Source organism: Candidatus Babeliales bacterium (genome assembly GCA_036260945.1).
GTDB lineage: Bacteria > Babelota > Babeliae > Babelales > JACPOV01 > JACPOV01.
Genome location: DATALT010000002.1, coordinates 173015 through 403700, shown reverse-complemented (window position 1 = coordinate 403700; position 230686 = coordinate 173015). Strand labels below are relative to the sequence as shown.

Annotated in this window: 237 protein-coding genes and 12 tRNA genes (2 of these 249 cut by a window edge); 106 read left to right on the top strand and 143 right to left on the bottom strand. The window is 39.8% G+C overall.

Annotation, left to right across the window (positions count from 1 at the left end; all coding sequences use genetic code 11):
* On the top strand, window positions 1–706 hold the 3' portion of the coding sequence (gene ftsW, locus VHO47_02615; protein HEX2977985.1) for a putative lipid II flippase FtsW. The gene continues 404 nt to the left of window position 1, outside the view; the window shows 706 of its 1110 coding nt (coding positions 405–1110); the start codon falls outside the window, past its left edge; the stop codon is at window positions 704–706.
* Window positions 707–833: 127 nt separating this feature from the next.
* On the opposite strand, the gene VHO47_02610 is transcribed toward ftsW, so the two are convergent.
* Window positions 834–2309, bottom strand: coding sequence for a hypothetical protein (locus tag VHO47_02610; GenBank protein ID HEX2977984.1), 1476 nt, complete (start codon window positions 2307–2309; stop codon window positions 834–836).
* 592 nt (window positions 2310–2901) lie between these two features.
* Between VHO47_02610 and VHO47_02605 the strand changes: the two genes are divergently transcribed.
* Window positions 2902–4032 carry a hypothetical protein gene (locus VHO47_02605; GenBank protein ID HEX2977983.1) on the top strand — a complete coding sequence of 377 codons (1131 nt, stop codon included), beginning with the start codon at window positions 2902–2904 and terminating at the stop codon, window positions 4030–4032.
* Window positions 4033–4060: 28 nt separating this feature from the next.
* Here the strand turns inward: VHO47_02605 and ligD (VHO47_02600) are convergent, their stop codons facing one another.
* The 10 genes from ligD (VHO47_02600) to trxB all read right to left on the bottom strand — a co-directional run bounded on the left by ligD (VHO47_02600) (window position 4061) and on the right by trxB (window position 18937).
* Window positions 4061–4933: a non-homologous end-joining DNA ligase gene (ligD, locus tag VHO47_02600; GenBank protein HEX2977982.1), complete on the bottom strand. Its 873-nt coding sequence runs from the start codon at window positions 4931–4933 to the stop codon at window positions 4061–4063.
* Window positions 4934–5019: 86 nt separating this feature from the next.
* On the bottom strand, window positions 5020–5742 hold the full coding sequence (locus VHO47_02595; protein HEX2977981.1) for an MBL fold metallo-hydrolase: 723 nt from the start codon (window positions 5740–5742) through the stop codon (window positions 5020–5022).
* On the bottom strand, window positions 5739–6452 hold the full coding sequence (locus tag VHO47_02590) for a DNA polymerase ligase N-terminal domain-containing protein (GenBank protein HEX2977980.1): 714 nt from the start codon (window positions 6450–6452) through the stop codon (window positions 5739–5741). Before VHO47_02590 ends, VHO47_02595 begins: the two co-directional genes overlap by 4 nt.
* Window positions 6453–6616: 164 nt before the next feature.
* A complete protein-coding gene (locus VHO47_02585) occupies window positions 6617–7303 on the bottom strand; it encodes a hypothetical protein (GenBank protein HEX2977979.1) in 687 nt (228 codons plus the stop codon).
* A gap of 26 nt (window positions 7304–7329) precedes the next feature.
* Window positions 7330–7803, bottom strand: coding sequence for a hypothetical protein (locus tag VHO47_02580; protein HEX2977978.1), 474 nt, complete (start codon window positions 7801–7803; stop codon window positions 7330–7332).
* 21 nt (window positions 7804–7824) lie between these two features.
* Complete coding sequence (locus tag VHO47_02575) at window positions 7825–9342, bottom strand: leucyl aminopeptidase (GenBank protein ID HEX2977977.1); 1518 nt, start codon at window positions 9340–9342, stop codon at window positions 7825–7827.
* 154 nt (window positions 9343–9496) lie between these two features.
* Window positions 9497–15475: a hypothetical protein gene (locus VHO47_02570; protein ID HEX2977976.1), complete on the bottom strand. Its 5979-nt coding sequence runs from the start codon at window positions 15473–15475 to the stop codon at window positions 9497–9499.
* 126 nt (window positions 15476–15601) lie between these two features.
* Window positions 15602–16273 (bottom strand): hypothetical protein, encoded by a 672-nt coding sequence (locus VHO47_02565; GenBank protein ID HEX2977975.1) that lies wholly within the window; start codon window positions 16271–16273, stop codon window positions 15602–15604.
* A gap of 10 nt (window positions 16274–16283) precedes the next feature.
* Window positions 16284–17333, bottom strand: coding sequence for an alpha/beta fold hydrolase (locus VHO47_02560; GenBank protein HEX2977974.1), 1050 nt, complete (start codon window positions 17331–17333; stop codon window positions 16284–16286).
* Window positions 17334–17473: 140 nt separating this feature from the next.
* Window positions 17474–18937, bottom strand: coding sequence for a thioredoxin-disulfide reductase (gene trxB / locus VHO47_02555; GenBank protein ID HEX2977973.1), 1464 nt, complete (start codon window positions 18935–18937; stop codon window positions 17474–17476).
* 137 nt (window positions 18938–19074) lie between these two features.
* On the opposite strand from trxB, the gene VHO47_02550 reads away from it, so the two are divergent.
* A complete protein-coding gene (locus VHO47_02550; GenBank protein ID HEX2977972.1) occupies window positions 19075–19428 on the top strand; it encodes a hypothetical protein in 354 nt (117 codons plus the stop codon).
* Window positions 19429–19594: 166 nt separating this feature from the next.
* On the top strand, window positions 19595–22060 hold the full coding sequence (locus VHO47_02545) for an AAA family ATPase (GenBank protein ID HEX2977971.1): 2466 nt from the start codon (window positions 19595–19597) through the stop codon (window positions 22058–22060).
* Window positions 22061–22110: 50 nt separating this feature from the next.
* Here VHO47_02545 and VHO47_02540 read toward each other — a convergent pair whose 3' ends face one another.
* Both VHO47_02540 and VHO47_02535 read right to left on the bottom strand, forming a co-directional pair.
* On the bottom strand, window positions 22111–22551 hold the full coding sequence (locus tag VHO47_02540) for an RpiB/LacA/LacB family sugar-phosphate isomerase (protein ID HEX2977970.1): 441 nt from the start codon (window positions 22549–22551) through the stop codon (window positions 22111–22113).
* Between the two features lie 17 nt (window positions 22552–22568).
* Window positions 22569–23267: a hypothetical protein gene (locus VHO47_02535; GenBank protein ID HEX2977969.1), complete on the bottom strand. Its 699-nt coding sequence runs from the start codon at window positions 23265–23267 to the stop codon at window positions 22569–22571.
* 92 nt (window positions 23268–23359) lie between these two features.
* On the opposite strand from VHO47_02535, the gene VHO47_02530 reads away from it, so the two are divergent.
* On the top strand, window positions 23360–24577 hold the full coding sequence (locus tag VHO47_02530; GenBank protein ID HEX2977968.1) for an FtsX-like permease family protein: 1218 nt from the start codon (window positions 23360–23362) through the stop codon (window positions 24575–24577).
* A 57-nt stretch (window positions 24578–24634) separates the two neighbouring features.
* Entirely contained in the window at window positions 24635–25822 is a 1188-nt protein-coding gene (locus VHO47_02525; GenBank protein HEX2977967.1) for a phosphoglycerate kinase, read from the top strand.
* Here VHO47_02525 and VHO47_02520 read toward each other — a convergent pair.
* Window positions 25800–26345, bottom strand: coding sequence for a hypothetical protein (locus VHO47_02520; protein ID HEX2977966.1), 546 nt, complete (start codon window positions 26343–26345; stop codon window positions 25800–25802). The genes VHO47_02525 and VHO47_02520 overlap by 23 nt on opposite strands.
* Window positions 26346–26642: 297 nt before the next feature.
* On the opposite strand from VHO47_02520, the gene VHO47_02515 reads away from it, so the two are divergent.
* The 4 genes from VHO47_02515 (at window position 26643) to VHO47_02500 (ending at window position 31840) form a co-directional block, all read left to right on the top strand.
* On the top strand, window positions 26643–27728 hold the full coding sequence (locus VHO47_02515) for a hypothetical protein (GenBank protein ID HEX2977965.1): 1086 nt from the start codon (window positions 26643–26645) through the stop codon (window positions 27726–27728).
* 142 nt (window positions 27729–27870) lie between these two features.
* A complete protein-coding gene (locus VHO47_02510; GenBank protein ID HEX2977964.1) occupies window positions 27871–29034 on the top strand; it encodes a hypothetical protein in 1164 nt (387 codons plus the stop codon).
* A gap of 19 nt (window positions 29035–29053) precedes the next feature.
* Window positions 29054–30220: a hypothetical protein gene (locus tag VHO47_02505; GenBank protein HEX2977963.1), complete on the top strand. Its 1167-nt coding sequence runs from the start codon at window positions 29054–29056 to the stop codon at window positions 30218–30220.
* A gap of 93 nt (window positions 30221–30313) precedes the next feature.
* Window positions 30314–31840 (top strand): DUF6165 family protein, encoded by a 1527-nt coding sequence (locus VHO47_02500; GenBank protein HEX2977962.1) that lies wholly within the window; start codon window positions 30314–30316, stop codon window positions 31838–31840.
* On the opposite strand, the gene VHO47_02495 is transcribed toward VHO47_02500, so the two are convergent.
* The 4 genes from VHO47_02495 to VHO47_02480 all read right to left on the bottom strand — a co-directional run bounded on the left by VHO47_02495 (window position 31837) and on the right by VHO47_02480 (window position 36112).
* Window positions 31837–32298 (bottom strand): hypothetical protein, encoded by a 462-nt coding sequence (locus VHO47_02495; GenBank protein ID HEX2977961.1) that lies wholly within the window; start codon window positions 32296–32298, stop codon window positions 31837–31839. The genes VHO47_02500 and VHO47_02495 overlap by 4 nt on opposite strands.
* 19 nt (window positions 32299–32317) lie before the next feature.
* Entirely contained in the window at window positions 32318–33724 is a 1407-nt protein-coding gene (gene dnaA, locus VHO47_02490) for a chromosomal replication initiator protein DnaA (GenBank protein ID HEX2977960.1), read from the bottom strand.
* A 92-nt stretch (window positions 33725–33816) separates the two neighbouring features.
* Window positions 33817–34956: an N-acetylmuramoyl-L-alanine amidase gene (locus tag VHO47_02485; GenBank protein ID HEX2977959.1), complete on the bottom strand. Its 1140-nt coding sequence runs from the start codon at window positions 34954–34956 to the stop codon at window positions 33817–33819.
* Between the two features lie 100 nt (window positions 34957–35056).
* On the bottom strand, window positions 35057–36112 hold the full coding sequence (locus VHO47_02480) for a C39 family peptidase (protein ID HEX2977958.1): 1056 nt from the start codon (window positions 36110–36112) through the stop codon (window positions 35057–35059).
* Window positions 36113–36319: 207 nt separating this feature from the next.
* On the opposite strand from VHO47_02480, the gene VHO47_02475 reads away from it, so the two are divergent.
* Window positions 36320–37513 carry a hypothetical protein gene (locus VHO47_02475; GenBank protein ID HEX2977957.1) on the top strand — a complete coding sequence of 398 codons (1194 nt, stop codon included), beginning with the start codon at window positions 36320–36322 and terminating at the stop codon, window positions 37511–37513.
* On the opposite strand, the gene VHO47_02470 is transcribed toward VHO47_02475, so the two are convergent.
* From VHO47_02470 to VHO47_02455, 4 genes are all read right to left on the bottom strand, one after another.
* The gene (locus tag VHO47_02470) at window positions 37503–38708 is read right to left on the bottom strand and encodes an FAD-dependent oxidoreductase (protein ID HEX2977956.1); all 1206 of its coding nucleotides are present in this window, start codon (window positions 38706–38708) and stop codon (window positions 37503–37505) included. The two genes, VHO47_02475 and VHO47_02470, sit on opposite strands and share 11 nt — an antisense overlap.
* Window positions 38709–38805: 97 nt before the next feature.
* Window positions 38806–38882 (bottom strand) — tRNA-Arg (locus VHO47_02465).
* Window positions 38883–38996: 114 nt separating this feature from the next.
* Complete coding sequence (locus VHO47_02460) at window positions 38997–40616, bottom strand: FAD-dependent oxidoreductase (GenBank protein ID HEX2977955.1); 1620 nt, start codon at window positions 40614–40616, stop codon at window positions 38997–38999.
* Window positions 40617–40890: 274 nt separating this feature from the next.
* Window positions 40891–42060: an alpha/beta fold hydrolase gene (locus VHO47_02455; protein ID HEX2977954.1), complete on the bottom strand. Its 1170-nt coding sequence runs from the start codon at window positions 42058–42060 to the stop codon at window positions 40891–40893.
* 250 nt (window positions 42061–42310) lie between these two features.
* On the opposite strand from VHO47_02455, the gene VHO47_02450 reads away from it, so the two are divergent.
* Complete coding sequence (locus VHO47_02450) at window positions 42311–43171, top strand: phosphotransferase (GenBank protein HEX2977953.1); 861 nt, start codon at window positions 42311–42313, stop codon at window positions 43169–43171.
* 205 nt (window positions 43172–43376) lie between these two features.
* Here the strand turns inward: VHO47_02450 and VHO47_02445 are convergent.
* A tRNA-Arg gene (locus VHO47_02445) sits at window positions 43377–43453 on the bottom strand.
* Window positions 43454–43581: 128 nt separating this feature from the next.
* Between VHO47_02445 and VHO47_02440 the strand changes: the two genes are divergently transcribed.
* Entirely contained in the window at window positions 43582–44223 is a 642-nt protein-coding gene (locus tag VHO47_02440; protein HEX2977952.1) for a hypothetical protein, read from the top strand.
* Window positions 44224–44230: 7 nt separating this feature from the next.
* Here the strand turns inward: VHO47_02440 and VHO47_02435 are convergent, their stop codons facing one another.
* Window positions 44231–44959: a TlyA family RNA methyltransferase gene (locus VHO47_02435; protein ID HEX2977951.1), complete on the bottom strand. Its 729-nt coding sequence runs from the start codon at window positions 44957–44959 to the stop codon at window positions 44231–44233.
* Between the two features lie 87 nt (window positions 44960–45046).
* Here VHO47_02435 and VHO47_02430 point away from each other — a divergent pair, with 87 nt between their 5' ends.
* The gene (locus VHO47_02430; protein HEX2977950.1) at window positions 45047–45748 is read left to right on the top strand and encodes a hypothetical protein; all 702 of its coding nucleotides are present in this window, start codon (window positions 45047–45049) and stop codon (window positions 45746–45748) included.
* Here the strand turns inward: VHO47_02430 and VHO47_02425 are convergent.
* Entirely contained in the window at window positions 45745–47439 is a 1695-nt protein-coding gene (locus VHO47_02425) for a trypsin-like peptidase domain-containing protein (GenBank protein ID HEX2977949.1), read from the bottom strand. The genes VHO47_02430 and VHO47_02425 overlap by 4 nt on opposite strands.
* A gap of 169 nt (window positions 47440–47608) precedes the next feature.
* Here VHO47_02425 and VHO47_02420 point away from each other — a divergent pair, with 169 nt between their 5' ends.
* From VHO47_02420 to dcd, 6 genes are read left to right on the top strand one after another with little or no spacing between them, the layout of a single operon-like run.
* Window positions 47609–48922: a glycine--tRNA ligase gene (locus tag VHO47_02420; protein HEX2977948.1), complete on the top strand. Its 1314-nt coding sequence runs from the start codon at window positions 47609–47611 to the stop codon at window positions 48920–48922.
* Between the two features lie 14 nt (window positions 48923–48936).
* Window positions 48937–49518, top strand: a complete 582-nt coding sequence (locus VHO47_02415) for a VTT domain-containing protein (protein HEX2977947.1) — start codon at window positions 48937–48939, stop codon at window positions 49516–49518.
* A gap of 11 nt (window positions 49519–49529) precedes the next feature.
* Window positions 49530–50864 (top strand): potassium transporter TrkG, encoded by a 1335-nt coding sequence (locus tag VHO47_02410; protein HEX2977946.1) that lies wholly within the window; start codon window positions 49530–49532, stop codon window positions 50862–50864.
* Between the two features lie 15 nt (window positions 50865–50879).
* Window positions 50880–51521 (top strand): TrkA family potassium uptake protein, encoded by a 642-nt coding sequence (locus VHO47_02405; protein ID HEX2977945.1) that lies wholly within the window; start codon window positions 50880–50882, stop codon window positions 51519–51521.
* Complete coding sequence (locus tag VHO47_02400; protein ID HEX2977944.1) at window positions 51518–52201, top strand: ABC transporter ATP-binding protein; 684 nt, start codon at window positions 51518–51520, stop codon at window positions 52199–52201. The genes VHO47_02405 and VHO47_02400 overlap by 4 nt, the downstream gene beginning before the upstream one ends.
* Window positions 52176–52694: a dCTP deaminase gene (gene dcd / locus VHO47_02395; protein HEX2977943.1), complete on the top strand. Its 519-nt coding sequence runs from the start codon at window positions 52176–52178 to the stop codon at window positions 52692–52694. The genes VHO47_02400 and dcd overlap by 26 nt, the downstream gene beginning before the upstream one ends.
* Window positions 52695–52700: 6 nt before the next feature.
* On the opposite strand, the gene VHO47_02390 is transcribed toward dcd, so the two are convergent.
* The 5 genes from VHO47_02390 to rplU are packed head-to-tail and all read right to left on the bottom strand — an operon-like array spanning window position 52701 to window position 55051.
* Window positions 52701–53015: a hypothetical protein gene (locus VHO47_02390; protein ID HEX2977942.1), complete on the bottom strand. Its 315-nt coding sequence runs from the start codon at window positions 53013–53015 to the stop codon at window positions 52701–52703.
* A gap of 25 nt (window positions 53016–53040) precedes the next feature.
* Window positions 53041–53304, bottom strand: coding sequence for a hypothetical protein (locus tag VHO47_02385; GenBank protein ID HEX2977941.1), 264 nt, complete (start codon window positions 53302–53304; stop codon window positions 53041–53043).
* A 35-nt stretch (window positions 53305–53339) separates the two neighbouring features.
* The gene (locus VHO47_02380) at window positions 53340–54182 is read right to left on the bottom strand and encodes a prolyl oligopeptidase family serine peptidase (protein ID HEX2977940.1); all 843 of its coding nucleotides are present in this window, start codon (window positions 54180–54182) and stop codon (window positions 53340–53342) included.
* Between the two features lie 28 nt (window positions 54183–54210).
* Window positions 54211–54660 (bottom strand): hypothetical protein, encoded by a 450-nt coding sequence (locus tag VHO47_02375; GenBank protein ID HEX2977939.1) that lies wholly within the window; start codon window positions 54658–54660, stop codon window positions 54211–54213.
* A 31-nt stretch (window positions 54661–54691) separates the two neighbouring features.
* A complete protein-coding gene (gene rplU, locus VHO47_02370; GenBank protein HEX2977938.1) occupies window positions 54692–55051 on the bottom strand; it encodes a 50S ribosomal protein L21 in 360 nt (119 codons plus the stop codon).
* A 317-nt stretch (window positions 55052–55368) separates the two neighbouring features.
* On the opposite strand from rplU, the gene VHO47_02365 reads away from it, so the two are divergent.
* The gene (locus tag VHO47_02365; protein HEX2977937.1) at window positions 55369–57108 is read left to right on the top strand and encodes a hypothetical protein; all 1740 of its coding nucleotides are present in this window, start codon (window positions 55369–55371) and stop codon (window positions 57106–57108) included.
* Here the strand turns inward: VHO47_02365 and mutS are convergent.
* Window positions 57068–59707 carry a DNA mismatch repair protein MutS gene (gene mutS, locus VHO47_02360; protein HEX2977936.1) on the bottom strand — a complete coding sequence of 880 codons (2640 nt, stop codon included), beginning with the start codon at window positions 59705–59707 and terminating at the stop codon, window positions 57068–57070. The two genes, VHO47_02365 and mutS, sit on opposite strands and share 41 nt — an antisense overlap.
* A gap of 117 nt (window positions 59708–59824) precedes the next feature.
* Here mutS and VHO47_02355 point away from each other — a divergent pair, with 117 nt between their 5' ends.
* Window positions 59825–61489: a hypothetical protein gene (locus tag VHO47_02355; GenBank protein ID HEX2977935.1), complete on the top strand. Its 1665-nt coding sequence runs from the start codon at window positions 59825–59827 to the stop codon at window positions 61487–61489.
* A gap of 1 nt (window position 61490) precedes the next feature.
* Here VHO47_02355 and VHO47_02350 read toward each other — a convergent pair whose 3' ends face one another.
* A complete protein-coding gene (locus VHO47_02350) occupies window positions 61491–62405 on the bottom strand; it encodes a hypothetical protein (protein HEX2977934.1) in 915 nt (304 codons plus the stop codon).
* Between the two features lie 177 nt (window positions 62406–62582).
* Here VHO47_02350 and VHO47_02345 point away from each other — a divergent pair, with 177 nt between their 5' ends.
* Window positions 62583–63785 carry a WD40 repeat domain-containing protein gene (locus VHO47_02345; GenBank protein ID HEX2977933.1) on the top strand — a complete coding sequence of 401 codons (1203 nt, stop codon included), beginning with the start codon at window positions 62583–62585 and terminating at the stop codon, window positions 63783–63785.
* Window positions 63782–65017, top strand: coding sequence for a WD40 repeat domain-containing protein (locus VHO47_02340; protein ID HEX2977932.1), 1236 nt, complete (start codon window positions 63782–63784; stop codon window positions 65015–65017). The genes VHO47_02345 and VHO47_02340 overlap by 4 nt, the downstream gene beginning before the upstream one ends.
* Before the next feature lies 1 nt (window position 65018).
* Here the strand turns inward: VHO47_02340 and uvrA are convergent, their stop codons facing one another.
* A complete protein-coding gene (gene uvrA / locus VHO47_02335; GenBank protein HEX2977931.1) occupies window positions 65019–67625 on the bottom strand; it encodes an excinuclease ABC subunit UvrA in 2607 nt (868 codons plus the stop codon).
* A 184-nt stretch (window positions 67626–67809) separates the two neighbouring features.
* On the opposite strand from uvrA, the gene VHO47_02330 reads away from it, so the two are divergent.
* From VHO47_02330 to VHO47_02260, 15 genes are all read left to right on the top strand, one after another.
* Window positions 67810–67885, top strand: a tRNA-His gene (locus VHO47_02330).
* A gap of 16 nt (window positions 67886–67901) precedes the next feature.
* Window positions 67902–68042, top strand: coding sequence for a hypothetical protein (locus VHO47_02325; GenBank protein ID HEX2977930.1), 141 nt, complete (start codon window positions 67902–67904; stop codon window positions 68040–68042).
* A 16-nt stretch (window positions 68043–68058) separates the two neighbouring features.
* Window positions 68059–68577 carry a hypothetical protein gene (locus tag VHO47_02320; protein ID HEX2977929.1) on the top strand — a complete coding sequence of 173 codons (519 nt, stop codon included), beginning with the start codon at window positions 68059–68061 and terminating at the stop codon, window positions 68575–68577.
* Between the two features lie 93 nt (window positions 68578–68670).
* Window positions 68671–68747, top strand: a tRNA-Pro gene (locus tag VHO47_02315).
* Between the two features lie 20 nt (window positions 68748–68767).
* Window positions 68768–69637: a hypothetical protein gene (locus VHO47_02310; protein HEX2977928.1), complete on the top strand. Its 870-nt coding sequence runs from the start codon at window positions 68768–68770 to the stop codon at window positions 69635–69637.
* A 58-nt stretch (window positions 69638–69695) separates the two neighbouring features.
* Complete coding sequence (rodA, locus tag VHO47_02305) at window positions 69696–70811, top strand: rod shape-determining protein RodA (protein ID HEX2977927.1); 1116 nt, start codon at window positions 69696–69698, stop codon at window positions 70809–70811.
* Between the two features lie 73 nt (window positions 70812–70884).
* Window positions 70885–71904, top strand: coding sequence for a Holliday junction branch migration DNA helicase RuvB (ruvB, locus tag VHO47_02300; protein HEX2977926.1), 1020 nt, complete (start codon window positions 70885–70887; stop codon window positions 71902–71904).
* A gap of 8 nt (window positions 71905–71912) precedes the next feature.
* Window positions 71913–72626, top strand: coding sequence for a YebC/PmpR family DNA-binding transcriptional regulator (locus VHO47_02295; protein ID HEX2977925.1), 714 nt, complete (start codon window positions 71913–71915; stop codon window positions 72624–72626).
* A gap of 53 nt (window positions 72627–72679) precedes the next feature.
* The gene (locus VHO47_02290; GenBank protein HEX2977924.1) at window positions 72680–73573 is read left to right on the top strand and encodes a YicC/YloC family endoribonuclease; all 894 of its coding nucleotides are present in this window, start codon (window positions 72680–72682) and stop codon (window positions 73571–73573) included.
* Window positions 73574–73582: 9 nt separating this feature from the next.
* Window positions 73583–74035 (top strand): hypothetical protein, encoded by a 453-nt coding sequence (locus VHO47_02285; protein HEX2977923.1) that lies wholly within the window; start codon window positions 73583–73585, stop codon window positions 74033–74035.
* 44 nt (window positions 74036–74079) lie between these two features.
* Window positions 74080–75576, top strand: a complete 1497-nt coding sequence (locus tag VHO47_02280; protein ID HEX2977922.1) for a right-handed parallel beta-helix repeat-containing protein — start codon at window positions 74080–74082, stop codon at window positions 75574–75576.
* A gap of 183 nt (window positions 75577–75759) precedes the next feature.
* The gene (gene dnaE / locus VHO47_02275) at window positions 75760–79212 is read left to right on the top strand and encodes a DNA polymerase III subunit alpha (protein ID HEX2977921.1); all 3453 of its coding nucleotides are present in this window, start codon (window positions 75760–75762) and stop codon (window positions 79210–79212) included.
* Window positions 79213–79294: 82 nt separating this feature from the next.
* A complete protein-coding gene (locus VHO47_02270) occupies window positions 79295–80734 on the top strand; it encodes a hypothetical protein (GenBank protein ID HEX2977920.1) in 1440 nt (479 codons plus the stop codon).
* A gap of 26 nt (window positions 80735–80760) precedes the next feature.
* Window positions 80761–82026 (top strand): hypothetical protein, encoded by a 1266-nt coding sequence (locus tag VHO47_02265; GenBank protein HEX2977919.1) that lies wholly within the window; start codon window positions 80761–80763, stop codon window positions 82024–82026.
* Window positions 82027–82122: 96 nt separating this feature from the next.
* Window positions 82123–82809: an NUDIX domain-containing protein gene (locus VHO47_02260; protein HEX2977918.1), complete on the top strand. Its 687-nt coding sequence runs from the start codon at window positions 82123–82125 to the stop codon at window positions 82807–82809.
* A gap of 9 nt (window positions 82810–82818) precedes the next feature.
* Here VHO47_02260 and VHO47_02255 read toward each other — a convergent pair whose 3' ends face one another.
* Together VHO47_02255 and VHO47_02250 are read right to left on the bottom strand one after the other, a co-directional pair.
* Window positions 82819–83547: a hypothetical protein gene (locus tag VHO47_02255; GenBank protein ID HEX2977917.1), complete on the bottom strand. Its 729-nt coding sequence runs from the start codon at window positions 83545–83547 to the stop codon at window positions 82819–82821.
* A gap of 336 nt (window positions 83548–83883) precedes the next feature.
* Window positions 83884–83958: transfer RNA gene (locus VHO47_02250), tRNA-Phe, on the bottom strand.
* 218 nt (window positions 83959–84176) lie between these two features.
* Here VHO47_02250 and pheS point away from each other — a divergent pair.
* Together pheS and VHO47_02240 are read left to right on the top strand one after the other, a co-directional pair.
* The gene (gene pheS / locus VHO47_02245; GenBank protein ID HEX2977916.1) at window positions 84177–85214 is read left to right on the top strand and encodes a phenylalanine--tRNA ligase subunit alpha; all 1038 of its coding nucleotides are present in this window, start codon (window positions 84177–84179) and stop codon (window positions 85212–85214) included.
* 43 nt (window positions 85215–85257) lie between these two features.
* On the top strand, window positions 85258–86178 hold the full coding sequence (locus tag VHO47_02240) for a UTP--glucose-1-phosphate uridylyltransferase (GenBank protein HEX2977915.1): 921 nt from the start codon (window positions 85258–85260) through the stop codon (window positions 86176–86178).
* Here VHO47_02240 and VHO47_02235 read toward each other — a convergent pair whose 3' ends face one another.
* Window positions 86179–87393 (bottom strand): hypothetical protein, encoded by a 1215-nt coding sequence (locus VHO47_02235; GenBank protein ID HEX2977914.1) that lies wholly within the window; start codon window positions 87391–87393, stop codon window positions 86179–86181.
* Between the two features lie 140 nt (window positions 87394–87533).
* On the opposite strand from VHO47_02235, the gene VHO47_02230 reads away from it, so the two are divergent.
* The gene (locus VHO47_02230) at window positions 87534–87791 is read left to right on the top strand and encodes a hypothetical protein (protein ID HEX2977913.1); all 258 of its coding nucleotides are present in this window, start codon (window positions 87534–87536) and stop codon (window positions 87789–87791) included.
* Between the two features lie 28 nt (window positions 87792–87819).
* On the opposite strand, the gene ppsA is transcribed toward VHO47_02230, so the two are convergent.
* The gene (gene ppsA / locus VHO47_02225; protein HEX2977912.1) at window positions 87820–90225 is read right to left on the bottom strand and encodes a phosphoenolpyruvate synthase; all 2406 of its coding nucleotides are present in this window, start codon (window positions 90223–90225) and stop codon (window positions 87820–87822) included.
* A 150-nt stretch (window positions 90226–90375) separates the two neighbouring features.
* On the opposite strand from ppsA, the gene VHO47_02220 reads away from it, so the two are divergent.
* Complete coding sequence (locus VHO47_02220) at window positions 90376–90555, top strand: hypothetical protein (protein HEX2977911.1); 180 nt, start codon at window positions 90376–90378, stop codon at window positions 90553–90555.
* 67 nt (window positions 90556–90622) lie between these two features.
* Here the strand turns inward: VHO47_02220 and VHO47_02215 are convergent, their stop codons facing one another.
* Window positions 90623–91078 carry a YbhB/YbcL family Raf kinase inhibitor-like protein gene (locus tag VHO47_02215; GenBank protein HEX2977910.1) on the bottom strand — a complete coding sequence of 152 codons (456 nt, stop codon included), beginning with the start codon at window positions 91076–91078 and terminating at the stop codon, window positions 90623–90625.
* Window positions 91079–91295: 217 nt separating this feature from the next.
* Between VHO47_02215 and VHO47_02210 the strand changes: the two genes are divergently transcribed.
* From VHO47_02210 to VHO47_02200, 3 genes are read left to right on the top strand one after another with little or no spacing between them, the layout of a single operon-like run.
* Window positions 91296–92066: a Fe-Mn family superoxide dismutase gene (locus tag VHO47_02210; protein ID HEX2977909.1), complete on the top strand. Its 771-nt coding sequence runs from the start codon at window positions 91296–91298 to the stop codon at window positions 92064–92066.
* Between the two features lie 9 nt (window positions 92067–92075).
* Window positions 92076–92717 (top strand): hypothetical protein, encoded by a 642-nt coding sequence (locus VHO47_02205; protein HEX2977908.1) that lies wholly within the window; start codon window positions 92076–92078, stop codon window positions 92715–92717.
* Entirely contained in the window at window positions 92710–93744 is a 1035-nt protein-coding gene (locus VHO47_02200) for a hypothetical protein (protein HEX2977907.1), read from the top strand. Before VHO47_02205 ends, VHO47_02200 begins: the two co-directional genes overlap by 8 nt.
* Here the strand turns inward: VHO47_02200 and VHO47_02195 are convergent, their stop codons facing one another.
* From VHO47_02195 to VHO47_02145, 11 genes are all read right to left on the bottom strand, one after another.
* The gene (locus tag VHO47_02195; GenBank protein HEX2977906.1) at window positions 93745–95004 is read right to left on the bottom strand and encodes a nucleoside transporter C-terminal domain-containing protein; all 1260 of its coding nucleotides are present in this window, start codon (window positions 95002–95004) and stop codon (window positions 93745–93747) included. It lies immediately after the preceding gene.
* Window positions 95005–95080: 76 nt separating this feature from the next.
* Window positions 95081–95443 (bottom strand): hypothetical protein, encoded by a 363-nt coding sequence (locus tag VHO47_02190; protein HEX2977905.1) that lies wholly within the window; start codon window positions 95441–95443, stop codon window positions 95081–95083.
* A 63-nt stretch (window positions 95444–95506) separates the two neighbouring features.
* Window positions 95507–96577 carry a peptide chain release factor 1 gene (prfA, locus tag VHO47_02185; protein ID HEX2977904.1) on the bottom strand — a complete coding sequence of 357 codons (1071 nt, stop codon included), beginning with the start codon at window positions 96575–96577 and terminating at the stop codon, window positions 95507–95509.
* A 6-nt stretch (window positions 96578–96583) separates the two neighbouring features.
* Window positions 96584–96787: a 50S ribosomal protein L31 gene (gene rpmE / locus VHO47_02180; GenBank protein HEX2977903.1), complete on the bottom strand. Its 204-nt coding sequence runs from the start codon at window positions 96785–96787 to the stop codon at window positions 96584–96586.
* A gap of 187 nt (window positions 96788–96974) precedes the next feature.
* Entirely contained in the window at window positions 96975–97493 is a 519-nt protein-coding gene (locus VHO47_02175; protein ID HEX2977902.1) for a hypothetical protein, read from the bottom strand.
* Window positions 97494–97507: 14 nt separating this feature from the next.
* Window positions 97508–97843 carry a hypothetical protein gene (locus VHO47_02170; protein HEX2977901.1) on the bottom strand — a complete coding sequence of 112 codons (336 nt, stop codon included), beginning with the start codon at window positions 97841–97843 and terminating at the stop codon, window positions 97508–97510.
* Window positions 97844–97898: 55 nt separating this feature from the next.
* Window positions 97899–98408, bottom strand: coding sequence for a hypothetical protein (locus tag VHO47_02165; GenBank protein ID HEX2977900.1), 510 nt, complete (start codon window positions 98406–98408; stop codon window positions 97899–97901).
* A 286-nt stretch (window positions 98409–98694) separates the two neighbouring features.
* The gene (locus VHO47_02160) at window positions 98695–98871 is read right to left on the bottom strand and encodes a hypothetical protein (GenBank protein HEX2977899.1); all 177 of its coding nucleotides are present in this window, start codon (window positions 98869–98871) and stop codon (window positions 98695–98697) included.
* A 97-nt stretch (window positions 98872–98968) separates the two neighbouring features.
* On the bottom strand, window positions 98969–99415 hold the full coding sequence (locus tag VHO47_02155) for a hypothetical protein (protein ID HEX2977898.1): 447 nt from the start codon (window positions 99413–99415) through the stop codon (window positions 98969–98971).
* Between the two features lie 230 nt (window positions 99416–99645).
* On the bottom strand, window positions 99646–100683 hold the full coding sequence (locus tag VHO47_02150) for an alpha/beta hydrolase (GenBank protein ID HEX2977897.1): 1038 nt from the start codon (window positions 100681–100683) through the stop codon (window positions 99646–99648).
* 104 nt (window positions 100684–100787) lie between these two features.
* Window positions 100788–101996 (bottom strand): DEAD/DEAH box helicase, encoded by a 1209-nt coding sequence (locus tag VHO47_02145; GenBank protein ID HEX2977896.1) that lies wholly within the window; start codon window positions 101994–101996, stop codon window positions 100788–100790.
* A 470-nt stretch (window positions 101997–102466) separates the two neighbouring features.
* On the opposite strand from VHO47_02145, the gene VHO47_02140 reads away from it, so the two are divergent.
* The gene (locus tag VHO47_02140; GenBank protein HEX2977895.1) at window positions 102467–103477 is read left to right on the top strand and encodes a DUF2156 domain-containing protein; all 1011 of its coding nucleotides are present in this window, start codon (window positions 102467–102469) and stop codon (window positions 103475–103477) included.
* On the opposite strand, the gene VHO47_02135 is transcribed toward VHO47_02140, so the two are convergent.
* From VHO47_02135 to VHO47_02120, 4 genes are all read right to left on the bottom strand, one after another.
* Window positions 103448–107221, bottom strand: a complete 3774-nt coding sequence (locus VHO47_02135) for an AAA domain-containing protein (protein HEX2977894.1) — start codon at window positions 107219–107221, stop codon at window positions 103448–103450. The genes VHO47_02140 and VHO47_02135 overlap by 30 nt on opposite strands.
* Window positions 107222–107551: 330 nt before the next feature.
* A complete protein-coding gene (locus VHO47_02130; protein HEX2977893.1) occupies window positions 107552–108334 on the bottom strand; it encodes a M15 family metallopeptidase in 783 nt (260 codons plus the stop codon).
* A 24-nt stretch (window positions 108335–108358) separates the two neighbouring features.
* Window positions 108359–108952, bottom strand: coding sequence for a hypothetical protein (locus VHO47_02125; GenBank protein ID HEX2977892.1), 594 nt, complete (start codon window positions 108950–108952; stop codon window positions 108359–108361).
* 31 nt (window positions 108953–108983) lie between these two features.
* Window positions 108984–110111: a YncE family protein gene (locus VHO47_02120; GenBank protein HEX2977891.1), complete on the bottom strand. Its 1128-nt coding sequence runs from the start codon at window positions 110109–110111 to the stop codon at window positions 108984–108986.
* Window positions 110112–110292: 181 nt separating this feature from the next.
* Here VHO47_02120 and VHO47_02115 point away from each other — a divergent pair, with 181 nt between their 5' ends.
* Entirely contained in the window at window positions 110293–111069 is a 777-nt protein-coding gene (locus tag VHO47_02115) for a methyltransferase domain-containing protein (protein ID HEX2977890.1), read from the top strand.
* 112 nt (window positions 111070–111181) lie between these two features.
* Complete coding sequence (locus tag VHO47_02110) at window positions 111182–111526, top strand: DUF1622 domain-containing protein (protein ID HEX2977889.1); 345 nt, start codon at window positions 111182–111184, stop codon at window positions 111524–111526.
* Window positions 111527–111808: 282 nt separating this feature from the next.
* Here the strand turns inward: VHO47_02110 and VHO47_02105 are convergent, their stop codons facing one another.
* Window positions 111809–112150, bottom strand: a complete 342-nt coding sequence (locus tag VHO47_02105) for a hypothetical protein (GenBank protein ID HEX2977888.1) — start codon at window positions 112148–112150, stop codon at window positions 111809–111811.
* Window positions 112151–112280: 130 nt separating this feature from the next.
* Here VHO47_02105 and VHO47_02100 point away from each other — a divergent pair, with 130 nt between their 5' ends.
* Complete coding sequence (locus VHO47_02100; GenBank protein ID HEX2977887.1) at window positions 112281–112730, top strand: hypothetical protein; 450 nt, start codon at window positions 112281–112283, stop codon at window positions 112728–112730.
* Between the two features lie 50 nt (window positions 112731–112780).
* Here the strand turns inward: VHO47_02100 and VHO47_02095 are convergent.
* Window positions 112781–112857: transfer RNA gene (locus VHO47_02095), tRNA-Asp, on the bottom strand.
* Between the two features lie 520 nt (window positions 112858–113377).
* Between VHO47_02095 and VHO47_02090 the strand changes: the two genes are divergently transcribed.
* The 6 genes from VHO47_02090 (at window position 113378) to VHO47_02065 (ending at window position 117984) form a co-directional block, all read left to right on the top strand.
* Window positions 113378–113920, top strand: a complete 543-nt coding sequence (locus tag VHO47_02090) for a hypothetical protein (protein HEX2977886.1) — start codon at window positions 113378–113380, stop codon at window positions 113918–113920.
* A 734-nt stretch (window positions 113921–114654) separates the two neighbouring features.
* A complete protein-coding gene (locus VHO47_02085) occupies window positions 114655–115161 on the top strand; it encodes a hypothetical protein (protein ID HEX2977885.1) in 507 nt (168 codons plus the stop codon).
* 1 nt (window position 115162) lies between these two features.
* Complete coding sequence (locus VHO47_02080) at window positions 115163–115774, top strand: hypothetical protein (GenBank protein ID HEX2977884.1); 612 nt, start codon at window positions 115163–115165, stop codon at window positions 115772–115774.
* A gap of 2 nt (window positions 115775–115776) precedes the next feature.
* Entirely contained in the window at window positions 115777–116340 is a 564-nt protein-coding gene (locus VHO47_02075; protein ID HEX2977883.1) for a hypothetical protein, read from the top strand.
* Window positions 116341–116593: 253 nt separating this feature from the next.
* The gene (locus VHO47_02070; protein HEX2977882.1) at window positions 116594–116833 is read left to right on the top strand and encodes a hypothetical protein; all 240 of its coding nucleotides are present in this window, start codon (window positions 116594–116596) and stop codon (window positions 116831–116833) included.
* A gap of 143 nt (window positions 116834–116976) precedes the next feature.
* Window positions 116977–117984, top strand: coding sequence for an aminoglycoside phosphotransferase family protein (locus VHO47_02065; protein HEX2977881.1), 1008 nt, complete (start codon window positions 116977–116979; stop codon window positions 117982–117984).
* Between the two features lie 235 nt (window positions 117985–118219).
* Here the strand turns inward: VHO47_02065 and VHO47_02060 are convergent, their stop codons facing one another.
* From VHO47_02060 to VHO47_02045, 4 genes are all read right to left on the bottom strand, one after another.
* Window positions 118220–119245: an LAGLIDADG family homing endonuclease gene (locus tag VHO47_02060; protein HEX2977880.1), complete on the bottom strand. Its 1026-nt coding sequence runs from the start codon at window positions 119243–119245 to the stop codon at window positions 118220–118222.
* A gap of 57 nt (window positions 119246–119302) precedes the next feature.
* Window positions 119303–120568 (bottom strand): PD-(D/E)XK nuclease family protein, encoded by a 1266-nt coding sequence (locus VHO47_02055; GenBank protein HEX2977879.1) that lies wholly within the window; start codon window positions 120566–120568, stop codon window positions 119303–119305.
* Window positions 120569–121102: 534 nt separating this feature from the next.
* The gene (locus VHO47_02050; GenBank protein ID HEX2977878.1) at window positions 121103–121897 is read right to left on the bottom strand and encodes a hypothetical protein; all 795 of its coding nucleotides are present in this window, start codon (window positions 121895–121897) and stop codon (window positions 121103–121105) included.
* A 155-nt stretch (window positions 121898–122052) separates the two neighbouring features.
* The gene (locus VHO47_02045; GenBank protein ID HEX2977877.1) at window positions 122053–122286 is read right to left on the bottom strand and encodes a hypothetical protein; all 234 of its coding nucleotides are present in this window, start codon (window positions 122284–122286) and stop codon (window positions 122053–122055) included.
* Window positions 122287–122580: 294 nt separating this feature from the next.
* Here VHO47_02045 and VHO47_02040 point away from each other — a divergent pair.
* From VHO47_02040 to VHO47_02030, 3 genes are all read left to right on the top strand, one after another.
* A tRNA-Val gene (locus VHO47_02040) sits at window positions 122581–122656 on the top strand.
* A gap of 89 nt (window positions 122657–122745) precedes the next feature.
* Window positions 122746–122821 (top strand) — tRNA-Asn (locus VHO47_02035).
* A 17-nt stretch (window positions 122822–122838) separates the two neighbouring features.
* Window positions 122839–122915: transfer RNA gene (locus VHO47_02030), tRNA-Asp, on the top strand.
* 444 nt (window positions 122916–123359) lie between these two features.
* Here the strand turns inward: VHO47_02030 and VHO47_02025 are convergent.
* The 4 genes from VHO47_02025 to mreC form a co-directional block, all read right to left on the bottom strand.
* Window positions 123360–123656, bottom strand: a complete 297-nt coding sequence (locus tag VHO47_02025) for a hypothetical protein (protein ID HEX2977876.1) — start codon at window positions 123654–123656, stop codon at window positions 123360–123362.
* Between the two features lie 24 nt (window positions 123657–123680).
* Entirely contained in the window at window positions 123681–123977 is a 297-nt protein-coding gene (locus VHO47_02020) for a hypothetical protein (GenBank protein HEX2977875.1), read from the bottom strand.
* A 140-nt stretch (window positions 123978–124117) separates the two neighbouring features.
* Entirely contained in the window at window positions 124118–124843 is a 726-nt protein-coding gene (locus VHO47_02015; GenBank protein ID HEX2977874.1) for a hypothetical protein, read from the bottom strand.
* A 120-nt stretch (window positions 124844–124963) separates the two neighbouring features.
* Window positions 124964–125770 carry a rod shape-determining protein MreC gene (gene mreC / locus VHO47_02010; protein HEX2977873.1) on the bottom strand — a complete coding sequence of 269 codons (807 nt, stop codon included), beginning with the start codon at window positions 125768–125770 and terminating at the stop codon, window positions 124964–124966.
* 298 nt (window positions 125771–126068) lie between these two features.
* Between mreC and VHO47_02005 the strand changes: the two genes are divergently transcribed.
* Window positions 126069–127460 carry a family 1 glycosylhydrolase gene (locus VHO47_02005; GenBank protein ID HEX2977872.1) on the top strand — a complete coding sequence of 464 codons (1392 nt, stop codon included), beginning with the start codon at window positions 126069–126071 and terminating at the stop codon, window positions 127458–127460.
* A gap of 20 nt (window positions 127461–127480) precedes the next feature.
* On the opposite strand, the gene VHO47_02000 is transcribed toward VHO47_02005, so the two are convergent.
* Complete coding sequence (locus VHO47_02000; GenBank protein ID HEX2977871.1) at window positions 127481–128299, bottom strand: hypothetical protein; 819 nt, start codon at window positions 128297–128299, stop codon at window positions 127481–127483.
* Window positions 128300–128366: 67 nt separating this feature from the next.
* Window positions 128367–129209, bottom strand: a complete 843-nt coding sequence (gene prs / locus VHO47_01995) for a ribose-phosphate diphosphokinase (GenBank protein ID HEX2977870.1) — start codon at window positions 129207–129209, stop codon at window positions 128367–128369.
* Window positions 129210–129423: 214 nt separating this feature from the next.
* On the opposite strand from prs, the gene VHO47_01990 reads away from it, so the two are divergent.
* A complete protein-coding gene (locus VHO47_01990) occupies window positions 129424–129816 on the top strand; it encodes a hypothetical protein (protein ID HEX2977869.1) in 393 nt (130 codons plus the stop codon).
* A 14-nt stretch (window positions 129817–129830) separates the two neighbouring features.
* On the opposite strand, the gene VHO47_01985 is transcribed toward VHO47_01990, so the two are convergent.
* The 5 genes from VHO47_01985 to rsmG form a co-directional block, all read right to left on the bottom strand.
* Window positions 129831–130625, bottom strand: a complete 795-nt coding sequence (locus VHO47_01985; protein ID HEX2977868.1) for a phosphatase PAP2 family protein — start codon at window positions 130623–130625, stop codon at window positions 129831–129833.
* A 145-nt stretch (window positions 130626–130770) separates the two neighbouring features.
* Complete coding sequence (gatA, locus tag VHO47_01980; protein ID HEX2977867.1) at window positions 130771–132219, bottom strand: Asp-tRNA(Asn)/Glu-tRNA(Gln) amidotransferase subunit GatA; 1449 nt, start codon at window positions 132217–132219, stop codon at window positions 130771–130773.
* An 8-nt stretch (window positions 132220–132227) separates the two neighbouring features.
* Window positions 132228–132512 (bottom strand): Asp-tRNA(Asn)/Glu-tRNA(Gln) amidotransferase subunit GatC, encoded by a 285-nt coding sequence (locus VHO47_01975; protein HEX2977866.1) that lies wholly within the window; start codon window positions 132510–132512, stop codon window positions 132228–132230.
* A 141-nt stretch (window positions 132513–132653) separates the two neighbouring features.
* A complete protein-coding gene (locus tag VHO47_01970; GenBank protein HEX2977865.1) occupies window positions 132654–134084 on the bottom strand; it encodes an MATE family efflux transporter in 1431 nt (476 codons plus the stop codon).
* 65 nt (window positions 134085–134149) lie between these two features.
* Window positions 134150–134806 (bottom strand): 16S rRNA (guanine(527)-N(7))-methyltransferase RsmG, encoded by a 657-nt coding sequence (rsmG, locus tag VHO47_01965; GenBank protein HEX2977864.1) that lies wholly within the window; start codon window positions 134804–134806, stop codon window positions 134150–134152.
* Between the two features lie 72 nt (window positions 134807–134878).
* Here rsmG and VHO47_01960 point away from each other — a divergent pair, with 72 nt between their 5' ends.
* Window positions 134879–135592 carry a hypothetical protein gene (locus VHO47_01960; protein ID HEX2977863.1) on the top strand — a complete coding sequence of 238 codons (714 nt, stop codon included), beginning with the start codon at window positions 134879–134881 and terminating at the stop codon, window positions 135590–135592.
* A 100-nt stretch (window positions 135593–135692) separates the two neighbouring features.
* Entirely contained in the window at window positions 135693–136319 is a 627-nt protein-coding gene (locus tag VHO47_01955) for an orotidine 5'-phosphate decarboxylase / HUMPS family protein (protein HEX2977862.1), read from the top strand.
* A gap of 6 nt (window positions 136320–136325) precedes the next feature.
* Here the strand turns inward: VHO47_01955 and VHO47_01950 are convergent, their stop codons facing one another.
* Window positions 136326–141341 carry a hypothetical protein gene (locus VHO47_01950; GenBank protein HEX2977861.1) on the bottom strand — a complete coding sequence of 1672 codons (5016 nt, stop codon included), beginning with the start codon at window positions 141339–141341 and terminating at the stop codon, window positions 136326–136328.
* A 223-nt stretch (window positions 141342–141564) separates the two neighbouring features.
* Here VHO47_01950 and VHO47_01945 point away from each other — a divergent pair, with 223 nt between their 5' ends.
* The 4 genes from VHO47_01945 (at window position 141565) to VHO47_01930 (ending at window position 143271) form a co-directional block, all read left to right on the top strand.
* Window positions 141565–141939, top strand: coding sequence for an RNA-binding protein (locus VHO47_01945; GenBank protein HEX2977860.1), 375 nt, complete (start codon window positions 141565–141567; stop codon window positions 141937–141939).
* A gap of 92 nt (window positions 141940–142031) precedes the next feature.
* Complete coding sequence (locus tag VHO47_01940; protein ID HEX2977859.1) at window positions 142032–142394, top strand: hypothetical protein; 363 nt, start codon at window positions 142032–142034, stop codon at window positions 142392–142394.
* Window positions 142395–142478: 84 nt separating this feature from the next.
* The gene (locus VHO47_01935; GenBank protein HEX2977858.1) at window positions 142479–142835 is read left to right on the top strand and encodes a hypothetical protein; all 357 of its coding nucleotides are present in this window, start codon (window positions 142479–142481) and stop codon (window positions 142833–142835) included.
* Window positions 142836–142920: 85 nt separating this feature from the next.
* Complete coding sequence (locus tag VHO47_01930; GenBank protein HEX2977857.1) at window positions 142921–143271, top strand: hypothetical protein; 351 nt, start codon at window positions 142921–142923, stop codon at window positions 143269–143271.
* Window positions 143272–143278: 7 nt separating this feature from the next.
* Here VHO47_01930 and VHO47_01925 read toward each other — a convergent pair whose 3' ends face one another.
* The 6 genes from VHO47_01925 to VHO47_01900 form a co-directional block, all read right to left on the bottom strand.
* Window positions 143279–145021 (bottom strand): ATP-dependent DNA ligase, encoded by a 1743-nt coding sequence (locus VHO47_01925; GenBank protein HEX2977856.1) that lies wholly within the window; start codon window positions 145019–145021, stop codon window positions 143279–143281.
* Window positions 145022–145057: 36 nt separating this feature from the next.
* Window positions 145058–145630 carry a glycerol-3-phosphate acyltransferase gene (locus VHO47_01920; protein HEX2977855.1) on the bottom strand — a complete coding sequence of 191 codons (573 nt, stop codon included), beginning with the start codon at window positions 145628–145630 and terminating at the stop codon, window positions 145058–145060.
* On the bottom strand, window positions 145627–146211 hold the full coding sequence (gene pgsA, locus VHO47_01915) for a CDP-diacylglycerol--glycerol-3-phosphate 3-phosphatidyltransferase (GenBank protein HEX2977854.1): 585 nt from the start codon (window positions 146209–146211) through the stop codon (window positions 145627–145629). Before pgsA ends, VHO47_01920 begins: the two co-directional genes overlap by 4 nt.
* Window positions 146212–146418: 207 nt before the next feature.
* Window positions 146419–146495, bottom strand: a tRNA-Met gene (locus VHO47_01910).
* 23 nt (window positions 146496–146518) lie between these two features.
* On the bottom strand, window positions 146519–148099 hold the full coding sequence (gene secD / locus VHO47_01905; GenBank protein HEX2977853.1) for a protein translocase subunit SecD: 1581 nt from the start codon (window positions 148097–148099) through the stop codon (window positions 146519–146521).
* A 145-nt stretch (window positions 148100–148244) separates the two neighbouring features.
* Window positions 148245–148331 (bottom strand) — tRNA-Leu (locus tag VHO47_01900).
* A gap of 174 nt (window positions 148332–148505) precedes the next feature.
* On the opposite strand from VHO47_01900, the gene umuD reads away from it, so the two are divergent.
* From umuD to VHO47_01860, 8 genes are all read left to right on the top strand, one after another.
* Window positions 148506–148964: a translesion error-prone DNA polymerase V autoproteolytic subunit gene (gene umuD, locus VHO47_01895; GenBank protein ID HEX2977852.1), complete on the top strand. Its 459-nt coding sequence runs from the start codon at window positions 148506–148508 to the stop codon at window positions 148962–148964.
* Window positions 148965–149044: 80 nt separating this feature from the next.
* A complete protein-coding gene (locus VHO47_01890) occupies window positions 149045–150322 on the top strand; it encodes a Y-family DNA polymerase (GenBank protein ID HEX2977851.1) in 1278 nt (425 codons plus the stop codon).
* Between the two features lie 73 nt (window positions 150323–150395).
* Entirely contained in the window at window positions 150396–150659 is a 264-nt protein-coding gene (locus VHO47_01885; protein ID HEX2977850.1) for a hypothetical protein, read from the top strand.
* Window positions 150660–150855: 196 nt separating this feature from the next.
* Window positions 150856–151134, top strand: a complete 279-nt coding sequence (locus VHO47_01880; GenBank protein ID HEX2977849.1) for a hypothetical protein — start codon at window positions 150856–150858, stop codon at window positions 151132–151134.
* Window positions 151135–151473: 339 nt separating this feature from the next.
* The gene (locus VHO47_01875) at window positions 151474–151785 is read left to right on the top strand and encodes a hypothetical protein (protein HEX2977848.1); all 312 of its coding nucleotides are present in this window, start codon (window positions 151474–151476) and stop codon (window positions 151783–151785) included.
* A gap of 46 nt (window positions 151786–151831) precedes the next feature.
* Window positions 151832–152143, top strand: a complete 312-nt coding sequence (locus VHO47_01870) for a hypothetical protein (protein ID HEX2977847.1) — start codon at window positions 151832–151834, stop codon at window positions 152141–152143.
* Between the two features lie 14 nt (window positions 152144–152157).
* The gene (locus VHO47_01865) at window positions 152158–152409 is read left to right on the top strand and encodes a hypothetical protein (GenBank protein ID HEX2977846.1); all 252 of its coding nucleotides are present in this window, start codon (window positions 152158–152160) and stop codon (window positions 152407–152409) included.
* A gap of 46 nt (window positions 152410–152455) precedes the next feature.
* A complete protein-coding gene (locus VHO47_01860; protein HEX2977845.1) occupies window positions 152456–152674 on the top strand; it encodes a hypothetical protein in 219 nt (72 codons plus the stop codon).
* A gap of 43 nt (window positions 152675–152717) precedes the next feature.
* Here the strand turns inward: VHO47_01860 and VHO47_01855 are convergent, their stop codons facing one another.
* Window positions 152718–153608, bottom strand: coding sequence for a class I SAM-dependent methyltransferase (locus VHO47_01855; protein HEX2977844.1), 891 nt, complete (start codon window positions 153606–153608; stop codon window positions 152718–152720).
* A gap of 148 nt (window positions 153609–153756) precedes the next feature.
* Between VHO47_01855 and VHO47_01850 the strand changes: the two genes are divergently transcribed.
* Together VHO47_01850 and ligD (VHO47_01845) are read left to right on the top strand one after the other, a co-directional pair.
* Window positions 153757–154596: a Ku protein gene (locus VHO47_01850; protein ID HEX2977843.1), complete on the top strand. Its 840-nt coding sequence runs from the start codon at window positions 153757–153759 to the stop codon at window positions 154594–154596.
* Window positions 154597–154598: 2 nt separating this feature from the next.
* Window positions 154599–155516 carry a non-homologous end-joining DNA ligase gene (gene ligD / locus VHO47_01845; GenBank protein ID HEX2977842.1) on the top strand — a complete coding sequence of 306 codons (918 nt, stop codon included), beginning with the start codon at window positions 154599–154601 and terminating at the stop codon, window positions 155514–155516.
* Here the strand turns inward: ligD (VHO47_01845) and VHO47_01840 are convergent, their stop codons facing one another.
* From VHO47_01840 to VHO47_01810, 7 genes are all read right to left on the bottom strand, one after another.
* Window positions 155517–157283 carry a hypothetical protein gene (locus VHO47_01840; GenBank protein ID HEX2977841.1) on the bottom strand — a complete coding sequence of 589 codons (1767 nt, stop codon included), beginning with the start codon at window positions 157281–157283 and terminating at the stop codon, window positions 155517–155519.
* 10 nt (window positions 157284–157293) lie between these two features.
* Window positions 157294–157752 (bottom strand): pyridoxamine 5'-phosphate oxidase family protein, encoded by a 459-nt coding sequence (locus tag VHO47_01835; GenBank protein HEX2977840.1) that lies wholly within the window; start codon window positions 157750–157752, stop codon window positions 157294–157296.
* Window positions 157753–157837: 85 nt separating this feature from the next.
* On the bottom strand, window positions 157838–158995 hold the full coding sequence (hemW, locus tag VHO47_01830; protein ID HEX2977839.1) for a radical SAM family heme chaperone HemW: 1158 nt from the start codon (window positions 158993–158995) through the stop codon (window positions 157838–157840).
* A gap of 33 nt (window positions 158996–159028) precedes the next feature.
* The gene (locus tag VHO47_01825) at window positions 159029–159643 is read right to left on the bottom strand and encodes a hypothetical protein (protein HEX2977838.1); all 615 of its coding nucleotides are present in this window, start codon (window positions 159641–159643) and stop codon (window positions 159029–159031) included.
* Window positions 159644–159660: 17 nt separating this feature from the next.
* Window positions 159661–160563 (bottom strand): DUF58 domain-containing protein, encoded by a 903-nt coding sequence (locus VHO47_01820; protein HEX2977837.1) that lies wholly within the window; start codon window positions 160561–160563, stop codon window positions 159661–159663.
* Window positions 160564–160565: 2 nt separating this feature from the next.
* Window positions 160566–161801: a serine--tRNA ligase gene (gene serS, locus VHO47_01815; protein ID HEX2977836.1), complete on the bottom strand. Its 1236-nt coding sequence runs from the start codon at window positions 161799–161801 to the stop codon at window positions 160566–160568.
* 132 nt (window positions 161802–161933) lie between these two features.
* The gene (locus VHO47_01810) at window positions 161934–162212 is read right to left on the bottom strand and encodes an HU family DNA-binding protein (GenBank protein ID HEX2977835.1); all 279 of its coding nucleotides are present in this window, start codon (window positions 162210–162212) and stop codon (window positions 161934–161936) included.
* Window positions 162213–162485: 273 nt separating this feature from the next.
* Here VHO47_01810 and VHO47_01805 point away from each other — a divergent pair, with 273 nt between their 5' ends.
* A complete protein-coding gene (locus tag VHO47_01805) occupies window positions 162486–163316 on the top strand; it encodes a TatD family hydrolase (protein ID HEX2977834.1) in 831 nt (276 codons plus the stop codon).
* Between the two features lie 119 nt (window positions 163317–163435).
* The gene (locus VHO47_01800) at window positions 163436–163903 is read left to right on the top strand and encodes a hypothetical protein (GenBank protein HEX2977833.1); all 468 of its coding nucleotides are present in this window, start codon (window positions 163436–163438) and stop codon (window positions 163901–163903) included.
* A gap of 108 nt (window positions 163904–164011) precedes the next feature.
* On the opposite strand, the gene VHO47_01795 is transcribed toward VHO47_01800, so the two are convergent.
* The 5 genes from VHO47_01795 to VHO47_01775 form a co-directional block, all read right to left on the bottom strand.
* On the bottom strand, window positions 164012–164473 hold the full coding sequence (locus tag VHO47_01795; GenBank protein HEX2977832.1) for a metal-dependent hydrolase: 462 nt from the start codon (window positions 164471–164473) through the stop codon (window positions 164012–164014).
* Window positions 164474–164516: 43 nt separating this feature from the next.
* Window positions 164517–165797: a SpoIID/LytB domain-containing protein gene (locus VHO47_01790; protein HEX2977831.1), complete on the bottom strand. Its 1281-nt coding sequence runs from the start codon at window positions 165795–165797 to the stop codon at window positions 164517–164519.
* The gene (locus VHO47_01785; protein ID HEX2977830.1) at window positions 165781–166296 is read right to left on the bottom strand and encodes a ribonuclease HI family protein; all 516 of its coding nucleotides are present in this window, start codon (window positions 166294–166296) and stop codon (window positions 165781–165783) included. Before VHO47_01785 ends, VHO47_01790 begins: the two co-directional genes overlap by 17 nt.
* On the bottom strand, window positions 166293–167030 hold the full coding sequence (locus VHO47_01780) for a hypothetical protein (protein ID HEX2977829.1): 738 nt from the start codon (window positions 167028–167030) through the stop codon (window positions 166293–166295). The genes VHO47_01785 and VHO47_01780 overlap by 4 nt, the downstream gene beginning before the upstream one ends.
* 151 nt (window positions 167031–167181) lie before the next feature.
* Window positions 167182–167257, bottom strand: a tRNA-Ile gene (locus tag VHO47_01775).
* 143 nt (window positions 167258–167400) lie between these two features.
* Between VHO47_01775 and VHO47_01770 the strand changes: the two genes are divergently transcribed.
* The 3 genes from VHO47_01770 to VHO47_01760 all read left to right on the top strand — a co-directional run bounded on the left by VHO47_01770 (window position 167401) and on the right by VHO47_01760 (window position 169472).
* A complete protein-coding gene (locus VHO47_01770; GenBank protein ID HEX2977828.1) occupies window positions 167401–167985 on the top strand; it encodes a hypothetical protein in 585 nt (194 codons plus the stop codon).
* Window positions 167973–168854, top strand: a complete 882-nt coding sequence (locus VHO47_01765) for an aminoglycoside phosphotransferase family protein (GenBank protein ID HEX2977827.1) — start codon at window positions 167973–167975, stop codon at window positions 168852–168854. The genes VHO47_01770 and VHO47_01765 overlap by 13 nt, the downstream gene beginning before the upstream one ends.
* A 75-nt stretch (window positions 168855–168929) precedes the next feature.
* Window positions 168930–169472: a type 1 glutamine amidotransferase domain-containing protein gene (locus VHO47_01760; GenBank protein ID HEX2977826.1), complete on the top strand. Its 543-nt coding sequence runs from the start codon at window positions 168930–168932 to the stop codon at window positions 169470–169472.
* 6 nt (window positions 169473–169478) lie between these two features.
* On the opposite strand, the gene VHO47_01755 is transcribed toward VHO47_01760, so the two are convergent.
* The 3 genes from VHO47_01755 to VHO47_01745 are packed head-to-tail and all read right to left on the bottom strand — an operon-like array spanning window position 169479 to window position 172730.
* Window positions 169479–170483, bottom strand: coding sequence for a glyceraldehyde 3-phosphate dehydrogenase NAD-binding domain-containing protein (locus VHO47_01755; GenBank protein HEX2977825.1), 1005 nt, complete (start codon window positions 170481–170483; stop codon window positions 169479–169481).
* 19 nt (window positions 170484–170502) lie between these two features.
* Window positions 170503–171330, bottom strand: coding sequence for a deoxyribonuclease IV (locus VHO47_01750; protein HEX2977824.1), 828 nt, complete (start codon window positions 171328–171330; stop codon window positions 170503–170505).
* The gene (locus tag VHO47_01745) at window positions 171327–172730 is read right to left on the bottom strand and encodes a phosphomannomutase/phosphoglucomutase (GenBank protein HEX2977823.1); all 1404 of its coding nucleotides are present in this window, start codon (window positions 172728–172730) and stop codon (window positions 171327–171329) included. The genes VHO47_01750 and VHO47_01745 overlap by 4 nt, the downstream gene beginning before the upstream one ends.
* Window positions 172731–172879: 149 nt before the next feature.
* Here VHO47_01745 and VHO47_01740 point away from each other — a divergent pair, with 149 nt between their 5' ends.
* From VHO47_01740 to VHO47_01725, 4 genes are all read left to right on the top strand, one after another.
* The gene (locus tag VHO47_01740) at window positions 172880–175600 is read left to right on the top strand and encodes an SMC family ATPase (GenBank protein HEX2977822.1); all 2721 of its coding nucleotides are present in this window, start codon (window positions 172880–172882) and stop codon (window positions 175598–175600) included.
* Window positions 175601–175770: 170 nt separating this feature from the next.
* Window positions 175771–175965, top strand: coding sequence for a hypothetical protein (locus VHO47_01735; GenBank protein ID HEX2977821.1), 195 nt, complete (start codon window positions 175771–175773; stop codon window positions 175963–175965).
* Between the two features lie 3 nt (window positions 175966–175968).
* On the top strand, window positions 175969–176598 hold the full coding sequence (locus VHO47_01730; protein HEX2977820.1) for a hypothetical protein: 630 nt from the start codon (window positions 175969–175971) through the stop codon (window positions 176596–176598).
* 75 nt (window positions 176599–176673) lie between these two features.
* Window positions 176674–177924, top strand: a complete 1251-nt coding sequence (locus VHO47_01725; protein ID HEX2977819.1) for a clostripain-related cysteine peptidase — start codon at window positions 176674–176676, stop codon at window positions 177922–177924.
* Here VHO47_01725 and VHO47_01720 read toward each other — a convergent pair.
* The 38 genes from VHO47_01720 to rpsL all read right to left on the bottom strand — a co-directional run bounded on the left by VHO47_01720 (window position 177921) and on the right by rpsL (window position 200580).
* A complete protein-coding gene (locus tag VHO47_01720) occupies window positions 177921–179321 on the bottom strand; it encodes an Npt1/Npt2 family nucleotide transporter (GenBank protein ID HEX2977818.1) in 1401 nt (466 codons plus the stop codon). The genes VHO47_01725 and VHO47_01720 overlap by 4 nt on opposite strands.
* Window positions 179322–179461: 140 nt before the next feature.
* The gene (locus VHO47_01715) at window positions 179462–180199 is read right to left on the bottom strand and encodes a cupin domain-containing protein (protein HEX2977817.1); all 738 of its coding nucleotides are present in this window, start codon (window positions 180197–180199) and stop codon (window positions 179462–179464) included.
* A gap of 104 nt (window positions 180200–180303) precedes the next feature.
* Window positions 180304–181116: an AAA family ATPase gene (locus VHO47_01710; protein HEX2977816.1), complete on the bottom strand. Its 813-nt coding sequence runs from the start codon at window positions 181114–181116 to the stop codon at window positions 180304–180306.
* A gap of 96 nt (window positions 181117–181212) precedes the next feature.
* Window positions 181213–181458 (bottom strand): NifU family protein, encoded by a 246-nt coding sequence (locus tag VHO47_01705; GenBank protein HEX2977815.1) that lies wholly within the window; start codon window positions 181456–181458, stop codon window positions 181213–181215.
* 4 nt (window positions 181459–181462) lie between these two features.
* Window positions 181463–181819: a 50S ribosomal protein L17 gene (gene rplQ, locus VHO47_01700; GenBank protein HEX2977814.1), complete on the bottom strand. Its 357-nt coding sequence runs from the start codon at window positions 181817–181819 to the stop codon at window positions 181463–181465.
* Between the two features lie 23 nt (window positions 181820–181842).
* Entirely contained in the window at window positions 181843–182889 is a 1047-nt protein-coding gene (locus VHO47_01695) for a DNA-directed RNA polymerase subunit alpha (protein HEX2977813.1), read from the bottom strand.
* 60 nt (window positions 182890–182949) lie between these two features.
* The gene (gene rpsD / locus VHO47_01690) at window positions 182950–183501 is read right to left on the bottom strand and encodes a 30S ribosomal protein S4 (GenBank protein ID HEX2977812.1); all 552 of its coding nucleotides are present in this window, start codon (window positions 183499–183501) and stop codon (window positions 182950–182952) included.
* Between the two features lie 44 nt (window positions 183502–183545).
* Window positions 183546–183929 carry a 30S ribosomal protein S11 gene (gene rpsK, locus VHO47_01685; protein HEX2977811.1) on the bottom strand — a complete coding sequence of 128 codons (384 nt, stop codon included), beginning with the start codon at window positions 183927–183929 and terminating at the stop codon, window positions 183546–183548.
* Between the two features lie 27 nt (window positions 183930–183956).
* The gene (gene rpsM, locus VHO47_01680) at window positions 183957–184346 is read right to left on the bottom strand and encodes a 30S ribosomal protein S13 (protein ID HEX2977810.1); all 390 of its coding nucleotides are present in this window, start codon (window positions 184344–184346) and stop codon (window positions 183957–183959) included.
* Window positions 184347–184381: 35 nt separating this feature from the next.
* Window positions 184382–184498 carry a 50S ribosomal protein L36 gene (rpmJ, locus tag VHO47_01675; protein HEX2977809.1) on the bottom strand — a complete coding sequence of 39 codons (117 nt, stop codon included), beginning with the start codon at window positions 184496–184498 and terminating at the stop codon, window positions 184382–184384.
* Window positions 184499–184529: 31 nt separating this feature from the next.
* Window positions 184530–184757, bottom strand: coding sequence for a translation initiation factor IF-1 (gene infA / locus VHO47_01670; protein ID HEX2977808.1), 228 nt, complete (start codon window positions 184755–184757; stop codon window positions 184530–184532).
* Between the two features lie 7 nt (window positions 184758–184764).
* Entirely contained in the window at window positions 184765–185520 is a 756-nt protein-coding gene (gene map, locus VHO47_01665; protein ID HEX2977807.1) for a type I methionyl aminopeptidase, read from the bottom strand.
* Window positions 185517–186203, bottom strand: a complete 687-nt coding sequence (locus VHO47_01660) for a nucleoside monophosphate kinase (GenBank protein ID HEX2977806.1) — start codon at window positions 186201–186203, stop codon at window positions 185517–185519. The genes map and VHO47_01660 overlap by 4 nt, the downstream gene beginning before the upstream one ends.
* Window positions 186200–187513, bottom strand: coding sequence for a preprotein translocase subunit SecY (gene secY, locus VHO47_01655; protein HEX2977805.1), 1314 nt, complete (start codon window positions 187511–187513; stop codon window positions 186200–186202). The genes VHO47_01660 and secY overlap by 4 nt, the downstream gene beginning before the upstream one ends.
* A gap of 4 nt (window positions 187514–187517) precedes the next feature.
* Window positions 187518–187964 carry a 50S ribosomal protein L15 gene (rplO, locus tag VHO47_01650; GenBank protein HEX2977804.1) on the bottom strand — a complete coding sequence of 149 codons (447 nt, stop codon included), beginning with the start codon at window positions 187962–187964 and terminating at the stop codon, window positions 187518–187520.
* Window positions 187951–188466 (bottom strand): 30S ribosomal protein S5, encoded by a 516-nt coding sequence (rpsE, locus tag VHO47_01645; protein ID HEX2977803.1) that lies wholly within the window; start codon window positions 188464–188466, stop codon window positions 187951–187953. The genes rplO and rpsE overlap by 14 nt, the downstream gene beginning before the upstream one ends.
* A gap of 18 nt (window positions 188467–188484) precedes the next feature.
* Window positions 188485–188832: a 50S ribosomal protein L18 gene (gene rplR, locus VHO47_01640; protein HEX2977802.1), complete on the bottom strand. Its 348-nt coding sequence runs from the start codon at window positions 188830–188832 to the stop codon at window positions 188485–188487.
* A 25-nt stretch (window positions 188833–188857) separates the two neighbouring features.
* A complete protein-coding gene (rplF, locus tag VHO47_01635) occupies window positions 188858–189397 on the bottom strand; it encodes a 50S ribosomal protein L6 (GenBank protein HEX2977801.1) in 540 nt (179 codons plus the stop codon).
* A gap of 11 nt (window positions 189398–189408) precedes the next feature.
* On the bottom strand, window positions 189409–189804 hold the full coding sequence (rpsH, locus tag VHO47_01630; protein HEX2977800.1) for a 30S ribosomal protein S8: 396 nt from the start codon (window positions 189802–189804) through the stop codon (window positions 189409–189411).
* 23 nt (window positions 189805–189827) lie between these two features.
* Window positions 189828–190013, bottom strand: coding sequence for a type Z 30S ribosomal protein S14 (locus VHO47_01625; GenBank protein ID HEX2977799.1), 186 nt, complete (start codon window positions 190011–190013; stop codon window positions 189828–189830).
* Between the two features lie 8 nt (window positions 190014–190021).
* Complete coding sequence (gene rplE / locus VHO47_01620) at window positions 190022–190579, bottom strand: 50S ribosomal protein L5 (protein ID HEX2977798.1); 558 nt, start codon at window positions 190577–190579, stop codon at window positions 190022–190024.
* Window positions 190580–190594: 15 nt separating this feature from the next.
* The gene (gene rplX / locus VHO47_01615) at window positions 190595–190906 is read right to left on the bottom strand and encodes a 50S ribosomal protein L24 (GenBank protein HEX2977797.1); all 312 of its coding nucleotides are present in this window, start codon (window positions 190904–190906) and stop codon (window positions 190595–190597) included.
* A gap of 15 nt (window positions 190907–190921) precedes the next feature.
* Window positions 190922–191290 (bottom strand): 50S ribosomal protein L14, encoded by a 369-nt coding sequence (gene rplN, locus VHO47_01610; protein HEX2977796.1) that lies wholly within the window; start codon window positions 191288–191290, stop codon window positions 190922–190924.
* Between the two features lie 27 nt (window positions 191291–191317).
* Window positions 191318–191581: a 30S ribosomal protein S17 gene (gene rpsQ, locus VHO47_01605; protein HEX2977795.1), complete on the bottom strand. Its 264-nt coding sequence runs from the start codon at window positions 191579–191581 to the stop codon at window positions 191318–191320.
* Window positions 191582–191595: 14 nt separating this feature from the next.
* A complete protein-coding gene (gene rpmC / locus VHO47_01600; GenBank protein ID HEX2977794.1) occupies window positions 191596–191799 on the bottom strand; it encodes a 50S ribosomal protein L29 in 204 nt (67 codons plus the stop codon).
* Window positions 191792–192211 carry a 50S ribosomal protein L16 gene (gene rplP, locus VHO47_01595; protein ID HEX2977793.1) on the bottom strand — a complete coding sequence of 140 codons (420 nt, stop codon included), beginning with the start codon at window positions 192209–192211 and terminating at the stop codon, window positions 191792–191794. Before rplP ends, rpmC begins: the two co-directional genes overlap by 8 nt.
* A 19-nt stretch (window positions 192212–192230) precedes the next feature.
* Window positions 192231–192863: a 30S ribosomal protein S3 gene (rpsC, locus tag VHO47_01590; GenBank protein HEX2977792.1), complete on the bottom strand. Its 633-nt coding sequence runs from the start codon at window positions 192861–192863 to the stop codon at window positions 192231–192233.
* A gap of 10 nt (window positions 192864–192873) precedes the next feature.
* A complete protein-coding gene (rplV, locus tag VHO47_01585) occupies window positions 192874–193212 on the bottom strand; it encodes a 50S ribosomal protein L22 (GenBank protein ID HEX2977791.1) in 339 nt (112 codons plus the stop codon).
* Window positions 193213–193285: 73 nt separating this feature from the next.
* A complete protein-coding gene (gene rpsS, locus VHO47_01580; protein HEX2977790.1) occupies window positions 193286–193573 on the bottom strand; it encodes a 30S ribosomal protein S19 in 288 nt (95 codons plus the stop codon).
* 13 nt (window positions 193574–193586) lie between these two features.
* Window positions 193587–194402, bottom strand: coding sequence for a 50S ribosomal protein L2 (gene rplB / locus VHO47_01575; GenBank protein ID HEX2977789.1), 816 nt, complete (start codon window positions 194400–194402; stop codon window positions 193587–193589).
* 16 nt (window positions 194403–194418) lie between these two features.
* Window positions 194419–194751, bottom strand: coding sequence for a 50S ribosomal protein L23 (locus tag VHO47_01570; protein HEX2977788.1), 333 nt, complete (start codon window positions 194749–194751; stop codon window positions 194419–194421).
* Window positions 194742–195395 (bottom strand): 50S ribosomal protein L4, encoded by a 654-nt coding sequence (rplD, locus tag VHO47_01565; GenBank protein ID HEX2977787.1) that lies wholly within the window; start codon window positions 195393–195395, stop codon window positions 194742–194744. The genes VHO47_01570 and rplD overlap by 10 nt, the downstream gene beginning before the upstream one ends.
* A 10-nt stretch (window positions 195396–195405) precedes the next feature.
* Entirely contained in the window at window positions 195406–196023 is a 618-nt protein-coding gene (rplC, locus tag VHO47_01560; GenBank protein HEX2977786.1) for a 50S ribosomal protein L3, read from the bottom strand.
* A 17-nt stretch (window positions 196024–196040) separates the two neighbouring features.
* Entirely contained in the window at window positions 196041–196346 is a 306-nt protein-coding gene (gene rpsJ / locus VHO47_01555) for a 30S ribosomal protein S10 (GenBank protein ID HEX2977785.1), read from the bottom strand.
* A 22-nt stretch (window positions 196347–196368) separates the two neighbouring features.
* Window positions 196369–197556, bottom strand: coding sequence for an elongation factor Tu (gene tuf / locus VHO47_01550; GenBank protein ID HEX2977784.1), 1188 nt, complete (start codon window positions 197554–197556; stop codon window positions 196369–196371).
* Between the two features lie 43 nt (window positions 197557–197599).
* Window positions 197600–199672, bottom strand: coding sequence for an elongation factor G (gene fusA, locus VHO47_01545; protein HEX2977783.1), 2073 nt, complete (start codon window positions 199670–199672; stop codon window positions 197600–197602).
* Window positions 199673–199684: 12 nt separating this feature from the next.
* Window positions 199685–200170, bottom strand: a complete 486-nt coding sequence (gene rpsG, locus VHO47_01540) for a 30S ribosomal protein S7 (GenBank protein HEX2977782.1) — start codon at window positions 200168–200170, stop codon at window positions 199685–199687.
* Window positions 200171–200193: 23 nt separating this feature from the next.
* Window positions 200194–200580 carry a 30S ribosomal protein S12 gene (gene rpsL, locus VHO47_01535; protein ID HEX2977781.1) on the bottom strand — a complete coding sequence of 129 codons (387 nt, stop codon included), beginning with the start codon at window positions 200578–200580 and terminating at the stop codon, window positions 200194–200196.
* Window positions 200581–200873: 293 nt separating this feature from the next.
* Here rpsL and VHO47_01530 point away from each other — a divergent pair, with 293 nt between their 5' ends.
* Window positions 200874–201989 carry a M50 family metallopeptidase gene (locus tag VHO47_01530; GenBank protein HEX2977780.1) on the top strand — a complete coding sequence of 372 codons (1116 nt, stop codon included), beginning with the start codon at window positions 200874–200876 and terminating at the stop codon, window positions 201987–201989.
* A 107-nt stretch (window positions 201990–202096) separates the two neighbouring features.
* Here the strand turns inward: VHO47_01530 and rplM are convergent, their stop codons facing one another.
* Window positions 202097–202519 carry a 50S ribosomal protein L13 gene (gene rplM / locus VHO47_01525; GenBank protein HEX2977779.1) on the bottom strand — a complete coding sequence of 141 codons (423 nt, stop codon included), beginning with the start codon at window positions 202517–202519 and terminating at the stop codon, window positions 202097–202099.
* A gap of 163 nt (window positions 202520–202682) precedes the next feature.
* On the opposite strand from rplM, the gene VHO47_01520 reads away from it, so the two are divergent.
* Both VHO47_01520 and VHO47_01515 read left to right on the top strand, forming a co-directional pair.
* Window positions 202683–204272, top strand: coding sequence for a Na+/H+ antiporter NhaC family protein (locus tag VHO47_01520; protein ID HEX2977778.1), 1590 nt, complete (start codon window positions 202683–202685; stop codon window positions 204270–204272).
* Between the two features lie 102 nt (window positions 204273–204374).
* Window positions 204375–204800, top strand: a complete 426-nt coding sequence (locus VHO47_01515; protein ID HEX2977777.1) for a hypothetical protein — start codon at window positions 204375–204377, stop codon at window positions 204798–204800.
* A gap of 108 nt (window positions 204801–204908) precedes the next feature.
* On the opposite strand, the gene VHO47_01510 is transcribed toward VHO47_01515, so the two are convergent.
* Window positions 204909–206285, bottom strand: coding sequence for a Xaa-Pro aminopeptidase (locus VHO47_01510; GenBank protein HEX2977776.1), 1377 nt, complete (start codon window positions 206283–206285; stop codon window positions 204909–204911).
* A gap of 218 nt (window positions 206286–206503) precedes the next feature.
* On the opposite strand from VHO47_01510, the gene VHO47_01505 reads away from it, so the two are divergent.
* Both VHO47_01505 and VHO47_01500 read left to right on the top strand, forming a co-directional pair.
* Window positions 206504–206734, top strand: coding sequence for a hypothetical protein (locus VHO47_01505; protein HEX2977775.1), 231 nt, complete (start codon window positions 206504–206506; stop codon window positions 206732–206734).
* Window positions 206735–206750: 16 nt separating this feature from the next.
* Window positions 206751–207308: a hypothetical protein gene (locus tag VHO47_01500; GenBank protein HEX2977774.1), complete on the top strand. Its 558-nt coding sequence runs from the start codon at window positions 206751–206753 to the stop codon at window positions 207306–207308.
* A gap of 129 nt (window positions 207309–207437) precedes the next feature.
* Here the strand turns inward: VHO47_01500 and recR are convergent, their stop codons facing one another.
* A complete protein-coding gene (recR, locus tag VHO47_01495; protein HEX2977773.1) occupies window positions 207438–208037 on the bottom strand; it encodes a recombination mediator RecR in 600 nt (199 codons plus the stop codon).
* A complete protein-coding gene (locus tag VHO47_01490) occupies window positions 208030–209598 on the bottom strand; it encodes a YidC/Oxa1 family insertase periplasmic-domain containing protein (GenBank protein HEX2977772.1) in 1569 nt (522 codons plus the stop codon). The genes recR and VHO47_01490 overlap by 8 nt, the downstream gene beginning before the upstream one ends.
* 113 nt (window positions 209599–209711) lie before the next feature.
* On the opposite strand from VHO47_01490, the gene VHO47_01485 reads away from it, so the two are divergent.
* The 3 genes from VHO47_01485 to VHO47_01475 are packed head-to-tail and all read left to right on the top strand — an operon-like array spanning window position 209712 to window position 212926.
* Window positions 209712–210083, top strand: coding sequence for a MerR family transcriptional regulator (locus VHO47_01485; protein HEX2977771.1), 372 nt, complete (start codon window positions 209712–209714; stop codon window positions 210081–210083).
* Window positions 210084–210089: 6 nt separating this feature from the next.
* The gene (locus VHO47_01480) at window positions 210090–211469 is read left to right on the top strand and encodes a deoxyribodipyrimidine photo-lyase (GenBank protein ID HEX2977770.1); all 1380 of its coding nucleotides are present in this window, start codon (window positions 210090–210092) and stop codon (window positions 211467–211469) included.
* Window positions 211466–212926: a cryptochrome/photolyase family protein gene (locus VHO47_01475; GenBank protein ID HEX2977769.1), complete on the top strand. Its 1461-nt coding sequence runs from the start codon at window positions 211466–211468 to the stop codon at window positions 212924–212926. The genes VHO47_01480 and VHO47_01475 overlap by 4 nt, the downstream gene beginning before the upstream one ends.
* An 11-nt stretch (window positions 212927–212937) precedes the next feature.
* Here VHO47_01475 and VHO47_01470 read toward each other — a convergent pair whose 3' ends face one another.
* The gene (locus VHO47_01470) at window positions 212938–213477 is read right to left on the bottom strand and encodes a GNAT family N-acetyltransferase (GenBank protein ID HEX2977768.1); all 540 of its coding nucleotides are present in this window, start codon (window positions 213475–213477) and stop codon (window positions 212938–212940) included.
* Between the two features lie 307 nt (window positions 213478–213784).
* Here VHO47_01470 and VHO47_01465 point away from each other — a divergent pair, with 307 nt between their 5' ends.
* The 9 genes from VHO47_01465 to VHO47_01425 all read left to right on the top strand — a co-directional run bounded on the left by VHO47_01465 (window position 213785) and on the right by VHO47_01425 (window position 223179).
* Window positions 213785–215188: a sodium/proline symporter gene (locus tag VHO47_01465; protein ID HEX2977767.1), complete on the top strand. Its 1404-nt coding sequence runs from the start codon at window positions 213785–213787 to the stop codon at window positions 215186–215188.
* A 9-nt stretch (window positions 215189–215197) separates the two neighbouring features.
* Entirely contained in the window at window positions 215198–215530 is a 333-nt protein-coding gene (locus tag VHO47_01460; protein ID HEX2977766.1) for a tRNA-binding protein, read from the top strand.
* A 45-nt stretch (window positions 215531–215575) separates the two neighbouring features.
* The gene (locus tag VHO47_01455; GenBank protein ID HEX2977765.1) at window positions 215576–216118 is read left to right on the top strand and encodes a hypothetical protein; all 543 of its coding nucleotides are present in this window, start codon (window positions 215576–215578) and stop codon (window positions 216116–216118) included.
* 105 nt (window positions 216119–216223) lie between these two features.
* Window positions 216224–217261, top strand: coding sequence for a phosphatidylinositol-specific phospholipase C domain-containing protein (locus VHO47_01450; protein HEX2977764.1), 1038 nt, complete (start codon window positions 216224–216226; stop codon window positions 217259–217261).
* A gap of 109 nt (window positions 217262–217370) precedes the next feature.
* The gene (murC, locus tag VHO47_01445) at window positions 217371–218768 is read left to right on the top strand and encodes a UDP-N-acetylmuramate--L-alanine ligase (GenBank protein ID HEX2977763.1); all 1398 of its coding nucleotides are present in this window, start codon (window positions 217371–217373) and stop codon (window positions 218766–218768) included.
* A 103-nt stretch (window positions 218769–218871) separates the two neighbouring features.
* The gene (locus VHO47_01440; protein ID HEX2977762.1) at window positions 218872–220542 is read left to right on the top strand and encodes a WD40 repeat domain-containing protein; all 1671 of its coding nucleotides are present in this window, start codon (window positions 218872–218874) and stop codon (window positions 220540–220542) included.
* A gap of 373 nt (window positions 220543–220915) precedes the next feature.
* Entirely contained in the window at window positions 220916–221932 is a 1017-nt protein-coding gene (locus VHO47_01435; GenBank protein HEX2977761.1) for a hypothetical protein, read from the top strand.
* Window positions 221929–222660, top strand: a complete 732-nt coding sequence (locus tag VHO47_01430) for a hypothetical protein (GenBank protein ID HEX2977760.1) — start codon at window positions 221929–221931, stop codon at window positions 222658–222660. Before VHO47_01435 ends, VHO47_01430 begins: the two co-directional genes overlap by 4 nt.
* An 81-nt stretch (window positions 222661–222741) precedes the next feature.
* Entirely contained in the window at window positions 222742–223179 is a 438-nt protein-coding gene (locus tag VHO47_01425; protein ID HEX2977759.1) for a hypothetical protein, read from the top strand.
* Window positions 223180–223331: 152 nt separating this feature from the next.
* Here VHO47_01425 and VHO47_01420 read toward each other — a convergent pair whose 3' ends face one another.
* The 7 genes from VHO47_01420 to VHO47_01390 form a co-directional block, all read right to left on the bottom strand.
* Window positions 223332–223748: a hypothetical protein gene (locus tag VHO47_01420; GenBank protein ID HEX2977758.1), complete on the bottom strand. Its 417-nt coding sequence runs from the start codon at window positions 223746–223748 to the stop codon at window positions 223332–223334.
* Between the two features lie 22 nt (window positions 223749–223770).
* The gene (gene rplS / locus VHO47_01415; protein ID HEX2977757.1) at window positions 223771–224118 is read right to left on the bottom strand and encodes a 50S ribosomal protein L19; all 348 of its coding nucleotides are present in this window, start codon (window positions 224116–224118) and stop codon (window positions 223771–223773) included.
* 144 nt (window positions 224119–224262) lie between these two features.
* Complete coding sequence (gene trmD, locus VHO47_01410) at window positions 224263–225564, bottom strand: tRNA (guanosine(37)-N1)-methyltransferase TrmD (GenBank protein ID HEX2977756.1); 1302 nt, start codon at window positions 225562–225564, stop codon at window positions 224263–224265.
* Complete coding sequence (locus VHO47_01405; protein HEX2977755.1) at window positions 225564–225794, bottom strand: KH domain-containing protein; 231 nt, start codon at window positions 225792–225794, stop codon at window positions 225564–225566. Before VHO47_01405 ends, trmD begins: the two co-directional genes overlap by 1 nt.
* A gap of 11 nt (window positions 225795–225805) precedes the next feature.
* The gene (rpsP, locus tag VHO47_01400; protein ID HEX2977754.1) at window positions 225806–226063 is read right to left on the bottom strand and encodes a 30S ribosomal protein S16; all 258 of its coding nucleotides are present in this window, start codon (window positions 226061–226063) and stop codon (window positions 225806–225808) included.
* A gap of 26 nt (window positions 226064–226089) precedes the next feature.
* Window positions 226090–227430, bottom strand: a complete 1341-nt coding sequence (gene ffh, locus VHO47_01395; GenBank protein HEX2977753.1) for a signal recognition particle protein — start codon at window positions 227428–227430, stop codon at window positions 226090–226092.
* A 34-nt stretch (window positions 227431–227464) separates the two neighbouring features.
* Complete coding sequence (locus VHO47_01390; GenBank protein ID HEX2977752.1) at window positions 227465–227791, bottom strand: hypothetical protein; 327 nt, start codon at window positions 227789–227791, stop codon at window positions 227465–227467.
* Window positions 227792–227880: 89 nt separating this feature from the next.
* On the opposite strand from VHO47_01390, the gene hflX reads away from it, so the two are divergent.
* From hflX to VHO47_01375, 3 genes are all read left to right on the top strand, one after another.
* Window positions 227881–229014, top strand: a complete 1134-nt coding sequence (gene hflX / locus VHO47_01385) for a GTPase HflX (protein ID HEX2977751.1) — start codon at window positions 227881–227883, stop codon at window positions 229012–229014.
* A 211-nt stretch (window positions 229015–229225) separates the two neighbouring features.
* The gene (locus tag VHO47_01380; GenBank protein HEX2977750.1) at window positions 229226–230467 is read left to right on the top strand and encodes a hypothetical protein; all 1242 of its coding nucleotides are present in this window, start codon (window positions 229226–229228) and stop codon (window positions 230465–230467) included.
* A gap of 122 nt (window positions 230468–230589) precedes the next feature.
* Window positions 230590–230686, top strand: partial view of a hypothetical protein gene (locus VHO47_01375; GenBank protein HEX2977749.1) — the beginning only. 869 nt of this gene lie beyond the right edge of the window; the window shows 97 of its 966 coding nt (coding positions 1–97); its start codon is at window positions 230590–230592; its stop codon lies off the right edge, out of view.

The following is a 230686-nucleotide window of genomic DNA, read 5'->3' as shown; positions in this document are numbered from 1 at the left end:
AATGACCGGTAAACGCAATTCTATAAAAAGTTATCTTCCATTTTTGACTCTCTTTGGCGCTGGATGCCTTTTGCTGCTCAAACAGCCGGATTTTGGTATGACCGTAACGCTCACTTGCACCGTTTTTCTTATTTTTTTTATTATGCAAATAAACACTAAATTGCTTTTGAGCGGCGCAGCACTTAGCATCCCGGTTGGTACAGCCCTTATTTACATGAGAAGCTATCGATTAAAACGAATTACGACATTCTTTAATCCGTGGAGCGATCCGCAAGGTTCCGGTTTTCAACTTATTCAATCACTTATCGCTATCGGATCGGGCAGTTGGTTAGGCGTTGGGATTTCAAACTCTCGCCAAAAATTCTTTTATTTGCCAATGCAGCATACCGATTTTATTTTCGCCATCATTGCAGAAGAAACGGGATTTATCGGCGCTCTGCTCATTATTTTTCTGTATATGCTATTTCTTTATTTTGGTATGCGCATAGCGTCGAAATTGAGCAATCCCTTTGCCATGGTTGTAACGCTTGGTTTCGTGATCATGACGAGCCTACAAGCAACGATAAATATTGCGGTAACCACTGGCCTGCTGCCAACTAAAGGCATCGGCCTGCCCTTTATTAGTTACGGAAATTCCTCACTTATTTGCAGCCTTGCAATGATCGGCCTTATTATGAATTGCGTTGCCCACAATAGAAATGCGTAGCTTTTTTCTTTGAGCTTTTTATTAACATTAAATTCTTGCGAAGATTTAATAGAGTCTTATTCTTTCTATAAGAGTGGCGTTGTCAACGCCTCATTCAGCCCAAATTCTGGAGATAAAATAAATAGCTTTATGAAATGGTACACTCATCGCCATCATGATAATAGAGCTCAGCGACTTTCTTAAGATTTGGCAAGTTTGTAGCCCATAGTTTATATTTTGAATCAAGCAGCGCCGGACGAGTCGAATATAATTCATCTTCAGGGATGTTTCTGAATCGATTTACCGTATAATGAAATTCCAATTCCTCAATACTATCAGGCAAAGCCAGCTCAAAATTATCCACTGCCGAGGACCTAACCTTTAAACTCGTCAGATTGGTAAGTTCCTTAAAATTCTTAGGATGTGCTTGTTCCTTATTATTGCCATCATAAATGAAAGTCAATCGTTTGAGAGAAAGAGGTAACATGGGAAATTTAGATAAAGATTTATTAGAAACAGTAATTTCCTCTTGAGGAAGCGGGGCATAAACTATTTTCGTCTTAGCAAGATTGGGCAGATCTTTAGCTGACCATTTATAAAATATTTCATCAACAGTTGAAAGAATTTGATCATGATTAACACATTCTTTATTTGCAGGCCAACTTTTACCATAAGGGACCATGTAGGTCACTTCCAGTTGCGCTAAGCTTTTGGGTAAAATCTCTGACGAAACACGTTTATTATGCTTTCTATTTAGTTTCAAACGCGTCAGCCGGGTAAGGTGTTCCAGTGGTGGCCGTCTAATGACTCCTTTACCATCAGGAATCAATTCCAAAATAGTTAATTCCAATTCTTGGAGAGACTCCGGCAGATTTTGTCCAAAATCAAATGTATTATCAAGTTGAAGTCCTTTCAATGTCGAAAGCTTTTTTAAATGTGATAAATCACTCGGTAGGCAGATGCTAGTGTCGTTGCCGGTCACATTAAGTTCTTCGAGAGTCCCAGGAAGTTCGTATAATTTTGAACTACTTATATGATTCCCTTGAAGATTAAGTTTCTTAAGCACAGGAACAGGAACAAAAACCTTTTTTGATGGTCGAAAAACAGGTGGTTGCGCATTTCTAGTCTCATTAATTCGTGCAGCAAGAAAACCTTTTAAATCTTTTATTCCTTGATTTGACAAATCTAATGTGCCCGGTTCTGGTGAAAATATTTTAAGGCGAAGTGCAGTTTTGAATAATGTAGGTAGGTCTAGGGTGACATTCACAACTGAAGCTGCGTGTTTTGTTGAGTCGCTCACGGCGCCTTCTGGCGATTTCTGATAACTAAGCTCTATTTGCTTGAGTTGAGACTCGAATAGCTGCCCTTTACGCTTTAAGACAAACTCCTGTAATTCAAAAATCGACAATCGTTCTTCCAGAGGGGCCTCGTCTCTTTTGCGCAGTTCAAGATCTTTGTAGATTTGATCCAATTCTGCCTTATCGCTTTTTTCAATCAGCTCATTCAATGTAGTAAGTGATAAGCTTGAGAAATCTACGTTATCGCATTTTCTATTTTGATCTTCCATGGCTGTAAGTGTAGCTGCCATAAAAAATAACCAACCGAATAAAAAATTCATTTTCATAGAAGCATTCATTTAAAAAAAATAACATAATTAATCGCCCCCCCATTTTTATCACACAGTTAGAAACTTGTCACGATTTTTATTTTAAAGTTTGCTATTTTTTATTAAAAAAAAACATCCTATTATTCATGCTTTTCTCTTTTGCATTGAAGAACAACATATTTCTCGGATATTTCAATTGGTGCATTAAGAAAAAAAAAGCGAAAATAAACAATTAATTTTAAAGAATTTACAGTTCTCCCTTTCATTTATTTGCCGAGAAACAAATAGAAGAAAATATGAGAGTCCGGTTTACAAGAAATAATATGTAATTTTATTTTTTAATCGCTTGCTTCATTATGAACCCGAACGAATATAATTGAAATTAGTAGATAATATTAATAAATCGACTATTATTAAACAATAATTACTGAATGAATTTTTTATTGAATTTTAGCACATGATTTCTTCGCAAATTATTTTATTCACAGCCCTAACTTACGTCTTTGCTATTTCTGGGATGGAAAAACGCCCACAGATTTTTAGTTCATTTACAAATAAGGCGTTTACTAAGCGAATAATATATCAAAAATATGCAGGCACAGGATTTTCTTTGCTAGAAAAAAAAGATACTAAACCTGAGAGCATAAAACTTTCAACGCGAATTGCTGCATTACCTATTCCACTACAGCAAACGATTCTTTCCCGAGTTCCGGTCGATAATAGATTTGCTATTGATAGCAGCGTCTCGGTCCATGTAGAGAAAAGCACGATTAGTTTGTTTGTAGCAAAAGATACCGCGCTATCCCAAAATAATTTTTATGAAATTGATAAAACACTCTATGATTCATTTGCGGTTGGCACTCTCCCACCAAAAAAACAGGATAATGCAGTTTGGAAGTCCCTAGATGGAGATAAACTAACAATCATAGTAAGTGATCAAAACACAGGGCAACTTTCTCTGTTAAAGCGAGCATCTCTTGATGCCCAATGGCACGTAGATGAAGAATTTCAAAAATCTTCTACCTATACAGGAACTACTCATTCAAAATTACGAAACTATTTTCTAAAAAATGATCGCTTTCTCATTATGTGTTCTGGTCAATCAAAAGTGACCATGTATAATTTAAAAGATAACACAACAATGGAAATGTCTTATTTTTTGAGCAATGCAAATGATTATAAAAGCAACGCAAACTTGCCACATCTTTCTGGCATCAGTTTGCCATCTGAAAACGCGCCACATTTATTTCCCATGGTTACTAACGATGGCTTTCCTCATTACTTAATGAAGATTTACAATACTCAAAACGGGTGTTTTTGTTATGAAAAGCCCTTTCCACACAGCACCGAAATTTCCTCGCTTGGATTAGATTCTCAACCATTATTATTAAAAGATTTGCCTGATTCAACTAAAGATCAAATCAATAAATGCACCGAGTTGGCCAAGTATTTAGAAAAAGAGCCCAATGCAGCACGGTTGGTTGGCGAAGCTAGAGAGTTTTTAGCGTTTCGTTGGAAAGGGTCGAAAGATGGTGAAGCTATTGTAGCAAAGCTCTGCGATCCGAATTACATTCATAATAAATACAGATTGATTGCTTTTACGCAGCATGGACAATATGGAAATATTTTTAAGAGCGTTTATGAAAAAACTAAAGCGTGTAATGATCAAGAGCGCACATTCTTTTCAGGTTTCTATGAGTTTGCCGAGTTGTTTCTTCAAAATATGTACTTATATAAGTAAAAAAGTTACCATGAATTATTACTAGTTTTTACTTCTTAATCGACTGCCTCACTTTAAAAAAATCTTTCCATGGATCTTTGATTGAATCGAGCCTCTTAAAGATATTCTTTATCGTAAATTGTTGCGCAGATTTAATCTTATCGAGTTCTTGCCATGAAAGTGGCGTTGCGACCGGGGCTCCCGCGATTGGCCGGACAGCGTAGGGCGCAACGGCAGTTGCCCCGAATCCATTGCGCAGATAATCGATAAAGGTACGCCTACCCCTTTTTTTTATGTTCAATTCCGTCGTGATTGTTTTAGGATTATCTTCCGCTATTTTTTCTGCTATCGCGCGTGCAAATTCTTTTACTTCGTCAAAAGTTGCCCGCCTATTGAGCGGAACGGTAACATGCAATCCATGAGCGCCGGTTGTCATCACGAACGATTTTAATCCTAAACGATCTAATTCTTTTTTGACAATCCATGCAGCTTCTTTAACCACTTGAAAATCTTTGATGGATGGATCGATATCAAAAATCATACGATCTGGATTTTCTAATTTATCGTATTTACTGAGCCATAAATGAGGGGTTATGCAATTTTGATTTGCTAAATAAATAAGCGTTGCTTGATTATTGCACACTACATAATGCGTTACGCCCCCTTCTTGTTTTTTTACCGAAACTCGCTTAATCCACTGAGGAAAATATTCGGGGGAATCTTTTTGATAAAAACCATCATGTTTTATGCCGTTTGGATAACGCACCATCGTAAGTGGATGATCTTTCATATAAGGAATCATGTAATCGGCGATATCAAAATAATAGTTAATTAAATCGCCTTTAGTGATTTTTGTTGGAGCAAAAAGAATTTTTTCAGGATGTGAAATTTCAACTACATACCGCCCCGCCTTAATACTCATCCCTTCTTCCTTTATTTTTTGCGCGCACAGCGCGAATGACAAGCAATGTATGCTCGATACTAATACGAAAATAAATGAGCGAAAAATCATAACGGTATTTTTAATCCATCATACGCAATCATCGTAATAACCCGAACTCGATCTCCTAATTCATGGATGATTTCATCAGCCTCATGCGGATCCATGGCAGTAATTTCGGTGCCGCAGTGGGTAACGATCATGCGCGAAATTTTATTTTTCTTGCACCATTGCAATTGCATAATTATGGGCGCATGCCCCACCTCGGTATTATTTTTTTTCCGTACAAGCAGCGAACGTTTAATAATTGCGCCATCACCAATATAAAGATCCACCCCTTCAAGTGCTTTTTTTTCTTTCTTTATTTTGACGACATCAGGCACATAAAAAATAGTATGTTCATCATCAGAAATGCGAAAACCAACTGCCGGAGCTTTTAAAGAATGCATTACCTCAAACGCTTCGATCGTTAAATCTCCTGCTAAAACAGGATCGCCTGGCATTATCAGGCGGCATTCTTCAATTTCATATTTTTTTACTTCTTGCCAACTTTCAGGCGTGGTAAAAACAGGGCATGGCGTTTTGGGCGATAGGCCTCCCGCATGATCTGGGTGTGCATGAGTAATAAAAATTGCATCAGGATTAATAGTTTTTAGTTTTGTTTTCCAGTCAAGCCCGGCATCGATCATTATTTTTGATGTACCTGATTCTACGAGTAATGAAGAATGGCGTAAATGCCGCTTCGATTTTATTTTTATGTTGCCGCGCGTTCCAAGAAAAGTGAGTTTCATGACGCTTCCTCCTTGGTTATCTGTTTCATGGTTCGCCCAGTTAGTGCGGAGCGCTGATTAATTTTTGAGCGGGGTGTGCCGGGCTCATCATGCATTTTTATCATGAGCCATTGATTGTTTCTATCTGAATCCTTATAGCGGATAAGTGCATAATTGCCGTGAAGTTTTTTCCCGTCGAGGTTTACTTCTACTTGTCCATTTTTTAAGGCTGTGTTGATTGGGACCGGTTTTCCGTTTTTCATTTTTATATTTTTGTAGGTGCCAATATCCCACACCATGACCGTGCCGCCACCATATTCCCCTTGCGGGATTGTTCCTTCAAATGTTGCATAATCCAGGGGATGGTCTTCGGTCATAATTGCTAAATGTTTTTCTTTTTTTGTTGGAATGCCTTTTGGAACTGCCCATGAAACGAGCACTCCGTCGATTTCTAACCTAAAATCGTAATGCAGATGCGATGCAGCGTGCTTTTGTATCACAAATTTTAAATTTTTATCTTTCCTTTTATTTATTTTGAAATTGAGTGGTTCGCGCGTGTGCGAAAAATTTCGCTTGGATTGGTAAGTTATTAATTTGTTTTTCCTTTTATTAATCATCTTACCCTCGCATCCTTGCGCATTAATAAATATAATTCCGCTCAATACTATTACAATTTTTTTCATATTGTTCGTTTCTAAAATTAACGTTGTTATGAGTAGTAATGAAGCCATTCCGTTGTTCACTCTACTACCGTGCGCTTTCGCATCGCAAGAAAGCTTTACCTGCGGTGTTTATTTCTTAACATATTGATTAATTATCAGACAATAAAAACACAAAAAAATAAGAGGCGCCTTTTTAGGAGCGCCTCTTATTAAAATTTAAAAAACATTATATTTTAAATGTTTTTTACCATTTTTTTGACCGAATCTGAAAACGTTTGCGGTGCATTCATAAGATGCGTTTTAAGATTGCCAAAGAAATTCATTACCGTTTGTGCGTCGGCACCCTTATAATAAAGTACCCCCGCTGCTGCCGCAATTGCTGCTGTTCCGGTAACTGCCATCGTGCACCATGGGTGCTTTTTGGCAATCGTCGCAATTTTGGTAAATACGCCATTCTTATAAAGAACGTAAGAAATAGTACCAACCGTTAAAATTCCTACCGCACCAATTCCATAAAGTACCGCCTGATTTTCAAGAAGCGGCGCGAAAGATATGGTATCAAACTTAGGAAGTTTCCAGCGAGATTCGTCGCTTGCCAAGGTCGTCTTTCCTTGTAGCTGAATTTCAGGAGTTGAGTCAATTACTACTTTTGGTGTAGTTTCCGACTGCGCACTAACAGGCTTTATGAACTCCTGGGCACGTTTAACCATATCGCTCTCGGTAATACTTTTGGTGCTCTTTCTAATTGCGCCGAAAATAGTATCGATATCATAGCGCGCTGGGAGAGTCCCGCGCTCAGCAAGCTCAGCCACAGTAATTTCCGCGGCTTGATCCATAGCGCTTGCGCTCAATGTTGCTAAAGAAAGTAATACGATGCTCACTACACTCGCTTTTTTTGTCCATACTCCATGATGTTTCATGAGCATTTTTTCCTTTAGTTATAAAATTATACGTTTGAAGAATCACTGCCAGACGAATCTGCATTCCAAAACAACCAAAAAAAACCTAGCGCCGCCAGAACTGCCGCGGTAGTTCTTTTTGGGTTATTAACAATTGCAGCTTTAATTTTTTCAATTCTTGATTGTTCATGTTGTTCAATTTTTTTTACATCTTGTTGTGCACCAACAAGCCCATCGTTTTTTATTTCTGCTTTTTCTTGCGGTGCTATCACAGGCTTTTCTTCTTTTTGAAGAACGATTGGCATCGGCCGCGTTTTTGATTTTTCAATTTCTTGGAGTGGTTTTTGCACTAAAGGTTTTTCTGCAGGAACCTTTGGAAGCTGCTTACTGTTATTTTTTTCTTTTAACCAAGAATTAATTGCCTTGCGCCCATGCTTTTCACTATCTTGAATGTATTTATCATCAACCGCACGTACAAATGAAATGTTCAAAACAGCAACTATTAAAATAAATTTATTCATATTTTTCCAATCTAACTATTATTAGTTCCAGTTCATCGCGAGCTCAACAAGCAAACGCAATCCAGCTCCAGTCGCGCCTTTATCAAAATAAGCAATATCAGGAACTGCAAATGCGCTACCCGCAATATCAAGGTGTGCCCAAGGAATATCGTCAACGAACGATTGCAAGAAAAACGCAGCGGTAATTGCGCCTGCACGATATTTTGCACTTCCGCTATTGCATAAATCTGCAACGTCGCATGCGACTGCCGGTTTGAAATCGTCATCCATAGGCAAACGCCATACACGATCGCCCGTCGTTTGAGCAGCTTTTTCAATTTTTTCTGCGAGTTCATCATGTTGGCTCATGAGGCCAGTAAAGAACGGGCCAAGAGCGTAAGCGCACGCACCGGTTAATGTCGCAATATCGATCATCGCATCAGGTTTATAATGTTTGACTGCATAAGAAAGCGCATCTGCTAAAATCAAACGGCCTTCTGCATCAGTATTTTTTACTTCTGCCGTTTTTCCGTTATAAAAACGAATAATATCTCCAGGTTTTGTCGCGGTTCCGCTTGGCAAGTTTTCAGATGTGGGCACCAAACCGATAATATTTATTTCAGGCTTGAGTTGCGCGATAACGCTCATTGCGCCAATAACTGCCGCCGCACCAGCCATATCATCTTTCATTGTTTCCATGCTTTGCGCTGGCTTAATGCTTAAGCCGCCAGAATCGAACGTGATTCCTTTTCCGACGAATGCAATTGTTGGAGCATCTTTTTTAGTGGTTTTGTATTCAAGAATCGCTAATTTGCAATCTTGCTCAGAACCTATAGAAACAGCTTCTAATCCGCCCATTCCCATTTTTCTAATTTCAGGCTCACCAAAAACGGTCAACTTTAAATTATGATCTTTTGCAACATCTTGCGCATGGCTCACGAGCACTGTTGGCGTTAATTGCGAAGGCGGCATATCAACCCAATGACGCGTATTATTCACGGCCGCTCCAATAATTGCTCCCTCTTTATAACCACGCTCAAGTTCATCTTTTTTTGCATCTTTTGAAATCGACCAATCAATGGTCAGATTCTTGTTGACGCGTGATTTTTCATCAGAAAAAAACTCATCAAAACGATACGATGCCATCGTTGAACTTATGATAAGATTCTTCGCTAAATCAAAATCTGAAATCCCAAATAACTTTGATGATGGTAATTCAATTGCGCATGACACAGTTTTTCGCGCTTGCATCGCACGAATAAGAGACGCCGTTGCACGACGCAAAACTTCTATATCGACATGATTTTTTTTATTTATTTTTCCTAAACCAACACAAAAAATTGTTTTAGGATGACCATCTACCGAAATCGAAGCGGTAGCGATTTTGCTTTTTTGGCCCGCAAAATCGATTTGTTTCAAATACTCTTCCATTGCTGGAAAGTAGCGATTTGCCGTTTCTTGTAATTCACTAGAAAACGATTGGCCCGCTGGCATAAAGAATGCAATTCCTTGTGCCTTGGTATCTGCCACCAAATTTTCATTAAAACGAAATGTAATCATAAACGTTCCTCACGCATATTCCTTATTTTTTAAAACCTAAAAAATAGGAAAATAACAATTAAGAATCATGTTTTTTATTCTAGTTAGAGAGTATAACATGCAAAGAGCCGAGTTTCCACTCGGCTCTTTTGATAATCAGATCTCAATCCTACTGTTATCTTGTCCGACGCACATTATTCGGCACTCGTCGAGTGACGGATGTTTGTTTTGGTGCAGGCGAAATCAATTGTCGTGCCGAAGCCCTTTCGACTGGGGCAATTCTTTGAAATGCTGCGCTTCTCTTTGCCGGCGCCGGTCTCTTTATTGGCGTTGGACGCGGCGCAGGAAGATTACCTTTGTTTGCTGGCATGCGATAAACAAGACCCGGTTTTAGCTTAACCGGCTTATTATTTCTCGTTATAGGATTGCCGAATCTATCGTATCCCGGTTTTCCATTAGGATCTTCCACTAAGGTGACCGAAAGATTAATGCGAGCAAGCAGCGTATCAAGTTGGCTCGCAAGCAGTGCCCCTACCGGATAAACCCCACCGGCGGTCGCCATTGTTGGGTCAAACACGACGCCATTTGCCAGATCAACGTACCAGTTATTCAGCTTATCCTGATAATAGGCAAAACCCTTGTCGGTCGGGCTCAGCTGATAAACGAATCGATCGCTAGCAGCATCATAAGAAACCCTGCTGAGCGAATCGGAAAGAATTTTGCTCGCATCAGAATTGGCCGGAATTCCATGAACCATCGTTTGATCAACTGTTTGGAGCGAATCGGTCGATGGCAATTTGTGAACCAATCTTGTTTGCCCGCGACTATCGGTCACGACATTAAGCCCCCAAGCGCATTGCTTCCAATAGCTTAATTTCAATTTTTCCAGAGCGTTCACTTCGCATTTGGTTGGTTCGTTTGGATCAAGTACCATCGTATCGAAAACAAAGTCGTATGAAATCCCGCCATCAGTTATAGTAACCCAATGAGATTGCACGAGAGGAGAATAGCTTTTCTCCTGCTTTTTAAGCGTAATGCTACCAGGAGTTCCGTCCTCTTTTTTATATGAACCAGTGAATAAACCGTTGCCCGCAGGTTTCAATTCAATCAGGTTATGATTATAAAGAAGATACTGGAAATTGAGATCGGCCTGCCCATTCCAAAGAACCATAACAGGAGCGCGCGGAGCATCAGCTTTAACATACGCCCCATTCGTTCGCGCATAGCGCAAAATGGTAGAAAAAAGCGGGCCAGGATTGTAATCGGCCAAGAAGCTGGCCTGCTGATTATCTCCCACCGGCCAAACAGAATATTGCTTTACACTTCCATCATTATTTAGCGATTGAAGAATCAGTGCGGTGCGCCCATCATCGCTTCCCAACGTGTAGCTATACGATTTACCGTCCTTCGAACGTGCGGGGTTGGCCGCTGTCGACCACAAGTGATAGTTACCATCAGTGTCTAGATAAGATGCTACAAAAAGCCCGACGCCATCTTGCCCCGCAAGGAGAAGTTCATTTTTAGTTGAGCCTTTTTTAACGAAAACTTGATTTTCTCTCAATCGCGGTTTGCCATCGATATAGTACCCGTAACCACCAACAAGATCATAATAATATTCTTTACCTGCAGAACTTATTTTTACAAAATAGGTAGCTATTTCAGGATTATAATAAAAATCGTATTTCAGTGAGGCAGATGTCGGCAAATTAGCTGCTTTTACCGCTTGCGCACTTTCATTGGCAACCTGAATCTTATTATAATTATATAGCGCATCGTTCAGAGCTTGGACAGCTGCTTTGTCTTTAGGGTTTTTTGCAAATCTTTGCTGAGCATTGCCTAGATTTATTCGCTGCTGGCCAAGCAACTTTTCCATTCCGCCCGCTTCGAGCTTGATCATAGAATCGGTTGGAATCGAAGGATGATCGGTTGCAATATCAAGGCTCTGTTTACCAGTGGCATCAACAACAATTCCCGCATACGCGCGGAGATTTTCTAGAAGCCAACCGGTAAAGCGACCTATTACAGCACCATTACTATCGTAACTCATGCCGATACCGTTATCTTTGCCCGGCTCACCAACATTGTAATCAATAAACACTTTTGGCGTTGGTGCTTGCCCCGCTTGTGCATCAGGAGATTCAAAATAATATTTTCCATCGCCAAGCAATTTTAGATAACGGGGTATTGGCATTTCTAAAAGATCTTGAATATATTGCGCACTTTTTATATTCGCAATCGTATTTGCAGAAAGCGACGCATAAATTTTCTCTTCAGCTTCTCGCTCTTGCGCAATTTGTTTTCTTTCTTGTTCTAATTGGGTGAACCATGCCTGCGTAAGCGCATTAACGCGATCCTTTAATCGCGTAATGCTAGGATTATTACTGCCCCATGTTTTTTCGAGATAGGAAACTATTTTCTCTAAAAAACCTTGCGCCGTATCAAGCGACGGATCAAATCTTTGCAAGTTCCCTTGATATGATCCTCCGCGATCATAAAGCGCACCTGAAACAAGACTGATAACAAGCTTTGTATTTTCATTTAATTTATTTCCATAAACCCACTGGTTCTCGTCATCGATTGGCCCTTCTATCGTGACAAAATAGTTTTTGATGCGGCTTTGAAGTTCTTGTGGTTGCAATCTAAGCGGATCGCTAATATCAGTTGCATCGCCATAAATATAGGCTCCATTTTTCAAATCATCTTGTGAAATGAAAAATCTAAATCTGCCAAACATCGTATTTTCATTAAATTGCTGTTCAGCGACCGTTTGAAGATAAGCGCCTTGCGTTGCCTGAATATTTTTTAATAAATTCGGCAAATATTTTTTTGAACGCTGTGCACGATCTAAAAGCTGATCAAGGTCGGAAATGGTACCGATTACTTGGCCAGATTGTTGCGCATCATGCACTTGCCCATTTGATAAACTAACTGCATAGCGCTGCGGCGCTGCCAAATTATATTCTTGCCCAAGATTTGAGGTACCATCTTTATCATCAGATAAAACAAAAAATTCTGCCGGCCAACGATCGGTTGTATATACATAACTACCATTTTTCAAGTCATCAATACTCGTTGCATACAATTCAATATTCTGAACTTGATCGGTTGTAAAGCGATAAGGCCCGAGCTCAATTTTTAAAAGCGATGGATCTTTCAGCATGCTATTTTTCCATGCTGTGAAAATGCCATCCAATTGTGAGCGGAACTGCGGCGCTTTCTGATTAATGAACGCACCAAGATATACTTTAGGATCTGCTGGATCAACAACTAATCCCTGATCTGAAAGCGCCCATTGTGCGGGAAGCGGCAATAGTTGTGCCGCCACTGTCGATTTTCCGTCAGCAGTTTTTGCGCCCGCATTAGCCAAAGCTTTTTGTTGATCGGGTGTAGGTTTTGTAGGATTTATTTCAGGATTCATAAAGAGCGTATAAAGCGCAGTTTTATCGCCTTTAAAAACAACATCTCCATATTGTGAATTCTCTTTAGAGCTTGCTACCAAGCGAAAACTTCCCGTGGGTGATTTATATACGAAGAACGGGCTTCGCTCTGGCGCCGGGTTCAGCATTTTATCATAAAAGCGTGAAGTAATAACGCTGACAAAAAATTTCACATTATCATCTGGCAGCTGCCCAACAACTAAGTTTTTATTTTCATCAATAATAAGCGGAACAACATAATCTGTCGTACCATTTTCAATTAACGGAGAATCGACTTTATAGACAAATACTCCGGCATCTGCCAACTGCTTATCAATCGACAATTGCACCGTGCCAATTTTAAATGGGCCATATTTCAGTTGCTCAGAAACATCTTTCCATTGTGCATCATAAACAGATTTCATTGCAGCTGCTTGCACTCTAATATTTTCATCAATAGGAAATTCGGCCTGAGCTAAATTAGCATCCACTTTTGAAGAATTGCCATCGTACGTATAAACGTTTCCAGAAATCAAACTTACCATCCTTAAATCGCTCGCGTTCGGCGTAAGTTGTAAAGAAGGAGTTCCGTAAGGCGAGCCGATAGGGCTCGGAGCTAAGAGCGGTTGCAAAACCGTTGGCGCTTTAGGATCAATAAGCACAACATAATCACGCAATAAAGCGCCTTGCTTACTATCGGATCCTAATTGCTTAACAATCGCTTGAATATCTGGCGTGTCTTTCGTTTGGTAAACAAAGCCCGTTGGCGGAACTGAATAAGAAACATACGGATAATTAGGAATTGCTTTTGCTACCTGTCCGCTTGAAAGCTGTTTGATCTGATCATCGCTCAACGCAGAAAAACCGGTAAGATTGAACGGACCGAACGCATAACTATTTTGCAAAACGTTGATCGTAGATTCTAAAAGCTTTCCGTACCCTTCACCCTCTCTGAGGGTAAATGCACTATTTTTATTACTCGTTTGCTCAAAAAGATCTGCTACTACAACGTCACCTTTATAGCCTGTGGCCTGTTCACGACTTTCCTCATAAACAGCACCTGCAATTCCTTGGCGCGCACTGCCACCTAATTGATCTAGATATTCCTGCACAGGAAATTTTGCTTTACCTTTAGGATCTATTTTCAATAAAGGAACTGCAGGATTTTCAGGGTCGGCTGGCAATCCCGCATTGATAAAATGATAACCAGAGTTAAGATGCAACATACGAAATGGAAAACTTGGATCGGTTATCGCAATGGGCAAATTATTGGGCCCAAGTTCACCATAATCGGAAATTGATACATAATAATTTGCATTTTGCAGAAAACTATCGGTATCAGCATCATCATTTCGCTTTGAAACTTCTGAACCACTTTGCGCATTAATCCCTACATACAGCATAAATGATGAAAGCGGAGCTCCGTCATTAATGAACGCTATCGGTACTTGCATCCAAATAGTTCCGAATGACTGCGGCTGTCGAAGCTGATCTAACTGCGCTTTGCGATTCATTGCTTCAGTTATTGGCCCGATAACAAAATTGGGTATAGCAAACGCAAAGCCGGAAATAATACTTGTAATGACATGTTCTTTTATTATGGCTTTTGCTTTTTCAATTGCTTTTAAATCAAGTGCTTCAAAATTTCCAGATTTTTCTATCCACTCTTTTTTTGCTGCATCATAATCTTCGTAGGAAGTGCGCTCACTCTCTTGCGCATTTTTTAACGCAGCTTCTTTGCTATCAACTACTTCTTTTGACCAACCATTCTTTTTTGCTTCGGCTAATTCTTCTTTTGCAGCTTTTGTTTTCGCTTGAGCGTCTTTATAATTTTTATTCGCTCGATCATATTTTGATTTTGAACTTTGGCGCTCAGAAATTGTTTGTTCTTTTTGCGCTTCTTCAGTTTGTATTTCTTGTTCTTGGAGCTTATCTTTCGATTCCAAAGCTTTTTGCGAATCGCCACCATTTTCGTCTACTGAAACTTGTTGTTGCGCTTCAGAAAGTTTTGCTTGCTCTTCGTTCACAATTTTAGTTTTAGCGTCTATATTTTCCTGAAACTTTGCATCCAGATTTTTCTCAGTTTGTACAACTTTTTCTTGAGTAGGTTTTTCTAAATCGGTTTGGCCAGTTTGTTCAATATAATTAGCATCTTCTCTGGCGCTAGCAAGCGCATCTTGAGCCTCTTGTATTCCTTTTTCTTGAGGCGAAAGCGGCTCTGCTTCGATTTCTACATTCGGAATTTCGAGTTTAGGAGCTTTTATGGGAAATTTTTCAAAAATATCTGCCCCAACTCCAAATTTTTCGAGCGTTGCCTTACTTAACGAAGGCAAACCTTTATCTTGAGCAATTTTTTCAACTTGCGTAGCAAAGTCTCCTTTCGCTTTTGATAGGAACGTTTTGAACGATTGAGGACTCTCCGTTACGAACTTACCGTTTTCAATGCTTGTGACATCGCCATTTTTAAGCGCAGCTTTGAGCTCATCCTTAAATGCTTGCTTTGCATCTTCCGGAAGATTCTTTATATCCTCAACGCTAACTCCCATTGAGTCTGCAACCTCTCGCGTTAATGCCTCAGCTTCGGCTTTACCTATAGATTCTGCGCCAACAACGCCAGCTTCTTCAGCCGCTTCGCGCACAAGTGTTGATTCAACACCTTCCATTGAAAAAACATTTTCAACAAGAATCGAGCTGAGTAATAAACTCAGCAAAATTACAACAGTTCTTTGATTGGCCATTACGCTCTCCTACGCTCATTTTTTTAACCTGGCAGCAGCGTAACATAGTTAAATTCAGTGGTTCAAGAATTAAAAAAGGGCGCACTTTACATGCGCCCTTTTTTAGCGTGAGAGGTAGAACAATTTTTAAAAACCTAAACCAAATCCAAAACCACCAAGCGGTGTTCCTACATCAAATCCTATTCCTGGGCCATAATAACCACCGTAATAGTCATTGTAATAACGACGACCATATGCACGTGGATAGTAATAATCGGCATCATCATAATAGTATTCTGGCTCGGTATATTCTCGCACTATTTGGCGGGAACGTGGATAGTACTCACGAGCACTATAAGGCCGCATTCTTGCTGGAGCATTTTGCTCAATCGTCTCATCAATGATCTTGCCAAAATAACGCTCAATATAATCTTTCATTTCATCTTTAGTGAGAATGTTATCATTTTCTTGTATTGCTACACCGCCATGAAAAAGAACTAATTTGCTACCGTTTTCTTTTGCTGCTTTATATGCCATGCCAATTTCCGGAAAGCGCGAACTATTTACCCCGACAAAAGCAACCATTGCATCTTTATAACGAGGCTTTTGGCTTAATTGCAAAAATGCTCTTTTCATGTCTTCTGCTTTGGTTTGATCATTAGCTGCTTCGTGCGAATTGAAATGAACTACTGCTAAATTATGGCTATTAAGAATCGAGCGGAATTCATTAAGCGAGCGGGGAATAAATAATTCAGCAAAAATAGTTTGTGAACAGATCGCTGCAACAAGCAGAACTATTTTCATATTGAGTATTTTCATAAAGATCTCCTTATTTTTTTATATCTGATAGTACTTTTTTGCATGGTTTATTTTGTATTGCTCCCGAAAGCACGTTTTCGATAAACAGTTGAACTTTATAGATATATTTATCAGGAATAAAAAAGACAGAATCAAAATGCCGTCGTCCCTTTGTTATCCAAAGTCTTTTGTAACCTGCGGCATTATCATATAAATGATGTGCAGCTTCTACCGTCACTTTCTCATCGTTGTAACAGTGAATTAAAAAAACAGGTGCAGTAACACTCTTAATAGATTCTGCAGGATTTACCGGATAAATATACGTATTAGTTGCTGTCGCATTTAGTTGGGCAACCGTTTTTAAAACCGATTTAAGGAGTGCTTGCACATAGGAATTGAACGCGTACCGTTCCAGAAATTTTTTACCTGGTAAATCGAACGTGTAACCCATGAAAGAAAATTTAAGATGATCCATGCACCGTTTTAAAATATTTTCGCTTGTATCGTAGGGGCAATCAAGAATGAGAGCCTTAAAGAAGGGATTTCCCTGACGCTCAGATGCTGCTTGCGCCTGAATAGCAGCAACCGCCCCCATAGAAAAACCGTAAGCTATAAGCGGCACACCATTCAAATCTTCACGCGCGCGCAGATAATTTACCGCACCGGCAACATCAAGCGCTTCATCACGGCCAAAGGTGCAGCAATGCTCTGCTTCAACATGCTCACCATGAGCACGAAAATCAAAAATCATTACATTATAATCGGGAAAAATAAGGCGGCGCATGAACGAAATATCAAATTTATTGCACATAAATCCATGGCAAACAACAATAGTGGCCTTTGCACCAGGCTTTTTTACCAAAATCCCATGACGTTCCAGCGCTTTGCAATCGGTACCCGCTTGCGAAACAAAGGTAACATATTCCATTTGCGCGCCGTCTAAATATTTGGTTTGGTTATCAAGAACCACGCGATCGGGCATAATAGCGCTAAATGAGCCGACTACAACAATCGACCACCAAGCCACCAAAACCACTGTAAATAAGCCGAAAAGTAAGCGTTTGCCTACCTTTTTATACATACGTTCTCCCCTCGCTCGCTGACATATATATGAAAATTTTAGCATTAAATCATTTCTATTTGCAATATTAACAAGTAAAAAAGAGAGCGGGTTTGATATTCCGCTCTCTAAATTATTTATCTACGATTTATTAAGAAAAACTAGGCGTCCTCTTGGTCTAAAAGCTTATTCATTAACTCCTCTAATTGCTTACGGCTCATCGGCTGATTAATGCGCGCTATCATTTTTTGATCTTTAAAGACCATCAAACATGGAATCGTTGGAACATGGAATTCCTGCGCAATTTCGGGCGAAACGCTCGTATCAACCTTTAAGAAAGCCACTTGTTCTGCAAATTGTGCTGCCACTGCCGATAGACTTGGCAACATTCTCATGCAACTTGGGCAATATGGGGCATAGTAATCGATAACTACTAGCCCTTTTGCAGCGTTGATTATTTCTTTTAGCTCCTCTAATTGCTTAATTTGTGGAACTTCAACTCTTTTTTCAGCAATAGTTGGTTTACTTCTTTTTTCTAGTTCCCGAGCAACCGTTGTATTAAACCCATGCTCTTGAAGGAACGAGACGGCATCAAGAGCCGCTTTAATACCATCGCCTGAAGCAACGCCTGCTTGGCGATAGCGATGATCAGTCACATCACCTGCAGCAAAAACACCCGCCAACGAAGTAGCCTGGGTGCGATTTGCTAATGAAATGGTGCCTTCAGCATCCAATTTAAGATATTCTTTGAATAATGCAGCGTTAGGATCGTGGCCGATAGCCAAAAACACACCGCTCACCTGCAGAGTTGATTGCGTATCGGTTTTGGAATCAAAGATTTCAACGCCGGTAACCAAATCGCCGTCCCCAATTATTGAACGAACTTGTGTATTATATTTAACTTCAATGTTTGCATAATCGTGCAAGCGTTCTTGCATTGCCGCAGCAGCACGCATACGATCTTTCCGAACTAAAATAGTTATTTTTTTGGCATAAGCAGCTAGTTGAATCGCCTCTTCTATCGCAGAGTCGCCTCCACCGATAACAACCACCTCCTTATCTTGATGAAATGGTGCATCACAGATTGCGCACGTGGTCACGCCCTTGCCCCAATATTCTTGCTCACCTGGAATACCCAGCGTTTTTGGGGTAGATCCCGTTCCAATTATAACTGTGAGTGCATAGAGAGTTCTGCCATTCTCAGTAACTATCTGAAATGGCCATTGAGAAAAATCGACCCGCTCAACAGCATCACTGATAATTTCTGCACCAAACTGAACTGCCTGTTCCTGCAAATCTCTCATAACGTCTGTTCCCAGAATTTTCGGTCTACCAGGCCAATTTTCGATATAACTCGTTTCGGTCAACGCTCCGCCTGGTTTATTTCCCGCAATAACGATCGTTTTTATTTTCTGGCGAGAGCCATAGAGCGCCGCGCTCAGCGATGCTGGCCCAGATCCGAGTATGACCAAAGGCACTACCCCATCATGTTCACTAATTTTATTCATCGAAAAATCGAATGGCGATTTATTTCGCCATACGTAGTACAATGCGCTCGTTCCACTTGCGCCAAGCAGAAAGACTCCCAAGAACAAGGCAACTTTCAACATCCGATTTTTTAGCATACGCACATCCTTACCCACAATTATTAAAAAATTCTTCCAATTATGTTTCAAGATTGACAAATAAATAAGTAGTTGTGTACCTTAATACCCGTCGTTAATAACAGTATAATTAACTCCTTTAAAAAAAGGCACAAGCGATGAAATTATTTTTGAAAATGATTTGCGCTCTCGTTATCACCGTAGCAGTAGCACCTTCAGTTTCAGCAGCCGATAAAAAAGGCTCATGCTGCAGCACTGAAATGACTAAAATCGATGCTGACAGCTCGCTATCAGTTGGATGCACTTTCTTAAAAGCTTTCAAAATTGCGCTCCCTTACGCAGCACTATTTGCGTATTACAAGTATTTATTCAGCGATGCAAAAACGCCAGAAAACAAACTTGTTGATCTCTGCGTCGGCGTTTGGGTTTATGAGCATATCAAAGATCAAGCAAAATACGTACAAGGCGTAGTAGGCGATTTTGTTGGCAACACAGCGCAACCCGCTTGCTAATCAATTAGCCAATTACCAAGATTTAAGCCCCCACTAAAAATGGGGGTTTTTTTATTTAATTTCCCTTTGCTATTTGCCCACCCAGATTGACTTTTTTTTGTTCTCAGGTACGATATTTTCTACCGCCGAACAAAAAAATAAATGGGTTATTGCAAGAGGAAATCTAATGAAATTGACTAATAGAATTAACATATTGTTGTTGTGCGTGATCGCATCAGCCCCATCAATCGTCACTTCTAGCATCTATGCAAACCCAAAAGCGACTCCTACAGAAGAAAAAGCATCTTCAGAATCGACACACCAAGAAAATTCAGCTCCAGCCGATAGGCAACTACTGGAGGACACGATCGAACTTCATTTGCGTTCAACCCTGGAACTCTATAAAAAGTTTGATTTTGCGCTAGAAAATTTGGCGCAAGTTATCAATAACAATCAGATCCGTGGCTGCGATAAAACAAAGGCTCTTGAGCATATAAAAATGCTCAGATTCAACATTGCACAATTGCAAGGCACCAGCGCCTTAGTAAACGACCCGATGAGCATTAAACTCCTGAACGTGATTTTTAAAGGACTTGCTGACCATTTAAGATTTGTGATCAAACAAAACTTTACTCAGTTTCCAGAGCCACAATTAGAAGATCTCATAAAAAATACGGTTACTCGAAACGCGCCATCTATTGATTCTCTTAAGCTGGATATCGAAGTTAACGAAAAGTTGATGAATTCAATCGACGTAGAAGCAAATCGAGTGGGATTATCTCTTTTTAATCGCGCTTATCGCCGTGTTGAAAAATTTGCTAACGATCACACGCTACTTTCAAAAGGCGGTGCACTGCTTGCTGCAGGAGTCCTCGCCTATCTTCTTATTGCAAACCTTCCCGATAAGATAGCGCCAGAGTGGTTTACAGCGGCCAGAAAAAATACGATTGGTCAAGCTCCAAAAGTGGCAATCGATGGGACTCTCGCTAACGAAGACCATCTCAATAAAGCTGGCTGGATTCAATACTACGGACAAGAACTTGGCTTCCTTAAATTAACACTGCCGCCAATGATTACTTGGGAATTGATTAGGGATCCCCTTAAAGAACGATTTGACGAAACTAAAAAATGGATGAGCCGAAAATGGGAAAATGTACGCGCATACTTGCGCGGTGGACCCGTAGTACGCAAAACCGATCCATGGATGATTGATCCTCGCTATCGCTTCAAAGATATTATAGGAAAAGATCACATTAAAGATCAGCTCAGCCGCATAGTTGAATATTTCCGCAATCGTGAAAAATTCAATAGATCCGGCATGAAACCACCAAAGGGATTCTTGTTTGCTGGCGATACACGAACTGGTAAAACTTTTATGGCTGAAGCATTTGCGGGCGAACTAAAAGATGCATTTGGCGAGAACTTTAATTTCTTGAGTTTCGTCGCTGCAGACATTCTAAGAGATGAGCATGGCCTCAGTCGTGTAATGTTCTATGCTCGCTATTACGCACCATGTGTTCTCTTTATTGATGAGATCGATATGCTTGGAGCCCAACGTGATAAAAATGCTGCGCTCCTTTCTCAGTTATTAACTGCAATGAGTGGTGTAACAACTGATGAAGATGATGCTCGTCCTGTTATCATGCTCGCCGCAACAAATGCTCCCCAGAATTTGGATTATGCATTATTGCAACCAGGCCGATTTGAAAAAACACTTTGGTTTATGCACCCAACCTTAGAAGAACGCCAATATTTCTTGCACAAAGAGCTCGATAAAATCGGGATTATGACCGTTGATGCAGATTATCTGAAGAAACTTGCGCAAGAAACTGAAAGCATTTCTTTCGAAGCTCTACGCAGAATAATTGCTACTGCATTACATTATGCAAAAACCGAAGGCGAGTCACTTAACGAATTTCATTTGGAACGAGCATTTGACGAAGAAACGCGCCTGATTCTCTTTGAAGATCCTCGCCTACCTGCACACGAAAAACATTTAGTTGCGATTCACCAGGCTGGTCATGCACTAGCAACAATGCTTCTTGAAAGTTCGCAATCGGTAGCAAAAGTTACTATCTGTCCAGTAAATATCAAGCCAAAAGAAGAGCCAACATGGATGAAATACGTTCAGGAAAATGAAAAGCAGCGAGAGACTGTCGAGAACGGAAAAGTATTTACATGCCCCAAAGATGGTAAGGGTACGTACAATTCTCACGATGAGTTAATTGCTCAATGCAAAATCGATCTTGCTGGTCACGTTGCTGAAAAATTAATCCTTGGCAATAGTGGGTATACGTACCATAGACACGATAATCAAAAAGCACTTGCTATGGCAAAGTATATTGTCTTTAAAGGAATCAAAGAAAGCGAATTGCCCAAGGAGCAATGCAAGAAATTACAAGAAGAAGCATATCAACTTATGAATCGTTGTGAAAAAGAAGTTTCAGATCTTCTTATGCAGCATAAAGATAAAATTGAGATAACAGCGCAAGCGCTTGAAAAATACTTGAGCTTAAGCGGCTATCATCTTGAATTGATTATGCAAGGCAAACCGCTGACTAAGCCAGAGGCTTCAGAGCAACCAACAGAAGCTGATGCACCTTCACCGTCAGCAGAATCTGCGCCTTTAGCTACCGCAGATGTTAATTTTTGAAAACAAAAAAAAGCGGCTCGCATATTTGCCAGCCGCTTTTTTTACTATACCTATCTATCAATAAGTGAAAGTCGAAATGCGTAGCGCCCTTCTTTAAAGGTCGCGTTCAGCCACTCTTCGACACATTGTACCGTTGTTTTAAAATCTACATAATCCGCGGAGAGAGATAATACATTTGCATTATCATCCTCTTTTGCGATGCGTGCAACAATTGGTTCCCAAACAACAGCAGCGTATATTCCCGGAAATCGATTTGCTGCAATCGCCATCCCTACACCCGATCCGCAAAGCAATACTGCGCCTTGCACTTTTCCGTTTTTAATTTCCTCAACCGCTGCATGCGCAGGAACCGGATAATCTGCGCGCTCTGCGCTTTTCACGCCTACATCAATCCACGTAACGGAACAACCTCCAAATTGCGAAATTTTTTTTAATTGCTCTTTATAAAAATAACCACGATGATCTGCGCCAATAGCCAGCGTTTTATGCATTTTCGCCTTTCTACAAATTACGTTTTAAGATCGTAGGCCAGAATATTAGATTCTTTGTGAGGTTCGCTGATAGCTTCGCCTTCTTGTGTCAGATACCAGCGCACTGAACCAAATCGCGTCATTTTGGTAAAGCAAAGATCAAGAGTCTTTGTAAACGGCGAAATTAATCGATTACTATTGCAATCAGCCGCATCAAATTTTACCAAATATATTCGTTTGAATTTATTGAAGCGCAATCCAAAAAAGAGTGCATATTCACTTGGCAAGTCATCAAGATGTTTCATCTGAACAGGATGGTGCGTCTCATCATCAATTTTCATAGAAACTGAGAAACTTGAATTGCCGCTTGCAGAATCGATCTTGCATGAATCGGATTCACTTACTAAAAGATAAAAAGAAATAAAATAATTATTTTCTTCAAGTTGACGCCTCTCAAACTCAATAGCATTCTCAGCACATAATTCATTTTTTCGCGCGTGCACGCAAGCATATTGGCAACGCACATCATCAGAGAGCCATAAAACATCGAAATGGCCAATTGTATCAAACTGATCATATAGATGCAGCGAACGAATATATCGCGCTACAAGCTTAGCTTCGTAATTAATGGTGCCAGCTTGAGGAAGCTGCTCGATTGCCCACCGGGAATAGCGACAAGAGGAAAGAAAAAAAATAGATAAAACAATAATAGCTCTGGCCATTATCACTAGCTTCATTAAAATGCCTCTTTCTTTTACTCTATAGACGGGCAGCACGTGTAGGTATCCTAAAAAAATCGCTTCTTATTGACAAGAGAACCATGAATAGTATGAAACAATTTATCCAGCTTCTTTCATTGCGCTATCTAAGAGAGGCCACTGAACAGCACACGCTTGGCAGCATGGTAAAAATTTGTTTTTTTTCTATCGCGCTCGCGACCGGTTCACTTGCCCTGATCGGATCGATCATGCGCGGCTTTGAGCAAGCAGCGCATAATACGTTGCAGAGTATTCATTCAGATATTATTATCGAACCTCATGGCTTTCCTCTCGACGAAAGATTCATAGAAAAAACCTTAAACAACTATTCACAAATTATTGGCTATAGCCCTTCAAAAAGTGGGCATGCAATGATAAGTGCAATAAATGATAACAACGTACCTCAAGCAATTATCATTAAGGGAGTATCTCCAGCTCAAGAAGCAAATACTTCTTGCATTGAACAGATGATCATTGCACCCAAAACAAAAAAAACACTGAAAACTCTTTTAAATGAACCATCAATTATTATCGGCTCTAAACTCGCAGAGATGCTCAATGTAACGTGCGGCCATACGGTAAAATTATTTTACGCAACCGATTACCAATCGATTGGAAAAAAAATTCATCTAGATACACAAACGGTTAAAATTGCCGGCATTTTCAAAACAGGAATTGATGAGTTTGATTCGTCAATGGCATTAAGTTCTTTAGAATTCTTTGATCAACTTTTTGATCAAGAAATAGATTCAATAGCGATACGTCTGCAGAAAAAAACCGATACAACATCGGTTATACAATCGCTTAAAAGGGAATTACCCTATCTCGTCCTTTCTTGGAAAGATTTGTATCCAGCTCTTTTTTCAGCGCTTAAATTAGAACGTTTTGCCATGATGGCTATTTTACTTTTAATAATTATCATCTCGAGTATGACGATTGTTGCTCTTATGTTCATGCTTATCACTCATAAAAAATCTGATATAGTGATTTTACGCGCAATGGGAGGCTCGGTACACCAAATTCGAATTCTATTTCTTGCAATCGGAACCTGCATAACGCTACCTGCAACTATTGCCGGATTAATAGGCGCATTCTTAATTGGTTTTATTTGCAAACACTGCATTCATTTGGAACTGCCTGATACTTATTATGCAACCAATTTGCCAATAGATCTTAACCCCATCCTCTTTATAGCTATTGGTTTTTCTGTATTTACCATTTCCCTTATCGCTTCTTGGTTACCGCTCTCAAGTCTCAATCGATTACGTTTATCATCCCACTTGCGGTAAATTATTAGTGCAAAACCGAACATAATAAAAAATTATCGGACAAAAAAGGAGTGGCTTGTGAACTATTTTTACGCAAAGTTAACATCTCGATTACCACAATCTGATCTGAAAAATAAACGTGTTTTATTGCGTGCCGATTGTAACGTACCAATTTCTAAAGGCTTGATTAAAAACGATTTTCGCTTAAGAGCTTTGCTGCCAACGTTGCGTTTTATAATCGAAAAAAAAGGTCGGATCGTTATCGCCACCCATTTAGGCAGACCGAAAAAACAGGAACCGGAATTTTCCACGCGGCAGCTCATTCCATGGTTTGAAAAAAACAACCTGCATCTGGAATTTGCACAGACGATTGATGAAGCAAAAAAATCAACTGCTCAAATCGTTTTACTCGAAAATCTTCGTTTCTTTGCTGGAGAATTAAACAACGACGCTGATTTTGCAAAAGCACTTGCTTCATGCGGCGATTATTATGTGTGCGATGCTTTTGGAACGGTGCATCGCAACCATGCCTCATTAACACAAACCCCTCTGTATTTTTCTCCTCAGTATCGCACCATCGGATTTTTAATTGAGCGAGAGATTAAAGCGCTCAATAAACTTCTTGATAATCCTGCGCAACCATTTCTCGTACTGCTTGGCGGAAATAAAATTGAAACAAAATTACCGCTCATCAAATCCCTTCTCGAGCAAGATGCATCAATCTTTCTTCTGCCTGCTTTAGTTTTTACTTTTCTTGCTGCTCAAAATAAAGAAGCAGGAAAATCATTAATTGATGAAAATGAACTCGCTGCAGCAAAAAAATTATTGGATGATAAAAAGACAAAAGAAAAACTCTTATTTCCTATTGATTACTTAATCGCAGATAATGATGCAAATGGCCAGCTTTCGTTTTTCAAAGCTGATACGTTCCCTGCAGATGGCTACGGTATTTCGGTGGGCCCAGAAACAGTTTCTTTAGTAACCCAAAAAATCGCTTCTGCTCGTTCAATATTTTTTAATGCGGCTGTGGGATTTAAGGAGCGCCCCGAGACGCTCCTTCCGATTAATAAAATACTTTCAGCGCTGGCACAAAGCAATGCATACACAGTTATTGGCGGTGGCGATTCGGTCGAATACGCATTTGATGCTGGTGTTGCTGAGCAGATTAAATTTCTTTCCACCGGAGGCGGCGCAGCGCTTGCCTATTTAAGTAAAGCAGATCTTCCAGGGCTTGATCCGTTTATTACGCAATCGGGCAAAAGCTAAAAAGATGAATACTATTTAATATATGCTCATCAAGCTCTTTTGATTGCTCGTCAGCCCGCTCAAAAAGCAAAATACCTTTGTTATAGTGCTTGATAGGCCAAGAATAGTATTCTGGTTTCTCGATGTGTAGTTGCTCGGCCAATTCGTGAATCATTCGAGCCTCATCACCCTTACTTCTTTCAATACTTTTGTGCTCAATTGAACGAACGCGTTTATTGAAATCAGTATCTGAGCAGAATGCGCTATAATCATCTGGGGTATGCCAAATCGTGCTTCCATTACCATTGGCATATTTTGCATGCTCGAGTCGATGAATACCGGCAACACCCTTAAGGCAGTCAAAGTCTGCATTATCTACAATATAGGCGCCTTTATGCAAATTAAATCCCTGTTCATGGCAAAGATCGTGCAGAAGAAATGCAGCGATATTATCTCTGCCATGCAGCATCATCATTTTGCGCGGCATTTCATTTAAATATCGTAAAATGTCATTGTGTTTATTTAAATTTTGTATCGGCTCCATAGTACCTACCCTTTTTTAGAGGTTTTGCTTCAAACAGGGCCTTTTTTCCCCTGTCGTTTCCTCATCCTACTATGTAAGTCCCCCTTAGGCAAATGCCCCAATTTTTGCTTTATATATTAAGCATTTTTTAGAATGCATCGAGCAAAATTGGTGTAAGTGCCCTCCCTTTTTCCACCGCATCGTCTACTTTTGCAAAATAGTAGCAACTAGAGCACTAAAAAGGCAATAATAACCTTCATAGAGACTTACTTTCACCCTAAAATTCAGGTAAAATTGCTAGAGAAAGGAAATAGTTGTATGGTCCCATATAGTTTTTCTCGCTGTAAAATATTCGTGCTTGCAGGGTTTATCCTCTTTACTATCAGCTTACTACAAGCGCGCAGCCCCTTCCGCACCGAAGAACCGGGAACGCCAACTATAATCACTCATTGGTTAGGTGATTCAAAAAAGCATTCGCTCTCAAGTTTCTATTTACAAGAGGGAGCGCTCTTCCACCTTTATGATGCACACTATTTTGATACAAAAAAACTGACCCCTGGGCCCATCTCATATCGCTATCAACTTGAAAAACATGTTGATGGAACAGTTTTATCCCAATTAATTGAAAATTTACTTGTCGAACTTTCTTCAAAAAAACCGGATCTTACCGATTTTACTATTTTGAAAAAAAGAGATTTTAATTTTAAAAATCATACTGGTTTTTTAGTTGCAAAATTTAAAAATTATCCTTTTGTGTTGAAACTCTTTATAACCACACCAGAACAGTTTCTTAAGCCGTTCGATTATGGTTTTGAATCGTGTTGTTTTTTTATTATGGGCGGTGGCGTCAATCGCTATTTGAGTGGTTTTACACGTCTTAGAAATCTAGATCGTCTTGAAAAACTTGTCGCTCAAAATTCTGAATGGGCAGATAAAGTAGAATTTCCTCGTAAATGGTATTGGGAGCCGCAGCAACAGAGAAAATTTATTATTGAAGGCGAAAATATTGGTGCTGTCGGGAAAAAGCAAACTATAACTTTGCCATCTGTTTATGCGCTTATATGCGATGAGGTATATATTGAACGCACTTTTTCTCTCACAAGTTCAAGCGACCGAGAAACGGCACTTAAATTAACAAATTTTCTGCAACAACAAGTTGATCCACATATTAATAACTATGTTGTGGATGCTGTTACAAAAAAAATTGCGCTTGTTGATACCGAACACTTTCCCACCATGGTAGGCCTGGATCAACCGGAACCATGTACCGATTATGTCAGTTGGTATTTAAGCCTTTCTCTCAAAATGTGGAACAACAGTTTCATGCGTACTAAAAAACAGCGCCTTGCACATCAACGCAGATCTAAACAAGATATGAATTTTTTCTCCGCAACAAATTTATAATCTTGGATATTATTTTCTATAGCAATTCAAAAAAATCTGGCAAACGATAGATAAACACTTTTATCTTGAGCTTTTAGAGCCAAAAAAAATATAATATTCGAGGAAAACAAGATATCATCGCAATTTTGTTGCAAGGAGAAAAATGAGAGGTGTGTTTTTATTAACCCTATTAATTTTTTTTCAGTATCCATTTTCCAAGGCAGAACTTCTGGCAGATTTGATTGAATTGAACTCTGATGAGCAAATACTCTTTAACACCAAAAATTTCAATGATCTTTTTTCACAGGGAAGAAAATACAAAGTCACGGGGCAAATCGAAGAAGCACTGCATTATTTAAAACCCGCCTTACTAAAACGACCGGATGATTGGCCGGCAAACTGGGATTTGGGTGATCTTTATTTGGCACTCGGCGACTTCAAACGTGGAATGGCAGGATTTAAATTTAGATGGCAGCATGAAAAACAATTTCAAGAAAAACTTTGGCGCGGAGAGGATATTACAAACAAAAAAGTTCTCATTTATTGCCAATGGGGACTGGGCGACACGTTTATGTATATTCGTTATGCAATAGAGCTAAAAAAACGTGGCGCTTACGTTATTTGCCAGACGCAAAATCCCTTAGTTCAATTACTGAGCTATAGCCCATATATTGATCAAATAATAACGAAAAATGATGCATTACCAGCTTTTGATTACCAATTGCCAACCACTTATTTTCCAGAAATATTTGAAACAAGTATTGAAACGATTCCTGATGAAATACCTTACTTATTTGTAGATCAAAAGTTTGTCGATCAATGGGCCGCAAAATTAGGGAATAAAGAAAAATTCAGAATCGGTATATGTTGGCAAGGTGCCCTTAGAGAAGACCCCCAAACTGCCGGCCGTGCGATGAAACTCACTGATTTGGTGCAGCTATTCAAGATGGAAAATATCGAAATTTATTCCCTCCAGCAGGGGTATGGATCTGAACAAATAAACGATTTGAACCCTCAACACAAAAGCAAACTGCATATTTTTGATGATCATTTTGATAAAGACAATGGGGCATTTGTAGATACCGCAGCCGTAATGAAAAACTTAGATCTTGTTATAACCATAGATACTTCAATCGCACATTTATCAGGCGCAATGGGTATACCCACATGGGTAATGCTGCAATATGCAAGCGAATGGCGTTTCTTTTTAGATCGATCCGATTCTCCTTGGTATCCAACCATGCAGTTATTTAGACAAACCACCCAAGGTGATTGGCAAACCGTTATTAATAATGTTATGAATGAATTACAAAGAGTCGTAAAATAATTTTTAAAAGCGAGGATGTATGAAGCTTAATTTTTTAATCATTCTACTAGCAAGTAGCTTTGCGCTGCACGCAGATCGTGCATTATCGGACCACTCAGCAAATGAACTATGCAAACTTGGCAAAGAGTATCGCACGCAAGGGAATTATCAAAAAGCACTCGCATGTTTCCGTGTCGCTCATACTAAAGATCCACAAGATAAAGAAGCATCGCTCGAACTGGCACTAGCGCATCTTGCTTGCGAACATTTTAATAAAGGGTTTGAACTCCTTGATAACCATTTCAGAACCTTCTCTTTTTTGGAAAAACAGTGGCACGGCCAGGATCTTAATGGAAAACGGCTATTAATTCACACACCATCTTGGGGATATGGCGACCTATTTATGTTTCTTAGATTCGCAAAAGAACTTAAAAACCGCGGTGCTTCGATCGTGATTTTTGCTGATAATATAATAATGCCTTTCGCGCAAATGCAAAACTACATAGGCGAAACCATCATTATCAATAACGGAACGTTAAATGATTCCTATTTAGCAAATATCGTAGTTTTTGAAAGAAGCAAGCTTCCTGCTTTCGATTACGAAACTCATTTGTGCAGCCTACCTGCTTTAATGAAAACAACCGCAAAAACAATTCCTCAACCCCCCTACATTCAAGCTGCTCAAGAGCAAATCGATTATTGGGCAAAAAAAATGAGTTGTGACCCGCAATACAAAGTGGGCTTATGCTGGTGCGGCACTGCACGCGATGATGCACAGCTTATGCAACGATCTATGGCATTCGATTATTTAAAACCACTTTTTGAAAAAAAGGGATGCAGCTTTTATAATCTTCAAGTTGGTGATGCATTCTGCAAACTGAACAAAGATGATCGTAGCAATCTTATAATTTTAGACGAAGAGCTTGATAAAAAAACGGGCGCATTTGTTGATACCGCAGCAATTATTGCAAACCTTGATCTTGTAATTACCGTTGATACTTCAATTGCCCATTTAGCTGGTGCTATGGCAAAACCGGTTTTTGTGCTCCTTCCATTTGCAGCAGAATGGCGCTATGGCATGAAACGAAGTGATTCACTCTGGTATCCTACCATGCGCTTATTTCGCCAAACCTCCGCAGGCGATTGGGCATCAACGGTACGAGAAGCTTGCAACTCACTTGATACATTGCTGAATGCAGATTGCTAAGGCACTTTGCACAAACCTAATCATTGACAAGAAACTCATCCAAAATGCTATGGTGAATCTGTAAATAGTCACTTAGTTTCGCAGGGGGTAAAAGTGAGCAAGTGCAGTAGATTCACCATCGTATTATTGATCAGTTCACGCATACTTTGGGCAGAACAATATCAGGATATCATAGTAAATAATCAAATTATAAGCCCGGGAGTTAGAGAGTCGGCAACTCGTTACGCCGCAATCAAAGAGCATTTAAAAATGTATAAGCGCCCCTTCACTATATTGGATATTGGAGCCGCTCAAGGGTATTTTTCATTTAGAACAGCTCACGACTTTCCCAGTTCCTCTGCTGTTATGATTGAAGGTGAATACTTAAACGTATCATTCAACGCTTCAAACAAACTCGAAGAGCTCTGCGCCCTTAATACCGATCTTAAAAATATTATTTATCTAAAAAAACATATGAACCCTTCCGATTTTCGACGCCTTGCTGAATGTGAGCATTTTGATGTAGTGCTTTGCTTGAATGTTATTCACCATTTTGGAAAAGAGTGGCAAACCGTTGCGCAAGCGGTCTTTAAAATGGGCGACTACGTTATTATAGAAACGCCCCCCTCAACCGATAAAGTCTTCATGAATAATTCCGAGATCAAAGCGATTGAAGATTTCTTAAAAGCTAAAAAAGGGAAGGTGATTGCAGAGACGCCACGGCACACCGATCCAAACGCGATGGCGCTCATGCAGATTTTTGAAACACCAAAAAAAGAGTTACCGGTTAAACATTGGTTTTATGGCAATACGGCAAATGCAGAGAGCGTTTCTTATGAAATTGATAGCACATTCGAGAAAAAAAATCTTTTAAAAAAACATAACGGAAAAGTGCGTAAAACCGAATGGCTCCCCGGCATTAATTTAGTAACGTTCAAAGCTCTCAGTGGAGTTTGGCCAAACACGCCGCAGCTAATTTCGTCATTGGTTGAATTTGCAAACATAAAACATAGAGATTTATTGCCCTGGAATATTTTAGTGCAGGGCAACGACCTTGCAGCATTCGATGATGACGGAGAAGTTTTTGCTGATCCCGTTTGCAGTTTGCTGCAAACAATCAGATTTGCAGCACTTAATACCTATAGTTCAGTTGAAAATTTCATTTTGCATCATCTTTATCCGAGAGAATGGCTCAATAACTACAAAGCATGCGCTAAAGGCTCGCAGCCCCTTATGACTGAAATATCATTAGGGGAGTTAGTAGACAAAATAACAATTCTTGAAATAAAATCGGCAAAAACAGCTGATGCCAGTAAATTGAAAAATATTAACTACGAGTTAACAATATTAAGAAAAACATTAACTGATCAAATTAGTAATTCTGATCAATTGGATCATTTAAAAGCCGAGCTTTTTAAAGTTAATCAATTGCTATGGGATGTCGAAGATAAACTTCGCGAGAAAGAGCGATTACTGTCCTTCGACGAGGAATTTATCACTCTTGCGCGAAGCGTGTACATTATTAATGATCGCCGCGCGGAATTAAAGAGAGCAATTAACCTCGCATTCGGTTCACAAATTATAGAAGAAAAAATTTACCAATCCTATAATGCACCCGCATCCATTACATCAGCTATCTAAGCGACAGTTTTTGATTTGCGCCATGATCCAAACCAATTGGCGACCCTGGTTTTTGCGCCGGTCACATATCCCCGTGCCTTCACAAAAAATGAATTCTTCGTTTTGATTTCATTTTTTAGAAATTCCTGATATGCGCCGTAGCGAATATATAATTTTCTTTGTGCTCGCTCAGAGTGTTTATCTTTTTTTAATTGCGCAAAATATGTCGGAGCCTGGGTTTCCAGCGAAGCTTTTCCATTTTTTTCCAAATCAAGCAACACTTGTTTTCCTTTTGCACGATCGACACGGTCTCTCTCACGAACCATGAGATTGGCATAGTAATCTTTGAAAGCTGGCTGTTGCTCAAAGCTAACAAACTGTTTTAAAAATAAATCAAAATCTCGGGCCGCATATTCTGTATTGGCAACCGTAAAACCATTGCATATTAATAAAATTAATAGAGTGAGCAAACCTATCATAATGACCTCCCCTTTGTTTTTAGAGCATTTCGTGCTTCATTCTATTTATCTGATCCTGGAACTCTCGATCTGCCTCCACACGATCCTGCACCTGCTTGAACGCATGAATCACCGTTGAATGATCGCTGCGTCCTAAATAATGAGCAATCTCGTGAAGAGACTTATCGGTAAGATTCCTCATAAAATACATAGCAAGTTGGCGCACCCAAGACAACTCTTTGCTTCTTTTTTTTGATCGTAAATCCCCGAGCGTGTACCTATAATGAGTACCAATAGTTTTTACAATTCGATCAAAATCGACCTGAGATCTTTCACCAGATTCTTTGCTCATACGAACTACGAGAACTTTTTTTGCTAATTCGAGCGTGATTGACTGTTTCATTAAATGCGCAAACGCATTAATCCGAATAAACGCACCCTCAAGTTCACGAATGTTTGAATTTACAGAGGATGCAATAAAAGCCGCTACATCATCGGGTAACTCTTCACCCTGTAGTTCAGCTTTTCGTTTTAGAATTGCTATTTTAGTTTCAATCGTTGGCATCTGCACATCAACAACTAAGCCACTTGCCATTCGCGAACGCAACCTCTCTGCAATTCCTTGAATATTACTTGGATATGAATCACTAGAAAATACGATCTGTTTGTGAGCATCATAGAGCGTATTGAAAATATGAAAGAATGCTTCTTGGGTTTGTTCTTTATTTGAAATGCATTGAATATCATCAATTAAAAGTACATCAACATCTTTATACTTAGATTGAAATTGATGAACTTTATCGAATCGAATTGCATAAATAAATTCGCTGACAAATCTATCCGCCGGTTGGTAGAGAACCTCAACGTTTCTATGATGTAATTTTACTTCATGTGCAATCGCATGCATCAAATGCGTTTTTCCTAAACCAGAACCACCGTAAATAAAAAGCGGATTATATAATTTGCCAAGTTTCTGCGTTACCGCATACGCCGCAGCGTACGCCATATGATTATTAGGACCAACAATGAAGGTATCGAATATAAAATTTTTATTGAGCTGATGGCGTAGAGGTGTGCCAAACTTTACAACCTTTGTACCCTTTTTTTCCTGTAATGGCTCACGTGCAATTCGATGTGCAGGCAATACTTTAATTGATTCATCATGATCGTTTTTTTCATCATGCGAAACAATTAATTCGTTTTCCTCTACGAAAACAATTTTGAGCTGATCAACGTTAAATAGACGACTAAGATGCATATGAAAAATTGCAAGGTAGTTCGTCTTAATCCATTCTTTAATGAATGCATTGGGCGCCTTGACATAAACAATTTTATGCAATGAATCCCAGCGATGGAGACAAACAGCTTTTAACCACGTTTCAACAACGCGGCTTCCTGCCTCTTGGCTTGCGATAACTAAAAATTGTTCCCAAATCGTTGCTAGCACGCTTAATCTATTTTATGAAAAAGTGATACATTTTTTTTTGATTGTATTGCAGTGTAGCACGATCACAAAGAGTTAATCAAGGCGCGCTGTTATCAGGCTGCAAAAGCACTTTTATAATACGCCTCAATGCCGTTGCATATTCCGGCAGCTATTTTTATTTGATTAGTATCTTGTGACAACCAGTCCGCTTCTTGTGGATGGGAAAGAAATCCAATCTCAATAAGAGTGGCCGGCATATCGGTGCCAATGAGTACCTGTGAAATAGATTTTTTTACCGCACGATCCACAAGTTGATAGGTGGGCGAAACAGAAGTAAGAACACCATTATGCACACACCGGGCTAATAGTTCTGCTCTAGAATCAAATGGATAATAAAATTCTTGCACCGCGCGATTATCATTTAATCTTTGAGTAAAAGATTGTTTATGCACAGAGCATCGTGACGACCAATAAGTTTCAACCCCCTGAATATTTTTTTTCCGTGATGAATTGGCATGAATTGAAACAAAAAGTTCCGCGTTTTTTTGATTGGCAAATGTTGTCCGTCTATCAAGCGGAATGAAGACATCCCGATCGCGAGTAACACAAACTTCAAAACCCCTTTGCTTGAGTAGTGAAACAACCTTTCTTCCTACTTGCAGCGTCACGTCCTTTTCTCTTAACGAATGGCATCCGATAGTTCCCGTATCTCTCCCGCCGTGACCAAAATCAACAACAATTCTTTTTTTTTGCGGTTTTTCTGCCTCAGCGTAACGCAAAACTGAATTACTCGCATGCTTTATTTTTTCCAGTACTTTTTTGTTATGAAAACTCATTACAAACCCTTTGGTAGCACTAATGACATCGCATGATGAATAATCAAAAATTATTGATTCAGGATCATAAGCAACCGAGATCCTTAGGCCCCTTATCGGTTTTTCAACTTCTTCTAAAGAAATTTTATAGGATGAATTATTCTTGTCTTTTAAACTGTTTAAATTCTGTTTGGCCTCACGCGCTAATGATGTAAGGGGAAAGAAGAGCACGAGTTCCTTCATTCCCGTTTCATTTTTTTGCGCCGAACGCATTGGCAATTCATTACAAAGCGGTTCAACATCAAAGTAGAACATCACCTTGTCACTCAATTTACCTTGATGGAAAAATGCTTTAGTTACGACGGAAGATTTGTGTAGAGCCGCTTGGCCAATAAAACATGTACACAATCCCATGATCAAACCATAATACTTTTTCATTATCCCCCCCTTTATAATCCTTAGATGCAGAATCGTTTGCCTGATACCATCCTAATAATAGAGGGGGAGTAAAGTAAATAATTCAGATTGAAATTAAAAATTAATGCTCTTTTACGGGGATTGTTGCACGCTCTGCAATATAAGAAAGTCTTCGTGAGCGCTCCCAGGCCTTCAAAAAGGAATCGAGTGGATAAGAAACGGCGGTATCTTCAGTTTTTTCAAACGCGGGATCGTGGCAAACTACCATTTTATTCTGAGCATCGAATCCAACAATAACCAAAAGATGTCCATTTTTATATTCACGGGGCGCTGTTAAGAGAGGACCGCGAACACTCACAACCACCGGCCAGTTTTTTTTGAGCGACTGATGAATTTGTACAAAAGAATTAAAGCGTGTCACATAAAAGAAAAAATCCCCTTTGCACATTTCATATGCAGTTACGGTATTGAATGGCCAACTCCCATAGGCATCAAGTCCGGCATCATATGAGCGCGCGGCAAAGGCAATAGGATCTATGGGTGCTCCACTAAAAAAGCTAGAAACAATCGAGCATGATGTTGGCGAGCACAACGCTTCTTTACGCGGATGTTCAAGAACCATTTGTGATTGTTTTCCAACGCCTTCCACATATACCGATGAAAGTGATAAGGACAACCGCTGCGCATCTTCCGCTTGAAAATCAGGAAAATTTGCGGTTGTTACACTCAACGAAGCCAATTGAGACAAATCTGCACCATCATGAGAATCTATTTTAATACGAAATGCATCCGATGGCGTTGCGGGAGGAATCTCTAGTCGGACATGTTGATACTTTGTGCCGGTTTTTGATTCATTAAAAAAAGAACGCTGCGCGTGCTGCCCCCATTCTATCATGGTATGCCAATCGTGCCATTGCTGAGTTCCCGCATCGCGAACCTGCGCTGAAAATCGGTAATACCCCCGGGTAGGACGATGAGCGTTCCAAGAAAAAATAAGCTGAGTAAACAACGGAACCGATTTTTTTCCAAAAGTTAAAGAAGAGAGATCTTTATGATCAAGTTTTTTAGCATGCGAAAACCGTTTTTTATAGCATCGCGCCCATTCTTCCTGCATAGCTTGTGCAAAAGAAAAGTAACACCACGAAATCCCTAGAAAAAAAATTAAACGTTTCATCATTTCCTTTTGCATTATAAATTCTCTTATTAGCATTATATATATATTTGCATTTATTTTTCAACCGAACAAGAACGCGATTAATAAAAACCCTAAGTCTCCATTCTTTTTAAATTTCTCATCACTAGATGGCAACTTTCAAAATTTCATAAAGCTTTATATTATTGCATTCTTATAATCAAATTGAAATACTTAAGATGAGGGGAATGTATGCATAGAACTATTTCATTATTCATTTTTCTTGCTGCTTTGTTTCTTGAATGCCAAGGAAAACAAGCAGTAATCATCGTACCGGTAGCCGATTTGGTCGGGAACCAGTCAGGCGAAAAAGCCTATCAAGCATTGGGGCTTTGCGCAAAACCAGTCGAATGCTGCATTCGCCTTCATCAACTACTTTATAATGAAATTGTTACAATAGAAGAAGAAAAAGGTGCTGAAGTTCGCATAAAAATTAGCTCTGCGTTTTATGAACTTACGCGAGGTGGTATACCGCAAACAAGTTATTGGACCCTCAAAAAAAATCTAGTTGCATTAGAAGATTTGGTTGCCCGTGGGATACCTATTAAATCAATCCCAGAGCCACTCAGTTTTAATCCAAGAAAATCAAACGCCAGCAATCAAAAAATCGTTGCTCTTTTGCAACCGCACTACGATCCTCGTACACAAACAACTTACTCCGTGGGAACACGATTTGTTCGTACGGAAAAGAATACACAACCTAACGAAATCGAAGTTTTTGCGTTTAATAGGCACGTGTATGCACCAGTAACTATTTCTCTCCCTATTAATAAGTGTATCGAAACAAGTAATAATCGCTCTTGGGATGAACGAAGAGATATTTTTCTAAAACTACTCCATTCCTGGGCGCATCCGACCACTGGTTATATTCCTTATGTATGGGGCGGATGCAGTTTTACTGTGCACGAAAACGAACCACACTTTGTTTCTATGCCAGCGGCAAAAGGCGGAACTCTTTTCATGCCGCGCACACAAAAGAAGATGTGCGCCGGATTCGATTGCGCAGGATTAATAGCGCGCGCAGCGCAACTTGCTGGCATACCCTACTACTATAAAAACACCGCCACCATCGCAAATCATTTAAAAGAAATATCGCATGCTAGCGACATTCAAGATGGCGATCTTATTTGGTTTCCCGGGCACGTAATAGTTATTAGCGATGTTTCCCGTAACTCAATTATTGAAGCACGAGCGTATGGGCAAGGATATGGAAAAATTCATGAATTACCAATAAACCTTGTATTTAAAGATATCGAGACGGTTAGCCAACTTTTAGCACGTGCGCGAGAAAAAAAAATGATTTATCGCTTGCAAAAAAATGGGAGCGTAGCGCATTCAATATCAACGCTAAAAATATTGCAATTATCAAGCACACTCAAAAATTAAAAATATCTTCCAACATTGGTTCTGTTACTAAATCTTGGCGCGCATAATACGCCCTAATAATTGGAACTATTTTTTCATAACCAATAATAATAACGCTACACAGTTTTCGATTGCGCATCCTGCAGCAAACATATGAGCCTTCAGATTCTTTTCTAAATTCTTGATCAAAAGCTAACGACTGCGCACCCGCGATAAAAAATTTATTCTGAAAAAAATATGAACTATAAAATTGCAAAATTCCTGAATAAGGTTTTGCCTCACCCGCCATTGCATGAGCAGCGCATACGCCCTGGGCCACCGCATCAGACCATTTAAAACTTGGTAAACGATTATTGGTAATTCTATCAAACGTTTCAATGCAATCACCTGCAGCGTAAATAGTCGGTTTTGATGTTTGCATAAATTCATTTACCTGAATTCCATGACGAGATGTATCAATTGCCTCGTCTTGCGCTAGTTTAATATTTTGCACCGACCCGATGGCAAAAACAATGATTTGTGCACCGATAATGCGTTCGCTATTTGTTTTAACACCCGTAACGCGGCCATTATCTTGCACAATCTCTTTAAGTTGTTCTTCAAAAAAAAATCTTACTCCAGCTTTTTCAGCATTAAAGCGTACTGCCGCAGCACCCTGCTGATCGAGCAAGTTATTAATAACGCGCGATGCTGATTCCAGAACGGCAACAGAAATACCATTCTGCACTAACGCATCTGCGCATTCCATTCCTGTCAATCCGGCGCCGACAACCAACACTGAAGAAATTGCATATTTTGCGCAATACTCTTTGAGTCGTAAAACATCTTGCAAGGAGTAAAAATAAAAAATCCCATCGCACTTTTTTTCTGAAGCATATATTCGGGCTTGTGCGCCTGTCGCAATGAGTAATTTATCGTAAGGGATTTCGTCACCATCTGCCATAATAATCTTATTGGCTAAGGGCGAAATTCTTTCAACTTTTTTCCCTAATAAAAGATCTATTTTTTGTTGCTGAAAAAATTCTTGCGGCCGCGTGAAAATATCTTCTAGCGCTTTATCGCCGGCAAGGTAATCTGGCAATAAGCATTTATTATACGGCATCTGCATCTCATCAGATATGCAAACAATTTCTGCATGCGCATCTAATTGCCGCAGCGCAGCGACAGCTCCCATTCCAGCTGCAGATGTCCCTATAACAACAAATTTTTTATGCATCGTGAATTGAGCCTAAAAGCTTACGTACATTGTTTATTAATCTAATCAATTAAATAACTAGCCGTGCCAAAAGCGGAAACCTCAATAAGCAAAAGACTGGTGCGCCCGACAGGATTTGAACCTGCGGCCTACAGATTAGGAATCTATCGCTCTATCCACCTGAGCTACGGGCGCAATTCTAGCTCAAGTATAAAGTTTTTTAAAAAATTGAAAATCAAAAGCCTTTATTTGGTTAACCTATTACAAAGCGAGGGAAACGGCTAATTTGATCTCTAATCATTCGCCTATCTAGTGTAGACCAGTAGTACACGCTGAACGGCTTGAATCTCCAAATCGAGTAATACGCTTTATCAGGTCAGGAGGAAGTACTGAATCATCGAAAATACTTCGACTGGCAGCAGCCGCACCATGACAAAAAGAGACACCGCCAGATCCTAAATGAGTTGTGCACCTGGCATTGATAACTTTGCAATTTTCATGATACACATGACCCACAGAAGGAAAACCATCGTATGCAACCGCTCTCGTGCCCACCCAACGATGAGCTATGCCTCTAGACTCTAGAAAGAAAAGATCTTCCTCTGTTAATTTCTTGCCAAAAGTATCTCTATTCATTGCTATTGATATAAAATCAGGCAAAACATCATTAATCATATTTAGCTGCAAGAGGTTTCGATTGCGCGCAAATGCCTCTTCTTTTGTGGGCTTTTTGTCTCCATAAAACGCCTTCGTTCCCGCAACGCCTATGCAAATCCTATTTTCAATAAAACGCGCTTGCCAAGCAAGTACAACGCCCTCTTGATGAACTTCCATGCAATGATTAAAATCACGGTATTGATCAATTTTTTCTTTTGGTAGATCTACAAATAATGTCAGAGACGCTCCTGCAAAACGTGCATAGGCAGGTTCACTTAACCCTAGTTGCTTTAACGTGCCAACTGATTCACCCGGACAAAATACGAATTCACAAGCACGATCCGAATCTAACTCAAATCTCTCTCCATTTATACTTATTCCAGTTATGATCATCTCCCCACAACTGTTTTTATCAAATTGAAGACTAGTAACCTTAGCGCCAAATTTTAATTCGAATCGTTCTTTTTTTTCGCCTCGCTGGTTTACGAAAACTCCCATCTTTTTGCGCATATACTCATAAAATTTTGGCAGAAAAATACGAGTATCGATACACCCACCCGGCCTGAACAAGGCTGCTGTATCACTTGACCATTCCCGTTCGCCAGTCGAATTTAATTGAGAATGTTGTTTGCAAAAATTTGCAAGATAAGGGTCCAATCTGACTACTTCGTCTGGACTCAACAAAGCACATCTTTTATATCCCAACGCTTGATAATCTCTTTGCATGTTTAATGCGCGCTGTTTAGCATTTGGTATGCTGTAAATTAAGTCGATACGATACCCTTTGCGAAGAGCCAATTTCTCTTCAGAAATTTCTCTGCATGGATTAAAGTTTGACTCAATAAGAATTTTTTTTAATTCAGGATCTGCAGAGTCGTAAAACTTTTGCCACAAATCCATACTTTCTTTGCCAAGTTCAAGCAACGCTTTCGTGCGTTGTTCATGCCCTTCCTGATCGGCGCTATAACGTTCAACTTCTGAAATAAAAAACTTAGAAGTTTCGGAATCACTAATTCCCGGAACGTCATCGACCCTGATCCCACTCGGTTCACTAAACAACGTTCTTAATCTAGAAACTAATTCATTGCCTCGAGGAACGACCGACAGAATTTCATCAGGTGTAAGACTAGGAAATAACGAATAAGAAGTGGTATCCGCTACTTTAGAATTTTGCTCACAAATTATAATTCTCAGATCATCTTTTTTTAAGTCAGCATCGCGTAAAGCATTGTAAGCTTCAACAGCGCCGACGATTCCTCCGCCGAGAACCACGAAGACCTTCTGACTCGAAAATGAAAGATGGCTGAAAGAGGTTATTATCAGGATAAATAGTTGGAATTTAATTATACTGCAGAGGGCATACGTCATAAATTTCTCCTTTTACGATTTTTTGACATCCGCAAATTTAACCAAATTTCTTTGGGTAGGCAAGCACTTTTTGCCACAAAAATATTTATCTTCACAACCTATGCAAAAATCATATTAATAATTATTTTCGACACAGACCCAGTGCTACTAACAGTTAAAATTTTTGTAATCAATCAAACTATTTTGCGATCAAATACTTTTGAAGAAAGTCCACAATTCGACTATTTATTGATTCCAGAACTTTATATGAGTTTTGTGCGTACCACCGACGCATTGGCCATTTTGCCAAAACGGCGTCACTAAAATCTTCGTGACTTGTATGGTCGAGCAGTACTAAAAAGCATTCAGAAGCTGAGCATAAACTCTTTATGTGCTCTTCAGTTCTTTTTTTCTGCTCAAAATATTCGTCTCGAGTAATTTCCTTTCGCTGTAGATATTCAGGTGTCGGCTCACCAACATCAAGACTTTCTGATGCAAACAAGAGAAGCAATGGTTTTCTTAACGGCTCAGCTCGAATAACGTGATCATACCATCCATCAAGATCGATCGCTACTTTGCACATCTGACTGTTTCGGCAAAACTCGATCGCAGCTGTACCGCCCGCCGAGTGCCCAACAACTCCGATTCTCGTTAGATCCAGTCGTTGATAAACGGTGCTCTCCTTGTCTTGATTTAACTTTTCTAATTCACTTATCACCAATTTCATATCCCGAATGTATTCGTTTATGGCATTAGCTTGAAACGCCCTTTGCTCATGCGGCCTCATTTTTTGAAACTTGGCACTTAATTCATTTGAACTGACAACGCTACCATCCGGATATTGGGTAATAATATTAAAATACGGATGATCGATCCCGACAATAAAGTATCCATTACTCGCAATATTTTCGATAAGTGAAACATACATATCGCTCGGCAAACCAAATAAGCCATGAGAAAAAAGAATAATTGGGAAATGCTCTTTAGATCTTGAAAGAGGAGCATTAACATAGGAGTGTGTGATAATGTTACGCCACAGTAAGGCAGATATCCATAAAGGAATACTATAGAGTGCCGCGTACAACTGCTGTAAAATCGGCATTTTACCTGCCACATACTGCAATCTTTCATCCGTTTGAACCGCTGCTGGATACCAAAACCGAACCATTACTGATCGTTTTCCATCACATCCAGGAGCATACGGCTCATCTCTCTGTTGATCAACAATCTTGAATGCTTGCGTCCCTACCTGAAATGGTCCCGAAGGCTCAGGAAACGGCTTCAAAATTGGAAATAAATATAATACACTCAAAAGTATTAGAAAAACTGATAAGAATAGATATGTATTTAACAATCGCAATCGATTCATAATATTAGCTCCCAAAAAATCATGGTTGTTTTTGATAAGTAAATATTTTCTCCATCATTTTTTGTCTTGTTAATTTTGAGAATATCGAAAAATCAAAAATATCGTAAATATGCAGGTAAAAAAAATCAAAATAAGCCTTTCAAAATTTTGCAAAAAAGGTACAGCACCCGAATAAACGCCTAGTCTTCTTTTTTTTAAATATGTTAAATTTTTTTAGTTAAATTAACTATCAAATAAGAACTTGAAAATTATGTCCCTTACTCAACTAGCCCCTTACCTTGAACTATTCAAAAAAAAATTCCCGTTAGAGCAAATTGAAAAAACAGTGTACATGCAAGGCGCTGAGCATCACGTCATCGAAATTAATGATAAATGGATTTGCAAAATTCAAAAAACTTCAGACTCTACGACTTTAGAAATCGAAAAAAAAGTACTGAATTTGTTGAAAGGAAAAATAAAAACGAAGATACCAACTGTTGCATATGCGGCAAAAGGGTTTATCGTCTATAAAAAAATTGCAGGAATCGAACTCACAACAAATTTTTACAACTGCCTAGGAGAATCGGAACAGAATCTACTCGCCGCCGACATTGCTTTTTTCTTGTATGAGCTTCACAACGGAATCGAATTAAGCGAGGCGCAAGAAATCGGATTGGAACAAACCAATTGGCCATGGTCTCAACAAAAGATCAAAGAGCACGCACACCTAATTGGTGATCAGGATCTTAAAGAAATTTTCCTAATTTTTATACGAAACTATCAAGATATTATAGTACCCTTAGAACAAACTAAGCTTATTCACAACGATTTAATTCTTAGAAATATCATAGTTCATCCATCTACTGGTAGATTAAGCGGCATTATAGATTTCACCGATGCTGCAATCGACAGCTTTTATTTGGATTTAAGACTTAACTACATGAGCATTCCTAAATTAAGTGAATCGATTGCAGAATATTATGCAAGACTAAACAATGTTCCATTAATCATGGAGAACATTTATCTGTATTATATAGCTACTGAGTTTTCGCGTTATTTACAAGACCATGGAAAAAACAGCTTGGCAAAAGCACGTATAATTGAAGGTTTTAACCTGTTACAAAAGCAGTAGACCTGACACTCATCAGCTCATAACGCACAAATAAAAAAATGGGGCGAAATGCCTAATCGAATTCTTGATCATATTAGTTAAGTTATAACTCTTCAGAAAGATAACAAACCCCTCTCAAAATTTCATAATCGTCCCCAGTCTTCAATTCTGCTGTTAATAATCGTGAATTATTAATAGCAGAATTAGGATGGGATAGAGGTAAGTATGGTGCGCCCGGCAGGACTCGAACCTGCAACCTACGGAGTCGAAGTCCGGTACTCTATCCAATTGAGCTACGGGCGCATTCATTCGATAATTGTACCAAAAAAAGGCTAAAAAGCGAGCTGAATTTATTCTCAATCCAACTCAAAACCTTGTAGGAACGAACCTGTCTAGCGTAGTCTAAATATAAAATTATTCAGAGGATATTAATGATGCTTTCAACTAAACGATTTTTTGTAATGATATTGATTTTTGCTTCCGCTAAAGCAGAATTTGAAGCTTATATTGATATTTTACCCATCAATAAATCAATTGATAATAACCTCCAAATAGTTCTTGTTAAAGAAACAAAAATGGGCTGGTTTGGTAGAAGTTATGAAGAATATATAAATCCACGCGCAAAAGTAATAATTAACGCGGAGCCAGGTACGCTCGAGTCTCAAAATGAAGCGCTTTCAAAAGCGACAGAATTCTTCAATGAATTTTTAACAAAGCAAAAAATGGATCTGATAGCTTTCCCGTTAAAAAATGTTATTCACGGGCAAATGTTTGGCCCTTTTTCAGAGTTTGGAAAAAGAAAAAATCATTTTGTGTTTCTCGCACAAATACCTACCCCTAAAGTAGATGTGCTGAGCAGTGCAAAGTTCGTTAACGTCGAAAAAATCCTCAATCGTACACTAGCTGTAGCTGTCGATCCAACGCTCGTACAGCTACTTGAAACTAACAATTTTAGAACAGCGCTTGAAGAAAGCGGGTTCATCGCAAAAACGGGAAAATTATTATCAGACGCGTTAAATAATCTCGCTGTAATAATTCAAAATCTAAAAGATATACTTCTTTTATCCCGTTAAAGCGGAACTATTTTTTTATAAATAGAGCGAGAAATTCTTTGTTACCGTCGCCACCCAAAATTGGTGATTCTATAATTCCTTTATACTCAAATCCTTCGCGGGAAATACCACTTGTTACTTTTTGTACGACCGCTTCGTGAACCGTTGGATCGTTTACGATGCCGCCCTTGCCAATTTGAAATCGTTCGGCCTCAAATTGCGGTTTGACTAAAACAATCAACTTAGCTCCAGGTTTCATCACGTTTTTTACCGCATCAATAACTTTTAATACTGAAATAAACGATAAATCGAGCGTTACAAGATCAACAATCTCTGGTAGAGAAGTTAAATGGCGCAAGTTGGTTCGCTCCATAATAATAACTCTTGCATCATTGCGCACCTTTTCATGAACTTGCCCGTACCCAACGTCAATTCCATAAATTTTAGCAATTCCGCGCTGGAGCATACAATCGCTAAAACCTCCCGTAGAGATTCCCGCATCGAGAGCAATAAGATTATTCACGTCAACATTAAATGCATCTAGAGCCGCCTCAAGTTTAAATCCTGCACGCGAAACATATTTTGGCTGAGTAACATCCATATCGATTTGAGCATCCGGTGCAATAAGCGTCCCTGCTTTTGTAATAATCTGCCCTTCAACCTTAACTTTTCCCTGCATAATGATGCTTTGTATGAAAGCTCGGCTTAAATCTGGCCGTTGCTGAATAATAACGAGATCAAGCCGTTGTTTGGCCATGTTTTCCTCTTAGATACTATTGACTTTTAACAACCTCAATTTACATACTAAAAATACAACTATTATTAAAAAACAGAAAGCAAATCAATGAAAAAAATGCTCTTCTCGATTGTTATTTCAATATTATTGTCCCCAACGTGCTTTGCTCAGCGGGCCAATCGAGTTGGCGTTTTACCATATAGCTACAACTCTCAAGGGAAACTTCATTTTTTGATAGGTGCAGAATCGAAAAGGGGCAAACTTTTTATCTGGAGTGAGTTTAGCGGTGCACAAGATGAAAAAGATATTGATTTCCCACGCCAAACAGCTGCTCGTGTTCTCAACAACGGAACACGCTGTTATTTTGGCTTTGAAGCCACGCAATCAGAAAGTTTAGAAAAAAAACCCAAAAAACCTACTATTAACTTATGCAATAAAGGCATCGACTATATTATGCCGCGCTTAAAGGGAAATCAATTAATCCCCCTAACAAGCTACTATTCTGTGTATTTGGCACCCATAGATTGGATCGATCATGAAAAATTTGATCGTTCTCCAAAAATTTATGAAGATGGCAAACTTTTGCCTGGAGCAACCAAACAAAAGTTTCTGTGGATTCCTGCAGAAGATCTTATTGCTGAAATAAAAAGTACGCCAAACCGTAAAGACGCAAAGCTGCCTCTTAAATACAGAAATGCTTACGGCATTACTCTCTCACCAATGACCTACGATCTTTTGAAAAACCCGCAAGCACAAGAAATTATTTCAAATCTCATGAAAAAAGCTCCGCAGAAAACCTTAAAAAACTAAACAGCTAATGCTGCTTGGTTACCAACAGGAATCAAGCCAGGCACCTGAGCAAAAAGAAATTCATCTTTTTGAATCTTAAACCAAGATTGCTTTTCAGCTTGTACTAGGAGTGTTTTGGTCGTGTCTGAAAGGGGGAAGAAATAATCTTTTGCTAAGCGCACTTGCTCTTCTAAAACTTTTTTAAATGGACAGACGACGAAAACACCTTCATTCGTTTCAATCGTCAAGTTTCCCGTTGTCATGCCCTTTGAAAGAGCCGCGCGAAATTCCTGCATTGTTTTGCATGGTTCGCCGTTAACTTCTTTCAAAATACTTCCCGGCATAAGAGAACGACTTCTGTGAGCTTGAGAATCTGGAAAAATATGCGTTATGATCAACGCCGGCTCCATCTGGTATTTCATCTCAGCATATTTAGCCAAAGCAGGTGCTTGATTAACAAGAATAGGTAAATGATTAATCGTCAATGGCTGAACAACCATTCCAGCAGTCACTTCATAATCAAGCTTTTCAAATCCGGGATACACGTGCCGAATAGGGAGCAATTCGGTTTGTTCAAAAGTAAGCGAGATATCTTTTCTGGCTCCTTTTCTGTAGACAACTAAATCTACTTGTTGCCCTAATTTCATTTGCGAAACGTAATCTATGAGAGCAACCTTTTCGCCCTGCCAGAACATTTCGCCATACATATCGAGTTTATAGCCGTTAATTTCATAAATCATGTCGCCGCGCTTGACGCCAGCTTTTGCCAGTGGACTACCTTTGTAAACATCTACAACATAGAGGCCACCCGGTTGCGGATTAGACAAATAATTAGTCAAACTTTCACTGCCATTATTGAAGATAATTCCCAAAAATGGCTTTCTGAGTAGTTTAACGGTACGCAAATCATCCAAAACAATTTTTAATTGATTAATAGGAATGATAAATCCGACATTTTGCGCATCAGGAGCATAAAGCGTATTGACTCCAACAACTTGGCACGATCTATTAAGAGAGGGACCACCGGAATTTCCAGGATTAATTGGTGCGTCAATTTGAATCAAATGTTGCTCGCGTCCGCTGACAACGCCCACAGTACTTTTTAACCCTTGCTGACCCAACGGATAACCAAGAGTCATAACTTCATCTGCACGTTTGACATCATTAGAATCGCCAAAACCAAGATGGGGAATCTCACCAAGAACGGTCTTGATAATTTCCAAACCTTCTGCCGGAACGCGCAAAAGAGCCAAATCTCTTTCCGGGCTTAATCCAACAATTTCTACATCGATTTGTTGTTTTCCAAGGCCAGGAATTTGAATCCATACGGCTTTTGCTTGATCAATAACATGCGCATTTGTAATAATCTCGCCCTCTTTATTGATAAAGAATCCACTGCCAGTTCCTTGGTATTGGTTTGGCGTTTTATAGGGCTGCAATAAATCAATAGTGCCGACTTGCGAAAATACCTGCACTACCGCATTTTTCACTTTGTCTTGCAGCTCGCTCCATGCTTGCCCGGGAATATGTGGTTCACCTGCATCTCTTTTGGTACCCAGCTCTTGAGAGTTTGATGAACTGTGAAAAAGTTGACTTGAACGAACTTCTTCATAAAGCTGGCGCTGCATCTTTTGAATATTTCGCATCCAATAAATACCACCCCCGCAAAATAAAACCACCAGTGTGTATGCCATCCAGTTGCTTCTATTCATATATCCTCTTTCTCGTTCTTGATAATTTTTTTATGAACAGCTTTTATAAGATTTAAAGTGTAGCAGCCTTAAAAAATAACACCAGACCGCGCAACTCGATTTGCCAAAAAACGCTAAATTGATATCATGAATATTTGCAATTGTTCAGTGAGCTAAAGGAGTTCCATTCATGAGCACCCGGCATTCGGCAGTAACACTTGAAAAAATAGTTTCTTTATGCAAACGCAGAGGATTTGTCTACCCTACTGCAGAAATCTATGGTGGGTTGAACGGAGTATACGATTTCGGTAATTTGGGAACCTTACTGAAATACAATTTACGTTCAGCATGGCTAACTTCTATAAACGCCGCTTCTGACGATATTTTATTAATGGAAGGCGCACTTCTAGCACCACGCTCTGTTTGGGAAGCTTCGGGCCATATTTCAAATTTTAACGATCCGATGGTTGATTGCCTAAATTGCAAACATCGCTATCGTGCTGATGAGCTCGACCTTTCAAAACCGTGCCCACATTGTGGACAAAAAAAATGGACAGATGTACGCATGTTTAACATGATGTTCAAAACAAACGTTGGGGCATCATCAGATCAAACAAGCGAAGCATACCTGCGCCCAGAAACAGCTCAAGCAATTTTTGTAAACTTTAAAAATATTATTTCGACAAATCGTGTAAAAATTCCATTCGGCGTTGCACAAATTGGTAAAGCATTTCGTAATGAAATTAATCCTAAACAGTTCTTATTCAGAATGCGCGAATTTGAACAAATGGAAATCGAGTGGTTCTGCAAAGAAGAAACTGCAAAAAAAGATTTTGAATTTTGGTCCCAACAACGTCTGGCTTTTTATAATCATATCGGCATTGATCCATCACAAATTCGTTTGCGCGCTCATCAAACCGATGAATTATCGCACTATTCTACCGCAACTTCCGATATTGAATATAATTTCCCTTTCGGTTGGAAAGAGCTTGAGGGCGTTGCATACCGGACCAATTTTGATTTAACGCAGCACGGTTCACACTCAACAAAAGATCTCGCGGTTTTTGATGAAGCGACCAAAACATCTTATATTCCACATGTTGTAGAATGTTCGGTTGGCGTTGATAGATTATTCCTAACCACACTTTTTGATGCGTATGATGAAGATGTTGCAGATGGAGAACAACGCATTGTCCTTCGCCTTAATCCGCGGATAGCCCCGATAAAAGCAGCGCTGATGCCACTCACCAAAAAGCAAGTTGAGCCTGTTGAAAAGATGTATCGTGAATTACGCCGAAGTGGCATTATGGTACAACTTGATGAATCTGGCTCTATTGGTAAACGATATCGCCGACAAGATGAAATCGGTACACCTGTATGCTTTACGTACGATTTTGAGAGTGAAAATGATCATTGCGTAACCGCAAGAAACCGTGATACGATGCAGCAAGAAAGAATTTCTCTTGATCGAGTACACGAGTATCTTAAAAATCTGATAAAATAGGAAGAGTGCATACGATGAATGCTCTCAAGCGTTGCTATAATTGGATGGGCGCACAAGTACATGAAGCGTACGCCATTCCTCTTCTCGCGTTTGTTTTCTTTATTGAATCGATCGTATTGATTCCTGTCGATCCGCTCCTGATTCTTTATTGCATTGAATACCCTGGTAAATCTTGGTACTTTGCAAGCATTGCGACAGTGGCGTCCGTAATTGGCGGGCTCATGGGATATGGTTTGGGAGCATTTTGTTGGGATATGGTTGGGACCCGATTGGTCGGTTGCTTTTTTAGTGCTGATCAATTTGAAATGGCACTTTCTTTGTGTAAACAATATCAAGGTTGGGCACTTATCATTGCTGGATTTCTCCCTGTTCCGTATAAAATATTCACCGTTTGCGCAGGATTTTTTCATGTTCCTCTCTGGCAGTTTCTCGGCTGTTCGCTTATTGCTCGCTCAATGCGTTATTTTTTACTTGCAACCGTATTGCGCATTTACGGAGCAAAGATCAAGGAATATATTGACCGCTATTTTAGCCACTTAGTACTATTGCTGATTGTGATAGTGATTGGTGTTATTTGGTATTTCAAGCGATCATAAGGAATGGGTACATGCCTGTAAAACATATTTCACACTTCTCTCCAGGTCGTATTGTCCTTGCCTCAGTCGGTTGTGCCATAGCAATAGGAACATTTCTTTTGTCATTGCCAATAGCACGAAAAGTACCCATTTCTCTTATCGATCTTCTTTTTACATCAACTTCGGTAACCTGTGTCACTGGATTACTAACAGTACCCCTGACAGACTTTACTCCTTTTGGACAGTTGGTTATTTTTTTCCTCATGCAAATAGGCGGACTGGGTATAATAACGCTTACACTTTTTTTAATGCTATTTTTTATGGAATTTGGATTAGGGGCGCAAATCCTCGCGGGCAAATTGCTTGAATTGGAAACGTGGAAAAATATTAAACACATGATATTTTTCATTATAGGGCTCACCATAGCAATTGAACTTATAGGCGCAGTCTTTATTTTTCTTGCAATTCATAATGAATACTCACTGCAAAAAGCAATTTTTTTATCCCTATTTCACTCAGTTTCTTCATTTTGCGATGCAGGCCTTTCTCTTTTTCCAGATGGCATGGTAGCTTATAAAACTAACTGGCTGATGCTGATTTCAACAATTTTGATCATGCTTTTAGGCGGTATTGGCTTTATTACCATTCACGAAATCATTGAATATGCACGAGCTCGTAAAGTCGGAACACGCCCGCATCTTTCTCTACAAACAAAAATCACGCTTTCAATGACCGCGTTGCTTATGACCGGAGCGATCGTACTCTTTTGGCTTCTTGAGAGACAAAATACACTTTCGCACATGGATCCATTTACCGCAATTTTAAATTCAGTTTTTAACGCGGTCTCAAATAGGAGTACGGGCTTTTTAACCGTCAGCATATTTGATTTGAATATAGCGACGATTCTCATGATAATGATCGTTGCTTTCATAGGTTCATCTCCCGGTTCGACCGGCAGTGGCATTAGAACTACAACGTTTGCAATCTTTCTTGCGACGGTAAAAGCAGCAATTGAGGGAAAATCCTCGGTGCAAATTAAAGGAAGGCGCATTGCAAAAGATCAAGTTTATCGAACACTTGCTATTATTGCCCTAAGCCAAGCATGGATTCTTGCCACTATTTTTTGTTTACTCATTACAGAAAAAGGCTGGGATTTCCTTGATGTGATTTTTGCGGTAATCTCCGCATACGCAACCCTTGGCGTTGACACAGGAATTACGCCTTATCTTTCTTTTACAGGAAAATTATTTATTATGGCAACGATGATTGTAGGCCGTATTGGATCGCTCACGGTTGCTGTCGCATTGCGTAAAAAATTAGAAGCACCGGAATTTCAGTATCCTGAAGAGCGGGTTATGTTATCTTAAAAGCAAGGGACATGTATGAAATTTTGTGTGCTCGGATTAGGACGATTTGGTTATCACGTCGCGACGCGGCTTGCCGAAAATGGCATGGAAGTACTTGGTGTCGATAACAACGAAACAATTGTTGCATCGGTTCGTGATAGTGTTACGCAGGCAATTTGCATGCAAGTTCATGACGAAGCATCACTCAGATCTATCGGTGTTGACGAAATGGATGCGGTGATTGTTGCAATGGGAGAAAATTTTGCAGGCTCAATTTTAATAACTGCATTACTCAAAAAAAGACTCAACGTTCCATTGGTCATCACACGAGCGGTTAACGAGATCCACAAGGAAATCCTTCTATTGATTGGCGCCGATCAAATAATTTTGCCCGAGCGCGAAATAGGCAATACCCTTGCCGATAATTTAAGTTTGCCGTTCAGAGTAATTTCACGAATTGCCAAAAACTATTCGATCAGCCAAATAAGCGCACCAGAAAAATTTTCTGGCAAAACGATAAAAAAGATTGGGCTTCAAGAAAACTATCGCCTCAATTGCATCGGCATAAAAAAAGATGGGGAAATAATCACTGTAGACAAAGATTACGTTGTACAAGAAGGAAATCTCCTTGTGCTTGCAGGACTCAATAAAGATTTGGCAGTAGTTGCAAAATTATGATCTGCCAGGAAACGCTTATTGAATTGACGGATGTAAGCTTTTTCTATTCATCTTCTTTTTTAAGCAAGCGCATAGTTGTTCTGGATAAAATTTCCTGTTCTATCGATTATGGGAAATTATTTTTTTTGCACGGTACTAACGGTTCCGGAAAAACTACCTTTTTAAAAATACTTGCGGACCTCTTACGCCCATCTTCCGGCGCAATTCATCGCACAAATAAGCCAATTGTATATGTCGGCCATTATTTCTCCTTACCACAATTTTTTACTCCTCATCAAATCATTTCGTATGTATTAAATTTGCGCAATAAAAGTATAACGAACGATCACATTTTTTTTTATTTGGAACAAGTTAATCTAGAAAACGTCGCGCATCAAAACATAAAATCATTTTCATTTGGGATGCGCCAACGATTGATGATTGCACAAGCACTTGCGCAAGAGCCGCATCTGCTACTTTTAGATGAACCATTCTCTGGAATAGAAAAATCGCTCAGACCAAAAATTGAAGCACTATGTTTGGCAGAAAATAATTCGCGAAGCACGATCTATATTTGTCACGATGAATTTGCATATGCACACGATTTCGCTATTATTTTACACCAGGGAAAATTATTCATGCAACGCGGATCGGGTCAAAACGGAAAGGAACAGGTTGATAATTTCAGGACGAGAGATTAAACGCAGACTCAATAACGATATTCATATCACGCCCTTTAATGAAAAACAGCTCAATCCCAACAGCTATAATTTGCGCCTCCACAATGAATTGCTCGTATACCAAGATCAAGTGCTCGATATGAAAAAAGCAAACGATACCGCTTCGATTGTCATCCCAGAAAATGGACTTGAACTAACACCCGGGAAATTATATTTGGGGCGCACAGTAGAATATACTAAAACAGATAATTTAGTACCCCTTATTGAGGGAAGATCTTCGATTGCGCGGCTCGGACTTTTTATACATATCACCGCAGGATTTGGCGACGTTGGTTTTAGTGGTTATTGGACGCTTGAAATTTTCTGCGTGCAACCTATTAGAATTTATCCTAGAATTGAAATCTGCCAAATATTTTATCACACGATTGAAGGAGATTTCGATCGTTATACGAGTGGTAAATATCAGCACAATCAAGGAATTCAACCAAGCTTGCTTTATACCGAGCTTACTTAATTGAAATTAATCATTGCATCGGCCGCAGCAAAATAAATCTAAAAATCCTATGCATGCGTTTTCTGAATTGTTGCTGGGCGTTGGATTTTCACCAGCCAATTGTATAGAAAGCGCGAGAGGATTTGCTGTTTGATGCTTGGTAATATGAAAGCAAGCATCGGCACTTTTATGTGTTTCTTCATTTTTATTGAGCAGTGGACTCGTTTCTGAGACTACCGCCATCAACTGACAAAGTTTGACGCTAACAATAGCACTTTCCATAGTAAAAACAGAAGGCGCGTAACACAACGCAATAACAACAGAGGATACCAATTTTTTCATTTACTCTCCTTTTTCTTAAAGAAAACTATTCGTTTTCTTGTGGAATATTAAAACAGCAGGAAAAAATTCCCCAATAACCAAACACGTTTCTTGTATGGTCATTTTCGTCGTTCGAATGGTTCTCATTTAAATTAGTATTCTGTTTTGAGATTAATGACTTTTGCTCACTTTTTACCATAGCGCCGGCAGGAATAGTACCGATAAAAGTATACTTCCCGCTATTGTGATTCATAGTGTATGTAAAATGTGAAACAAAAAGAAGATTGAGGAGTAAGAATAATTTTAGCATCGTTGTCCCTTCCCTTAGAAATTTTCGCTGCCGCCTTAGATTGTAGCGCGGCATTGATTTAATCGATGTGTCCCAAGCTGAGCGATCTTATCATTGCAAACTATATTATAGCGAGCAAAAAAGGCATGCACAACCGCCTCATAATCGGCCGCATGTGCAGAACGCATTAACATTCCGTGGTCGCCATCGGGCAATTGGAGCAAATAAAGATCCTTATGCCCACGGTTTTTTAGGATTTCAAACAAAAATCGTGAAGAATCGATCGGTACCACAAGGTCGGTTTGGCTGTGAATAAAAATTGTAGGAATAGTAATGGGCAGCCAATGAATCGTCTTGCTTGGCGTAATGCCATCAATTTCAAGAGAAGGAAACCTCATTCGCATCATTGAACGGGCAACGGTTTGCGGTATCCATTGAAGGAAATAAATTTTTTTAACCTGATTAATAATCGATTCGAACGAATCGAATGGCGAATCTAGAACAATCGCTTTCAGCTGTGCAGGTTTATAGAGCCCCACGTAATTAATGATGGTGGCAGCACCGCGAGATAAACCAACAAGGACAATTTCTGCATCAGGAACCCTTTTAAGTGTTTCTTGGTAAGCAAAATGCAACCTCTCCAAATCTGCTTGCTGCCCCAAGTTAACTAACTCGCGGCGATACATGTTCGGTTGTGGCAAAACATCGGCAAAATCAAAAAGAGCAACGTTTCCATCAATTATCCAATGCTTATTTTCTGTTTGTTCATCACGAAATCGCATATAAAGTTTACGCGCCTGTTCTTGGGAGCCACCAAGGCCGTGCGCATAAATAAATACTGTTTCAGCATGCGCATTCAAAGCAAAAAGAAAAGTGAACAATAAGAGATGAAAACGCATTACCGTCACCGATTGATTTATAATGGGTCTATTTTTTTAAAAAATACCACGCAACAAGACAGGTTGTTGCAACAGCAACAGACCCAACAAAACCTTTTCCAAAACCAGTCAGCGCGAACGTTTCCTGATCCTCGCGCTTAATGCATTCAACTAGGTTAGGCCTGTTTGAGTTTTTGCCAAGGAACTCTGTTTCTTGCTTATAGTAAGTCTTATAAAGTGCCGGGCGGGCAATAAAAGGTATTAGATAGTCATTGTGGTTAACTAAGAAATATCTTTTAAAATCTCTAATTACTGATGTTGCCGGTTTGTTGTGGTTCTCTTGCCATTCATCTATTTTTTCAACAATGAATGTTTTTTTCTTATAAGAAACCTCATCCTTCAGAGCATGTTCCGGAATACTTTCAATTTTTCCCGCATATGAAGAAGAATATAAGAAAAATGGAACTAAAAAAAGAATAGAAACTCTTCTGAATATCATGATAAAAACCTCCATTTTCTCATGAAAATAATTAGATCGATTCGATACGAACCACGGTCATTAGTTGACGATGTCCCTTTTTGACGCGTGATTTTTTTCGGCGCTTGAACTTGAACACAATCACCTTAGGTGCCTTCATCTGTTTCACGATCGATGCTTTCACCTTGGTTGGCAAGGTTGGTTGGCCAATTTGGATTTCTCCTGGGCCCATCTTGCGTAGAAGTGCATCGAACTCAAGTTGAGCTCCTGCTTCACCTTCAATTTTTTCAATAGCGATGGTTTTTCCTTCTATCGCTTGATATTGTTTACCACCGGTTTGAATGATCGCATAGCGTTCAAATGTCGGAACAGATGGATTTTCTGTGGCTTTGGTGCGTGTTTTTTGTTCCATAAAGCAACCTTTATTTGCATACGAGATATCAACATATTCTACTAGCTGTATTTTAACAGATGAGATAAATCTGTCTACACAGCTCAATCTCATAAATACCTATCAACTTTAACATAAAAAATGCGTATTGTCTTGCCCTTTCAGGCTTTTTCTTGGGCATTTGAGATAATAACCCAGTATGCTAAGCTCAAAAAGTCATTATTTTACGTAAAAATTCAATTTTTTGAGCAAAACAAAGCGTCAGTTGAGCACTTTTTCAGGTTCATTCGTTGACAATTGCTCATACCCAGCTAGGGCCATCTTTAATAGGATTTTTAATGAAAACCGTTCGTTTGGCACTTATAAACGCCGTATTTTTATGCCTTTTTTTCAATACACAAGCACTTTTCTCGATTAAAGAAGAAGAAAGCTTTATTGAATGTATTAATAAAAATTTACTAATTGCAAATTCAAGCAATCCGCCGTCTTCCGAAGCCCTCCTCATTGGGCACATAGAAATACCTCGTGAGAACGATACAATTTTAGAATTAAGCAAACTTTATAAAAAAAACGCTGCTGAAAAGTTGAAGGCGCACCAAGATCCAATTAAGAAAGCAGCCGCACATTATTACGATCAAGCAGAGGTTCTGGCACTTTCAGCGTTATGCAAAAAAGAATCTATTCTCGTTATGAATCAACTCATTCAAATAGTTACAAAGCTTTTTGATCTTCTTGAATATTGGCAAAAAATAAATAATCGCCCAGTTCTTTATTTTGCAACCCACTGGCCAACTAAATTCTTTGAAAAAAAACCGCTCGTATTGATTGCTAACGAATCTATAAAAAATATAAAAGAAGCTCTTTATTATTATACCTATTTTTTAGGCAATATTTATCGTACAACACATAAACTAAATCGTATTAAAGCAGAAGATGAGTTCAGAGCACATTTAGCAAAAACCGCATTTCTGATCAATACTTGCTTGAATCATGAGACGTTTGAAGAATCGCAACAAGACATTGCGCTTTCATCTGAACAACTTCACGAACTTCTCATGCGCAATTATGATATTGCGACACACTTTGAAACAACAGCGCTTTTGCGCCTTTCAAAACACAAAAGCCCGAGTCATTTTGAACGCAATTGGCTAAAATATACAATTGGTGCAGCGGCAACCTTAGGCGGACTGATTTATTATAAGACTCATCAAGAACAGATCACCCAAACATCGGCGCAAACATTGGCCGCAGTAAAAAAATTAGTCCAAACTAATCTCGTTGAGCCTTTAAAAAACATATTTGATGCTTATTTTTCAAAACAAAATAGCGAAGTGCCAACTGAGTTTGAATTAAAAACTGAAAGCATTAATAACAAATATCTCACCACTAAGTATCCGCAAAAATCAGCCGATGAAATAAAAAAACTTGCTCATGAAATGACTTTAAAACGGGATTCTTCCCAATTAAAAGATGATATTGATTTCGCGTATAATAATCCTGGAAAAGCATGGTATTATGGAAGCATTACTGCGCCACTCATTGAGATTCGCATGGAAGCTTTAAATGCAATCGATGCAGTGCGACACGGCTTAAATCAAAATCATGTAAATTTTAACTTAGCAATGACACTACCTGCGATCGCTATTCTTGGTGGATTATATGTGTTGTATCGTCAGGTAAACCGTTTCTCAAAAGATATTCTTTCCGATAAGCATCGCAATCCAGTGCGCGAAGGCCTTATTAATATCGAAAACACATTGAATAAATTTAACAAACCGAATTCGTCTGTTCCATTTGAAGCGGAGGGATTAATCCTCTATTGGCTTTCAAAATTGCGTTGTTATGCACCGCATATTCCAGAACATCACAGCGCACAATTTGAGGAAGATCTTTCTCAAATCAGTTCACCCGATTTTGAGCTTGGCCAAAAATTATCGACGCTTGAAAGAATGCATCGTACCTATGAATTTCTTGGGTTCGGGCCACAGCGAAAACTCTTTTATTCGTATGGCGCACAGTCGTTTTTAAATTCCACCGTTAATCGCGAGCGTTCACTTTTTTCAGGCGCTGCTCTTTAAACTGCCAGAGTAAATCAAACGCTTTTTTTGGTGACAATTCTTCAAAGTCAATATCATCGAGCGTTGCGCCAAGAAATTCGAGATCTTTGATTTTTTTCGTATTGTTTTCAATCGCAATTCTTAATTGTTCATTTTCTCTCGCGATCTGACTAATTTCTGCCGGAATTGATCTATTTGTTTCGTGATGAATTGTCGTTGATTTCAACTGCGCAATTAGTTCAGTGGATCTGCGAATAATTTGCGCTGGCAATTGCGCAATCTTTGCTACTTCAACACCAAAACTGCCATCCGCGATTCCCGGTTCAATGCGATAGAGAAGGAGCATTCTATCTCCCACTTTTTTATTTTCGGCGTGATAATTAGCGATGCCAGGAAACTGGCTACTCAAATTCGTGAGCTCATGATAATGAGTTGCAAAAAGGCACCGCGCACGAACATGACAATAAAGATATTCAACAACCGCCTGCGCAATTGCCAGACCGTCGAAAGTACTTGTGCCGCGCCCTACTTCATCTAAAATAACCAAACTATTTTCCGTTGCTTCATGGCAAATGTATGCGGTTTCTTCCATTTCAACCAAGAAAGTACTTTTGCCTTCTGCCACATTATCGCTCGCCCCAATACGAGTGAAAATTCTATCAAGTAATGGGAGTTGAGCACTTTTTGCCGGAATAAAACTGCCGCATTGCGCCATGATGCATAGCAGTGCAACCTGCCGCAAATAGGTCGATTTACCACCCATGTTTGGGCCAGTAATAATCCAAAGAGAACGATCATTCGTTAACATCGTATCGTTTGGAATAAATCGATGCTCACTCAATCGTGCGACAACCGGATGCCGCCCCTGATGAATAATAATATCGTGCGTATTATTAAATTCTGGCCGGGCAAAACCATTCTCGTATGCAATTAATGAAAAACCGAGAAGCGCATCTAAATAAGAAAGTGATTGAGCTGTTTTTCTCAAGGGTGATGTAAATTCAAAAACTTCTTTTTTTACTTGCGCAAAAACATCCGCTTCCAGCTGCTCAACTTCAGCTCGTGCTGTCATAATTTCTCGTTCAAGTTCTTTTAATGCTGCTGTAGTGAATCGCTCTTTGCCAACAAGCGTTTGATGGCGAATATAATGCTCTGGAACGAGCCCACTATTTGTTTTGGTGACTTCAATATAATAACCATGAACTTGATTATATCTAATCTTGAGGGAATTGATGCCGGTTTTTTCTTGCTCCGCTCGCTCAAGCGCTAAAATTCGCTCATTACTTTGTTCGATTAAATCGCGAATGTAATCAAGTTTTTGATCAAATCCCCGCTTAATAATCCAATCTTTACTCGCATCATCATTTAATGCAGCTGATAGCAATCTCTTTAACTGAGTAAAATTACCAAGCGAATGCACAATGAGCCGCATGAGCGGCAATTCTTGCAGTGGAAGAAGTTGCTCAATAATATCTGGCAAACAATTAATGGCACAAAGAAGCCCCAAATAATCGTTAAGAATTCCTCTGCCGAGTGCTATTCGGCCAACAATTCGCTCTAAATCACCAATCTCCATAAATTTTTCGCGCAATGCATTGCGCATCGATTGCCGTTCAATAAATGCAGCAACTATATCTTGTCGCTGAATTATTGCATCTTTTTTTACCAAAGGGCGCGCAATCCATTTTTTTATCGTACGAGAACCCATCGCTGTAATTGCGCCATCAAGAACTTCAAACAAAGTATTTTTACTGCCGCCATCTTGATTGTTTTTTACCAATTCAAGATGGCGCTGCGTGCTGCGATCAAAATTGAGAAAATCATCAGGTTTATAAAAGTGGAGCTGCTTGAACTGATCAAGAGAAGATTGTTGATTTTTCTTCAGATAGCTATACAGAAGCGCTATCGCATTTTCCAACGAATGATACTGCGTAACTGAACTCATGATTTCAGATTTAAATTGACGTTCAGCCCATGCTCGTGAATCGGTATAATCGTCTTGTGCAACTGAATGCATCGTCGTGCAATAACCCATGCGCCCAATATGCGACATTAATGTTTTTATATCGCCAATCGCTGGGAAAACAATTTCATCGGGAAAAAAACGGACAAGTTCACTTTCTAACGCTTGATACTGCTCATTTGAGATAATAGTGGCAAAAAGCTGTGCGGTTAACAATTCGCCAAAAAGCAATCCCCACTGATCTTTCATCGGAAAAAATGCGAGCAAATAAGATGCAGATTTTGTATCGAGTAATTGCGTATCGGTCAGCGTTCCCGGCGTTAAAACGCGAGTAACTCCTCTACGCACAACTTTGCCAGGCTTTGGTTCTTCAAGCTGATCGCAAATTGCAATCCGAAAACCACCCTTAACAAGTTTTGCTACATAATAATCAAGTGCATGAACAGGAACGCCACATAATGGAATATCCTCACCACTATTTTTCCCGCGCGCAGTAAGAGTGATACCCAAAAAAGCGGCCGCTTTTTTTGCATCATCAAAAAACAGTTCATAAAAATCGCCCACCTGAAACATTATTACCGTTTCAGGATAGTGTTCTTTAATTTCGAAATATTGCCTCATCAAAGGCGTAACATTATTTTTGGCTAACTCACTCATTCTTATAACACCGTTAAAAAAGATCTTATTGCTCTGCAAAATATGCACTAGCTTATCACTATTATTGCAAATAATCTTGCAAAATGAGTAGGATTTGCGCACAAAAAGGAGAACCGAATGAAGCTTCGTTTTCTAATATTATTCGTTGCGCTGAGCAGCCATGCAGCCCCACCATTATTGTACGATACATTTGACGATCTGAACCAAAATAATGTGAAACGTCTGCCGCAATTTATTCTTGATTTTTATCATGCGCTTAAGGATACCACCAAAGAAGTGCATCAAGCATTAATAAACTTACCTCATACTTTTTTTAATAGTCTGCAGAATTATCCGCACGCAGATGAGCTTGCAAACGTGCGATATTGCCCGAACGATGAATTATGCGCGCAAGAAAAAGCGTACGTAGATAAGCGACTTTCTATTGTAAAAAAATACATGGAGGAAAAATTTAATATACAACTGGATGACGATCGCGTTCCACGCATCGCTTATTGTTTTAGCGGTGGCGGATTTCGAGCGATGATCATGACAATCGGTTTTCTAACCGGTGCCCATTCACTCAATGGCTTAAATAATGCGCTTTACATCGCAGGGCTTTCTGGATCAACATGGGCGATTGCGCCATGGATTGCGTCGGGTAAAACATTGCAAGATTTTTTTGAACCACTTTCATTACAGCTTGCAGGCGGAATGGCGCAAATTTCAAGTATAAAAACAGTCAGCCAAATGGTTGAGCATTTAATTAATAAAATGTACTTCAAACAACTCATCTCGGTAATAGATATTTATGGCCACATTCTTGCAAATACGCTTCTTAATCACACCGTAGAAGATCCACTGCGCATCACCATTAGCGAATCGCATTCTCTCATTTCTGATGGTTCAAAACCAATGCCTATTTACACAGCGATTCACTCAAACATTCAACCATACGAATGGATCGAATTTACACCGTTTGAAGTTGGCAGCGCCTATTTAAAATCATATGTTCCAACATGGGCATTTGGGCGAAAATTCAAAGAAGGCGTCTCAGTAAATAATGCTCCAGAGCAAACACTCGGTTTTTATATGGGCGTTTTCGGCTCAGCATTCGAATTGAATTTAAAAGACGTCATTCGCATGACCGCCGATAACATCGCGCAAGTGAAATCGGATCTGCCATCTTACCTGTATTTACCGCTTAAGAAAATTACCATGCTTGTTTTAAACTCAATTCTTGGCGATATTAGGCTTTTCCCTGCGATTTTAGAAAACTTTACCTATCAGCATACAAAAAGCCCAATTAGAGATGAGCATGAGATGGTGTTAGTTGATGCTGGCATAGATTTTAATTTACCGCTTCCCCCTCTTTTACGAGCATCTCGCAAAGTAGATATGATTATTATTTATGATGCATCAGCTTCGGTCAGCGGTGCTCCCGAGCTTTATCGAGCCGAACGATACGCTCGCCGCAAAGGAATGAAATTCCCGAAAATAAATTATGAGGGGATCGATCAGAAACCAATAAATATTTTTAGTGATCCAAATGATCCTGAGACACCGATAATCGTTTATTTTCCAAGAATAAAGAATGAACTTTATTGCACTGAGTTTGATCCAGAAATTTGCATTAACCAAAACTACTGCAATACGTACAACTTTGCGTACACGAAAGAACAAGTTCATCAACTTTGTGGTCTTGCAGAGTTTACGATTAAGGAAAACCAGCAAATTTTGGAAGAGCTCTTAAAAGAATTATTGACCAAAAAATATGGGTATCAATTACCCGCAACTGCTTGAATTAATTGCTATCTATGGTCTCGATATCTGCAAAAGCATGAAGCTGCTGATCAATTTTCGTTCGCATAGCGCCTAGTGTTTGTTTGTACATAGGCTGCGATGAAATGACGAGCTGCTCTAAGCTGCTTGCTGTCTCATCTACAGCATCTTTCACGCTTTGAGAAATTTGCAAACCGCGCTCATGAAGATAAGAACCCATAGAACTCATTCTATGCTCCATAAAGCCCAAAATCGACTCTATTTGAATAACTAAAAGGGCCCAATCAGTCTTTAGTTCGGTGAGCACCGGCTGATTATTATCGATTCGCTCGGCCATACTTTCTATTTCAGCAAAAACTACCGGCAACGATACGCGATGCGCCAAATACCAAGTCAACCGGCTTTCATGAAACAAGCGAGCGACAACTTTATCAACCGACTCATCAAACATTTTAAAATAGCGTCCAAATGGCGAGAGGCTTGCGATTGCCAGCTGATTCATCAGGGCACCCCAAAAAAGCGTTTTGCCCCATTGGAACCATCCACCGAGAGAATAATCGCCATTGGGTGCGATAGTACTTATTGTTTTAGACATTGCCTCTTGCTTGACAATAATAAGATCGATTTTAGGAAGAAAGTTTTTTATAACTTCATCGCAATTAAGTTCACCCTTAATATTCGGGCAAGGCAGAGGCGGGATCACTGGCTCCGAAAGCCACTGATATGCCACCACACCAGCTCCAATCACTGCTGCACCAACCATCGCTTTTTTTATGAGCTTGCCTCTCTTAATTTCCCACTCAACTTTTGCTTTAAAGTAATTGATTTTGGCGTTATCTATTCTTTTGAATGACTGAACTAATTGATCAGCTTGTAAAGCCGAAACAATAACGCTGAGCCACAACAATAGGCTTCTTGATAAAACGCCAATATTCATATCATCTTCCTTTGTAAAAAACTTCCCAACCTATCCAGTGTAAATGACGCACACTCGGCGTCAATAGCTTAGGCCAAGTATATATCAACTTGCAATCTCATATAAATAATTGAAATTAAATATTTATATATTGTATTATTATTTTACATACTGAAACTTTAATTTAGCGGGTTAGAGATGAGAGCATTTTCCGTTTTCATGCTTTTTTGCTTTGCGTTTGCCAATCTCCACGGCGCTCTGCACAAATCTCCCCCCACGCTTGTTGAGTGTATTTTACGCAAACTTATTTCGTATCAGTTAAAAGAAGCGAACGAGCTAACTCAAAAAGAACAAATGGTCATCGAAAATTTGAATAAACTACTCCCCGAACTAACCGAAAAAAAGGATAAAATTATCGCAGATTATTCATTACCTACAAAAAAATATAGCATTCCCGCCTTGATAAGCGTTTCAAGCGACCACCAAATTGGCATCACCCAAAATAGCCGTATTGATTTTATCTCTGCAAGCCAATGGCATAAAAAAAAAGACACGAATTTTGCGCTTTCACCATCGAACAATTTTCTTTCTTTTATCAGGCAAGGCACAAAAAGCTTTAAGATATTTATCTTCGACATAAAAACTAAACACACACGTCGCTTACCCTTTCAACTAGATAAAAAAACTGCTGCACTTACACCACTTTTTTTATCTGATGATACTTTCTTGATGTATGCGCCCAAAAAAAACAACATAGACATATTTAAACTCGATAGTTTGGAAAAACGATTTTTTGTAACAGATTTTCCTATCGAAATAATGGCATCTTCAGCTTGCACCAAGCAGTTATTGATCGCTACGAATTGCGATCAAGATAATAGAATCGAACGTTGCATCGATGTAATAACCTTCGCAAACGATTTAGTTATTCGGCATGTATCGCTCGTAGGTTTTCATGGAAAAATATACTCATTAACGCCGAGCAAAAATAGCTCCCTGCTGGCATCAGCAACAAATGACGAGCACACGGGACGCGTTACTATTTGGGATACAAAAGAAAACCAATTTGTGTGCAGCTTGAAGCATAATGCACCTGTCCACTCTGCAGCTTTCAGTCCAGATAATAAACTCCTTTTGACAGGTAGCCGTGAAAACGGCGGCAAAATACGAGTTTGGAATATCGCAAAACAGGAATCTATTGCTAATATTGTTACTGGGCCGTTTAAGCAAAACGCACCGCCCATGTTGCTTTCGTGGAACCAAGATTCGATTATAATACAAGATCTCTGGAACGTCGCATATAAGCTTGATATCCCGCACAAACGATTCGAAAAACTTTTATGCCTCCAAGGTGACGTGACTGCAGCAAAATCGCAGAATGATACGGAGAATGCTCAGTGAAACTATCTCTAAGAGCATTTCTTTGTTTGTTTTTTTTTCGTGCTTCCAACTGCATGGAGCAACCGCTGCTGTTTAAATCAAAATCCACGCAAGAATATACGGAGCAACAACTTCCTACGCTAGGCCATTCTTATTCTGGTGAATATTTTAATCCGACCATGATGGCAAAAATAGCTGTTGGTTGGCAAAAATTTTTTAGAACAACAAAACAACAAAGCGAGAAGCAAAAAGAAAGTATAGAGTTTAGTAAAATTACCGATCTGAACCCGGCACAATCTCGCGCAATTATAAAGTCGCATTTAGTTGACTGGAAAACTGGCTTATTAATTTTTGATCTGAAATGCTACAAGGGTTCTTTTTCTTGCCAAGACGATCTTATCGCATTTTACAATAAGGACAAAAAGATCATAAGTTTATCGAATGCAAGCACACTCGAGCATCTAAATGAGTTTGGATGCACACCCATCAGAACAGTTCTCTTTCCAGATAAAAAAAGGATTATTATAGTCCCTGAAGAATCTGGCACTATTTATTATACCCAAAATGATGCAACTGAAAAAAAACTCGTTCCTCAAAAGCTTATTGATTCGGGGGAGATCGATCTTGCAGATATATTTAATAGGGACTCATTAACACATACGACTTTTTTAGAAAATAATAAATCGATTGCGACGATTTATCTGAGAGATTTAGTGGGGCAAAAAATAATTACGGAATTAAACGGGCACGAAAATTCCGTCACGAAACTGCAACATACACAAACAACGATTGGCTCCGGGTCGCAAGACAAAACGGTTCGCCTATGGGATCCTGAATTATCAAAAAAGAGTGCTTGCTTAAGTACATTGCAACATCCAACACCTATTACAGCATTAACATTCCATCCCAAGGAGCCGTATATTACCTCGGGAACTGGTATACCAGATGGTAAAATATATGTGTGGGATACGCGAAAAACGAATCAACCTATTAGTATAACTACGCTTGAATCATCAATAGCACCATCGGCACTTGTAAAAAATCTTTACGAAACTGATGAAGTGCATCCATCAATAGTTTATCTGGCGCATAATGATAACGGTTCGTCAATCGTTGCACAAACTAAATGGTATGACCAAAATACTTATCAAACGTATGAGGGAGAATTCCTTGAGCTTCTAGCAGGAAAACCGCTTGCAAAGAAATCTTTTACTAAAGCATACGATTCCCTAGAAAAAGAATCTGCCCTTTAGCCTATGCAAGTTTAAGGAGCGGCTTTAAATAACGACCCGTATGACTTTTAGTCGATTTAGCTACCGCTTCTGGGGTTCCTTGCGCAACAATCGTTCCGCCTTCGTCGCCACCTTCAGGCCCTAGGTCGAGTAAGTAGTCGGCAGTTTTGAGCACATCAAGATTATGTTCAATAATAATCATCGAATTGCCCTTATCAACTAATCGATTAAGCACTTCGAGTAACTTTTCGATGTCGTTCGTGTGCAAACCTGTTGTCGGTTCATCAAGGATATAGAGCGTTTTTGTTCCACGCTTTGCAAGTTCATCCACTAACTTTATTCGTTGAGCTTCACCACCAGAAAGTGTTGTCGATGGTTGTCCCAATTTTACGTAATCGAGGCCCACTTGGCACATCAATGATAATCGCTTTGCCAAATTTTTATGCGCTGCAAAAAATTGCTCTGCTTCTAATGCGGTCATATCAAGAACTTGGGCAATATTTTTCCCTTTATAGGTAATTGCCAGCGTTTCAGCATTAAATCTTTGGCCTTTACAACTTTTACAGGTCATCACGACATCCGCTAAAAATTGCATTGATACCGTTATGGTGCCGTCCCCTTTACACTCAAAGCAGCGCCCTTCTTGCACGTTAAAGCTAAAGCGACCCACTTTATAACCGCGGGCCATACTTTCTGGCAAGTTCGCAAAGAGTTTACGAATTTCGTCAAAGATTCCTAAATAGGTTGCAGGATTTGATCGAGGTGTTCTACCGATTGGCGATTGATCAATTACTACGAGCGACTCTAGATGTTCGGTTCCTTCAAGATCGGTTGTGCCTTCAGATTTTCCGGCAGCTTTCCGACCCGAAGCTAGTTCGCGTTGCAACGCATTTACCAACTCATCAAGAATAAGGGTACTTTTTCCAGAGCCGGATACGCCTGAAACGCAGCACATTACACCAAGCGGTAATGAAACACTGATATCTTTTAAGTTATTACGCGTCGCATGTTTCAACGTTAAATAGCCGTTGGCATTTCTACGTTTTGCAGGAACTCGTATTGCGCGTTCTCCCGATAAATAAGCGCCCGTTAGCGATTTAGGATTCTTTTTTATTTCTTCTGGCGTACCAACCGCAGTAATTTTACCGCCCAATGTTCCAGCAGCTGGCCCCATATCAACTAAATAATCGGATTGTAACATCGTGTCAAAATCGTGTTCCACAACGATAACCGTGTTCCCTTGATCGCGTAACATCTTAAGAGTATTAATAAGCCTATCGTTATCGCGTTGGTGCAAACCAATACTTGGTTCATCTAGAATATACAGAACACCGCTAAGCGATGATCCTATTTGTGTTGCCAAACGAATTCGCTGCCCTTCGCCACCAGAGAGTGTTCGAGCTGAGCGATTTATAGAAAGATAGGAAAGACCTACATCATTAAGAAATTGTAAACGGCCACGAATCTCTTTAATCAAACCTTCTGCTATAATGCGTTCTGTTTCATCAAAAGAAATAGTATTGAAAAATTTTACCGCGTCTTTAATAGAAAGCTCGCCTATCTCAATAATATTTTTTCCGCCAATTTTCACCGCTAAAGCGTACGGATTCAATCTACGCCCCAAGCAAGCGCGGCACGTTTGCTCTTGCGCATATGAACCAAAGAAATCTGGATATTTTGATTTCCATGCATCTGGATCATCTTCTTTCCATGGCCATAGATGAATAATTCCTAAACCATTACATTCTTTGCAAGCACCAATTGGTGAATTAAATGAAAAGAAACGTGGTTCAATCTCAGGAAACGCTTCTGAGCAATTTAAACACATCCTCTTTGATGAATAGAGGTGCGATTTCTCACCTACAATAATTTTGCACATGCCGTTTGCAAGGCTAAACGATTTTTCAACCGCTTCTTGTAAACGAGCACGCTCATTTTCGCCTATCTCAATTCTATCAATTAAAACATCGATACTATGCTTGTAAGTTTTAGCTAATTTTATGGCCTTGATCTCATCTGCACTATTAAATTTGTATGATGCACCATCGATTACAAAACGGTAATAACCTCGCTCGAATAAAGATAATAATTCTTGCTGATATTCACCCTTTTTTTCAACAGCCACGGGAGCTGCTACGGTCACCACATTTTTGGCAAATTTCGCTATAACGCCATTGGTAATATTATCTGGGGATTCTGGCTTAATTTCTGTTGCGCAGTTAGGGCAATGGGGGACGCCAATACGTGCAAAAAGTAAACGAAGATAATCGGCAATTTCGGTAATGGTACCAACGGTTGAACGTGGGTTTGCGCCAACGGTTTTTTGCTCAATCGCAATTGCTGGGCACAGCCCTTCTATGCGGTCAAATTCAGGCTTTTTGGCTATTCCTAAAAACTGACGTGCGTAAGAAGAAAGCGATTCCATATAGCGTCGCTTACCTTCAGTATACAAAACGTCCAGGGCCAAGGAGCTCTTGCCTGATCCGGATGGACCGGTAATAACTGTTAATTTATTTTTTGGGATCTCGACATCGACATTCTTTAGATTATGCTCGCGAGCACCGCGAATAATAATCCATTCGGTCGACTTACGTTCATTTTGCTCTATTTTCTTATCTGACTGTTTCATAACCCACCACCAAATTCAAATTGCGATTATCAAATTTTTGCAAAATCCGCATCTATTCAAAATAGCACGCATTAGAAAAAAAAGCAAAACGCACCCGCAACTCTAAGACTGACCACGGATGCTCCTTTTTTTCTAAAAATTTGCATTTTGCCCGAAAACTCGTATACTTTTGACTACATTAATGGTGAATGTAGCTCAGTTGGTAGAGCACCAGGTTGTGGCTCTGGTGGCCGTGGGTTCGATCCCCACCATTCACCCCATTCTAAGAAGTTATTTATGAACTCAAGTTTCTTTTCAGGTTCAATTCTTATTGCTATCGGCGGCTCAATGATTTTAAAATCTGCCGGCATCGACTTACCGATGCGATTTCTTCCTGGCGTTATTCTTATAGCGCTGGGCATTTCAATGCTCATTTAATAAAAGGATACATCTCGTGAAAGCACTTTTAACCTCCGAACTCTTGTGGGGCACGCTTCTCATTATTTTTGGTATTTCAGTATTATTGAAAGCTCTTCTTGGCATCGATTTACCGGTAGTGCGAATACTCTTTGGCGGTCTGCTCATTTATTTAGGATTTTCAGTTATCACTACCTTCAAAACAAACGAAGTCAATCCTTCAGCAACTTGGTTTTCAAGTTCTACCATTACGCATCAAAGTATAGAAAAAAATTATCGAATCGGTTTTAGTAGTTTAACTATCGATCTACGGGCGTTTGATCCAGAAATTCCGCATAACATAATCATCGATTCTTTTTGCAGCTCGGTAAAAGTTATTACTAATCCGTTGATTCCGACAAGTGTCAAAATTAATGCGACATTTGCAAGCTATAAACTGCCAAATAACGATGCTATTTCATGCGGCAACACGGTGTATAACACCCACGAGTCAACGATAAAGCCTGTTATCGACCTGCAAATAAACCTGATAACAAGCAACCTAGAAATTCACTAAATTCAGAAAGCAGCAATTCGTAAATATGGTGTAATTCCGCTTGCAACAGATAAAAAAAATAGATACACTTCTTTTACGTCAATAAATATTAGTCGGGGTGTGGCGCAATTGGATAGCGCACTCGCTTTGGGAGCGAGGGGTTGCCAGTTCGAGTCTGGCCACCCCGACCATTTTTTTTATATACCCGATTATGAAAAAAATATTCCCTCTACTTATTGTTTTTCTATCACTCAGCGCTCGTATTTTTTCTGAAAATAGTTTCGTCGATGAACTAATTCCCACGATCGAGAAAAAAATCTGGATCGATAATTCTTTCACCAACCAAGAAATTCAGTTACTGAGCAACGTTATTTTCCTCTCTATTTATCGCGCTCAATCGCAAAAAGCTTGCCTTTATTATGCAAATGAATTAGCAACTTTTGCCCTTGTAGCAGAAAAAAATATACGTCGCAGTTTTGATCAGGTAGGTATCGAAGGTTTAAAAATATCTGTTGATAACATCCAAGCTTTGCACCCACGAATCAAAACAATCATCGCGCTTCATGAAAATGTCATCGATCAATTATCGAATCATTCTAATAGAGAGTTATTGAAAGTTTTCCAATCGTGTGCAGAGCAAGCAGCAAATGTAGCTATAAAATCTTGCAATGCTCAAAAAAATAAGATTATGCAATTGCTAACTAAAGCACAAAACAATTATGGGCGCCAATCAGAGAACATGCGTGCTGTAGCTGATTCATTAAGCGCACTTGAAAACGATGCAAATTCAGAAAAAAACTCACATATGGCGCAAACGATCGAAAGTGTCCGTCACACGATTTTTGCTATGCTTGATGAATCTATTTTTCAAGCGCATGATGGAAAAAATGAGTTTGGTGAACTTACCTATTCTCTTGAAAATAGCGCACTAGATCTCTTCAAACAATATTATAAAATAATCTATCAAGGAATGCAGGAAAGATCTCTCCCATCTTCGTATTATTCAATACTGGCATCAGAAAATGAATGTGCAGCTATTAAGTTTGCTCAGCTGCCAGATCCTTCTCTTCTTGAAAACTAGTTTTATCATTAGATACAATTTTCCATAAACTTGGAAGCACTCAAGAACGGAGAAGAGGATGACCGAATTACTGCAAGCTGTTCGTCGCTCAATACGTTATTTCGATTGGATAAGCTTTGGCCTCATGCTCATTTTAATGAGCATAGGTCTTCTTTTTATATATAGCGCAACAACTAAACCAGAAATGCCCTATTCTATTTTTTTTAAAAAACAATTTTTTGGTGCTTGCTCGGCGCTCGGTATTTATTTCTTTTTTTGCATTATAGATTATCGCACATTAATGCGCTGGGGATATTTTTTATATATTTCAGTGATCGGCTTTTTGATATTCACTCTGGTAAAAGGCTCGATCGGCATGGGCGGGCAACGATGGGTCGATCTTGTTTTCTTTAAATTTCAGCCATCTGAAGTATCCAAACTTTTCTTCCCTGCGTTTATTACGAATCATTTATATTCTCAAAACGATTCTCCTAAATATTCGATGAGCGATTTTTTTCCCATCATGATTGTACTGGCAGTAAGCGCACTTCTCATTAGAAAACAACCAGATCTTGGCACCGCTCTTTTAATTACATTCGCAGGCGCGATCTTGCTCTGGATCGCGGGCCTGGATAAAAAATTGTTTATTGCGGGATTTTTAGCAGCAGCTCTTTGCGCTCCGATTATGTGGAAATTCCTCAAACCGTATCAAAAACAACGAATCGCCGTTTTCTTGGGTGAAGGAGATGCGCATAAAGAACGATATCAAATTGAGCAATCGAAAATCGCGATCGGCTCTGGCGGAATCACGGGAAAAGGTTTTCTGCAAGGGACACAAAATAAATTAATGTTTTTACCGGAAAGCCGTACCGATTTTATTTTTTCTGTCATTTGCGAAGAATGGGGATTGCTGGGGGCATTTGTAATTATTTTTTTATATATGCTTCTTTTTGCACGCATTTTATATTTGATTAGTACCGTAAAAAGCTTTTTTCCACAACTTCTAGCATTAGGTCTTTTAATTCACTGCATTTTAGCATGCATTATTAATATTGCGATGGTTACTGGTTTACTGCCTGTAGTTGGAATTCCACTTCCGCTCATTAGTTACGGTATCTCAAATCTGTGGATAACGCTCGCGAGTCTTGGTTGGATCAATGGTATAACCATCAGACGATATTATATTGGTGATTAATGATCATTGCGTTTTACCCATCCTCTCGATACATTGACTTCAGTAACGCACTCTCAGCAAAAAGAAATTAATTATGAACGATGTTTCACCAATAACGCTGCTCACACAAGAAACGCTTGAAGAGCGATCGCACGATTTTGCACCCAAAACATTCGAAGATTATTTAGGGCAAGAAGAACTTAAAAAAAAATTAGCATTGTATACCCAAGCTGCCAAAATGCGCAGTGAACCATTGGATCACCTTTTACTTTTTGGGCCTCCTGGATTGGGAAAAACAACGCTTGCCACCATCATGGCGCATGTAATGAACGTTGGTATCAAAATTGCAAGCGGACCGATGCTAGAAAGAACCGGTGATTTAGTTGCGCTCCTTTCCAATCTAGAGCCGCGAGATATTTTTTTTATCGATGAAATTCACCGCATGCCATCAAACGTAGAAGAAGTGCTTTATACCGCGATGGAGCAATTTAATGTGGATGTCATCATTGGGCAAGGAGCCGGGGCAAAAACGGTCACGCTCCCGCTTCAACCGTTCACGCTCATTGGAGCAACAACTAAAAGTGGCATGATTTCTGCTCCTTTACGCAGTAGGTTCGGTATTGTTGAACGGATCGATTTTTATAACGATGAAGAACTCCAAAAAATTATTATGCAAAGCGCTCAATTCTTAAAACTAAGCATATCGGAAAATGCAGCATTGATGATCGCGCGCTGCGCACGAGGCACGCCACGTATCGCTAAAAAGATTGTGCGTCGCGTGCGAGATTTTGCGCAAGTGCATGATGTGCCCGCAGATGATATTATGGTAGGTAAAGCGCTCGAATTTTTAGGGATAGATCAAGATGGCCTTAATGCCATCGATAATATGCTTTTGCGGAGAATTATCGAACAGTTTAATGGCGGGCCGGTCGGCGTTGAAACCCTCGCTTCGCTCATTGGGGAGGACAAAGATACGATAGAAGAAGTAATTGAGCCGTTTTTAATGAGAAAATGTTATCTTGAAAAGACGGCCAGGGGTCGACAGATTCCCCATAAGGCATTATCTTATTTAAGAAACAAGTTTCTTGGGCAAAAAGATTTATTTTCCATCTAGGAGAATGTATGTCTGGTCATTCCAAATGGGCAACGATAAAACGCAAAAAAGCGGCCATTGATAATAAGCGCGGAAAAGTTTTCTCGCGCCTCAGTAAGGAAATTTCTGTAGCTGCACGTGGCGGCGGTGATCCATCAGGCAACCCTCGCCTTCGCCTTTTGATAGAAAAAGCGCGCGAAGCGAACATGCCAATGGAAAACATTACGCGTGCCGTAAAAAAAGGTACTGGCGAACTACCGGGCGCGAACTATGAAGAACAAATGTACGAGGGGTACGGGCCCTACGGAATTGCGGTCATGGTTGATACGCTCAGCGATAATAAAAATCGCACCGTTGCCGAAATTCGTCGCATTTTCACCGTAAAAGGCGGCTCTCTTGGCGAAGCGGGCTCGGTCGGTTGGATGTTCCACAAGCTGGGCGTGGTTCAGGCGATGGGAAAAAGCAGCGAAGATGAATTGATGGAAAAATTAATCGATTTTGATATCAAAGATTTGTCTCAAGATGACGATCTTTTTACAATCACATGCGAACCAAAAGCATTAGAATCGATTAAAGAAGTCGTTAAATCACTTGGGCTCAAGATTGAAAGCGCTGAAATTGAATGGGTAGCGCAAAATACAACACCACTTACCGCAGAGCAAACGGAAAAAGCGGTTGAGTTTCTCAATGAGCTCGAAGAGCATGACGATGTTCAAAACGTTTACACCAATTTAGGATCATAAAATCACCTCAAAAAAAATTAATATCACGCTTTCTGGAAATTTAAAGGATATTTATGGTTGTCAGTATGACCGGTTTTGCCCTGAAAAATATTCAACTTAAAAAAGCTGACGGGTCGACCGTTTTACTGACGATGAGCGTTAAATCGCTCAATTCTCGATTTTTTGAAACTACCTGCAAAATGCCAAACGCTTTGCAGTTTTTAGAACTTGAATTTATCAAGCAGCTCAAAGAACATCTTATTCGCGGGCATGTTACGCTTCTTATTCATGCAATGAGTGCCAATTCGTTCAAAGGCCCGGTGCAAGTCGATATGCCAACAGTCAAAAGCTATCTGAATGCGCTAGAGTTAATTAAGAAAAGCACCAAGATAGAAGGCGAGCCTATGCTTTCGGATATCGTTTCACTTCCTAATATTTTCACCTTTGAAGAACAAACTGCCGATGAATCGCTGCGCACACCGATTATGCAAGCGCTAGCCGATTTAATCGCCCAGCTTGATAAGACGCGCGAGGTTGAAGGAGCTGCTTTGTTGAAAGATCTTGAAAAGCGCATGCAAAACTCGCACGCAGAAATGGCGATTCTTGAAAAAGAGGCGGCGATTTTCATGAAGGCTAAAAAAGAGAAAACTACTGCTCGTTTGGCAACACTTGATACAAGTAATCAAGAAATGGCCGACTCACAACGCAATGCTCTTTATTTTGAACTCGATAAAATCGATATTAACGAAGAGATTGTTCGATTCAAAAGCCATATGACCACTTTTTTAAAAACGGTGCACGCTCCAGAAATTGAAAAGGGGCGCCGCCTCGATTTTATCTTGCAGGAAATGGCACGCGAAATAAATACCATCACATCAAAATGCTCCGATGCTGCAATCAGCACTCACGCAATTAATATTAAAGTAGAGCTAGAAAAAGCCCGCGAGCAAGTTCAAAATATTGTATAAGCAATTGAGATGACTTTCAGATTCACGCAACGCACTGCTATTTTTCTTTCTTTCATAATTGCCATACCCTCTTTTGCCGAAAATGGTATGAGTGAAAAACTTGCCTTATCTTTCCTTACCATCTCTTTAGCTTCATGCATCTACGGTGAATATAATTTTCGTAAAGCAAAAAAAATAGCGCATCTTAAAATTGCCAATAATAATCTACTTATCAATCTCTACAATCAAAAAATTATGCTTCGTGCCCAGAGTGATCAAACTGGCCAATCGCTGTTAGGAAGCATCCCGCATCGGCGACGTAATCTTAAAGATGAAGGAGCAAAGCTGAGGCCGCAGTATGCAAATTTTAATCAGCGGAGGCGTACCTGCTTGGGCATAGCTATTACAACATTAATCCCAGGGGCCGCACTCCTAGTTCCTCCTATTTATAAATCATTGACTCTGCGTTGCCGGCTGGGCTAGAAATGAGCTAATCATCTGTTCACTCGTTGCAGAAAAGTAGTTCCATGAAAAATATTAATTTTTTGTTTGTGTTCTTTTTATTGTGCAACATATCTTTTTTAAATGCTCAGGATGATAATAATGAAACCGAGATTATTAGTAAAACTGAAGAAGCAATAACGGCATTTATCGATCAAAATCCAACTGATCAAGTGCGGACCAATTGCGTTCTCTCAACGCAAATTAATTCGAGAAACATACCGTATACTATTAATACTGCAGGAACTTATTGCGTTGTTGAAAATATTGCCCTATCAAGACCGGGCGCAACGCTCATTACCATCAACGCAAACAACGTAGTTCTTGATTTAAATAATCAAACCCTTAGCGGATTTGGCAACTATATTATAGCAAGTAATAACAGCGGAGCGATCACAAACGTTGGCACCAATTTTCAGAACAATACAACTTTTGGAAACCTTCAAAATAACATACAAAGCATCAGCACTCTCCCGAGCGGTACATTCCCAAATATTACCACTAACCAAAATCAGAATAATAATACGGTTAATTCTATAAATTCTATAAATGGGATCAATACGAATCCAAACTTTGGAACAAATAATACATCAAATGGCAACGCCACAAATATTGGTACCGTGAGCGGCACGGGATTGACTATAAACGGCATCCAGGTAAACGCTCGAAGCAATGTAACTATTCAGAATGGTGCGCTGATCAATTTTGCATCCAATGGTATATTTCTCTCTCCCGGCTGCCAGCAAATTGAGATAAACAATGTTTTTCTTTTTAATAACAACGTAGGCATTTTAGCAAATGGAATTAACCGCTGTTTGATTAGCAATTGCTTTGCAGCATTATGCAGGACAGCTGGAATTCTTATCTCAAATGGCGTTTCTTTTAACGCTCAGAATTCCATAATTTCAAAATGTTATGCGTTTGGTACGGGGATTGGAAGCTCGACTGCCGGCCCTGGTTTTTCATTTGGCAATTGCTCCAATTTTCTTATCAACCAATGCGTTGCATACGGAAATCGAGGAAATGGTTTTCAGCAAACGGCATGTACCGGGTTTCTTTATGAGCAATGCCAATCAAGCGGAAATATTAATAGTGGACACGGTTTTTCTATAGAGAACAATAATACATCGCTAGAATCATGCATTGCCGATAATAATCAATTTGATGGATTTCGAGCAAATTGTAACCAAATAAGTCTTGAGAATTGCAAATCGAAAAATAATCGTAACGGATTTAATTTTGAAGGCGGCACCGACGGAATCGTGCTCAATAATTTTGCGCAAAACAATTCAGTTTCTGGGTTTGCTCTTGCTGCTGCAACGCGCGCATTTCAAGTTCGCAGCAATACGGCAACAGGAAACACAACATTCGGCTTTAGCGATCTGAATGTAACAGCGCCGCTTAATAAATTTTATGCTAATTTTGCGAACAATAACGGCACTAATTTCAATGGCATCACTAACGTCGCGGTTTCACCATTGCCCGCAACCCCAATTAATTTCACGACCAATATTGCTGAGTAACCTCATTTAAATCTAAAAACATTGTACCGGATAAAAAGGCGAATTCGACAATGGACCTAGCAATAGCATACCTCCTAGTTGCACTATCATCCCAGCGCCAACTTCTTTTTAAACTTCTCCACTTTTTTCTCAATTCGCGTAGACTGGATCTCACGTTTTTAACACTTTTAACCAGCACATTCAATGTCCCAACATTTTACCCATTTGCATTTGCATACCGATTATTCACTTTTGGATGGCGCCATTACCCTGGAGCGCCTTGTCCAATTTGGCAAAGAGCAGCAGCTTAAAGCACTTGCTATTACCGATCATGGTAATGTTTTTGGAGCTGTCAAATTCTTCCAACTTGCAAAAAAAGCGAATATCAAGCCTATTTTGGGAATTGAAGCCTATTTTACCGATGATGTGACGCAAAAAAACGTTGAGAAAAAATATCATCATTTGATTCTGCTGGTGCAAAATAAACAGGGATATCAAAATCTATGCAAATTGCTCTCGTTTGCGTATCAGCAGGGTTTTTATTTTAAACCCCGCATCGATTATGGGATTTTAGAAAAGCATTCTGAAGGATTAATTGCGACGACCGCTTGCCTTGGTGGCCATATTCCAAGCTTGCTTATGCAAGGGAACGATACTGAAGCTGAAAAGCGGATGGATTGGTTTATGCAGGTTTTTGGTAAAGATCGTTTTTATTTTGAAGTGCAGCCAGAGGATCAACATGATCAAAAAGTGCTTAATGCAAAACTTTTTGAGTGGAGTGCACGCAAAGATATTCCGTTAATTGCCAGCGCCGATTGCCATTATGTAAATGCCGAAGATCGCGAAGCACATGAAGTGATGCTTGCGGTGCAAACGCAAAGTAAAATGACCGACCCGGACCGCTTCACCTTTGGCGATTGCCGCGCGTATATGCGTACACAAACCGAAATGTTAGAGATCTTTAAGGATCATGAACAAGCGGTTTGGAACTCTGGCAAAATAGCCGATATGTGCGACTTCCAGTTTGAAACGGGCAAACTATTTTTCCCAGAATTTGCAATTCCGCAAGAGCACACCCAAGAATCATTCTTTAAATATTTATGCGAAATTGGCTTTGAAGATTTACTCAAGCAAGAGCGCATCGATCGTGCAAACTACGATTTTTATAAAGCACGCCTTGATGAAGAAGTTAATCTGATAACTAAAATGGGATTTATCGGCTACTTTTTAGTAGTGAGCGATTTCATTCAATGGGCAAAACGAAATAAAATTCCGGTCGGGCCGGGTCGCGGATCTGCTGCAGGTTCACTTGTTGCTTGGGCTCTTCAAATTACTAACATTGATCCGATAAAATATAATTTACTTTTTGAGCGATTTTTAAATCCTGAACGTATCACAATGCCCGATATCGATATCGATTTTTGCATCGAGGGGCGCGATAAAGTGATCAATTATGTGCGTGATCATTATGGGCACGAAAAAGTGGGCCAAATTATTACGTTTGGTACGATGCTTGCAAAAGGCGTCGTAAAAGACGTTGCCCGCGCACTTGGAATTCCATTTGATGATGCAAACGCGATCACAAATTTAATTCCTGAACAATTAAAAATTACGCTTAAAGAAGCGTTCGATCAAGAGCCGCGCTTAAAGGAAATGGTTGATGCAAATCCGCGCGCTGCAAAACTTTTTGAGATCGCTTTCAAGCTTGAAGGGTTAACACGGCACGCATCAAAACATGCGGCTGGTATCGTAATTTCTCCTGCGCCGATAGATGAAGTGCTGCCCGTTTATGTTCCGCCAAAAAGTACCGAGCTGGTAACACAGTTTGCAATGACCGAACTTGAAAGCATCGGCTTTTTGAAAATTGATTTTTTGGGACTCAAAAACTTAACGCTCATCGATCGTGCTATAAAATTAATCGAAAAAAATCATGGGATTCTTTTAGATATCGATAAATTGCCGCTTGATGATGCAAAAACATTTCAACTGCTCGGCCAAGGAAAAACATCGGGCGTATTTCAATTAGAGTCTGATGGCCTGAAAGATGTGCTTATCAAATTGCAGCCCGATAAATTTGAAGACGTGATCGCCGTGAACGCGCTTTATCGACCAGGGCCACTCGGTTCTGGCATGGTGGACGATTATATTCAGCGTCGACACGGAAAACAGGAAATTAAATATTTATTTACCGAACTTGCGCCCATTTTACAAGAAACCTATGGCGTTATTGTTTATCAAGAACAGGTAATGAAAATTGCTTCAGCCATTGGCTCCTATTCTCTTGGAGAAGCAGATATTTTGCGCCGCGCGATGGGAAAAAAGAAACCTGAAGAGATGGCAAAGCAGCGCCAAATATTTCTGGATCGCGCCATTAAAAAAGGGTTCGATGGCCAAAAAGCGGGCGAACTTTTTGATTTAATGGCCTATTTTGCTGGTTATGGTTTTAACAAATCCCACTCTGCGGCTTATGCACTCATTGCATATCAAACGGCCTACTTAAAAGCGCATTATCGCGCAGAATTTATGGCCTGTTTGATATCCTTGGAATCTGATCATCCTGAAAAAATGTCATTTTATCTGCAAGAAGCAAAGGATTTGGGTTTGCCAATACTTCCGCCGCATGTTAACCAATCGCAAATCGATTTTGATGTGGTCAATGGGGCGATTCTATTCGGTTTACGCGGAATTAAAAACGTTGGCATGGCGGCACTCGAAACTATTTTGGCTGAACGTGAAAAAAAACCGTTTGCCGATCTTCTTGATTTCTGCTCGCGCGTCGATTTACGCACCGTTAATAAACGAGTGATTGAAAACTTAATTTGTGCTGGAGGCTTTGACGCCTTGCCCGGAAATCGCGCACAAAAAACAGAAGAGCTTGAGACGATAATTGAGCGCGCATTGGCATTGAAAAAATCTCGGCTTACCGGCCAAATGGGCCTCTTTGATACCGGCGCACCAAAAACAGGCAATGCTGATGCGGAAATTCCAACATACCAGTTTGCGCCACGCGCTGATTGGGAAAATAAACAAAAACTAGAAAAAGAACGCGAAGTTATAGGATTTTATTTGAGCGCACACCCCCTTGATTCTTACAAAAAATATACGAGTCTATTTACGTGCAGTACTTTTGAAGAGCTACGAGCAATCGCCACAAATTTAGCACCGGCCGATATGCATGTTGCAACCGCGTGTGGCTTGAAACTCAGCGCAAAACAAATCGTCACCAAAAAAGGTGATCGCATGGCGTTTCTGCAGCTTGAGGATGCGACAGGAAAAGCGGAAATTGTTGTTTTCCCAAGCGTGTTTAAAAAAGTTGAACAGTGGCTCGATACCCATCAAGTATTTTTAGTTAAAGGCGTCCTCGATCCGAGCAGTATGAATCAGTGCAAGATAAAAGCGAATGAAATCGTACCGGTCGATCTTTTTTTCGAGTATTGGCCAGTAGAACGAGCGACAATTAAATTGCCTTCGGTTCTTGATAATGAATTACTGCCAAAATTAAAAGCGCAATTGACGCCTGGAAGCGTACCGCTTTATCTTCAGTTTGATGAGAATAGCAAGCTGCTTCAATTAAAAACAAATCAGACTATTGCGCTCAATGCTGCAACCATAGAATTTTTACAATCACTCGCAGCAGAAGTTAAACTGATTGTTTAATGTTCTATTTAAAATGAGCATTATGTAGACTCCCGCAAGCCTCTTTTGAGAGAATAGAGAGGTTACCTGTAAGGAGCCTATAATGCGAATAAACAAATTCGTTTTTAATTTTTCAGCTTTATTTTTCTTTTGCACATCACTTTTTTCCCAAGTGCCACCAGCACAAAAATTTAACCCAACACCTGCTGATCAGGTATTCGCTCGTGAACTGCAGCAAAAAGCGAAAGATTATATTAAAGCTAACAAACCGCCTTATCCGCAATCGCTCGTTCACTTAGCAACAGATGATTATGCGAATAATATCCGAAAGACAACAGGAAATACACAATTTGTTGATAAGACTTTCGGCTTGGCTGAGCATCAAGCACTCATCAATGCTGCACTCAAACAAGAAATAGATCATGCAAATTATTATGTTGTATATACAGCAATCCCAACGTTCCATATGTTTCAAGACATTGTTTTGAAAATGTATGAAGCAACTCGAGGCAAAATAGGGGCATTAAAAACTGACGCTTTCCAATTTGTCCGTTATCAATACGATAATCCTGAATTTAACACCATTTCCAACACCGCATTATTCATGCGTGACCAAATAAATAAATATGGAATAATTAATGATCGTCAGCTAGAAGTGAAAAAGCTCTTACTTTCAACAAATCTGGCTCTTTTTGGCAATATTGGATTTACAGGAGAATCGACCTGGTATTTTTTCAATGAGCCTCAACCGTGGGCACTTCAACAATCTTGGAAAGATTTCAAAAGAACTACCCTGATTGAATCACTTAATAGTTTTGGATATTCAGGGAAATTTGCCGATGAACTTTTAACAGTAGAAAATCTCCTTGCGGATGCGCAAGGTTACTTGCCGAGTGATCTCATACAAATTTTTATTCCTGCGCCCACAAATCAGCTTAATCCAAAGCCCGAAGAAGCTAAGTTTGTTAATAAGATAGGGTACATTTCATGGCGTCTAGGACTCCCATTTGATCTTGATTTACTCCCTAGATTATTTAATATGCCCAAAATGACGTTCGGTGTAAATGATGGGATGATTTTTGATCTTTCTCAAACTGGAGGAATTAAACAACCCGGACGTACCTATGTTCTTCCTACTGTTGAAAATTTCATCGAAGCATTCAAGAAAGGCGAATTATCTGCGCTAGCCTTATCGCGCGATTTTGCAAAAAAAGCAGCAGATAACTGGTACAGCCTCAATGCTATGCTTCGTCGCTATAAAAATAATCCAGACGCCTTGCTTCATAAAAATTGGCTGCAAGGACGTATATTAATAACAAACGAGGTGCTCCTCAATCCTGAAAGTGGTGTACTCATTTATCGTTATTACCCGATTGCTCCTGCAACAAAACAAGAATATGAAGCAGCTCTAGATGCGATTTTTGTTCAAATGGAACAGGATCGAGTCGCATCTAAAAAAATAGTGCCCGTAACCGATACTGATCTCGAAGGCTCATTAAAAAATTTAACTGTTAAATTGAAAAACCTCACGAGCGCTTTTTAGTAAATGATGATAAGACGGAGTAAAAAATGATTTTAAAATCAAATGCACTAAAATTTTATGTATGTTTAGTAACGACTTCTTTACTCCATGCGGAAACAGCTGATGAACAAGTAGCTGCGCAACTTTTTAATGCGGTAAAGGCGGCGGAAAAAAAAGGTTATAGCTTTACGCAATCACAAGCTCAGTTGAGCGTACCTAGAATACAGCAAAAGGTCAAAACATTAGAAAAGCTCGCACAAAATGAAAAAATCATACAAGAGTGCCTTCGCAAAGAAATGGAAATGAAGAACACCCACTATGTTTTTTATACTGCGGTTCCCTATCTGCGCCTTTTTCAAGATATTACACGAAAACTTTATAAACGAAAAGTTGGTAACGTCGGCGCATTGTCTAATAAATCGTTTCAATTTATCCGGTACACCTATAACGATCCAATCTACAACCAATATAAAGATGTCACCGATTTCTTGATTCAAGAGATACAAGAAAACGGCATAGTGGATGATAACCTTACTCGTCTTAAAACGATTTTAGTCTCAACCAATTTAGCCTTCTTTGGCAACATAGGTTTTACAGGTGAATCTACTTATTATTACTTGAATCACCCGCAACCATGGGCCAGAGCAAAACGCGAATGGCTAGACGCTTCTCTCAAATCATTCGGTTATTCAACTGCATTCTCTAATGAACTTCTTGCACTTCAGGAGTTAACAAAAACCGGGATGGGCGATCTCTTTCAACTTTTTATACCAAAAGAAATGGTCAATTCAATTGGATACCTTTCTTGGCGCCAAGGGATTCCGTTTGACGTACCATTTATAAGTGCGATTTTCCAGCGGCCCAATCTCAGCTTGAGCAGAGCTGATCAAATTTATCCGGATGAGATAAATAAGCTTATTAATGAAATAAAAAAGAATTGGAAAGAGAAAGACCCTGCGACAGTCACAATGGTAAATAATTTGCTTGAAAATGTGCGTGCGGGCAAATTCTACTTAGATGAATTCTTACAAACATATAAAAAAGCACCTGCCTCATTACCATTCTTGAACTATTATCAAGCTCGTTTGTTAGTAACCAACGATCAGCTCTTGAATCCTAATAGCGGTATTATTATTTATCGATACTCAAGTATGGATCCTCAAAAAGAACAAGAATATAAAACTAAATTAAATGCCATCATAGAAAAAATGGAGCAATCAAAAAAAGAACCTTCGTCAAGCATCAGAGAGAAACTTGGAAATCTGGAGGATTCTTTAAATAGATTAGCCGCAAGAATTAATGCAGTGACTTGAGAGGATACTTATGATCAAATCAAGAAGATGCTATCTAACTCAAATAAAATGCGTAACAATCGAGACCTTACCAAATCAATTTACACAAGGAATACAATGTTAAATAAGATTAAATTAATATTACTTTCTTGCCTCTTTTTTTACGTTTCTTACTCGCAAGAAATGCATGTAAACGGGGGCATATTGCCATTTTATTACGACAGCTCAGGAAAAGCATTTTTTTTGATCGGCCAAGAGCCGAATGGCGTATGGGCAGATTTTGGTGGAAGATATGAACAAGGGGAAAATTGCTTAGAAACCGCTAGCCGTGAATTTTCGGAAGAAACTAGATATGTGTTTGGCAAATTTGCATCAGGCCTAAAGAATCTAGAGAAAAAAGCCGATGCTTCTTGCTTAAAAAGCAGCATTGATTATATCAAAGGAAGGATTATGGGAAAAGTTATCCATCCAAAAAAATATTATGTTATGTATCTTGCCCATGTAGATTATATTCCGGCACAAACCTTCACAAAAGCATATAAAGTGCCACATTATGAAAAGCAAGATTATGAATGGGTGCCAGTTTCAGAATTTATGGAAACTATCAAAAAAACAAACGATCGCTTACATGCTTTCTATGAAAAAAAGCAAATAAGAAGGCAAATCTTTGATGTTCTTAAAGCGCATCACGATGATGTCATTCAAATAATCTATCCAAATAGGCTCACTAAGAAGACTGCGGATCAAAAAGTATGCAAACCGCAAGCAAAATTATCTAACCCAACAAAAAACTCTGCTCAATAACTAGGCTGTTTACTTTTTTAATAATGAGCAGGCATGCTGATAATAATCGCTGCTGATTCCTTCAAGATTTGTTAGGAATTTATGAAGTTGCTGCGATTGCGTTTCTTCCAAGGCAGAAACCAAAACTTTTTCTAATGCTTTGTGCACTTCTATCTTTGCCGCGTGCTTATTTTTTACCAATGAAAGCGCATACGATTCATAAAGAGCCAAACACGATTGATCGGAGACAAACGTTCTACAACGCTCAATAAGTTCTTGGGCAGCAGAAAGATCGTTCCGCTCCAAAAGAATTTCGCATAAAACCTCAGCAGTTGCAAGTAAGCGCTGCGTGTTTGCTGTTTCTTGATATAATTGGAAAAGTGTAGAAATAAAAAGCTCATTATGCGGCTTTATTGAAGCAAGAAGTTCATAAACACCTATCGCTTCTGCAAGACGCCCTTCTTTTTTATAAAGTTGTGCGGCAGTGATATATCTATCAATCGCTTGTTCATCGGTGAACGACCACAATAAATCGCCCTCCAACTGATAAGAAAATGCTCGATCATTAAATGAATGAACTAATAATCGGTAAATTCCTAACGCACGTTCCTTTTCGCCACGCGCCACAAACTCGGCCAACTTAAACCATGCAACATTATATTTATCTGCAGGAACCTGCCTCATCGCACTTCCTTTTTTTATGCCCCTCTTTGGGGACTCCGTAATCAAATCTAGCCAATTGCGGAGATTGATTTTCATGTTATACGCTGTCAAAACTTATCACAAGAATAGCAGTTTGTACTTACTGCACAACTAAATAAATTTATTTACTATCCATGAAGGATGCATCTGTAAATAATGCGGTATCAACGTAACAAATAGAAATCAAAATAAGAAAGGATTTATAAAATAAAACTAAGTCTTGTTACTTAGCTTTAAAATTAGAGACTAAAAATTTTATGGACCATCGCCGCTAATGCTAAGATGGGCAATCTTCGCTAGTAAGTTCTTTTGTATATAATATTAACCGATTTGGCGAAAGACTGGCCGTGCCATTCGTAGTTTGCCGAGCCGAAGGCCAGGATAAACGTAGAATGGTGCCGAGGAGTGGAATCGAACCACCGACACTGCGCTCTTCAGGCGCATGCTCTACCACTGAGCTACCTCGGCTTACAATTTTGTAATCAAGAAATGTAAAAGATATGATAAATAGTTCTTGATTATCCCTGGCAATATACCCTAAAAAGGGCTTGATTGCGGGTTCATTTCAATAGGCACTATGTATGGTACCCATATCTTCTTTTTTGTCAACAACGAAATTTGCCAACCCCATATCCCTTTGGTACGCTGGATTATGTATTGCTAAAAACAATTACCCATGAGTATCTATGAATTCCCTTCAGGCGGCAATTAACGAATTTAAAAACGCATTTTCCCAAGCTTTATCGGCGGCAAAAGATAGTTCTGCACTCGAGACAGTTCGCATTAATTTCCTCGGCCGCAAAGGTAAGATTTCTGAATTAATGGATGCGCTTAAAACGCTGTCTATCGAAGAGAAAAGAACATTCGGCCCGCTATTGAACGAACTTAAACAATGGGCAGAAAATTCATTTACATCGCAGCATGATGCACTTACGCACCAAGCACAAAAGGCTGAGCTCGCAAAGCAGAAAAATTTTGACATTACAGCAACGATAGGATCTTCCCCTGCCGGATCCCTTCACCCGATGACTCACATCAAACAACGGGTTGAAAATATTTTTATTTCGATGGGTTATCAGATCATCGACGGACCTGAAGTTGATAACGAGTATTTCAACTTCGAGGCACTTAATATTCCTGAAAATCACCCCGCGCGCGATATGTGGGACACTTTTTGGCTTGATGTTCCGGGCCTTTTATTGCGGACTCATACCTCATCGGTGCAAGCCCGAACTCTTGCAAATAATAAACCGCCATTTGCAGCAATCGTCCCAGGGCGAACCTATCGTCATGAAGCGACAGATGCAACGCACGATTTTCAATTCATGCAAGTTGAAGGAGTCGTCATCGATCGTGGCATCTCGATGAGTAATTTGATTGCAACATGCAAAGCTTTTCTGCAGGAAATGTTTGGCAGCAAAGAGCTTTCTTTAAGAATTCGCCCGAGCTACTTTCCATTTACCGAGCCAAGTATTGAGATCGATATTTCATGCCCATTTTGTACCGATGGATGTTCTGTATGTAAATATTCAAGGTGGATTGAAAGCGGCGGCGCCGGTTTAGTTCATCCGCGCGTACTCAAAACTGCAGGCATCGATTCGGATGAATATAGCGGATTTGCATTTGGCTTTGGCTTAACCCGCCTTGCAATGCTTATGTACGGCATTAACGATATTCGTTTATTGCATTCAGGAAAAATCGAATTTCTTGAGCAATTCTCATGATAACTATGAAATCAAAAAAATTAGAGAAAAATAAGGAGTTTGTATGGACGTTTTGAAAGCTGTCATACCCGCAGCAGGTTTAGGCACACGTTTTTTGCCATTCACTAAAGCGGTTCCAAAAGAGCTCCTTCCAATTTTAAATAAGCCTGCGATTCAGTATATCGTGGAAGAAGGAATTGCTTCAGAAATATCGCAATTTTTCATGATCACGAGCAAGGGAAAATCTGCCATCGAAGATCATTTTGATGCTAATAGCGACCTGGAAATTCTTCTTAAAGAAAGAAATCAACTCGAGCTGGTTGCATCGCTTGATAAAATAGCTCGTGCAGCACAGTTTTGCTATATTCGCCAACCGGAACCACTTGGTCTTGGGCACGCAATTTGGATGGCGCGCCACGTAATCGGCAAAGAACATTTTGGAATTTTTCTGCCTGACGATATTATTATTTCAAAAGTTCCAGCAATGCTTCAACTATTAAAAGTAGCACGCCAAGAAAAAGCGAGCGTCATTGCAGTACAAGAAGTTCCTATAGAACAAATTTCTTCATACGGCGTTATCGGTATTAAAAAACAACTCACACCAAATTTATTTCAAGTTTCTCATCTTGTAGAAAAACCTGATCAAAAAGATAGTCCTTCAAACCTTGCAGTTGTGGGGCGCTATATTCTTTCAAATAAAGTTTTTGCCGCACTTGATCATATCGAAGCTGATAAACGGGGCGAAGTACAACTGACCGATGCAATTACCGAAATGATGCGTACCCACAGCGAAAAGGTTTACGCATTTAAAATCCAGGGAATTCGTCATGATGTTGGTAATCCAATAGGGTGGATAAAGGCGATCATAGGATGCGCGCTGCAAGATCCACAATGCGCACCGCATATTACCAAAATTCTTGAAGATAAAGAACTTATGGATTCGTTTATCTATAATCGCTCAAAAATTGTTGAACATTCGCTTTAATTATCCTTTTAATTCTTTTAACACAGCTTCAGTTGAAATACGTTTTTCATCTGGCTCTGTGAAGAATTCTTTTTTTTGCGCGATTGTTGCTTTAGTTCTTTCAAGCAGTTTCACTAATTCGTTTTTAAAATCTTTAAATGAATTGCTTTTAAACCAGCTTGTTTTTTTGTCAGCCGTCGTTGTTTGTTTAGCCATTTTTACGATCTTTTTTGCTCGACCAATGACTCCTTCAAAAGCATCATCGGGAATTCCTGCATAACTACTTGGTTTCCCTTCAAGATACTCGAGTAATATAAGCATAGTATTCAGATCGGGGCTGAAGGTAATTCGCATTTTCAACTGCTCAATGTCTCCTTTTTGCAAAGTATCTATTAGGGTCTGGACGTCTTGCTGTCCAATACGGGAATGATTTGCTGAGTCCAAAATAATAAACTGTGATTTGCCTTTAACCTTATTAACCGCTACAGAAATCCAATGCGTCCACGTTCCTTCAATAAATCCTCGTTGGTTTTGATATTCGCGAGAATTTGCGAGCACAAAAACATGAAAATAATCCTGCTGACTTTGAAAAGCCGCTACTTGATTTACTATTTCCTCCGTTAGGCCCTGCCCTTTACTGAATTCTTGCTGTGTTAACCAATCGGGATTATCGATAACGGTAATAAATTCACTTCGGTGTTCAATCTTTTCAGGGATTTTGCTTTTGATTAATAGTTCTATTTCAGCGCCATTGAGCCAATCGAAGGTGCCCTTTCTCTCACTTTTCTCTCTACTCTTTTTTATAATGTTGGCCCAATTATCAAACCAATTTTTATATACTGAATTACTTTTTAGGTCGTTCAAATAAATATTACGTTCTTGATTATTTGAGCCCGCCATTACCGCATTTAAAATTAAAATACCATTTTTGAGTGCATGATATCCGCAATTTGCTCCGTCAACTTGAGTTAATACTTCTATTTGTTTTATATCGCCCGATTGATAAATCCAGTTGGTTTGAATGAGTGCCGGTTGCCCTTTTATCAATGCCGGGACTTCCTCTTTTGCTGGATTAATTGGAATGATTGGCGGTACAAATTGGGATCCTGCTAATTCGCTTGCAAGAACCGCCAGCCGCACGCTGAGCATATCAAGTTCGGCGGCAAGATTATTCACCATCGCATCAATCTGTCCAGAAAAAACTAATATTAGAACTACGAATAATCGTTTTATCATATCCATTTCCTCTTTTTGGTTTCTGCATTTGACTATAAAACTCTGTAATTGATAAAGTCGATAGTTTAAGACTCAAATTTATTGCGCAATTGAAATTTAATTTTATAAAATAAGAGCAAAAGAGTTGGAGGAATTGAATCATGAAAAAATTATTGTTCTGCTTACTTCTTATATCATCGACCGCTTATTCTGATTGCGATTGTATGGATAATAGTCAGCATGGAGATACATCTTGGGGATACGATTACAAGAAATATTATTACGTTGGCGATTGCACCTGCCCTTGCTGGCGTTATGCGCGCTCTTTCAGACGCAATAAATGTGAACGTTGCGGGCACTTCAATGTTCCGCGCCCTATTATGCCTAAAAAATGTGAAGAAAAAGAAATCATCGGTTAATTGATTTGAATGCACAAAAACAAATTAGTTATTTTTTTTCCACATGCAGCATTAAAAACGGAATAATAGAATCAGGATTAAGCGAAATGGAATCTATCCCCTGCTTAATCAAAAAATCAGCAACTTCAGGATAATCTGATGGTGCTTGGCCACAAATGCCAGTATGCTTACCCGATTTTTTTGCACCTTCGATCGCCATTTTCATCATAAGCAATACGGCCTCATCACGCTCGTCAAATAATGCGGTGAGCAATTGCGAATCGCGATCAACTGCAAGAGTTGTCTGCGTAAGATCATTCGAGCCGATAGAAATGCCGTCAAAGTATTCACAAAACGATTTGATCAAAATAACGTTTGAAGGAATTTCGCACATCATGAATAACTGCAAACCATTTTTTCTTCGCTCAAGCCCCTGCTCTTTGAGTATGCCAATCACCCGTTGCGTTTCGGCGATCGTTCTAACAAAGGGAATCATGAGCACGATATTAGCAAATCCCATTTTTTCCCGCGCAATCTTCATGGCCTGGCATTCAAGCTCAAACGCTTTTTGATAAAGCGGATTATAATAACGGGAAGCGCCTCGAAGGCCGAGCATTGGATTTTCTTCCTCCGGTTCAAAATAAGACCCGCCGACTAAATTTCGATATTCGTTGCTTTTAAAATCTGAAAATCGCACAATAACCGGCTTTGGATAAAAAGCGGCAGCAATAGTTGCAACACCTTGTGCAAGCGAATCGACAAAAAAACTTTTTGCATCTTGATAGCCGCTCGAAAGTGCTGCAATCGCAGCGCGTATTTTGGGATCAGTAATTTTTTCCGGTTCTACCGCCGCCATTGGATGCATTTTTATTTTATTGGTGATAATAAATTCGGTACGCGCTAAGCCAATGCCATCCACCGGCATCCACGAAAGCGAAAACGCTCGTTCTGGTTCAGCAATATTCATATAAAGATCAACAGGAATTGCTGGCAGCTTTGCAAGGCTAATTTCTTCTTTTTTAAAGGGCACCGCTTTATCGTAAATATAACCAGTATCACCCCGCGAACAATCGATGGTTATTGGTTGCCCCGGTTTCACTTTATAAAGAGCGGTACCAACGCCCACAATCGCAGGAATTCCCAATTCGCGGCTTACTATTGCTGCATGGCTCGTGCGCCCACCTCGTTCCGTCACAAGAGCTGCAGCTTTTTTCATTAATGGCACCCAATCAGGATCGGTCATTTGCGTAATGAGAATGTCCCCCTCATTAAACGTTTCAACCTCTTTAATACTTTTTATTATTCGTGCGGGCCCCGATGCAATTGCCTGACCAATACTTTGCCCGGTCGCCATTACCGCATCATTTAATGCAAATTCTGGAGCTTGAAGATGATAACGAATTACTTTATGTTCATTTTTTTCAACCGCATGAACTGTTTCTGGTCGAGCTTGAACAATGTAAATCTTTCCATCATTCCCATCTTTTGCCCATTCGATATCCATGGGTGTCCATGTGCCACGCAATTTGGAATAATGTTGCTCAATAACTATGCCAGCTTGAGTCAATTCAAAAATTTCGTTTTCAGACAGACAAAATGTTGCTTGCTCTTGCGCACTGCAATTGAGTTGTTGAATTGATTGCTTACCATTTGTTGCATACACAATTTTGATCTCTTTGGTACCCAATTCTTTTTTTATGAGCGAGTGAAATCCTTTTTCAAATGTAGGTTTATGAATCCAGAATTCATCCGGGCTCACCTTGCCAAGCACAATAGCTTCGCCAAGGCCCCACGATCCATTTATGATCACCACGTCTTTAAAACCAGATTCTGTGTCGAGCGTAAACATAACGCCAGATGCACCCAAATCTGAACGCACCATTTTCTGCACGCCAATTGAAAGCGCAACTTTCATGTGATCAAATTTCTTCTCGATTCGATACATAATTGCTCGATCGGTAAAAAGAGATGCAAAGCACTTAATACAAGCCTCTTGCAGCTCTTTATCACCTTTAATATTGAGAAACGTTTCCTGTTGGCCAGCAAATGATGCACCCGGTAAATCTTCAGCCGTTGCAGATGAACGCACCGCGACGTCACAATTTTGTTGTTTATAATAATCAGAAAGCGACGAATACGCATCATCGATCTCTTTGGAAAGATCCTGAGGAATGCTTCCTTGCAAAATAAGTTGACGAATTTCGGTACCACGTTTTTTTAATTCATCTAAACTCGTTTGCTGCGTAATCGGTTTCAAAATTGCAGAAATTTTTTCTTTTAATTTATTGTGATCTAAAAATTGCCAATACGCGTCGGATGTAATTGCAAAACCATTTGGCACACGCAGACCTCGAGTAGTGAGCTGATTAAACATTTCACCCAAAGAAGCTGTTTTGCCACCCACTTTTGCCACATCGTCCATACTAATTTGATTGAAATAGCGTATATAGTTCATACTTTACTCTCATAATCTATAATTAATAATTTATGCGCATGAAACTTTTCTATCAAGAGCACAATACCTTGTAAAAAAATGTGTTTTTTTTACACTATGCACTAATTGTAGTACATCTTACTTCATTAACACTATTATCAAGAGAATATTATGAAAAAATTATTCGTTATTGCTTTAGCGTTCAGCGCAATCGCAATTCTTCCTGAATGCGGACGTAAAAAATGCTGCACAAAAGAGTGCCCTGCAAATGTTGTTGCACAAAATGAGCAAAGAACATCTGGGCCACTTTCTGAAAAAGAAGTTGGTTGGGATAAAGAAGACTTTGCATAAAAGATATGAGGGGCGAAAATTTCTCGCCCCTTAATTTTAACTTGAGTAGAATGAAACTCTGAAAATATTATTTCTTTTCTCGCTTATAGGTTCCGATCAATTGCGCAGTAGCAAGAACATGTCCTTTCATTGCCGCTTCCATTTGTGATTTTGTTGGCGCTGTTTTAAATTCTAGTTTTATATCAAGCGCATACAGTTTAAAAAAATAACGATGGGTGCCGCTTGGCGGGCATGGGCCATGAAAAACCAGTTTACCTTCATCGTTTATCCCTTCGCTGGCACCACTCAAGCGGGAAATAAGTACATGTTCCTCAAGCCGGCGAACCGTACCAGGAATATTATAAGCAAGCCAGTGCACCCAGGTTCCCATTGGCGCATCTGGATCATCAACGATTAAAGCAAACGATTTTGTTTTCTCGGGAGCTCCTTCCCAAAGAAGTTCGGGTGAAAAATCTTCACCATCACAGGTAAATCGCCGTTCAATGGCGCCCCCGTTTTTAAAAGATGGGCTCATTAACTTCATCGCTAAACCTCCGCTTGTCCAAAAACATACAACTATAAAAAGAAAAAACCGCAAAAAATGACGCAACACAGATTCACCTCCTTTAGTTTCTCATTTGCTAAAAGAGTTTATCACAGCGAGATTTTACTCATCCATATTTTTATACAAGCGCTAGATTTTTCACTGTACGATTGCTACGATTTGATTAAATTTGCTTAGCAGCCAAAAAGGAGAATTAATGATTAAAAAATACGGGTTTTTCTTAGCAGCGCTTCTTGCCCTTGTCGCGATTATTCTTTTTTATACTTCTGGAAAATTTAATCCCAAACTTGACGAATTAGAACAAAGTTGCCCGACCGGCATAGTGCAACCATCTGGCCATTCTGCAAACATGGTTGGACTCCAACCTGTGCACTACTCAAAAAAAAACTTTAACTTTTCAGCAATTAAGGGTTTAAGCGAAAAACAATTGAGTGAGCATAATACTCTTTATGAAGGATACGTAAATAAACGTAATGAAATTGCTGAAAAGCTCACCACCGTGGATCGCAGTAATCAAAATAGAACGTATGCGCCTTACCGCGCACTCAAACTTGCAGAAACCTATGCATTGAATGGCTCGCTCCTGCATGAGCTCTATTTTGAAAATATGAATAATGAACACTCATCAGTTGGATCAAAGATGAATGAACTTATAAATAAATCGTTCGGCTCATTTGCAGCTTTCAAAGAAGATTTAATGGCAGCAGCACAAGCATCGCGCGGCTGGGTGCTCACCGCCTATTCACTTGATGATCACTTAATTCATAATTATGTACTTGAAGAACATAATCAAACGGTACCCGTTTTAGTAATGCCTCTTTTGGTTCTTGACGTGTATGAACACGCATACATGATCGATTTTGGCATAAAAAGAACACCGTACCTTGATGTCTTTTGGGATCAAATCGATTGGAATGTTGTCGAAAATAGAATCAAAAAATGGGTTATTCCCTTTGCTCAGTCATAGGTTACATAAATGAGAAGAAATTGTTTGCTTCTAAGTTCACTGCTTATTACTAATCTACATGGAGGAAGAGAGTTTAGAAAGAAATCGACTACGAGCGTAGAAAGAGTTAAAAAATTCGCTCAGCTCTCCAATAATTCTAAAACATTATCCCTATCAAACCTTCATATTAGCGATCTTTCAGGATTGAAAGATTTAATTCCCGACGAATGTACATATTTAAATTTATCTAAAAATCATTTGAAAAACTGGGAACTAAAATCTTTTAAAGAAATCTTCTCTACCAAAGTAGAAACGATAAATTTAGAAGAAAACGATTTTACCAACATAACTGAAGATCAGTTAAAGCAGCTGAAAGAGTCATTTCCTCAATTAAATACGCTACTTCTCTCAAAAAAGCAAATGGCGCACTGGGATGCGATCCATCAAAAAGCCAAGCAGCTGAATATTTGGATAAAAACCTCAGGAAACGAGCGCCATCAATTACCTATTATTCCTTATATTTATTCCTCATCATATTATGGCGAAGAAGAACCATTTAGTAGCGACGGTCAACAAAGCCCAGAAAGCATCACGCTCAGCGACGAGGAAGAAACTGTTCCACTCCTAACCAATTCGACGTCAAGTGAGTCAAGCGATACCGACGATGAATAAAAACAATAAACCATCCCTGTTGTTTGTTACTTACGACGGAATAAGTAATTCCGTATTTGAAAGCCAAGTGCTCGAGCCATTGAAAAAATATCAAAACAATCACCCAGATTGCTCTATTCATATTATTTCATTCGAACGAGTTCCTAAAAAATTTGGAAACTATCACAGCCCATTCAAGCTCATCGTACTCAAAAAAATTCCGTACATTGGAAAGTTCAGTTTAATTCCTGCGATTATGCAATTAAAAAAAGTTCTCAAAAAATATACCAAATATTCTCTTATCGCTCGTGGGCCGTTAGCAGGATACATTTGCAAAAAAGCGGCGCAAAAAACCCGATGCGTAGATTTAACCATTCAAGCACGTGGATTATTGGCAGAAGAATATGCGTTCACGCACAAAGATATTCATTTTTTTACTAGAAGCTTGCACGCACTACGCACGCAATTGTATAAAAAACTAGAACACACTGCCTATGCACAAACAACCAATGACTTTCAGATTTCTATTGAAGCAGTAAGTACTGCGCTTAAAGATTATTTAATTAAAGAATACAAAGCGCCCGCGTTATCTATTTCAATCGCGCACGGAGATATTCCTTCTCAGATTTCTTCTGAAAAAAAAATCGCATGGAGAGGCACAACGCGTAGCCGACTTTTAATTGACCCACATGCAAAAGTATATTGCTATAATGGTTCTGCAAAGGCGTGGCAATGCCCGGAAGAAACGATTATCTATTTTAAAAAAATGCACGAGCTCAGTAGCGATTCATTTTTATTAATTCTAACTAACGAGCCAACCATCTTTGAGGCACTTTGCAAAAAAAATAGTCTTGCCGTAAATGCATATCGCATATTAAACGTAGCGCATAATGAAATCTACCAGTATTTGGCAGCAGCTGATGTTGGGATTATTGTGCGCGAACCACACATTATCAATTGGACTTCACGCCCAACTAAACTACTAGAATACCAAGCAGTTGGTTTACAAATTGTGCACAATAATACGATTGAAATGCTTGTAAAATAATTACAGTAACAATCCAGCAATAAGTGCCGATAATAAATTAGAAAGCGAACCGCCAAGTACCGCGACAAGCCCTAATTCGCAAAGCCATGGACGCTTTTCAGGAACTAATACGCCAATTCCGCCGATCTGAATCCCGATGCAAGAGAAATTAGAAAAGCCGCAAAGCGCGTACGTCATTATTATAACAAGACGATCAGATAATCCCATCTTCACCATTTCGCTATACGCGATCAGTTCATTGATGGTTACCTTTGTGCCCAAAAGTTGCCCTGCTTGCTGCGCTTCTGTTCCGGTAAAACCAAGTAAATAACCAAATGGCGCAAATACGTAAGAAAAAATATAGTTCAAACTTAGATGGGGCATACGAACGCCGACATCCGCTAAATAATAGTTAAGCGCTTCTGATCCAGATCCAAGAATAACGTTAATTAATGCAATGAGTGAAAGAAACGAGATCAGCATAGCGCCAACGTTTAAAGCTAGATACATTCCGTCTGTTGTACCAATCGCAAGCGCATCAAAAATAGTTTCGGTCGTACCCGCTATAGAAACTTGCGCACCACGCGATGTTTTAGGCTTTTCTTCTTCCGGATAAAGAATCTTTGCAATCAACATTGATCCAGGAATCGCCATCACGCTTGCGGTGAGTAAGTGCACCATTGGTACACCCATTTGACCAAAAACAGCAAGAATTGCGCCGCTCACCGTTCCCATTCCACTCACCATCACTACCATGATTTCAGATTTTGTCATGGTTGGTAAATAATTACGAATCAATAATGGCGCTTCTGTTTGCCCCAAAAAACTATTTGCTACGGCGCACAGTGTCTCAGCGCCAGATGTTCCCAAAAATGGTTGCACAACATGGCCAATCGCCCAAACAACGCGCTGGATAATACCCCAATGAAAAAGTGCAGCCATGAGTGCGCCAAAGAAAATAATAATTGGCAAAACCTTAACTGCAAAAATGAATCCCCATGCTTGAGACGGATCACCCAGATTGCCAAATACAAAAGAAACTCCCGCATCTGCACATTTGTACACAATGGTTACAATGTTTGCAATTGATTGAACAATGCGATGGCCAACCGATGTGCGAAGAGTAATGATGCCAATAATAAATTGCAGAACAAGGGCGTTAATAATTAATTTATAATTTATTGCACGGCGATTGCGCGAAAACAAGAACGCAATACCAAGTATCACGAAGATACCGATTAAATTCATGTATCGATTATATTCTAGAAGATAAGAAAACATGCAAGCTCCTGGGAGTAGAGAAAAGAGACTATTCTTCCAGTATAATGAAACTACTCAGGAGCTCAATCCCAAAAAATTATAAATCTCGACGACTAGCAAAATAAACTCCTAGAACGATTAACAGCACAAAAATCCCAATAGCTACTCCAAATTGAATTCCACGACTCAAATGATATGAATAACGCACAAAGTTGAAAACGATTGATAATACCGCTCCAAATATAAGACCAACCCCGACAAAATTAATTTTACGCGTTACTAAATAAGTACCAATCAAAAGAGCTAACACGCAAACAACGAGTGTGCCATAAAAATGAAATGATTCGTAAACTTGAATATCAAACTGGGGACGTGGATAGTACCATTCAAATCCGAGATAATTAATTACTGGAAACAAAAGACCGATTGCTAATGCAATTACGTTAAAAAGCAGATTCATTAATTCTCCTTAAAAATTTACAAGGAGAACTTATCTAATTAGATTGAAAAAAAACAAGAATTGTTAAATTGCTTTTGCGAGCGCTTTGCGCCGATCTTCTAGCCCTTTAGCTATCAGGGGCTGAATAATATCTTCAAGATCGCCTTCAATAACGCGATCCAACTTTTTGAGCGTCACTTCAACTTGGTGATCGGTAACGCGGTTTTGTGGAAAATTATACGTACGCACTTTTTCTGCACGCATACCGGTTCCCACCATCTCTTTTCGTTTATGACTTTCTTCAAGCTCTTGTTTTTCTCGTTGAGCCATTAAAAGCCGTGATTGGAGCATCTTCATCGCTTTTGCACGATTTTTATGCTGCGAGCGTTCCTCTTGGCATGCGACTGCGACGCCAGTTGGAATATGCGTTATGCGAACAGCAGATTCGGTTTTATTAACATGTTGCCCGCCTGCGCCGCCGGCTCTAAATGTATCGACGCGCAAATCTGCGGGGCTGATATTAAATTCTACTTCATCAGCTTCCGGAAGCACCGCCACTGTCGCCGTAGAGGTATGAACACGCCCTTGCGTTTCGGTTTTTGGTACACGTTGCACACGATGCACACCCGCTTCAAATTTTAAATGACCAAAAACACCATCACCTTGAATATGAAGGGTTACCTCTCGAATACCGCCCAAATCCGTTTCGCTCATATCCGCAAGAGAAACTTGCCATCCTTTTGATAATGCATAGTTTGTATACATTTTCATAAGATCAGCAGCAAAAAGCGCCGCTTCCTGGCCGCCAGTGCCTGCTCTAATTTCAAGAAACACTGAGCGATCATCAAGCGGATCTGGTGGATATAGAATATTTTCGAGTGATTGTTGTTCTTTTTTAAGCTGCTCTTCAAGAGAATGTAATTCTTCTTCAAAGAGCACTTTCATCTCAGCATCTTGGGTGGATGCCATTTCTTTTTGAGCAGAAGTTTTATCCGCTTCTATTGCTTCAATAGCTTTTTTTTTCTCAAGGAGATTCGAGAGCCGGGAATGCTCTTTCTGCATTTCTTGGCGCTGCGCATAATCAAGAGAAGGAGAAAGGAGCTGATTGCTCAGCTCCTCGTGTCTTTTTTTTAAGTCTTGCCAGGATAACTCCATAGCCGCTTATTTACCTTTTTTGAAACGCTTTTCGAATTTCTCAATACGGCCAGCTGTATCAACCAACTTTTGCGAACCGGTATAAAACGGATGGCAATGAGAGCAGATTGAAACGCTGATATCAGACGCAGTGGACATCGTTTTGAACGAGTATCCGCAAGCGCAGTGAGCTGTTACGTCATGAAGTTCTGGATGTAGTTCTTTTTTCATAATTTCTACCTGGAAATCTGAGGTTTTTTATTCACTGTCTTAGTATTGATCAAGTCTCTTTTTTTGTAAAGGCATTTACTTCGAACTGCCTTTTAGGATCTCTTAACTAACCTTAAGCATACATTGGATTTTCTATTTGTCAAATTTTTAATAATGCTTTGTGTAAAATTTGCCCAAAAAATTCTTTTTATTTCTCCAATTTTTCAGGACCAGGCAAAAAATTTGGGCTATGATATTTAACGCAATGGTCTTTAAAGCAAGTAAATTCGGGAAAGAAATATAAGCACTTTTTACAAGAGATTGCTTTTTTGTGTTCGATACCTTCATGAAAGCGTTTTACGTGCCAGCCATAGGCAGCCACGGACGCTATCTCTACAGCGATTGGGCAGATACCACAAGTCATTTGCTTGGGCCTGCTTGCGACTATTTGAGACCTAAACTTTTTTGTTATCTGCGCTACTTTTTCACTCTTTTCATTGTTTTGTTTTTCAAATAAAATTTTGGTTTCTTTTTGCTCAACAGTTTCAAATGCATATGGGTGTGCTGCTAGGAAATCATGAAACTGCTCCGGGTCCTGCTGAATATGCAATAAAAGATTTTCGTACAACTTTGTATCAACATTATTTGTTCTATTCTGGCCATCCATGCAACACAAAGGCGCAGAAAAGATTATTAGCCATGAAAAGAAATATTTTACGATATTCATCGATAATCTCCGCCCTAATGAGCGCCTAATAAGTTTCTATTTTTTACAGTGGTAACATAAATAAAGCCGCATTTTCTCAGATGAGCATCCATTGTTTTTAATCGTACCCCACAATGCTTGCATGGCTCGGCTTTGGTCAATACCGTTGTAACCGGAATATAGGGATAAAAATGTTGATAATCCGCAAGCCCATTAGGAGCAGGTAAGCGCTTTGCTTTTTTTTGAAAGATACTATCCCCCAGCTCTATCGATTCTGTAGAGCTTTCCAAAGAATCCTCAAACCAAGAATTTTCCATAGCTAATGAAGGTGCTGCTATAAGTAACATAATTAAGGGTAAAGAAATTTCCATTCAAACTGCCTTGATGCAATAAAAATCTAAATTCGTGACTAAATAGAGTAATCAACTACCCACCATGATGCTTTTTAATATGCTCGGATAACTTCATTATGCCTAAACAGCGATCGGAGCAGTATGGGCATTGCTTCAATCTCAATCTGATTTTTTTTTCATTGAAAACAACAGAATCAATTTGTTGATAATCATCTAATTGAAGCTTATCTTTTTGTGATTCATTTATTATTTGCGTCCAGTTTTGTTTCTCTGGTGATATTTTACCTTGCAAGCCCTTCAAAATAAGATAATCGGACTTCTTGGTATGTTTGTTTCGTTTCTTTTTTGCCTTAGGTTTTATTGAAGCATCGCTATTTTCTGTCGCTCTATCCAGGGCTACCAGGGGTTTGTTAAGGTCGCCCGCCTGCCCGTTATTAATCACATGCTTATCGCCCGGGAGCAAACCCTGAGCAGTTTCAGTAACTCGGTTAATCCATTCATCTACTTCAGCGTTGGACTTATCCATTGCATTTATCTGAAAAACTATCGCAAAAAAAAGCATCCCTATGAATATTTTTTTCATTAACCAACCCTTGTGTCATTTAATCTTGCATTTATGAATATCCAATGGCTTCAAAAGCCGAATCGTACTTTCCTTCTGATTACTAAAGAATATCACGCTTAAAGAAATTGGTCAAAAAAATAGATACAGATTGAATTATGATGCCTCATAATCGTGCATTTATAAAATAGCTTACTAGGAAATTTATACAAAATAGAAAACCCCCGACTCGCGGGGGCCAAGTTTTTTCCGGGGATATTCTAACGACCCAGAATTCTACGAAACTTAGATCACCTTCCCGCAACCATCAACGCTGGGGTCCTTCCTCCTCATCTACCTCAGGAATAGCGGCCAGGGAAGGAGTCCACGGCTGCGAATGATTTGCAGATGGAGGAAGTGGCACCCAGTTGATGCTTACTTGACCAGTAGCCGTTTGGGTGATTTGCGCTAGCTCAGTCACTCCCGTTTGTGGATTGATTCTCATAATGGGAGTAGCCTCCATACCTAACAAATATGCAGCGTTGACCAAAAGAGATGCAGCGAATACGATAATTCTATTTTTCATAGTAACCCGCTTAGAATTAAACCTTAAATTTTTTTTCGATTTTTTCCCATATTTCCCTTTTAGCGTCATATTTTTTTTTGGGATTGTTAAATTCATTTTGTAGTAATGGTAAAAGGTGCTCCTGATTATATTTCCTAAGGCTAGACTTAAGGTATGTACCTCTCCGCTTCGTAACTTTTCGTTTTGGTTGCTTTGGTGTTGTACCCGTTGATGGTTCTATACTCGATATTTCTCGCGAAGACAAACCAACAGGCGAGAACATATCCTCCCAATGACCAAGGTCGCTTTCAGGCCAGATATTTGACTCGAAGCATTTGCGTTCGAATTCTTGTTTTACAATTTCTAATTGTTCTGGGTTAAATAATTGATGAAATTTTGAGTGTGAAAAGTCATTCGGGTTGTCCATACAGATAATATTTATAGCTAGGAAAAGAGGAAACAACCTCAATAATATATTTTGCATACGGCGCCTTAAAAAATGTGTAATTTAGATAATTGATAACAACAAATATAGAGAATTCCTGTAAAACTTACGTCAAACCCAGAACTAACAATTTTGAGATGACTGCTCAGACATATAAAACGCGTGCCCTTACTGGACTTATTAGGGTGGGCAAACGTACATATATTTTTCAGATTATCTTGTTTTTTTCTTTAAATAAAGGGCTTTTTTCATCTCTAAAGAAAAAACGATCAATTAGAATACAAAGCCTTTTTTAATTTGCGGACCGCATATGCAATCGCATCCTTGGTTGGCGCAGTATCTTTTAATGGATCTAACATTGCAAAATCATGAACCGTGCCTTTTATCAATTTGAACTCGGTATTCACGCCCGCTTTTTGCAATTTTTCGGCATATGCCTTTCCCTCATCAAGAAGAACATCATTTTCATCGGTGATAATCAATGCAGGCGGCAAGCCATGTAGTTGTTTAATAGAAGCCCTCAAGGGAGAAACTGTCGGCATGCTTCGTTCAGTAATATGCGGCGCATAAGCATCCCAAAACCATTTCATAGCTTTTTTGGATAACCAGTAGCCATCAGCAAATTTATTATAAGATTGAGTATTAAAATCTGCATCGGTCACCGGATAGAAAAGAAGTTGATACACAAATGCTGGCCCACCCCTTTGCTTTGCCAATTGAGCTACAACGGTCGCCATCAGACCACCAACGCTATCGCCCGCGATTGCCATTCGTTTGGGATCGATTTGATACTTGGCAGCATTCTTTGCAAGGTAAGAAGCTGCTGAGTAAATCTGTTCTGTAGGAACAGGGTACTGGGCTTCAGGGGACGGAGTATAATTAATGAACGCGACAACAACATTTGCGTGATTTGCTATCTGTCGCACCAATCTATCGTGCGTATTTTTATTTCCCAGAATCCAGCCCCCTCCATGAACATAAACGACCGCAGGCAAAATACCTTTGCTGCCCTGTGGGCGTATTAATCTAACCGAAACCTCTTTGGTCGGGCCACCTTTAATAGTGATATCTTTTATGTCAGCGGGAATAGTGCCAACAGAACCCGCCTGAAGATCATCAAGCACTTTTCGTGCTTGCTCAACCGGCAACGTATAAATTGGCGGTCCATCATTCTTTGCTAAATTGCTTAAAAATTGAGCAACTTGAGGATCGAGGTTTTTATAATTACTGTTTTTTTCAACCCCACTCGCCGTATTGAACATTGAAAGCACGATAAAAACGGCAGCACCAATATGCAATGTGTTCATACGAATTCCTCACATTAAAATATTGTTATCACAAATTACCTTGATGCTAACAAAAAATTTCTTGCGAAGAAAACGATTAGAATTAACAAAGAGTGAAACGCTTACTATTCAACAAACGTTATTGCTTGGCCAATTTTAGCAGCACGCCCTGTTCTACCAATTCTATGGATGTAATCCTCATACGTTTCCGGCAGATCATAGTTAATAACGTGCGATACATCGTCAATATCAATACCGCGCGCAACCACGTCCGTTGCCAAAAGAATACGTACTTTGTCTTGCTTGAAAAGATCCAGTGATTTTTTTCTTTGCGATTGTGTTTTATCGCCATGAATTGCGACAACGTCAAATCCACGCTCACGCAGCATTTTTGCTAATTTATCGGTTGCTCGTTTTGTGCGTGAAAAAATAATAACCTTCTTGAACTCCGGCTTAATCAGAAGATCGTGAAGAAGTTCAATTTTGTTATTGTTGCCAATATGAAGTATATTTTGGTTTACATTTTCTGCAGATTGACGCGCCTGAATACGAATGGAAATAGGATCGCGTAAGAATGAATCCATTATTTTCTTTAGATCATTCGAAATAGTTGCCGAGAAAAATAATGAATGTCGCTTAGCTGGTAATTTCGAAATAATATATTTGATATCGTTAATGAATCCCATATCAAGCATTCTATCAACTTCATCAAGTACGATCGAAGTATAATTATTAAAATTGATGATGCGATTTTGTTCAAGATCCAATAATCTGCCTGGCGTTCCAATCACAAACTGTGGATTTTTTTTCAGCTTATCAATTTGAGCCATCATATTTGCACCGCCAATGCACAGCGCAGCATGAATGCCGGTTTTGCTTGCAAACAATCTCAGTTCTTCTAAAATCTGATCTGCTAATTCACGCGTTGGGGCAATAATTAATACGCGATTAGTTTTTTTTGTTAAAACATTATGAACCAATGGTATTAAAAACGAAGCAGTTTTTCCTGTTCCAGTATTTGCAGTTCCAATAACATCCTTGCCTTCCAAGATAACCGGGATCGCTTCATCTTGAATTGGCGTCGGATTTACATACCCTTTTGCAGCAACATTTTTTTTAATTTGCTCGTCGATTAAAAAATCGTTGAAGGTATTTTTAGGAACATAGGCAGGAGCTGAAGTTTGCTCTTCAACTTTTTTTATGAAAGCTGAGGGATCAAATTTTTTTATTGCTCTCTGAGGCCTGCCACCACCGCGCGAATGGCCACGAGATCCTTTATCTTTTGATGCGCCGCCCTTTTGCCAACTTTTTCTGAAATTTCCGTATTCTGACATAAATTCTCACAAAATCATTAAATTGTACCGTTGAGACTATTTTAATTCTAATTTTTCTGATCAGAAATGCATACATCGCAGAAAGAAATTGCCGTTAAAGAGCACTTTCAACTATAAGGAATGCCTAAATGGTTCGAAAATCCCAGGAGTGACTGTTTTTTTCGCTCAACTTTATCTATTGCAACCATAAAGAATTAGTATAGCGCTCTTTATTGCTTATACAAAGGGCTTCTTTACCAGAATAAATAACTACTTCATTTGCAACGCACATTAAATAGACTAAAATTACTCTTATGCTTTTTTGATAAATTAGTGCAAGCACACATAAACATTGATGAATCGTTCCCTCAAATTATGCATAAATCGATAAAGACCATCTGGGTTCTAACTACAAACTGAATTAATTGATTTTAACCATTCTTCATTGCTATTTTAAAAAAATCGTAGTTAGCAAAAAAGGGGGGCGATCTTTGAATCATTTGAGTCACGTAAAAACGGGCATCGCTTATTACATTGATACTATGGTTATCGATTATATACGGCGGCTCGGCAATGCAACCTCGCTAGGTTTATTACACCCGAAATGCCTCTTTTTTAAAGAGCCTTCGATAGACGGCATCATCGGTTATCGCATCGAAAGGGGTTGCCTCGTTGCTATTGGAGATCCGGTTTGCTCCTTGTCAGATAGAATGGCACTTGCACAAGCTTTTCAAGATTTTTGTAAAGACCAGAATAAAAAATCAATGTACGTCATGGTCTCTGAATCGTTTACTAATCAAATGTTGGATTGCTACAACGGATCAGCGTTTCAATTTGGAGATGAAATCATTATCGATCCAACGATCGATACTAAATCTCTCAGCGGCCGCAATGCTAGCCATTTACGGCAACGATATAGAAAAGCATTATCGAGCGGATTATCGTGCAATGAATACGATAATAATACCCCAGAAATAACACAAACGTTAACAGCTATAATGAAACGATGGACCGAAAACCGCAAAGGCCCGCAAATTTTTTTATTGCCATTGGAAGTTGCTTACGCATCAAGCAATCGATGGTTTTATGCAAAAAAAGATAATGAAATCGTCGCATTTCTCATGCTCAATCAAATAGGCGCACTTAATGGATGGGCACTCAATGGGACGATTATACTTACTCCCGAAGCACCAAAAGGTACCTCAGAACTTTTAATGATTTATACGCTTGAAACATTGCGCAATGAAGGATGTAATTGTCTTTCAATTGGGCCAGCGCTTTCAACCCAAATCGGCCGCATCGATGGATTTGGTTGGTTTTCCGAAATGCTTATTAAGTGCACATTAACGTCGGTACGAAACGTATTTAAAATGCATGAACGTCAAAGATTTTGGAAGAAATTCCAACCGCGCAAGGAACCATCGTTTCTCCTTTTTAACACCCCACGCGTTCGCTGGCAAGAGATTCATGCACTATTGCGTACGTTCAACGCCAGCATTTGATGATGCGCTTTGCGCGATAATGGTGGCAATCTGATCCATAATTTCTTCTTTATGCGATAACCAATGCTGAGACCATATTCTGTATACGTTCCATCCAAGTTTTTTTAATATTTCTTGCCGCATGCGATCGTTCATGCGAGCATTATACGATGAATGATACGATGGGCCATCGCATTCAATAGCCAATACGTATTTTTCAGAATTTTTCGGATCTACAATTGCAAGATCGATTTTAAATCCTGAAGCGCCAATTGCTCTATAAACAACATACCCTCTTTCTTCAAGAGTTTTTGCTACTTCATCTTCAAATGGCGTTTCAAAAATACTTACCTGATCTTTTTTTGCACCACGCAAATCAAATGATCTGGCGGAAGTTTGCGCATATTCTAAGTAATTTTTAAGCAATTGAGCACCGCGCGAATCATCATACAAGCGAATATCTGCACTGGTGATTGATGAGACGCAAATAAGCTCTTCTTTTGCGCGAGTTGCTGCAACGTTCAATCTTCGATAGCCGTGAACACCATTGAGCGGACCAAATCTATTATATACCTGCCCCGTCGATTTATCGCGCCCGTAACCAACAGAAAGTATAATGCAATCGCGCTCATCTCCTTGCACCGATTCTAAATTTTTAATAAAAAACGGCGATAGCTTTTCGCTTGATTCATCGAGTAGCGATTTGCATTCAGGATGTTCTTTCAACAATTGCTGTAATGCATCACGAATTGCGTTTTCCTGCGTTTTACTAAAACTAATAACGCCTAGCGTTTTAGCAGGTTCATTCTTCATTTTATCAATGCAGATTTGAGCCACCCGCACCGCTTCTCTTCTATTTATTCTGCCACCATCTTTTCCGCCATCAAACGTTCCATCCTGCACGTATTCAAATTTCACCGCATTATACGCTTTATGTGGATTTGGAAACGTTATGAGCTCGTCGTCATAAAAATGGTGATTCGAAAACGAAATTAAATCTTCATACTTACTGCGATAATGATACGAAAGCAACGAATGTGCTCCTGGCAATACTTCTTGCGCCGCCTGCAAAATACTTTCATAATCATTGTTAAACTCTTCATCGCTTTCTTCAATGCTATGCGGTGCTTGAAAGAAATCGGTCGGCGGCAACTGATTTTCATCACCAAAAATTACCACCTGCTTGGCGCGCGCAATCGCTCCAAGTGCATGCTCCACGCGCATCTGCGAAGCTTCATCAAAAATAACGACATCAAATTCTAATAGTCCAAAAGGAATATAGGAACTGACCGTAAGTGGACTCATCATCCAGCATGGTTTATAGTTTAGGAGCTCTGGGCCAATCTCTTGCACCAATTTGCGAATCGGCTTGTGCCTAATTTTAAGTTGGCTCTGATGAACAAGTTGTTTTTCAATCATTCCACTTTTTTTCTTTAATTTTTCTAATGCAGCTGCGTGAGCTGCTAAAATTCGTGCTGCGTTTTTTTCAAACGTTGCATGCTCTAATGTTTTAAAATCGACTACCGTTTGTTGATGTTCTTGCTGCGTGAATTTTTGTAATTCAGGAGTGCGTGCATAATAGGCATCAATCCATGCGCTCCACAGAGAGTGGGCAAATGCGGCAGCCGGATTTTTAATCTCAATATCTTTAGTTGCATCAAGAAACCATCCTTGCCCAAGTTGCTGCAATTGGCGCGCATAGTTTTGATAAGAGATCCATTGCTCGAGCCCACGCTTATCTTCGATTAATTTTTCAATTATCTGAATGCATTCTGCAAAAGAAAGCGGCGCTAGTTGGTCCGCCAATCGATTGGTGCCCACTACTTTTTCGAGATCGCTAGAAGTTTTTTCGTAATGCGTAAACCAATTTTCTAGTGATTTAATTTTTGGCCCACGCAGCATTTCTATTTTTTTGGTCAGATAAGTATAACGCTCTAATTGCCTCAGCAATTCGACATATTCTTGATGCCTCTTTAATGTTTGAGTTGCGCACCAATCTCTTATTTTTTTGCAATCACTATAATACGCTGAAGATACAAAACGAAAAACGCTTGCATAATTACTACTAAATCTGCGCGCGAGTTGGGAAATTCGCTTTGGATCTATTTTTTCAAAATCAATCCCTTTTTGCTCAAACGTTTTTTTGAGTACGTTTAATTCTTTGAGCGTACCGCACAATTGTGTGAGCGCATGCAAAGTTGTAATCGATTTATCATCCTCTACCAAAAGCTTTCCAGCGATCACGCACGATTTAAGCTCGTTTAACGCATGAAAATAATCGTCAGCAAAATGAGGAGAAAAATATTTTTTTGTGCACAAGTTCCAATAATAAAATTGCTCGCGCATGCGCAAAGGAAAAATTGGAGTCACTGCATTTAAAAGAACCATCGCTTGTTGATAGGTCGCACGGTCAATTTTAAGAGGATCGTTGCCGTTCCATTTAAATCGCGCATATTTATTTTCATTTTGGTAACGAGCTAATTGCCCGTGCACCCATTGAACCGATTGACCAAGTGGTTCAACTATCGTACCTAGCGTTTCAGCATATTCTTGTAATCGTTTAATTTTTTTTGCTCGTTGCGAAAATACACTTGATGCATGATTTTGTACTGGAAATTCTGCAACACTTTTTAATAGTGCTTCTCGATCCTCAATTATCGATCTTGCAAATGTTTTTTTGTCGGTACCATAATCAAATAATGATAAACATAATTTATGCAATCCTCGCTGCTTAAGGCGATCGAAAACAACCTGCAGTGCAACCTGCTTTTCACAAACAACTAAAACTCTTTTGCCCTGTGCTAAAAGATGAGCGATAGTATTTACGATAGTTTGACTTTTGCCAGTACCGGGCGGCCCTTGAATCGTGAGATGATTTTTATTCATCACATTTTGAATAACTGAAAGCTGACTTTTATCCGCATCCATGATGCTAAAATCTGTCGCTTCTCGCAAATGATCATCATAATTTTGATTATGAATATTGAGAGTTTTCTGCATTAATGGATCGTGCGAGCACAGGGCATTAATAACATCATGCTGTATAATCTTTTTTTTATGATCGTTCAGATCTTGGTAGATTTGCTGACCAGAAAAAAAGTAATGGCCAATTTGAATCTGATCGATGAGTTCAAAATCGACATGTAATTCTAAAAAAACTTTTCGAGCTTGTACAAGGAGTTTTTGGTATGCAGCATTTAGATTGCGCATTCCTTCTTCATTATCAAAAGTAAGCGGACTCGCATTATAGGTAGTCTCCAGCAAAAGGCTTACTGCTTTATTGAGTTGGACATCGCCAAACTCAGCATTATGCGTAATAACTGTTTTTTTCGGACTTTTCTTTTCTTTTATGAAGATCGGCAGCAAAAGCAGTGGGGCATTATATTCATGTTCGCCATTCGATTTTACAAATGAAGCGTTACTCCATTTAACTCTGCCAAAAGTCAAAAATAGGGTATGCAAACCGTGTTCTTCAAAATCACGTTTTGCAGCCAAACGCATCATATTAAGAAACTCTATCAGTTTTTCACCCTGAATGTTGGTTAAAGAACCTTCTGTTTCTCTTTTTTCTTCGTGCAAAAGCTCTTGATGCGAAAATTCGATCGATAAATTATCGAGCGCACCAAATTTATTGAGAAACGAGGGCAGATCATTCTTGAACGAAAGAAGCTTTGCACTTGTGGGTGTTTTAAGTAATCGATTACGGCGCGAAAGATCGACCGCTTTAAGCGAATATTCAAGCAATGTATTGAGACCGTTGTTCATAACAAACCCTTGGAAAGCACACAAAAAATAGGCTTTATCTTAAGAAAATTAAGCGTGTAATTGATCGGAATTAGTTAAAATTGATGTGCCATATCCAATACCCCCACCCAGAAGAAATCTGACGCTAAAAACCGAATCCATTTAATAAAAATACTTTAAATTAATATCTGTATTTTTATGGTATCATAATTGCGTTTTTTTGTAAATTGCCAACCACAGCCAAAAAACTATTTTTATTCTATATTTTCTATTTGAAAACAGCTAGGAGGCCAGATATGGAAACTTAAAGAATTCAGCCCCCCACATGGTTTACGGGGCGACAAGAAGAAATTACTCGACAGGAAAATTGAAATAGCTTTCAGGGTTATCTGCAGGAAATGGCTCATTCACCAAAGTAAAATGCCACCATTCATCCGCATAGTTTTCAAAACCGTGCTTTTCCATAGCTTTTTTTAAATAAGCTCTGCGTTCCTTAAATTCGGGCTCGATAAGATCATTTTCATAATGAGAAGCTTTATCAAATAAATCGAATGATGAGCCCATATCGAGGGTACCGTCATCTAGGATTGTTATGGTAAAACCATCTAGTAAAGTCCTTTGTTTTTCTCTGACCTCATGAAGCTTTTTATCAGTTTTTATCAAAGTTAGATCGACCGTGCTGCCTCTGCTGTGACTTGAAGGACCTCCGACGTATCCACATTCGAAAACATCCCCTTTACTTATTCGGGGGTAGTACCGAGATTTTGTCACCTGAGAATGAACATCCATGCCCCATTCAATAAAATGATCAACCGCTCGCTGAGGGCGATACGCATCGTAAACTACTAAACTATAGCCATCCTTCCTCACGTCTTCTTGAACTTTTTTTAAAGCATCAGCAGCTTGTTTTGTGAGAATCACGACAGACTTCATATAGCCAGCAAGCGTTTTCCCTACAAAGTTTTCATCAGAAAGGTAGCGCAAAGAAACTTGAATAGTTGGATCCACATCGTGCAAATAAACAAATTCTTTTGGCCGGACATTTGTTTGCACCATGGTAAAACAGGAAGCAAATCCAACTAAACAACTTAACGCTAAATACAAAAAAGATTTTTTTGGTTTGAAGAAAACCATCCAGAATCCTTTAATGAAATTAGATTAGAACGAAACGCCGACACCGCCTCTTAAATCAAGCCCGCCAACATTCATTTTTGTTCCATGATTCGATTGTCTTGGGAAAAGATAGCGAAATGCAGTTGTAAAATTAAGGCAACGGCCAACAGGATAATTAAATCCGATTTCAGCCTCGCCAATTCCCTTAACCTTATTTGAATGGCCCAAATAGCTTTCCTCTCCAATCCAAACAAATCCACCACCCAAAGAGGCATAAAGGCGCAAGCCGCTTTTAAAATCATGTATTTTACGCAGATAAAAAGTTACCGGTACTTCTTGCAAAAAGGTACGGCGTTTGAAAAACGTAGTGTGCCCCACCGCTAACCAATAACTTACTTTTGCGCCCAATGCCCAGCTTCGCCAACGATGATACGAGAAATCTGCAGTTACAATATTGCCCATTCCAGGGCCGTACACTTGATTAAAAGTGTGATCGCTCTGTTTGAAAACATACCCAGAAGAAAACGCTGCCATATAACATGCTTCTTGCATACAAAACGCATCACATAGACTGCTTTGCAATCGTAATGATGACGAAGCTAAGAATATAACAAGGAAAGCGGATACTATTTTTTTCATATTCAACTCTAATTTTTTGGTACAAATTTTCTTATTTTAACCACATTCTCTCAAGAATATCTAAGATGGTAACCGTATTTGATGTGTAGTTTGAAACGCATGCAAGTCTACCATCAGAAGATATTGCAATCGCGTTGGGCGATTGCCCCACGTCTAACGTCGGAGGAATTAACGTGTTAGTTTCTATATCAATAATATTAACGGTGCCCTGCCCAGCAGTTAAATCGGTAAAACTTGAGCCTGCATAAAGCGTATTATAATTTGTAACGTATGCGTAACGACCGTTTGGGCTAATGGCAATTCCCGATGGTTGTATTCCAACTTTTATGGTAACGATGATCGAATTTTTAGTTAAATCAACAACGCTCACCGTTGTGCCAAACGGGAAAAAATTATTGCTGCCAAAATTTGTTACATAAGCGAACTTACCGTTGGCCGTTAGTGCGATATAAAACGGCCCAGAAAAGCCTGGAATCGTTCCAATAACAGTATTAGTTGTCGTGTCTATAATACTCATCGTGCCGGTGCCGATATTGCCATCAACATAATTTACCGTATACACAAATCTTCCATCGGGGCTTATTGCCAATGCTGCAGGAGCTGCAGCAGGCGGTACAGGATTCAAGGTAATCGTCTGAATAATAGTATTTGTATCTAAACTTACAACGCTGACCGTATTTCCATTGCCACTGCCAACTCCCTCAGGCCCACCATAATTATTAACATAAGCGGTTCTCCCGTTCGGGGTGATGACAAATCCGGATGGCCCATCAAAACCGGTTATCATTCCGATATCAGTATTTGATGCAATATCAATAATGCTCACCGTGGTGCTATTACTATTGGTAACATATGCTTTTGTTCCAGCTGCATTGATGGTAATCGTATACGGTTGATTGAACGTAGCACTGAAAATAGTATCTTGAAGTAAAAAAGTTTCTAAATTGATAACGCTGACCGCATCTTGCCCGGTAAACGTATAATTATTATTATCCGCAACGTAGGCAAACTTATTATCCGGAGTGATTGCAAGCCCCGCAGGAGTTACACCTACAGGCACCGTTGCTAAAAGACGATCTGGGGAAATATATTTTGCATGTATCGGTGAAATAAGAAATAGAAAACTTAGAAAAAAATATTTTTGGATTTTTGCTCTCATCACATTCCACTCTCGAAAGAAAGTACGACAATTATTTTTGATCCATCGTAAAAATCATATCGGTTAAAGTCAACTTGGTATTTGAGTGATCTTGAAAATCCGCAATTGTTTAGATTTCTAAAAGATACTAAATTTAAAATATATAAAACTAACAACTATATTTTAGTTACAGAGGAATTCGATGCGCCGTTTATCACATTCCAGTGCAAAACCGTCACTTTATGATAAAGAATCTAAAACATACGATGCTTTCAATGAAGAGAATTCCAAAACAATAAATGAGTCGATTGAGAAATTGCTTAGAAAATACAAAAGAAAATCGGTGCTTGATTTAACGTGTGGCACTGGATCACAAGTTTTTTGGCTTGCAAAGAAAGGATACGAGGTTATTGGAGCAGATATAAACTCAAAAATGCTGAAAATTGCAAAAAGCAAAGCAAAACAACAAAAATTAGAGATAGAATTTTTCAAAAGCGATATGCGAACAGCGAATATCGGTAAATTTGACGCCGTTATCACGATATTTAACGCAGTAGGCCACCTTACAAAAAGCGATTTTGAACAAACAATACGCACTGTAAGCAACAATTTACAGCCTGACGGCTTATATATATTTGATATATTCAATGCACAGTACTTCCAGAAAGACAATAACATCACCAAGCTGACAATTGATTGGCAAAAAAAAGATCGCAACTCAACATCACGAATTATTCAATATAGTACGATAAATGAATCCGGCGTTTTATCTTCTTTTACAACTGAAATCCTTCAAAAAAATTCCGAACCTCTGAAGGTACGAAAGTACGCCATCACTCTTCAAATTTATTCATCTGATGAACTCAAAGAAATGCTGCATAGAAACGGTTTCAAAGTGATAAAAAAATGCGCAATTGACGGGTCAAGATTTGACGAAAATAAAACTGATAGAATTCTTATGGTAGCAAAAAAAATCTGATAATCATAAAGTTGAGCTTCTCGCCTCCTACTTCGTCTTAGATGAGCCGAGAGCTTGCTCATCAACTATTTCTTGTACTAAGATGCAGAATGATCAAAAGGCGAGGAGAATTATGATATTTTTTGATTCGGTATTATTGTACATCAAAGATTTTATCGCAGCCATCGGCGTCGTAGTAATCACTATTGGGGCAGTGCGCTCTGTTTATCAATTGTTTCAATTAGGCGATCGCAAAAAAAATATTGATGCCAACCAAATTCGTTTGCAATTTGGCAACAGCGTGATTCTTGGGCTTGAATTTATGGTGGGGGCAGATATTGTCGGCTCATTAGTGCAACCAGATTATTATAATTTAGGTTTGCTCGCGATTTTGGTACTTATTAGAACAATTCTCAGTTATTTTTTGAATATAGAACTTGAAGCATTAACGCCCCAGCAGCGCCAAGCGCTTAAATAGTTTCTTTTATTCATCCCCAGCCGAAGAACAATTTTATTCACCATACAATTTTGTTTTTAGAGTTCGATTTACTAAGTATCCTACTCCTATGCCACAAATACCTAACCCGATTTTCTTAAGGGAAATTGCATCTGGAATGCTCTTTTCACTTTTATACTTTTCAGCGCACTTGAGAGCATAGCGATCTTCAAGTGCTTTTATTTGGGCTCCAGCCTGATGGAGAATTATGCTTTCTTTGCTTTGATATTCTTTCTTTATCTAAATGAAACTTAAAAATATTATTTAGCTAGTTTTTTGTTTTTCTAGCTCTTTAAGAGCCTCTGGAGAATCTTGTAGAAGTGCATGTACGATTTCAGATTTACGCGCCTTTAACTGGTATTCAATATATGTCGATGATTCCCAGTATTCTTTGACATATTCTTTGATTGCACTATCGATCTTTACAATTAATTCGTTCGTTTCCATTTCTTTACCAGCTAAATTATTTACAATATCTGTTTTTTCAATAAAGTGGCCAAAATCACCCAATTTTTTATTTACAACATCTGCACTGGATATTTTATAAGCAAAATTTTGTGAATTTACACTTAATAATCCACACGCAATCAAGAAGCTATGCCGCATACTATCTCCCTATCATTTTTCATAAGTTGATAATCGGACTATACTAAGTGGGGATAGTTATTGCAAACCTTCAATAACTGCCCACATTCAAAACGAAGAACTTATCCACCATGTAGATAAAGAGAAGATAATGAAAATGAGGGTGTTAAATACGTTCTTATTAACTATTCAGTTTAATTTATATGCTCACTATCACGAAGAGCTTAGACTCGGCCTTATCCTTACTTCAATAGGTGTAATCAGCGCAAAATATACAGTAAGAAATGCTAAAGAATGGTGGCATCAACGAAATAACGCCAATGTGTTAGAACAAGAAATCATTAAACAAGGAGGAGAACTTGTAAATGAATTCATACATGATTATGCAAAAACGGAGCACCTTATCAAATTAAAATTCCCTGAAAAATGTTTATATAAAGATAGAATAAAAATGCAGCAAACATGGAACGAGTTATGTTCAGCTAAATATGCCCAGGACTTATCAGCAGACATTTTGATGTTCTCCATTCCATGCGGGATTCTGGGTGTAATTGGATGTGGACTGCTTTACGATTCGTTCAAGAAAATAGTTTTAAAATAAAAAGAGATTACGATAGCAAAGTATTTTAGCTATCGATGATAGTATAAAACTGGCGGAGCTGATGGGACTCGAACCCACGACCTTCCGCGTGACAGGCGGACGCTCTAACCAACTGAGCTACAGCTCCCTAAATAACCAAAGAGAAGTGGCTCCGCGGGCTGGACTCGAACCTTGCCCATAACAATTCTTTCTTTTACGCAGTAAAAGCTCATTATTTTTTAATATAAAATTTCACAGCCAATATTAATTTTTTTGTTCATAGCTTTCAACGTATGCGTTGTTTCATTGAATGACCCAATAGTAATTATATGCAAAAAAAATCTACAGGAGATTTAAATCATATAATTATATTTTAATATTTAGAGACTAATTTTTATCCTGCTTAAATTATCCTTTAAATTAGCGGTAATAATCCCCACAAGAATAAATTTCACATATTCAATGCTATTATCAAATAGCCATCAATTTAACGATAGACCTTACCCTTAAACAATTCTCTACCTATCTCTTAATTTCAACTTTAAAACATAATAAATTATTTCAATTATAAAAATTGACACATCGCTGGTGATCGCTACAATTGCTGGTGAAACGACTAGAAAGAAATAGCCAAAACGATTAAATCATACTTACATAGGAAGATAAAAATGCAAAACTATTTCAAGCAACCTCTCATTCTAATAATATTATTACCCCTTGCCTGCCAAGGAATGAATCAACAACAAACTATTAAACTTTCGTTGTTAGCTTCACATAAACTAGGCGCCGTTCAACTAGAGAAAGACGATAAAGGTTTTCATATTCTGCAAAACGGCAAAAAGACACCAGTCAATTCTTACGACGTAGATCCACTATTACGAAAAATGAATTGCGACCAGCTTAAAGCATTTCAAAAACATGGATATGTTACAGGAAAAAAATTAAGCAACGGCGAATATACTATTAAGGCGCATGTTCGCGGCAAAGGCGGCGGAATCGGCGGAGCTTCAGCTGGTTTTTATTTAGGAAAATTTTCTGTGTATTTTGTTGGTCATGGCGCCATTCTTATAGCAGCTGCTTGCACAGGCCCTGCCTTCCCAGTAACTTTTAAAGCATTAGAACTAACTCTAAGCCCAGCTATCGAAGCTGCCAGCAATACAGTAGCGATTGGATGTGGTGTTATAGGTGGAACAGCTACAGGGCCTGTTTAAATATGAATATAGATGGTAAGCGTCGAGCTAGATTTAAGCAGAATCTGTTGGCGATCTTATATTTATCCGTCATCCAGACATGGTTGAACTTCAACTTCCCAGCTTTTACTCAGCTGGGAAGTCCGCTCAGCGATCTTCTAAAGGTCATAATGAGTATTATGTTTATTTTTGGCTACATAATGATACTTGTATTTCCCCATGATCATGTACGCTCAATTAACTTGGAATTTCTAGACGATTTTCCCGACCCAATTCTTTTTAAGAATATTTTTAAAGTGCTTATGCTCATTGTAGCTAACGCAACATTTATTTATCTTTGGTATACCGATTTTCATAGAGTACCATCTAAGTGGTATTTTATATGGTACGTGCACAGCGTGATTGCGCTATTCATAATACATAGATCTGTTCGAAGCTATAAGAATATAATATGAATATAATAAGAGATTTCCTAGAAAACATCTGCGCAATGCTTACGTTCGCTGTCATTAATTCAGTGATGGGCGCATATTTTGCGGGAAGGCAAGTAGATCTCATCGCAGAATTTGCTAATGCCGCTACTATAATTGCCCTAATTCTTATTGCGTTTTCCATTTCGTTATATAACTGGAATTGCTCGCGCATAAGAAACTCATGAGTCGGTATCTTTCTCAATCATTCATAGTTGCGAGAAAAGCATTGGATGTAAAATGCTTGGCAAAATCAATTAGTTTATTCGATTACAAAGGATCATCATGATTTACAAAACAATATTTTTAAGCGCGCTTTTAGTCCCAGCCATCACTTATGGGGATATTGATACGGATATACTGCAACTGAAAGAGATTATCTTTCAAAAAGAGCTCGCGCTTTCAAAAATCGCAAATGAAATTGAAAAACAAGAAGAGCTTATAGAATCCATGATCTCCAAAACTATAGAAACTGCCGCAAAAGTCTACAGGTCATTAGGTAGTGAAGAAGAAAAAAAAGAGTTGTGTAAAAAGCTAGATGAAATCGAAAAAAAGTGCGAAAAAATACTTGAGGTTCGTAATGTTAAAAAATTTCTTATGGATGAACTCTTTAATGATATGACCGATCAAGCTGATAGAATTGAAAGAATCAAATCTTTGTTAATTAGAAGAGTTATTGAAAAAGAAATATTAAAAAAGATGATTCGCGATTATGCCCAACCTTTTGAAGAATTGGTTAATATGCATCTAGAATTGGTTGAATTGGAAAAAATACTTGCAGCGAAAGCATAATATGGAATTTATAAATACAAAAAATTTTAACCTTATTAACATTTTTTTCATCTTGGTTTGTCCTTATAGTTTTGCAATTGTAAGACACGAAATGCTTACTCTTGTCGAAGGAATGAAAGAAACAGCCGACATATTTACGGGTAAAATTGCCTCTGCAGCGCCAGATATAGGACTCAATGCAGCGAAAGAATTAGCTTCCGCTGGAGTAGAATCTTCCAAAATAGTAGTTGAAGGCGTGAACAATGCTGCAAAAATAGGTGCTCAATCAGTTGATAAACTCGCTGTTGCCGGGCAAATTATAGGCGTGGCTGCGGGAGTAGGTATTTGTATTCTTGCAGCAACGCAAGTATATACTGTTGGCAAAGATATCCATTCATATCTTAATCCAACAGACGAGGAAATAGACAGACAGCTCAAGGCTCGCGAAAGCTTTGAGGCACTGCACGCAAAAAGAGAATTTAGAAAGTGCATCATGCAAAATCATAATCATGAAAAAAATGAGTCTGGCCACCCTGTAGAGTGTGAGCAGTTAGCAAAGATGTTTGCTGCAATGAGTGGAAAGCTAGCACTTGATGAAATGACAGCGACATTTAAGAGCATTTATGCAAAATAAATATGCTAAAAAAAATATTTATTTTACTGATATGTACATGTTCACTTATCGCAAATAACGACGATCCTAATCAGTTAACCATGACAGATAAAGTCATTCTTGGTGCCGTAATCGGAACTGCCGTCGTGGCAGCGTCGGTAGTTGCTGCACCGCTCATATTACCTTCTGGTACTATCGCAGCTATAAAAACCGCACTTGGGGCTGCCGCGGTTAAAGCTTCTGCTGCTGGTGCGACAATCAAAACTGCCACAACTGCAGCGGCTGTTAATGCGAGCGTAGCTGGGGCATCTGTAAAAAGTGCGGTAGCAGTAGCCGCACCTATTGCAGGAAAAGTAAGTATTGGATTAGGTGCAATCCAATTAGGAACTCCATATCTTCGTCCTCATATTGCACCAACTTCTGAAGATAAATTAAAGAAATTGGTTGATGAAGAAGCTTCTGAGATTCTTAGTGCTCACAAAAAACTAAACGATTGTATAATTAACAACAAAGATAATCCTGAAAGCGGTGGCTCAACTACTTGCGAAGCCGTAGCGCGGATGGTTGCGATGATCACATTAAAGTAGTTTATCATAATGAAAAATCTTACGAACATAACGGACATGAAATATTTCAGAAAAAACACTCCGTATATCACTAAGGACGATGCACTATTTGGGCTGAAAATAGGCTTCGGGTTAGGCCTTTTTGTGCTTATTTTGCATCTGATCGGCATTGATATACCCTCGCATTACCAGTACGCAATAGGTAGCTTTGTTACTATGCCTTTCGTAAGGCACCGGAACCGATTGAAAAAAAAGAATTTAAAGAAGTGCATCGATGAATAATAAAAAAATCTTCCGCTTCTTGGAGCTTTATCAAAAATCACTTGAGAAACAATTTAGGATCATTGGTGCAGCAGCAGTTGGTATGTCGTTTGGTTATTACGGACGAGTATTGCTTGGCTACACAATCGAACCGGTCGATACGCCTCTTATAGCATCCCTTGCGCCATTTATATTGTTTTTTGCTTTTGGTGGCCCATTATTCGACTATTGGATGAATCAAGACTCACTTTAGCAATCAGCATGCAACGCCTTTGTAGGCATCATTGTGCACCTTTCAAACTTTCCAGATGGAATAAGCTTGAAGGAGCTGCTTTCTTGTTCTAGTCTTTCTTATAGTGCAAATTGTCTCCGTTATACTTTACCGCAAAGACCGTAATGATAGAAAAACCATCACCGGCAAACCAATGCATTATTGATTGCCTCAACAATTATTATGGCATCGAAGCTGTTAACATAATACCTCTCCCCTTAGGTGCCGATATCGATGCATCTGTATATAAAGTTCAGTCGCCCGATCACTTATCTTATTTCGTAAAGTTAAAGCGAGGCCATAATCAAGATATAGGTGTTACTATTCAACTACGGCTTCACAACGCTGGAATTCAAGAGATTATCTCCCCAATCAAAACTAATCATGATCAAGCAACTCGCCATATCGATAATTTTACACTCACTGTATACCCATTTATCGAAGGCCAAGACGGATTTGTCAGCAATTTAACCGATCAACAATGGATCACGCTCGGAAAAGCGTTACGTCAAATTCATGAATTTGAAATCCCACCATTAATCAAAGATCAGCTAAAGCGTGAAGTATATTCATCAAAATGGCGCAAATCTGTCCGTGCAATCTTTGAGCATATTGATAATGACCCAATCGCCGACCAGATAGCCGTGAAATTAATAATATTTATGAAAGAACATAGAGAAGCTATTGAACGCTTAGTAGACCGAGCAGAGCAATTAGCTCAAAAGATACAAAAGCAATCCCCTGAATTTGTACTTTGCCATTCAGACATTCATGCTGGCAATGTATTGATCGCAAAAAATGGCGCTCTCTACATAGTTGATTGGGATGCGCCGATTATGGCGCCAAAAGAACGCGATCTTATGTTTATCGGAGGAGGGGTCGGCTATGTTTGGAATAATACTCGCGAAGAAGAGCTTTTTTATAAAGGTTATGGAAAAACAGAAATCAATATGGCAATTCTAACCTATTACCGGCATGAACGAATCGTTGAAGATATTGCACTTTATGCTCAGGAATTACTCTTAACGAACCATGGTGGTAAAGAGAGACCAGTTATGTATAAACAATTTGTTGGTATGTTTGAACCCAATGGAGTTGTGGACATCGCTTTCACTTCGGATAAAAATTTATAAAAAATCCAGTGGATGCCAATTGACGAGCGTGTTCTAAAATTGTTAGAACTCAAACCTGAGATCTTACTATATGGGACTTATCAAAGACAATGTTGCAAGCAAGGAAGCTCCAAGAGGTCTGCAGATTGGCCGCAGGCATTTATCAGGCCCGAACTTTTAGATACTTAACTCCCAACAAGGAAAAGAAGCGATAGGAGCTCTTAAAAAAACTCGCTGCTTAAACTGAAATATTATGTTATTTTGCTTCGGGCCCTATCATAGAAGCTTTATAAACGCCATTGTTTAACTCTTTAATTTTGCGATAGAACATGTCTCTTAATAGTAGTTGTTCTTGCACACCTTGATGATCACCATTCATATTTTTAACACTAGAGCAATAAATATGAAGTTCCTGGGCAATATGTTTTTTCAAGAATAGATAAGGGATACATTTTTCTAAAAATCGGATCGCATTTTTTCTCGAAGTTATGCTAAATCGAAAAGCAAAGCCCTGTGTTGCTTTTTTAGCTATAACTTTGCACATGTTACCTCCATTAAAATTATTCATAATATGATAGATAGCAGAGCAGTCAGTCATAGTTAATAAAATAGTAGGTGTATAAACCGGGCTTTTGGATGATCCAGTTTTTCTATTCTCTTTTTTAAGAGAAAATGAGCCATCAGTATCCATTAAACCCGCAACATATGACCAAAACAGCTTGCCATTTGAATCTTTACGTTTTAATTCATTAAGGAGCTCACCTTCTACGACGGGTCTTTCATTATAGAATTTCATCTTCAAAAAGGCCTTTTCTCTTCTTGCTAATAATGTATCAGATAATCTGTTACTTCCACGAACAAATGGATTATTGATAATATAAGTGCGTAAATGAACAGCTCTTTTGTGTTTGACAATCAAATATGGAATAACTCCTTCAAGAAATGGTAAACACTTCGTGCTTTTTTCCAGCTTCCATTGATAAGAAGCTAATCTTGCTGAACCATTTTTTGCTATATATTGCTGGCGAGTACTTTTACTGCCGCCGAACTCGGACCGAAAAACATTAACTATATCCTGATTCGCATTAGCGAATTGAATCATTGGATAATACAGAGGAGATACCGAAGAGTGAGACGTTCCTTTAATTAAAGAAAAACTTCCGTCCCCATCAAGCGCACCTGCAAAGTATGCCAATTTAATTTTATTATTCATGGCATTTGTATAATGGGTCAACTTAGCATTTTTTTGAGATGCTTGTTGTTGAGACGATGATTTGCTCATATTGAAAAAATTAGATCTGCAATCGTTTTATAGCTGAATGAGTTATAACATCAATTCTTATTCTCTTAGAGAGCTTTGCTTTGATGCAAATTGTTTCGTATGCATAGTTAACTCACTAAAATATTTACATGATTTGCATTTGGCACTCGCTATAGGCTGATCGTCTTCTTGTAAGCATTTCAAAGCGTCATCGATTGTCTTTTGAACCCATGAATCATCAATTTGATGCGCAAGTAGATGTGGTTCAAATTCAAGATTCCAATTGAATGATTCTTTGTTAACGACAGCGTTACAGAAAAGCAAATAGCTAGTTGAGGAAACTGCATAGTTATTTTTTTTTAATATCCAAGCGTAAAACTCAACCTGCTTTTTATATTCTTTAAGGTATTGAATGTTGCTGAAGTCAGGGTAAACGACAGGAATAGCAATTGTTTTATGCTCTACAATCGCTAGTTCTTTCTTATCGTTGATCCATATATCATCTACCGCGCCACTTACAAGGCAATTCTCCCAAACATTTTGAAATTGAATACCATATTTCTTTCTATCTTGCTCGGACCAACCCGTTTGCCATTTCTTTAATTTTTTATGTCGCAAAGGCTTAAGAATCGGGTCATCTGGCATAACAGGATGAGCATTGCCTTGCGCACGGAACTTATCAAATTCTTTTTTCAAAAGAGAATCAATACCTTTTGTTATTGCGAACGCTTCTGCATCGATGACAGGTCGCCTAACTCCTAATTTTTTGGCATTGAAAAAACATCGTTTACAGTCCATAAATATTTTTATATCCGACCAGCTCAATTCTCTACGAATTGGCACCTCAAAGGTGGCAGCAGCTTCTTCTTCTGATGTGATCCCATAAACCGATCGTTCAAACTGCCTTCTGTCTTGCTTACTAATAAATTTTTTCCCAGTGTGATCAAAAAACTCAAATTCTATAAAGTCTGCCGTTTGATCATAAGGCTTGGAAATTTCTTTATGCTTTCTCTTTGGACCAAATAATTCTGCCTCCGTCGCATCATTCGACGATGCAACTCCAATTAACATCTCGTGTAAAATTCTACGAAATAAAAAGACTTGTGGAGAATTTTGCTCTAAAGGATTTTTATTTTTTTCTTTCGGTAAAACTATTTGAGATGTCCGATATTGGCCGGACTGGCTATGCGCAAGCACTAACGTTATCTTAACCGATCCATCTTCATGCTTATCAATCGTTTGTTCTATAGAAAGTCCCTGTTTAATTAAAATATTGGAATTTTTCTCTACCAAAGCCTTATAGTCAGCCTCAGGATCTGTATTTGTTAAAATAATGCCCGACAAGCCATCCTTAAGAGCTTCAATATGTGCGCAAATTAATTCTTTTTGCTCAGTAGAGAGAGGAGGGCGATTGCCAATAGACATTTTGAATCCTTCATCATTGTATTAATAAAAATTCCCAATTTGTTGATCAGTCAAACAATATCCATCTGTAACCGATATAATCAAATTATCTTAAATACCGTAGTTGAGTATCGCAATTGTTGAGCGGAGCTCTGAAAAAAACACAATTGGCTATCCTTAACCTTACTAACCTAGATAAATTTAACCCCCATCATGGTACAGATTTGCGCTGTGATGATCATATCCATACTAGCGAAGTACAGGCACAAGTCAAAAAAATACATTTACGCGACAGGGGCCGCCCAAGAGATAATTACAATTGAAAAATTTAAAAAACTTGGAACTAAACTAGACATAAGCCCATTCAATTTTGCTTATCCCTAAATTAAGGTCATCTTGCTAGGGGTCTTTCGTCAAACTAGGGGAGATCTCAAATTTAAAAATTAATTATAGATTCAAGAACTTCTTACACGCTCACCATGGTTTATTGCTAATAAACAACCAACCACCTTTGCCTAAATTAAAACCACCTAACGGATAAGCCCTATCCTCAATGATAATGAATATATTTTCAAAGCTATTACTCAACTGGTTATTTTGTTTCAATAAATCATATGCCTCCCGATAGTCACTGATGTCCAGCAGCGGATGCTCGTTGTATATTCCTAGCCATTTCCTATGGCTCATTTTCTTATATTTCAATTCCTTGCTTGTGATGCATTCTAATAATACAGATTGAGCGTTCAATGAAAGATTGCCTTCCAATGCTGGATTGCTAGAATTTAAAGCAGCACCATACATTAACCTGAGCGGAGAATACTCTGGGCTGTCTTTATAAAAATCTGTAGAAAAAGCTTCTAATCTTTTATTTTTCCTGCATACAATGCTTTCCATTTGGGTATTTATCCTATTCTGGAATCTCGATTTTAGCGCCTCGTTAATGTCTTTAAAAAAAGCATCATTAAATTTTTTTATAAGCCAATCAATTGTTAAATTAATCGTTTGACCGGGCAGAATCCATTCACTAACAAGACCCTCTAAGTACAGGGCACCGCTCCGCATAAGCGCTTTTTCACTCTCACTAAGCCCAGACGTAATTACTTCTAGTACTACTTCTTCACCGTGAAAACACAACAAATAATCGGGACTCATTCCTTCTACCGGGGGATTTGAAAGAAATTTTATTAATCTCATATTTAAGTTCCACTCACAATATTCAACAACCACATCTTTCGTTATTTTCTCTTCTCTTCTTTCATGATTAGCCATGTTAAGTCCTATTATTTATGATTGCCAGTATTCGAACATTTCGTAAAAAGTACTCGGCGGAATATTAAACATAAATCGACATTAATGATAAAGTTGTCGAAAACCTCCCCCGCAACCATCCACCGCTCTCGCAGTTGCAATAAAGACAAAAAAAATTATTCAAGATAAAGCAATCCCAAAACATGATCTATTTCTTCAATTGAAGAGGTTCCAAGTGCTTCATACAGAAACCCTTTCAAATGGGTGAGGGCCTCATCGGGTGAACTAGCTTCGATTTTTAATTTTGGAAACGCTTTACGGACAATCAAAAATCTCCCATTCGCTTTTTTCTGCACAGATATATTTATTTTATTGATCATGTAATTAAGATACGTTTCTTTGGCGAACATGCTTGTTCCTTTCTCAATATTTATAGCCGCGTCATTCCGGAGGTATAAGAATGGCGCTCTCAATACATATTATCAGCCCACATCCCCACTATAATCCCCTGATCTGAAAAGGCACAAACTATTTATGAGTCATTCAAAATTGAAGTTCTTACCGTTTGAGCAGGGAGAGCTCATTAGAAGATAGCGACTCTTTTAGTTATCAAAATCGTGCTAAAAGGGAAGCATTAATGCTTTTTTATTTTGACTTTTACCTCTGTTTTCTTTACAATTTGTGAGTCCTGAAATAAAAGTTAGGGGCGGTTAGCTCAGCTGGCAGAGCATCAGTCTTACAAACTGGGGGTCGCTGGTTCGAATCCAGCACCGCCCACCATTCTTCTCTACTAAGTAGCTTCGTCTGGCTAGCGCCAGTCAATGCAACGCGAAGAATGACCCCTGAAATAGATTCAGTTGAAATTATATTCCGCGGTAGCTCAGTCGGTAGAGCAAACGACTGTTAATCGTTGGGTCGCTGGTTCGAGTCCAGCCCGCGGAGCCATTCTTCTTGGTAATTATGGAGCTGTAGCTCAGTTGGTTAGAGCGTCCGCCTGTCACGCGGAAGGCCGTGGGTTCGAGTCCCATCAGCTCCGCCATTCTTCACCAAGACTCCCACTATCATGAAGCCTTGACGGCAAATCGAATGCCTTCTGCGCAGAAGCTCATAAGAGCGTAGAAGTACCACGCAAAAGAAAGACACTATGTTTTCAAAAAAAATATTTTTTTTCGCGCTATTATTTTCGTTCGGTATGAATAAAATTGAGGCAGCCAAGTTCTTGAGCAAAAAGTTAAAGATGATTTACATCGGGAAGTAATTCATTTTCACACATTCGTAGCTGCATCAAGTCTTCGCGAAAGCTATCATGGCAAATCCAATAGTGCGACAATATGGGGCCACGGTATAGGTCAATTTTTTGGAGAGTCTATTTCGCTTGATAAAGAAGGTGCGCATATTCAACTTCGCTGCAATTCCACACTGTTTGCTGCTGCCTTAAATTCTTTGTTTTCACCTAAATACCCGTAGAATAGAAACTGCCTTTTTACCAGTATTCTGGGCAATCATCGTTAACAATATCGTCCGCTTCGCATACGCGCTCAACTGCTCTGCAATCCTGCTGCTCCTCAGTGCAGCCCCGCTCGCATCCGGCTGATGGCCCGCAATGCTTTGAGCGATAGTTTTTCGCTCTGATCGAAGATTGCATCGGCGGATATTGAAGATACCAACCAGGAATTGCGCCAACCATCGGTTCATAATTGATCGAACCTGCCAGATAGGCCGCCTCTAGCTCATGCGAAAGCGCGAGGAGCGCAATCAAAACAAAAAAAGTGATTTTCATAACATTCTCCATCGTTACCATTTTTTACTCAACTTCATGCATCACCTTTTCAGGCGTCTTCAGCTTTGGCTGATAGATCGTCGTCTGCGCAGGATTATATTCCGGGCGCACACGCGATTCCACTCCACGCGGCTGCGTATAGTTAAACGATCTATTAGAGGTGAGATTTGGTGTGTAGTTTATTCCTTGCGAAGGAGGAAAACCGTATTGTCCATCTGAAGTAATGCGCCGCCATTCATAATCTTTAGGAACAGCACTTATAAGAATAATGAGACTAATAATAGCAAGGCCCATTAATCCAAAAGTAGGGGTTCTCTTCATACCTAGTTCCTCTTGCATGAATATTATTTCTATTTGAATTTTATCAATGCGGGTTATATGTTTGCAATAGTTGGGCAATCGGGACAAAAAAAGGGCGCCCGATGCGCCCTTTGGATTATAAATTGCTATGAAAGATGCTTTTAATCACAGTTTTGATAATAAATATTCGGATCGTTCAAAGGCGGTTGATCGGGCCTGAGCGTATTAATTTTATTTGCAAAATTATTTTGAATCGATCCAATATCAAGCGAATCTAGTTTTAAAACAGTTCCTGAAGTATCAAACGCCAAGTTAAGAACGATGTAATAAAAATCTGCAGCGGTGTAGGTGCTCAATAAATTATTCAACTCAATCTCTAATGAACACACAGATTGATCAGCTCCACCAAGCGCCGGTAGTTTCCCAGTAACTACGAGGCGCCGCCCTAGATATTCACCTTCACTATTTTTTGAAACATTGTACTTAATAGACACGTTAAAATATTGTGGGTTAGCCTGATCAAAGTCGGTTGTTGCTTGGAGCGTTACTTGATCATTATCGTTCAGAACCGCATCCTGAGGGTTAATGAGTTGAGCAGACACGTTAGTCAGGGAGGGAGTAACTAAAACGTTACTTCCTGTTTTAAGTGCCATATTCGGAAAACGTGATAATGCGAAATTAGGCGTTCCATGACTATTGGTGATGTTGATTGTCCCAAGATAAACTGGAATACTTTTTTTGAAATCTGTTTGCACTTGCGTACCGGGTCGAATTACCGGGCCTTTGCCTGTCGGAATATGCTTGCGAACCGGCGCTAATTGCGCATGGGCGAATAATGAAATGCACATCACTGCAATAAAGGCCACAAACAAATTATTGATCTTCATAATTACTCTCATTTTCTATAAAAATTGCTTTTTTACTGGAATCTATTCTAGTTTTAAAATAGCAAAAAAAGCCTTTATTTTACAATAAAAAAGAGATGTATAACGATAAAAAATGGCTATTTAGTTGCCACCTTTTTGCACCAAAAGACAATAGGTAAGTTTTTCAAAAGGAATAAGTGGCTCTACCATGACTTTTTGGTAAACACCATCGGATGAACAATGGGCAACTTTGCCGAGTGCAAACCCCTGCGGAAATACAACCCCTTCGCCACTAGAAAGCACGAGATCATCTTTTGCTATTGCATCTAAATGGTTCATGTGCGTGAGGATTGAAACATCGAGTTTATTAATGCCTTCGTGTATGCCACGCGCTTGCTTAGCGCCGCACCAAACGGCAACTTTGCATGAACGATCGGTTATGAGCACAATCTTGCTATAAAATGGGGTCACCGTATCAACACGGCCAACCAGATTATTCTGATAGAGAGCAACCATTCCTGGCTGTATACCTTTTACAGAACCCGCATCAACGAGTATATAATGTTCTTGATCCGAAATGTGAGACATAATCACATGCGCAACTTTGGCATCCTGCATCGCGTATTGCTCCATGAATTCGCTGAGCGGCTTGGTATCATGTGCAAAGCGCAACGATCCCTCTAGTTGAACGAGTTTTGAAATAAGCGCCTCTCGCTCTTGCTGAAGTTCATCTACTTGCGCTTGCAATTCGTGCAATGCCCATTTTTTTTGACTGAGTGAGCGAAATGGCGCGACTATTAACGATTGAATTTTTAAAAAAGGATAAACAAGAACCGATGAAATGGAGTTCACCGTTTGCCATGAACTAAGTGGCATTATCATTCGCGTTAGAAAAAAAAGAATGCATCCCCCAAGAAATAACAACATCAAGCGACCGCGAAAACTCATAGAGCTCCTTATTTTTTTCACGTTGACAGTTTATCGATCGCTTAATCAATAAGCAATTGAAATGCACATCTTCTCGAGCGATTTAAACTTTAATAAATACGCTCATGGCGAGCGGAATTGATATTTTCCCTCAAATATTATCCCATTCATATCTTAGAATTATCTCCAGCCCGCTCGTCCTGAGTGATTTTCAGTGCAATGAAAAATGATATTGAAGGATAGCGGCCCTAGTATTGATTTATACAAATTGAAATACTTAGATTAAGAGCTAGGGAGATTTTTTTCTAAGGGGTGGGCTGTGTCAAAAAGAATTATAACAATTGATATCGCATCCGCGATTTCGCTCATGATGACATTATCGATCAATGCATACGAACTACGTTGGGATTGGAACAAGATTAACCATTACGATATTTCGTTTCCAGGAAATTTTTTATGGGGATGCGCCGACTCTGCCTTACAAACTGAAGGGCTTGAAACTGCCAACAGCAGTATGGTGGAAAACAGTTGGACACTTTTTGAAAATGAGATAGCTATCCCAGTAGAACGGAGAGCTGGCAAAGCATGCCACCGCTGGACAAAATATGAAGAGGATATTCAGCTTATAAAAAATATTGGTATGAACTCCCACCGATTTTCAATTGAATGGAGTAAATTAGAACCAGAAGAAGGGATTTATGATCACGCCGCGATGCAACATTATTGCGATATGATCGATCAAATGCTTGCTCAAAATATTACGCCGATGATTACCCTTTTTCATCACACTTATCCCGTTTGGTTTGCAAAAAAAGGTGCATTTGAGTACAAACAAAATAATTTTCACTTTGTTCGTTTTGCGTTATATGTTTTCCGCCATTTGCACAGAAAAGTTCCGCTTTGGATCACGATGAATGAACCGGTTGGTTATGCTATCGAAGGATATTATCGTGGTGTGTACCCACCAGGAAAAAAAAGTTTAAAACTTGCTGGTAAAGTTGCAAAAAATTTATTGAATGCCCACGTTTCCATTTACAAAGAATTTAAAAAAATTGATAGGCGGCCTCAAATCGGCCTTTCTCATATTTTTAATCCACTCGACGCGCATTCTAAATGGAACCCGCTTGAACAAGTAGCGGCCCGGTCCTTTGATTATTTAGTAAATAAGGTAACGGTTAATTTCTTTCAAAGCGGCACCTTCGATTGGGCCTATTTAGTGCGTGGCTATAACAAAGACGCAAAACAGGCGCTCGATTTTTTTGGTATTAATTATTATACACACACCACGATCAAACAAATGAATTTACTATCACTTAAGCCCCAGCACCGGTTCGATGAAGTTCTTCTCGATCATGCAATCGATGGTCGTGTATGCAAAGTTCTTTATCCCGAAGGTCTTTACCGTTCGATTAAAAATGCTGCAAAACTTAAGGTTCCACTTTATATTACCGAAAATGGAACCGCCGCAACCGACCCTGCACTGCGTGATGATTATATAAAAAAACATTTATACGTAATCTCTCGCGCATTACAAGAAGGATTTGATGTTCGCGGTTATTTTTTTTGGACACTCATGGATTGTTTTTGTTGGCGCAAAGGTTTTACCGATAAACATGGTATTTACCAAGTAAATTTTGAAACGCAAGAACGCACCTTGCGTCCTGGATGTGAATATTTGATTGAGACGGCCAGAAGATTCAAAAATAGTTAAAAACTAATTATTTTTAGAATTCAAAATGTGCAGCTCATACTTGCAACAAGTTTGCCATTCTGCTCACATCGCAAATCGAATTTGAGATTCTGCGCCGTGCGCCAATGAATTACTTTATCCGCCGCAAAAGCGTAGAGCAAACCAAAGCCAACGCCTGCAATCAGTTGAGAAAGATAATGGCGATTACAGTTAAGAAAATCTGCAAACACAAACGATGAGAACAACCCTAATGGCACTCCCCATTTCCATCCATGCCGCATACCAAAAAGTGCCGTCATATAAGTAACGTTTGCCATATGCCCCGAAGGAAATCCTCCTGTTGATCTTTTTCGTTTACTAAAATGTTCGTTCCAAGGGCGCAAGCATATATTAGTATCCAATTTTTTGATAATATTTTTTCCCCAATGAACAAATGGTAGTCCAATTGCAAACATTCGCGCTGTTTGGCGCACACGTTCATCGGGAGCCCACAGCGCTAAACTGGAAAGCAGCACCATTGGAATACCGACACCTTTTTGCGCAATCTGATGGCAGGAACTATGCAATTGCCGAATGTTTTTGTGGCAACTTCTGTCGTAAAAATGGCTTTGAACTCCCTCATCAAACATACGTGCACTTAAAAAGAATGGTAAAATGCCGGTGATTATTTTTGCAGAATCGACCGTAAAAAGTTTGATGTTAAGCAAAATGGCATCTTCGACCACGCTGCCCAATGAGTGAAAGGCTTGATAGAGCTTTCCCGTCCGCTGCACCGTTCTTCTATGATAATTTGATGCAAAACTGCCAAAGCTCATGCTTATTAAGCTTGCAAAAAAAATAGTCATCAGCCACCGCTTCATAGGTACCGTTCATCCTTTCTTCTTCTCTATCGTAGAAAGGAAATGGCATTTCTGACAAGGATGCAGACTAAATGGCAACTAATTTATTAATAAATGGAATGAGTGAAATAGTTTCAATACGGGAATGCTGATAATGCTGTGCAATAGAATTTGTTACATATAATTTCTCTAGAGAGCTTTTTTCAAGCAGATCAAATGCATCACCAGAAAATATACCGTGCGTTGCCGCACCGCTAATCATATCGGCGCCAGCGTCCTTGAGCAGCTGTGCCGCTTGAGTTATAGTGCGGGCAGTCGTAATCATATCGTCAACAATCAGCAGTTTTTTCCCGTTAACATCGCCACCAAAATCGAGCACAACTTCATCTATTTCTGGCCGTTGTTTGTCCATAAAAAGAGTTTCTTTTTTATTACGCTTGGCAATTGTCGTCGCAAGCTGAATAGCTCCTTTATCCGGCGCAACTATAACATCTACCTGCTTTGCTAATTGATCAAAAAAAACATAATTAATTATCGATTCAAACCGCACGGCTTCCTGAAACTTTGGATTGTGCATGTGCAAAACCCAAAAACTTTTGAGTGGAAATTGATCAAAAAAACGCGAAAGAACCGCCACACTAAAAGGTTCACCTTTTTTGATAGTATCCTGCCGCGCATACCCAAAATAGGTAATGAGAAGATTAACTTTTGCGCCCGCTGCGCAAAGTGCATCGAGAATCAGGCATACTTCAAGTAGATTTTCTGCGGGTGGCGGTGTAGCGCCGATGAGCCAAACCTCTTTACCCTGCACCTCATCCTGGATATGAACACGCAGTTCACCATCAGAATAATGATCCAATAAAACTATGCCGATTTCTCCCCCGCTATCATGAGCCAAGTGGCTCACGCAACGAGTAAAAAAAACTTTCATGAAATTGCCTTTAAATAACAATCAAATCGCTTCATTGCTCCTTAATTCATCTTCGAGTAAAAAAAATTAAAAGTCAAAAGTGGATTTTTTGTTATTCTTAATGCTTTTTCAGACTCATGCCAGCGATTCATTGCCGGCACTTGAAAATATTTGCTATTATAAAAATGATTCAAATTTCATTTTACAATAAAAGCTTTTTAAAAAAAGGAAATGTATGAACAATTTAAAACAATTGATCGTCATTTTTTCACTTTTCTCTATGACTTCTGTTCAGGCCGCTCATAATATGCCAAATGCAGCGGCAATGCCAACCGCAGCAGAAAATACGGCTGCTATGCAAACAACCTATCGTGATAATTGGAGCCGCTTACTGGACGATATAAAAAAATTTGTTGCGGCTAAATCTGCTTACTTGGAAGATTTTGAAATGGGAGCATTCGATTGGCTTAGACAACGCCTAGAAACCATAAATCCGTATCCATTTAGCGAAGAAACCAAACGTGAGCTCATTAACTATCTTGACTCTTGGAAAGAGAACAAAAAAGCACACAATCAAACGTTCCAGAATAAAATTGGTGTTTATCAAACCCAGCTGCGCACGAAATAATTAATAGTATATTCCTAAAAGCGATAGCCGACATTAAGCGCAATTCGATCATTGCAGGTCACGTCCACCGACCATGATTGATTTGCACTATAAGCTATCGCTTTTTGTGTTGCTAATCCAAAAATTACTCCAAGAGAAGTACCTGCAATTGTTTGCGAAAGATAATGACGATTTGCGTTTACACTTACCGCAAACATGAGCGCCGCAAAGGTACCAAGCGGTACCCACGCACGAATACCATATTCTAATCCCCAGACGGTCATCATATAGGAAGCTTCAAACATGTGACCCGATGGAAATCCGCCATGCGCACGCTGTTTACAACTAAAATGTTCGTTCCATGGTCGCAAATTCGCATTAGTTTTGGCACATTTTACAACATCTTTAAAACATAATCCGGTAACCACACCAACGAAAAAAAGTCGACTGGTGCGCCGCACATGTTCATCTGGCGCCCAAAGGGAAAATGTCGATAACAAAACAGAACCTGCAAACGCAGTTTTTTCTACCGCTTCAATAAACCCGCAATTAAATTGGCGTCTATTTTTATGGCAGCTGCGATCATAAAAATGCGTTTGGAATGATTCATCAATCATCCGCGCAGAAAGGTAAAAGGGAACAGTGCCCACAATAACTTTTACCGTATCGATCGTAAAAAGAGAACGGTAAAGATAAACTGTTTCTTTAAGAAATTCTGGAATACCCCGCACCTGAAAGCAAGGAGTTGTATATTTTTTTTTATTTACACAATTTGCCTGAACATCAAATGCAAAATGAAACAGAAAAAGACATACAATCAATAACTGCACGCATCTCACCCTTTTTTATCTTTTGGCACGTAAGCTTTGTCGAGTCTAATACATATTTACCTATGATTTAAACTTAGAAAGAAAAAAAGCTCTAAACAAAGATGGCCTTTCTAGAGCTTTTTAAATCTATTTGCAAAAATTGCTATTATGCACCAAATCCTTGTGGATGTTTTTTGTGCCACGGCGTTGCTTTTTCAAATGCATGCGCTGTTTGAAGCATAAGTTCTTCACCATTATGCGGAGCGATAAGTTGAAAACCGATCGGTAGATTTTCGCTGCTCATGCCGCACGGAATAGATATTGCAGGAATACCGGTAATATTCATTGCGCAGGTAAAATAATCCTGCAAATCCATTTGCAATTTATTCTCATCAAATGCACCAAATTTGAATGCTGGTGCCGGATGGGTAGGAGCTACAAGAAGATCAACACCTTCAAATGCTTGATTGAAAGCATTTCGCATCAATCCTTGCACTTTTTTTGCATTCACATAAAATTCACCTGCGTGACCTACAGAAAGCACGTAATTTCCAATCATGATACGCGCTTTTACTTCCTTACCAAAACCTTGCTCACGCGTTTGTGCATACATTTGCTCAAGATTAGTTTTTTGGACGCGTAATCCATAGCGAACACCATCAAAACGTGAAAGATTGGAAGCCGCTTCCGCTCTGCTTAAAATGAAGTAAACAGCCGCGCTATAATCAAGCACTGGCAATGTAATTCGTTTTATTGTCGCACCTAGACGTTCAAGTTCTTTAACCGCTTGCTCGATAGCACTCACCACTTGCGCATCTACGCCCTCGGCATACAGAGCATTTTCTATAATCCCAATGCGCATGCCAGGTTTAATCTTGCCATTGAGGGTAGCTGCATAATCTTTGGTTGGTTGCTGCAACGTCGTAGAATCACGCTCATCGTGCCCCGCAATTACTGAAAGCACATGAGCCGTATCTTTAACGGTGCGCGTAGCGATACCAATTTGATCAAATGATGATGCATAAGCAACAAGCCCGTAGCGCGAGATTAATCCGTAAGTCGGCTTAAATCCAACAATGCCGCAAAACGCAGCCGGTTGGCGCACCGAACCGCCCGTCTCAGATCCTAACGCCCAAGGAACAAATCCCGCTGCAACTGCCGCTATTGATCCACCACTGGAACCACCTGGAACACGAGAAACATCCCATGGATTCATGGTTTTTTGATAAGCTGATGTTTCGGTTGAGCTTCCCATAGCAAACTCATCGCAATTTGCACGCCCTACAAGAAAGGCACCTGCCGACTTCAAACGCGCAATGGCGGTTGCATCGTACGGCGCAGAATAATTTTGCAAAATTTTAGAGCCACACGAAGTGATACGATTTTTTTGACAAATATTGTCTTTAATAATCCCAGGTATGGCGAATAATTTTCCTGATGCCGCACTTTCAGCCACAATCGAATCGGGATTAAAAATTTCTAGGGAAGATCCGATAGTTTTATCATATTTTGAAAATCGCTCGAGATGAAAATTAAGAAGCTCTTTTGAAGAAATTTCTTTTTTTTCGAGAGCAGAACGAAGCTCGTCAATCGTTGCAAAAGCTAAATTGTTCATTAACATTCCTACTTGGATTCAATAATTTTTGGTACAACAAAGAAGTTGCCTTCACGCTCGGGAGCACGGCTTAATATCAATTCATTATCGGTGCGAATCACTACGTCCGCACGGAGCACATTTATTTGCTGCACATGGTCAAATTCACCAGAGTTTGCGATATCTTTAACGCGCTTGGCATAAGCCAATATTGATTGTACATGGGTCATAAGCGGAATAATCTCACTCTCTTGCAAATCGAGCTTTGAGATCCGGGCTAATTTGATTAATTCTTCTTTTGTTATATCGGTCATAGCAATCTTTCAAGATGAAGCTTTTTTTAGTAATACTATCAAAAACAAATTAACCTCACAAATTGCTCAAGGTCGATCATATGTGCGGATCCCTAGAAATTTTCTCCTTGGCCGATTTTCGAGCCTACAAATTTTGGTTTTTTAGTGAATTGATTCTTTTTTCCAATCTTCGCCTCTTAAGCGCCAGATATAGATAAGGCTCATGACAGCATTGCCCAAATAAAATGAACCGTAAATGCAGAAAAATTTTACCATCGGACTCAACACAGTAACGTGAGAGAAAAGATACGAAACAGGAATAAAATAAAGCAAAAAGGTCCCCATACGAGCCCACATAACAATGCGCACGTTTGCTGCACCGCGCAACGCAGCAGAAAGAATGAGCTGAACAACATCGAAAAGAACGAGCATGCTCATGAGCGGGAAAACCGCAGATGCAAATTCGGTAAACTTCTTTTTTGGGTCAAAAATAGATATGAAAAATTCAGGTCTATAAGTAAAAAGAATTAAAATGGAAAAAACGAAAACCGACGATAAGAAAATAACTTTTTTTATATTTACCTTAATCGCATTCCAATGATGAACACTGTACGCGTTACTCGTCAAATAGGTAATTACTTGCGCAAAAGCGGCGGCCGGCTGAATTGCTAAACGCTCCAAATCTTTGATAACGCTATAACTCGCAATAGCATATTTGCCCATAGGATTAATCAAAAAACCAAGCCAAATATAGGCCGCAGCAAAAAGTGTTTTATCTAGAACCACCGGCCAACTGAGTTTGATAATATCGCCCATCCGATCAAAGCTAGAAATATCTCTTAACAACGATATGCCATATTTCCGATTTTCAGGATTTATCACGACATACGTAATCGCCAAGAAAAGCATCACACCATATTGAATTACTGAGGCGATTGCAGACCCCTGCAAACCTAACGCAGGAAATCCCCAGACCCCATTGATAAGAACATAATCGAAGAAAAGAAATGTAATAGCGCCCACCACAAATATTTGCATAGGAATGCGTGGCTTTTTTATTCCGCGCAAAAAACCAATAAATGCAAAAAACATAAACATAAAAAATATGCCGATGGCGCGAGTTCTCAAAAACGGAATACCGAGCATAATCATTTTTTCAGGAACACCATAAAGCCAGTAAATCCAATAAGCGCCTGCATACAACCCAGCCGAAATAAAAGTACCCACGATAGCGGTTACCCAAAAAGCAGCAGAGAGCGATCTGCCCACCTCTTTATATTCGCTTAAACCATTGTATTGCCCTGCAACAATAACGGTACCGACCGAAAAGCCTTCTGCAGCTTTAACAATAAAATGTATGAGCGTGTTCGTAACGCCAACGGTAGCGTACAACGAGGTGGATTTAAGGCCAGCTATCCATCGCGCATCGATGAGGGGAATTATGGCGTACAACAAAAGCGAAGTGATAAATTCTGGAATGAAATATTTTAAAATAGTGCCGTAAGTTTCGCCGCCACTTTCAGTATCCACGATGCCATCGTAATAACTTTTCAATAACTTTTTTTTCGGGCTAGCTTCGTTTATTTTGGACATGTTAAGCGATCCTTGCTTCGCGCTGCCGGGAATGTGCCTTATTTCCATCAAAAATACCCCTTTTTTCATCTTACATCTGTTTTTTTGAAAAAAATTAATCTGCGAGACTTATGATCGATCTTATATGAATGTTCCTTTTCTATCAAAGGGGCTTCTTTAGCGCTCGGATGCCAATGCATCGAAGCCCAATACACCATTCGCGCTTTTTGATACGGACTGTCCCCTTTAAATAAACGAATCAACTCTTCTGGTGCCAGCGATGCACGAGAGACAAAAAGATCGATCGGATAATTGGTTTTTCTCAAGAAGGTGCGCCAATCAAGATCGCTCGTCTGCATGTTGGTTAACCCCAATTTTTGGGCTATCATCGTCAGAAACTGAACCTTCTTTTGGTTTACTTCAATCAATTGAATCGCAAGATGCGGATATTTAATTTTAAGCGGAATGCCGGGAAATCCGCCGCCGGTTCCAACGTCCGCAATCATCGAAATTTCTTCTAAATTAATACATTTATCCAACGCTAATGAATCCTGGAAATGAAAACTAATAATTTCAGAGGTCGAAGTGAGGGCCGTAATATTGAATTTTTCATTCCATTCTATTAAAAGGCGAAGATACACCTTAAATTGCCCAGCTTGGAGCTCAGAAAGTTGCTCATTTTTTACAAACTCTTGAAAGAGTTGGTTATCGCCTTCGGAAGTTAAAATATTCTCATTGATCATATATTTCCAAATTTATATATTTTTATATTCAATCTTTGTTATTATATTCTTAGAAACTTATGGGAGAACGCAGTGAAAACATTACCTATACGATTCTTAAGGATACCGTTTTTTTTAATTATTTGCAGTTCATCCTGCTTTGCAACGCAGATAACCTTTTTTTTGCGCCCCTACCCTTTCGGCCAAACAGCCACCCACGAAGAGCTTAAAGCGCTGGTTGCCACCCCCGGAAAATTAGCTATAAAAACGCTTAGAAACCGAAGCGATACAAGAACAACTGAGGGAATCTTTAGCACCTATTGGGGATATATAACCGCTTCAGATTTTAATGGTCAGGTGCGCTTCCCACTCAGACAACAAAGCCAAACAGTTCACATTCTTGTTACAGAACGGATTACCCCTATTGTTATGATAGGAAACACCATTCACCATTGGGAGATCGATCCATCGACGGCGGCAGTACGTTACGCATATACCCGTAGCCAAGATGCAAAAACGAATGTAACCTCTTGGAAAATAGAAAAAGTGGCTCTTCCTGAAAATAATCGAATCCAACTTGATACGATTGTCCTTTTTGCTAAGCCAAGTTCGATTTATATTCCTGAGGGAATAATTCCGGTCGAGCCAAATCCAAATTTGATTTTGCCGCCAATTTATGTAAAAAAGAATATCAATAGCACTGTTCCAGCGCTTTGGATGATAAAAATGCGACAATTTTTCAAGCCAATCACCCAAGAAACAAAAAAAGTATCAGAAACCTATTATTCTGAACAACTAGTGCAATAATATATGCATTATTATGGGGTTATCGCCTTAATTTTTCTTATACACATAAATCATGTATACTACCTTCATCAGATGTGCCTAGAGCGCAAGAAAGGATCATATGAAATTACAGATTGCTTTTGATATGACCGATTTAGAAAAGGCGGTATCGATCGCAACTGCGGTAGCACCGTATGCGTCAATACTTGAAATAGGATCGTTATTACTACTCAAACATGGAGTAAAAGCGGTAGAAACATTTCGAGAAGTCTTTCCAGATAAAATTCTTCTGGCGGATGCAAAAATAGTTGATCGCGGCAAACACGCAGTTACTTTAATCGCTCAAGCGGGTGCTGATTGGATTACGGTAATGGCGGGAACAACAAAAGATGTTATTCACTCCGCCTCAACAACTGCTCATGAATTTAATAAATCGGTAATGCTTGATTTACTCGATTCATGTTCGCTGGGGCAATCGGCTCTTGAAGCAAAAAGCATAGGCGTTAACGCTTTACTTTTTCATCGGCCGTACGAACAGCGTGAAGAAGCTTTTGCATTAGCGGATAAATGGGAAATGGTTCGCGGCAATACAAATTTACCAATTTTCATCTCAGGAAGAATTACCAAAGATTCGATCGATAAAATAAAAGCTATCAATCCTGATGGCCTTATTATCGGAAAACCAATTACCGATGCAGCATCGCCAGAAGACGAAGCTAAATTCTTCTTCGATGCGTTTAATGGATAATTTTTCTTATCCAATCCACTGCTGGGCAGGTGCGGCAATTGCCTGCTCCTCATCCTTTACACTTTGCAAGAGAAGCTGTAACGCATTTGTCGAAACCTCTCCCAAATAATCTTGCATGTAAACTTTACCAAACGCATCATAAAATAATCTGTTCATCCACATACCAAGAGCTCTGTATCCGGCAAGACGTTCTGCTTGATCAGATGCACCAAGAATGTGCTTACTAAAATAATCAAATGCACCATTGAGCGTTTGTGCAAACGAATCGCTCATGAGCCATTGCATAATGCTTTCCACCGAATCAAATGATGTATTAATTTGCGTTAAATAGTCGGTAACGAGCCGCTTTGCTGCTAGAGCAATCGGATCCTTAGATTCATCAACAGTGCCGCCTTGTGAACTATCGACAGCCGAGCTACCCGCTAATTGATTTGCAACAAGCGAACCACCCATATAATAAACAAGCGCATCAAGAAATGCTTCTTTAATTGATTGGGCTTTATCATTTTCTGCCGTATCCCCATTGCCAGCTTTGGCTATAAGATCGCTCAAGTTAATCGTTTCTTGTTGCCCGGTCGAAAGCGTGATGGTTATGGGAGCAGAGCGAGCTGTATGATACTGAATCATATTATTTGATGATCCTTTGTAATATCCCTGCAGTAATTTAAGATTTGCAGCATCTAATTTTTTTTGATCAACCGGCACCATAGATTTGAATGCACCCACTCCGAAAGAATAAAGGCTCACCGATCCAAAATAGTTTTGTTGGTTAGTAAGAATATCTCCCGCTTGCACAAAAAGATTTCCCGCCGCTTCAATCAACCTATTTGAACGATCATCTTTTGCGCCGTATGCTTTAACGGCCGCCAAATAATAATCTTTAACATCTATTAGCACGCCGCCGTAACTATCTTGGCTACCATAAAAATATTCAGTAGCAAAAGGATCGCCAACCAAAAAGAGTTGCGCTAGATCACCAAGTTGTTTATACAAATCTCCATTCATTGCACTATTTATTGCAGCAACACGTTCTGCATCGCCAAGCTGATCATATAATTGCGAAGCTAAACTATAGTACAAAGCAATAACATTAAGAGCGTAATCCTGGATGAGTTTGTAGGTTTGCATAAAATCTGCAAGCTTAATATTCATATCGTTCTTATCGATGGATTTTAGCTTTATGATATCTTGCCGCGCTGCTGTTAGATTTTTCATTTCATCCGCACTCATAACCGGATCAATCGATGACACATCGCCGCCATCCATAAGAAAATCTAAACGCTTTTTGTAAATCGCAGCTGCTGAAAGATAAGCCTGTGCTAATAATTTAGTCGCCAAATTATATGCTTCAGGATCATTGCCAGAAACATATGTTTGCCCTCCCGCCGTTATGGTTGGCGTCGCAGGATTCGCAAGACGCTGCGCCCATGCATAATACCCTTGCACCGTCGGAAATGCAGGATAGGGAACTGCTGTCATGGGAAAGCCGATGATCGGTTGCACTGGAATTGGTTTATATTTTTCAAAAAGATCAAAAACGGTAGTGCCATACGCATTTTTTCGCTCAACTAAGTTGAGTGAGGATTTGTTGCTTGCAATGCGCGCCTGTAGATTTTTTACAAATTGATATCCTTGCATAATGATTGTTTTCACATCTGGGCCGATATCACTGCGCACTTGCACACCATTAAACGCATCAGAATAGCTCATACCTTGAGCTTTAAGAGCTTTATCAACAAAAAGTAAAAATGCGTAATTAACTAAGAAAGCTGATAATGCATCTGGCGCCATTTTGTTAATCTGATCGGTTGTTAATGAAAATGGAATGTAATCGGGCAATTCAATTCCATAGCTTAAAAGTTCATATCGTGCCGGAACAGTGGTACCTGCAACTGAAACGTTCTCGATACTATGCGCATCGCGCTCATTAGGAATAATAGAATTAATTGAAATATCAATATAACTACGCGAATAAGCAAGTTTGTATTGCGCATTTACTGCGTTTGCTTGATTAGTATCATTAATCTTATTGAAATATTGTTGCGCCTGATAGTAAGCGCTTGCCGCTTTCGTATAATCTTTTTTTGCAAAATAATAATCACCGATTGCTTTATAGACCGATGCACTGAGAGCATCCATGTTTCCAAGCGTAATCGAAAGAGCAGCTGGCTGGCCCTGCAATCCGATAGATACCGATATCGTATTTTGCTGGGTGTTTATATTTTTTTCAAAAACCGTCAGATCCTGCACATTTGAACCGGGAGCAAGTTCAGCAATAATATTTTGTTGATCTGCAAGAATCTGATCGAATCGAGACAGAAATCCACTCATATCGGTAAGAATTTCATCAGCGGTCGCAATATATTCAGGACTTTTAACGCGAATAAGAGCAGTGTTCATTTCATCAAATGCAGGCTTGAGAAGATCAACTACTTGTTTAAAAGATTCATTTGCCGCTTGCACATCATTTGCTTGATGATGAAGAACATAACGAGCAAACGCCAGCTTGGCCACATTCATTGGTGGATAAAAAAGCGCGGGAACATTCTTCATATAAGCATCTTGATATTCTTGCAAAACACGAAGATAATCTTGCCGCGCATCAAGAGAACCTAATCGATACGCAGTTAGATATAATCGCAAAGCATCTTTCCAAGCGTTATCTGCAGTACTTGCGTACATCGAAGCTTGAGGATCCAAAGCACCCCATTGCGCAGTACTCATCGCGCGAGCTGTTACTTCCGCTTTTTGCGCCGATGCAGTAATCGCATCAATATTTTGTTTGCGCCCAGCAAGTTCATTTAATTTTTTCTTTAAGTAATCATTTGATTGAGTCGAAAGATAAGGCGACCTTCCAGCGATCGCTGCTGAATAAAATTGGGCTGCAGTAATTGGATCCATAGAATCGGTGATAATGCTTGAAAATAATTTCGCAATATGCCGCTGCACCAAAGTCGTAAAATTCCACTGTTGACCGTTAGAAAGATATTGATTGAGTGTTTCATTAGCAAAAGCGGCAGGATAAATCGGAATAAGTTGTGCCAAACCAGATTGTCCATTATAGGCCGCGTCCGCTTTTTGTGCCGCTTGTATTGCAGCGGCATAATAGTTATTTTGCGCATCATTAAGCGCATCAAGCGTACCGCTAGCCAATAGCTTATCCCCACTTGGGAGCATATTCTGCAGCTTTATCAAAGCATTCAAAACATCAATTGCCGCTTGCATATCTGCAGTAGGACTATTCATCTCTTTAAGTTTCTGAATTGCAAGAGAATAATTCTGTAAAACTTCGGCTGCAATTTTCCCTAATTGCGCAAGCCACACTTCAAAAAGCGTGCGCTGCTCTGCATCTTGATTAAGCGTGCTGATATACGCCATGTAGTTTTGCATCTGTGTTTTAGATTGATTCGCAAAAGATGCCAATTGATCCATGCCATCTTTTCTTCCCTGCTGTGCTTGCAAACGAGTCATTTGCGCATTGAGCTGTTGCGCATCTACCGTATCGTTTGCGATTGTAAAAGCTTTGACCGCTTGCTGATAAGCAGCTATCGCTTGCGCAGCGTTGCCCGCATTTTCAGCAGATTTTCCTTGATCTAAAAATTTTAACGCACTCACCAAATTATCGTGCACAGCCTGATATTGAGCTTGGTTTGCACTATCGTTCGCTTGAGAAAAATATTTAGCAGCTTGGCCATACGCGTTAATCGCTTCGTTCAAAATCGTATTATTATCTTTGCCAGCAACGATACTTTTCAATAGAGCCGCTGCACGAAGAATCAACATAAACGCGTAATCGCTATTAATGGTTTTTTGTAACGCGGGTAATTGATTGGGATCAATTACCGAAAAATTGGTACCAATTTCATAATAGTAAGCGCCAGCAATTCGTAATTGTTCTTCTGTTGGCGCCGGTACCGTCGCAATCAAATCTTGAAACGCTGCAAGAAACTCGCCCATCGTGATTTTAGTTTTATTAATATCATAAAATTTTGTAATGATATCTTGCTGCGTAGGAAATACTTCGCCGGCTATTGCTTTCACTGCCGCTCCAAACCCGGACGCAGTTACAATAGCACCGCCTCCTTTTCCTATCCCTGTGAGCACTTTGGCAAGGTGGTACATAGTCTCGTGGTACCCTGCTTTATCTTTTATTTTGAGTTGTTGCTTTGCTTTATTGAGGTAAAGAGAGACGGTTGTCAGATAAAACCTGATAAGTTCGCGCATCGTCGCACTCAAAAGGTTTGTTTTATCGTTAAAATCGGTCTTGACCTGATTTGCCTCATATGCTCGAGAAAGCGGCTTGAGAAGCTGCCGATAACTACGCGTAACTTTCTGAATAGTCTGATCCGGCATCTCTCCCTTTAGCCCGAAATCTGCTATCGCTTTGCGTGCCATGCTACGCGCCGAGGTTAACTGATCAGAGAGAGAACTCAGCTCACGCACTAATGAGATAACTTGCTCCCTATGTTCTTTTTCCTGTTTCTGGGCTTCGATGAGAGCTTGGGATCCTTTGGATCTTTTTATAGGATTAACAAGACGAGCGACCGCCTGTTGGGTACTATTGAGAGATGGAACAATAGTTCTATTAAATGAAGAAATACCATCACCAAGAGCCTTACTTAGCTGGAAGATTACCGCTTGAATAGAGCGAAGGGCCTGAGCCGACCCCAATTGGCCAGCATTCACCTGCTTGATAGTATCCCCCACCGATTTTTCCGCAGCCGCCCTTCGATCCGCTATCAGTGTCTGCAGAGCCGTATTTCCCTGATTAATTGTTGCTTGCAAGGAGGAAACTTCTTTTAGCAACCCGGCCTGGCTATCCGCTGGCAGCAAAGCGATATCGGCTTGCATACTCTCAATAGAGGTTTGCCAGTTGGTGATCAGCTCGCTCACCTTATCACTCTGCTCGCTCACTGCATCGGCTATTTTTTTTAGTACTGCATCTCCGTCAAATGTTGCTTGCTGGCCTACCAAAGGAACAGCAATTAGAAGCCCAAGTAACCAAAATACGCCTTTTTTCATAGTATCCTCTCTCTTTGTCTGTCGCACAGCGCAACTGTACCCAAGGAATTACCCTAATTGCAATAATCTTTCCCATCGTTTTACTCTCGCTTTTTTTTAGGGTATACTGGCTTGACTAGGTAAGAAATGTTTATGCACTAACCACTGAAAGGCATTTGGCAATAAAATAACGCTTTCGTTGACAATACTTTATTAACTTCTCTATGCGATTTTTGAATTTATTATGAATATTTATGTTGGAAATGTTGCCCGTACGGTAACTGAAGAAATGTTGAAAAACTTGTTCTCTCAATTTGGTGAAGTATCTTCTGTTAAATTGATTAAAGACAAGTTCACTGGTGCAGCTCGTGGTTTCGCTTTCGTTGAAATGCCTTCAGCTGAAGAATCACAACAAGCTATTGAACAATTGAATGGCCATTCTCTAGAAGGCCAACAACTTCGCGTCAACGAAGCTCGTCCGATGGAACAACGCCCACGTCGTTTTGACAACCGTGGCGGTGGTACAGGAGCTGGTGGTAGCCGTAGTGGTGGCTTTGGTGGCCGTCCACGCTCTTCTTATTCAAACGGTGGCGGTAACGGCGGTGGCTGGAATCGCTAATCTCTTTGATTAGATTGAAATAAAAAAAGGCCATATGCTTTACTGCATGTGGCCTTTTTCATTACCCAAACGTTCAAAAACAGGAATGTTTTATGAAGCTCACTCCTCTACTTGTATTTTTATTTCTTGCAAATCCCAATATCCACGCAAATCCTTGCGAATCGTTCGAAGCTTCCGCTGCTATTACTAAAACCTTAGCGGCGCTCAGTTTGGCGTACGTAAGTTATAACTGCCGGCAATTAAATGTTTTATTAAACAGTGTACAATCTACCGCCCCAGCACGAGATCGAGATGTGGAGAGTGCAACAAAACGAAATATGCGCACGCATTTATTAATACAGCAACATTTCTTTTTAGGGATACAGCACACGGTAAAAATTACCGGCGTGGCCTCTGCCTCCGCTGCTGCATTCTTCACGTTGTCAGCATACCAAGATCTGAAAAACTGTAATTAAATCAGATCCAAATAATTTAAAATCTTCATACCGGTTGCTCCCATAAGTTATTATTCTCTTGTTAAATAAAAAAAGGGGCATAACGTGAAGAGATTATTAATAATTCTGCTTTTTTGGTTGTTGGATAATAACTTAATTTTGAGCTCTCCTCCTGAAGTGCTAAGCGCTTACGCAAAGACTATAATAGGCGTAACCCTCATTTGCTCCGGCTATGGCTGCCAAAAATTTATGAATTATATAATAAGAAGAGATACGAACGATCTTCTAGAAAGCATAATAAAAATGGAAGCGCATCCTTGGGAAAATCGCCAAACGCAAAATCCTAATCAACGGCAAGAAGAGATAACCTATTTGCGCTATGCTTCAAAAATTGTCAGCGGATCGCTTGGATCGGCCGGCTGCCTTTTTCTCTATGGGGCGTACAACTCAGATCAACCTTAATGGATGCTACTTATTTAATGATTGCAATTACAGCAAGCCTTTTGATAAGAATAATCATAGGGAACTGATAGTCAATAGGGAGAGCATGAGAACTCGGACAATTTCGCTATTGTTTTTCTTTGCGTCGACGAAGACCTATTCTTGCGAGCATGATCTGTTTAATACCGCCAAAAACACTGCGATCAGCATGGCTTATATATTTGCAGGTTATCAAACACTTAAACTATCCACATATCTTCGCACAAAAAATTATGAGCGTATTGAAAATGCTCAATTTCGACAGCAAAATTTTCGTAGCGCTTTATTACCTATCATCTGCGAAGAAAAATATAACGGTATTGGTAGCCTTGGATTTTCGTTAGATGTACTAACAACTCTGCTTGGTTGGGGCGCATGTTATCATCTTCGCGCTGCATGCATTGCTACAAAATATTGATGCTTAGCTATTTTTTCCCAAACTGATCTTCGTATAGACGCTTAATTTCATTAACCGATGTCGCATCTTCCGCTTTTTTATCGGGGCGATAGCCCATAAAGCGCGGAAAGCGCAATGCATATCCTAAATGATGTTCAGTTTTTGCTGCGGTATGCAGTGGCGATTCAGTGATTTCGTCTGCGAGCACAGCGCACACAATTTCTGGATTCACCCATACATCAGGAAACAACTCTTTTGCACAATGCACGTTTTTTGGTTTATCGTGAACTTTGATCTTATCACATTTATGTTTAAGATCTTTCCATTCATCATCGGTCATACCAGTGCCAATTTTTGCAACCGTTTGATAGCCATCAATATCTTTGTTATAAATGCCAACTAAAAAGGCACCGACGCCAAAATGGGCGCGTTTTCCTGATCCGGCATAGTATCCCAAAATGACGCAATCGATCGTGTCTTCAAGATGGCCTTGCGTGTGCTTTTTCAGTTTTATCCAGTTAAAATTACGTTTTCCTGGCTGATAAATCGCATCGGGGCGTTTTACGACGAGCCCTTCAAGCCCTTGCTCGATATTGTGCAAAAAATAGGTTTCGAGTTCTTTCGTAGAATTGATCTTTTTTTCATCAATCGCAAAGATTACATCGTCTTTATTTTTCAAAACGCCTAAAAGTTTCGTGCGCCGTTGTTCATGCGTATCTGCAAGAACGTCTTTGCCGTTTAAATAAAGCAAATCGAAAAGATAAATACGCAATGGATAATCGGTGATCGCTTCTTCAATGCCATGTTTTCGTTTTCTTTTTACCGTTTCTTGGAATGGTAAAAAGATCCCGGTATTGGGATCAAATGAAATCGCTTCACCTTCGCAAATCATCGTTTCAACCGGCAGCTGACTAAATGCTTTAACCAGATCGGGAAACATGTGGCTCATATCGATTAAGTTGCGCGAGAAAAATTCCACGCGCGGTTCTTTGCCACGCTTATCGATGTGAATCTGCAAGCGAAAGCCATCTAATTTCGGTTGCGCAATGCAATCGCCAAGCTTTTCATAAATATCTTTTGCTGTTGGCATACGTTCTGCTGCAGCTGGTCGCACTGGAATTCCCACTTCAATTTTCATTTTGCGGACCGCTTCAACGCCATCAGCTTTCAGCTTTTGCCCGATTAAACCTATATCAACGCACGTGTTGTATGCTTCTTCAATATCTTTATGGAGCGATTTGTCGCCCGTTGTCATCCACGAATAAGCGTCAATGATGGTCATATCTGAAAAGCCGAGCCGGAGCGTTCCTAAAATAATGCGAATAATAAATTTTGCTTCCAGCGGAGAGACTTGTTTGAGCAATGCAACTGCATGGGCCGCTTTTTCTTCTTGCGAACCTTTTCCGCTCATGTGCTCAAATGCGCATAAACTTTCGTATACGTGCGTCACGGTCAGTTCTTTTTCTGGCTTCCATTTTCCATATTCGGTCACTACTAATCCGACGTCCCCTAATCTTTTTGCTTCGGCTGCAACCTCTTTTTCAGTTTTTTCGATCAATTGTGCAATAACGCCAAAAAGATTTTTTTCTGCGAAATTAAATTGTGTACCTTTATACGGTGGGCGAAGCATACCAAGAGAAAGATTGCTTAGAATGGAGATTTCGGCGGGCGTTGCATGCTTGAAAATATCGGCCAGAATTTTTGTCATTTCAGTGCGCGAACTGGTAACTTCTAGTTGCTGAAACTGCTGAGCAACGGCGACGAAATGCATAATGGTTCCTTTTACTATTTTTTTTACGTAATGCGATTATGCACTATACAAATACCGCCGCACATTATCAATATGGCGCCATAAACCAATCAGAGCAATTATTCCTAAAACCACCGCTAATTGAGGCGCATTAAATGATAATAAGAGCGCATAGAAAAACAATCCGGCAAGCGCAGCGGCTGATGCAAGGCCAACCGTTTTTGTAATATAAAAAGCAATTGCCCATACGCCAACAAGAATAGGCAGCGTAGAGCCCGCAAGCGCAAGTAGAATACCAAAGCCGGTTGCAATTCCTTTTCCGCCTTTAAAATTCAGAAATACAGAAAACGTGTTTCCTAATAAAAGCGCAAGAGCTGCGCACGCTTGCACATCTGCATGGTAATGCGCAGATTGCAGGAGCTTAAGATAGCCAAACGACTTAAAACAATCGATCAAAAAAATAAGTACAAAATATTTAGCGCCTAAAAATCGTGCAACGTTTGTTGCACCAGTTCCGCCCGAACCTCGATTAGTTATATCAAGCCCGTGAAAACGCGCTATGAGTTCACCGGGTGACCACGAACCAATAACATAACCAATTATACTCATTAACATGAGAGAAAAATTCATCGCAACGTTCCTTTTGTCATCACAAAAAATTCTTTGGTGTACCAATAGCCTGAAAGAAGCGTCATGCCAACAGCCGCTATCATGAGTGTGTTTTCAATCATGTCAAAGTGGGCAACTGGATAAAAACTTCCCGAGCGCACATTTGCAATTGCCACTGCAAGATAAAGATATTGCAGTGTTGTTTTAATTTTTCCTGAAAAAGAAACAGCGAGCGTATGCGCTCTTTCGGCAGCTATCAAGCGCAATCCGGTCACATACAATTCTCGCACCAGAAAAATAAGTGCCCACAGAAAAAATATTTTTTGCACGTACACTAAACCAATAATCGCGCCGCATAAAAGAAATTTATCCGCCATTGGATCCAGCAATGCACCTAGTTGTGTTTCAAGGTGATATTTACGCGCAAAATATCCATCAAAAAAATCGGTGAGCGCAAAAAGTGCAAAGAGCAATGCGAGCATTATATTAAGAATTAAATTATTCCAAGGCATCACGAGCACTAATAAAAATGGCATCACCACCGGCGAAATAATGAGTCGGATAAGGGTTAAGAGAATGGGAAATGATGTATGAATGATCAAACCTCACAATAATCAAAACAATTTAGCTTTATTGACCTGGTTTGGTCCAGTCCTCGCTTATGCAGGGCTTTCGCCTCAACAGCTCTACTAATATCTTTTTAATGTGCTCAAAAAAATGGCGCGCTCCGTCTTAGCATAAATCTTCGCCGGACGGGCAGTCTCAGCATTTAGCTGGCCGTGCCAGGCGTAGTGCCTTAAGGCGGAGACTGGTGGCGACGAGCGGATTCGAACCGCTGACCTTCGGATTATGATTCCGCTGCTCTAACCAGCTGAGCTACGTCGCCATTATGCTACTGATAATAGTATACTAAATTGAAAGTTTTTGAATACCCAAAGCGTACAATACAAAATTAAAAATTGAACGCAAGAAGAATAAGCCGGTAATCAAGGTGGCAATAATACCAACCATCATCGTTACGGCAAATCCTTGGATTGGACCGGTACCAAATTTATAAAGAACAATACCGACTAAAAATGTCGTAATATTCGAATCTAAAATAACTGCCATTGCATCGGAGAACCCAACATCCACCGCTTTACGCAATGCAGTTCCATTCGCCAATTCTTCTTTAATTTTCTCATAAATAAGGATCGATGCGTCGATCGCCATACCAACGGTCAGTACCATACCCGCAATACCTGGCAAGGTAAGCGTTGCGCGAAGCCATGCAAGTGCAACCAAGATAACAAGCAAGTTAAAAATCAATGCAAGGAATGCAAAGACGCCGGCCGTTTTATAGAAAATCACGCTAAAGAGCAAGAGAAGTGCCATACCAATTAAGCAGGCCATTAAACCTTGCTTGATCGATTCTTGGCCAAGCGAAGGGCCAATTTGGCGCTCTTCAACGAATTTAACCGGAGCCACGAATGCACCAGATTTTAAAAGCATAGCAAGTTCATTTGCAGATTCAGCGGTAAAATTACCATGAATATAGCCATCAGTGCTGATAGGAACTGAAATTCGAGGTGCAGAAATTACTTCTCCATCAAGAATAAGCGCGATCTGGCGATTATGATTTTTTCTTGTCAGATCATAAAATTTCTCACCGCCATCTGGGTTAAACTTGAAGTGAACAACCACTTCAGATTGTGTTTGCCCACCAAAGCCAGTATACGCGTCTTTAAGCAATCTGCCGGTGAGATCAGTATATTTTGGAACCAAATAGTACCAACGTCTGCCGTCTCGTTCATCTTTTCCTGGAAGAATTTCCATTCCCTCTGGAAGATCGCCATCGTACGCATCAAGAATATCTTCTCTGCTAGCGCCTGAACGCTCAACAAGTTTAATTTCGAGCAATGCCGCTTTGCCAATCATCGCTTTTGCTTGTTGCGGATTATCCACGTTGGGTAGTTCTATAACAATATTTTTATCACCTTGAGATGCGATTGGAATTTCGCCTACGCCCAAACGATCGATACGAGTGCGAAGCACTTCAATATTTCCTTGTACCGCCCAATCACGAATGCGCTTTGCTGCCGCTTCTTTAATCGATAAAGTTACTACGTTTTCTGCAGCGTTAACGGCAAAGGTGGGTTCATTTTTTGTAACAAATTGCGCCGCTTCTTGTGCCGATTGCAATGAATCAAATTTCCAAACAATTTGCGCTTGCTCTTGCGATTGCGCAACAGGAATTGCCATGTGCGCTTCATCCATCTTTTTGATGAGTGATTGCGCTTTATCGGCCAACTCAACCTCTATTGCTTTTTCGGTTTGTACTTCTAGGGTAATATAGGTGCCGCCGACAAGATCAATGCCAAACTTAACGCGATCTTCGCGCAGTTTAAATCTGCCATCAGAAAAGGTAAAGAGATAGATAATTCCCAAGATTGCCGCGGCAATCCATGCAATAAAACTGGTACTCAAAATATTACGCATCGAGGCGTTCATAGTGTCCTTTCACTGCAATTTTTTCAATGCTACTCAACTAATTATTTTTCTATTTAAAAAGTCAGTTATTTTAACTAACTGCCTAACCGAAAATTGTCCTGCCATACGTAGCTTGCCAAGCCGGAAGGCGTGGATAAGCGTAGGATGGTGCCAAGGAGGGGATTCGAACCCCTACAGGATTTCTCCCACAGCCACCTCAAGGCTGCGTGTCTACCAATTTCACCACCTCGGCGCACATTTCATTAATATGAGAAGAAATGTAACAGATTTAGGATCGTTGATCAACTAGAATATCGGCTTTGCAGATCTAATTTTTCACCGGCCGCTAGGCCCTAAACTATTCTTTACTTGATTCGCCATATAGAATATTATTAAGTATGAATTTTAAAAATACATTATTAATAAAATGATAAATCAAAATAATTCTATAAAAGAAAATTTAAAAATCATCTACGTTTTTTCTGCTGATAGTTCACATCCTCTAAAAATTCCTTTTGCAGAGTCACTCATTTCTGCAGGATTTCCCTCATCTGCTGAAAACTTCGTAGAACGCTCATTGGATTTGAATGAATTGCTTATTAAGCATCCAACTGCCACCTTTTTTATTAAAGTGATGGGAGATTCGATGATTAATGCTGGGATTCATTCAAACGATATTTTAATTGTTGATCGATCGTTAACGCCAACTAATAACAAAATTGTAGTTGTTCGCATTAATGACGAATTTACGGTAAAGAGAATTCAGTTTCATGGAGACATCATTACGTTGTTACCAGAAAATCCGAATTATAAACCGATCGAGATAAAAAAAGACGCCGATTTTGAAATCTGGGGCGTCGTGACGAATGTTATTCACAGCGTATAAAAAACCGAAAATGCTTTGCATGTTTGGGGACATCAAGAAAATATCCGCATCATGCAATACATTAATAAAGTAAATAAAATATGAATCGTTTTGCACTCGTCGACTGCAATAATTTCTTTGTCTCATGCGAACGAGTTTTTAATCCAAAATTGAATGGAAAGCCGGTCGTCGTTCTTTCAAGTAACGATGCCTGCATTATTGCGCGTTCAAATGAAGCAAAAAAACTTGGCATTAAAATGGGCCAACCAGCATGGGAGTGCCGCGATATTTTAATACGCAATAAGGTACAGGTATATTCATCTAATTTCACGCTCTACGGAGATATGTCCTCACGCGTGATGGCAATTTTAACCGAATGCTCGACCGATATTGAAATCTATTCGGTCGATGAAGCATTTATATATTTCCCATCCGCATCCGATTTTTACGATGGGCATCATTATACCGCGTATGCTCAGCAGGTTCGAAATAAAATCAAGCAAGATATTGGGCTCCCGGTTTCGATCGGCATCGGCCCAACAAAAACACTTGCAAAGATTGCTGGCGATATTGCAAAAAAAAGAACTGACGGCGTTTTTGATATCACGAATCATCCGGATGTAGATAAGATTTTTAAATTAATTGATGTGCGCGACATTTGGGGAATCGGTTCTCGCTATGCAGAAAAATTATACGCGCGGGGTATTCGTACCGTATTTGATTTTATCAATTGCGATGAGCGCTGGGTTCGTAAAAATTTAACGATTAACGGGCTGCGCACATTAACTGAATTGCGCGGAACGCCCTGCTTTGATCTGCACACGCAGCCAGAGCCGCGCCAATCGCTCACCGTTTCACGCTTATTTGGCAGAAACGTTACCGAGTTTAAAGAGCTTCAGGAAGGGCTTGCTACCCATTTAAGCATCGCTGCAGAAAAATTGCGCAAGCAAAAGATGAAAGCTCAGCAGTTGATAGTTTTCGTTTCATACACGCAATACCAAGATAGCACGCGCCTCTATCGCTCTGCATTTCAGCAACTGCCGATTGCCACTTCGTACACGCCCGATCTGCTCGCGGCCGGAACCGCTTGCTTGCAATCATTATTCCACAAAGGATTCACGTACAAAAAAGTTGGCATCATTATTGACGATTTAGTTCCTGAAGATGCTCTGCAAATGAATACTTTTTATCAACTGCCAACAAATCTTGAAAAGCAAGCAGCCCTCATGAAAACAATCGATCGCATTAATACCAAAATGGGAAAAAATAAAGTTCTTTATGCAGCTGCAGGCGCAAAAAAGGAATGGAAAAATAAGCAAGAGAAAAGATCGCCTGCGTATACCACCAATTGGCACGAACTACTCACCATCAAAATTTAGATGCGTTACTTCTTCAGCGCACAACTATTTGAGTATATACTTAATAAGAAATATCCTTACGAAAGAAATCATTATGAAGCTATTTAATGCATTATTTTTTGCGATTATCATAGCAACATCTTTCGATTCAAACATGAAACTAAGCGCTATGGAACCTAGTAAAGAATGGACAGATTTCTTTAACTTAGTCGGCTCGAGCAAAAAGCATAAAGAAGAGGATGGTAAATTCTTTATAGAGTTAGTAACTAAATCAAAAAATGAGAGAGGTATTTGGGTGGTGTCAAAAAAATGGGAAGACGTTGCAAATCTCACACCTAAAGACAAAGATAGCCAATAACCAGAACCGTTTTTGCGCCTTAGAATATCCGCTAGAAGAAAAAAAAACAAAGGCCCGAAATATATTCGCATAGAATCAATGGTCGTTCAAAGCGAAGAAGTATTCATCCAGACAACGCCACCTACAGATGACAAAAAATAATTTAAAAGTATAACCAAGATAAATTATTTAAACATCTAAATTTAAAACGATTTCTATGAAAACATGCACATTCCTCCTCTGTTTGTTAACCGCATCCTCAACCTCGTTTCCTCTTTGGGATTCTCCGAATTATCCGAAAGGCATCGTGTATAAAAATGGGGTACCAGGTTATTATATACGAACCATAACGATCTCATTAAACTCTGGAGATGAAGAAAGAATGGTATGGTATCCTCAGCCCGAATCACATAGAACTGCGCTAAAAAATACGGGCAACGATCCAATCAAACCATCAACCGAAACCACGCCCGCATCGGAAGAAAAAAATAATTAAATAGAACAAGAAATTCGTACGTTTATTCATAAAGCATTCTTACCCGAATGCTTTATTTTTTTTGACGACGCAAGAATTAAACACCCTCTTCCCGAGTGCTTTGCTCCCTTCGATACAATTTTAAAACAGTTAAAAATCACTCAGGGCGAGCAGGGCTGAGGTCTTCCGTTCGGAGTGAGTAAAACGTACCGAACCATCGCGAATAAGATAACGGGCACATTTTCTACCATTTTCTTCACCCATACGAACCCAAGTATCGATTCAAAATGTATTTTTATGATATAATTACTCTTAGATAAACAATTTAAATAAAACAGATTTTTCAACAAAGGAATTATTATGAAGAAATTAAATCTATCGCTCATGGCGATTCTTATAATAGTATCATTAATGCCGCAATCAGTTTTTTCAATGGTCCCGCAGCAATCCACCCAACTTCAAGACATCGCTGAATTTGAATATTTCGAAGCCCACGGGAACCTTTTTAGAAAAGTAAAAAATACAGGACAATTTCAAAGGAGAGTGGGTATGCAATGGGAGCTTCCCGATGGCACTCGGTCCAATGATTACAAGTGGGTAGAATCAGATGAGCCATCCGCAGCAATAAATTTGGAAACTACCTCAAAAGAGGAAAATAATGATTTTGAATAACAAGTAAAGATAAAAATAGGACTAAAATTAAAGAGGAAACAAAAACATGCAAAATTTAAATCTATCGCTTCTCGCGATTCTTATAACAATATCGCTTATGCCACAATCAGTTTTTTCGATGGTTCCACAACCTATAGGCCAACACCAAGCCACAGGCGGGTTTCTCTATATAAATGATAATCTCAGAAAAGTGATAGCAACGGGAACTCTGCAAATGAGAATTGGTAGCCAATGGTCACTTGCCGATGGCACTATATCGAATAATTATCAATGGGTAAATGTAAGAAATCCTGAAGAACCTTCCGACACAATGAATTTGGAAACTTCTTCAGAGGAAAACAATAATAATGTTGAATAACTAGAAAGATAAAAATGAAGAACATACATGTATCACTTTTCGCTCTTTTAATGCTCTCTTTGCTGCCACAATCAACATTATTTTCAATGGAGCAAACACCGCATATTGAATATGTTACCGAGACTTCAAGAAGAGTTAATGGCCAACTACAAATCCTCCATTTTATCGATACGTATCACGATGATGGTACGGTAACTAATGAAGCAATCTGGATACCTGCACCATCTCAAACGATGCCTACAGCAAATTATCCTGGCGGTTCATAATAGCTTTTTTTCCTCCAGAACTTGTAAGCACCAGATAGGAATAAAAATGAAGAAAGTAAAAGTATCGATTGCCCTGTTTCTTCTAGCAATCGTGACCCTCGAGCAACCAGCATTGCTGTCAATGGAACAGCCTCAAGATCAAATCATCTACATAAATAACAACGTTCGTATATTCAATGGCCAACTGCAAGAAGCGGTTCGCCATGAATATAGAAAGATTGATGGCACAATCACCGTGATAGAAGAGTGGATTGCAAAACAATAGAATAGGCAAGAAAATTTCCTGCCTATTCTTAACCATTTAAAATTTAACTATTTTTCTTTTTTGCACGAATCATCAAATGCCATCCAAGTTCTGCTTCAAGTTCCTTAAATAATTCGTCAGATACGTTCTTAAAACAATCTTCTTTTTCATATTCATACTTAATATATTTTTCTATCTTCCATGGAAAAATATGATCTTTTTTCATTTCAAGAATTTCAAAATCACCAAATAATCTGCGGGCGCCTTCAAACGTATAAGAATAGGTAACCGGGCATCCAGTTTGCGCTTCAGAATACATCGCAATTAATTCATCAAGCGCGCCATCGCCAAAATCCCACATGCCTGTTTCTCGCATGAAGTGAAAAAGCTTATAACTTATTTTTGAGTAAACCATCATTCTGAGTTCACCATCATCTTTCAGTAATGAATTGCACGCTTTTACGATTTTTTCTGGTTGCGGAGAATGATGGATCACGCCAAATGACCAAATTAAATCATACTTTTCACCATGCAAAATTTGATCCAGCTCTTGCGCGTTGCCTAAAATAAAACGTGCAGATAATCCATATAACTCAAATCTCTTTTTTGCCAGCTCAAGACTTTCTGGAGATAGCTCAACAATCGTAAGATCTGCACCATTCCGTGCAAAATTAATCGCCTCAGTTCCCAATCCGCATCCTATTTCCAGTACTCGCTTGCCCCGCCACATTGCAAATTCTGCAAATCCAGGAATATGCGGCTCCACGAAATATTTTCTTTTTTCTACTTCATCAAAATATTCGCGAGTACCGATGGGTTTTTTCGAATGTTTAAGATTGCATGGCCGCCGATCCCAAAATTTTTTAACCTCTTCAATCGACTTTGCCGAAAAATGAGCGGCTGTTAATGAACTATGAAGCACTCCTAGAAAAATAGGCAGTATCATTTTTTTCATTATATTCTTCTCCTTTTAAAATAAATAAAAGCTCTCGATTACGCGTTGGTTATTTTTATTCTTTTTTTCAATCAACGCAACCATTTTTTGTTTCTTGCCAATTGAATCTGCCTTATTGGATACTGATAAATAAATATAAGGGGAAAAAATGAGAAGAGTATCAAGCTGGAAAGGATCGCTATCGTTCGGCCTTGTTCAATTTAATATTGAGCTTTATTCGGCGATCGCCTCGCATTCACTCGGTTTTAATTTACTACACGCAAAGTGCCATACACCGATTGCAAATAAACGAATGTGCCCCAAATGTAATAAAGAAGTGGCATGGTCCGATTTAGTGAAGGGATTAAAGTTAGAAGACGGCTCCTATTTTATTATCACCAAAGAAAATCTGGAAAAATTGAAACCAGAAAAAACAGATTCGATTCGCATTCTAGAATTTGTAGACGCTTCTGCCATTGATCCTATTTATCTTGATCAGCATTATTATATGCTTCCGCAAAAACAAACAGACCGTGCATTTTTTTTATTCGGGCTAGCGCTGCAAGAAACTGATCGCGTGGCCATTGGCCAATTTGTGATGCGTGATAAAGAATATGTATGCGCAATACAGCCGCATGGAAATATTCTCCTTGCCACGACGCTTAACTATGATTACGAAATTAAAGAGCTTAAAGAGACTGCTACGCTCAAAATCCCTAAATTTGAAAAAGCGGAACTCAATCTAGCGGAACAACTTATCAATAAACTCACCGTAAAGAAATTTTCGATGAGCCGTTTTAAAGATACGTTCGCACAAGAACTCAAAAAGAAAATTGCGCAAGCGGCTAAAGGCAAAAAACTTGAAAAGATAAAAAAAGTTAAAGAAAAAAAAGCAAAACCTGAAAAAGAACATTCTCTTATGCAAGCACTGCGCAAAAGTATTAAAACACGAATTCCTACGCGTGCATCTGAGCAGCGGCCAGTTGCTCGTGCAAAATCGCGAGCCTAATAATGGCAAAAAAAATTCATGCAATGAACGCACACATTGGTACGCTTGACGATTTGAAAAATAAAGATTTTATTTTTGAGCCCAAACTAGATGGCATTCGCGCGCTTTGCTATGTAAATAAAGAATGTGATTTCATATCGCGCAACGATATTGATTTATCGCCGCGATTTCCAGAGCTGCTGAGCATTCGAAAAAACATTCAAGCGCAAGAATGCATCTTGGATGGTGAAATTGTCGCCTACGATAAAAAAGGAGTTCCCCATTTTTCAGCACTCCAAAAAGGGGGCAGGCCGACGTACGTCGTTTTTGATATTCTCATGAAAAACGGAAAATCGCTCGTTCATTTGCCGTTGATTGAACGTAAAAAAATCTTAAATCAAACGATTATTGAAAATGCGCGGCTGGAAAAAACTTTTTTTACCCATGATGGCCCCAAGCTTTGGAAAGAAATGGTTAAAAAAAAGATGGAAGGCGTGATGGCAAAAGATCCGCAAGCTCCTTATCATCCCGGGCTTCGCTCTCGCGTATGGCTCAAAATTAAATTACTCAACACGATCGATTGTGTGATCGTCGGATTTACAACATCAAAGCGTGCAATATCTTCGCTCGCTCTTGGGCTTTATGATACGGATCAGCACCTTTATTATATTGGAAAAGTGGGCACTGGATTTAATGAAGAAGATATTGAAGAACTCGAGAATAAACTAACGCCGCTCAAAATTGATAAGCGACCAACGGAAAATGCTCCGGTAATTCCTGGAAAAAAAATTTATTGGGTAAAACCTCGCACAGTATGCGAGGTTACCTTCTTACAATTTACTTCGATCAGATATTTGCGAGCATCAGTATTTATTCGATTGCGAACCGATAAGAAACCAAAACAATGCACATTCAGATCGCAAACATTAATAAAAAAATAATTATGCGGATTGCGCTTCAACTGCTGGAGCTGGTTCAGGTTCTTTAGCCAGCGGCTCCTCATGGATCACTGCTGGTGCCTTCATAACTGCAGGCATTGGCCGGCGCCATAGTGAACTTATTTTATCCCAAATGCCGCCAAAGAAATTGCCGATCGCGTTAAAAAACTTTGTAAACGAACGTATAATCGATGCAAAGATTCCTTTTGATCCTTGTTTCTTTTCGAACGCTTGCGCTTCTTGCGCTGCTTTCTCTCTTATTTCTTTATCAATTTCTTCTTGCGAACGGCGTTCATCCGATTCCATATCCTGCTTTTCATATTTCTCAAATTCATGTTTCAAATCTAGGCCAATTTGTTGCAAATTAGCGATAGACATTTTTATTTTGCTCATCTGATCACGCATTGCTTGAATTTGATCATTGAAATAAGAAGCGAGGGTGTTTTTTAAATAAGCATAAATATCTTGTAAGCTTTTATAGCTCGCGTCGGTCGCATAATAAAGCTCTTCAGCTTTTTCATCGCTCAGTAATTGTTTAATTTCCTGAAAATTTGCCCATGCTTTATTTTGATAGCCGTTTGAAATTTTGATCTGGCTATCAACGGTGGTCATTACGTCGTTAATTTTAGATTCTATCGCATGGATATTTTGCAATTCTTCTTGGAGTACCGTTAATTCGCTTTGTTTTTGCGTTATTGCTGCAAGGAGTTCACGTTCTTGCTCCGTTAGATCGCCCTGCCTTTTTTGTTCACGTTCCAATTGCTCAAGAAGATCTGCAAGTAATTTATCAGCATCGCCAATATCAAAACCAATCTCGGTAACAAATTTATCGTACTCATTATCCAATTGGTTTTGTTTTATTTTATAATCGGCACGCGCTTCAAGAATTGATGAAAAGCGTCGGTTGATCTCGCCGATAAGATCGATCATATCCTCAACCGCTTTGCGCTTTAAGAGCCAGTTGCCGCCCTCTTCAATATTTACCGTATCGATACCGCCAATAGGTTTTTCTGGCACCGATTCATTTTCTTCAGGCGCTGCTTGGCTTTCTGATTGCGTTATGGATTCAGCTGCAACGGCTGGCGCTGAGGGTTCTACTTCTTGCCCGTTTTGACTGCTTTGATCGGTAGATTGCTGCGATGCTTGCACCGTTTTTGTTGTTGACGCAGTTTGTGGCGCGTTTGCACTAATTGCGGGGGGCGTAGTAGCAGCCGAAGCCGTTTGTTGCTGCTGAGCAGCTGCTTGCGCCGCTTGGCTCGGCGCAGTTGTTGCTGACGTTGCAGCAATGGCAGCCGTTGGTACCATTGCCGATTGCGCAGCGGTTGCGCCCACTCCAGAAATCGCAGATTGCGATGATGCAGAAGCGACAGACGAACCGCGACCCGATAGCGATGGCGATGCAGCTCCTGCAGAAACCGATGATCGTGCGGTTGCAACAGGGGAGGAAATGCCTCCACCCACAGCAGTATCAGCCGACGAATCATCAGAACTATCGTCAGAGCCCGTATCGGATTGATCAGATGGCTGAGCAACGTTTGTTTGTGATTGATTTTGCACCGGTGAAACAACAGGAGCCGGCGTAACTTTTACCGGCACTGCGTTTGGATTAATAGAAGATGAAAGATTACCTAAATTATCGTTTAATTCAGAAAGTACTACACCGAGTCCAGAAGTGCTTGGCACTCCCGTTTTAAGGGGAGCAACAGCACTCTGAATATGAGCACAGGACATGATGCCAACAACCAACAAACAACTACGTAACGCTTTCATACCGCTCCTCTTACAACGTTTCAGATAACTCTTTCAATTCTTGGACCAACCCACGCGAAAGTTCTTCCGCTTCCCATGAAGTATAGCTCCAGCGTACTCCACTTTCCACACGCGTCAATGTTGAGCGGTCACTTTTAATATCAATAATGTCGATACGAACAACGTTCATAAGAGGATGTACCAACGATGGTGCTCGAACTACTCCCGCGCGGCCAAGAATACTGTAGGCCACGTTCCCTTCGTCAAGAAAACAAAGCATCACTTTTTTTTGCCAGACCATATTATGATAACCAGTATGATCTTTGTGAATGGTCATCAAAATACTTTCTAATCCTTTAGGATAAACGCATTGAATTGGCGTTGTATGTGGCAATCCTTTTTCAGAAAAAGTTGCAAGTGTCGCAACGGTGCCTTTTTTCATAACCTTAATTAAATCTTCGGGAAGTTTAACACCAACGTGTTTAGCCATTTTTCATTCCTTGCGTTATGTAACTTGTTAAAAAAGAAAATACTTTTTTGCTTTGTTTAGATTGTCCCTAAAATTCCCTAAAAATTTAAAACACAGATAATTTTTCTATAACCTCATTCTCGACCGCTAACGCTTGAGGCGTTAAAAAGAGTCGATCATCAAAGGAGCGCACAAGATGGCGTTCCTGCAACATGGAAACTGCACAAATAAACGTTTCGCGTTCCTTTTCTTGTAAGGTGGTTAATAATTCTGAAAATTTCACACCAACCGGTTGGCGTAGCCCGAGCATTAATGTTTCAAGCCATATTTGTTCACGAGATAATTTTTCAGCCATTATTTCAGTCGGTTGTTGTTGTTTGATTTTATCCATGTAGGCCAATAAATTTTTTTCATTTTCAGTTCTGCTCATTCCATCGAATGAAAACGCACCCAACCCAAAACCTTTAAACGGCTTTCGCTGCCAATAGGCTTTATTATGTTTTGATTCAAAACCGGCTTGCGCAAAATTAGAAATTTCGTATTGCGCGAAACCATGCTCAGCCAACAGCGCAACCGACCAATAATAGAGATCAACCACTTCATCATCGCAGGGTAAACTAATGCTTTTCTTTTTTACCCCAAAATAAAGGGGCGTTGCTTCGTGCACCATTAAAAAATACATAGAAATCTGTTTGATAGGCCAACGCACAATCTTTGCAAGCGCATCTTTCCACTGCTCGGCCGAAACTCCGGGAAGCCCGAGAATGAGATCCACTGAAACGGTACGGAAAAAATGGTGTGCCTTATCGATCACCGCGTACACATCTTCAAGCGATTGATGCCTGTTAAGTTTTTTGAGTGCCGCACTATTCAAACTTTGAACCCCTATACTGATTCTGTTAATCCCACTATCACGCCATACGCGAAAATGCTCATCGGTCACTGTTCCCGGGTTAACTTCGATCGTCCATTCGTACCCTGGTAAAAAATCGATGACTTTATATAGTGTACCAGACGTGTCAAGTAGTTCGGAAAGTGGGTACGTGCTTGGCGTGCCGCCCCCCATATAAATCGTCTCAATAGAGAGTTTGCGCTCACGCTCAGAACAAAAGCGCTCAATCTCGCTTTTAAGAGCAAGGTGATAATCGTGCATATATTCTTCGTGGCCAGCAATGGCAACAAAGTTACAAAAGTGGCATTTGTACGGACAGAAAGGCCAATGGATATAAAGCGACGATGGATTAACCGACAAGTCAAAATACATGCAAGTCCCTAAACGTTGTAAATCCCGAAAAACCTATCTCAGCTGTTCATCAGAGGAATATGCCGAATTCGTTTTTTCATTTTTTGCTGAGTTTTTTCCCTCACGCAAAATCTCACCACCCACTTTTTTCTTCAAATGCGGATTTGGGATCGTGTTACGCACAATATCGATCGCACGAATCAAATCATAGCGCATTCGTTCACCCGCCCCTTCTTGATGCGCAAACTTAATTATTTCAGCGCCCGAAAAAAGATGCCGCACCTGCTCCTGCAAATCTGCAGGCAATCCAGAATGTTTTACCGCCTCAATAACTTCTTGGTCGGTTTTACCCTCAAGCGAAAGTTCATATCGCTTTGCCAAGTAGGTTTTAAGCACTTTAGTTAGATGTCCATAGAACAGTTTATGCGTATCTTGATCTTCAAACAAGCCCAAATTGATCTTTTGTAGGTTATTAAGCGCTTCTTGCCACGGATCGAGCACTTTTTTTCGTGAGCGTTTAATGTAACGAACCCAAAAAAAGAGCATCGCCAAAAGCAGCGCAAAAATCACTATCCCAAAAGGGATATAAAACGCCGGTTGATGCCAAAACGGTTTGTACCACCAACCATAAAGATCGTAAAGTTTAATACCCTGTGCTTCTTGCATCATAGTTTACTACCCATTATTCATCTTGAAGTACGCGCTTGGAAGAATCTTACTAATTGTTCAACAATTTTTTCCGGATTCTCAATATCAACCGTATCTGCCCCTGAAGCTTTTAATATTTTTGATTGCTGGTCGTTAAATGCATGCAACATGCGATTGCATTTTTTTGCACCAGCGCGGCTCAAATTTAAAAGAACTTCTTGCTTAGTTTCACTATCGATCGTTGTTATAAATCCGGCAGTCGGCAATTCTCTTTCTAACTGATCGCGCATGCGTAAAACAATACAATCATTCTGCGCGCAGATCATTTTAAGCGCCTTATCAAATCGCAAAGTCTCTTGTTTTTGGTTTTGCTCTCCATCAATCATATCGGAGAGAACAAAAACGATCGCATCGCGTCGCTTTAATCGTGCAATGTAATCAAGAGCACTGCTGATCGACGTTTTTTTCTCAGTCGGTTTAATTTCGCATAACGTGCGCAATAAAAGTTCAATGTGCTGGCGCGAACGCGCGGGCGGAATGTATTTTTCGACATGATCACTAAAGAGCACCAATCCAACCATATCTTTGCTATAAAATCCTGCCATGATAAGAATCGTGGCCGTATCGATCATTACGTCGTTTTTCGATTGCTGTGCACCAAAAAAAGTAGATGCTGAAATATCGAATGCGATAATAATGGAGCGGTTTCGCTCATCTTTATATTCGCGCACTAAAAGTTTATTCATGCGCGCAGAGCTTTTCCAATCAATAAAACGCACATCGTGCCCAAATTGATAGTCGCTGAGCTGCTCAAACTCAAGCCCGTACCCTTTTTGCGCCGCTCGGTGCTCGCCAATATAATAACCTTGCAAAAGGCGTCGAGTTTTAATTTCTAACTGCTTAATCTTTTGTGCAGTTTCTGGACTCAACCTTTTTTCCATTGTTACCAAACACCATAATTTTTAAGAATATCTGGAATTGCGATAGAACCATCCGCTTGCTGATACGTTTCCATAATAGCCACCATCAATCGTGGTAGCGCTAATGACGAACCATTGAGCGTGTAAACAAGTTTTGTTTTCTCTCCCGCAGCTTCGCGGTAACGAATCATGCCGCGGCGCGCTTGAAAATCGGTGCAATTACTGCACGAGGACACTTCTTTATAATCGTTCAAGCTTGGAATCCATACTTCGATATCAAATGTTTTTGCCGATTGAAAAGAACAATCTTGGCCAGCTAATAATGAAATGCGATAATGAAGCCCTAATTTTTTCAAAAGTCCTTCTGCACAAGCAACTATTCTGTCAAGCTCTTGATCAGCATATTCAGGACGAGTAAATGTATATAGTTCAACTTTTTCAAATTGATGAATGCGGATCAATCCGCGCTCATTGGCGCCATAAGATCCTGCTTCCCTTCTGAAACAACTCGTCCACGATGTAAGGCGCATTGGTAAATCGGTCGGCTCAAAAATATGATCCCGATAGAGATTTGTTAAACTGACTTCCGCCGTTGGAATTAAAAACAGTGGATCATTCTCAGTTGCATACACCTGATCTTTAAATTTAGGAAAATTACCAGCAACCCTGAGCGATTCTTCATTTATCAAATAAGGCGGCAGAATCATCTGAAAGCCATGTTCTTGATTATGCTTGAGCATAAACATAGAAAGCGCATAAATCATTTTTACGCCATCGCCGCGATAAAGCGCAAAATTACTGCCAGTGATTTTAGCAGCCGATGCAAAATCGAGCCAACCTAAAGCGGTCGCGAGATCGATATGATTTTTTGCTGGAAATGAGAACGTTGGTTTACCGCCTTCTTGGCGGACAACTTTATTCGATTCTTTTCCGCCCAATGGAATATCGGTAGAGGGAATATTTGGGCAGCGTAAATAAAGTTCATTAAATTCTTTTTCGAGTACTTCTAGCTCTTTTTCTGTTTGTTTGAGCTCGGTACCTAAGGCGATTGATCGTTCTCTAATCTCGGGCGTAATACCAGACTTTGCGTTTGCCGCAAGCTGATTTTTTTGGTGGCGCAGCTCTTCAACGCGCGAGCGCATTGTCCTTAATTCTTGATCCTTTTTAAGGAGCAACTGCGCATCAAACGAGGGTTCTTTGATAGTAAGCAGTTTTATTATCTGATCTGGATGTTCTCGCAAAAGCCCTAAATCTATCATGATAAACCTTTAAAATGTGCTCGACGAACTATATATCTATAGAAAATACTGGAAAAAAGAGGAGTTGAATAGTAAAAAAAATGGGCTGCTTACGCAGCCCAAACAGATAAAGCTTTTTTAACTTCAATCACATTAGATTGAACGTACCACTTCTCGTAGCGCTTTTCCTGGTTTAAAGCGAGGAACATTCACTGCAGGCAAATCAATACGTTGCTTTGTTGCAGGATTGATTCCCTTACGTGCTGGTCGACGTGAAACAGACCACGTACCGAAGCTCGCCCACTGTACTTTGTCGCCGTTTTTTAACGCGCGTTGTACAGTACGCGCTAAGCTATCCAGTAAGCGCGCTACGTCTTTTTTTGTAAATAATGTTTCTTCACTCAAGGAGTCAATGAGCTGACTTTTGTTCATGAAAGAACTCCTAATAGGTTTAAATGGTTTAACACTGCTTCTTCATCCGACTCTACTTTTTTCTTCCTATGATTTCCTATGACATCAGTCAAATAGCCTAATTCGATTTAAATGTTTGTCAAATTCGGTTAAAATAAAGCCAGATTTTTGAAAAAAAATACCATTTTGCTCATTCCTTCTGTCTTGATGAGTTCTCACTCGCAAGAAACGCCACTTACATGGTTTAATTCTTTAAACCGAAGGATGTGCATAAAAAATAGGAAGAACGTTATTATGCAAAATCACAAGCCAATTTTATGCGATACTCATTGCCATATTAATATTATGGTGAAAAAAACATTTGATACGCCCCTTTTACCCGAACATTTTCCGCTGGCAAAAACTATTATTGATCAGGCAGCTGAAGCTGGCGTAAATCGCATTATAAATGTGGGAACAAGCTTCATTGAAAGCCAAAATTGCGTCTTGCTGGCTCAGCATTTTCCAAATTGCTTTGCAGCGGTTGGCATTCACCCAAATGATGCGACAGAAAATTGGCGCGCAGATTTAGAGAAAATAGAAAAATTAATTATTGCGGATAATGAAAAGAACATTGTCGCCATCGGCGAATGCGGCCTCGATTTTCATTATCCAGATTTTGATCGCGCGCGACAGGAAGATGCGTTTCGCGCGCAAATCGAGCTCGCATTAAAATATGATCGCGCCCTCATTGTGCATACACGCGATGCAGCCTATGAAACACTCGCTATTATCGATGAATTTCGTGATAGAAATCTGCGTGGCGTTATCCATTGCTTCTCTGAAGATATGAAATTTGCGCAAGAAGTGATGAAGCGTGATTTTTTTATTGGAATTGGCGGCCCATTGACCTATCCTAAAAACAATGCACTTCGAGAAGTTTTCCTAAATGTACCACTTGAGCGCATACTGCTCGAAACCGATGCACCCTACTTGCCTCCTCAAGAAATAAGGGGCAAACAAAATTCACCTGCACAACTTAAAACCATAGCAAAATTTCTATCTGCTTTGCGAAATTGCCCGGTAACGACAATAAGCGAATCAATTAATAAAAATTGCGCGCATCTTTTCAGGCTTAATGAGTAATAATTATAGCCCGCTACCAATTATGCTTATCTTTTATCTTATAATCGTAATTGTAATTATTTATAGTTCCGGTATACTATTAATACATACGTTTTATTTGATAAAAATGGAGCTCTACTATGAAGAAATTTTTGATTACATTTTTACTAAGCTGTTTTGCACTAGCTAATTCTGTTCATTTATCAGCGATGCAAACTTTTAAGGCTGATTCTAAGACTGGTTCAGCTCTTGCAAAATTAGAACCGGAAAAAATAATTACCTTAAAGAAAAAAGCTTACCGCGTTAACGCTATAACTCAAAAAACTTCTTACGGAGAAGATTTAGTCGAATTCAAGGCAATAGTACGAGATTCGGATTTCAATTATCATACTTTATATTTTGCTAAAAATTCCAATCATGAGTTCTTGAGTGCATCTAAACTCACACTTACGCCACTTAGTCAAACAGAAACAGAAGCTTTTAAGAAAAAGCTTCAAGAGGATGAATACTTAAAAAAAATTACTACTGCTCTGCCATTCATGAAATGCGCACTGTATGCAGCTGGAATTTTTGGCTTGAGTTACTTCATATACAAAATCTTAAAATAAGAACACGCTCAATCTTAAAGCCCAGGAATTTCTCGGCCTTTTTTTATTCTCTCTCCTTTTACAATTCAATGTCCCTTACTAACAGAGGCTAGAATTGACCATTGGTGATTATTTACGAAAGAAAAGTTTTCGAGGGCCAAAATCTAAAAGGACATGCGAAAATGCACCCGCAAAGAAAAAGAGAAGATCAAAAAATACCATAGTTAAATAGGAGGCGGCTGTGCACGCAACGATTGTGAAGATCATTGCGCAAAGCGCGCCGATAAACCACATCGAATGCGTAATACCGCGATGCTTTACCGTAAGTGGTATCAATGCAATAGTGCTCATAATAGCGACGTCGGTGATCCTCCTTTGCCAAAGCAATACAACAAAAACTACCGCAGTTACCCTAAAAAAAAGCTGTTGCCCCTTACTTTTAATATCGATATCGGGAAACAAGGCACCAAGGCATGCGCAGCACAACCATTCGAATAACGTTGAGAACGATGCCGATAAAAAACCGGCAATAAAAACAACTAATCCAAATGAAACCACGCCACCAACTAAATGTGTTTTGTATCCGGGCATTTTTACCCCTAAAAAAGAATCGTTTTTATTAACGTATGTTAATTTATACAGATGATCCTGTAGCTTTCATCTGCATTAACGTAGCACCCGGATAATAAAACTGCAAAATAGATTTATAGTGATGCCCTGCGTCAAGCATGCGGCGCGCTCCCCACTGGCAAATGCCCATGTGGTGGCCGTACCCCTTTCCAGTAAAGCAAATTGCTTTCCCTTTTTTTTCTACCGTAAAGCAATAACTTTTAATTTTGCTACATAGCGCATACATTTGTTTGCAATTTAAATGGAGCGCGTGATTCGATCCTTGAATCAAAACACGTTGTACAACGCCCGCTTTATCACGCTTTACTACTTTAATTTCTCGTATTGATCGAACCGAATGCCCCGCTTTTTTAAGCAATTCTTGAAAATGCTCCAGCGAATATTCCACACGCCAACCAAATATTTTGCATCCTTTACAGAAATTGCATTTTTTTTCACGCGCTAGATAAGGAGCACTTTTAAAATCGATGCCGCTAATATGCGCAGGAATCACTCCCCCGCAACATGAATCAAACATCGCCTCAATTGGCTTTCCATTATATGCCATAATTAATCCGCGGGTTTGCTCTATTGCTTCCCTCAATCGTTCGCTCTTATGCACGCCGTTATAGGTCTGATGAATATTAGTATTTTTAATATGATACAATTTCTTTTTTGTATTTGCTTCTTGGATTCGTTTCATTACATAGCTGCGCGAAGCGACTGCAAAAGTTTTATTGATTTCAAGCGGCCAGCCAGGCCAACTTTCAGAATTAAGCACCGAATAAACGTATTCTTCAAGCTCAAGACAATTAATTAATTGAATTGTATCACCTGATGCATCGATTAAAAAAGATCCATGGTATTCGCGCTCTTTGAATTGCACATACCCTTCACTTGGTTTAATAAAAAAACGCGCGTGAGCAACTTTTTTTCCGTTAATCAAAATATTTTTTTTCTGCGCAGTAAGCCTTATTTCCGGTTCTTGAAAATGTATGCCAGAAACGCTTTCATAGGCAATTAAATGAAAACCGGAGGGCGCACTGATCGTCCAACCCTGAAAATCTGAACGCTGTGCTTCATCGAGAAGCACGTTAACAATTCGTGGCCTTTCTTCATTCAGCTCTTTTTTTTCGACCGATGAATCGGTCGGCATAGTAGTTTCAATCTCAGATTGAATGGACGCCTCAACTGCTTGATCAATAATCTTTTTTTTGTAGCGATACCTCCACGCAAATGCGTCTGTGGAAATAATGAGAGAAAGAAATATAAACGAAAGCGAACGATACCTAGAGAGTAATTGCATGATTTTCAAGGATTTTCACAAATTCGTGAGGAAGTGATACTTTTTTATCTATCCCTTCATTTGCCGCAGCATCCGCTTCGGCATTATACTCTCGCTTAATATGGCAAAATGAGTAACGCTGATTTGCAAGAAGCACCCACGCTAACTCAAATAATTTTTTTAGATGAATATCTTTAACACGGTATTCACCCTTCATTTGCTTAATGAGAAGTTCTGAATCGGCCATGATATAAAGCATATCATCCGGCTCTATAAGTTTTCGGCACAGATAAATGCCTAAAAGAAGCCCAAAATATTCAGCCTGATTGTTTGTTTTGTGCCCGAGATAGAAGCCTTTTGCTTTCACCAGTTCATCATCTTTTTTAATGACGACTCCCGCTCCCGCAATCCCTGGATTTTTTCGAGCTGCACCATCAACAAAAAGCTGCCAGGTGTGCCCCTTCTTTACTTTTGGCTTTGTCGGTTCCGTGCAATGCTCAAAAAGCGAAAGCTGGGTCATGATGCTGGTGTTTCCTTGTGATCCGAGCCGCTCGGGCGCTCAAGATAGAGAAACCTAAAACAATCACGGCAAACAAGCAGTTTATTTTTACGTAATTCGGCAATATCTTTTTGGGAAATTTGATAAAAGCATGCGCTGCAGCTTCCGTTTTGCACTGGCACTACGGGATTAGATACTTTTAAGCGCATCGATGCATATTTTTCAAGCCAATCAGCAGGTATGCCCTCTTCTTTTTGCACACGAACGACCAACAGCTCTTTGATCTTATGATCGATAGCTGCAATTTTTTGCATCACCTCTTGAATCACAACATCAAGCTCTGCAGATCTTTTGACGCAAAACGCTTTTTTTTCTTCGGTTTCTTTTTGAGTTACTTCGTACGTCTTCCATGCAGCAATAAGACCATCTTCAAGCCCCAATTGCTTTTTTTTAACCGCCTCTATTTCATGTTTGAGCGATTCATATTCTCGCTGGCTGTTTGATTGCTCAAGGCGCGCTTTTTTGCCTTTCTCTTGTTCATCAAGATCGGCCATTTCTCGCTCTTTAACATCAACCTCTTTACGCATATCATGAAGATGTTGCTTGGCATTCTCCATTGAAGTCTGAAGAACATCAAATTCTTGTTTGTGCGTGTGAAGTTCGTGCTGTAGTTTAGTTCTTTCTTTTTCTGCAGAGACAATAGATTGGTCGTACTGGATAAGATCTATGAATTTTGAGAGTGGGTACTCATTCATAAAGTAACCCCTTTTTTTTTAAGTCCTTTCAGGACATTTCTTGGGAAAATCCATGCATTATAAAAACAACATAATGCGCTTATAATCCTTAAAAAGGACTGGCCGCGCCAGTCGTAGTTTGCCGAGCCGGAAGGCCTGAATAAACGTAAACTGGTGGGCCCACCAGGATTCGAACCTGGGACCTCTCGGTTATGAGCCGATTGCTCTCACCGCTGAGCTATGGGCCCGTTTATTTTTATAATTGCTCGTTATTATATCTCAATATTTGGGGATAAACAAGAAGTGCATCAACTACCGCAAGCAGTCGCACAAATACTCCATTTTTGTTTATCTTTAAACTATACTATTTGTATACCATTTAAGGACCAAAATGAATGGAACAGTAATTATTCTCAATGGGCCATCTGCTGCTGGTAAAAGTTCTATTCAAAAAGAATTCCAAAGACTGATGATGCCAAATTTATGGATAAAGTTAGGCATCGATAATTTATTTGATTCGCCCATGCCAGAAATCAATCTCAAAAATATCACTTTTTGGCAATCTCAAAACCCTATACGATGGGTTGAATCCTCTAAAGACCATGAGGGCAATCCTGTAATCTCTCTCTTTACCGGACCAGAGGGAGAAAAAGTAGCCTATGGTATGAATTCCGCGATAGCTGCATACGCAAACAATGGCTGCAATATTATTGTTGATTATATCGCCTACAAAAAAGAATGGTTGGATGATTTACAGGAAAAATTGCAGAATGCTCAGACTTACTGGATAAAAATAGCTGCTCCCTTAAATACACTAGAAGAACGTGAAACTGCTCGGGGCACATCGCCCAGAGGGCACGCCCGCAGCCACTATGATTATATTTATTGGGATTTAACGTATACTATTGAAGTAAACTCAGAAAACGAAAACCCGCAGTCTATCGCAATAAAAATTAAGGAATTATGTCTACCTTAGAAAAAAATGTAGTTCAAGCTTGGGGGGCGCAAGGGAAAGAATGGCTTAAAAATTTGCCTACTATCGTTGAAGCATTAGCGGTCAAATGGCAACTGACCGATCTGACGCCTTTTAGGAATCTTTCGTACAATTATGTACTTAAAGGTTTCCAACATAAAAAGCCTATAGTCGTAAAATTGGGGTTTGATAGTATTGCCATAAAACAAGAAGGCTTAACGCTCGATACGTATAAAGGAAGCGGTTCCGTTCGATTACTTGATGCTGATTTATCTATGAATGCTTTGCTTATTGAGCACGCTATTTCAGGAACGACGCTTAAATCTTTTTTCGCCCATCGTGACGATCAAGCAATCGCGCATACGGTATCGGTCATAAAACGACTGCATACGATTCCAGTAGCAGAACCTTCGCTGTTTCCCGATCTACCTGAATGGCTCAAAGCGTTAGAAAATCCACATCCTGCATTATCGACGATTCATATTAATAAGGCTCGCGAACTATCCAGTTCGTTACTCGCAACTCAAAAAGAAAAAGTATTGCTTCATGGCGACCTACATCACGAAAATATCGTCTCCAGTGCACGCGATAGTTGGCTTGCGATAGATCCTAAAGGAATTTGGGGCGATCCAACGTATGAAGTGGGTGCATTCATCAGAAATCCATTTCCGGAACTATTGCATCAACAAAACCTCAACGATATCATTGCTCGCCGCATTACGCTCTTTGCACAGCATTTAAACTTTGATCGTCAACGAATCCAAGAATGGGCCTATGTGCAAGCGGTGCTTGCAGCCTGCTGGGCAATGGAAGATGGTGAAACAGATCCGAATTATGCGATGATTGAAGCAGAGATTCTCGAAATAAAATAATCAAATCTATTTATTGTCTCAGTTCTGATCATTATTATAAATTCAAAAAAAGACTTTTTTTTGAAGGAAAAAACTATGAGTTCAGTACTTTCTGGCGTAAAAATTGCAATGCTTGTTACCGATGGCTTTGAGCGACCTGAAATGGTTGATACGCGTAAGGGGCTTCAAGATGCAGGCGCTACCGTTACATTAATTTCACCCAAGTTTCCTAAAGTGAAAGCTTTGAATCATATAGAATGGGCCGATGAATTTCAAGTCGATCTTCCTCTAGAAAAAGCACGCGCTGCAGATTTTGATGCGATCGTGCTGCCAGGCGGTATTATAAACCCTGATTTATTGCGCGTGATGCCAGCCGCTATTAAATTTATTAAAGATTTCGTTGATACTGGTAAACCAATAGCAGCAATTTGCCATGGGCCATGGACATTGATTGAAACCGGATTTGTCCAAGGAAAAAAGATGACTTCGTGGCCTTCACTCAAAACCGATTTGATTAATGCAGGAGCAAATTGGGTGGATCAAAAAGTCGTCGTTGATGGCAAGTTCGTCACCAGCCGCATGCCGGCAGATATTCCTGAATTCAACGAAGCAGTTATTAAAATGCTTTCAAAAAAATAAGATTTTTCAAGCATCTCGCATCAAAAAATCTTTAAGGCGGCAGCTGTAGCCCCATTCATTATCGTACCATCCAAAGACTGATGAAAGTGTACCTAAGGAACGCGTAAGCGGTGCATCAAGAATTACTGATGAACTATTTCCTGAAAAGTCAGATGAAACTAACGGCTTGCTTTCCACTTCAATAATGCCGCGCATCGATTGTTTTGATGCATCGATAAATGCAGTATTAATAATTTCTGCAGATAGTTTTTTTGTTGATAAAAACGTCAACTCAATGAGTGAAACTTTGCCAACAGGGACGCGAACGGAAGACATTTCTACTTTTCCTGCAAGTGCTGGCATCACTTTTGGTACCATTTTTGCAGCGCCGGTGGATGTCGGGATAATATTGAGTGCAGCTGCGCGAGAAGTGCGCGGATCTTTTGCTTCAACATCAAGAAGCACTTGCGTATTGGTGTATGCATGCGTCGTCATCATCATCGCTTGTTCAAGCCCGCATTGATCATGCAATACTTTAAGCAGTGGAAACACAGCGTTTGTGGTACAACTACCAAGCGAAACAATGTTATGCTTTTTTGCATCGTACATTGCATCATTCACTCCAGGAATAATTGAAACGTCTTCGTCGGTAGCAGGAGCTGAAATGAGCACTTTTTTTGCACCAGCTTTTAAATGCTTCTCTGCATCTTCTCGATGAGTAAATTTTCCTGAACATTCAACCACCCAATCAATTTTAAGCGCGGCCCAATTAAGATTGGCAGGATCTTTTTCAGCAATTAAAGCAATTTTTTTGCCATCGATAATTAATTCATTCCCACGCTGCTCAACGGTCCCGGGAAATTTGCCCATCAGCGTATCGTATTGAAAAAGATGCCCAATTAAATCTGTTTTTGCCGGGCCGATATTAATTGCGACGACTTCAAGATCTTTTTTTGCTGCCGCATCGGCCATAATAACGCGCAAAAATGTTTTTCCAATTCTTCCAAACCCATTAATTGCAATTCGCTTCATACTCACTTTCCTTTTTTTGCTATCGGCACCAACTGCGAACTAATTCTAGCATTTCTGCTTGCTCTTCATTTTCTACCGGCGGCAGTTCCAAAATTAACGGCACCTGCGCAAATGCTTTAATATGCGTAAATTCTTTGAGCGCTTGCTGGCCCAAATTCCCTTTGCCCAGCAGTTCATGCCGATCTTTTTTTGTGCCTAATTTTTCGCTCGAATCATTTAAATGAATGAGTGAAACACGATCTGCAGTGATTGTTTGATCGACGAGCTGCAAAAATTGTTCACGTCCATGAGCAGATCCAATATCATAACCATACGCGTATGCATGCGCGGTATCAAGGCAAAAAGAAACCTTTTCCGATTGTTCAAGCCGCTCATAAATCTCTTTTAAGTCTTCAAGATCACTACCAACGGTCGCATTGCCATGTGCCGTATTTTCAATAATAAAATGCATATTCGATTCGTTTTTTATTAATGCGTTAAAAAGACGCACAAACTGATCGATCCCCTCTTGTTTTGTTGCCCAACCAGTTGCAGCTCCAGGATGAATCACTATCGCATTAAAATGAAGCGCTTTTGCCATTTCAATTTCACGGCGTAATAAATGAATCGTGTGGCCGGTCTCTTTTCCGCTCAAATTAACCCAATAAGAAGCATGCGCATATAAATAACCGCATTCATCGCGCAATGCAAGAAATCGATCAATCTCCGGCGATGAAAGCTCTAAATAGTTTCCCGTGCCCTGGTGAATCATAAAACATTGAAAACTCTTAGTGCCCAATTCCAGTGCTTGGGGTATGAGATCCACAATCGATGAAGTGATACGTAAATGTAAACCGATCGTTCTCATAGAGAAAATTCGCGTTGCAAAACGGTGGAATCAATAAATGGCTTTAATAATTCGGAAAAATCTTTTTTTAATCGTTCAAGATCTTGAGGCGAATTTCCTTCAAATCGCACAGAAAGAACTGGCTGCGTATTGGATGATCGTAAAATTCCCCAACCATACGGGAATGTTGCACGAATGCCATCAATCGTTATCAACTGAGCATCCGTTCGACGCTTAAGCTCTTCAAGAGCGTGATGCATGATCTTTTCTTGTTTTTCTGGCGCACATTCGATGCGAATCTCTCGCGTACTAAATTTGTGTGGAAAGATTTTCAATAAATCATCGAGCGTTTTTTTTGATTTGCCGAGTAATTCAAAAAGGCGCAATAACGCGTAAATACCATCATCGTAGCCAAAATAACGATCACTAAAAAAGAAGTGGCAGCTCAACTCTCCTGCAAGAAGTGCATTATTTTGCTTCATTTGATTCTTAATAATCGAATGCCCAGAGGGGGACATAACAGGAACTGCTTGCCAAGAACTGAGCAATTCAATCAATGCAGAAGAACATTTAATATCAAAAACAATTTTGGCATGAGCGTGATCTTTAATAATTTCCCGCGCGAAAAGTGCGAGCAGCTTGTCACCCTGCACCAATTCTCCCGATTTGCTCATCGCCGCCATGCGATCGCAATCGCCATCAAGCCCAGCGCCCAATTGCGTATCGGTCGTTTTAAGAACGTGCCGGACTTCGAGCATATTATGCTCCACCGTCGGGTCCGCTTCATGATTTGGGTAGGTACCATCAACCGCTGGATAAAGAAGTTGAATGTTTGGCCATTTCATTGCGCGAACTAAGTCTGGAAGTACGGTACCCGCAGCGCCATTGCCGCAATCAACAACCGCTTTCATATCCATCCCACGCAAATGAGGAAAATGATCGCACATCCATGCAATATAAGAAGGAATGACCGCTTTTTCTTTATACACGCCGTGCTGCGCATTTTTTATCGCGGCGCCCGAATGCATTAATTTTTTTATTTCCTGAATCTGCTCGCCCCAAACTGATTCTTTACCCAAACACATTTTAATACCATTGTACTCTTTGCCATTATGGGAAGCGGTTATCATCAGGCCGCCATCAACTGGCACATTAAACAATGAAAAATAGAGAACCGGCGTTGGGCACATACCAATAAAAAGAACATCGATACCGCTTTCTTGGAGCGCTTTGCATAAAAGTTCTTTAATCGCTGCAGAATGGGTTCTGCCATCCATGCCAACCGCTATTGTTTTTATGTTCGGTTTTCTTTGTTTAAAGTAAAACGCTATTGCCTGGCCAATACGATAGGCATCAGCTATTGGAAAATCGGTACCGACTTTGCCACGAATATCATATTGCCTGAAAATTACGTCATTCATTTTCTCAATTCCTTTATATCAAGGCGGTATTTTTGTAGCGTAGCGCAAATAAAGCTAAAAGCAATGGAGCATTATTGCCGAATAACCTTGAACCGGTTTAATTACAACGCTAAAATGAAACGTGAAAATAGTTACCTTCGAAAAGAACCATGATACCGCTCAAACTTCAGCTTAAAAATTTCCTCAGTTATGGCCCGCAATTACAAACAATCGATTTTGCTCCGTATCATTTAATTTGCCTCAATGGGAAAAATGGGCACGGCAAATCGGCGCTCCTTGATGCTATCACCTGGGCGGTTTGGGGCCAAGCGCGCAAAACTTCAGGCACCGTTAAACCTGATGCACAATTGATGCGCCTAGGGCAATCGCATATGCTGGTTATTTTTGAATTTCAATTTAACGGGCAACGGTATCGCATTCGGCGGGAATATGCAGAAACGGCAGGAAAGCCGTACGCAGCGCTCGATTTTGGCATCATTGATCCGCAAACCGATAAAATTCATTCATTAACCGATAAAACAATTCGGCTTACGCAAGAAAAAATCGAATCCATGCTCGGTCTTAGCTTTGATTCGTTTGTTAATACCGCATTCTTACGCCAAGGGCAATCGAATGAGTTTTCAAAAAAAACGCCCAAAGAGCGCAAGGATATTCTTGCTTCGATCTTAAATTTAAATCAGTACGATCAATTGAGAAATGCCGCGTTTGCAAAAACAAAACATGCGGCAGCAGATTCCCATGTTATCGATCAACTGCATCAGCGAATGACAGTTCAGCTTGAACAAGAACCGCTGTTTCTGGAACAACTTTCACTCGTTGAACATCAAATGAGCGAACTGGATACACAGGCATTAAACGTTTTACAGCAAATGGCACAATTAGACGAGATTAAAAAAAAGCTCGCTACCGCTGCGCAACAGCTGCACATCGCACAATTCAATCACGATCAATCTGCACGCGAAACAAAAGAAAAAACTGAGCAACTACAAAAATTATTTTCACATTGGCGCTTAATTCATCGCCATCATCGGCATATGCCCGATACTTCAGAGATTGAAAAAGAGTACGCTGCAGCTGCGCAGCGACTCGTAATTTTACAAGAGCAAGCGCAAAAACGATTAACTGCACAACAAGAATACTTAGCGCTTAGAGAAAAGACATATCGGATTACGCAAAAAAATCAGCAAGAGATACAAACACAGCTCGCGATGCAACAACGCGCCATAGATCGAGTAACTTCTTCTATTGAACATAAGAATAACAACATTCTTATTTTCGAACAGCAAAAAAAAGTGCTCGAAGAAAAAAATCTAGAACTTCAAAAAGCGCATGCTGCATATGAAGAACAACATGCAAAGATCGCACATCTATTAAAAAACAAAGAGCAACTTGCACAGCAATTTGAAAAAAGAAAAAATTATTATCATCGATGGAATGCACAGTTTCAAATTATTCACAGTGAGCTGATGCAGTTTGAACAAAAAAAATTAATGACCGAAGATATCACCAACCCCAGCTGCCCATGGTGCGAACAAAATTTATCTGCAGCGCGCAAACGTTTTTTAAGAAACAAACTCGATAGAAATGAATATAAAATAGCGCGCCGCGCTGGGCGTTTGAAAGCAGCACTGGCAAAATTAAAACAGTTACTGATAGATCAACATACGCAGATTTCTCAGCTGCAAAAAAATGAACAAGAATTTTCAACGCTGGAGCTGATGCAAAAAACTAATGATCACGATATGCAAACATGCGCGCATGAACAAGCAGCACTTGAAGCAGCTTTGCAAGCGGCGCACAAAGAAATTAGTGAGCATCAAAAAGAAAATGCGCAGTTAGAAGAACAACGCACGATCTTGCAGAATCGATTAACAACGTGCGTTCAAGAAGATCCTGAATATAAAGAGATTATCGCAACGATGAATGATATTGAGCAAGAAGTAAAAGCGATGAACTATAGCGAAGGAGATCTTGAAAAAGCAGCACAATTAGCCGCATCTGCACAAAAAAAATTAACCGATTTGCGACAATTGGTGCATGAGGCTTCATTGCAGAAAGAACGTTCCCAAGCAATTAGTCAGTTGTGCGCACAGATAAAACTCCGCAGGAAAGAATACGCTCTATTGCAAATCCAGCTTGAAGCACACGTACATGAAAAGAATGAACTTGAACTGGCGTTGGCTTCTGAAAATAAAATACGGGAGCAAGCGGCTACTCTTCAGCACGAAAAAGAGCGATTACTCGAACAAAAAGGCCAATTGGCTCATCAACTCAAAACGTGCGCTATGCTTAAAAAAGAAATGCGAGAACAAATAGAAAAGAAAAAAGAGCTCAATACCATTATTGATGAATATCACATAATCGCGACCGCTTTTGGCAAAGAGGGAATTCAAGCGCTCTTGATTGAAGATGCGCTGCCCGAAATTGAGTACGAAGCAAATCTGCTCTTAGCTGAATTAACGCACAATCAAGCGCATATTATTATCGACTCGTTGCGCGATTTAAAAAAAGGCGGCACGAAAGAAACGCTCGAAATAAAAATTTCCGATCCGCTCGGTATTCGGCCCTATGAAATGTTTTCGGGCGGTGAAGCGTTCCGCATCGATTTTGCTTTGCGCATTGCGATTTCAAAACTTCTTGCACGCCGCGCGGGCACTTCACTGCAAACGCTTATTATTGATGAAGGATTTGGTTCACAAGATGAAGAAGGGATTGCGCATATTGCCGATGCACTCTATAAAATTCAAGATCATTTTGCTAAAATTATCATCGTTTCGCATTTGCCATCAATGAAAGATAATTTCCCCATACATTTTTTAATCGAAAAAGGCCCTCATGGAAGTAGTATTACAGTACATCAACAAGGATAAACTGATAAAGGCAACATTGGTATTCATAGGTTTCTTATGTTCTTACCAACCATCCACTGCTATGGATGATAAAAAGTTGTTAGCAGCTGCATTATAGTGGAACTCCCGACGCTTTGGGTATCTTAAGAAAAGAATATTTACGGCAAAAATGGAATCCTTGGCAACTACAAATGAAACTCGATCCAGGGTCGGTCCCTATAACTTTTGATGATGTATCTCTTGATGAATTAATATTTAATGGTAGCCCGGGAACCCATAAGTTAGAACCATTTGATGATACTCTAAAAAAATTCCCACCATCGACTCGTGATTTTTGCAAAAAACTTATAGAAGAAAAATCAAAAGAATCGCAGGACAAAAAATAGGCCATGAAAAAAAACCATGAATTATTGCTATTTTCTCTATTTCTCTTCAACTCGACGTTTACAATGGAAAATAAAGAAATAACCCACCCAGTTGAAATTCCAGATATTTCAAGACTCATTGCTTACGCGCTCGTTAATGTTTCTATCAAAACGCCGGGTCAACTTCTCTCATCTATTCTAAATTTTTCAAAAACTAGCAAAAAGATTCGGCTATCAGTTTTTCCATTGCTCTGTGGATACAATAATGAGACAGGCAAGCCATCAAACGAATCTGCGCAATTCAATAATTATGCACTCACTCTATTAAAAGAACATTTCACCGTGCAGCAACTATCTCAAGAAATTTCATCTGAATCATCGCCCGAATGCCTTGCTGCCGCCTATATAGGAACACCCTATGCACTTGCTATATTAAAAAAGGAATATGACCTGTCGATCAATATTGAAGTCTTTCAAAAAAAATTAAACAGAAATCTTATTTCAATCTTAATTGCATCATATCTTGCGGACAGATTGTCGATAGGAAGTCTTTATCGAGCTCAGCCCGAATCTGTCGAAGAAACATTAAAAAAATTCCCACCATCAACTCGCGTCTTTTGCAAAAAGCTTATAGAAGAAAAACCAAAAAAATAATTGGTTGTTATTTATTGCATTGCTTTCGCATGCTTTCTTATGCTGCCTTCAATATTCTTATTGGAGGATTTTTAAATGCTCAGAAAATTATTGTTATTGCTCATTTTTTTGATGACACCAATTTTTCTCTCAGCCGGCACGTGGAATGTTTTTTGCTATATGGATTCAAGTGATGATCTAAACGATATGGCAATAAAAAATATCACCGAAATGATTCGCGCTCAGCCAAATGAAAACGTTACTTTTTTGCTCCAGGTTCATGCATATAGAGATGTAGCCCTTCGCTATCAAATTACAAGCGATGGACTGCAGTTTTTGCAAGAATTGACACTGAGCGGGAAAAGCGCCCAAGATTTTATCGATGCTGCGCAATGGGCTTTTGCGGGAAAAAAAACAGATCACTCGATGCTTATTTGTTCAAATCACGGCTGGGGAATTTTAGATCCATTCTGGAATGATCAAGATAAAGAATGGCAGCTGGAATCGTATCAAGATTGTGAAAGCGAAGCAACATGCAGCTTGCCGCGATCCAGAAGATCGTGCGTTAACGACCATCGCTTGCATAAAGGGTTTATGTTCAATGATGTGGCGCATACGTATCTAAATAATAAAGATTTCGTCGAAAGCTTATCTTTCATCACAGAACATATTTTAAACGGGAAGAAACTCGATATTCTCGGATTTGATACCTGCATGGGCGCTATGTTTGAAGTAGGCTATCAGCTGGCTCCATTCGCTCGCTATTTGGTTGGGAGCCAAAGTTGTTCGTTACGCGACGGCTTTAACTATTTTGAGATCATTAAAGCACTTAATAATAAACCAGAACCAAAAGAATTAGCGACTACGATGGTACATGCGTTTGATGATTATTATTCAAAAAATGATCCATCAGGAATTTATACGCATGCTGCACTCGATTTATCGTTAGCAGACGAGGTACGTATATCTTTTGATCATGTTCTTCAGCTTTTGATTGATGCACATTTTATTGATCTTGCTGCGCAAGCCTGCAGCGAAAGCCCAACATTCTGCATGTGGCCGATGTATACCGATTTTGTTACGCTCTGCAAAATTATAGAATCAAAACTATCCAAATACTCTTATGCATTTCCCTCAATTAAAAAGGCAATGCACGAATTCTATGACACGGCGCAAAAATTCGTCATCGCGCGTTGCGGCGGATTCTCAACCAACGATTTAGCTCATGGTTTTGCGCTCTATGCCCCACGCGCAAAAGTTGATGCTTCGTATTATGGTACAAAGTTCCAACAAGATTCGCTGTGGATTAAAATTTTGGAGTATGCACAAAATAATCCTATTAATTAGCAAACAACCCGTTTTTCATCGATCGCTTTTTTGTGCGTTCTTCCTAGATAAAATGCGATGAAAAACCAACATGCAATAATGCCAAACCCCAGATAACTTGCCCATAATGCATGGCGCGCGCGCCCGGCAACCTCTCCTAAATTTTTTTGCATGGGGGTCAGCGTCATGTTAAAAAGCGAACCGCTTTGTTTTGCACCACGCGAACCAAAAGCATCAATCCATGCTTGCGATTTGAAACGAACATCATGCGTCGTTGGAATGTACAACTGCTTGACTGCCGGGCTATTTAACGAATAATTAATTGCTTTAGAACTTGCCATGAGTGCAAATAAAAATGAGAGACTATTAAGCGTTACAAACCCCAGCGTCGCCGCTGCATAAATCACCGGCATAAGCAAAAGCGCTATTGCAACCCCAAAAAACCTGGCAATGTTTCCTATACCGCATAGTAAAAAAATAAGTGCTATTAAATTAACCGAACTGCCATAAATTCCTAAAAACTCGGCAAGTTCAACACCGCTATAATGCTGGGCCGCAAGCGAATTAAAATGTACGTCAAAAATCGTGCTTAAAAAATCGGGAAATGCTATAACCGCAAAAATTCCTAATAAATATGAATGGCGCAGCAATAAATAAAGCCCTTCAAAGAACCCCATTTCCTGTTTTTTCTCTTCCCGCGATTCATTTTTTCCATGAAATGAAACTAAAAGATCTGGCGGCGTAGAGATAAAAAAACGTTTAAGTAAAAAAATCAAATAAAAAATGGAGGCAGCACAAATAAATAAAGAAAGCGCACTTGTTTCAAACCCTAAACGCAACGGCAAGCTAGAAATAAAATAGGGGCCTGCGATGCCACCCAATTGCCCGATTGCTACGATGAGTGAAAACCCTTTTTTTGCAGATTCCGGCTGCGTGGTATCCGCGGCGATTGCCCAAAATAATGCGGGAAATAAAGCGCCAAAACTTTCTGAGAAAATATAGAAAGCGTACACCAACAAAGTGCTACTTATATTTGCAAAAGCGCTGCCTGATAAGCTCAAAAGGCATTCTGATTGCGCAATATGCCCCGTAAATAAAAGAATCCCAAAGAATACGGAGCATACGCCGTAAATACCTGCAAGAAGATAGAAAACTTTTTCCCGTGCAAATTTTTCAAGAAGTTTAGTGTACAAAAGCACAATAGGAATAAGACAAATAAATGAGATTGTTTTTGCCCACGGAATTTGACTGGCACCGATTAAACTGCAAAATATCGCGGTTTTGAGCTGACTTAACGTCCAATACACCCCGATAATAAACGCAAACAGTGCACCCATTCTCAAGAATTTCTTAAATTCTTCAGTTTCGAAATTCCCAAAAATCGGCTTTGCCAGTTTTTTAAAAAAAGAAAGGAACATAAGTCGGGGCCTCACTGAAAGGTAAGAAAATAAGATACCGTCATTCTATACCAACTTATTTATTATGATACTTATTAAGTGTGCTATAAAACGAGGTTTCCTCTCAAGAGTTAGGCTCGGAGAATAGATAATCGTTAAGATTAAAGAATGTGCATATCGCTTTGATCAAACGCTGGGAAATTAAAGCACAGTACTCGAACAGGACTATTTCCAGACGACTTTAAATGATGAACCATTCCTGGTAATAAAGTAACCGATTCGCCGACGTTTAGAATTTGACGACAACCATCAATTTCAATTGCTAATTGGCCGTTCACAACGACAAAAATCTCGAGCCCAATTCTGTGATAATGTTTTGGAGAATCGTTTATCTCAAGTAATGAAGCACTCCATTCTCCGTTAATTTTACAGTCATAAAAAAGATCGTACGCCGCATAGTCTCCACAGTCAATTTTGCTTGGGAAAAACTGAGGGTCGAGCGGCGGCAACATAGTAAGCTTGTTAGTTTTCCACTCACACGATTCTTCAGGAGCATCAAAAAAAATATCATCGCGATAATCAAGCCCTGGCAAATCAATCCGGAGAAATTGTGCTTTTTTTTCAGGCGCTAATTCATGTATTATTCCAGGATTGAATGTAACAATATCTCCAGGATTCAGTACGATGTGCTCATCTGCGATGCGTCCGTGGACTTTCCCTTCTACTACAATGGCGATTTGACGCTGTAATTTGTGATAATGCGGGACGATGGGACCGGACATTTCAAAAAGCCCTAGCCGCCATCCTTGCTCCGCTTGCAAAGGTACTACTGGAAAAACTATTAATTGTGGATTTATTTGATATGCTTGCCGCTCTGGCGTCGATACATAGTTCACCATAGTATGCCCTAAAATACGTTTTTTAAATGAAAAAGCTGTTGAAAAAGAGTAATGATTTATTAATGATTGTCCACAGAAGATTAATGTATGTGAAAATGAGCAAGCTATTGACCCACATTCCTTACTTTACTGTCAACTTTTTTGGCGATATCAATCGGCCAATCTTTGGCGGTATTTAATATCAAATCGTAAAAGCGAGTGGATGTAAGTTGCACTTCTTCTTGTTTATCTAACTTAAAACGTTCTATAAAATTGTTACGAAATTCGTTTAGCTTAGGAATATAGGGATCTGGTATCCCATTATTTATTAATTTGTTAATTGCAAATTCAAGCGCATTCTTCAATTGCCTGCTTTTTATCGTATCAATAATAAAATCGTCTTCACCTTCTGCTAATTTATATAATGCGGGAAATTGTTCGAATGCTAAAAAAGCAAATCTTCTTTCGTGAAAAACACCCGATTCATTACGTTGTTCAATTCTTTCGATTAAAACATCAACGGGGCAATAGAGAAGAACTTTAACCATTTGAAAATCTTTGAAAAAGGTATGAAATTCCTCATATTTTGTTTCGTACTCCATCACCGCATCGATAATTACATCGCGTCCATTTTGCGCGGCTTCTTTAGCTTTCCGGTACATCGGCGGAATTTCTGTAAAAAGAAGTTCTCGCGCTTCTGGCGCAAAATAATGTTCTCCAGTTTTTTTTAATAAATAATCGTGAAGAAAAAGCCACGGATCAAAACCGGTTTTTAGATCAAGCCCCAGCTCAACCGCTTTGGTAACGAGCGCAGCTGGAAACCAATCATCAACGTTAAACAGTACGTACGCTGGATTAAGTTGATGCATTTCTTTCAAAACGGACGATTTACCCGCAGAGGAAGTACCATTGAGGAGAATAACTTTTCCGGTTTGCATTGCAACACCTATCCGCTTGTTTTCTGATTACAATAAGTGTGCGGTAAGTGATAAAACAGTTGCAAGCGTTTGTTCAAATGATTTCTATCGTCGCAATTATTCAGCAATTACTTTTTTTATTGAAGGAATGTGCTCTTGCAAAGTGGCTTGAATGCCACCGATAAGCGTGTAAAAAGAAAAAGGGCACCCGACACAAGCGCCCTGAAATTTGATATGAACTATGTTTTCTTTGATGTCGATAAGTTCAATGTCGCCACCATCAAGCTGAATTTTTGGTCTGATGTGTTCAGCGATGACTTTTTGAACTTGCTGGGCAAGTTCAAATTGTGGCTGCTCGGTCATTAATTTATACCCATTCCAAACGAGCAATCGTTGCGGTATCGCTCTCGCGTTGCCCCATTGGAATTACACGTGTATAACCGCCAGGGCGAGACACGTATTTTGGCGCAATGTCTTTGAATAATTTATCGATCGCATCGTTGTTATAAGGAACGAGCGAATGCACTCGGCGTCGAACAGAGAATGTGTTTCCCTGACGAGCTAACGTCACTAATTTTTCTACTTGTTTACGTACTTCTTGTACACGAACTTTTGTAGATTCTAAATGACCGTGCATAATCAACGTAATAATTTGATTGCGCATAACCGACCGCTTGTGCGACGGTTTCATATTTAATTTTTTTCTACCAATTTGATGTTTCATAGCAGCACCCGGTTTTACGTTTTTTACTCTTCACTGTGCTTGATGAGTCGTTTGACGTCATCTTCGCTAATATTCGTACCAAATGAAAGGCCATACGTCTTGAGGCTTTCTTTCACTTCGCTAGCAGATTTGCGACCAAAGTTTTTGATCTTGAGTACTTCGTCTTCCGACATACGTACGATATCAAGAACGCGTTTTTTTCCTGCATTAATTAAGCAGTTGTGCGCGCGTACCGATAATTCAAGTTCATCAATCGGTTTGAGCAAAAATTCAGGAGAAATTCCTTTAAGTCCTAAATCGATCGCTTCGATTGCTTTGTGCCCTTTTTCTTCATGCGGCATAATTGAAATTTCATTAAACGGAATTTCAGCGCTTGCCAAGAAGTGTTCAAGCTGCGTACGAAGTACAGAAACTGCATAGTGCAATACATCGAGCGGATTTTCTGAACCATCAGTATGAATCTTCAGTGTCAATTTATCGTAATCGATTTCTTTACCAACACGCGTCTTTTCGATTTCGAACGTAACTTGACGTACTGGCGAGAACATCGCATCCATATAAATTTTACCATCTTCTTGCAGCGGCTTATCTTCAGGCCATTGCGCAGGACGATAGCCACGGCCAGCTTCTACAAAGAATTCGATTTCTAACTTTCCACGCGGCGCCAAATGCGCAATAACGTGATCTTTATTAACCAATTCAATGTGACTATCCGTTTTGATATCGCTAACTTTAATCGCGCCTTCACCTTCTGCGTTCAAACGCATCATTCCCGGTACGCCCTCTTTGTTACGAACAACGATCTCTTTAATATTGAGAACAAGTTGCATCGTATCTTCAACAACGCCTGGCAATGCGGTGAACTCATTGTTCACGCCTTTAATAACCACAGCAGTGATCGCTGACCCTTCTACTGCACCAAGCAATACACGTCGGATTGCGTTACCCAAAGTGATCCCAAATCCGGGTTCCAATGGTTGCGCAACAAGCTCGCCATAGTTGCTGGTCAACGTCTTTTTGTCCCACGTCAATCGTGGAATGATGAGAGGTTTATACACCTTCTTATTCATGATTCTCCCTACCCGTATTGCTCTGTCTTTACAAACTATGCATTCACTAGCCCGTTGGCATTATTTAGAATACAACTCAACAATCAAGTGTTCTTCCACTGGTTGCTGAATATCTGAACGCACAGGGAAACGCAATACGCGTCCTTTACGATCATTCTTTTCTAGCTCCAACCACTCAGGAACTTTGATACCAATTTTCAAACGTTTATCAACTACTTGTTCTACAAACGCAGCCTTTTTCTCAACAACTTGAGGAGCTAACGAAATAATATCGTTTAATTCAACAAGGTATGCTGGCGAATATACTTTTTTGCCATTAACCAAAATATGGCCATGCACAATAATTTGACGCGCTTGTGCACGCGAAACAGAAAGCTTCAAACGATAGATTACGTTATCAAGACGTCGCTCAAGGAGAGACAAAAGCGCAGCGCCTGTTGCTTCCTTACTCTTTGTCGCGATAGTAAAAAAGCGTTTAAATTGACGCTCAGCTACTCCGTACGTACGTTTTACTTTTTGTTTTTCTGCAAGCTGTCTGCCATATTCTGAAGCATTTCGCTTGGTAGATCGTTCCGATTGATCTTGAAGTTTGGTTGTCGCTTTAATTTTCATAGTTTCCCTATATGATCACTAACCCACATTTACTGCTAATCAGGTTATACACGGCGTTTTTTGGCTGGACGGCATCCGTTATGAGGCAACGGAGTAACATCGCGCAATACAGTAACGTTCATTCCTGCTGCTTGCAGTGATCGAACAACTGAGTCGCGGCCAGAACCAGGTCCTTGCATATTAACTTCTACTTCTTTAATCCCCATACCCATCATATCTTTTGCAAGCAATGATCCAACCTGAGTCGCCGCATAGGGAGTTCCTTTACGGGAACCTTTAAATCCAAGTCTTCCTGCACTACCACAAAGTAGTACATCACCATCTTGAGTAGTAATAGAGACTAACGTATTATTAAAACTTGATTTTACATGCGCAATAGCAGAGGTAACTTGACGTTTTACTTTTTTAGTCTTTTTTTTGTAAGCCATGCTACTTTTAAATCCTATTGATTTTAATTACTTCTTCGTTACCTGACGTTTCAATGCAATAGCACTTCCTGCTTTACGAGGTCCCTTGCGAGTACGCGCATTGGTTCGAGTGCGTTGCCCCCTTACTGGCAATCCCTTCTTATGGCGAGAGCCACGATAAGATCCAATCTCTTGAAGACGTCGAATGTTCAACATAATTTCTTTGCGAAGTTCACCCTCAGCTTTATAGTTCTGAGAAACTTCTTTAGAAATCGATGCCACTTGTTCGTTCGATAGATCTTTTACACGCGTATCTAAATTAATTTTGAGTTTTCCCAAAATATCGCGTGATGTTTTCAACCCAATTCCGAAAACATAGGTAAGCCCATATTCAATTCGTTTTTTTGGGGGCAAATTAACACCTTCGATTCGTGCCATTTGAAAAATCCTTTTTAAAAATACGTAGAGCCCTATTAGCCTTGACGTTGTTTATGCCTTGGGTTCTTTTCACAAATAATTCTTACAGTTCGTTTTCGCTTTACTACCCGACAGTTTGAACATACTTTCTTAACCGATGTCCTCACTTTCATTGCATATACCTCTCAACAATGCGGTGTTGTATTAATTTTTATAACGTAACGTAATCCTACCGCGGTTCAAATCGTACGGAGAAAGCTCAAGAGCGACTTTGTCCCCAGGCAGAATTTTAATATAGTGCATTCTCATCTTACCCGAAACATGGCCAAGCACCACGTGCCCACCTTCGATTTCAACGCGAAACATTGCATTTGGCAATGTCTCTTTTACAATCCCATCAACACGGATTACGTCTTCTTTCTTCTGTTTCATACCACCCTTAATAAGACCGAAGTCTCGTTAATATAAGCGGTTCGCTCTCGGTAACCAAAACGGTATCTTCGATATGAGCCGCCAAACTTTTATCTTTCGTTTTCACTGTCCACGTATCGTGCGTAACGTACACTTCGTAGCTACCCTGTGTGATCATTGGTTCTAGCGCAAACGTCATTCCTGGACGCAAAACTGGCCCCCTACCGGGAGCACCGTAGTTTAAAATCTCAGGATCTTCGTGCATATGCTTACCAATACCATGACCCGCAAAATCACGAACGACGCCAAACCCGTGAACTTCAACTTCGCTTTGTATCGCATGCGAAATATCGGTAAGTTTATTGCCAGCTTTCGCTTGAGCAATTCCTTTATCTAACGAGCCGAGCGCTACGTGAAGGAGTTTCTCTATGTCGGCAGGCATTTTCCCTACAAAATAGGGACGCGCTGCATCGGCACAATAGCCCTTCCACGAAGCACAAATGTCAACTTTTACTAAATCACCAGTTTCTATAACTCGCGTGCCTGGTATTCCATGCACAACTTCATCGTTTACTGAGATGCAACTTGAATGCTTATATCCCTTGTAACCCTTAGTTGCCGAAACCATCGACCGCTTGCTTAACTGCGCTGCAATCCACGCATCGATTTCAAGCGTTTTTTTTCCTGCACTTACCACTTGGTTAAGCTCATGAAAAATTTCGGCTAAAAATGCACCTGCAGTCTGCATCTTTTGGATAGCGACTTTATTCTTAATAGTTATCATCGATATCCATAAAGCGCGTTTTTTAAATCTACAAACACCTCATCCAATGGCTTTTCCACATCAAGCTGGGCAATATGCTTTCCTTGCTGCTCATAATATTCTATAAGCGGCTTTGCATAGCCATGATAAGCTTTCAGTCGCTCTTTAACAACATTACCGCCGTCATCAGATCGGCGAATTAATTTGCTAGAACAACGATCACAAATTCCCGCCTCTTTAGGCTTAAGCGCATCCTGAGCTGCTGAATATACCGTTTGGCAATCTTTATTTTCACAAACAAATCGAGCTGCTAGGCGATCGATGAGTATTTCATCAGAAACCGCCAGCTTTACGAGCTTGAAGTTCAATTTAGATTCGTACTTTTTCAAAATTTCATCGAGCGCTTGCGCTTGAAAAACACTTCGAGGAAAACCATCTAAGATAACCCCTGATTGTTGGTCAATTTGCTCAAGCAACCACTGCTCAACCATACTCACGATGAGCCGATCTTCCACTAATTTACCAGATTTAATGGAAAAATCTATTTCCTGGCCGATTTGAGTGCCTGCTGCAATGTGTTTTCTGCAAAGAAATCCGGTTGATAGCTGAACCCATCCCAACTCATCAACGCATAGCTGCGATAAAGAGCCCTTACCCGCCCCGGGGGGGCCAATGAAAACTATCAACTCTTTCTGGCTGTTCACCGCGCTATCCTGCTTTTGAGTCTACCTGATGTTAAAAAACCTTCATAACGATGTTCAATAAGGTACGATTCAATTTGTGCCGATGTTTCAAGTGCAACACCAACTACAATTAAAAGGGACGTTCCACCTAGATAGAATGGCATCTTAAAAAGCATGTACATAAAATTTGGAAGGAGCGCTAAGCAAGCTAGATAGATTGCGCCTACAAGCCCAATTCTATTGAGAATGTAGTTAAAAAAATCTGCTGTTTGTTTACCTGGGCGTATTCCAAGAATATACCCACCACTCTTTTTAATATTGTCAGCTAATTCTTCCGGATTGAATACCAAAGCAGTATAAAAGAACGAGAAGAATACGATAAGAACAAATTCAATAACGTTAAATAATACTGCGCCAGGTGCGATCATCTCAGCAAATTTTCTGAAGATATCATGACGAGAAGAAAGCATCACTGCTAACGTCGCGGGCAATTGAAGTACAGAAGATGCTAAGATTACGGGCATAATCCCTGCAGTATTGATCTTAAACGGTATATAGGTGCTTTGACCGCCGTACATACGCTGGCCGATAATACGCCGCGCATACTGAACTGGCACTTTTCGTTCACCTTTTTCAAGATAGACGATACACGCAGTGATCAAAACAAAAATAAGCAAAATAAGAATTGCTTGCCACATCTCCATGGTTCCAATATCAACAAGCGCCTTGGTCTTGATAATATATTCAGGAAACCGTGAAACGATACCAGCAAAAACGATCATAGAGCTCCCGTTGCCAATGCCGAAAAGCGAGATTTGATCGCCTAACCACATCACAAAAAGAGATCCAACAGTTAAAGAAAGTACAAACATCAACCTGAAGCCCCATCCTGGCGTAAACGCCAAGTTGGCACTTTCTAAGTAAACTGCATAGCCGTAGCTATACATAATACTTAAGCCAATCGCTAGATAACGTGTGTACTGATTAATGATTTTTTTGCCATACTCACCTTCTTTGAGCAATTGCTCAAAATAAGGCACCGTCATGCCAAGCATCTGCATCATAATTGAAGCAGTAATATAAGGCATTATCCCGAGGGCAAAAAGCGTTGACTTGCTCAATGCGCCGCCAGAAAAAACATCCAAATAGCTTAATAAACCACCAACCCCTGTTGCTCGCTTCATATGCTCACCAAGCATAGGCACATTCACTCCGATTACCGGAATGTAGGTACCAAGTCGATCAATTATCAGAACTCCAAGGGTAAAAAGGATCTTTTTTCTGAGTTCAGGAATCAGAAAAATGTTTTTAAAGTTCTTTAAGATGACCACTACCTCAAATCTCCTTTACTAGTTCAACCTTACCACCAACCGCTTCAATCATTTCAATTGCTGCTTTGCTTGCTGCGTGAACATGAACAACTAATTTTTTAGAAAGAGTACCGCCAGCGAGCAATTTAATTGGTGATTTTCCAAGAACAACGCCTTCTTTGGTCAGCATTTCTCTTGTTACTTGATCACCAGCTTCACAACGCTCTTCTAGCGTACCAATATTCACGATTTCAAATTTATTTGCGAAATTATAATTATTAAATCCGCGTTTAGGCAAACGGCGGGTCAAAGGCATTTGGCCACCTTCAAAAGCGGTTCTTACCTTAGATTTGCCACCGGTTCTTGCTTTCTGACCTTTATGACCTTTGCCAGATGTTCCACCGCGGCTACCACCACGACCAACACGTTTTCTTTTTTTAACTAATGGTGTCAATTCATTAAGCTGAAACATGACTGCCCTTCATTATTTCTTTAGCTGTTTTGCCTCTTAACTTCGTGATTTGATTCAACGTACGAAGTTTAGCGAGTGCATTCAAAGTAGCTTTAACTACGTTTTGCTTGTTTGAAGAACCAAGTGATTTGGCAAGAATATCTTCAACGCCTGCCGCCTTCATAATCGCGCGAACTGCTCCACCCGCAATAACGCCCGTACCTTTGCATGCTGATTTGAGAACAACACGGCTTGCACCATGCTTACCCATCACATCATAAGGAATGGTCGTGCTACGAACTGGAATGCTAAACATTGAACGACGCGCCTTTGTGGTTGCTTTAGCAATTGCACTTGAAACCTCGCGGCTGCTTCCTGTTCCAATGCCAACACTTCCTTCTTGATCACCCGATACAACGAATGCTGAGAATGAAAATCTCTTACCGCCCTTAGTAACCTTAGTTACTCTGCGAACACTCACGACCGAATCAACAAATACTTTTTCTTTACGCTCTTGTGCCATCTAGTTCCTATCTAAATCTTATAAGCTCAATCCACCTTCACGCATACCATCAGCGAGCGCCTTAACGCGCCCGTGATACAAGAATGATCCGCGATCGAACGCAACGCGATCAACACCCTTGCTAACAGCACGCTTGGCCAATTCTAACCCTACTGCCTTTGCCACTTCTGACTTATCGCCTTTGAGCGTTTTTAGTTCTAACGATGAACAGCTAACGAGCGTCTTACCAGCGACATCATCAATAATTTGTCCATAAATATGGCTCGCGCTTCTAAATACTGTTGCGCGTGGCAATCCACTGCCCTTTACCGATTTTCTAACTCTAAGAGCACGCTTTTCTTTTCTGAGCGCTAATTTTCTTACGATCGACACGTTAATTCCCTATGTTCAATTATGCAGCTTTTGTCTTGCCAGCTTTACGAATAATAACTTCACCAGCCAACTTAATACCTGTTCCCTTGTACGGCTCAGGTGGTCTCAATGCGCGAATCTGACTGCTCACTAAGCCAACAAGCTCCTTATCTGGGCCTTCAACAGTAACCAACTGACCTGTTTTATCTGCTGTTACGTTAACACCTTCAGGAACAACAAAATTTATTTTATGGCTATACCCAAGGGAGAAAACAATGTTTTTCCCTGAGACTGCCGCCTTAAAACCCAACCCTGTAATATTAATTTCTTGCTTGAAACCTTCGGCACTGCCTTTAATTTCGTTAGCCAAAATCGCACGATGCATGCCCCAAAGCATTTTGTTTTCGCGGGTCAGCTGCTTGCAAGTAATGGTTAAAAACTTGTCGGCAATTTCCGCTTTCAATGCTTCTGGCAGCTTATGTGAGCCTGATGATTTTTTACCTTTGTAATCGACAACGTTTCCTTTAATTTCGACAGAAACGCCTTCGAGTGATATCGGTTTTCTTCCAATCTTAGACATAGTTTCCCTTCCTACCAAACAGAGCAGATAACTTCCCCGCCTACTGATAATGCTTTTGCTTGTTTATCAGTCATTATCCCTTTATTGGTGGTGAGGATTGAGATGCCAAATTTTCCGATAATCGGTTTAATATTGCTTGAATTTACGTAATAGCGACGCGCTGGTCTGCTTCTTCTCGTAATTTCATGAATAACCGATTCGCCATCAACATACTTTAAAATAATTTTTATCTTTTTTTGAGCAGCATCTTGATCGAATATTTCAAAAGATCTGATGAAACCTTCATTCTGCAAAACTTGGGCAACGTTCATCTTAATATTCGAGGATGGTGCAACCACAAACGGCTTACCTAGAGCAATTCCGTTGCGAATAATCGTCAAAAAATCACCAATTGAATCTATAGACATAATTTAATTTCCTTTATGATGCCTTACCAACTTGCCTTTTTGACACCTGGAAGCACGCCATCCAACGCCAATTTTCTAAAACACATACGACACATGCTGAAAATTCTCATGAACGCGCGTGGTCGGCCACACAATTTGCAGCGATTGCGCTGTCTTGTTGCAAACTTTGGTGTTTTTTCTGATTTTTCAATCATCGCTTTACGAGCCATGTGTTACCTCATTTCGCATTTGTTTGACGGAACGGCATACCAAACGCTTTTAGTAAAGCGTATCCGTGCTCATCAGATGTTGCTGTTGTCTGAATAGTTACATTGAGCCCAACAGCTTTGGTATCAACGCCACTTTCGACTTCAGGAAAAATGCTCGTCGCGTCCTTAATGCCGAGGTTATAGTTACCTCTGCCATCAAGTTTCGGCGTAACTCCTTGAAAGTCTTTAACTTTTGGTAAAGCCAAATTAATCAAACGATCAAGAAAGCTATACATTACATCACCACGAAGCGTCACCATAACACCAAGCGGCATTCCTTCACGAATCTTAAAACCCGCGATTGATGTTCGTGCAAGTGTTCTAACAGGTTTTTGGCCCGATATTTCTTGAATCAAATCGCCAATTACTTTTAGAACTTTGCTATCGGAGACTGCTTCTTTTGCCCCAACGTTAATAACTATTTTATTAACCTTTGGAACTTCCATAATATTTGAAAGTCCAAGGTCTTTCTGAAGCTGAGGACGTATATTTTTATTATATGACTCTTTTAAACGAGCTGTGGCCATTGAAACCCTTAAATTCTAAAATGCTTCTTTGCATTTATTGCAAGTGCGAACTCTTGTTCCATCTTCCATTGTTTTGACATTGACTCGAACTGCTTTATGGCAGGCTGTGCAAACAGGCATTACCTTTGATACATGAAAATAGGCTTCCTGCTGCTTAATGCCACCAGTGTCACCTTGTTTTCTTGGTTTAGCATGCTTGGTTATAACACCAAGATCCTTAACCTTTACTTTATCTTTTTTAGGTAAAATTTCAATTACTTTACCCTTTTTACCATCGTCTTTACCGCCAAGAATAACGACGGTATCTTTTTCTTTAACACGCATCATAAAAGTGCACTTCCTTTATACAACTTCTGGAGCCATGGAAACAATTTTTGTAGAAACCTTACGCACTTCTCGAGCAATAGGACCAAAAATACGAGTCGCAATAGGATCCTGACTATCTTTTGCTAGAACAACAGCTGCGTTATCACCGAATCGAATATAGCTGCCGTCTTCACGACGAACTTCTTTAGCGGTACGCACTATAACAGCTCTCACCACTTCACTTTTCTTTACCATTCCCCCTGGAATTGCAACTTTCACCGCACAAATGATTATATCGCCAACTCGCGCAAATCTTTTGCCAGTGCTGCCAACAACGTGAATACATTGCATCCATTTTGCGCCAGAGTTATCTGCAACCACGAGATAAGTTTGCTTTTGGATCATATTCAGAACCTCTTAATTATCTGTCATTTACGCTTGCATCTTAACAACACGCGCCAAGTACATATATTTTGTTTTTGAAACAGGACGACCTTCGTAGAACTCTACGGTATCCCCTACTTGCGCCTGACCATTTTCATCATGGACTTTATACTTCTTTACCGATCTCATTACCTTTTGTACTTTCGCGTTACGATAAGTACGCTCATGCTCAACAACGATAGTCTTGTCCATCTTGCTAGATACAACAACACCGCGAAGGACATTTTTTACTTTTTGTTCTGAACTTACCATAAGAACCTTTTCTCTCAACCTAGCTGCTCAGACTTATCACGCAGTTGCGTTAAGCCTCGTGCAATGTTTTTTTTCAATTTCTTAAATTGCGAATAATCCTTCGTTGGTTGCGTAGCTGCAGACAAGCGCAAGCTGAAAAGCTCTGCTCGTTGTGCTTCGACAAACTTATAAAGGTCTTCGCCACTCATATTTTTCAAATCCAATTCATTCTTAGCCATTGTCATCCGTCTTCTTTACAAATTGGGTTTTCATAGGGAGCTTATATGCTGCGAGTCTGAAAAGCTCTTTAGCTTCGCTCTCCGGCAACCCTTCAATTTCAAACATAATACGGCCACGCTTAACTGCAGCAACCCAAAACTCAGGATTACCCTTACCTTTACCCATACGTGTTTCAGCTGGCTTTTTTGTTACCGGCTTATCAGGGAAAACTCTTAGGAAAAGCTTACCGTTTTTCTGCAAACCGCGCGAAATAGTAATTCGAACCGCTTCAATCACTTGTGCGGTAAGGCGTGCTGGTTCTACTGCCTTGAGGCCGTAGTTTCCAAAGAAAAGCTCGCGACATCCTTTTGAGAGGCCTTTGAGTCTTCCTTTTTGCACTTTACGGAATTTAGTTTTTTTCGGCATTAACATAGTGTCAATCTCTCATGCTTTACTGTTGCACTTCGCCTTTGCAAATCCAAGCTTTGACACCAATGATGCCATAAGTTGTTTTTGCTTCAGCAAAACCATAGTCGATATCTGAACGCAAGGTATGCAACGGAAGCTGGCCAAAACGCTCATATTCTTCACGCGCAATTTCAGCACCACCCAAACGACCTGCGCAACGTACCTTAATACCTTTAGCGCCTGCTCGCATCGCTGAAGCTACTGCTTTTTTCATTGCAGATTTGAAGCTACCGCGTTTTTCTAATTGTGCTGCGATATTTTTTGCAACCAGAGTCGCATCTAATTCAGGAGATTTAACTTCTTGAACCGATATTTCAACGTTTGGTCTTTTCAAGAAATTCGAAATATCTTTTTTCAATGTTTCGATATCTTGGCCACCCTTACCGATGATCACACCCGGTCTTCCAGAGTGAATAATCACCTTAACACTGTCGTCGCCGGCTTTTTCAATTTCTACACGCGCTACTTCAGCATTATCTAAGTAACGATTAAGAAATCTACGAAGCTTTACGTCTTCAATAATTTGCTTACCGTATGATTTACGCGCAAACCAACGCGCGTCCCAATCACGATAGACACCTATTCTAAAACCTTTTGGATTAACTTTTTGACCCACTGTATACCTCTTATTTGCCCAGACGTTCTAAGATTACACTCAAATGGCAGAGCCGTTTTCTTTGAATATTCGCTCGACCCATTGCTCCTGGCTTATAATAGCGAATGATTGGGCCTTCATCAATGCGTAAATCTTTGATCACCAAGTCGTTTGGCGATAATTCATTCAAGTTTTTAGCATTTGCGACAGCCGACATAAGCATCTTTTTCAAAGGTACCGATCGACGAGTTTTATACGTTTCAAGCCAGTGTAGAGCATACTGCGCATTTTTTCCTCGGATCACGTCGGCCAAGGGGCGCAATTTGTAAGGCGAGTAACGTACAAATTTAGCTTTGGCACTAAATTGCATTTTGTTCCTTATTTGCAAAATCTAAAGTTTTTTCCTGTTATACATCTAATTGTATTAATTTACTGTACCTGAATTATGACTCTGGGGCAACTCCGGCTTGACGCTGGCCACTATGAACTCTAAAAGTTCTGGTTGGCGCAAATTCGCCCAGGTAATGTCCCACCATATTTTCTGTAACAAAAACAGGAATAAATTTCTTACCATTGTGAACCGCAATAGTAAGCCCTACAAAATCAGGAATTACCATGCTTCTTCGAGACCAGGTTTTAATAACTTCTCGTTTCCCAGAAGTTTTAGCCTGCTCAACTTTTTTTATTAGTGACTCGTCTACGAACGGGCCCTTTTTAATCGATCTTGCCATTGGTTACCTTAAATTATTTACGTCTTTTTAAAATCAATGGATTCTTTCTACGACGCGTTCTGGTACCCTTGCATCCCTTACCCCAAGGAGTTGTAGGGTGAGAACCAGATTTAGAACGACCTTCACCACCGCCATGAGGGTGATCAACAGGGTTCATCGCCATACCACGAACCGTTGGTCTAATACCCATTTGGCGCGTACGTCCTGCTTTACCAATAACGATGTTCTTGTGCTCAGCATTTCCAAGCATGCCAACCGTTGCCCAACATTCCAGATTAATTTTTCTAATCTCTCCAGATGGCATCTTTAATGTAGCATACTCATTTTCTTTAGCTAGAACCTGCGCACCAAGACCAGCACTACGTACAAGCTTACCGCCGCCGCCTGGTTTTATTTCGATATTGTGAACCACAAAACCGACAGGAATATTGCGCAATGGCAGGCAATTCCCTACTTTTGGGTCAACATTCTGACCAGCAGCAACTGTATGCCCTACGCTCAAATTTTGAGGAAGAAGCATATACGCTTTTGAACCATTGGCATATGAAACTAATGCTATACGAACGTTACGATTTGGATCGTATTCGATCGCCATAACTTTACCTTCAACATCTCTGCATGAGCGCATGAAATCTATCATGCGGTATTTGCGCATCGCGCCACCGCCTCTATGGCGCACGGTAATGCGACCATAAGCGTTTCTACCACCTTTTTTTCTCAACCCAAAAACGAGCGATTTTTCCGGTGATTTTTTCGTTATATCTTCAGAAGTCAAAAAACTTTGAAATCGTAACGAAGAGTTTCTTGGTTTTCTTGTGATTATTGCCATTGATTATCCTTCGTTATTACTTTTGGCCTGCAGGCAGTTGCTCGGCAGCTGCCATTTGACCTGTTTCTGCAACGCCTAAGGAATAACCAGGTTTCAAAGTAACAATAGCACGCTTTGAAAGTTTACCCTGTGTTATCTTACGTTTGACCGTACGATTTTTTCCTTTGCGGACCACAATGCGAACTGTTTCTGTCTCAACATTGAAGAGCTTTTTAAGCGCTTCTTTTACCATAGGTTTATTTGCTTGAGGATGTATTCTAAGAACAACTTGTTTAAATTGTTGCATTAATCCTGAAGCTTTGCTGCTCACCACTGGTCCGAGGATGACATTATAAATGCTTAACTCCATGTGGCCACCATTTTCTTAAACAAGTCTAGATCTTTCTTTAATACAACCCATTGATCGCCGCGTACAATACTGTATGCGTTCGCATCATCAAAGAGCACAACGTTCACATCTGGAATATTTACAAAAGAAGCGTAGTGCACCATATCTTCAGTAGAAAGAAAGAGGATAATTCTTTTGCCAATCAATTGGGCATCTTTTAATGCTTGATGCGCGTGAGCTGTTTTAGGCAAATCGTTAGAAAGTTGCCAATCAAGCACGCCAATCGAGCCTTTTTCCAGATAATTCCAGAATAATGTATTCAAAACACCTCGTTTGAGATCTTTTGAAATTTTGAGAGTTCTTGTACGAGGCTGTGGACCAAAAATTACGCCACCACCAATCCATAGTGGAGAGCGAGCAGATCCGGCACGTGCACGACCTGTACCTTTTTGTTTCCAAGGCTTCTTATTTGAAAAGTTAACGTCTGCACGTCCTTTGCAACCAACGGTACCTTGACGGCCGTTTTGCAACAACGTACGAATACTAATCGCAAAAGCGGCTTTATCGATTGAGCGCTCAGGAACTGCTTGAAAATCTGCAGCTTTAGCAACCATCAAAGCATTTTGCGAAGTAGATTGAGTTTTTTTTGTTTTTTGAGCACACATGTTCTATTTCCTATACTTTCTGCACAAACACAAGCGAGCCTGCACCGCCAGGTACTGAACCCTTAACAAGGACAAGCTTTGCATCTTGCTCAACTCGAATCACTTCTAGATGTTTCATCACGCGTTGATCACAACCCATGTGGCCAGGTAATTTTTTACCTTTAATAACACGACCTTGAGATCTCATGAAACTCATAGATCCCGGCCATCTACCAAAACGTGGCCCGTGACTGGCGCTACCGCCTCTAAAATTGTGGCGCTTAACAACACCTTGGAATCCACGGCCTTTGGTCATCCCAAAAACATCAACTTTTTGGCCAACGGCTAAAACCGCTGCCCAGTCAAATGGTTGCCCTACCTGATAGGAACCTGGTTCGGTCAATGCAATTTCACGAAAATATTTAAAATATTTATTTTTCTTCTTTAACCATTCAATTTGGAAAGGTTCTTCCGCATAACGTTCGCGCAAACATCCAATTTGAACTGCTTCATACCCATCACGATCCTTAGTTTTCACCTGAGAAATAATCCAATTATTAAGGTCGATAACCGTTACCGGAACAACCTTATTTTGCTCAGAAAAAACTTGGGTCATGCCAATTTTGGTTCCCCAAATACCATTTAACATCGATAACCTTTCCACCGCTAGCAAATTTCTACGTCAACCCCAGAAGATATACTTAATTTCATCAACGCTGTCATTGTTTCTTCAGAGGGATCAACAATATCAACGATACGCTTATGCGTTGTCAAATCGAATTGCTCGCGTGACTTTTTATCGATATGCGGAGAACGCAAAACGGTAAAATAGCGACTCTTATTAGGCAATGGAACAGGTCCCACAACACGGGAACCTGTTCTTTTTGCTGTCAAAACAATTTGTTTCACTGCTTTATCAAGAAGCTGGTGATCATACGATTTAAGCGCTAGGCGAATTTTTTGTTTTTTCATTCCAAAACCTTACCGTATGATACTATTTAAGAATTTCAGTTACTACACCAGATCCAACGGTGCGTCCACCTTCACGAATTGCAAAGCGAAGATCTTTCTCCATCGCAATTGGCGAGATAAGGTCAACGCTTAGTTCAACGTTATCACCAGGCATAACCATCTCACGACCAGCCGGCAATGTTACAATGCCAGTAACGTCTGTTGTTCGGAAATAGAACTGAGGACGATAACCGTTGAAGAATGGGCTATGACGACCGCCTTCATCTTTGCTCAAGATGTAAATTTGGCATTTGAATTTTTGATGAGGTTGTACTGAACCTGGCTTAGCGATAACCATACCACGTTCAATTTCTTCTTTTTTCGTACCACGAAGAAGAATACCTACGTTGTCGCCCGCTTGGCCTTCTTTAAGTTCTTTTTTGAACATTTCAACACCAGTTACAACAGTCTTCTGTGTTGATCCGAAGCCAACGAGTTCAACTTCTTCACCGACTTTAACTTTGCCACGCTCTACACGGCCTGTAGCAACTGTACCACGACCAGCAATAGAGAATACGCCTTCAACTGGCATCAAGAACGGCTTGTCGATTTCTCGAACTGGTTCAGGAATATAGCTATCAATTGCGTCTAATAATTTTTGGATTGCTTGGTAGCCTAGTTCACCAGCATCGCCTGCAAGTGCTTTTGTTGCAGAACCACGGATAACAGGAATCTCAGCACCAGGAAAACCATATTTGCTGATAAGATCGCGAACTTCTTCTTCGACCATATCAATCATGTCTTTGTCATCAACCATGTCGCATTTGTTCAAGAATACAACAAGGGCAGGAACACCTACGTTTTTTGCAAGCAAGATATGTTCGCGCGTTTGAGGCATCGCACCATCAGCTGCAGAAACAACAAGAATTGCGCCGTCCATTTGTGCCGCACCGGTAATCATGTTTTTTACATAGTCGGCGTGGCCAGGGCAGTCAACGTGCGCATAGTGACGTTTGTCTGTTTCATATTCAACGTGAGACGCAGCGATCGTAATTCCGCGTTCTCTTTCTTCAGGCGACTTATCGATTTGATCGTAAGCGGTGAAGTTTGCTAAACCTTTGTTTGCCAAATATTTTGTTATTGCAGCGGTAAGGCTGGTTTTTCCATGGTCAACGTGACCGATGGTTCCGACGTTTACGTGCGGTTTTTTTCTTTCAAATATAGCTGCCATGATATTGGTCTCCTACAGACTCTGTACGATATGTGTATTTATTCTATTTTTTCTGAGCTACAGCCGCTTCAATGTGTTTCGGCACTTCTCTATATGCCTCAAACTCCATAGAATAGCTTGCCCTTCCCTTGGTCATCGAACGCAGCGACGTCGCATAACCAAGCATTTCACCTAGCGGAACCTCAGCGTTAATCACTTGGCTACCGCCGCGACCTTCCATCCCTAAGATTCTGCCTCTTCGAGAGTTAAGGTCACCCATTACATCACCCATATATTCTTCAGGCGTCTCTACTTCTACTTTCATAATGGGTTCAAGAAGCACAGGATTTGCTTGCGCAAGTCCGCTTTTGAATGCCATAGAGCCGGCGATTTTAAACGCCATTTCTGAAGAGTCAACATCGTGATACGAACCATCGTATAGAGAAACTTTAAGGTCCACTACAGGAAATCCTGCCAAGATGCCAGAAGAGAGGGCTTCTTCAATACCTTTTTCTACACCGGGAATAAATTCTTTTGGAATCGATCCACCAACGATATCATCTTCAAATACAAATCCTGATCCACGCTCGCGAGGTTCAAGCTTAATCCAAACATGTCCGTATTGACCACGGCCACCAGATTGCTTGATGTATTTTCCCTCAGAATCGACAGGCTTCTGAATTGTTTCTTTATACGCAACTTGAAGTTTGCCTTGCGCCACATCCACTTTTGATTCACGTTTGAGGCGATCCACAATAATTTCAAGATGCAATTCACCCATACCAGAAATAACCGTTTGGCCTGTTTCTTGATTATAAGTAAATCTAAATGAAGGATCTTCTTGCATTAATTTGCGCAAGCCGATTACCATTTTCTCGTAATCACCCTTATTCTTTGGCTCAATAGAGCTATCAATAACCGGAGCTGGTACATCAATAGATTCTAGCAAGATCGGGCGATCTTCTGCGCAGAGCGTATGACCAGTGATCGCATCTTTAATACCGACCACAGCGGCAATATCTCCAGCTTTTACACTATCAATTTCTTCACGCTTATTGGCATGCATTTTTACCAAGCGGCTTACGCGCTCTTTGTTGCCAGTGTTTGCATTGTACACGTATGAGCCAGATTTAATTTCGCCAGAATAAACACGAATAAACGTAAGAACTCCAACGAACGGATCGGTCATAATCTTAAATACAAGCGCTGCAAAAGGAGCATCTGGATCAGCCTTGCACTCTTCTTCCTTACCGGTAGAAGGAACTTTTCCTACAACGGGCGGAACATCAAGAGGCGATGGTAGATAATCGGTTACCGCATCAAGCATCAGCTGAACACCTTTGTTCTTGAATGCAGTACCGCAGAATGCAAGAGCGATCTGCTGGCTAATAACACCCTTACGGAGTGCTGCTTTAATTTCAGGAATCGAAATCTCTTCGCCATTCAAATAGCGCTCCGCCATTGCATCGTCAAAGTCGCACGCTTTTTCAACAAGCTGCGTACGCAATTTTTCCATTTGTTCCACTTGATCAGCAGGAACATCAGACCACGTTATAGTAACGCCGCGATCAGCTTCACTAAACGTAGCCATTTTGCGCGTTAGCAAATCGATAATTCCTGAAAGATTTTCGGAAAAACCAACTTGCATTTGAGCAGGAACAGCGTTTACATGTAATTTTTCATTGATATCATTAACAACTCTCAAGAAATCGCCACCGACTCTATCAAGTTTATTAACAAAAATAATACGCGGAACTTTATAACGTTTTGCTTGGCGCCATACCGTTTCTGATTGAGGTTGAACACCAGCTACACCACAAAAAACTCCGACCATTCCATCAAGTACGCGCAATGAGCGACCTACTTCAATGGTAAAGTCAACGTGTCCGGGTGTATCAATAATATTAATATTGTGACCCTTCCACGTGCATGTTGTTGCAGCGGAAGTAATCGTAATGCCGCGCTCACGCTCTTGCTCCATCCAATCCATAACCGTATCACCCTCATGGACTTCGCCCAGCTTATGGGTAACACCGGTATAGAAAAGGATTCGCTCAGTTACGGTGGTTTTACCAGCGTCAATATGGGCAGCAATACCAATATTTCTAAATTTTTGCAGTTCTCTTTCTCTACTCATAACTATCCCCACTTACCACGCGTAGTGCGAGAATGCACGGTTAGCTTCAGCCATCTTATGAACATCTAGCTTCTTCTTGACCGCATCTCCGCGACCTTCTGCTGCATCGAGCAGCTCGTGGCCTAAGCGCAATCCCATAGATTTGTCTGATCGCTTTTTGGCAGCGTCAATAACCCAACGCATCGCAAGCGCACGGCGACGTTCTGGGCGAACTTCAACGGGAATTTGATACACGCTACCACCGACGCGTCGTGGACGTACTTCAATAGCAGGAAAAACCTGCTCAAAAGCTCGATAAAAAGACTCAAGCCCTTTTTCGCGGTTATTTCCAGCCTTCTTGGTAAGAATTTCGATCGCATCATAAACGATTTTGCGCGCAACACCTTTTTTGCCACGCCACATAACAACGTTGATGAATTTTGCAACTAATTCAGACCCATAGCGCTCGTCAACACCGATATCACGCTTTAAGCTAATTAATTTTTTACGCCTTGCCATAGATTAAATCCTTCTTGCCTGCCTTATTTAGCCGCTTTAGCTTGTTGTCGTTTTGCGCCATACAACGAACGTCCTTGCTTTCTATTCTCTACTCCAGCAGTGTCAAGCGCACCGCGAACGATGTGATATTTCACACCTGGAAGATCTTTTACTCTTCCGCCACGAACGAGAACCACAGAGTGTTCCTGTAAGTTATGGCCTTCACCACCAATATACGCAGTTATTTCGATTCCCGTTGAAAGCTTAACGCGAGCTACTTTACGAAGAGCTGAGTTAGGTTTTTTAGGAGTCATGGTAGACACACGAGTACAAACACCACGTGCTTGCGGAGCACCTTTAAGTGCACGGCTCTTAGACTTATATACCACTTTGTGACGTCCAAAGCGGGCAAGTTGATTTATTGTAGGCATAAAGTTTTCCCAAAAAATTAATCGTTAACTGTAACTAATTACCAATCAGTAGATTCTATATCGAAAGCGTCAGGCGCGTTGATTCTCTGTGTATCTTTTATTTTTGAAACATTAAAGAATTATAAACATTTTAACCTTTTCCAGATTTTTTTCAAGTGGAATTGTGCCTCCAAGAAATGATTTTTGATCATAGACGTCGCGCACTATTCATGTTACCGTGTATGTCAGATCTCAGAGTAAAAAACACAACTTACAAACCTTATTCGGCCTTATTTTTGCTAAGGAGTATTTGTATGGCTTTCCAAATCGTATCGCAGCTACTCGGCACTGCACAGCATCTTTTTTTCATTGCGGCAGGAATCGCAGGCGTCGGATTTCTTATAGGATTTCACGAATTAGGCCACTTCCTCTTTTGCAAACTGTTCAAGATTGCTACCCCCTCGTTTTCTATAGGGATGGGGCCAAAGCTTTTAAGCAAGAAAATAGGTGAAACCGAATTCGTGCTTTCTGCCATTCCATTTGGAGGGTACGTTGAAATCGCTGGCGCTGCAGAAGTAGGCCAAGGGGACCAAAAAGAGGCGCACCGAAAAGATAAATATTCGTTCGCGGCTAAACCGTATTATCAAAAAATGCTTGTGATGGCAGGCGGCGTGCTTTTCAACCTGATTTTTGCTTATGCTGCCCTTTCGGCTCTTTATTTTCTGGGTATGCCAAAATCTGCACTTCTTTATCCAAGCAATGCCTCAACCACAATTAGCACCATTGAAAGCGAATCTCCTGCAGCTCAAGCTCATCTTGAAGAGGGAGACATTGTTAGAGCGGTAAATAATGAACCGATTACTTCAGCTACGCAATTAATCACGATTGTTAAGAATAATCCTAACAATGAGCTTAAATTCTCAGTAGAACGTGCAGGAACAGTCCATGAATTGCCTGTTTTGATTGGAGAACGCCAAGTTCAAGATCAAAGGATGGGGTTCGTCGGGTTAGATTTTGTTATTCCAAAATATTCGTTTATTGATTCAATAAAAATGGGCATTTCATCAACTCATTTAATTGTTGCACAAGTTTGGAAAGCATTAGTCGGCATTTTTACCCTTCAAAACGTTGGCCAAGTTGGCGGCCCATTAATGGTAATTTCGCAGACGGTTAAAGGGGCTGAAAAAGGAATCAAAGTCTTCTTGCTGCTTCTTGCATTTATCAGCGTAAACTTAGCACTCATGAATATCATTCCTCTTCCTATCATGGACGGTGGCCAAGCGCTTCTTTATACGATTGAAGCTATCGTAGGCCGCCCATTACCTGAAAAAACCCGTATGATGATTCATTATGTTTGCTGGATCGCTGTGCTTGCGCTCGTGGTTTTCCTCAGCGTTAAAGATGTACTTCACCTATTTTCAATAGCGTAATAACTTAGCTATGAACAAACTATTTTTCATCCTGTGCATTTCATTCCCAAAAAAAATAAGGGCCGATTTTTAGTCGGCCCTTTTAATTTCTTTAAGAAAACGCTGCTTTATCGAGCTTTTTCCATTTGCGCAATGTGCGGATGCTCAGCGCCTTCGTAGATGCGTAGCTTTTTAATCACAGATCGGCCTAATTTCGATTTTGGCAGCATTCTTTCAATCGCAAGCTCTAAGACCTTAACCGCGCCCAACTCTTCCATTGTGGCCGATTTTTGTCCGCCCATCCACCCTGAATAGGTATAATGAGTTTTTTGTTGCCATTTTTTACCGGTAAAAACAACGTCTTTTGCGTTGATGATGACTACGTAGTCACCGGCATCAGAATGAGGAGTATAGATAGGAACGTGTTTTCCATGTAGAATATCAGCAACTTTTGTCGCCAAACGGCCTACAATTTTCCCACGTGCATCAATTACGTGCCATTTTGGCTTTTGATCTTCTTTTCTGAGGTAAAATGCTTTATTCATATCCATGGTGGATTCCTTATCGACTTAGCAAAAAATCTTTACGTGTAGTTCAATACTAAAGCAAAAAGCTTTCTCGGTCAAATGAGATTTACCAAACTAATGGTTTCCATAATTGCCACTTTTATTTATATTCATAACGTATTTATTATTTTTTCGCACAAGGACTCCTATGCAGCTCAATTGGCTCGTTTTGTTGCCGCCCCTACTTGTTATCGCTCTAGCATTTATTACTCACCGCGTACTTTTTGCTCTTTGCATGGGAATCTTATCTGGCGCCGTTATTGCAGGTTCGTTCTCACCGGTTGAATCGATGCGCATTCTTTATCAAAACGTTATTGCCCAATTTGATATTGCAAACATTTACACCTTTGGCTTCCTTTTGAGCCTTGGTGCGCTCATAACGCTGATTAGCTACACCGGAGGCACGATCGCTTACGGCCGCATTATCAAAAAGAGGCTCACCAACCCTCGTAACGCCGAAACCGCTTCAATGCTTCTTTCTTTTTGTTTTGCTATAGATGATTTTTTTAGCATTCTCACGGTTGGTTCAATTATGAAGCCGGTGACCGACACCTTTAAAATCCCCCGCATTAAATTAGCATTTCTCATCGATTCGCTTGCGGCCCCAATGATCATCTTGGTCCCTTTTTCCACATGGGTTGCAATGATTTTGATGCAGCTTGAAAAAGCGGGCGTTTCCATAAATAAAGAAGCGCTGCCTATCATTCTTGAAGATCCTTTCGCTTTCTATTTGCAAAGCATTCCGTTTATTTTTTATTCGTTTATTATCGCGGCAAGCGTTTTCTATATCATTCGCTCCAATTCTTCGTGGGGCTTAATGCGCATGCATGAGGAGATTGCTCAAAAAACAGGCAATCTTTTTGGTGGTGCACAAGAACATGAAAGCAAAGCATCACAAGCAACTGAAACCAAAGGCACGCTCTTTGATTTTCTGTTTCCCTTGGGCTCACTTATTGCGGGCATCATTATTGCAGTTTTGTATCTGGGAGATTCTGTCGTCTTTGGCGGCCCTAACTCACTCGCACAAACGATGCAAAAAACAGATATTTTCTTGGCTCTTTTTGCTGGCGGCGTTAGCGCATTGGTTCTAAGCATTTTTGTAGCGCTGATTACAAAAAAAATTACGCTCAGCGATTTGCCGATTCTTGCACGCGGCGGCTACGAACTTATGAAAGACTCGATTGCAATTCTCTTCCTTGCATGGACTTTTGGTTCTCTTTTGAAAAATAATCTGCATACCGGTGAATTTTTAGCACAAATTTTAGTTGGCTCGGTAAGCAGTGCGTTCTTGCCTGCAATGTTCTTCATAGCAGCGCTTATTACTGCGGTCGGCACAGGGTCTTCCTGGGGTACTATCGCGGTATTGGTTCCTTTGGCGATACCCCTCGTTGCCAAATTTGCCCTTATTCAAACGCCAGCGGCTATAAGTGAGCTTTTAATGGCTCTTCCTGTAGTTGGGGCAATTTTTGCAGGAGCGGTGGCTGGAGATCACGTTTCCCCTATTGGAACGACCACTATTATGTCCGCCACCAGCGCTGAAGCCAATTTGAACGCACACGTTCGCTCGCAGCTTCCCTATGCAACTCCTGCCCTGATTTCTACCTTTATTGCCTATATTGTCGCCGGTTATACGATTTCTTACGGAATCTGGGTTTCTTTTGCCTGTTCGTTAGGCATTGGACTTTTTTTAGCACTTTCCATGCTTTTTATGGCGAAATTGCTCCAAAAGAAGGCATAGTTTTCTACTTGTAACTTTTCCAGCGATTTTATTGGGGGCGTTTTCCACCCCCCCTTTTTTATGGTAAAGTGAGATCTGTAAATACAATTGAATGGAGTTTTTATGGATTTCAAGAAGATACTTTTGGCAGCATTATTTTTTGCTCCAACTTTTCATTCGCACGCTTATTATATACAGGTAGATCCACGCACCGCTTCTGAGAAAATAAAAGAAGCATTTGCAACCTACGCTTCAAGCGCGAAAGAAACAATAAGACCAATTTTAAACACAGTTGGCGATAAAGCTAAAGAAAAAATTACTCAGCTCGCGTACAGTGATCCTCGGTTAGTTGGCATGAGCGCAATTGGCGCAGCGGGTGGTATATTTGGCACCTATCTTTTGTGCTCCGGAATAAATACTGCGACATCAGAAAAACCTCAAGATAGAAATAAAAGCGGATTAGGAAAAATTCTCAGCGGTTTTGCTCTGATAGCTTCTTCTGCTCTCTGGATTGCAAAATCAAAAGATATCCTTAACGCTTGTCGATAATTTTTAAATCAAAGAGCATAATTAAGTTCTGCGAATAATTAATAATTTGATAAAAAGAGCCTGGAGTTCTCAGGTTCTTTTTATTTTCCCAGAATATCTTAGATTCTTTTAATTCTCTTCGTCGTCAAAATCTCCATCTTCAGATTCAACAGTTTCTTGTTCAGATTCCAATTCTTCTTCTGGTTCATCCTCAGGTTGGATTTTCTCCGCCATCATCAGTTCAATATCATCCGGCGATTTTAATAAATCTTCGCTCAAGCAAATATTGCCATCTTCGATGATCCAATAATCATCTTCGATACGGATGCCAATCCCTTCTTCAGGAATATAGATGCCGGGTTCAATAGTGATCACATCTCCCTTTTGAAGCGGCGTACTATAATCACCAACATCATGCACATCGAGCCCTAAATAATGGCCAATACCATGCAGGAAATATTTCTCATACCCTTTTTCTTTTAAGAAATTCACGGCGCGATGATAGAGCGATTGCTCAGGTTTCTCTTTATTGGAGACCCACATACCCGGCCGCGCTAAGCTTGCAATATAATCCTGCGTTTCAAGCACGATCAAATAAAGCTCACGCTGACGCTTGGTAAACGTCCCTGATACTGGGAATGTGCGTGTTAGGTCAGCATTGTAATAATTGTATTCCGCACCAATATCGACGACGACTAAATCACCTTTTTCTAGAGTTGCGGTATTTTGATTATAATGCAAAACGGTACCATTCCTTCCTCCAGCCACGATGCTTGGAAATGCGAGCGAGCATCCGCGCGACGTGAATAAATATTCAAGCAGCGCTTGAATCTCATATTCCTTTTTTCCGGGAGCAATAGCGCGAGCAACAGCAGCGTGCGCATCTATGGTTACGTCTATCGCTTTGTACAAATACTCAAGCTCTTGATTATTCTTGAAGCGGCGCATGCTAGCAATTAATGGAGAAATGTCCATTATTAGTTCTGGCAAATTTGGAATCAAAGTGCTCATACGCTGCAAAATAAATCGTTGCTCAACGTAGGCAGAAGCGGAATTAGGGTTCAATGTAAAAATCGTACGCTTTTGCGCCACAGCTGCGTTTAAAATTTTTATGAGCTCTTGATACTCTTCGTTACTGAAAAACGGATGGCACTGATATCCTTTGCACTGGGTTCCCAAATAGGAAATATCGTCAAAGCCGAGTCGATCTTTTTGCGCGGGTAAAATAGTTGATGCAACCCACTTTGCACGCTCACTGCCAAAATTTGGAACGTACAACGTTGTTTTATCATTTTTCAGATCAATTAACAATGCGCATGCAGGCTCTTCAATGCCAGTCAGATAATAAAAAGAACGCTCTTGCTTGAAGATTGAGTGACTCTCAAACGCACCAAAAAGAATAACGAGCCCATCTGCCGACTTCGGATACTGTTCACGAATTAGTTGTATTAATTGTGCACGGCGACTTTTGAAAAATGCCGCATCATGCTTTTCACGAATTGCCATAGCTAAATCCCAGAAAAATGTTTTTCAGTTAATAGTTTCAAGTTTATCGGAAGAATAAAAAAATTATACCAATAAGAAAAGAACCAACTGTCATAGTTGTGAGATTTTTATCATAGAACTATAAATTGGCGTTTTTTATAACAATCGCCCATCCAAAACCTTAAATTATTGCGTATTTAAGCCACTTTTTGCTACTTTAAAAACAAAAGGAGCAAAGTATGAAGATGAAATTAATAATAATGGCATCACTTTTTGCCATTGTTTCTAGTATTTCGAGTTTTGATATAAAAGCCGACTGTGATTCAAGCTCAGCTGGGCGAGGATGTATAGATTGCCAAGCCGCATGTGCTGCAGGTAGAAGCGTCGATCGTGAAACGTGTATTCAATGTAACAGTTGTATCGGCTTCAGTGATGAAGCTAAACAAGAATGTGGCGAAACACCATTTTAAAAATTAAAGGAAAACAATGAATAATAAGCACATTATTTTTTTGGGAGTATTTGCCTTAGTTTTTTTAACTATAGGTTTAAATGCGATGGAAATAGAAAAAGAATATCATTATAAATTTTCTAATCCTATTGCAGAAAGACTTTATGAAGAATATTCTGGCAGCGTAGATGCGATGAATGAGATTAGAAAACGCGCTGATGGATATTTAGATGCATATAAAACCGATCCGTCATCACTCAATGATGCTGCAAACGAATTACGCCGTTTTGCAAATTATTTGCACTCTGCAAAAGAAGCGCTAATTAAATTGTCTCTTTCACAAGTTTCAAAAGACGACTCAAATTTTTTAACTACTGAAACCTTACGTGCTAGAAAAGAACTAAATGCTTTAGAGCATGAATTGGAAGAAAAATCTTTTGATGTAGAACAAAAGGCACTAAGTTTAGTGGATGTATCAAATAATGTTTTTTATAAATTGCATGGAACTTCAGCAGTATTGGAAAATAAAAAAATTGAGAAAAATGTTAAAGAAGGACTTAAATACATATCTCAATTAGAGTGGCCTAAAAAATAAAGCTAGTTTGAAAGCTAAACTGCATGAACCTTGGAAAATAAAACAAGAATGTGGCGAAACACAGTTCTAAAGTAATTTACCAAAAAAGTTTAAGGCACAGAAAATAAGCTCTGTGCCTTAATTATTAATTTAAAACGGTCTTCTTTCTGAAAGAGCTTTAAAAACCGTTACTCGATCCATATATTCAAGTGATGAACCAACGGGAATGCCGCGCGCTAAGCAAGAAATGTTAATTGAGGAATCTTTCAGTTTTGAAGAAATGTATGAAGCGGTCGCCTCACCCTCAGGTGTTTGATTGGTTGCCAAAATTATTTCTTTAACACCATCATTTACTCGCGCGACAAGTTGCTCAACGGTCAGATCCTCAGGGCCAACGCCATTTAATGGGCAGATGGCGCCACCAAGAATGTGATAAAGGCCACTGTACCCTCCCGTTTTTTCAATCGCCATTAATTCTTGCCATGTTTCTACAACGCAAATAATAGAGCTATCACGCTTGGGTGAATCGCAAAATGGACATGCTTTCGCTTTTTCTTTCCAGACAAAACAGTGCGGGCAATGAACTACCTGGGCACGCGCATCCATGATCGCTTTGCACAATTTTTGCGCTTTTGCATCATCCATGGTGAGAAAGTAATTAGCAACTCGATACATATTTTTTGAAGCAAGGTACGGAACTTGCTGTAATTGCTTCAGTAACTGCCCGAGCGTTGGAACCTGCTCAATCATACTTCAAAACTTTCATAATTTGCGCTTGCGCAACACCCAAGAATGTACTCACGATCGTAAAGAGAGCCAATCCGCTTGAAAAGCTTGAAAGAACTGCTGCAAATACGAGCGCCATGCCAATAGATGAAACACGTTGTTTTGGATCGTTGCCTGCAGGTGCATGCAAAACCATCCCAATAAAGATCAATATTGGCAAAATATAGTATGGATCACGCGCTGTTAAATCAGGGATCCATAAAAATGGTGCTTTATAGAGCTGAATCGCATTTGAAAGAATGATGCTCAATGCCCAAAAGATTGGCAATTGAAGCAGAAGCGGAATGCATCCTGCCATTCCTGGCATGCCGTGCTTACGAATAAGTTCAGCGCGCGCCTCAGCCAACGCTTCTTTATCGTGTTTATATTTGTGCTGAATATGATCGAGTTTCTTTTGAAATTCCATGCGTTTTTTCAAGCTTTGTTCGCCGCGCCAGGTAAATGGCAACAATAATAATTTAAGTAAAATGGTCAGAATAATAATTGCCCAACCATAGTTGTGCACAACGCCGTAAATCGCCTCAAGTGCACGCAGCATTAATTGTGAAAGTGGTTTTGAAATAAACGAGAACATTCCATAGTTCAACGTTTCTTCTAAACGTGAATCTACTTGGGCCATCGCTTGATCTTCTTTTGGCCCCATGTAAAACGTGAGATTCCATGAAGCATTGCCGGCAACCTCAGGCCCTTCAAGAACTGAGTACCACATTTCTGCGTCAGCCGGTTTGAAATAGCCGCGCTGCGTAAATTGTTGTGGATCGTTTACTAATGCATGAATAAAATAACGATCTTGTGCACCAAATAATGTTGGATGAGACCAATATGAAGAAGCTGTTTCAGCATTGCGCGAATGCATTTTAACTTTATTGCGTTCATCATTGGCAATGACCGTAATCAAATCTTCACCCGCCAATTCTGAAACTAGTGGAGAAGGAATAAAAATGCGTGCTTTTTGATTAATGACGCTGTTTGCTTCAAATCCAACTTCTAGATCAATACGATATTCGTGCTTGTAGACTACGAATTTCTTATTTAAATAGCCATTTTCGATTGGCGCTCGATAGGTAAGCGTATGCGTTTTATCATCTTCTTGATGATTTACTAACTCAAATGCTAGTGGCGTTTTTTCTTCGAGAGCAACCAGGAAGCATCGTTTCTCGCGATCTCCTCCTGCTGGCGGAAATACGGTGCTCAAGAATCCTTCTTTTTCTCCCCAATTGCGCCTGAATTCAAGACGTCGCAAGGAGGCGCCCTCAGAAGAAAATTCGTAAAATGCGTTTTCTGTTTCAAACGAAGTAACCGTTGGCTGTTTAGCGTTTTTTGCATCGCTAAAATCTATTTCAAGATTAAGCGGTTTGTGCACTTCAATTTCTGTAGATTTTGGTGCCACAAATCGTTGTCCAGATCTTACAATCTCAATAGTTTCAGCGCCTTCATGACGACTAAAAAAATAACGGAGCCCCATCGTAGTCGCAAGCGCAAGTGCAAATGGAATCAGTAATTTGGAAATCTCGTTAAAATTCATGGAGCACCTTATACTAAATATTGGTATATCGAACTGTTTTTTTGCTAGTTTAACAGAGAAGAAATCGTTCAGCTAGCAAGAGTTATATCATAACCTATAAAAAAGAGGTAGTTATGAAAAAGCAGTATCGCATCGGCCACATCGCAAAAGAGCTCAATGTAAAACGATTCGTTATCAGATTTTGGGAAAGAGAATTTGGGCTGAGCTCGCCAAGATCGACCGGAGGTCAGCGTTGCTATGAACAAGGGGACATTGATCGTTTTAAACAAATAAAACAACTTCTGTACGATCAAGGGTTCACGATCGCCGGCGCAAAAAAATGGTTAGAGGAGCACGCAGCCCAGCCGGTTGCACCATTAACTGGATCCGCTCAGGAAATTACGTTTATTCCGGCGCAAGAAAAACCAAGCGAACTGCCAGAAGCTATTTCGGAACAAATAACAACACTTCATAGAAAACTTCTTAAACTGCGAGAAATGTTATAAAAAAATATGAATTACAAAACATCACTTTTCATCTTCCGACGCGATCTTCGCTTGCAAGATAATACCGGGTTGATTGAAGCTATTAAACAATCGGAAACGGTTATTCCTTGTTTTATTTTTGATTCACGACAAGTGAGCGAAAACAATCATTACCGAAGTTTAAATGCTATCCAATTTATGATCGAGTCACTGCAGGAGCTTGATGAAGAACTTCGCAAAAAAGATGGCAAGCTGTATCTTTTTTACGGAAAAAATGAAGAGATCATAGGATCGCTTTTAAAGGCGGGCACGATTGACGCGGTTTTTTGTAACCGCGATTATACCCCGTTTTCTATCAAGCGCGATGAAGCGATTAAAAAGGCTTGCCTTCATTATAATGTCGCTTTTAATCAATACGCTGATGCGCTCTTGCATGAACCGGAAGAGATAAAAACACAGGGCGGAACTCCCTACGCTGTTTTCACCGCATTCTATAAAGCATCACTTCATGTAACCATCAGAGAAGCACAAAAATTACCAGCTTCGGATTTCTATCGTGGGGCAGTGAGAGGTTCAGAGACAGCAGCGATTTATAACCAGATTCTCCCAACGCGCAACAAAGAAATTTTTGTGCACGGTGGGCGAAAAGAGGCATTGAGCATACTCAAATCAATCTCTGACTTTCAGCATTATCAGAAAACGCGCGATTTTCCTGCATTGCACACCACGGCACTTTCGGCTCATTTAAAATTCGGCACCGTCTCGGTGCGCGAAGTATATGAGGCAATAGACAAACAACTCGGTCATGGGCATCCACTTTCTCGCCAACTTTATTGGCGCGACTTTTTTACGCACGTTGCATATCACAGCCCATTTGTATATGGACACGCTTTTCATAAAAAATATGATCACTTGGATTGGAATACGAGTAAAAAAGATTTTGACGCATGGTGCGCAGGCAAAACCGGTTTTCCCATTGTTGATGCTGGTATGCGACAATTAAATGCAACCGGCTACATGCACAATAGGGTGCGCATGATTGTTGCTTCGTTTTTAACCAAAGATTTACACATCAATTGGCTCTGGGGCGAAAAATATTTTGCTCGGCAGCTTGTTGATTACGATCCGGCGGTTAATAATGGTAATTGGCAATGGTCGGCCTCTACTGGGTGTGACGCGCAGCCCTATTTTCGCATTTTCAATCCATGGCTGCAGCAAGCAAAATTTGATCCCGAATGCGTTTATATAAAAACATGGATACCGGAACTCAAAAAAGTTGCCATTAAAGATATTCATATGTGGGATAAAAAATTCGCAAGCTATGCTGTCAACTATCCGGCGCCGATGGTTGATCATTCAAAAGAAAGTGCAAAAGCAAAACTACTCTATAAAAGTGTGAAATCATGAAAAATAGTAACTCAGCGCTTCTCATTCTTCCGCATCAACTTTTTGAAAAATTGGAGCTGCTTGATCAAAAAATGCCGATTGTCATTTGGGAGGCGCCGCGTTATTTTACCGATTTTACATTTCATAAACAAAAACTTATTTTCCATCATGCATCGATGCAAACCTATGCAGATTATTTAAAAAAGAAAAAAATCGAGGTGCACTATTGCCCCTTCAATGAATCTTTTCCGGCAGTACTGCGCAAACAGGGAATAAAGAAACTTCATTTTATCGATCCGGTTGATCTGCCATTTGAAGCCACATTAAAAAAAATGTGTAAAAAAAATCATATAGAGATTGAAAAACATGAAACGCCCGCATTTCTTACATCCACCAACATAATTGAAAAGACTTTTGGTAAGAAAAATCAGGTTTTCCGGATGCAATCGTTTTATAGTGCGCAACGCAAACGCCTTAATATCCTTGTTAAAAATGGAAAACCAATTGGCGGCTCGTGGAGCCTTGATAAAGAAAATAGAAAAAAAATTCCTGAAACACTCACCATTCCACAACTATGGAAACCCAAAAAAACTAAGTTTGTAATTCTCGCTGAAAAATATGTTGAAAAGCATTTTTCTGACAACCCTGGAGAAACCGACCTGTTTTGTTATCCGACTAATCACGCCGACGCAAAAAAGTGGCTCGACGACTTTTTAAAAAAAAGATTAGCCCACTTTGGTGATTACGAGGATGCGCTTAATGACGCAACGCCATTTCTGTTTCATTCAGTACTTTCACCCCTTCTGAATGCGGGCCTTTTAACGCCAGCATATATTATTGAAAAAACGATGACATACGCAAACAAACACAACATCTCACTCAATAATCTTGAAGGATTCATTCGACAGATTATTGGATGGAGAGAATATGTGCGCGGTATGTATTGCATGCATGGCGAAAAACAACGAAATAGCAATTTCTTTGCTCACAAAAATAGATTATCCAAAAGCTGGTGGAACGGCTCTACTGGCATTACTCCAATCGATCGGACCATAAAAAAAATTCTCTCGTACGCGTATGCGCACCATATTGAGCGACTTATGGTACTAGGAAATTATATGTTACTCAATCAAACAGATCCGAACGAAGCTTACACTTGGTTCATGGAACTCTTTATCGACGCGTATGATTGGGTGATGGTGCCAAATGTTTTCGGAATGAGCCAATTTGCCGATGCGGGTTTGATGATGACCAAACCATATATTTCAAGCTCAAACTATATCCGTTCAATGAGCAGCTCATTCAAAAAAGATGAATGGTGCCAATTATGGGATGCAAAATATTGGTATTTTTTGCATAAAAATAAAAAGATTCTTTCAAAAAATCCGCGCATGGCACTCGTTTATCAGCAGTATTATCGATTGAAACCGGCAGCCCTCAAAAAAATATGTGCGACCGTTACATCAGAAAAAAAGTGATGGGCATTATACTAGTCCAAATAATGCCGATAAGAACGATTGCCATTTGAAGTTTTTGTTGCCACAAAACCATTTCGTTCAAAAAATTTCTCAGCTTTGTACGCGTGTTGTGGCACCTGAGCAATCACATACTCACAATCATGCTTCTTGGCTGTTTCAAGCGTCGCATCTAAGAGCGCAGAGCCCATTCCTTGGCCCGGTTGCGCAACCTGAATCCATTGAATTTGCGCAAAATTCGTTTTGCCTACGCAGAAAAAATTAGAGTAATGCTCAGAATAGTGAACGAGCCCCTTCACCACATTTTTTTCTATACAAATATCAGTCTCTAATGCCTCGTAGCTGAAGCAACTAATATTTTTTGATGAACTGTTAATCGACTTGTGCAATTCAGGAACGAATTGTCCATCATCAATTTTATACTGATTGAGAAATGCACCCACCAATACTCTGTGTTTCTCATAATTGTATTGAAAAATAGTTGCTGGCCCGTTTTCCATGGCCTGCGCACAAAGCGATCCAACAATCATCATAATGGCTGTGATTTTATACATCTGCCGATCCTTAAAAAGCTCTTTAATAAAAATAAATTTTGGCTCAACTAGTGTAACAGCGCTGTTATTGATAGCAATGTAATAGTATTTGTTATGGTTTTTGACTTATTCACGCAAATCATTAGAATTAACACGTATCAGTTCAAACCTCACCATAAAAGCCATGAATATACGTTTATCTCATTTCATGCTCACTCCCACGCCTCGTCCCTGAGGGGTGTACTTCTTATTATTTCTTTCCATTCTGTTTACCTAAGTGAATCTAAATCGATAATTTAGAATTATATAGTTTTAAGTGAGGTCGTTCATGAATAGTGCTTATATTATTTCGTTCGTTGCATATTTTGCTTTCTTTTTAGGGTTGAGCATTTATTTTTATCGAAAAAACAAAAACGCTGGTGCGTTCATTTTGGGCAACCGTTCGGTAAGTTATTGGGTTGCCGCTCTTGCTGCTCAAGCAAGCGATATGAGCGATTGGCTTTTCATGGGTTATCCGGGCCTTATTTATGGATGTGGCCTTTTTAATGCATGGGTTGCTATTGGACTTATTATTTTTATGTTCCTCAATTGGCAATTTATTGCCCCCAAGTTGCGCAAAGCGACCGAATATTATGAAAGCGTAACGCTTGCTTCATTTTTCGAGCGCCGTTTTCATGATCATTCCGGAGCGCTCCGCTTGATGACCGTTTTTTTTACGCTCTTCTTTTTAAGTTTTTATATTGCAGCAGGATTGCTTGGCCTTGGCCGCCTTTTTGAATCGACGTTTGGCTTAAGTTATCATTATGGAATTGCGATCAGCATTTTTATCGTTGTTATTAATATTTTGATTGGCGGTTTTATTGCGGTCGCTTGGGGCGATATGTTTCGCGGGCTTTTTTTGCTTGCTATGATTCTTATCGTACCAGTTGTTGCATGGAGTTCGATGGCGATTCATCCAGATTTCAGATTTCATACGATAGCGCATGCATTAATTCCTTCAGCTTCTTATAGCACGCTTACCCAAATAATCACGTTAGCATTCGGCTGGGGACTCGGTTATTTTGGTTCGCCCCATATCTTAATTAATTTTATGGGTATTAAAGAAATCTCTAAAATATCAAAAGCAAAATGGATTGGGATTTCTTGGCAAATAATCGTACTTGGCGCCGCAACACTCATTGGAATGCTCGGCACCACGTTTTTTGCACAACCGATTGCGAATCGTGAACTTGTTTTTATAGAAATGGTGAAAGAACTTTTTCATCCGCTAGCGGCAGGCTTAATTTTATGCGCAATTTTCGCTGCTACCATGTCGGTAATGACCGCGCAGATTTTAGCCACCGCATCAAATATTTCTGAAGACTTTATAAAGCGTATTATAACTAAACCTCTTTCATCTGGTGCTTCACTTTTTATTATTCGTGCGTGCGTCGTTCTCCTTCCCTTAATTGCGTATGCGATCAGTTATAATAGTACAAGCAGCGTAAACGATTTAGTTTCATATGCGTGGTCTGGCCTCGGGCTTGCGTTTGCACCCGCCGTAATTGCCGCACTCTATATGCCCCGCACGAATAAATATGGCGCATCTGCTGGCATGCTGTTTGGTGGTATCACCGGAATGGTTTGGCCTTATTTAAATATGAACTTTATGCCGTTGCTTCCAGGATTTGCGATCGGGCTTTTATTAATTACGAGCATTTCATACTCAACAACTTCGCATCAAAAGAACTAAGGGGCAACGATGATTATTTCTTACGCAGACTTTGAGAAAGTAGATATTCGAGTTGGTACTATTATTGCAGTCGATGATTTTCCTGAAGCGCGAAAACCGGCTTATAAAATCACCATAGATTTTGGCTCAGAAATTGGTATCAAAAAATCTTCAGCACAAATTACGCAGTATTCAAAAGAACAATTACTCGGCAAACAAATAATAGCGGTAGTTAATTTCGGACCAAAGCAAATTGGGCCATTCATCTCAGAATGTTTAACACTCGCAATGCCCGATGAGATTGGTAGGGCAACATTGCTGCATCCGTCAAATTCAGTCCCAAATGGCGGAAAACTGTTTTAAAAATAGTAGAAAAATTATTTAAATTCCTTTTTAGAAAGAAAACAAATGCATAAAATAAACCGCTTGATATTCAGCGCACTTTTAATTGCAAATGCTGCGCAGCATGCTATGGAAAAAAGAAACGAAGACGCTGATCCTCTCTATAATTATGAATTGTTTAAAGCAGTTCAATCTCTTAAAGATATTATTCCTGATCAAATTCTATTTAAAAGTCTTGAAGAGCAAATTCCAAGTTACCCCAATATAACTAAGCAAGGCTTACTATTAGAAAAAGATTCCTTTGATCGCACTCCTCTTTTTTTATGGACGCCATGGGGTAAAGTTGCCTTAATGGAATCGTATCTCGCCACTGAGGAAAACGAAAATAAGATTCGGAGTCAGTTCGATTCTTGTATTAAAACAAAATTTTATGAAGGATCTGAGGATAACAACAAACGATATGAAATCATTTCTGTGAATGGCCTATTATTACCGCAAGCAAAAATTTATAAAGATGATTTGCCAGATTATTACGAAGCGCAAAATCACCGTTCAATTTGGATGCAGTTATATGAAAAACATCAAAAAGAAAAAAGTAAAAAAGAATAATTAATTTAACAAAACAGAAATTAATAAATAAGCATACCAAATACATTGCAGGCACATCTTCAGAGCTACTATGCTCAAAAAAAAGCATAGCTAGGGAGATGGTGCGTGAAAATATATCTTGGATTTTGTTTATTTTTTGCAGCTATCGTTCTGGGCGAGGATCAATTTATTATGCCGTCCCTTGATCGCCGCTATGATCATGTGTGCTGGCTAGCTTCGCACAATGCATATGCTGCCGAGAGACATGGATACATTTACGCAAATCAATATTATACGCTTGCTGAGCAACTTGAACTTGGTGTTCGCCAATTTGAGCTCGATCTGGAAAAAAAAGGTTCGCGGATTCGCGTCTGCCACGGCAGTTATACTCTCAATAAATTTATTCAGCCATTCAAAAAAAATATCGATTTTAAAAAAAAGGTGCTCAGCCTCTTTAAAGAATTTTTAGAAAAACATCCAAACGAAATTATTACTATAACGATAGAGAATCGAGTTACCAAATGCGGAATTCTCGATGAACATCTTGAACAATCAGGCATTGCCTATTTAATTCTCAAACCGGAAGATTGGAATCCGATTGAAAAAGAAGGATGGCCCACCTTGCAGTGGATGGTTGAACATAATAAGCGGCTCATTTTGTTCAACGATATTCCCGGGCATAAGCAAGGTTTCAACACACATCTGCAATTTGCAGCAACTAAATATACCTATTTTCAATGGGCAACCATTGCTCAGAATCAATGGGCGGGCGTCAAAGATTTTACTGTTGCGCTCAAAGAGAGACTGCATTCAAAAACTGAGCACAAAGGATGTGTACGCTATCTTTTTGAACTTGACCATTTCGCCTTGGGAGGAAAAATTCTTGGCGGATCATTTTCACGGTTTCTTGATAAATTAGCGTATGGGTACACACCGTTTGTCACGAACTATAAAAAAATAAACGGCGCAAAGTTGCAAGCAGTCTTTGAACGCGTTTTAAAAGAAGGCTTGGATACCGGAATTTTAAAAGGCCGTTACCCAAATTTTATTAAAGTGGATTATGTTAATGAGGGAAATCCTATGAAGCTCGTGAATTACATTAACGAGCTCGCCAATGATCCCGAAAAGCGATTAGCTATGTTTTCGCCTATTTATCCACACTAATTTTTTTATGCGAAATCTAATAGAAGAAAATATCAAAAATAATAGGGAAGAATCTAATCTTCTGCTAAAATAAACATTCTGCAAAACAAGAATTAATTAGGGATTATTGATGTATCGTAAAAATTTGCATATTCACTTTGTTGGTATTGGCGGCATCGGCATGAGCGGGATTGCCAAAATTTTGAAATATCAGGGATATACTATTTCTGGTTGTGATCAAGACTTGAATCAACAAAGTGTGCATGATTTGGAGGCAATAGGTTGCAAGATCTATCAAGGAAATAATACTCCGTATTGCAACGATACATCGGTAGACGTTTTGGTATATTCTTCAGCGATCAGAACTCAAAACCCCGAAATTGTCGCGGCTCAACAGCGCGGTATACCGACAATCCCGCGAGCGCTTATGCTTGCAGAATTAATGCGCACAAAATTTAGTATTGCAATTGCCGGAGCGCACGGAAAAACTACAACTACTTCACTTATTTCCCATATTTTAATCGAAGCGCACATGGATCCGACGGTGGTGATCGGAGGCCATCTTAAAAACATTTCGGCAAATGCGCGTTTTGGCTCGGGAGATTTTTTAGTTGCCGAAGCTGATGAGAGCGATCGCACCCTCATTTATTTGCAAGCAACGCTCGCTATCGTTACCAACATCGATTTAGAGCATTTGGATACGTACACCGATATTGATGATATAAAAAATACATTCAAACAATTTTTAAATAATTTGCCGTTCTATGGATGCGCAGTTTTGTGCGTCGATGATCCGCATGTTCGTTCACTGCTTCCGCTCTCCCACATTAAAACGATTAAATACGGCCTGGATCCTGCCACTGCCGATCTTTATGCAAAAGATATTATTTTAAATGCCGATTCATCTAATTTTACGGTGTATCAAAAAAATCAACCCGAACCACTTGGCACTATTCGCTTCAGCATGCCGGGAAAACACAATCTTTTGAATGCGTTGGCGGCCACGGCACTCGCGCTGCATCTTCAAGTACCATTTGAAGTTATTTCGCGAGCACTTTCAACATTTAAAGGAATCGATCGACGCTTTAGCTTTAAAGGGACCTATCGCGGCGCAGAAATTTTTGACGATTATGGCCACCATCCTGAAGAGATTCGTAACACTCTACTGGTTGCCCGAAGGCGCGCTCAAGGAAAACTCATTGTAGCTTTCCAACCGCATCGTTATACGCGCACCGATAAATTATGGGATCACTTTGTACAAATGTTTCTAGATAGTGGCATCGATAAACTTATTATTACCGATATTTACCCAGCAAGCGAAGATCCTATTCCTGAAATAACGGGAAAAAATCTTGCCAAAGCTATTGAACTGCGCAATCCATCCTTTGAAGTTGTCTACGCCCCAATCGAATCTGATTTTCAATCGATCATTGGCTCTGTTGAGCAAAGGGTGAGCGATGGTGATCTACTCTTGCTCCAAGGTGCAGGAAAAATAAATAAATTGGCCGACTATTTGGCTCAAGATTAATAAAAGCCAAAACAGACATTGATTTATTTTCTCTTGACGCAAACCCACTCATTATTTTATATTTGAATTAAAGCAGCCTTTTGTTTATATGATGGGATGGTTAATGTTTATAAAAAAATTAATGAGCTTTGCGGCATTTTTTTGTGCTATCTTTTTGGTTAATCCTTCTTATGCCAGCTACCCACCCCCGGAAAAACAGTCTTTTAGCAGCTTCTTAAAAGGCTTTAAAGAATCTTTACAAAAAGAGTTCCATTCGCTTTTAAATCCTTCGTCAAAAGAAATTGGAAGCTCTTTTGAACTTCCTCCAGAAAACTCTTCCGAATATGCTTCGTATAAGACACTAATAGCGAATTCTAAAACTTTAAAAAATATGATTTTAGACAATAAAATGCTTTCTGCTAAGGGTGGAATCATTAATCTTCCAGTCATTAGTGAAGCCCAACTTAATGATTTGTTTGAATTAATAAAATATACAAACTTTGATGAACCAAAAATGCTGAATTTTTTTAATAAATCTACCCTGATTAAATTGGCAGCCTTCTCTCATGTAGCCGATTATTTGGAAATAGATATTCTTTTACGAAATCTGATTTCCGCTATAGCTCATCGCATCATCACTTCTGAATCACTCTCCTCATTAAATAACGATACTAAGCTACATGATTTTATCGAACAGTTTTCATCAAATATTCAATCTGCCATAGCAAAAAAAATTATTGCCACAATGCCGCATCACTTTAATTATCTTAAAAAACTGCAGGCACCTAATGGAATTTCTGCTTTAGCATTTCAGCTTGATGGCACCTTGATAGCATCAGGAAATTCGTTAAACAATGAAATCATCCTTTGGGATTTTAAAAAAGGTGAACCAATAAAAATACTGAGGGCTCATGAAGGCAATACTTTGGCACTAGCTTCTAGCCCTATGAAAAAAACGCTTGCTTCGGCATCGAACGATGGTAGCGTGATTATTTGGAATTTAGAAACGCGAGAACCTTTGCATATTCTTATAGGACACACCGGCGGCGTAGTTTCAATTGCTTATAATTCAAACGGCAGCAAAATTGCTTCTGGCTCGATCGATGATACGATTATTATTTGGGATACAGCGACAGGAAAACGACTTCAAACAATTAAGGGCGCCCGCGCTATCAGTTCAATAGCTTACAACCCTAATGATATAACCATTGCTTCTGGCAATTGGCTAGGTATGGTCAATGTCTGGGATCTAGCAACGGAAAAATCTATCCAGGAATTCTCAGATCACCACGGCGATATATATGCGCTCGCTTTTAGCCCAGATGGCAAACAGCTTGCCTCAGGAGGCGCTGATGATCTAATTATAATTCGCAATGTTGAAATGCCTAAAATCGCACATAAACTTATCGGCCATAAGAACACGGTAAAAACAATTCGATATAATCCAACTTTTTCACAGCTTGCCTCAGGGTCCCTCGATAAGACAATTATTATTTGGGATCTAGTCACGGGAAACTCAATACAAACTCTCGCAGAACACGATGGATCTGTTAACTCTCTATCTTTTAGTTCAGACGGCACTTACCTTGCTTCCGGATCAGCTGATGACACGATAATTATCTGGCAATCGAGTGCTGTTAAATTCCAATCATTATCTCTTAAAGAGCTCCTTGTTTTTTTTATAGCCCAGCGTCTTTATCAACAAAACAAAATCAACCAATTTAATCCTGAACTCAAAAAAATCTATGATACGTTTCCTAAAGAGGTAAAAGAATTAGCGGAAAAAAATGGATGACCAAATTTTTAGAACACGATGCCTGCTAAATAAGGAAATTGGCCGATTATCTAACGCAATAAGAGCACCATTAGAACTATTGACAGGTAGACAATAAGCATATATATTCAATTAGGAACTCGCATATTATTGGAGACGCTATGAGTTTTAGTAAATCTTCTTTTTTATCGTTCAAAGGCTTTCCCTGGCCTAATTAATACTTTTGCGCCCGCTCAAGGGTATCTCATCTGTTTTTCAATCTCGTCAGATGTACGTTCTTTTTCATGGTGGCCTTGCCTGGCCTAATTTCTATTTTCTCACCATTATTTTTAATTAATTGCTCATCACTTAGGTGATTCAAAAAACTATTTACAATGATTTTAAGGAATCAACCATGAAAAATATTCTTTCTTTATACTTTACTGCAATTCTCATTTTCTCGCAGCTCAAAAGCATGGAAAAAAATGAGATCAATACACAGCCTATTATTATCGATTACAATATGAAGCAATCGATAGCAAATTATAGCGATGCCAACCCAAACATTGTTGGAGTTTTTGGTGCGACTCCCCGCTATAGTGCGTTTGAACGTTTCAATGACGTTTTTGAAAACCATTATTCTGCACTTGCGGAAAGATTTAAGAAAACTAAACGACTCAAACGCGTTGAGAAGCAAACGGTAAAAAAAGCGATTTACAGTTTGAATAAGCAATACGATGGCTTGGCTAATGTAACCGCTCAACTCGATCATTTAACGGCAGATGAGAAAATTAAATTATTTTTAGCTGTCGGAATAAATCAAGATGTGCTTGAAGAAAATTTCAGAACACTACAAAAAACGGCGCAAACAAACAAAGTTAAAGAGCTCGTGCATGTTTTATTGCCAAGCTATTTTGAAGGCTTAACTCATTTAAAAAATGAAACCGATCTTCCAGAAAAACTGCATGCATTTTTAAAAGTGTCGGCGCTCTTTTATCAGGAAAAATATGCAAAAACGCAAACCTCCGATGAAATGCGTACCTTTATAATCATTCCGCCCCTTTCGTGCTTTACAAAAGCTATCCAGCAAAATGAAACTGACAAGCTCGCTATGAATTTAAATGTGGTAGAGCAAGTACTAATAAACCAAGCGAATAGCAAAGACCATTTTCTGTTAATTGATCAAAACAAACCGGAATTGACCTCGATGGTAACTGCTTTGCGTAAAAAATCACTTCCTGTTTCGGGTGCATTGCTTGCCATCGTGAATAGTACTGGCAACAACTCAACAATTTTTCATCCCTATTTCCTGAAACCTGAAAAAGATAATTATCGCTACGAGACTTCCCCACTTATTAACGATCAGTTAGTTCATTTTCTGGCTAAGAATAAAGACAAAAAAACTGCAGCAAACAAAGAGCAAGAATTATGAAGAAGCAGATAGTAAGTATGCTTTTTTCAGGCTCGGTGCTCTTTTGCATTATCGCGTATTCTCTCTATAATGCGCATCCGGAAAGGGTGCGCATTTACACTGCAATAAACTTTGAAATTCCTAAAAACTGTAAAACACTCGGCATTATTGGCTGCACGCCACATCCAACACAGTATTTAAAAGACAATCCTCATGCATCATTTGATCAAATATCATTACAAGAATTTTTAGACGTTGCGTATATGGAGGATTCATTTTACAAAACTTTTGAGCAATGCAAGCAGCAGAATATTGATCACTTGCTCATCGCTTATTTGCCGATTTACTTTGTTGAAATGAAGCGTCTTAAGGATGCTCATTTTATAAAAACATGTAGATCGTTTTTTTCATCAATTAAAGAAGAAGTAAAAGAGTTGATAAAAAAAACAGCAAAGAAATCTAATTATTTGGGAGAAATTACGCTCATCCTTCCAGCCGAAGAACAACTTTTGAAGATTCCTGCTTTTTTAGAAAATGCAGATGAACGTATTGCCTACTTAGTTAAGCAGCTGCCATCATTGAAAAATCTTTCGTCTTCTGATTTAAAAACGGTGGTTATTATCAACAATGTCGAGTGCACAGAAAGCGAAAAAATCATTGAACTCTTAAAATATGAATATCTGTTTGAAAGGAAAATAGAATATCTCTCGTGCGCTATAGGAAAAGAGCGGTTCCATAAAGGTATTTAAAGCCGAGCGGCACCCTTGAGTTTCTATTTGTAATTATGATAAAATGAGAGATATAATTATTCGTAGAAAAAAAGGGCTACTATGAAGAGACAAATTTTATACTCAGCGTTCATTTTGTGCGCATTTATAGCCTCTCTTGCCAATGCAGGAAATAGTGCAGCAGCCGGCGCTATGGGCGGCGTTGCGGGATTCATGATTGGCCGCGCGACGGCACCTCGAGAAACGCAATATACAACGGTGCGAGAAGTGCAATATGTCGATACCGGCTCTCAAGCAGTAGCATCAGCCAATGCTGAAAATGCGCGTTTGCGCCAACGGCTTACGCAAAAAAGCTGCGAAATAGATGATCTCAATGCACAAATAGAGCGCTTAAAGCGCGAGAACAAACGTCTAAAAGATGAAAATAAAGATCTTTTACAAGAAGCAGAGGATGCTCGCGCGCAATTAAAGCAAACCGCACGAGATGCACGCAAAATGAAACAAGTTGACGCCAAAATTATTGAGAAGTTAGAAAAATAAACTTTTCATTTGCTCATCCTTCGATACATTTTGCTCTATGAAGTCGCAAAACACTAGGGACGGGCGCCAAAGAAAAGTTCGATAAGTTCCCCCCTCGTGGTGAGTGATTTCGAACAAAGTGAGAAATTATATCGAGCTATGATTGCTGCTTATCAATGAACGTCATCAGAATCGGATTGAAATTTTATAGAAATCTGAGTTTCATGTTCTGAAACTGTTTTAATAAGAACGTGGCATAGAGCATACGGCTTTTCAAAAATGAGAATATATTCGTTTGTTAAAAACTCGCTAGAAAGCGCCCATCCAAGACGCTCCATCTCATTTTTATAAAACGAAGCAACTCTCAAGAGTGAATCCCGCGTACTATACGAAATTTCAAGAAGACCGTTAGGGAAAGTTTTTTTAGAAAGAGCGCGTGCGCCGATAGAAAGCGGAACATCATACGGAACCGCTTCCTCTTGCGTCGCTCTATTTTGATAATCGTATCTTTTTACTTTTTGCAATCTACAGCTTGAAAACGAAAAGAGCAGAATCACTGCGCATATGAATCTTAAAACGAGCGCTATCATACGCGCACGCCACCGATTCTAGTTACTTAGCAGTAGATTCTTTTGCTTGGCGCGTCATAATTTGTTCTTCAACACGCGCAGCTTTACCAATACGTTTTCTCATATAGAAAAGTTTCGCGCGGCGTGTTTTGCCCTTACGCACAAACTTAATCGAGTCAACGAGTGGAGAATAATAAGGAAAAATACGTTCAACTGGAACAGAGTTTGCACCAATTTTACGAACCATGAAGGTGCTTGCAGCGCCATTTTCGTGCTTCGCGATTACATCGCCTTCAAAAACTTGTAAGCGTTCTTTGTCGCCTTCTTTGATGCGCTGAGAAACTGCAATCGTATCGCCAATGCCAAAAGCTGGGAAATTGCGGTCTTTCATGCCAAGTTCGCGGATTGTTTCGCGCGTATATTTTTTCGCCTTCATGTGCTGTATCCCTCATCTGGATTCATTAAATTTATTGCAAAAATATGATTAATCACCGTTTATTATAACTCAAAAAACAGGTGCTGCCAACCTTAAAGATCAGCGTTGTTTATGCTTCAGGCCCAGCCAACGGTCAAATATTATTGCGACCGCTGAGCGAACCGAGAGATGATTAAATCCTGTCAGCCCTTCAATAGGTTCCAGAATGTAATCAACCCGCGCCATAAATTCAGGGCTCAGCCCTTTTCCGGTGCCAAATACTATAATTACTGGCTGCCCTTTTGCCCAAACCTTACTTTGATCATAATAAGTGATACTTTTTTCAGGTTCAGATTTTTTTGCAGAGGTCGCTATCACGAGTGGCTTTTTGCCCTCTTTTGCCTCGATGCCTGCAATTACTTGATCAAATGAAGCCAAAAGCTCAACTTTAGAAACTGCTTGGTGTCGATTATTATTATATTCGATTCCATAGCCAGTTTGCCAAAAGTCTAAAAGCGTTTTGACCACGCGTTGTTGATCTTCAAGAGGCGTTACTAAAAAATAATTTGTTAGCCCAAACGTTGATGCCGAGCGCGCAATATCATGAATATCCATCGAAGTAACCGAAGTGGTGCCCACCCCATCATGCGGCAGCATAACGTCTGAATGCATAAGCACGCAATAATGATGCGGAATCTCTTGCGCAACGAGCGCTTTTTCTTTTGCACTTAATTCAAATGAGCGTACCCATTCAAAATGATGTGCCACCGATTTCTTTACCGATTGCTCCTGCCGCCATTTATCCATAAGTGCATGATTTCCAGAGCGTAAAACTTCAGGAACTTCATGCCCCTTCCAATTAACTGGCGCGGTATACGGAGGAAAATCGACAAACGGACCGTTGAACGATTCACGCTCCACCGATTCTTGTTTGCCAACAATCCCTGGCTCCAATCTGAGTAATCCCTCAAGAAGAACCATTGCAGGAAGATCGCCACCCATCAAAACAAAATCGCCGATCGAAAGAACGAGATCAGCGTATTCTTTCTCAACACGTGCATCTATCCCTTCGTACCTGCTTGAAACAAGCATAAGATGATCAACACCTTTTAGTTGCTGCGCTATATTTTTCAGCACATATTGATCAAGTTTCTTTCCCTGAGGCGAGAAAAAAATCTTGAACGCTTTTCCGTGCGCGCGCTCTTTATCCTCAATCGCTTGAGTCACAACTTCAGGCTTAATCACCATACCAGCGCCATGCCCGAAAGCGGGCGCATCGATGCGTGTTTTTGGCGGACAGTACGAAAAATAATCGGTAAGATCAAAAGAAATTTTCCCCTGCTCTACTGCCCTGCCTATTAAACTTGTTTTAATAAACGGCTCATAAAGCTGAGGAAAAACGGTCATTATCGAAATATTCATTATTGTACAACGTCGACGACGACTTCTTTGCCTTCGGGAGTAATAACTTGCGCAACAGAGCGAATCGCTTTAATCACGCGCCCCTCTTTGCCAATTACTCTCTTAAAATCGTCCTCATGGACTTTCAACTCGATAAGTACGCGTGCATCTTCGTGGAAAACTTCCACTTTAACCACTTCGGGCTTATCAACGAGTTTACTCACCACATGCTCAATCAATTGTTTTAACATAGTTTCAAAACCTATTGAGCAGTCGCAGAAGCACTCTTCTTGTGCTCTTTGTACAGTCTCTTAACCGTATCTGAAGGAACAGCGCCTTTGCCAAGCCAGTCAGTTATACGTTCAAAGTGGAATTGAAGAACTTCGCCTGTTGTTGGATTGTAAGTACCCAAATCTTCGAGAAACGCGCCATCACGCTTTTTACGAGAATCAACCGCTACGATACGAAAATAAGGAGCATTTTTCTTGCCCAGACGCGACATGCGTATTTTTACTGCCATTGCAGGCAACCTTTCACTAAAGTGTATCAACGCTTAAAAGGGGAGAATTTTCCCGATTTCTTAAATAGTTTAACAAAATGCTGCATTTGTTCAAATCGAGCTATCAAAAGATTTACCTCAGAAACAGCTACGCCCGCCCCTTTTGCTATCCGTTGCTTGCGCGATCCGTTGAGCAAGGTGTGGTTTGCACGTTCTTTTTGGGTCATTGAATTAATAATAGCCCGGAACCGCTTCATCTGGGTTTCTCCCTGTGCCATGGCATCTTTATTGATGCTGGTAGAGGAAACACCAGGTATATATTTGAGTACTTGGGAAAACGAACCAAGAGAATTCATCATATCTATTTGCTGGGCAAAATCGCTCAGTGTAAAAACGCCCCGATTGAAGTTCTCTTCAAGTTTTTGCTGATCTGACTGCTTAATTTTTTGCTGAGCGCGTTCCAGGAGCGTTTGCACGTCCCCCATGCCCAAAATACGGGTGGCCATTCGTTCAGGCCTGAAAAGCTCCAATTCATCCATTTTCTCTCCTGATCCCAAGAAAAGAAGTGGTTTTTTAAGCTCATAGCAGAATGCAAATGCAGCGCCAGCTCTCGTATCGCTATCAATTTTGGTCAAAATCGCCCCAGAAAAGCCAACCGCTTGATCAAATGCTTGAGCCACGCGAAGCGATTCTTGGCCAGTCATCGAATCGAGTACCAAAATTTTTGCTTGGGGATTCACCGCATGATCGATTGCTTGGAGCTCAGAAAGCATCTGGCTATCGACATGCAATCTACCTGCCGTATCAAGAAACAATAGATCGAATGAATGCTGCTTAAAATAGGCCAGAATTTCGCTTGCCGCAGCTACAGGGTCAGCTTTGGTAGCCCGATAAAATGAGGCACCCGCATTCTTAGAAACTACCTCAAGTTGCTCCACCGCCGCTGGCCGATAAAAGTCGACCGAAGCACAGAGTATTTTAGGGGCAGCAGTTTTGCGCATACGCGCATTTTCCTGCACATAATGAGCTAGCTTTCCAATCGTCGTGGTTTTTCCAGAACCTTGAAGGCCCATTACCATCACCGTTTGGCCACGAATAAATAAAAATTGATCATCAGAGCGCATTGCGCCGAGAAATTCGACTAATTGATCATGGACAATTTTAATAAATTGTTCGCCCGGATTAAGAGTACCTAATACCTTTTTACCCAAAACATCTTGCCGAACTTTATCGATAAACGCATTAACCACCGCATAGGGAACATCCGCCTCCAAAAGCGCTTCTTTAACTTTATCGAGCGTGTCCCCAATATTTTTTTCGGTTAAGTATCGTTGCCCGGTTAAACGGGAAAAAACGGATGAAAATTTCTCCGTCAAAAAATCAAACATAATTAATTACCAAGATGATTATTGTTAAACTTATTTATAGTAATATTTTTTTTATGCCATAAAGTATACAAACAACGGATCCAGTTCCATAAACCATAATCGTTGTCTTATCTCCAAATTTTTTATTCAGCTCTTTTTCGCCTTCTTTGACCATTCTATTAAATTGACTATCTAATTTAAGCCAGCTTGACGCACTATTTTTGAGTTGGGCAAGAGGGCCCATGTCTCGCTGCTCAAGAGCTTTTAGACCTAGCCCGATTCCTAATCCTATTGAAACAGTTCCCGTAATAATACCAGCACGTACCGGCAAAGCAAAACAGATCGCTAAAACCATTACTTTAAACAAATTATTCAATTTCATAAATCGACTCCTTCTATATCAAAGATACAAAGAATGATATACTGCGTAAAAAGTATACCATAATTCTTAAAATAGCGATTAAAGTTACCATGGCACGTGTTTTTTACGAACCCTCCGATTATCGCCCGCGCATTTTGCTCGTTGGCGTTCAAGCTCCTTATAATAGAAATCCCAATATTGAATCGTATTACGAAGAGTTTATTAATTTAGTAAAGTCTAATGGCGTTCAATACGATGAAACGTATTTTTTGCGTTTGCGCACGATCGAAGCGGGCACATTCCTAACAAGCGGTCAGCTTGAATCGATAAAAAAAATCTGTGATGAAAAAAACATTACCGAACTTATTATTTCAGAACCGCTTTCTCCGCAGCAAGAACGCAATCTGAGCGACTATCTGCATGTAAGAATTTTCGATCGCACGCAACTTATTTTGGAAATTTTTGAAAAAGCGGCACATTCTGCAGAAGGCAAAGCGCAAGTTGAGATCGCGATGCTTGAGCATAAAAAATCTCGGCTTGCAGGAAGAGGAGTTCATCTTTCGCAGCAATCTGGCGCACTTGGATTAATGGGTGGATTTGGCGAAACGGCAAAAGAAAAAGAACGCCGCCATCTTGAAACACTAATGCTTCGCTTGAAGCGACAACTTGAACAACTTGAAAAAACACGCGAAACACAAAGAAAGCAACGCTTAAAAAGCAATTTACCTCTCATTTGTTTAATTGGTTATACCAATACCGGTAAATCGACCATTTTAAATGCGCTCACGAAAAGCAACGTGCTTGCTGAGGATAAATTATTTGCAACGTTGGATACCACCACGCGCGAACTTTTTATCGATGGCACTAAACGCGCATTAATTTCAGATACGGTTGGATTCATTCAGTTACTGCCGCATAAATTAATCGATGCGTTTAAATCGACCCTGGCAGAATTGCAATATGCCCATTTATTAGTACAAGTAATCGACATTTCAGATCCTAATTTAAAATTGCATATGCAAGTGGTTGATCAAATCTTGAAAGATTTGAACGTGACAAGCCCGATGCTTTATGCATTTAACAAAGCGGATAAAATTGAAATGACGCCGCAATTGGAGCTTGAAATACACCGCTTTCAGCCACATGTTTTAATCTCAGCGACTCAACCAAGCGGTCTAGATTCATTAATCAAGTATCTTGATACATGGACTAACGAATATAAAAGCAAAAACGCTTCCCTTTAATTTTAAGATTTTTTTTTCTTTTTCTACATAAAAACGATTTATAATTTGATACTCTAAGCGGTCTCTCAATGGCCGCTTATATTTTTTAATTCAAATAATCCCCTTTTTTTATGATTTCGTGTACTTTCAAAATAAGATTGGCTATATCATAAATAGCTTTTGCATTATATAAAGAAGCTCATGCTAACATTCATTCTAAAAAAGGAGTTCTATGAAGCATTATCTTATACCGCTTCTCTTGATTTGCGCAGCAGACAACATTCAAGCAATGGAGCAAACAAAAAAGCCTAGTTTTTTTTCTAATATAGCTAGTCTTTTTTCACGCCAATCGAGTGAGCAGAATCTACAAGGAATGGTAAATTGCCCTGATGGTTTAGAAAGAACAGCAGAAGAACCTGGTTCAGGATCTGCTACACCTTCAGAATCTTCCCATTCACTTGAATCGATTACTGATCGCTTGAGCACACCACCTTCGCGATCTTTAAGAAGCTCCACCGAATTAAAAAAAAGTGAAGCTCTATTGCCTGCCGAGACTGAAAAAGAACCAAAACCCGAAGATTTTTCTTCATGTCGCGGCAACAGTGGTTCACCAATAATAGAACCTAATACATCCTCACCCGTCCAACTCAATTCAGAAACAACCGAAATAGACTCAAAAGAAAATAGACTGAAAGAACTTGGTTCTTTTGTAGTTGCGGCACAAAATGCGGTTAATCAACAACAAATAGATGAACAGCTCACCCAGCTCGTAAAAAAATGGACCCTCTTTGCTCATACCTTAAAGAAAGATCATCCTCGAGCAACTCCAGAACGCAAACAAATAAATGATTATTTAGCGATCATGAAAAAATTTGGTATAAAAATCGATTTAAGTGGACTTGAAGAGTACGAAAGTCCGGATGAATTTTCCTATAAAGGCTCATTTGATCCAAAGCGTACTTTAATGAAAATCAATAATAGCAGACTCATCGCATTGGAAGCAGAAGACGCAAAATATGATAAAGAAGAGAAACTTCAGCTGGCTCACATACAACAAATCAACGAGCAATTAAGAACTGCAGAAACAAAACTGGGCGAAACTAAACACTCACGCCTAAAAAAACAAACGGAAAAAAAAGCAACTTTAGAAATTAATAGCCTGTTTATAGATTTGCAAAAACAAGATCATTCTTATGTGACTGCCAAAATCGATTCTCTAAAAAAAGAAATCACAGCATCATACGGCTTATTAGCTGCTAAGCGCAAAGAAGTTGACGAAGAGAGTGATCTCATAGCCCGCGCTAAAATGCGCAATGAATCTAATCAGTACATGCAAGAAATATCAGATAAAATTACGTCTTATGAAAAGACAATTAAACAACTGGAAATGGATAAAAAAAGCATTACTGATCGCTTAACACCAGAACAACTTAAAGCTACGGGTGTCTGGAAGAAAACCTTGGGATTAAAATAACTCGTCTCTGCCTCATTTAAGCAGTCATTAATTATGGCCGCTTTTTTTGTAGCTTTTTCTATACATTTAGGAGTAGCTGCGTTATAAACTTGAAATAAGTTTCAACCTAAAGAAGGAGCCTTATGAAACATACAGTCAATCCATTACTCTTTGCCTTACTTTTTTCCTCGATTGCAAATTCGATGGACTTTGAAAAGCTAAAAAAACAAATAGAAAATG

What these genes read in the sequence shown, in the direction of transcription:
- VHO47_01465 (HEX2977767.1), top strand. Translation starts at nt 213,785, where the DNA reads ATGAATAGTGCTTATATTATTTCGTTCGTTGCATATTTTGCTTTCTTT.
- VHO47_02585 (HEX2977979.1), bottom strand. Translation starts at nt 7,303, where the DNA reads ATGAAACATCATGGAGTATGGACAAAAAAAGCGAGTGTAGTGAGCATC.
- VHO47_01710 (HEX2977816.1), bottom strand. Translation starts at nt 181,116, where the DNA reads ATGCAAACCGGAAAAGTTATTCTCCTCAATGGTACTTCCTCTGCGGGT.
- rplS (HEX2977757.1), bottom strand. Translation starts at nt 224,118, where the DNA reads ATGAAAGACCGCAATTTCCCAGCTTTTGGCATTGGCGATACGATTGCA.
- VHO47_02365 (HEX2977937.1), top strand. Translation starts at nt 55,369, where the DNA reads ATGAAAACCGTTCGTTTGGCACTTATAAACGCCGTATTTTTATGCCTT.
- VHO47_01940 (HEX2977859.1), top strand. Translation starts at nt 142,032, where the DNA reads ATGAAGCTCACTCCTCTACTTGTATTTTTATTTCTTGCAAATCCCAAT.
- VHO47_01825 (HEX2977838.1), bottom strand. Translation starts at nt 159,643, where the DNA reads ATGATGCAAGAAGCACAGGGTATTAAACTTTACGATCTTTATGGTTGG.
- VHO47_01500 (HEX2977774.1), top strand. Translation starts at nt 206,751, where the DNA reads ATGAATAATAAGCACATTATTTTTTTGGGAGTATTTGCCTTAGTTTTT.
- VHO47_02385 (HEX2977941.1), bottom strand. Translation starts at nt 53,304, where the DNA reads ATGCTAAAATTATTCTTACTCCTCAATCTTCTTTTTGTTTCACATTTT.
- rplN (HEX2977796.1), bottom strand. Translation starts at nt 191,290, where the DNA reads ATGATCCAAAAGCAAACTTATCTCGTGGTTGCAGATAACTCTGGCGCA.
- VHO47_02425 (HEX2977949.1), bottom strand. Translation starts at nt 47,439, where the DNA reads ATGAATAGAAGCAACTGGATGGCATACACACTGGTGGTTTTATTTTGC.
- VHO47_02590 (HEX2977980.1), bottom strand. Translation starts at nt 6,452, where the DNA reads ATGGCTTCATTACTACTCATAACAACGTTAATTTTAGAAACGAACAAT.
- VHO47_02520 (HEX2977966.1), bottom strand. Translation starts at nt 26,345, where the DNA reads ATGGAGCCGATACAAAATTTAAATAAACACAATGACATTTTACGATAT.
- VHO47_01855 (HEX2977844.1), bottom strand. Translation starts at nt 153,608, where the DNA reads ATGAAAAAAATGATACTGCCTATTTTTCTAGGAGTGCTTCATAGTTCA.
- ruvB (HEX2977926.1), top strand. Translation starts at nt 70,885, where the DNA reads ATGAACGATGTTTCACCAATAACGCTGCTCACACAAGAAACGCTTGAA.
- VHO47_02150 (HEX2977897.1), bottom strand. Translation starts at nt 100,683, where the DNA reads ATGAACACATTGCATATTGGTGCTGCCGTTTTTATCGTGCTTTCAATG.
- VHO47_01625 (HEX2977799.1), bottom strand. Translation starts at nt 190,013, where the DNA reads ATGGCTCGTAAAGCGATGATTGAAAAATCAGAAAAAACACCAAAGTTT.
- VHO47_02120 (HEX2977891.1), bottom strand. Translation starts at nt 110,111, where the DNA reads ATGAGAGCAAAAATCCAAAAATATTTTTTTCTAAGTTTTCTATTTCTT.
- VHO47_01485 (HEX2977771.1), top strand. Translation starts at nt 209,712, where the DNA reads ATGAAAAAGCAGTATCGCATCGGCCACATCGCAAAAGAGCTCAATGTA.
- VHO47_02155 (HEX2977898.1), bottom strand. Translation starts at nt 99,415, where the DNA reads ATGCAAAATATATTATTGAGGTTGTTTCCTCTTTTCCTAGCTATAAAT.
- murC (HEX2977763.1), top strand. Translation starts at nt 217,371, where the DNA reads ATGTATCGTAAAAATTTGCATATTCACTTTGTTGGTATTGGCGGCATC.
- VHO47_02280 (HEX2977922.1), top strand. Translation starts at nt 74,080, where the DNA reads ATGAAAAATATTAATTTTTTGTTTGTGTTCTTTTTATTGTGCAACATA.
- VHO47_01730 (HEX2977820.1), top strand. Translation starts at nt 175,969, where the DNA reads ATGAAAAAAAACCATGAATTATTGCTATTTTCTCTATTTCTCTTCAAC.
- rplC (HEX2977786.1), bottom strand. Translation starts at nt 196,023, where the DNA reads ATGTTAAATGGTATTTGGGGAACCAAAATTGGCATGACCCAAGTTTTT.
- VHO47_02220 (HEX2977911.1), top strand. Translation starts at nt 90,376, where the DNA reads ATGAAAAAATTATTCGTTATTGCTTTAGCGTTCAGCGCAATCGCAATT.
- VHO47_01760 (HEX2977826.1), top strand. Translation starts at nt 168,930, where the DNA reads ATGAGTTCAGTACTTTCTGGCGTAAAAATTGCAATGCTTGTTACCGAT.
- VHO47_02175 (HEX2977902.1), bottom strand. Translation starts at nt 97,493, where the DNA reads ATGAATATCGTAAAATATTTCTTTTCATGGCTAATAATCTTTTCTGCG.
- ligD (HEX2977982.1), bottom strand. Translation starts at nt 4,933, where the DNA reads ATGAGTATTAAGGCGGGGCGGTATGTAGTTGAAATTTCACATCCTGAA.
- VHO47_02130 (HEX2977893.1), bottom strand. Translation starts at nt 108,334, where the DNA reads ATGGTTTTCTTCAAACCAAAAAAATCTTTTTTGTATTTAGCGTTAAGT.
- VHO47_01405 (HEX2977755.1), bottom strand. Translation starts at nt 225,794, where the DNA reads ATGTTAAAACAATTGATTGAGCATGTGGTGAGTAAACTCGTTGATAAG.
- VHO47_01765 (HEX2977827.1), top strand. Translation starts at nt 167,973, where the DNA reads ATGTCTACCTTAGAAAAAAATGTAGTTCAAGCTTGGGGGGCGCAAGGG.
- VHO47_02440 (HEX2977952.1), top strand. Translation starts at nt 43,582, where the DNA reads ATGATGCTTTCAACTAAACGATTTTTTGTAATGATATTGATTTTTGCT.
- VHO47_02390 (HEX2977942.1), bottom strand. Translation starts at nt 53,015, where the DNA reads ATGAAAAAATTGGTATCCTCTGTTGTTATTGCGTTGTGTTACGCGCCT.
- VHO47_01930 (HEX2977857.1), top strand. Translation starts at nt 142,921, where the DNA reads ATGAGAACTCGGACAATTTCGCTATTGTTTTTCTTTGCGTCGACGAAG.
- VHO47_02025 (HEX2977876.1), bottom strand. Translation starts at nt 123,656, where the DNA reads ATGAAAATCACTTTTTTTGTTTTGATTGCGCTCCTCGCGCTTTCGCAT.
- VHO47_02265 (HEX2977919.1), top strand. Translation starts at nt 80,761, where the DNA reads ATGATTTTAAAATCAAATGCACTAAAATTTTATGTATGTTTAGTAACG.
- VHO47_01865 (HEX2977846.1), top strand. Translation starts at nt 152,158, where the DNA reads ATGAAGAACATACATGTATCACTTTTCGCTCTTTTAATGCTCTCTTTG.
- VHO47_02470 (HEX2977956.1), bottom strand. Translation starts at nt 38,708, where the DNA reads ATGCATAAAAAATTTGTTGTTATAGGGACATCTGCAGCTGGAATGGGA.
- VHO47_02410 (HEX2977946.1), top strand. Translation starts at nt 49,530, where the DNA reads ATGCCTGTAAAACATATTTCACACTTCTCTCCAGGTCGTATTGTCCTT.
- ppsA (HEX2977912.1), bottom strand. Translation starts at nt 90,225, where the DNA reads ATGAACTATATACGCTATTTCAATCAAATTAGTATGGACGATGTGGCA.
- dnaE (HEX2977921.1), top strand. Translation starts at nt 75,760, where the DNA reads ATGTCCCAACATTTTACCCATTTGCATTTGCATACCGATTATTCACTT.
- VHO47_01785 (HEX2977830.1), bottom strand. Translation starts at nt 166,296, where the DNA reads ATGACCCAGCTTTCGCTTTTTGAGCATTGCACGGAACCGACAAAGCCA.
- VHO47_01950 (HEX2977861.1), bottom strand. Translation starts at nt 141,341, where the DNA reads ATGAAAAAAGGCGTATTTTGGTTACTTGGGCTTCTAATTGCTGTTCCT.
- VHO47_02285 (HEX2977923.1), top strand. Translation starts at nt 73,583, where the DNA reads ATGACTTTCAGATTCACGCAACGCACTGCTATTTTTCTTTCTTTCATA.
- umuD (HEX2977852.1), top strand. Translation starts at nt 148,506, where the DNA reads ATGATAAATCAAAATAATTCTATAAAAGAAAATTTAAAAATCATCTAC.
- hemW (HEX2977839.1), bottom strand. Translation starts at nt 158,995, where the DNA reads ATGTATTTTGACTTGTCGGTTAATCCATCGTCGCTTTATATCCATTGG.
- rpsL (HEX2977781.1), bottom strand. Translation starts at nt 200,580, where the DNA reads ATGCCTACAATAAATCAACTTGCCCGCTTTGGACGTCACAAAGTGGTA.
- VHO47_01780 (HEX2977829.1), bottom strand. Translation starts at nt 167,030, where the DNA reads ATGAATGAGTACCCACTCTCAAAATTCATAGATCTTATCCAGTACGAC.
- rpmE (HEX2977903.1), bottom strand. Translation starts at nt 96,787, where the DNA reads ATGAAAAAAGAACTACATCCAGAACTTCATGACGTAACAGCTCACTGC.
- VHO47_02015 (HEX2977874.1), bottom strand. Translation starts at nt 124,843, where the DNA reads ATGAAGATCAATAATTTGTTTGTGGCCTTTATTGCAGTGATGTGCATT.
- VHO47_01720 (HEX2977818.1), bottom strand. Translation starts at nt 179,321, where the DNA reads ATGTTCCTTTCTTTTTTTAAAAAACTGGCAAAGCCGATTTTTGGGAAT.
- VHO47_01380 (HEX2977750.1), top strand. Translation starts at nt 229,226, where the DNA reads ATGAAGCATTATCTTATACCGCTTCTCTTGATTTGCGCAGCAGACAAC.
- rpmC (HEX2977794.1), bottom strand. Translation starts at nt 191,799, where the DNA reads ATGGCTAAGAATGAATTGGATTTGAAAAATATGAGTGGCGAAGACCTT.
- VHO47_01430 (HEX2977760.1), top strand. Translation starts at nt 221,929, where the DNA reads ATGAAGAAGCAGATAGTAAGTATGCTTTTTTCAGGCTCGGTGCTCTTT.
- VHO47_02405 (HEX2977945.1), top strand. Translation starts at nt 50,880, where the DNA reads ATGAAATTTTGTGTGCTCGGATTAGGACGATTTGGTTATCACGTCGCG.
- VHO47_02210 (HEX2977909.1), top strand. Translation starts at nt 91,296, where the DNA reads ATGATTAAAAAATACGGGTTTTTCTTAGCAGCGCTTCTTGCCCTTGTC.
- VHO47_01475 (HEX2977769.1), top strand. Translation starts at nt 211,466, where the DNA reads ATGAAAAATAGTAACTCAGCGCTTCTCATTCTTCCGCATCAACTTTTT.
- VHO47_01455 (HEX2977765.1), top strand. Translation starts at nt 215,576, where the DNA reads ATGCATAAAATAAACCGCTTGATATTCAGCGCACTTTTAATTGCAAAT.
- VHO47_01975 (HEX2977866.1), bottom strand. Translation starts at nt 132,512, where the DNA reads ATGACCGATATAACAAAAGAAGAATTAATCAAATTAGCCCGGATCTCA.
- VHO47_02290 (HEX2977924.1), top strand. Translation starts at nt 72,680, where the DNA reads ATGGTTGTCAGTATGACCGGTTTTGCCCTGAAAAATATTCAACTTAAA.
- VHO47_02430 (HEX2977950.1), top strand. Translation starts at nt 45,047, where the DNA reads ATGAAAAAAATGCTCTTCTCGATTGTTATTTCAATATTATTGTCCCCA.
- VHO47_01970 (HEX2977865.1), bottom strand. Translation starts at nt 134,084, where the DNA reads ATGTCCAAAATAAACGAAGCTAGCCCGAAAAAAAAGTTATTGAAAAGT.
- rpsQ (HEX2977795.1), bottom strand. Translation starts at nt 191,581, where the DNA reads ATGGTAAGTTCAGAACAAAAAGTAAAAAATGTCCTTCGCGGTGTTGTT.
- VHO47_01390 (HEX2977752.1), bottom strand. Translation starts at nt 227,791, where the DNA reads ATGAAATTGAATAATTTGTTTAAAGTAATGGTTTTAGCGATCTGTTTT.
- rplQ (HEX2977814.1), bottom strand. Translation starts at nt 181,819, where the DNA reads ATGAAACATCAAATTGGTAGAAAAAAATTAAATATGAAACCGTCGCAC.
- VHO47_01810 (HEX2977835.1), bottom strand. Translation starts at nt 162,212, where the DNA reads ATGAACAAAAGTCAGCTCATTGACTCCTTGAGTGAAGAAACATTATTT.
- VHO47_01840 (HEX2977841.1), bottom strand. Translation starts at nt 157,283, where the DNA reads ATGAAAGCGTTACGTAGTTGTTTGTTGGTTGTTGGCATCATGTCCTGT.
- ffh (HEX2977753.1), bottom strand. Translation starts at nt 227,430, where the DNA reads ATGTTTGATTTTTTGACGGAGAAATTTTCATCCGTTTTTTCCCGTTTA.
- VHO47_02100 (HEX2977887.1), top strand. Translation starts at nt 112,281, where the DNA reads ATGAAAATGAGGGTGTTAAATACGTTCTTATTAACTATTCAGTTTAAT.
- VHO47_02375 (HEX2977939.1), bottom strand. Translation starts at nt 54,660, where the DNA reads ATGATATTCAGAAGAGTTTCTATTCTTTTTTTAGTTCCATTTTTCTTA.
- VHO47_01790 (HEX2977831.1), bottom strand. Translation starts at nt 165,797, where the DNA reads ATGCAATTACTCTCTAGGTATCGTTCGCTTTCGTTTATATTTCTTTCT.
- VHO47_01750 (HEX2977824.1), bottom strand. Translation starts at nt 171,330, where the DNA reads ATGAGAACGATCGGTTTACATTTACGTATCACTTCATCGATTGTGGAT.
- trmD (HEX2977756.1), bottom strand. Translation starts at nt 225,564, where the DNA reads ATGAATATTTCGATAATGACCGTTTTTCCTCAGCTTTATGAGCCGTTT.
- VHO47_01490 (HEX2977772.1), bottom strand. Translation starts at nt 209,598, where the DNA reads ATGAATTTTAACGAGATTTCCAAATTACTGATTCCATTTGCACTTGCG.
- VHO47_02060 (HEX2977880.1), bottom strand. Translation starts at nt 119,245, where the DNA reads ATGAGCAAATCATCGTCTCAACAACAAGCATCTCAAAAAAATGCTAAG.
- VHO47_02495 (HEX2977961.1), bottom strand. Translation starts at nt 32,298, where the DNA reads ATGATAGGTTTGCTCACTCTATTAATTTTATTAATATGCAATGGTTTT.
- VHO47_02110 (HEX2977889.1), top strand. Translation starts at nt 111,182, where the DNA reads ATGATATTTTTTGATTCGGTATTATTGTACATCAAAGATTTTATCGCA.
- recR (HEX2977773.1), bottom strand. Translation starts at nt 208,037, where the DNA reads ATGATTGAGCAGGTTCCAACGCTCGGGCAGTTACTGAAGCAATTACAG.
- VHO47_01955 (HEX2977862.1), top strand. Translation starts at nt 135,693, where the DNA reads ATGAAATTACAGATTGCTTTTGATATGACCGATTTAGAAAAGGCGGTA.
- VHO47_02380 (HEX2977940.1), bottom strand. Translation starts at nt 54,182, where the DNA reads ATGCGTTTTCATCTCTTATTGTTCACTTTTCTTTTTGCTTTGAATGCG.
- rsmG (HEX2977864.1), bottom strand. Translation starts at nt 134,806, where the DNA reads ATGATCAATGAGAATATTTTAACTTCCGAAGGCGATAACCAACTCTTT.
- VHO47_02450 (HEX2977953.1), top strand. Translation starts at nt 42,311, where the DNA reads ATGTCCCTTACTCAACTAGCCCCTTACCTTGAACTATTCAAAAAAAAA.
- secD (HEX2977853.1), bottom strand. Translation starts at nt 148,099, where the DNA reads ATGAACGCCTCGATGCGTAATATTTTGAGTACCAGTTTTATTGCATGG.
- rodA (HEX2977927.1), top strand. Translation starts at nt 69,696, where the DNA reads ATGACCGAATTACTGCAAGCTGTTCGTCGCTCAATACGTTATTTCGAT.
- serS (HEX2977836.1), bottom strand. Translation starts at nt 161,801, where the DNA reads ATGATAGATTTAGGGCTTTTGCGAGAACATCCAGATCAGATAATAAAA.
- VHO47_02325 (HEX2977930.1), top strand. Translation starts at nt 67,902, where the DNA reads ATGAACTCAAGTTTCTTTTCAGGTTCAATTCTTATTGCTATCGGCGGC.
- VHO47_02515 (HEX2977965.1), top strand. Translation starts at nt 26,643, where the DNA reads ATGGTCCCATATAGTTTTTCTCGCTGTAAAATATTCGTGCTTGCAGGG.
- VHO47_01890 (HEX2977851.1), top strand. Translation starts at nt 149,045, where the DNA reads ATGAATCGTTTTGCACTCGTCGACTGCAATAATTTCTTTGTCTCATGC.
- VHO47_02565 (HEX2977975.1), bottom strand. Translation starts at nt 16,273, where the DNA reads ATGAAAATACTCAATATGAAAATAGTTCTGCTTGTTGCAGCGATCTGT.
- VHO47_02355 (HEX2977935.1), top strand. Translation starts at nt 59,825, where the DNA reads ATGAAGCTTCGTTTTCTAATATTATTCGTTGCGCTGAGCAGCCATGCA.
- VHO47_02200 (HEX2977907.1), top strand. Translation starts at nt 92,710, where the DNA reads ATGAATAAAAACAATAAACCATCCCTGTTGTTTGTTACTTACGACGGA.
- VHO47_01695 (HEX2977813.1), bottom strand. Translation starts at nt 182,889, where the DNA reads ATGAATAAGAAGGTGTATAAACCTCTCATCATTCCACGATTGACGTGG.
- VHO47_01945 (HEX2977860.1), top strand. Translation starts at nt 141,565, where the DNA reads ATGAATATTTATGTTGGAAATGTTGCCCGTACGGTAACTGAAGAAATG.
- VHO47_01860 (HEX2977845.1), top strand. Translation starts at nt 152,456, where the DNA reads ATGAAGAAAGTAAAAGTATCGATTGCCCTGTTTCTTCTAGCAATCGTG.
- VHO47_02165 (HEX2977900.1), bottom strand. Translation starts at nt 98,408, where the DNA reads ATGAAAAAAATATTCATAGGGATGCTTTTTTTTGCGATAGTTTTTCAG.
- fusA (HEX2977783.1), bottom strand. Translation starts at nt 199,672, where the DNA reads ATGAGTAGAGAAAGAGAACTGCAAAAATTTAGAAATATTGGTATTGCT.
- uvrA (HEX2977931.1), bottom strand. Translation starts at nt 67,625, where the DNA reads ATGAAACAGTCAGATAAGAAAATAGAGCAAAATGAACGTAAGTCGACC.
- VHO47_02505 (HEX2977963.1), top strand. Translation starts at nt 29,054, where the DNA reads ATGAAGCTTAATTTTTTAATCATTCTACTAGCAAGTAGCTTTGCGCTG.
- VHO47_02090 (HEX2977886.1), top strand. Translation starts at nt 113,378, where the DNA reads ATGCAAAACTATTTCAAGCAACCTCTCATTCTAATAATATTATTACCC.
- VHO47_01510 (HEX2977776.1), bottom strand. Translation starts at nt 206,285, where the DNA reads ATGGCAATTCGTGAAAAGCATGATGCGGCATTTTTCAAAAGTCGCCGT.
- VHO47_01725 (HEX2977819.1), top strand. Translation starts at nt 176,674, where the DNA reads ATGCTCAGAAAATTATTGTTATTGCTCATTTTTTTGATGACACCAATT.
- rplM (HEX2977779.1), bottom strand. Translation starts at nt 202,519, where the DNA reads ATGGATATGAATAAAGCATTTTACCTCAGAAAAGAAGATCAAAAGCCA.
- VHO47_02510 (HEX2977964.1), top strand. Translation starts at nt 27,871, where the DNA reads ATGAGAGGTGTGTTTTTATTAACCCTATTAATTTTTTTTCAGTATCCA.
- VHO47_02270 (HEX2977920.1), top strand. Translation starts at nt 79,295, where the DNA reads ATGCGAATAAACAAATTCGTTTTTAATTTTTCAGCTTTATTTTTCTTT.
- VHO47_02550 (HEX2977972.1), top strand. Translation starts at nt 19,075, where the DNA reads ATGAAATTATTTTTGAAAATGATTTGCGCTCTCGTTATCACCGTAGCA.
- VHO47_02050 (HEX2977878.1), bottom strand. Translation starts at nt 121,897, where the DNA reads ATGGCTAATCATGAAAGAAGAGAAGAGAAAATAACGAAAGATGTGGTT.
- VHO47_01460 (HEX2977766.1), top strand. Translation starts at nt 215,198, where the DNA reads ATGATTATTTCTTACGCAGACTTTGAGAAAGTAGATATTCGAGTTGGT.
- rpsS (HEX2977790.1), bottom strand. Translation starts at nt 193,573, where the DNA reads ATGGCAAGATCGATTAAAAAGGGCCCGTTCGTAGACGAGTCACTAATA.
- gatA (HEX2977867.1), bottom strand. Translation starts at nt 132,219, where the DNA reads ATGAACAATTTAGCTTTTGCAACGATTGACGAGCTTCGTTCTGCTCTC.
- pheS (HEX2977916.1), top strand. Translation starts at nt 84,177, where the DNA reads ATGAATTCCCTTCAGGCGGCAATTAACGAATTTAAAAACGCATTTTCC.
- VHO47_02535 (HEX2977969.1), bottom strand. Translation starts at nt 23,267, where the DNA reads ATGAAGCTAGTGATAATGGCCAGAGCTATTATTGTTTTATCTATTTTT.
- rpsH (HEX2977800.1), bottom strand. Translation starts at nt 189,804, where the DNA reads ATGTCTATAGATTCAATTGGTGATTTTTTGACGATTATTCGCAACGGA.
- VHO47_02480 (HEX2977958.1), bottom strand. Translation starts at nt 36,112, where the DNA reads ATGATGAAACGTTTAATTTTTTTTCTAGGGATTTCGTGGTGTTACTTT.
- VHO47_02310 (HEX2977928.1), top strand. Translation starts at nt 68,768, where the DNA reads ATGAAAAAAATATTCCCTCTACTTATTGTTTTTCTATCACTCAGCGCT.
- VHO47_01505 (HEX2977775.1), top strand. Translation starts at nt 206,504, where the DNA reads ATGAAGATGAAATTAATAATAATGGCATCACTTTTTGCCATTGTTTCT.
- rpmJ (HEX2977809.1), bottom strand. Translation starts at nt 184,498, where the DNA reads ATGAAAGTGAGGACATCGGTTAAGAAAGTATGTTCAAACTGTCGGGTA.
- VHO47_02540 (HEX2977970.1), bottom strand. Translation starts at nt 22,551, where the DNA reads ATGCATAAAACGCTGGCTATTGGCGCAGATCATCGTGGTTATTTTTAT.
- VHO47_02115 (HEX2977890.1), top strand. Translation starts at nt 110,293, where the DNA reads ATGCGCCGTTTATCACATTCCAGTGCAAAACCGTCACTTTATGATAAA.
- VHO47_01515 (HEX2977777.1), top strand. Translation starts at nt 204,375, where the DNA reads ATGGATTTCAAGAAGATACTTTTGGCAGCATTATTTTTTGCTCCAACT.
- VHO47_02530 (HEX2977968.1), top strand. Translation starts at nt 23,360, where the DNA reads ATGAAACAATTTATCCAGCTTCTTTCATTGCGCTATCTAAGAGAGGCC.
- VHO47_02260 (HEX2977918.1), top strand. Translation starts at nt 82,123, where the DNA reads ATGTTAAATAAGATTAAATTAATATTACTTTCTTGCCTCTTTTTTTAC.
- VHO47_02070 (HEX2977882.1), top strand. Translation starts at nt 116,594, where the DNA reads ATGAATAATAAAAAAATCTTCCGCTTCTTGGAGCTTTATCAAAAATCA.
- rpsJ (HEX2977785.1), bottom strand. Translation starts at nt 196,346, where the DNA reads ATGAAAAAACAAAAAATTCGCCTAGCGCTTAAATCGTATGATCACCAG.
- VHO47_02545 (HEX2977971.1), top strand. Translation starts at nt 19,595, where the DNA reads ATGAAATTGACTAATAGAATTAACATATTGTTGTTGTGCGTGATCGCA.
- prfA (HEX2977904.1), bottom strand. Translation starts at nt 96,577, where the DNA reads ATGGAGTTATCCTGGCAAGACTTAAAAAAAAGACACGAGGAGCTGAGC.
- VHO47_02195 (HEX2977906.1), bottom strand. Translation starts at nt 95,004, where the DNA reads ATGTTTTCTTATCTTCTAGAATATAATCGATACATGAATTTAATCGGT.
- rplB (HEX2977789.1), bottom strand. Translation starts at nt 194,402, where the DNA reads ATGGCAATAATCACAAGAAAACCAAGAAACTCTTCGTTACGATTTCAA.
- VHO47_01805 (HEX2977834.1), top strand. Translation starts at nt 162,486, where the DNA reads ATGCAAAATCACAAGCCAATTTTATGCGATACTCATTGCCATATTAAT.
- rpsE (HEX2977803.1), bottom strand. Translation starts at nt 188,466, where the DNA reads ATGGCACAAGAGCGTAAAGAAAAAGTATTTGTTGATTCGGTCGTGAGT.
- infA (HEX2977808.1), bottom strand. Translation starts at nt 184,757, where the DNA reads ATGAAACAGAAGAAAGAAGACGTAATCCGTGTTGATGGGATTGTAAAA.
- VHO47_01800 (HEX2977833.1), top strand. Translation starts at nt 163,436, where the DNA reads ATGAAGAAATTTTTGATTACATTTTTACTAAGCTGTTTTGCACTAGCT.
- VHO47_01925 (HEX2977856.1), bottom strand. Translation starts at nt 145,021, where the DNA reads ATGCATTTCGTCGCCGTTGCTCAGCAGTTTCAGCAACTAGAAGTTACC.
- VHO47_02415 (HEX2977947.1), top strand. Translation starts at nt 48,937, where the DNA reads ATGAATGCTCTCAAGCGTTGCTATAATTGGATGGGCGCACAAGTACAT.
- VHO47_02580 (HEX2977978.1), bottom strand. Translation starts at nt 7,803, where the DNA reads ATGAATAAATTTATTTTAATAGTTGCTGTTTTGAACATTTCATTTGTA.
- VHO47_01920 (HEX2977855.1), bottom strand. Translation starts at nt 145,630, where the DNA reads ATGAATTTTTCTCTCATGTTAATGAGTATAATTGGTTATGTTATTGGT.
- mutS (HEX2977936.1), bottom strand. Translation starts at nt 59,707, where the DNA reads ATGAGTGAGTTAGCCAAAAATAATGTTACGCCTTTGATGAGGCAATAT.
- VHO47_01740 (HEX2977822.1), top strand. Translation starts at nt 172,880, where the DNA reads ATGATACCGCTCAAACTTCAGCTTAAAAATTTCCTCAGTTATGGCCCG.
- VHO47_01530 (HEX2977780.1), top strand. Translation starts at nt 200,874, where the DNA reads ATGGCTTTCCAAATCGTATCGCAGCTACTCGGCACTGCACAGCATCTT.
- VHO47_02105 (HEX2977888.1), bottom strand. Translation starts at nt 112,150, where the DNA reads ATGCGGCATAGCTTCTTGATTGCGTGTGGATTATTAAGTGTAAATTCA.
- rplV (HEX2977791.1), bottom strand. Translation starts at nt 193,212, where the DNA reads ATGCAATTTAGTGCCAAAGCTAAATTTGTACGTTACTCGCCTTACAAA.
- VHO47_01735 (HEX2977821.1), top strand. Translation starts at nt 175,771, where the DNA reads ATGAAACTCGATCCAGGGTCGGTCCCTATAACTTTTGATGATGTATCT.
- VHO47_02045 (HEX2977877.1), bottom strand. Translation starts at nt 122,286, where the DNA reads ATGTTCGCCAAAGAAACGTATCTTAATTACATGATCAATAAAATAAAT.
- VHO47_01885 (HEX2977850.1), top strand. Translation starts at nt 150,396, where the DNA reads ATGAAGCTATTTAATGCATTATTTTTTGCGATTATCATAGCAACATCT.
- VHO47_02135 (HEX2977894.1), bottom strand. Translation starts at nt 107,221, where the DNA reads ATGAACAACGGTCTCAATACATTGCTTGAATATTCGCTTAAAGCGGTC.
- VHO47_01420 (HEX2977758.1), bottom strand. Translation starts at nt 223,748, where the DNA reads ATGATAGCGCTCGTTTTAAGATTCATATGCGCAGTGATTCTGCTCTTT.
- VHO47_02400 (HEX2977944.1), top strand. Translation starts at nt 51,518, where the DNA reads ATGATCTGCCAGGAAACGCTTATTGAATTGACGGATGTAAGCTTTTTC.
- VHO47_02080 (HEX2977884.1), top strand. Translation starts at nt 115,163, where the DNA reads ATGGAATTTATAAATACAAAAAATTTTAACCTTATTAACATTTTTTTC.
- VHO47_02570 (HEX2977976.1), bottom strand. Translation starts at nt 15,475, where the DNA reads ATGGCCAATCAAAGAACTGTTGTAATTTTGCTGAGTTTATTACTCAGC.
- rpsD (HEX2977812.1), bottom strand. Translation starts at nt 183,501, where the DNA reads ATGAAAATTAAAGCGACAACCAAACTTCAAGATCAATCGGAACGATCT.
- VHO47_01875 (HEX2977848.1), top strand. Translation starts at nt 151,474, where the DNA reads ATGAAGAAATTAAATCTATCGCTCATGGCGATTCTTATAATAGTATCA.
- map (HEX2977807.1), bottom strand. Translation starts at nt 185,520, where the DNA reads ATGATAACTATTAAGAATAAAGTCGCTATCCAAAAGATGCAGACTGCA.
- VHO47_02215 (HEX2977910.1), bottom strand. Translation starts at nt 91,078, where the DNA reads ATGAAGTTAATGAGCCCATCTTTTAAAAACGGGGGCGCCATTGAACGG.
- tuf (HEX2977784.1), bottom strand. Translation starts at nt 197,556, where the DNA reads ATGGCAGCTATATTTGAAAGAAAAAAACCGCACGTAAACGTCGGAACC.
- prs (HEX2977870.1), bottom strand. Translation starts at nt 129,209, where the DNA reads ATGAAAGTTTTTTTTACTCGTTGCGTGAGCCACTTGGCTCATGATAGC.
- mreC (HEX2977873.1), bottom strand. Translation starts at nt 125,770, where the DNA reads ATGAGTTTTCGCGGTCGCTTGATGTTGTTATTTCTTGGGGGATGCATT.
- VHO47_02235 (HEX2977914.1), bottom strand. Translation starts at nt 87,393, where the DNA reads ATGATAAAACGATTATTCGTAGTTCTAATATTAGTTTTTTCTGGACAG.
- VHO47_02145 (HEX2977896.1), bottom strand. Translation starts at nt 101,996, where the DNA reads ATGTCAGAATACGGAAATTTCAGAAAAAGTTGGCAAAAGGGCGGCGCA.
- VHO47_02485 (HEX2977959.1), bottom strand. Translation starts at nt 34,956, where the DNA reads ATGAAAAAGTATTATGGTTTGATCATGGGATTGTGTACATGTTTTATT.
- rplP (HEX2977793.1), bottom strand. Translation starts at nt 192,211, where the DNA reads ATGTTAATGCCGAAAAAAACTAAATTCCGTAAAGTGCAAAAAGGAAGA.
- VHO47_02345 (HEX2977933.1), top strand. Translation starts at nt 62,583, where the DNA reads ATGAGAGCATTTTCCGTTTTCATGCTTTTTTGCTTTGCGTTTGCCAAT.
- rplO (HEX2977804.1), bottom strand. Translation starts at nt 187,964, where the DNA reads ATGTTTCAGCTTAATGAATTGACACCATTAGTTAAAAAAAGAAAACGT.
- VHO47_01705 (HEX2977815.1), bottom strand. Translation starts at nt 181,458, where the DNA reads ATGACCGAGCAGCCACAATTTGAACTTGCCCAGCAAGTTCAAAAAGTC.
- VHO47_02230 (HEX2977913.1), top strand. Translation starts at nt 87,534, where the DNA reads ATGAAAAAATTATTGTTCTGCTTACTTCTTATATCATCGACCGCTTAT.
- rpsP (HEX2977754.1), bottom strand. Translation starts at nt 226,063, where the DNA reads ATGGCAGTAAAAATACGCATGTCGCGTCTGGGCAAGAAAAATGCTCCT.
- VHO47_02160 (HEX2977899.1), bottom strand. Translation starts at nt 98,871, where the DNA reads ATGAGAATCAATCCACAAACGGGAGTGACTGAGCTAGCGCAAATCACC.
- VHO47_02125 (HEX2977892.1), bottom strand. Translation starts at nt 108,952, where the DNA reads ATGAAAAAAATAGTATCCGCTTTCCTTGTTATATTCTTAGCTTCGTCA.
- VHO47_02020 (HEX2977875.1), bottom strand. Translation starts at nt 123,977, where the DNA reads ATGAAGAGAACCCCTACTTTTGGATTAATGGGCCTTGCTATTATTAGT.
- VHO47_01755 (HEX2977825.1), bottom strand. Translation starts at nt 170,483, where the DNA reads ATGAAGCGAATTGCAATTAATGGGTTTGGAAGAATTGGAAAAACATTT.
- VHO47_02455 (HEX2977954.1), bottom strand. Translation starts at nt 42,060, where the DNA reads ATGAATCGATTGCGATTGTTAAATACATATCTATTCTTATCAGTTTTT.
- VHO47_01770 (HEX2977828.1), top strand. Translation starts at nt 167,401, where the DNA reads ATGAATGGAACAGTAATTATTCTCAATGGGCCATCTGCTGCTGGTAAA.
- rplU (HEX2977938.1), bottom strand. Translation starts at nt 55,051, where the DNA reads ATGGAACAAAAAACACGCACCAAAGCCACAGAAAATCCATCTGTTCCG.
- VHO47_02075 (HEX2977883.1), top strand. Translation starts at nt 115,777, where the DNA reads ATGCTAAAAAAAATATTTATTTTACTGATATGTACATGTTCACTTATC.
- VHO47_01520 (HEX2977778.1), top strand. Translation starts at nt 202,683, where the DNA reads ATGCAGCTCAATTGGCTCGTTTTGTTGCCGCCCCTACTTGTTATCGCT.
- VHO47_02560 (HEX2977974.1), bottom strand. Translation starts at nt 17,333, where the DNA reads ATGTATAAAAAGGTAGGCAAACGCTTACTTTTCGGCTTATTTACAGTG.
- VHO47_02350 (HEX2977934.1), bottom strand. Translation starts at nt 62,405, where the DNA reads ATGAATATTGGCGTTTTATCAAGAAGCCTATTGTTGTGGCTCAGCGTT.
- hflX (HEX2977751.1), top strand. Translation starts at nt 227,881, where the DNA reads ATGGCACGTGTTTTTTACGAACCCTCCGATTATCGCCCGCGCATTTTG.
- VHO47_01470 (HEX2977768.1), bottom strand. Translation starts at nt 213,477, where the DNA reads ATGTATAAAATCACAGCCATTATGATGATTGTTGGATCGCTTTGTGCG.
- VHO47_02575 (HEX2977977.1), bottom strand. Translation starts at nt 9,342, where the DNA reads ATGATTACATTTCGTTTTAATGAAAATTTGGTGGCAGATACCAAGGCA.
- VHO47_01870 (HEX2977847.1), top strand. Translation starts at nt 151,832, where the DNA reads ATGCAAAATTTAAATCTATCGCTTCTCGCGATTCTTATAACAATATCG.
- ligD (HEX2977842.1), top strand. Translation starts at nt 154,599, where the DNA reads ATGGCAAAAAAAATTCATGCAATGAACGCACACATTGGTACGCTTGAC.
- VHO47_02240 (HEX2977915.1), top strand. Translation starts at nt 85,258, where the DNA reads ATGGACGTTTTGAAAGCTGTCATACCCGCAGCAGGTTTAGGCACACGT.
- rpsK (HEX2977811.1), bottom strand. Translation starts at nt 183,929, where the DNA reads ATGGCTTACAAAAAAAAGACTAAAAAAGTAAAACGTCAAGTTACCTCT.
- VHO47_02435 (HEX2977951.1), bottom strand. Translation starts at nt 44,959, where the DNA reads ATGGCCAAACAACGGCTTGATCTCGTTATTATTCAGCAACGGCCAGAT.
- VHO47_02190 (HEX2977905.1), bottom strand. Translation starts at nt 95,443, where the DNA reads ATGAATCTGCTTTTTAACGTAATTGCATTAGCAATCGGTCTTTTGTTT.
- VHO47_02255 (HEX2977917.1), bottom strand. Translation starts at nt 83,547, where the DNA reads ATGAAAATCAATCTCCGCAATTGGCTAGATTTGATTACGGAGTCCCCA.
- VHO47_01480 (HEX2977770.1), top strand. Translation starts at nt 210,090, where the DNA reads ATGAATTACAAAACATCACTTTTCATCTTCCGACGCGATCTTCGCTTG.
- VHO47_02295 (HEX2977925.1), top strand. Translation starts at nt 71,913, where the DNA reads ATGTCTGGTCATTCCAAATGGGCAACGATAAAACGCAAAAAAGCGGCC.
- VHO47_02420 (HEX2977948.1), top strand. Translation starts at nt 47,609, where the DNA reads ATGAGCACCCGGCATTCGGCAGTAACACTTGAAAAAATAGTTTCTTTA.
- VHO47_02085 (HEX2977885.1), top strand. Translation starts at nt 114,655, where the DNA reads ATGATTTACAAAACAATATTTTTAAGCGCGCTTTTAGTCCCAGCCATC.
- rplF (HEX2977801.1), bottom strand. Translation starts at nt 189,397, where the DNA reads ATGTCTAAGATTGGAAGAAAACCGATATCACTCGAAGGCGTTTCTGTC.
- VHO47_02205 (HEX2977908.1), top strand. Translation starts at nt 92,076, where the DNA reads ATGAGAAGAAATTGTTTGCTTCTAAGTTCACTGCTTATTACTAATCTA.
- VHO47_02475 (HEX2977957.1), top strand. Translation starts at nt 36,320, where the DNA reads ATGCATAGAACTATTTCATTATTCATTTTTCTTGCTGCTTTGTTTCTT.
- VHO47_01425 (HEX2977759.1), top strand. Translation starts at nt 222,742, where the DNA reads ATGAAGAGACAAATTTTATACTCAGCGTTCATTTTGTGCGCATTTATA.
- rplE (HEX2977798.1), bottom strand. Translation starts at nt 190,579, where the DNA reads ATGGCCACAGCTCGTTTAAAAGAGTCATATAATAAAAATATACGTCCT.
- VHO47_01820 (HEX2977837.1), bottom strand. Translation starts at nt 160,563, where the DNA reads ATGGAAAAAAGGTTGAGTCCAGAAACTGCACAAAAGATTAAGCAGTTA.
- VHO47_02000 (HEX2977871.1), bottom strand. Translation starts at nt 128,299, where the DNA reads ATGAAGCGGTGGCTGATGACTATTTTTTTTGCAAGCTTAATAAGCATG.
- VHO47_01990 (HEX2977869.1), top strand. Translation starts at nt 129,424, where the DNA reads ATGAACAATTTAAAACAATTGATCGTCATTTTTTCACTTTTCTCTATG.
- VHO47_01795 (HEX2977832.1), bottom strand. Translation starts at nt 164,473, where the DNA reads ATGCCCGGATACAAAACACATTTAGTTGGTGGCGTGGTTTCATTTGGA.
- VHO47_02595 (HEX2977981.1), bottom strand. Translation starts at nt 5,742, where the DNA reads ATGAAACTCACTTTTCTTGGAACGCGCGGCAACATAAAAATAAAATCG.
- rplD (HEX2977787.1), bottom strand. Translation starts at nt 195,395, where the DNA reads ATGTGTGCTCAAAAAACAAAAAAAACTCAATCTACTTCGCAAAATGCT.
- VHO47_01570 (HEX2977788.1), bottom strand. Translation starts at nt 194,751, where the DNA reads ATGGAGTTAAGCATTTATAATGTCATCCTCGGACCAGTGGTGAGCAGC.
- trxB (HEX2977973.1), bottom strand. Translation starts at nt 18,937, where the DNA reads ATGCTAAAAAATCGGATGTTGAAAGTTGCCTTGTTCTTGGGAGTCTTT.
- VHO47_01715 (HEX2977817.1), bottom strand. Translation starts at nt 180,199, where the DNA reads ATGGTGAACTATGTATCGACGCCAGAGCGGCAAGCATATCAAATAAAT.
- VHO47_01745 (HEX2977823.1), bottom strand. Translation starts at nt 172,730, where the DNA reads ATGAATGACGTAATTTTCAGGCAATATGATATTCGTGGCAAAGTCGGT.
- rpsG (HEX2977782.1), bottom strand. Translation starts at nt 200,170, where the DNA reads ATGGCAAGGCGTAAAAAATTAATTAGCTTAAAGCGTGATATCGGTGTT.
- rpsM (HEX2977810.1), bottom strand. Translation starts at nt 184,346, where the DNA reads ATGGCACGAATCGAAGGTGTTAATTTGCCCCCAAAAAAACGAATTGAA.
- VHO47_01435 (HEX2977761.1), top strand. Translation starts at nt 220,916, where the DNA reads ATGAAAAATATTCTTTCTTTATACTTTACTGCAATTCTCATTTTCTCG.
- VHO47_01835 (HEX2977840.1), bottom strand. Translation starts at nt 157,752, where the DNA reads ATGGCTAAACACGTTGGTGTTAAACTTCCCGAAGATTTAATTAAGGTT.
- VHO47_01440 (HEX2977762.1), top strand. Translation starts at nt 218,872, where the DNA reads ATGTTTATAAAAAAATTAATGAGCTTTGCGGCATTTTTTTGTGCTATC.
- VHO47_02610 (HEX2977984.1), bottom strand. Translation starts at nt 2,309, where the DNA reads ATGAAAATGAATTTTTTATTCGGTTGGTTATTTTTTATGGCAGCTACA.
- VHO47_02065 (HEX2977881.1), top strand. Translation starts at nt 116,977, where the DNA reads ATGATAGAAAAACCATCACCGGCAAACCAATGCATTATTGATTGCCTC.
- rplX (HEX2977797.1), bottom strand. Translation starts at nt 190,906, where the DNA reads ATGATGCGTGTTAAAGAAAAAGATACCGTCGTTATTCTTGGCGGTAAA.
- VHO47_01880 (HEX2977849.1), top strand. Translation starts at nt 150,856, where the DNA reads ATGAAAACATGCACATTCCTCCTCTGTTTGTTAACCGCATCCTCAACC.
- VHO47_01850 (HEX2977843.1), top strand. Translation starts at nt 153,757, where the DNA reads ATGAGAAGAGTATCAAGCTGGAAAGGATCGCTATCGTTCGGCCTTGTT.
- VHO47_02170 (HEX2977901.1), bottom strand. Translation starts at nt 97,843, where the DNA reads ATGGAAATTTCTTTACCCTTAATTATGTTACTTATAGCAGCACCTTCA.